Source organism: Kitasatospora sp. NPDC089797, from assembly GCF_040684795.1.
In the GTDB taxonomy this organism is placed as follows: Bacteria; Actinomycetota; Actinomycetes; order Streptomycetales; family Streptomycetaceae; genus Kitasatospora.
On the sequence record NZ_JBFBGS010000014.1, the window covers coordinates 1 to 163,243 of the forward strand.

The 163,243-nt window shown below is 75.0% G+C and carries 161 protein-coding genes and 1 pseudogene; 76 read left to right on the forward strand and 86 right to left on the reverse strand.

Annotation, left to right across the window (positions count from 1 at the left end; genetic code table 11):
- Positions 1 to 158: 158 nt before the first annotated feature.
- Entirely contained in the window at positions 159 to 2,375 is a 2,217-nt protein-coding gene (locus AB0O91_RS12995; protein WP_363431172.1) for an MMPL family transporter, read from the reverse strand.
- Positions 2,376 to 2,765: 390 nt separating this feature from the next.
- Between AB0O91_RS12995 and AB0O91_RS13000 the strand changes: the two genes are divergently transcribed.
- From AB0O91_RS13000 to AB0O91_RS13010, 3 genes are read left to right on the forward strand one after another with little or no spacing between them, the layout of a single operon-like run.
- Positions 2,766 to 3,890: a DegT/DnrJ/EryC1/StrS family aminotransferase gene (locus AB0O91_RS13000; RefSeq protein WP_363431175.1), complete on the forward strand. Its 1,125-nt coding sequence runs from the start codon at positions 2,766 to 2,768 to the stop codon at positions 3,888 to 3,890.
- 22 nt (positions 3,891 to 3,912) lie between these two features.
- On the forward strand, positions 3,913 to 4,857 hold the full coding sequence (locus AB0O91_RS13005) for an NAD-dependent epimerase/dehydratase family protein (protein WP_363431178.1): 945 nt from the start codon (positions 3,913 to 3,915) through the stop codon (positions 4,855 to 4,857).
- A 13-nt stretch (positions 4,858 to 4,870) separates the two neighbouring features.
- Positions 4,871 to 5,950, forward strand: coding sequence for a hypothetical protein (locus AB0O91_RS13010; RefSeq protein WP_363431180.1), 1,080 nt, complete (start codon positions 4,871 to 4,873; stop codon positions 5,948 to 5,950).
- Positions 5,951 to 6,086: 136 nt separating this feature from the next.
- On the opposite strand, the gene AB0O91_RS13015 is transcribed toward AB0O91_RS13010, so the two are convergent.
- The 3 genes from AB0O91_RS13015 to AB0O91_RS13025 all read right to left on the reverse strand — a co-directional run bounded on the left by AB0O91_RS13015 (position 6,087) and on the right by AB0O91_RS13025 (position 8,652).
- The gene (locus tag AB0O91_RS13015) at positions 6,087 to 6,884 is read right to left on the reverse strand and encodes a polysaccharide deacetylase family protein (protein WP_363431183.1); all 798 of its coding nucleotides are present in this window, start codon (positions 6,882 to 6,884) and stop codon (positions 6,087 to 6,089) included.
- Positions 6,881 to 7,687: an SDR family NAD(P)-dependent oxidoreductase gene (locus AB0O91_RS13020; protein WP_363431186.1), complete on the reverse strand. Its 807-nt coding sequence runs from the start codon at positions 7,685 to 7,687 to the stop codon at positions 6,881 to 6,883. Before AB0O91_RS13020 ends, AB0O91_RS13015 begins: the two co-directional genes overlap by 4 nt.
- Positions 7,688 to 7,764: 77 nt before the next feature.
- A complete protein-coding gene (locus AB0O91_RS13025) occupies positions 7,765 to 8,652 on the reverse strand; it encodes a hypothetical protein (RefSeq protein ID WP_363431189.1) in 888 nt (295 codons plus the stop codon).
- Positions 8,653 to 8,898: 246 nt separating this feature from the next.
- On the opposite strand from AB0O91_RS13025, the gene AB0O91_RS13030 reads away from it, so the two are divergent.
- A complete protein-coding gene (locus AB0O91_RS13030) occupies positions 8,899 to 10,131 on the forward strand; it encodes a cytochrome P450 (protein ID WP_363431192.1) in 1,233 nt (410 codons plus the stop codon).
- A gap of 258 nt (positions 10,132 to 10,389) precedes the next feature.
- Entirely contained in the window at positions 10,390 to 11,436 is a 1,047-nt protein-coding gene (locus AB0O91_RS13035; RefSeq protein WP_363431194.1) for a hypothetical protein, read from the forward strand.
- An 84-nt stretch (positions 11,437 to 11,520) separates the two neighbouring features.
- Here AB0O91_RS13035 and AB0O91_RS13040 read toward each other — a convergent pair whose 3' ends face one another.
- The 4 genes from AB0O91_RS13040 to AB0O91_RS13055 all read right to left on the reverse strand — a co-directional run bounded on the left by AB0O91_RS13040 (position 11,521) and on the right by AB0O91_RS13055 (position 13,525).
- Positions 11,521 to 11,880, reverse strand: a complete 360-nt coding sequence (locus AB0O91_RS13040) for a hypothetical protein (protein ID WP_363431197.1) — start codon at positions 11,878 to 11,880, stop codon at positions 11,521 to 11,523.
- Positions 11,881 to 12,153: 273 nt separating this feature from the next.
- The gene (locus AB0O91_RS13045) at positions 12,154 to 12,483 is read right to left on the reverse strand and encodes a hypothetical protein (RefSeq protein ID WP_363431199.1); all 330 of its coding nucleotides are present in this window, start codon (positions 12,481 to 12,483) and stop codon (positions 12,154 to 12,156) included.
- Between the two features lie 152 nt (positions 12,484 to 12,635).
- Positions 12,636 to 12,998: a DoxX family protein gene (locus tag AB0O91_RS13050; RefSeq protein ID WP_363431202.1), complete on the reverse strand. Its 363-nt coding sequence runs from the start codon at positions 12,996 to 12,998 to the stop codon at positions 12,636 to 12,638.
- Complete coding sequence (locus AB0O91_RS13055) at positions 12,995 to 13,525, reverse strand: cupin domain-containing protein (protein WP_363431205.1); 531 nt, start codon at positions 13,523 to 13,525, stop codon at positions 12,995 to 12,997. Before AB0O91_RS13055 ends, AB0O91_RS13050 begins: the two co-directional genes overlap by 4 nt.
- A gap of 80 nt (positions 13,526 to 13,605) precedes the next feature.
- Here AB0O91_RS13055 and AB0O91_RS13060 point away from each other — a divergent pair, with 80 nt between their 5' ends.
- The gene (locus AB0O91_RS13060; protein WP_363431208.1) at positions 13,606 to 14,460 is read left to right on the forward strand and encodes a LysR family transcriptional regulator; all 855 of its coding nucleotides are present in this window, start codon (positions 13,606 to 13,608) and stop codon (positions 14,458 to 14,460) included.
- Positions 14,461 to 14,504: 44 nt separating this feature from the next.
- On the opposite strand, the gene AB0O91_RS13065 is transcribed toward AB0O91_RS13060, so the two are convergent.
- Entirely contained in the window at positions 14,505 to 15,308 is an 804-nt protein-coding gene (locus tag AB0O91_RS13065; RefSeq protein WP_363431211.1) for an SAM-dependent methyltransferase, read from the reverse strand.
- A 225-nt stretch (positions 15,309 to 15,533) separates the two neighbouring features.
- Here AB0O91_RS13065 and AB0O91_RS13070 point away from each other — a divergent pair, with 225 nt between their 5' ends.
- A complete protein-coding gene (locus AB0O91_RS13070) occupies positions 15,534 to 16,166 on the forward strand; it encodes a sigma-70 family RNA polymerase sigma factor (RefSeq protein WP_363431214.1) in 633 nt (210 codons plus the stop codon).
- Positions 16,163 to 17,053, forward strand: a complete 891-nt coding sequence (locus AB0O91_RS13075) for a hypothetical protein (protein ID WP_363431215.1) — start codon at positions 16,163 to 16,165, stop codon at positions 17,051 to 17,053. The genes AB0O91_RS13070 and AB0O91_RS13075 overlap by 4 nt, the downstream gene beginning before the upstream one ends.
- Before the next feature lie 30 nt (positions 17,054 to 17,083).
- Here AB0O91_RS13075 and AB0O91_RS13080 read toward each other — a convergent pair whose 3' ends face one another.
- The 5 genes from AB0O91_RS13080 to AB0O91_RS13100 form a co-directional block, all read right to left on the reverse strand.
- Complete coding sequence (locus AB0O91_RS13080; RefSeq protein ID WP_363431218.1) at positions 17,084 to 18,958, reverse strand: condensation domain-containing protein; 1,875 nt, start codon at positions 18,956 to 18,958, stop codon at positions 17,084 to 17,086.
- Positions 18,959 to 19,059: 101 nt separating this feature from the next.
- The gene (locus AB0O91_RS13085; protein ID WP_363431221.1) at positions 19,060 to 19,737 is read right to left on the reverse strand and encodes a 4'-phosphopantetheinyl transferase superfamily protein; all 678 of its coding nucleotides are present in this window, start codon (positions 19,735 to 19,737) and stop codon (positions 19,060 to 19,062) included.
- Positions 19,734 to 20,525: a hypothetical protein gene (locus AB0O91_RS13090; protein ID WP_363431224.1), complete on the reverse strand. Its 792-nt coding sequence runs from the start codon at positions 20,523 to 20,525 to the stop codon at positions 19,734 to 19,736. Before AB0O91_RS13090 ends, AB0O91_RS13085 begins: the two co-directional genes overlap by 4 nt.
- A 4-nt stretch (positions 20,526 to 20,529) precedes the next feature.
- Positions 20,530 to 20,808 carry a phosphopantetheine-binding protein gene (locus AB0O91_RS13095; RefSeq protein WP_363431226.1) on the reverse strand — a complete coding sequence of 93 codons (279 nt, stop codon included), beginning with the start codon at positions 20,806 to 20,808 and terminating at the stop codon, positions 20,530 to 20,532.
- A 184-nt stretch (positions 20,809 to 20,992) separates the two neighbouring features.
- Positions 20,993 to 21,925: a 3-oxoacyl-[acyl-carrier-protein] synthase III C-terminal domain-containing protein gene (locus tag AB0O91_RS13100; RefSeq protein ID WP_363431229.1), complete on the reverse strand. Its 933-nt coding sequence runs from the start codon at positions 21,923 to 21,925 to the stop codon at positions 20,993 to 20,995.
- A 154-nt stretch (positions 21,926 to 22,079) separates the two neighbouring features.
- Between AB0O91_RS13100 and AB0O91_RS13105 the strand changes: the two genes are divergently transcribed.
- The 4 genes from AB0O91_RS13105 (at position 22,080) to AB0O91_RS13120 (ending at position 25,531) form a co-directional block, all read left to right on the forward strand.
- The gene (locus AB0O91_RS13105; RefSeq protein WP_363431232.1) at positions 22,080 to 22,379 is read left to right on the forward strand and encodes a hypothetical protein; all 300 of its coding nucleotides are present in this window, start codon (positions 22,080 to 22,082) and stop codon (positions 22,377 to 22,379) included.
- Positions 22,376 to 23,524 carry a glycosyltransferase gene (locus AB0O91_RS13110; protein ID WP_363431234.1) on the forward strand — a complete coding sequence of 383 codons (1,149 nt, stop codon included), beginning with the start codon at positions 22,376 to 22,378 and terminating at the stop codon, positions 23,522 to 23,524. The genes AB0O91_RS13105 and AB0O91_RS13110 overlap by 4 nt, the downstream gene beginning before the upstream one ends.
- 247 nt (positions 23,525 to 23,771) lie before the next feature.
- Positions 23,772 to 24,746 (forward strand): ATP-binding cassette domain-containing protein, encoded by a 975-nt coding sequence (locus AB0O91_RS13115; protein WP_363431237.1) that lies wholly within the window; start codon positions 23,772 to 23,774, stop codon positions 24,744 to 24,746.
- 20 nt (positions 24,747 to 24,766) lie between these two features.
- The gene (locus AB0O91_RS13120) at positions 24,767 to 25,531 is read left to right on the forward strand and encodes an ABC transporter permease (protein WP_363431239.1); all 765 of its coding nucleotides are present in this window, start codon (positions 24,767 to 24,769) and stop codon (positions 25,529 to 25,531) included.
- 68 nt (positions 25,532 to 25,599) lie between these two features.
- Here the strand turns inward: AB0O91_RS13120 and AB0O91_RS13125 are convergent, their stop codons facing one another.
- The 4 genes from AB0O91_RS13125 to AB0O91_RS13140 all read right to left on the reverse strand — a co-directional run bounded on the left by AB0O91_RS13125 (position 25,600) and on the right by AB0O91_RS13140 (position 29,911).
- On the reverse strand, positions 25,600 to 26,898 hold the full coding sequence (locus tag AB0O91_RS13125) for a PLP-dependent aminotransferase family protein (protein ID WP_363431242.1): 1,299 nt from the start codon (positions 26,896 to 26,898) through the stop codon (positions 25,600 to 25,602).
- A complete protein-coding gene (locus AB0O91_RS13130; RefSeq protein WP_363431245.1) occupies positions 26,895 to 27,830 on the reverse strand; it encodes an alpha/beta hydrolase in 936 nt (311 codons plus the stop codon). The genes AB0O91_RS13125 and AB0O91_RS13130 overlap by 4 nt, the downstream gene beginning before the upstream one ends.
- 157 nt (positions 27,831 to 27,987) lie before the next feature.
- On the reverse strand, positions 27,988 to 28,764 hold the full coding sequence (locus tag AB0O91_RS13135) for a methyltransferase domain-containing protein (RefSeq protein WP_363431248.1): 777 nt from the start codon (positions 28,762 to 28,764) through the stop codon (positions 27,988 to 27,990).
- Between the two features lie 52 nt (positions 28,765 to 28,816).
- Positions 28,817 to 29,911 (reverse strand): alpha-hydroxy acid oxidase, encoded by a 1,095-nt coding sequence (locus tag AB0O91_RS13140; RefSeq protein WP_363431251.1) that lies wholly within the window; start codon positions 29,909 to 29,911, stop codon positions 28,817 to 28,819.
- Between the two features lie 255 nt (positions 29,912 to 30,166).
- On the opposite strand from AB0O91_RS13140, the gene AB0O91_RS13145 reads away from it, so the two are divergent.
- The 12 genes from AB0O91_RS13145 to AB0O91_RS13200 all read left to right on the forward strand — a co-directional run bounded on the left by AB0O91_RS13145 (position 30,167) and on the right by AB0O91_RS13200 (position 41,934).
- Complete coding sequence (locus AB0O91_RS13145) at positions 30,167 to 31,537, forward strand: AMP-binding protein (RefSeq protein WP_363431254.1); 1,371 nt, start codon at positions 30,167 to 30,169, stop codon at positions 31,535 to 31,537.
- A gap of 43 nt (positions 31,538 to 31,580) precedes the next feature.
- Positions 31,581 to 31,856: a phosphopantetheine-binding protein gene (locus AB0O91_RS13150; protein WP_363431256.1), complete on the forward strand. Its 276-nt coding sequence runs from the start codon at positions 31,581 to 31,583 to the stop codon at positions 31,854 to 31,856.
- Positions 31,853 to 32,155 (forward strand): acyl carrier protein, encoded by a 303-nt coding sequence (locus tag AB0O91_RS13155; protein WP_363431259.1) that lies wholly within the window; start codon positions 31,853 to 31,855, stop codon positions 32,153 to 32,155. The genes AB0O91_RS13150 and AB0O91_RS13155 overlap by 4 nt, the downstream gene beginning before the upstream one ends.
- Positions 32,152 to 33,321: a beta-ketoacyl synthase N-terminal-like domain-containing protein gene (locus tag AB0O91_RS13160; RefSeq protein WP_363431262.1), complete on the forward strand. Its 1,170-nt coding sequence runs from the start codon at positions 32,152 to 32,154 to the stop codon at positions 33,319 to 33,321. The genes AB0O91_RS13155 and AB0O91_RS13160 overlap by 4 nt, the downstream gene beginning before the upstream one ends.
- Before the next feature lie 16 nt (positions 33,322 to 33,337).
- Positions 33,338 to 33,877, forward strand: coding sequence for a beta-ketoacyl synthase N-terminal-like domain-containing protein (locus AB0O91_RS13165; protein ID WP_363431265.1), 540 nt, complete (start codon positions 33,338 to 33,340; stop codon positions 33,875 to 33,877).
- A gap of 192 nt (positions 33,878 to 34,069) precedes the next feature.
- Entirely contained in the window at positions 34,070 to 35,701 is a 1,632-nt protein-coding gene (locus AB0O91_RS13170; RefSeq protein WP_363431268.1) for a class I adenylate-forming enzyme family protein, read from the forward strand.
- Entirely contained in the window at positions 35,698 to 36,954 is a 1,257-nt protein-coding gene (locus AB0O91_RS13175) for a beta-ketoacyl-[acyl-carrier-protein] synthase family protein (RefSeq protein WP_363431271.1), read from the forward strand. The genes AB0O91_RS13170 and AB0O91_RS13175 overlap by 4 nt, the downstream gene beginning before the upstream one ends.
- Positions 36,955 to 37,109: 155 nt before the next feature.
- Complete coding sequence (gene hppD / locus AB0O91_RS13180; protein WP_363431273.1) at positions 37,110 to 38,138, forward strand: 4-hydroxyphenylpyruvate dioxygenase; 1,029 nt, start codon at positions 37,110 to 37,112, stop codon at positions 38,136 to 38,138.
- A 27-nt stretch (positions 38,139 to 38,165) separates the two neighbouring features.
- Positions 38,166 to 39,080 (forward strand): phytanoyl-CoA dioxygenase family protein, encoded by a 915-nt coding sequence (locus AB0O91_RS13185; protein WP_363431276.1) that lies wholly within the window; start codon positions 38,166 to 38,168, stop codon positions 39,078 to 39,080.
- Positions 39,077 to 40,123, forward strand: coding sequence for a thiamine pyrophosphate-dependent dehydrogenase E1 component subunit alpha (locus AB0O91_RS13190; RefSeq protein ID WP_363431278.1), 1,047 nt, complete (start codon positions 39,077 to 39,079; stop codon positions 40,121 to 40,123). The genes AB0O91_RS13185 and AB0O91_RS13190 overlap by 4 nt, the downstream gene beginning before the upstream one ends.
- Positions 40,120 to 41,088: a transketolase C-terminal domain-containing protein gene (locus AB0O91_RS13195; RefSeq protein ID WP_363431281.1), complete on the forward strand. Its 969-nt coding sequence runs from the start codon at positions 40,120 to 40,122 to the stop codon at positions 41,086 to 41,088. The genes AB0O91_RS13190 and AB0O91_RS13195 overlap by 4 nt, the downstream gene beginning before the upstream one ends.
- A gap of 57 nt (positions 41,089 to 41,145) precedes the next feature.
- Entirely contained in the window at positions 41,146 to 41,934 is a 789-nt protein-coding gene (locus AB0O91_RS13200; protein ID WP_363431284.1) for a DUF3050 domain-containing protein, read from the forward strand.
- A gap of 70 nt (positions 41,935 to 42,004) precedes the next feature.
- On the opposite strand, the gene AB0O91_RS13205 is transcribed toward AB0O91_RS13200, so the two are convergent.
- Positions 42,005 to 43,366 (reverse strand): acyltransferase, encoded by a 1,362-nt coding sequence (locus AB0O91_RS13205; RefSeq protein ID WP_363431287.1) that lies wholly within the window; start codon positions 43,364 to 43,366, stop codon positions 42,005 to 42,007.
- A 227-nt stretch (positions 43,367 to 43,593) separates the two neighbouring features.
- On the opposite strand from AB0O91_RS13205, the gene AB0O91_RS13210 reads away from it, so the two are divergent.
- From AB0O91_RS13210 to AB0O91_RS13225, 4 genes are read left to right on the forward strand one after another with little or no spacing between them, the layout of a single operon-like run.
- Positions 43,594 to 45,972 (forward strand): FHA domain-containing protein, encoded by a 2,379-nt coding sequence (locus tag AB0O91_RS13210; RefSeq protein ID WP_363431290.1) that lies wholly within the window; start codon positions 43,594 to 43,596, stop codon positions 45,970 to 45,972.
- Positions 45,973 to 45,978: 6 nt separating this feature from the next.
- Positions 45,979 to 46,602, forward strand: coding sequence for a hypothetical protein (locus AB0O91_RS13215; protein WP_363431293.1), 624 nt, complete (start codon positions 45,979 to 45,981; stop codon positions 46,600 to 46,602).
- Entirely contained in the window at positions 46,599 to 47,630 is a 1,032-nt protein-coding gene (locus AB0O91_RS13220) for a serine/threonine-protein kinase (RefSeq protein ID WP_363431295.1), read from the forward strand. The genes AB0O91_RS13215 and AB0O91_RS13220 overlap by 4 nt, the downstream gene beginning before the upstream one ends.
- Before the next feature lie 13 nt (positions 47,631 to 47,643).
- A complete protein-coding gene (locus tag AB0O91_RS13225) occupies positions 47,644 to 48,018 on the forward strand; it encodes a DUF1304 family protein (protein WP_363431297.1) in 375 nt (124 codons plus the stop codon).
- Between the two features lie 34 nt (positions 48,019 to 48,052).
- Here the strand turns inward: AB0O91_RS13225 and AB0O91_RS13230 are convergent, their stop codons facing one another.
- Positions 48,053 to 49,396: a streptophobe family protein gene (locus AB0O91_RS13230; RefSeq protein WP_363431300.1), complete on the reverse strand. Its 1,344-nt coding sequence runs from the start codon at positions 49,394 to 49,396 to the stop codon at positions 48,053 to 48,055.
- Positions 49,397 to 49,816: 420 nt separating this feature from the next.
- Between AB0O91_RS13230 and AB0O91_RS13235 the strand changes: the two genes are divergently transcribed.
- Positions 49,817 to 51,259, forward strand: coding sequence for a DUF6777 domain-containing protein (locus AB0O91_RS13235; protein ID WP_363431302.1), 1,443 nt, complete (start codon positions 49,817 to 49,819; stop codon positions 51,257 to 51,259).
- Positions 51,260 to 51,283: 24 nt separating this feature from the next.
- Here the strand turns inward: AB0O91_RS13235 and AB0O91_RS13240 are convergent, their stop codons facing one another.
- Positions 51,284 to 51,727 (reverse strand): helix-turn-helix domain-containing protein, encoded by a 444-nt coding sequence (locus tag AB0O91_RS13240; RefSeq protein WP_363431305.1) that lies wholly within the window; start codon positions 51,725 to 51,727, stop codon positions 51,284 to 51,286.
- 131 nt (positions 51,728 to 51,858) lie between these two features.
- On the opposite strand from AB0O91_RS13240, the gene AB0O91_RS13245 reads away from it, so the two are divergent.
- A complete protein-coding gene (locus AB0O91_RS13245; protein ID WP_363431308.1) occupies positions 51,859 to 53,133 on the forward strand; it encodes an MFS transporter in 1,275 nt (424 codons plus the stop codon).
- A 7-nt stretch (positions 53,134 to 53,140) separates the two neighbouring features.
- Here AB0O91_RS13245 and AB0O91_RS13250 read toward each other — a convergent pair whose 3' ends face one another.
- Positions 53,141 to 53,569, reverse strand: a complete 429-nt coding sequence (locus AB0O91_RS13250; protein WP_363431310.1) for a DUF4259 domain-containing protein — start codon at positions 53,567 to 53,569, stop codon at positions 53,141 to 53,143.
- 169 nt (positions 53,570 to 53,738) lie between these two features.
- Here AB0O91_RS13250 and AB0O91_RS13255 point away from each other — a divergent pair, with 169 nt between their 5' ends.
- Positions 53,739 to 54,545 carry a nucleotidyltransferase gene (locus tag AB0O91_RS13255; protein WP_363431312.1) on the forward strand — a complete coding sequence of 269 codons (807 nt, stop codon included), beginning with the start codon at positions 53,739 to 53,741 and terminating at the stop codon, positions 54,543 to 54,545.
- Positions 54,546 to 54,621: 76 nt separating this feature from the next.
- Here AB0O91_RS13255 and AB0O91_RS13260 read toward each other — a convergent pair whose 3' ends face one another.
- The gene (locus AB0O91_RS13260; protein ID WP_363431315.1) at positions 54,622 to 56,235 is read right to left on the reverse strand and encodes an LCP family protein; all 1,614 of its coding nucleotides are present in this window, start codon (positions 56,233 to 56,235) and stop codon (positions 54,622 to 54,624) included.
- Positions 56,228 to 56,803 (reverse strand): DUF6542 domain-containing protein, encoded by a 576-nt coding sequence (locus AB0O91_RS13265; RefSeq protein ID WP_363431317.1) that lies wholly within the window; start codon positions 56,801 to 56,803, stop codon positions 56,228 to 56,230. The genes AB0O91_RS13260 and AB0O91_RS13265 overlap by 8 nt, the downstream gene beginning before the upstream one ends.
- Before the next feature lie 256 nt (positions 56,804 to 57,059).
- On the opposite strand from AB0O91_RS13265, the gene AB0O91_RS13270 reads away from it, so the two are divergent.
- Positions 57,060 to 57,266, forward strand: coding sequence for an antitoxin (locus AB0O91_RS13270; RefSeq protein ID WP_363431320.1), 207 nt, complete (start codon positions 57,060 to 57,062; stop codon positions 57,264 to 57,266).
- A gap of 82 nt (positions 57,267 to 57,348) precedes the next feature.
- Positions 57,349 to 58,038: a lytic transglycosylase domain-containing protein gene (locus AB0O91_RS13275; protein WP_363431323.1), complete on the forward strand. Its 690-nt coding sequence runs from the start codon at positions 57,349 to 57,351 to the stop codon at positions 58,036 to 58,038.
- A gap of 75 nt (positions 58,039 to 58,113) precedes the next feature.
- Here AB0O91_RS13275 and AB0O91_RS13280 read toward each other — a convergent pair whose 3' ends face one another.
- Positions 58,114 to 59,076 carry a helix-turn-helix domain-containing protein gene (locus tag AB0O91_RS13280; RefSeq protein ID WP_363431326.1) on the reverse strand — a complete coding sequence of 321 codons (963 nt, stop codon included), beginning with the start codon at positions 59,074 to 59,076 and terminating at the stop codon, positions 58,114 to 58,116.
- A 394-nt stretch (positions 59,077 to 59,470) separates the two neighbouring features.
- Here AB0O91_RS13280 and AB0O91_RS13285 point away from each other — a divergent pair, with 394 nt between their 5' ends.
- Positions 59,471 to 59,866, forward strand: coding sequence for a hypothetical protein (locus tag AB0O91_RS13285; RefSeq protein ID WP_363431328.1), 396 nt, complete (start codon positions 59,471 to 59,473; stop codon positions 59,864 to 59,866).
- Between the two features lie 76 nt (positions 59,867 to 59,942).
- The gene (locus AB0O91_RS13290; protein ID WP_363431331.1) at positions 59,943 to 60,737 is read left to right on the forward strand and encodes a phosphoribosyl-dephospho-CoA transferase MdcG domain-containing protein; all 795 of its coding nucleotides are present in this window, start codon (positions 59,943 to 59,945) and stop codon (positions 60,735 to 60,737) included.
- Positions 60,738 to 60,753: 16 nt separating this feature from the next.
- Here the strand turns inward: AB0O91_RS13290 and AB0O91_RS13295 are convergent, their stop codons facing one another.
- From AB0O91_RS13295 to AB0O91_RS13305, 3 genes are all read right to left on the reverse strand, one after another.
- Positions 60,754 to 61,167, reverse strand: coding sequence for an SsgA family sporulation/cell division regulator (locus AB0O91_RS13295; RefSeq protein WP_363431334.1), 414 nt, complete (start codon positions 61,165 to 61,167; stop codon positions 60,754 to 60,756).
- A 342-nt stretch (positions 61,168 to 61,509) separates the two neighbouring features.
- On the reverse strand, positions 61,510 to 62,232 hold the full coding sequence (locus tag AB0O91_RS13300) for a hypothetical protein (RefSeq protein ID WP_363431337.1): 723 nt from the start codon (positions 62,230 to 62,232) through the stop codon (positions 61,510 to 61,512).
- Complete coding sequence (locus AB0O91_RS13305) at positions 62,229 to 62,810, reverse strand: sigma-70 family RNA polymerase sigma factor (protein ID WP_363431340.1); 582 nt, start codon at positions 62,808 to 62,810, stop codon at positions 62,229 to 62,231. The genes AB0O91_RS13300 and AB0O91_RS13305 overlap by 4 nt, the downstream gene beginning before the upstream one ends.
- A gap of 479 nt (positions 62,811 to 63,289) precedes the next feature.
- On the opposite strand from AB0O91_RS13305, the gene AB0O91_RS13310 reads away from it, so the two are divergent.
- Positions 63,290 to 64,108, forward strand: a complete 819-nt coding sequence (locus tag AB0O91_RS13310) for an SAM-dependent methyltransferase (protein WP_363431343.1) — start codon at positions 63,290 to 63,292, stop codon at positions 64,106 to 64,108.
- Between the two features lie 259 nt (positions 64,109 to 64,367).
- Entirely contained in the window at positions 64,368 to 65,471 is a 1,104-nt protein-coding gene (locus tag AB0O91_RS13315; protein WP_363431346.1) for a PIG-L family deacetylase, read from the forward strand.
- Positions 65,472 to 65,507: 36 nt separating this feature from the next.
- Here the strand turns inward: AB0O91_RS13315 and AB0O91_RS13320 are convergent, their stop codons facing one another.
- Positions 65,508 to 66,674, reverse strand: coding sequence for a methyltransferase domain-containing protein (locus AB0O91_RS13320; RefSeq protein WP_363431348.1), 1,167 nt, complete (start codon positions 66,672 to 66,674; stop codon positions 65,508 to 65,510).
- A 380-nt stretch (positions 66,675 to 67,054) separates the two neighbouring features.
- On the opposite strand from AB0O91_RS13320, the gene AB0O91_RS13325 reads away from it, so the two are divergent.
- Positions 67,055 to 67,354, forward strand: a complete 300-nt coding sequence (locus AB0O91_RS13325; protein WP_363431351.1) for a DUF6087 family protein — start codon at positions 67,055 to 67,057, stop codon at positions 67,352 to 67,354.
- Between the two features lie 140 nt (positions 67,355 to 67,494).
- Entirely contained in the window at positions 67,495 to 69,063 is a 1,569-nt protein-coding gene (locus AB0O91_RS13330; RefSeq protein WP_363431354.1) for an alpha/beta hydrolase, read from the forward strand.
- A 111-nt stretch (positions 69,064 to 69,174) separates the two neighbouring features.
- Here AB0O91_RS13330 and galE read toward each other — a convergent pair whose 3' ends face one another.
- The 5 genes from galE to AB0O91_RS13355 all read right to left on the reverse strand — a co-directional run bounded on the left by galE (position 69,175) and on the right by AB0O91_RS13355 (position 74,979).
- Positions 69,175 to 70,191: a UDP-glucose 4-epimerase GalE gene (galE, locus tag AB0O91_RS13335; RefSeq protein WP_363431356.1), complete on the reverse strand. Its 1,017-nt coding sequence runs from the start codon at positions 70,189 to 70,191 to the stop codon at positions 69,175 to 69,177.
- A gap of 162 nt (positions 70,192 to 70,353) precedes the next feature.
- Entirely contained in the window at positions 70,354 to 71,004 is a 651-nt protein-coding gene (locus tag AB0O91_RS13340) for a hypothetical protein (protein ID WP_363431359.1), read from the reverse strand.
- 192 nt (positions 71,005 to 71,196) lie between these two features.
- On the reverse strand, positions 71,197 to 73,413 hold the full coding sequence (locus AB0O91_RS13345) for an RICIN domain-containing protein (RefSeq protein ID WP_363431361.1): 2,217 nt from the start codon (positions 73,411 to 73,413) through the stop codon (positions 71,197 to 71,199).
- A 249-nt stretch (positions 73,414 to 73,662) separates the two neighbouring features.
- Positions 73,663 to 74,094 carry a hypothetical protein gene (locus tag AB0O91_RS13350; RefSeq protein WP_363431363.1) on the reverse strand — a complete coding sequence of 144 codons (432 nt, stop codon included), beginning with the start codon at positions 74,092 to 74,094 and terminating at the stop codon, positions 73,663 to 73,665.
- A 120-nt stretch (positions 74,095 to 74,214) separates the two neighbouring features.
- Complete coding sequence (locus tag AB0O91_RS13355; protein ID WP_363431366.1) at positions 74,215 to 74,979, reverse strand: sigma 54 modulation/S30EA ribosomal C-terminal domain-containing protein; 765 nt, start codon at positions 74,977 to 74,979, stop codon at positions 74,215 to 74,217.
- A gap of 359 nt (positions 74,980 to 75,338) precedes the next feature.
- Here AB0O91_RS13355 and AB0O91_RS13360 point away from each other — a divergent pair, with 359 nt between their 5' ends.
- Positions 75,339 to 77,975 (forward strand): cytochrome P450, encoded by a 2,637-nt coding sequence (locus AB0O91_RS13360; protein WP_363431369.1) that lies wholly within the window; start codon positions 75,339 to 75,341, stop codon positions 77,973 to 77,975.
- 84 nt (positions 77,976 to 78,059) lie between these two features.
- On the opposite strand, the gene AB0O91_RS13365 is transcribed toward AB0O91_RS13360, so the two are convergent.
- From AB0O91_RS13365 to AB0O91_RS13380, 4 genes are all read right to left on the reverse strand, one after another.
- Entirely contained in the window at positions 78,060 to 78,227 is a 168-nt protein-coding gene (locus tag AB0O91_RS13365; protein ID WP_363431372.1) for a DUF6126 family protein, read from the reverse strand.
- A gap of 88 nt (positions 78,228 to 78,315) precedes the next feature.
- Positions 78,316 to 78,660, reverse strand: a complete 345-nt coding sequence (locus AB0O91_RS13370; RefSeq protein ID WP_363431375.1) for a metalloregulator ArsR/SmtB family transcription factor — start codon at positions 78,658 to 78,660, stop codon at positions 78,316 to 78,318.
- 213 nt (positions 78,661 to 78,873) lie between these two features.
- Positions 78,874 to 79,329 (reverse strand): hypothetical protein, encoded by a 456-nt coding sequence (locus AB0O91_RS13375; RefSeq protein ID WP_363431377.1) that lies wholly within the window; start codon positions 79,327 to 79,329, stop codon positions 78,874 to 78,876.
- A 336-nt stretch (positions 79,330 to 79,665) separates the two neighbouring features.
- Positions 79,666 to 80,841 carry a glycoside hydrolase family 3 N-terminal domain-containing protein gene (locus AB0O91_RS13380; protein WP_363431380.1) on the reverse strand — a complete coding sequence of 392 codons (1,176 nt, stop codon included), beginning with the start codon at positions 80,839 to 80,841 and terminating at the stop codon, positions 79,666 to 79,668.
- 170 nt (positions 80,842 to 81,011) lie between these two features.
- Between AB0O91_RS13380 and AB0O91_RS13385 the strand changes: the two genes are divergently transcribed.
- Complete coding sequence (locus AB0O91_RS13385; RefSeq protein ID WP_363431383.1) at positions 81,012 to 81,692, forward strand: DUF4241 domain-containing protein; 681 nt, start codon at positions 81,012 to 81,014, stop codon at positions 81,690 to 81,692.
- Here the strand turns inward: AB0O91_RS13385 and AB0O91_RS13390 are convergent.
- Positions 81,605 to 83,188, reverse strand: a complete 1,584-nt coding sequence (locus AB0O91_RS13390) for a PLP-dependent aminotransferase family protein (protein WP_363431385.1) — start codon at positions 83,186 to 83,188, stop codon at positions 81,605 to 81,607. The two genes, AB0O91_RS13385 and AB0O91_RS13390, sit on opposite strands and share 88 nt — an antisense overlap.
- Before the next feature lie 28 nt (positions 83,189 to 83,216).
- On the opposite strand from AB0O91_RS13390, the gene AB0O91_RS13395 reads away from it, so the two are divergent.
- Entirely contained in the window at positions 83,217 to 84,044 is an 828-nt protein-coding gene (locus AB0O91_RS13395) for a methyltransferase domain-containing protein (protein ID WP_363431387.1), read from the forward strand.
- Here the strand turns inward: AB0O91_RS13395 and AB0O91_RS13400 are convergent.
- Positions 84,034 to 84,246, reverse strand: a complete 213-nt coding sequence (locus AB0O91_RS13400; protein WP_363431390.1) for a hypothetical protein — start codon at positions 84,244 to 84,246, stop codon at positions 84,034 to 84,036. The genes AB0O91_RS13395 and AB0O91_RS13400 overlap by 11 nt on opposite strands.
- Before the next feature lie 249 nt (positions 84,247 to 84,495).
- Here AB0O91_RS13400 and AB0O91_RS13405 point away from each other — a divergent pair, with 249 nt between their 5' ends.
- A complete protein-coding gene (locus AB0O91_RS13405; RefSeq protein ID WP_363431393.1) occupies positions 84,496 to 86,034 on the forward strand; it encodes an alpha/beta hydrolase in 1,539 nt (512 codons plus the stop codon).
- 11 nt (positions 86,035 to 86,045) lie between these two features.
- Here the strand turns inward: AB0O91_RS13405 and AB0O91_RS13410 are convergent, their stop codons facing one another.
- Together AB0O91_RS13410 and AB0O91_RS13415 are read right to left on the reverse strand one after the other, a co-directional pair.
- Positions 86,046 to 86,390, reverse strand: a complete 345-nt coding sequence (locus AB0O91_RS13410; protein ID WP_363431395.1) for a hypothetical protein — start codon at positions 86,388 to 86,390, stop codon at positions 86,046 to 86,048.
- A gap of 18 nt (positions 86,391 to 86,408) precedes the next feature.
- The gene (locus AB0O91_RS13415; RefSeq protein WP_363431398.1) at positions 86,409 to 86,822 is read right to left on the reverse strand and encodes a hypothetical protein; all 414 of its coding nucleotides are present in this window, start codon (positions 86,820 to 86,822) and stop codon (positions 86,409 to 86,411) included.
- A 566-nt stretch (positions 86,823 to 87,388) separates the two neighbouring features.
- Between AB0O91_RS13415 and AB0O91_RS13420 the strand changes: the two genes are divergently transcribed.
- Positions 87,389 to 88,825: a hypothetical protein gene (locus AB0O91_RS13420; RefSeq protein WP_363431401.1), complete on the forward strand. Its 1,437-nt coding sequence runs from the start codon at positions 87,389 to 87,391 to the stop codon at positions 88,823 to 88,825.
- A gap of 96 nt (positions 88,826 to 88,921) precedes the next feature.
- Here AB0O91_RS13420 and AB0O91_RS13425 read toward each other — a convergent pair whose 3' ends face one another.
- On the reverse strand, positions 88,922 to 89,572 hold the full coding sequence (locus AB0O91_RS13425; protein WP_363431404.1) for a MarR family transcriptional regulator: 651 nt from the start codon (positions 89,570 to 89,572) through the stop codon (positions 88,922 to 88,924).
- A gap of 89 nt (positions 89,573 to 89,661) precedes the next feature.
- On the opposite strand from AB0O91_RS13425, the gene AB0O91_RS13430 reads away from it, so the two are divergent.
- Together AB0O91_RS13430 and AB0O91_RS13435 are read left to right on the forward strand one after the other, a co-directional pair.
- Entirely contained in the window at positions 89,662 to 90,588 is a 927-nt protein-coding gene (locus tag AB0O91_RS13430) for an ABC transporter ATP-binding protein (RefSeq protein ID WP_363431407.1), read from the forward strand.
- Positions 90,585 to 92,237, forward strand: coding sequence for an ABC transporter permease (locus AB0O91_RS13435; RefSeq protein WP_363431410.1), 1,653 nt, complete (start codon positions 90,585 to 90,587; stop codon positions 92,235 to 92,237). Before AB0O91_RS13430 ends, AB0O91_RS13435 begins: the two co-directional genes overlap by 4 nt.
- Before the next feature lie 71 nt (positions 92,238 to 92,308).
- On the opposite strand, the gene AB0O91_RS13440 is transcribed toward AB0O91_RS13435, so the two are convergent.
- On the reverse strand, positions 92,309 to 92,896 hold the full coding sequence (locus AB0O91_RS13440; protein ID WP_363431413.1) for a TerD family protein: 588 nt from the start codon (positions 92,894 to 92,896) through the stop codon (positions 92,309 to 92,311).
- 251 nt (positions 92,897 to 93,147) lie between these two features.
- Between AB0O91_RS13440 and AB0O91_RS13445 the strand changes: the two genes are divergently transcribed.
- Entirely contained in the window at positions 93,148 to 95,355 is a 2,208-nt protein-coding gene (locus AB0O91_RS13445) for a hypothetical protein (RefSeq protein WP_363431416.1), read from the forward strand.
- Positions 95,356 to 95,396: 41 nt separating this feature from the next.
- On the opposite strand, the gene AB0O91_RS13450 is transcribed toward AB0O91_RS13445, so the two are convergent.
- On the reverse strand, positions 95,397 to 96,050 hold the full coding sequence (locus AB0O91_RS13450; protein WP_363431418.1) for a hypothetical protein: 654 nt from the start codon (positions 96,048 to 96,050) through the stop codon (positions 95,397 to 95,399).
- A complete protein-coding gene (locus AB0O91_RS13455) occupies positions 96,047 to 96,682 on the reverse strand; it encodes a class I SAM-dependent methyltransferase (protein ID WP_363431421.1) in 636 nt (211 codons plus the stop codon). Before AB0O91_RS13455 ends, AB0O91_RS13450 begins: the two co-directional genes overlap by 4 nt.
- A 298-nt stretch (positions 96,683 to 96,980) precedes the next feature.
- Here AB0O91_RS13455 and AB0O91_RS13460 point away from each other — a divergent pair, with 298 nt between their 5' ends.
- Complete coding sequence (locus AB0O91_RS13460) at positions 96,981 to 99,362, forward strand: glycosyl hydrolase family 18 protein (protein ID WP_363431424.1); 2,382 nt, start codon at positions 96,981 to 96,983, stop codon at positions 99,360 to 99,362.
- Between the two features lie 79 nt (positions 99,363 to 99,441).
- On the opposite strand, the gene AB0O91_RS13465 is transcribed toward AB0O91_RS13460, so the two are convergent.
- The 6 genes from AB0O91_RS13465 to AB0O91_RS13490 all read right to left on the reverse strand — a co-directional run bounded on the left by AB0O91_RS13465 (position 99,442) and on the right by AB0O91_RS13490 (position 106,932).
- A complete protein-coding gene (locus tag AB0O91_RS13465; protein ID WP_363431427.1) occupies positions 99,442 to 100,209 on the reverse strand; it encodes a hypothetical protein in 768 nt (255 codons plus the stop codon).
- 113 nt (positions 100,210 to 100,322) lie between these two features.
- Positions 100,323 to 101,525 carry a hypothetical protein gene (locus AB0O91_RS13470; protein WP_363431429.1) on the reverse strand — a complete coding sequence of 401 codons (1,203 nt, stop codon included), beginning with the start codon at positions 101,523 to 101,525 and terminating at the stop codon, positions 100,323 to 100,325.
- 250 nt (positions 101,526 to 101,775) lie between these two features.
- On the reverse strand, positions 101,776 to 103,182 hold the full coding sequence (locus AB0O91_RS13475; RefSeq protein ID WP_363431432.1) for a family 2B encapsulin nanocompartment shell protein: 1,407 nt from the start codon (positions 103,180 to 103,182) through the stop codon (positions 101,776 to 101,778).
- 923 nt (positions 103,183 to 104,105) lie between these two features.
- On the reverse strand, positions 104,106 to 104,615 hold the full coding sequence (locus AB0O91_RS13480; RefSeq protein ID WP_363431435.1) for a hypothetical protein: 510 nt from the start codon (positions 104,613 to 104,615) through the stop codon (positions 104,106 to 104,108).
- Positions 104,616 to 104,816: 201 nt separating this feature from the next.
- Entirely contained in the window at positions 104,817 to 106,271 is a 1,455-nt protein-coding gene (locus AB0O91_RS13485; protein WP_363431437.1) for a PLP-dependent aminotransferase family protein, read from the reverse strand.
- A gap of 115 nt (positions 106,272 to 106,386) precedes the next feature.
- Positions 106,387 to 106,932, reverse strand: a complete 546-nt coding sequence (locus AB0O91_RS13490) for a universal stress protein (protein WP_363431440.1) — start codon at positions 106,930 to 106,932, stop codon at positions 106,387 to 106,389.
- 477 nt (positions 106,933 to 107,409) lie between these two features.
- Between AB0O91_RS13490 and AB0O91_RS13495 the strand changes: the two genes are divergently transcribed.
- Positions 107,410 to 107,805 (forward strand): transglycosylase family protein, encoded by a 396-nt coding sequence (locus AB0O91_RS13495; RefSeq protein WP_363431443.1) that lies wholly within the window; start codon positions 107,410 to 107,412, stop codon positions 107,803 to 107,805.
- 124 nt (positions 107,806 to 107,929) lie between these two features.
- On the opposite strand, the gene AB0O91_RS13500 is transcribed toward AB0O91_RS13495, so the two are convergent.
- Positions 107,930 to 108,538: a TIGR03086 family metal-binding protein gene (locus AB0O91_RS13500; protein WP_363431446.1), complete on the reverse strand. Its 609-nt coding sequence runs from the start codon at positions 108,536 to 108,538 to the stop codon at positions 107,930 to 107,932.
- 127 nt (positions 108,539 to 108,665) lie between these two features.
- On the opposite strand from AB0O91_RS13500, the gene AB0O91_RS13505 reads away from it, so the two are divergent.
- Together AB0O91_RS13505 and AB0O91_RS13510 are read left to right on the forward strand one after the other, a co-directional pair.
- Complete coding sequence (locus AB0O91_RS13505; protein WP_363431448.1) at positions 108,666 to 108,806, forward strand: hypothetical protein; 141 nt, start codon at positions 108,666 to 108,668, stop codon at positions 108,804 to 108,806.
- Positions 108,803 to 110,080, forward strand: a complete 1,278-nt coding sequence (locus tag AB0O91_RS13510) for an MFS transporter (RefSeq protein WP_363431451.1) — start codon at positions 108,803 to 108,805, stop codon at positions 110,078 to 110,080. The genes AB0O91_RS13505 and AB0O91_RS13510 overlap by 4 nt, the downstream gene beginning before the upstream one ends.
- A gap of 51 nt (positions 110,081 to 110,131) precedes the next feature.
- On the opposite strand, the gene AB0O91_RS13515 is transcribed toward AB0O91_RS13510, so the two are convergent.
- The gene (locus tag AB0O91_RS13515) at positions 110,132 to 110,725 is read right to left on the reverse strand and encodes a pyridoxamine 5'-phosphate oxidase family protein (protein ID WP_363431454.1); all 594 of its coding nucleotides are present in this window, start codon (positions 110,723 to 110,725) and stop codon (positions 110,132 to 110,134) included.
- A gap of 120 nt (positions 110,726 to 110,845) precedes the next feature.
- A complete protein-coding gene (locus tag AB0O91_RS13520; protein WP_363431457.1) occupies positions 110,846 to 111,280 on the reverse strand; it encodes a CBS domain-containing protein in 435 nt (144 codons plus the stop codon).
- 157 nt (positions 111,281 to 111,437) lie between these two features.
- On the opposite strand from AB0O91_RS13520, the gene AB0O91_RS13525 reads away from it, so the two are divergent.
- The 6 genes and pseudogenes from AB0O91_RS13525 to AB0O91_RS13550 all read left to right on the forward strand — a co-directional run bounded on the left by AB0O91_RS13525 (position 111,438) and on the right by AB0O91_RS13550 (position 115,432).
- Positions 111,438 to 112,322 (forward strand): helix-turn-helix domain-containing protein, encoded by an 885-nt coding sequence (locus AB0O91_RS13525; RefSeq protein WP_363431460.1) that lies wholly within the window; start codon positions 111,438 to 111,440, stop codon positions 112,320 to 112,322.
- Positions 112,323 to 112,346: 24 nt separating this feature from the next.
- Positions 112,347 to 112,766, forward strand: a complete 420-nt coding sequence (locus AB0O91_RS13530; protein ID WP_363431463.1) for a VOC family protein — start codon at positions 112,347 to 112,349, stop codon at positions 112,764 to 112,766.
- On the forward strand, positions 112,763 to 113,113 hold the full coding sequence (locus AB0O91_RS13535) for an MmcQ/YjbR family DNA-binding protein (protein WP_363431466.1): 351 nt from the start codon (positions 112,763 to 112,765) through the stop codon (positions 113,111 to 113,113). The genes AB0O91_RS13530 and AB0O91_RS13535 overlap by 4 nt, the downstream gene beginning before the upstream one ends.
- 99 nt (positions 113,114 to 113,212) lie before the next feature.
- A pseudogene (ligD, locus tag AB0O91_RS13540) lies at positions 113,213 to 114,091 on the forward strand (non-homologous end-joining DNA ligase); the annotation flags it as partial.
- 120 nt (positions 114,092 to 114,211) lie between these two features.
- Entirely contained in the window at positions 114,212 to 115,066 is an 855-nt protein-coding gene (locus AB0O91_RS13545) for a DNA ligase (RefSeq protein WP_363431610.1), read from the forward strand.
- Between the two features lie 45 nt (positions 115,067 to 115,111).
- Positions 115,112 to 115,432, forward strand: coding sequence for a hypothetical protein (locus AB0O91_RS13550; RefSeq protein WP_363431469.1), 321 nt, complete (start codon positions 115,112 to 115,114; stop codon positions 115,430 to 115,432).
- Positions 115,433 to 115,441: 9 nt separating this feature from the next.
- Here the strand turns inward: AB0O91_RS13550 and AB0O91_RS13555 are convergent, their stop codons facing one another.
- The 4 genes from AB0O91_RS13555 to AB0O91_RS13570 form a co-directional block, all read right to left on the reverse strand.
- On the reverse strand, positions 115,442 to 116,026 hold the full coding sequence (locus tag AB0O91_RS13555; RefSeq protein WP_363431472.1) for a DJ-1/PfpI family protein: 585 nt from the start codon (positions 116,024 to 116,026) through the stop codon (positions 115,442 to 115,444).
- A gap of 3 nt (positions 116,027 to 116,029) precedes the next feature.
- Positions 116,030 to 116,362: a PRC-barrel domain containing protein gene (locus AB0O91_RS13560; protein ID WP_363431474.1), complete on the reverse strand. Its 333-nt coding sequence runs from the start codon at positions 116,360 to 116,362 to the stop codon at positions 116,030 to 116,032.
- 9 nt (positions 116,363 to 116,371) lie between these two features.
- The gene (locus tag AB0O91_RS13565; RefSeq protein WP_363431477.1) at positions 116,372 to 116,806 is read right to left on the reverse strand and encodes a hypothetical protein; all 435 of its coding nucleotides are present in this window, start codon (positions 116,804 to 116,806) and stop codon (positions 116,372 to 116,374) included.
- Between the two features lie 65 nt (positions 116,807 to 116,871).
- Positions 116,872 to 117,315 (reverse strand): hypothetical protein, encoded by a 444-nt coding sequence (locus AB0O91_RS13570; protein WP_363431480.1) that lies wholly within the window; start codon positions 117,313 to 117,315, stop codon positions 116,872 to 116,874.
- A 247-nt stretch (positions 117,316 to 117,562) separates the two neighbouring features.
- Here AB0O91_RS13570 and AB0O91_RS13575 point away from each other — a divergent pair, with 247 nt between their 5' ends.
- Positions 117,563 to 117,952 carry a VOC family protein gene (locus AB0O91_RS13575; protein ID WP_363431483.1) on the forward strand — a complete coding sequence of 130 codons (390 nt, stop codon included), beginning with the start codon at positions 117,563 to 117,565 and terminating at the stop codon, positions 117,950 to 117,952.
- Here AB0O91_RS13575 and AB0O91_RS13580 read toward each other — a convergent pair.
- Together AB0O91_RS13580 and AB0O91_RS13585 are read right to left on the reverse strand one after the other, a co-directional pair.
- Entirely contained in the window at positions 117,924 to 118,835 is a 912-nt protein-coding gene (locus AB0O91_RS13580) for a hypothetical protein (protein ID WP_363431485.1), read from the reverse strand. The two genes, AB0O91_RS13575 and AB0O91_RS13580, sit on opposite strands and share 29 nt — an antisense overlap.
- A gap of 31 nt (positions 118,836 to 118,866) precedes the next feature.
- Positions 118,867 to 119,700, reverse strand: coding sequence for an amidohydrolase family protein (locus AB0O91_RS13585; RefSeq protein WP_363431488.1), 834 nt, complete (start codon positions 119,698 to 119,700; stop codon positions 118,867 to 118,869).
- Between the two features lie 141 nt (positions 119,701 to 119,841).
- Here AB0O91_RS13585 and AB0O91_RS13590 point away from each other — a divergent pair, with 141 nt between their 5' ends.
- Positions 119,842 to 121,083, forward strand: a complete 1,242-nt coding sequence (locus AB0O91_RS13590) for an MFS transporter (RefSeq protein WP_363431490.1) — start codon at positions 119,842 to 119,844, stop codon at positions 121,081 to 121,083.
- A gap of 4 nt (positions 121,084 to 121,087) precedes the next feature.
- On the opposite strand, the gene AB0O91_RS13595 is transcribed toward AB0O91_RS13590, so the two are convergent.
- Entirely contained in the window at positions 121,088 to 121,786 is a 699-nt protein-coding gene (locus AB0O91_RS13595; protein WP_363431492.1) for a DUF4232 domain-containing protein, read from the reverse strand.
- A 185-nt stretch (positions 121,787 to 121,971) separates the two neighbouring features.
- Complete coding sequence (locus AB0O91_RS13600) at positions 121,972 to 122,712, reverse strand: DUF4232 domain-containing protein (protein WP_363431495.1); 741 nt, start codon at positions 122,710 to 122,712, stop codon at positions 121,972 to 121,974.
- Positions 122,713 to 122,953: 241 nt separating this feature from the next.
- Between AB0O91_RS13600 and AB0O91_RS13605 the strand changes: the two genes are divergently transcribed.
- Together AB0O91_RS13605 and AB0O91_RS13610 are read left to right on the forward strand one after the other, a co-directional pair.
- The gene (locus AB0O91_RS13605) at positions 122,954 to 124,279 is read left to right on the forward strand and encodes a helix-turn-helix transcriptional regulator (protein WP_363431497.1); all 1,326 of its coding nucleotides are present in this window, start codon (positions 122,954 to 122,956) and stop codon (positions 124,277 to 124,279) included.
- Positions 124,280 to 124,389: 110 nt separating this feature from the next.
- Positions 124,390 to 125,109: an AraC family transcriptional regulator gene (locus AB0O91_RS13610; protein ID WP_363431500.1), complete on the forward strand. Its 720-nt coding sequence runs from the start codon at positions 124,390 to 124,392 to the stop codon at positions 125,107 to 125,109.
- 25 nt (positions 125,110 to 125,134) lie between these two features.
- Here the strand turns inward: AB0O91_RS13610 and AB0O91_RS13615 are convergent, their stop codons facing one another.
- From AB0O91_RS13615 to AB0O91_RS13645, 7 genes are all read right to left on the reverse strand, one after another.
- A complete protein-coding gene (locus AB0O91_RS13615; RefSeq protein ID WP_363431502.1) occupies positions 125,135 to 125,788 on the reverse strand; it encodes a methyltransferase domain-containing protein in 654 nt (217 codons plus the stop codon).
- A 111-nt stretch (positions 125,789 to 125,899) separates the two neighbouring features.
- The gene (locus AB0O91_RS13620) at positions 125,900 to 126,508 is read right to left on the reverse strand and encodes a GNAT family N-acetyltransferase (protein WP_363431505.1); all 609 of its coding nucleotides are present in this window, start codon (positions 126,506 to 126,508) and stop codon (positions 125,900 to 125,902) included.
- Positions 126,509 to 126,620: 112 nt separating this feature from the next.
- Complete coding sequence (locus tag AB0O91_RS13625; protein ID WP_363431508.1) at positions 126,621 to 127,295, reverse strand: TNT domain-containing protein; 675 nt, start codon at positions 127,293 to 127,295, stop codon at positions 126,621 to 126,623.
- Positions 127,296 to 127,502: 207 nt separating this feature from the next.
- Complete coding sequence (locus AB0O91_RS13630; protein ID WP_363431511.1) at positions 127,503 to 128,816, reverse strand: geranylgeranyl reductase family protein; 1,314 nt, start codon at positions 128,814 to 128,816, stop codon at positions 127,503 to 127,505.
- Positions 128,817 to 129,203: 387 nt separating this feature from the next.
- Complete coding sequence (locus AB0O91_RS13635) at positions 129,204 to 130,313, reverse strand: ionic transporter y4hA (RefSeq protein WP_363431514.1); 1,110 nt, start codon at positions 130,311 to 130,313, stop codon at positions 129,204 to 129,206.
- A gap of 110 nt (positions 130,314 to 130,423) precedes the next feature.
- Positions 130,424 to 131,920: a serine/threonine-protein kinase gene (locus tag AB0O91_RS13640; protein ID WP_363431516.1), complete on the reverse strand. Its 1,497-nt coding sequence runs from the start codon at positions 131,918 to 131,920 to the stop codon at positions 130,424 to 130,426.
- Positions 131,917 to 132,678: a serine/threonine protein kinase gene (locus tag AB0O91_RS13645; RefSeq protein ID WP_363431518.1), complete on the reverse strand. Its 762-nt coding sequence runs from the start codon at positions 132,676 to 132,678 to the stop codon at positions 131,917 to 131,919. Before AB0O91_RS13645 ends, AB0O91_RS13640 begins: the two co-directional genes overlap by 4 nt.
- 544 nt (positions 132,679 to 133,222) lie before the next feature.
- Here AB0O91_RS13645 and AB0O91_RS13650 point away from each other — a divergent pair.
- The gene (locus AB0O91_RS13650; protein WP_363431520.1) at positions 133,223 to 133,633 is read left to right on the forward strand and encodes a hypothetical protein; all 411 of its coding nucleotides are present in this window, start codon (positions 133,223 to 133,225) and stop codon (positions 133,631 to 133,633) included.
- A gap of 363 nt (positions 133,634 to 133,996) precedes the next feature.
- Entirely contained in the window at positions 133,997 to 134,779 is a 783-nt protein-coding gene (nagB, locus tag AB0O91_RS13655; protein WP_363431523.1) for a glucosamine-6-phosphate deaminase, read from the forward strand.
- Between the two features lie 172 nt (positions 134,780 to 134,951).
- Here nagB and AB0O91_RS13660 read toward each other — a convergent pair whose 3' ends face one another.
- The 3 genes from AB0O91_RS13660 to AB0O91_RS13670 all read right to left on the reverse strand — a co-directional run bounded on the left by AB0O91_RS13660 (position 134,952) and on the right by AB0O91_RS13670 (position 138,503).
- Positions 134,952 to 136,082: an aminotransferase class I/II-fold pyridoxal phosphate-dependent enzyme gene (locus AB0O91_RS13660; protein ID WP_363431526.1), complete on the reverse strand. Its 1,131-nt coding sequence runs from the start codon at positions 136,080 to 136,082 to the stop codon at positions 134,952 to 134,954.
- Complete coding sequence (locus tag AB0O91_RS13665) at positions 136,079 to 136,738, reverse strand: PAS domain-containing protein (protein WP_363431528.1); 660 nt, start codon at positions 136,736 to 136,738, stop codon at positions 136,079 to 136,081. Before AB0O91_RS13665 ends, AB0O91_RS13660 begins: the two co-directional genes overlap by 4 nt.
- Positions 136,739 to 136,853: 115 nt before the next feature.
- Positions 136,854 to 138,503, reverse strand: coding sequence for a beta-propeller fold lactonase family protein (locus AB0O91_RS13670; RefSeq protein WP_363431531.1), 1,650 nt, complete (start codon positions 138,501 to 138,503; stop codon positions 136,854 to 136,856).
- 284 nt (positions 138,504 to 138,787) lie between these two features.
- Here AB0O91_RS13670 and AB0O91_RS13675 point away from each other — a divergent pair, with 284 nt between their 5' ends.
- The 5 genes from AB0O91_RS13675 to AB0O91_RS13695 all read left to right on the forward strand — a co-directional run bounded on the left by AB0O91_RS13675 (position 138,788) and on the right by AB0O91_RS13695 (position 143,535).
- The gene (locus AB0O91_RS13675; protein WP_363431533.1) at positions 138,788 to 139,231 is read left to right on the forward strand and encodes an Rrf2 family transcriptional regulator; all 444 of its coding nucleotides are present in this window, start codon (positions 138,788 to 138,790) and stop codon (positions 139,229 to 139,231) included.
- Between the two features lie 73 nt (positions 139,232 to 139,304).
- Entirely contained in the window at positions 139,305 to 140,486 is a 1,182-nt protein-coding gene (locus AB0O91_RS13680; RefSeq protein ID WP_363431536.1) for a globin domain-containing protein, read from the forward strand.
- A gap of 222 nt (positions 140,487 to 140,708) precedes the next feature.
- Positions 140,709 to 141,470 (forward strand): (Fe-S)-binding protein, encoded by a 762-nt coding sequence (locus tag AB0O91_RS13685; protein ID WP_363431539.1) that lies wholly within the window; start codon positions 140,709 to 140,711, stop codon positions 141,468 to 141,470.
- A gap of 20 nt (positions 141,471 to 141,490) precedes the next feature.
- Entirely contained in the window at positions 141,491 to 142,885 is a 1,395-nt protein-coding gene (locus AB0O91_RS13690; protein ID WP_363431613.1) for a lactate utilization protein B, read from the forward strand.
- Positions 142,882 to 143,535 carry an LUD domain-containing protein gene (locus AB0O91_RS13695; RefSeq protein WP_363431542.1) on the forward strand — a complete coding sequence of 218 codons (654 nt, stop codon included), beginning with the start codon at positions 142,882 to 142,884 and terminating at the stop codon, positions 143,533 to 143,535. The genes AB0O91_RS13690 and AB0O91_RS13695 overlap by 4 nt, the downstream gene beginning before the upstream one ends.
- On the opposite strand, the gene ddaH is transcribed toward AB0O91_RS13695, so the two are convergent.
- Positions 143,525 to 144,349 carry a dimethylargininase gene (gene ddaH / locus AB0O91_RS13700; RefSeq protein ID WP_363431545.1) on the reverse strand — a complete coding sequence of 275 codons (825 nt, stop codon included), beginning with the start codon at positions 144,347 to 144,349 and terminating at the stop codon, positions 143,525 to 143,527. The two genes, AB0O91_RS13695 and ddaH, sit on opposite strands and share 11 nt — an antisense overlap.
- A 219-nt stretch (positions 144,350 to 144,568) precedes the next feature.
- Entirely contained in the window at positions 144,569 to 145,456 is an 888-nt protein-coding gene (locus tag AB0O91_RS13705) for a ferredoxin (protein WP_363431548.1), read from the reverse strand.
- A 229-nt stretch (positions 145,457 to 145,685) separates the two neighbouring features.
- Between AB0O91_RS13705 and AB0O91_RS13710 the strand changes: the two genes are divergently transcribed.
- Positions 145,686 to 146,468 (forward strand): SGNH/GDSL hydrolase family protein, encoded by a 783-nt coding sequence (locus AB0O91_RS13710; protein WP_363431551.1) that lies wholly within the window; start codon positions 145,686 to 145,688, stop codon positions 146,466 to 146,468.
- A 65-nt stretch (positions 146,469 to 146,533) separates the two neighbouring features.
- Here AB0O91_RS13710 and AB0O91_RS13715 read toward each other — a convergent pair whose 3' ends face one another.
- Positions 146,534 to 146,938, reverse strand: a complete 405-nt coding sequence (locus tag AB0O91_RS13715) for a DUF2809 domain-containing protein (protein ID WP_363431553.1) — start codon at positions 146,936 to 146,938, stop codon at positions 146,534 to 146,536.
- A 143-nt stretch (positions 146,939 to 147,081) separates the two neighbouring features.
- Here AB0O91_RS13715 and AB0O91_RS13720 point away from each other — a divergent pair, with 143 nt between their 5' ends.
- The gene (locus AB0O91_RS13720; RefSeq protein WP_363431555.1) at positions 147,082 to 148,509 is read left to right on the forward strand and encodes a DUF2252 domain-containing protein; all 1,428 of its coding nucleotides are present in this window, start codon (positions 147,082 to 147,084) and stop codon (positions 148,507 to 148,509) included.
- A gap of 35 nt (positions 148,510 to 148,544) precedes the next feature.
- Positions 148,545 to 149,165 (forward strand): hypothetical protein, encoded by a 621-nt coding sequence (locus tag AB0O91_RS13725; protein WP_363431558.1) that lies wholly within the window; start codon positions 148,545 to 148,547, stop codon positions 149,163 to 149,165.
- 55 nt (positions 149,166 to 149,220) lie between these two features.
- Here AB0O91_RS13725 and AB0O91_RS13730 read toward each other — a convergent pair whose 3' ends face one another.
- The 3 genes from AB0O91_RS13730 to AB0O91_RS13740 are packed head-to-tail and all read right to left on the reverse strand — an operon-like array spanning position 149,221 to position 152,121.
- Positions 149,221 to 149,907, reverse strand: a complete 687-nt coding sequence (locus AB0O91_RS13730; RefSeq protein WP_363431561.1) for an alpha/beta fold hydrolase — start codon at positions 149,905 to 149,907, stop codon at positions 149,221 to 149,223.
- Positions 149,908 to 149,935: 28 nt separating this feature from the next.
- On the reverse strand, positions 149,936 to 151,561 hold the full coding sequence (locus AB0O91_RS13735) for an MFS transporter (RefSeq protein ID WP_363431564.1): 1,626 nt from the start codon (positions 151,559 to 151,561) through the stop codon (positions 149,936 to 149,938).
- A complete protein-coding gene (locus AB0O91_RS13740; protein ID WP_363431566.1) occupies positions 151,558 to 152,121 on the reverse strand; it encodes an XRE family transcriptional regulator in 564 nt (187 codons plus the stop codon). Before AB0O91_RS13740 ends, AB0O91_RS13735 begins: the two co-directional genes overlap by 4 nt.
- Positions 152,122 to 152,300: 179 nt before the next feature.
- Here AB0O91_RS13740 and AB0O91_RS13745 point away from each other — a divergent pair, with 179 nt between their 5' ends.
- Positions 152,301 to 153,632 carry a DUF5685 family protein gene (locus tag AB0O91_RS13745; protein WP_363431568.1) on the forward strand — a complete coding sequence of 444 codons (1,332 nt, stop codon included), beginning with the start codon at positions 152,301 to 152,303 and terminating at the stop codon, positions 153,630 to 153,632.
- Between the two features lie 18 nt (positions 153,633 to 153,650).
- Here the strand turns inward: AB0O91_RS13745 and AB0O91_RS13750 are convergent, their stop codons facing one another.
- A complete protein-coding gene (locus AB0O91_RS13750; RefSeq protein WP_363431570.1) occupies positions 153,651 to 153,830 on the reverse strand; it encodes a hypothetical protein in 180 nt (59 codons plus the stop codon).
- Positions 153,820 to 153,963, reverse strand: coding sequence for a hypothetical protein (locus AB0O91_RS13755; RefSeq protein ID WP_363431573.1), 144 nt, complete (start codon positions 153,961 to 153,963; stop codon positions 153,820 to 153,822). Before AB0O91_RS13755 ends, AB0O91_RS13750 begins: the two co-directional genes overlap by 11 nt.
- Positions 153,964 to 154,140: 177 nt before the next feature.
- Here AB0O91_RS13755 and AB0O91_RS13760 point away from each other — a divergent pair, with 177 nt between their 5' ends.
- A complete protein-coding gene (locus AB0O91_RS13760) occupies positions 154,141 to 155,340 on the forward strand; it encodes an alginate lyase family protein (RefSeq protein ID WP_363431576.1) in 1,200 nt (399 codons plus the stop codon).
- A gap of 77 nt (positions 155,341 to 155,417) precedes the next feature.
- On the opposite strand, the gene AB0O91_RS13765 is transcribed toward AB0O91_RS13760, so the two are convergent.
- Complete coding sequence (locus tag AB0O91_RS13765; RefSeq protein WP_363431578.1) at positions 155,418 to 156,275, reverse strand: HAD family hydrolase; 858 nt, start codon at positions 156,273 to 156,275, stop codon at positions 155,418 to 155,420.
- A gap of 444 nt (positions 156,276 to 156,719) precedes the next feature.
- Here AB0O91_RS13765 and AB0O91_RS13770 point away from each other — a divergent pair, with 444 nt between their 5' ends.
- Positions 156,720 to 157,619: a chitosanase gene (locus AB0O91_RS13770; protein WP_363431581.1), complete on the forward strand. Its 900-nt coding sequence runs from the start codon at positions 156,720 to 156,722 to the stop codon at positions 157,617 to 157,619.
- Between the two features lie 111 nt (positions 157,620 to 157,730).
- Here AB0O91_RS13770 and AB0O91_RS13775 read toward each other — a convergent pair whose 3' ends face one another.
- Complete coding sequence (locus tag AB0O91_RS13775) at positions 157,731 to 158,300, reverse strand: TetR/AcrR family transcriptional regulator (RefSeq protein ID WP_363431583.1); 570 nt, start codon at positions 158,298 to 158,300, stop codon at positions 157,731 to 157,733.
- Positions 158,301 to 158,415: 115 nt separating this feature from the next.
- On the opposite strand from AB0O91_RS13775, the gene AB0O91_RS13780 reads away from it, so the two are divergent.
- Complete coding sequence (locus tag AB0O91_RS13780) at positions 158,416 to 158,886, forward strand: nuclear transport factor 2 family protein (RefSeq protein ID WP_363431585.1); 471 nt, start codon at positions 158,416 to 158,418, stop codon at positions 158,884 to 158,886.
- A 125-nt stretch (positions 158,887 to 159,011) separates the two neighbouring features.
- Complete coding sequence (locus AB0O91_RS13785) at positions 159,012 to 160,061, forward strand: LpqB family beta-propeller domain-containing protein (protein WP_363431587.1); 1,050 nt, start codon at positions 159,012 to 159,014, stop codon at positions 160,059 to 160,061.
- Position 160,062: 1 nt separating this feature from the next.
- On the opposite strand, the gene AB0O91_RS13790 is transcribed toward AB0O91_RS13785, so the two are convergent.
- The 3 genes from AB0O91_RS13790 to AB0O91_RS13800 all read right to left on the reverse strand — a co-directional run bounded on the left by AB0O91_RS13790 (position 160,063) and on the right by AB0O91_RS13800 (position 163,035).
- A complete protein-coding gene (locus AB0O91_RS13790) occupies positions 160,063 to 160,656 on the reverse strand; it encodes a hypothetical protein (RefSeq protein WP_363431590.1) in 594 nt (197 codons plus the stop codon).
- A 92-nt stretch (positions 160,657 to 160,748) separates the two neighbouring features.
- The gene (locus tag AB0O91_RS13795; protein WP_363431593.1) at positions 160,749 to 161,939 is read right to left on the reverse strand and encodes a hypothetical protein; all 1,191 of its coding nucleotides are present in this window, start codon (positions 161,937 to 161,939) and stop codon (positions 160,749 to 160,751) included.
- A 22-nt stretch (positions 161,940 to 161,961) separates the two neighbouring features.
- Positions 161,962 to 163,035, reverse strand: coding sequence for a ThiF family adenylyltransferase (locus AB0O91_RS13800; protein ID WP_363431615.1), 1,074 nt, complete (start codon positions 163,033 to 163,035; stop codon positions 161,962 to 161,964).
- Between the last annotated feature and the right edge of the window lie 208 nt (positions 163,036 to 163,243).

The window sequence follows — 163,243 nt, forward strand, 5'->3', positions numbered from 1 at the left end:
GGGGGCTCCGCGCGGGCGGTGGCCCCCGACAGCAACGGTAACGGTTGGGGCTCGAACCGGTGTCCGAGCCGATCGGCGCCGGACCGGGCCGTCCTGCGAGGCGAGCCGGTCCGGGCGGTGCCCGGCCCGAGCGAGGCTCGGGCCGGGCCGGATCGAGGCTAGACGCCGACCGACTCCCGGGCCGGGGCCGGTTCGGGGGCAGCGGTGTGCAGCTTGCTGCCCTCGACGTCGACGTCCGGTATCAGCCGGTCCAGCCAGCGCGGCAGCCACCAGGCACGGCGGCCGAGCAGGGCGAGGACGGCCGGGACGATCGTCATCCGGACGATGAAGGCGTCGAAGGCGACGGCCGCGGCGAGGCCCAGACCCATCATCTTGATCATCGGCTCGCTCATCCCGATGAAGCCCGCGAAGACGGCGATCATGATGAAGGCGGCCGCGGTGACCACCCGGGCGTTGTGCCGGAAGCCGGTGACGATGGCCTCGCCCGGCTCCTCACCGTGGACGAAGCCCTCGCGGATCCGGGTGACCAGGAACACCTCGTAGTCCATGGCGAGGCCGAAGACCACGCCGATCATGAAGATCGGCATCATGCTCATCACCGGGCCGGTCTGTTCGACCCCGATCAGGTCGGCCAGCCAGCCCCACTGGAAGACCGCGACGACCGCGCCGAGGGCGGCGGCCACCGAGAGCAGGAAGCCGAGCGCCGCCTTGAGCGGGACCAGGACGGAGCGGAAGACCACCAGCAGCAGCAGGACGGCCAGGCCGACGACCACCGCGAGGTAGGGCAGCAGGGCGTCGCTGAGCTTCTGCGAGACGTCGATGTTCATCGCCGTCGTGCCGCTGACCAGGACCGTCGCCCCCGTGGAGGCCTTCAGGTCGGCCGCGTGGCCGCGGATGGTGTGGACCAGGTCCTTGGTCGCGCCCTCCGCCGGGCCGGTGGCCGGGACGGCGTTGAGCAGGGCGGTGTCGCCCGCCTTGTTGAACATCGGCGGCGTCACGGTGACCACGCCGGGCAGGGCGGCCACGGACTTCTCGACCTCGCCGGCGGCGGCCTTCGGGTCCTTGGTGCCCTTGACGTCCACCAGGACGGTCAGCGGGCCGTTGAAGCCGGGGCCGAAGCCCTCGGACAGCAGGTCGTAGGCGCGCCGCTGGGTGGTGGAGGTGGGCTTGGCCTCGTCGCCGGGCAGGCCGAGCCGCAGGTCGAGCGCGGGGGCGGCGAGCACGCCGAGGCCGACCACGCTGAGCAGCAGCACGGTGAGCGGGCGGCGCAGGATGAAGCGGGCCCAGCGGGCGCCGCCGTTCTCCTTCGCAGCAGCCGGTCGCGCCCCGCCCTCGGCGTCGCCCCGGGCCTTGCGGACCTTGCGGGGCAGCGCCCTGCGGCCGATGAAGCCGAGCAGCGCGGGCACCAGGGTGAGCGCGACCAGCACGGCGATGACGACCGTCCCGGCGGCGGCCATGCCCATCTTGGCGAGGATCGGGATGCCGACCACGGAGAGCCCGGCGAGGGCGATCACCACGGTGAGCCCGGCGAAGACCACCGCGGAGCCCGCGGTGCCGATGGCCCGGCCGGCCGCCTCCTGCGGGGTGCGGCCCTCGGAGAGCTCGGCCCGGAAGCGGGAGACGATGAACAGGGCGTAGTCGATGCCGACCGCGAGGCCGAGCATCATGGCGAGCGTGCCGGTGGTCGAGGACAGGCCCAGCGCGCTGCCGAGCCCGGTGATCAGCGACATGCCGAGGCCGACCCCGATCACGGCGGTGAGCAGCGGCAGGCCGGCGGCCACCAGCGAACCGAAGGTGATCACCAGGACCACGGCGGACAGCACCATGCCGATCGCCTCGCTGCTGCCGCCCGCGTCGGGCTTGGCCATCAGCGCGTTGCCGCCGATCTCGACCTTGAGCCCGGCGTCCCGGCCGTGCTGGGCGGCCTGCTGGAGGGCGTCGGTGGCGCCCTTGGCCACCTCGCCCGCCTTGGCCGAGTAGGTGACCGTGGCGTACGCGGTCGTCCCGTCCTTGGAGACGGCGCCCTGCATCTTGAACGGGTCCACCGCGCCGGTGACCTGCTCGCCGTGGGCGAGCTCGGCGACCGTCTTCTCCACGGCCTGCTGGTTGGGTGCGGCGGTGATCTTCTGGCCGGAGGGCGCGACGAACACCAGGCGGGCCGAGGCGCCGTCGGCGTGGCCGCCGGGGAAGCGCTCGTTCATCAGGTCGAAGGCCTTCTGCGCCTCCGTGCCGGGCATCGCGAAGCCGTCGTCGGGGGCGGCGGGCGCCTTGGCCGCCAGGACTCCGGCGAGCGCCAGCACGGCGACCCACAGCAGGGTCACCAGCCGGCGCCGGACGAAGGCCCAGCGGCCCAGGCGGTACAGGAACGTTGCCACGGGAGAACGGACTCCTTCGGGTTCGGAAGCAGGTACGGGAACGGGGACGGGTACTGACGCGGCCCCCCGGAGGCGGTCCGCTCGCAGCATGGCCAATCCTCGGTCGCCGCCCCCTGCTCCGTCGTCGTCCCTGGGCAGGCCGTTTGCGTACTGCGGACGCAGTACGCCCCTCCCCCGTACGGAGGAGCTCCCGGCCTTCCCCGGGAGCAGCCGGTCGGGCCCTCTGGCCTGCGGCGGGAGCAGCCCCGGGTCACCCGTGCGGAGGGCGACGACGGGCCGTGACCCTCCCGGCGAAGTAGCGTGATGGGCCTCTGGCCCGGCCGTTTCCACCCGGTCCGTGCCGTCCCGTCCCGATCGGTGCTGATTCCAGCCCGCCGCCGGAGGTGCCCCATGGGCGTGCCAGCCGCCCGCATCGTGTTCGACGAGAACGACCGCGCGGCCGTCGCCGACGCCGTGGCCGGGATGCTCTCCACCGGCGCCCTGACCCTCGGCCCGTGGACCGAGCGCTTCGAGCAGGCCTTCGCCGCCGAGCACGACGCCTCGCACGCCGTCGCGGTGAGCAGCGGCACGGCGGCGCTGGAGATCATCCTGCGCACCGTGGACGTCCGCGGCCGCGACGTGGTCGTCCCCGCCGTCACCTTCTACGCGACGGCCGGCGCGGTGGTCCACGCGGGCGGGCGGCCGGTCTTCGCCGACGTCGACCCGGACACCCTCGCGCTCTCCCCCGAGACCCTGGCCGCCGCCCTCACCCCGGACACCGCGGCCGTCGTCCTCGTCCACATCGGCGGGCTGGTCACCCCGCAGGTGGACGCCCTGCGGGCGCTCTGCGACCGGCACGGCGTACCGCTGATCGAGGACGCCGCGCACGCCCACGGCAGCAGCACCGGCGGCCGCGCCGCCGGGACCTTCGGCCTGGCCGGGGCCTTCTCCTTCTACCCGACCAAGGTCACCACCAGCGGCGAGGGCGGCATGGTCCTCACCGAGTCGCCGGAGCTGCGCGACGACGCCCGGATCCACCGCGACCAGGGCAAGGGCTCCTTCGGCGCCAACCACCACGTCCGGCTCGGCTACTCCTGGCGGATGAGCGAGCTGCACGCCGCGGTCGGCGCGGTGCACCTGCGCCGGCTCAAGGAGTTCATCGAGACCCGCCGGGCCGTCGCCCGCCGCTACGACACCGCCCTGGCCGGGGTGGACGGGCTGCGACCGGTGCTCGAACCGCCCGGCTGCCGCGGCAACTACTACAAGTACGTGGCCCTGCTGGCGCCCGGCGTGGACCGCGCCGGGTTCAAGCGGGCGGTGGCCGAGGAGTACGGGGTGCGGCTGTCCGGCGAGGTGTACGACCTGCCGCTGCACCTCCAACCGGTGCTCGCCCCCTACCGGAGCGGTCCGCTGCCGGTGGCCGAGGACGTCTGCGCCCGGCAGGTCTGCCTGCCGGTGCACTCCGACATGACCGAGGACGAGGCGGAGCTGGTGATCGAGGCCGTCTCGGCCGTGCACCGGCGGATGGCCGGGTAGCGGAAGCGAAGGGAGCAAGACCGTGCGGATAGCCGTCACCGGTGGCTGCGGGTTCATCGGTTCACACGTCGTGGACCACCTGATCGCGGCCGGCCACGAGGTCCTCGCCGTGGACACCACCGACAAGTACCTCCACCCCGACGCCGAGCACGCCCGGATCGACGTCCTCGACCTGCCGGCGCTGACCTCCGCGCTGGCCGGCAGCGAGGTGGTCTACCACCTGGCCGCGATGGCCGACGTCGAGCAGGTCTCCGCCGACCCCGTCCGGGCGGTGCGCACCAACATCGACGGCACCGAGGCGGTCCTGGAGGCCGCCCGGCGCAGCGGGCTCAGCCGCACCGTCCTGGCGAGCACCGTGTGGGTCTACGGAGCCGCCCTCAGCGACGACCAACTCGACGGCGGCGAGCAGGAGTTGGACGAACACGTGCCGATCGAGCTGGAGCACAGCGGGCACCTGTACGTGGCCACCAAACTGGCCGCCGAGATGCTCGTGCACAGCTACCGCGAGCTGTACGGGCAGCACTTCACCATCCTGCGCTACGGCATCCCGTACGGGCCGCGGATGCGCGACGAGCTGGTGGTCGCCCGGTTCGTCCAGGCGGCCCTGGCCGGGCGGCCGATCACCATCGCCGGGGACGGCCTGCAGAGCCGCAACTTCGTCTACGTCGAGGACCTCGCCGACGCCCACGTCCGGGCCCTGTCCCCCAGCGCCGAGGACCAGACCTTCGCGCTGGAGGGCTCGACCGCCGTCTCGGTGCGCGACATCGCCGACACCGTCGACCGGCTGCTCGGCCCGGTCACCATCGAGCACATCGACGGGCGCAAGGCCGACTACACCGGGCGCCGGATCTCCTCCGCCCAGGCCAAGCGGCTGCTCGGCTGGTCGCCCAGCACCAACTTCGCCGAGGGCGTGCACCGCTACGCCGACTGGTACCGGGCCACCGCCGCGGCGCCCGCCGCCGGCTGACCCGGGCCGCCCGATGCCGCACGCCCTGCTGGTCTCCGGCTCGCTCGGCCAGGGCCACGACGTGATGGCCCAGGCCTGCGCCGACTCCCTGCGGGAGCGCGGCTGGACCACCGACACGGTGGACGCCATGGCCCTGCTCGGGCAGCGCTCGGGCGCCCTCGGGGAGGCCGTCTTCCGGCGGCTGCTCGGCCTGCCCGGGGTCTACGACGCCTTCCACTTCTCGGCGCTGCGCCCGGGCGCCCGGCCCGCGCTGCTCGCCGACGCGGCGGCCCGCAGCCGGCTCGTGCCGGCGCTGGGCCGCCTGGTCGGGGAGCAGCGGCCGCAGTTGGTGGTCTCGGTGTTCGCCACCGCCGCCTCGGCGGTCAACCGGCTGCCGCGGCGGGACTTCCGGCACCTCGTGTTCTGCACCGACGTCACCCCGCACCGGCTCTGGGTGCAGGAGGGCACCGACCTCTTCCTGGTCACCTCGGAGGTGGCCGCCTGCGCGGTGCGCCGCTACCGGCCCGACGCCGCGACCGCCGTGCTGCCCGCGCCGCTGCGGCAGCCGTTCTACCGGCCGCCGGGCCGGGTCGCGGCCCGCGCCGAACTCGGTGTGCCGCCGGACGCCGGGTGCGTGCTGCTGATGTCCGGCGCCTGGGGGCTCGGGCCGATCGCCCGCACCGCCGCCGCGCTGGCCGCCGCGGGGCCGCACGTGCTCGCGGTCGCCGGGCGCAATCAGGAGCTGGAACACCGGCTGCGGGCCGCCGCGCGCCGGGAGCCGCGGCTGCACGCCTTCGGCTACACCGACCGGATCCCGGCCCTGATGGCCGCCGCCGACCTGGTCGTCACCAGCTCCGGCGACACCTGCAGCGAGGCCCGGGCGCTCGGGCGCCGGCTGCTGCTGCTCGACGTCGTCCAGGGCCACGGCCGGGACAACCTCCAGCACGAGCTGGAGCTCGGCCACGCCGACGTCACCAGCGCCCGCCCGGACGAGGTGGTCCGCAACGCGCTGGCGGCGCTGGGCCGACCGGAACCCGATCCCTCCCCCGGCGCCGTGCCGGAGGCCTGGCAGAAGGGGTTCGGGGCGGCGCTGGAGCGGGTGGGGCTGGGGTGAGGCCGGGGCGGGGGTGCCGGGGCCGGCCGTCGGTGCGGACCTCGGGGTCCGTCGTGCGGTAGCGGACCCGGCCGGCCGCGGGGAGTCGCTCCTGGCCGGCCCTGCCTGTCCGGCTCGGCCCGCCCGGCGCCGCGCGCTACCGCATGCCGCGGCCCGGGGGCGGCACCCGGTGGTCGCGCAGCGGGCCCAGGGTGAGGGCCCGGGCGCGGCAGTGGTCGGCGATCAGCGGGAGGGCGGCCAGCGTGGCGCGCCAGGAGTCGGGGGCGGAGGTGCAGTCGGAGTCGTGCAGCAGCAGGGTGGCGCCCGGGGTGAGCCCCGGGCGGGCGGTGGCGAAGACGGAGGCGCCGGTGGCCTCGGCCGTCCAGTCGCGGCCCCAGGCGGTCCAGAGCACGCTGCGCAGGCCGAGCCGGCGGGCGGCCAGCGCCGGACCGGCCGTCAGCACGCCGTACGGCGGGCGGTACCAGAGCGGTCGGGCGCCGCACAGGTCCGTCACCGCCTCGGTGGCGCGGCGCAGTTCGCGCAGGTCACGGCCCGGGGCCGGATACCACTGCGACCGGTGGTGCCAGCCGTGCACGGCGACCTCGTGGCCGCGCAGCACCAGCTCGCGGCCGAGGGCCGGGGCGCGTTCCAGCATCGCGCCGAGCAGGAAGAAGGTCGCCCGGGCGCCGAGTTCGTCCAGGGCGTCCAGGACGTACGGGGTGCTGCGCGGGTCGGGGCCGTCGTCGAAGGTGAGGGCGAGGTGGCCCGGGGCGGTGCCGTGCCCGGCGGTGCGGCGGGCCAGGGTGCGGCGCAGCGGCGGGAGGCGGACGGCCGCCGGGGCGAGGTGCAGGAACTCGACGGCGGCGGCACCGGCGGCGGCCGCGGCGAGTGCCGCGACCGGCGGGCCCGCCGGGAGCCCCCGGGGGGCCGCCGCCCCGGGCCCTCGGGCGCTCACCCGAAGCGGGCGGCCATCCGGCGGAAGACGCCGGGGGCGGCCCCGTGGATCCGGGCCGGGAAGCCGAGCCAGTGCGGGACGTAGAGGCGGTCCCGCTCGGTGGTGATGGTCGCGACCACGGTGTCCGCGACCCGCTCGGCGGGGACGGGGCGCGGGCGGTCGCGCTGGTAGGGGGCGCCGCGCCGGTCGAAGAACGGGGTGTCGACGGCGCCGGGCAGGACCAGCCGGACGCCGACCCCGGTGCCGCGCAGCTCGTACCAGAGGCTCTCCGCGAACATCGCCAGCCCGCCCTTGGTGGCCGAGTAGCCGGACTCGTCGCGCACGCCGACCTGCCCGGCGATCGAGCCGAGCAGCACGATCCGGCCGCGGCGGCGCTCCAGCATGCCGGGCAGCAGCAGGCGGACCAGCCGCAGTGGGGCGGCGAGGTTGACCTCGATCATCCGGTCGAGGGTGTCGGAGGGGGTCTCGGCGAACCGGCCGCGCCAGCCGAGGCCGGCGCTGGCGACCAGGACGTCGACCCGGCCGGCCGCGGCCAGGGCGGCCTCGGCGAGGCGGGCCGGGCCGTCGGGCTTGCTCAGGTCCTCGGGCAGGGCGGTGCCGCCGGTGCGCCCGGCGAGGTCGTCGAGGCGGGTGCGGTCGGTGCCGGAGAGCAGGGTCCGCCAGCCCGCGTCGGCCAGCCGGGTGGCGGTGGCCAGGCCGATGCCCGAGGAGGCACCGGTGATCAGCGCGACGGGCCGGTCGGTCGGCCCGGTCCCGTGCCGCCGGGCCCGGTCTTCCTCAGCCGTCGCGGCTTCCTCCGCCATCGCGCACCTGCCGCTCCGTGGGCGTTAGCCGTCCGATTTGTCCGGCAAGTCACCTTCGCACGGCGGAGCTGTCCGGGCTACCGGGGTGGTGCGGCCGGCTCGGCCTCGGCCTCCGGGTGCGGGGCCGACAGCTCGGCGGACTCGCCCTCCAGTTCACCGAAGCGGGACAGCAGGAACGTTCCGCCGACCGCCACGGCGAAGCCCGTCAGGGCGCACCAGGTGTACCCCGGCCGGGCGGAGTCGCCCAGCGACACCACCCCCACCAGCGCCGGGCCGAAGGTCTCGGCCACCGTCCCGGCGGCGGTCGCCGCCGTCACCGTGCCGCGCTGCAGGGCCAGGGCGTACGCCAGGTAGCCGCCCAGCCCGCCGAGCGCCAGCGCGTACGCGGCCGGGTCGGTGAGCACGGCGGACAGGCCGGACGCGTCCAGGACCCGCACCGCGAGACTGGTGATGCCGAAGCCCACGCCCGCCAGCAGCCCGAGGCCGGCCGCTGCCGCCGTGCCGTCCCGGCGCACCAGGACCAGGGTGGCGAGCAGCATCACCACGGTGGTGGCCAGCAGCGCCCAGTGGAAGGCCGCCGGGGCGTACTCCCGGCCCTCCCGGCCGGAGCCGAGCGCGAGCAGGCCCAGGCCCACCACCACCGCGAGGATGCCCGCCACGTCGCTCCTGCGCAGCCGCGCGCCCAGCAGCCAGACGGCGGCCAGGGCGGTGACGGCCAGACTGGCGTTGGTGACGGCCTGGACGAGGAACAGCGGCAGGCTGCGCAGGGCCACGATGCTCAGCACGAAGCCGAGGATGTCCAGCACCGTCCCGAGGATGAACTGCCAGGACCGCAGCAGCGCGGCCAGCAGGCCGGCCCGCACCCGGTCCGCGCGCGGCGCCGACCGCGCGCCGCGCGCCTGGGACACCGCCCCGAAGCCGAAGCAGACGGTGGCGACCAGCGCGGTGGTGAGTCCCAGCAGCATGCGTCTCCCTCGCGGGGCGGCGTCGGTCCACCACCCAGTCTGGGCCCGGGGCCGCGGGGGTGCACGGGCTCGGCGCCCCGCCCCGGGGGTCACCCGCGCACGGACGCGGGAGTCGGATGACTGATGCGGGGGCCGCCGCCGGGACGAACCATGGGGTCCGGCCCTGCCCCTCCTCTCCCTCCCCGCGCCCCGCCCTCTCCTCCCTCCCCGTGCCCCGCCCTCTCCTCCCGAACAGGAGTCGCTCCCGTGGACCCTTACCAAGAACCCCCCGGTGGACCGGCCACCGTCGTCCTCGACGCCGCCTTCAAGGCGGACGCCCCCGCCCGGTACGCCCGGCTGCGGGAGCTCGGCCCGATCCACCCGGCGGAGTTCCAGCCCGGTCTGACGGGCTGGGTGGTCGTCGGCCACGACCTCGCCAGGGCGGCGCTGACCCACCCCGCGCTGCTCAAGGACGCCGCGCCCGCCGCCGACGCCCTCGACGCGGCCGGGTTCGTCCTCCACCGGCCCTCGGTCGGCCTCGGCGCGCAGATGCTGGAGGCCGACCCGCCCGAGCACACCCGGCTGCGCCGGCTCGCCGCGGCCGCCTTCACCCCGCGCCGCAGCGCGGAGCTGGCGCCCCGGATCGAGCGGATCGCCCACGGGCTGATCGACGCGCTGCCGCCCTCCGGCGAGCTGGACCTCGTCGAGGCCTTCAACGCCCCGCTGCCCGCCACCGTCATCGCCGAACTCCTCGGCGTCCCGGCCGCGCACCACCGGGACTTCCGCCACTGGTCGGCGCTGGCGCTGCGGCCCGCCTCCCCCGGACACCGCCCGGCGCTGGCCGCCCTGCACGGCCTGCTCGCCGACCTGGTCGCGGCCAAGCGGCGCCGCCCGCAGGACGACCTGCTGTCCGCACTGGTGTCCGTGCGCGACCGGGAGGCGGACCGGCTCACCGAGGAGGAGCTGGTGGGCACCGCGCTGATGCTGGTCGTCGCGGGCCACGAGAGCACGGTCAACCTGCTCGGCAACGCCGAACTGGCCCTGCTCCGCCACCCGGACCAGCTGCGGCTGCTGCGCGGGCGGCCGGAGCTGCTGCCCGGCGCGGTGGAGGAGTTCCTCCGCCACGACACCCCCGTGGAGCGCTCCACCAACCGCTACGCGGCCGAGGACCTGGAACTCGGCGGGGTGGCGATCCCCCGGGGCGGCGTGCTGGTCGTCGCCCTCGTGTCGGCCGGCCACGACGCGCCGCAGCAGGGCTCCGGCTGCCCGGCCGCCCTCGACGTGACCCGGCCGGACGCCCGGCACCTCGCCTTCGGTCACGGCGTCCACCACTGCCTGGGCGCTCCGCTCGCCCGGCTGGAGGCCGTCGTCGCCCTGCGCGTCCTGCTCTCCCGGGTCCCGGAGCTGGAGCTCGCCGTCCCGGAGGAGTCGCTCGACTGGATCGGCTCCGGGATCATCCGCGGGGTGCTGTCCCTCCCGGTCCGCTACCGGCGCGACTGACCGTGCGGTGCGCGCGGCGCCACCGCCCGACGCACCGTCACCGACCCGCACCGTCCGCCGTTACCGGAACCTGACGGTACCGATGGACGAGTGCAACGCGCTCCGGACGTGGACCTGACCTCCCGTTCGTACAGTGCCGGAGACCCGTGCACGCGGAGCGGACCGCGGCCGCCCCGCCGCGCACGGGCCGCACCCGTTGCGGACCTCCGCGACGCGCGGGCGCGCGCCGCGAACCGCACCCGACCGAGATGGGCGACGATGCCAACCACACGCCGAGCACTCCCCCGCACCCGCTCCGCCGCGGGCGCCCTCCTGCTGAGCGCCGCCACGGCCGCCGGGGTGCTGCTGCCCACCGCGGCCCGCGCGGCCGAACCGGACGCGGTCAGCGCGCACCCCGGCGCCACCAGCGCGCAGGAGAGCAGCCGGATCGAGGCCTACTGGACCGCCACCCGGATGAAACTGGCGGGCGCCCTGGTCCCCGAGATCACCCCCGTCCCCGCGGACGACACCACCCCGGACGATCCCCGCCCGCTGCCCCCGAACACGCCGGACCCCGGCAGCGTCTGGACCCACGGCGGCGCGGTGGACCGCAGCGTCGGGCGGCTCTTCTTCACCTTCTCCGACGGCTACGACGGCAGTTGCACGGCGACCGTCGTCACCGGCGAGAACCGCAGCACCGTCGTCACCGCGGCGCACTGCCTGCGGGGCGTCGGATCGCCGACCGCCGACGGCACCTGGCAGCACAACCTGTACTTCGTGCCCGGCTACCGCAACGGGACCAAGCCGCTCGGCGGGTTCAGCATCAAGTCCGTGGCGACGTCGGCACGTTGGGACGCCGACCCGGGCAGCACCAACTCCGAGCAGCTCGCCCTCGCCGGCCACGACACCGGGATCATGGTGGCCAACCCGTCGGCCGAGGGGCGCCGCCTCGCGGACGTCACCGGGAGCCAGCGGATCGCGTTCACCGCACCCACCGCGGACGAGTTCGTCCACACCTTCGGCTATCCCAAGGACAAGCTGAACAACCCGGCCGCCCAGTACGCCGGTTCACGCATGATCCACTGCGCCGGACCGACCCGGCCGTCCCCCGCGGCACCCCCGCTGTGGGGCGAGTCCTGTGACATGAGCCACGGGGCCAGCGGCGGACCGCACTTCACCCGCTTCGACACCCGGACCGGCACCGGGACCGTCGTCGGCGTCACCACCACCACCGACGGACTCGCCGGCGGGCAACCCGGCACGCTCTACGCCACCCGCTTCGGGGCCGGCGCCCAGCGCCTCTACGACTGGGCCCGGGCGCGCTGATCCCGCACCCCGGACAGACCGGTGCCGGGGGCACCCGGGCCGGTCGGCCCGGGCGCCCCCGGCAGTGCTTGCCCGAGCCCTCGGTCAGGCCGGGACCACCCGGTAACTCCCCATCGCCCAGGGCGTGTCGGACTGGGCCAGCGAGCCGGTGGCCCACGGCACCGCACTCGCGCAGTCCGCGCCGGAGTACAGCACCACGGACGCGGAGCCGTTGACGACCTGGACCGAGCGGACGGGCGCCGACAGGGTGTGGCAGCTGCCGAGGTCGCCCAGGTCGACCGTGGTCGCCGTACCGCTCCCACCGGTGCCCGTGTAGAGCCGGGCGCCCGGCTGCAGCGGCGGCCAGCCGGCCGCCTGGGCCGATCCGGCGCCGAGACCGATCAGGGCCGCGACCGCGACCGCCGTCGCGGCCGAGCCGCGGAGCACCGTCTTCGAGGTGTACATGGGTGAACCACCTTCCGTGGATGTGCTGTCGGTGCCGGCGCCGGATCGGCAGGGGTCGACCCGGAACCGGTGGACGTCGCTCCCGCTCCGCCCCGTCGGCGTGGTGACGACAGGACGGCCCGGGGAGCGGTTCCATGGTGTCCCGTCGGCTGTGGGCGCGGCATCGGTCACATGACTGCGACCACCGGTGGCAGGTGAACCGCGCCCCGGCATCGGTCGGATGACCGTGAGCGTCCGACGGAACCCCGCCCGGTGTGATCCCGAAGGAGGAGCCTAGAACCGCCGGGCCGGGCGCATGGCCCGGAGGAGGAGAAGCAGCGTTCCGACTCCGAGCGCCAACAGCACCGCGCCGAGGATGATGGCGAAGGGCATGGCCGCGTGCTGATCGGCGGCGTAGGAGTCGTAGTTGCTCTCCGGCGGCCTGCCGGTGCCGGTGATGATCCGACCCGCCGCAGGACCGCAGTAGTCCCCCGGGTACATGACCGAGCTCCCGCACATCACCGGCCCGTCGTCCGGCAGGCCGAGGTAGAGGGAGACCCCACCCACTGCCATCAGGACCAACGGGCCGAGCAACGTGTAGAAATCGTCCTTCTTCTCACCCATCGCCGCTCTCCCGTCGCCGGCCGGCACGCCACTCGCACCGTCATCGCGGAAGGTACCGCATGGGCCAAGAGACCGTAAAGACAAGGGAATTGACTCCGCTGACGATCAGCCACCACGCCCGTCGACCAGCGCCGGACCCGGTCGACTCCCGGTCACCGCACGGCGGCCAGCCAGACGGTCACGGCCGCGGCCACGGTGAGCCCGGCGTTGAGGCCGATCCCGCGGTCCTCGACGCCGGTCAAGTGGACGGCCATCGCACCGAGTTGGAGCAGCACGAGGCCGACGGCCGCCGCCACGGCCAGCGAGGGGGCGACGCCGGTCAGCGGTGGCAGGACCAGGCCGACCGCGCCGAGCACCTCGACCGCCCCGAGGGCCCGGACGGCGGGCAGCGGGACCCGGTCGACCCAGGCCATCATCGGCCGGAGCCGGTCACGGCTACGGACGGCCTTGAGCGTGCCCGCGTAGAGGTAGAACAGTGCGAGCAGGCCCGCGACGATCCAGTAGGCGATGTTCATGCTTCCCGTCCGGGCTTCGTGGCGGGCGCGGTGGCGGGCACGTCGGCGGGCTCGGTCGCGTAGCGGCCCATCGCCTCGACGTGGTCCCGCGGTGCCATCGGCCGACCGTCGGCGAGCACGTCCCGGAGGTCCCGGAAGTACTGCAGGTACAGGTCGGGGGTGAAGATGCTGAGCATCACGGCGGGTTCGTCGGTCTCGTTGGCGAAGGTGTGCGGGGCGCCGGGCGGAACCATCACGAAGGTGCCCGCGGGGGCTTCGTGCTCCTCGTCGCCGACGGTGAACCGCAGGGTGCCGGACAGGACGTAGAAGCCCTCGTCGTGCCGGGCGTGCCGGTGCTGCGGCGGCCCCTGGGTGTGCGGGGCGAGCACGGACTCGGCGACCGCGAGGCGGTGCCCGGTGCGACTGCCGTCCTCCAGGACGCGCATCCGCGTGGTGCCCAGATCGATCGTCTCGCCGTGGCCGGGCCGCACCACCGATACGGCGGGGGCGGTCTGCGGGGTGCTGCTGGTGCTCACTTCTTCGGTCATGTGACGAGTCCACCGCCGGCAGCCCACCGCTGTCCAAGACCTGTTCCGCTGCACCGATACCCGCTGGGTATCGTTGCAGCGTGGAGCTACGGACCTTGCAGTACTTCGTGGTGGTCGCCGAGGAACTCCACTTCGGCCGGGCCGCCACCCGACTGCACATGACCCAGCCGCCGCTGAGCCGGGCGATCAAGCAGTTGGAGGCCGACCTCGGCGCCCTGCTGCTCACCCGCTCGCCCACCGGGGTCGCGCTCACCCCGGTGGGCGCGGTGCTGCTCGACGAGGCGCGGGCCCTGCTCGACCACGCCGACCGCGTCCGGGCGCGGGTGGGTGCGGCGGCGGGCGCGGCGACCCTCACCGTCGGGCTCCTGGGCGACGGCACCGACCCGGGGGTGACCAGGCTGGCGGCCTCCTTCCGGGAACGCCACCCCGGTGTCGACATCCGCATCCGCGACACCGACCTGACCGACCCGACCTGCGGGCTGCGCGCCGGGCTGGTGGACGTCGCCCTCACCCGGGCGCCGTTCGACGGGACCGCCCTGACGGTCCGCACGCTGCGGGCCGATCCGGTCGGGGTGGTCCTGCGCGCCGACGATCCGCTGGCCGGCCGCGACCGGCTGCGGCCGGCCGAGCTGGACGACCGCCGGTGGTTCCAGTTCCCGCCCGGCACCGACCCCGTCTGGCAGTCGTACTGGAACGGCGGCACGCCGCGCCGGGGCCCGGTGGTGCGCGCCGTCCAGGAGTGCCTCCAGGCCGTGCTGTGGAACGGCACCGTCGGCCTGGCCCCGCTCGGTCACGAGCTGCCCGCGGAGTTCGTCGTGGTTCCGCTGGTCGACATGCCGCCGAGCCGCGTGGTGGTGGCCTGGAACGAGGGCGACGCCGATCCGCTGCTCCGCTCCTTCGTCGAACTCGCGACGGCCGCGTACCGCCGCCGCTGAACACCCCGCACCCGCTGGTGTCCGGGCGGGCCCCGGGCGCGCGGTCAGGGCCGGATCGCCACGCCCGCGTAGCCGGCGGCGTCGGCGGCCGGGACGAGCGGTTCGCCGGGGTCGGGCCGCCAGAGCGGGACCGGGACGATGCCGGGCTCCAGGAGGGTCCAGCCGTCGAAGAAGCGGGTGAACTCGGCCCGGGTGCGGGCCTGGAGGGCGGTACCGGCGGTCTCGTAGATGCCGACGATGCGGCGGATCTGCTCGGGGGCGAAGTCCGGGCTGAGGTGGCTCATCACCAGGGCGCTGCCGGGGGCGAGCGCCGCCTTGAGGCGTTCGACCAGCTCGTACGCGCCGTGGCCGTCCGGGACGAAGTGCAGCAGCGCATTGAGGGAGAGTGCGAGCGGGCGGGAGAGGTCGATGGTCTCGCGCAGGCCCGGTGCGGTGAGCAGGCCGGCGGGGTCGGTGACATCGGCCTCGACGTAGGCGGTCCGGCCCTCGCGGGTGCTGGTGAGCAGGGCCTGGGCGTGGGTGAGGACGATCGGGTCGTTGTCCGCGTAGACGATCCGGGCGCCGGGCCGGATGCCCTGGGCGACCTCGTGGAGGTTGGGCGAGGTGGGGATGCCGGTGCCGATGTCGAGGAACTGGTCGATGCCGGCCTGGGCGAGGCTCCGGGTGGAGCGGTGCATGAACGCCCGGTTGGCCCGGGCGGCGGCGCGCACCCAGGGGGCGGTGGCGAGGACGTGGCCGGCCGCCTCCCGGTCGGCGGCGAAGTTGGTGAAGCCGCCGAGGTAGTAGTCGTACATCCGGGCCGAGTGCGCCACGTTCAGCCGTAGGTCGACACCGTCGTAGCTGCTCATCGCGTTCCCCCTCGGCATTGCCCGGTTCCGTCCGATTGCTGCCCACCGGATCCGGGGGCCAATCGTCTTCCCGTCGATGTGATCGACAAGCAGGATCAGATGGGATGACAATCTGTATTCGCTTTGCAGCCTGGAGTGACAGGCCTGGTGCAATGAGGATGGGCACGGACAGCCCGACCCTCGGGTGGACCGGTGAGCAGCCGACGACCACGGAAAGCAGGATCGATGACGATCGACAGGGGCTCCCCCGCGCGCGGGTACCGCGGCGGGACGGCGGTGGAGTACGCCGGGGCGGCCGGAGCGGACCGGATGGCGGTGATGGACCCGGGCCAGCGCCTGGACCTCACCTATGCCGCCTTCTGCGAGACCCATGAACCCGCTTGGCATGCACTGGCGTTGACGCGGATAGGCAGCCAGGCCGACGCCGTGCTGGTGGTCGAGGCGGTCAAGGCCGATCTGGCCCGCTGCTGGCCGCAGGTGCTGCGGTTCGAGGAACCGGCCGCCTACGCCTGGCGGTTGGCGAACCGCCACGTCGGGGACTGGGTCTCGGCCGAGGAGCCGGTCGAGGTGGAGGCGGTCACCTTCGCCGCCGTGATCGGAGCGTTCAAACAGGTCGCCGACGGGCTGCTGCACAGCGAGGCGGACGAGGTGCGGCTGTACGCCGCGATCCTCGAACTCCCGGACCGCCAGAGGGATGTGGTGATCCTGCGCTACCTGCTGGGCCTGCACGCCAAGGTGATCGCGGCCTACCTGGGCCGGCCGGTCGCCACGGTGCACTCCAACCTCCGGCACGCCCGGGAGCGGTTGGCGCGCCGGATCGGGGTGGGTGAACTGCCGGACCAGGGAGGCGAATCGTGACCACCGAACGGGGGATCGAGTCAACCGGACAGGAGAGCGAGCCGGTCGGACGGACGAGCGAGCCGGTCGGACCGGAGAGCGGGCCCACCAGCGGGGCGTGCACCATCGGTGGGGGGCGCGCGCTGTTCCACGTGCCCCGACCCGAACGCGCCCATGCCGAACGGATCGCGGCCCTGCGGCAGGCCCGACTCACCGCCGCCCCGGCGCACCTGCCCACCGAGCACGAGCAGGCCGCCTTCGAACTCGGCCTGGTCGTCGCCCTGGTGCTGGGCGCGCCGTGCGCGTCCCGGGGGCTGGACCTGCTGGTCAACGCGCGGCGGATCCAGCCGGAGGGGGCGGAGGTGTTCGGTGCCCTGCTGTACGCGACCGGCAAGGAGGAGGGGGCCGAGTTCTGGTGGCGCTTCGCGGCCGGGTCGGGCAGCGGGACGGCCGCGTACTGCCTCCACCTGCACCATCTGAAGCTCGGCGAGACCGACGACGCGGACTACTGGCGGGCCTGGTCCGAGCAGTTGTCGGCGGCCGAACGCGGGCCGGCGCCGCGGACGTTGCGGATGCGGCGGCCGCTGCTGCCGGAGGACGTGCGACGGGACATCCTCTCCCGGGTGCACCGCGGGCTGGCCCCGCAACTGCCCCCCGCGCTGGTCGCGGTGATCGACCGGCTGCCGCTCCAGGGCGGGGACGAGGAGGAAGAGGTGCCCAACCCGTGGGGCCTCACCTCCGGGGCGACCTCGGCGTGCTCCTGGGAGCTGCCGCCGGAGTTCGGCGAGGCGGACCCGGAGGAGCGACCGGGCCGGTGGGGGTTCGACGGGGAGGACCCGGAGGAGCGACCGGGCCGGTGGGGGTTGGACGGGGAGGGCCGGGTGGGCCGGCCGGACCCGTGGGGGTGAGAGCGGTCCGGCGGCCCTGCGGTCCCACGTTCAGGTGAGCGCGGCGAGCCGGGCGACGACCTCCGGATCACGGCCGCTGCCCGCGACGAGCCGCTCGCCGTCCGGCCCCGAGCAGCGGATCCGGTAGTGGTGCGGCGCCATCGCGGTGTCCCGGCCGGGCAGGGCGGCGACCACCGCGCGGTGCACGTCGGCGGGGGTGAGATGGGGGTCGGCGGTGGTCAGCTCGGCGGTCAACCGGCCGTCCTCGACGGTGAGTCGGTGACCGGCGGCGGGGTCCAGGGCGGGGTCCAGCACGGCGTCGAGGGCGGTGTCGACCAGGGCCCGGACGGCCGCCAGGTCGATCCGGGTGCCGTCCACCACCTGCCACTCGCCGTCCAGACGGGCACCGTCACCGAGGTCGCCCTCCGGCAGGCCGGGGGCCCCGGGCAGCCCGGCGAGCGGGACCGGCCCTTCGGCGGCGGCCGCGAGCAGGTCGAGCAGGGCGCGGGCGAAGCGCTCGGTCTCCTCGGCGTCCAGCACCTGGGGGCAGGCGATCACGGCGAAGTCCAGACTGCCCGCGATCCGCAGGATGGTGAACATCAGCCGGACCGGCAGCGGCGGGGCGGGCAGCGGGGTGAGTTCGGGGTCGGCGGCCGGTGCGGGCTGGGCGTCGGCGACGGCCGCGGGAATGGTCAGGCTGAGGTCGTTGACGACCACCTGGCGGGCGAACCGGGAGCCGCGGACGTGCGCGGCGTCCTCGACCAGCTGCCAGACCTGCTCGGCATCCAGCACGCTGTGCCAATAGGCGCTCAACGAGGCGGACTTGGCGCGGCCGATCAGCTGGTCGAGGTCGGCGGTGCCGGTGTCGAGCAGGATCAGGGCGTCCTGGGCGAGGGTGCCGACGTGGTCCAGCAGCGCGGCGCGCTGACGGTTGGCGGAGAGCGCCGCCACGGCCAGCTCGGTGCGACCGGCCCGGTGGGCGACCAGCGCGGAGAAGGCGGCGAGCAGCACGACGGAAGGGCTGGCGCCGGTACGCCGACAGGCCGCGGCCAGGTCGGCGGCCGCGGTGCGGGAGCGGACCAGCAGGGCGCCGTGGCCGTTCGGGCGGCCGGTGATCCGGGAGTCGGCGAACACGGTGTGCGGGCCGGTGGACAGGACCCGGGCCCAGTGCCGCAGGGCCCCGGCGGCCCGGCGCCGGCCCTGCGGACTCTGCTCGTCGGCGGCGATCTGGATCGGGGTGGGCGCGCTGACCGGCGGGAGCTCCTTCCCGGCCGCGAGGGCGTACCAGTCCTGGATCAGCAGGGCGGTGGCGGCGCCGTCGGCACCGGCGTGACAGACCACGGCGATCAGCCGGAGCAGTCGCGAGCCCTCCGCGATCAGGGTGAAGCGGATCCGCGGGACATCGTTCAAGGGCACCGGGACGGCCACGTCGGCCTGTGCCAACTCCGTTGCCAGCACGTCGAGTTCGTGACCGTCGAGGCGGTCGGCCTCGACCACGGTGACGGCGAACCGGCCGCTGCCGTGCACCACCTGGCTGTCCGGGAAGCCGTCCGGGCCGGCGCCGGGCGGGAAGGAGGTCCGCAGTGACTCGTGCCGCTCGACCAGCAGCCGCAGGGCGTGCAGACCGGCGGCGAGCGAGGTGCCGGGCGGGACGGGCCAGACCGACTCCTTGTTGATCTGCTCGGGGGCCTCGCGCCGGATGCACCGGATCATGTTGTCCTGTCCGCGGGTGAGCGGGCCGGAGCCGCCGCTCGCCGCGGCGAAGCGCAGGGTGATCCGCCGATCGCTCCGGATGGGGACGCAGGGCCCCGGCCCGCCCGGCCCGGCGGGCGCTCCGACCGGCGATCCGGCGGCGGGCGCTCCGGCGATCTGCGGTACGGCGATCTGCGGTGCGGCAGTGGGCGGTCCAGCGGTGTGGGCAGTCACGTCGTACGCGCCTTTCGGCTCACCGGGAGGATCTCAGCGGAGGGGTACGGCCGGACGCTACCAGCGCCCGACGGTGATCGTCCAACAGGTCCGATGCATCGTCAACATGCTTGCCACACAAGCGGGTTGACCTGAACAGGACGGGTTCCGACGGTGGCCGCGGCGGCCCGGTACGGCCCGGGGACGGGCACGTCGAGCAGCCCCACCGGGCCGGCGCCGAGCGGGCCCGGATCGGCGATGAGCACGGGGGACGGACCGGCCACCGGAACCCCGAGCGCCTGGGTCAGCCGCCCGCCGTAGGCCTTCGCACAGGCCTCCCGGCGGCACCACAACTCGGCGAAGCGGACCGCCCGTTCGGCAGGATCGGCGGCCTCCGCGACGAAGCGGGCCTCCTCGGAGGGGAACCAGCGGGCGGCCATCCGCTCGGCCCGCCGGGCCCCGCCCAGTCGCTCCACGTCCACGCCGACCGCCCTGCCCTCGGCGAGGGCCAGCACCGCCAGCGCGTCCGAGGCCGACCAGTTGACCCGCAGTCCGCCCGCCCCGGCCGGCTCCGGCTTGCCGTGCCGCCCCCGCCGCCAGACCACCTCGGCCGGGCGGCAGCCCAGCCGGGCGGCGACCAGCTCCCGGACGGCGCCGCGCACCACGGTGAACCGGTTCCGCCGCGGTTGCTCCGCCCGCTCCGCGCGGGCCCGCTCCCCGGCGTCCAGCGTCCCCCACAGCCGGGCGACCACCTCCGCCGGCTGATCGGCGGCGATCAGCCGGAGTTCGAGGCCGGTCACGGCTGGGCCAGGGTGCTCAGCACCCCGAGCCGGTGGTCAGCGCCGGCGAGCAGCAGCGGCCGCCGCTGCGCCCGCCACTCGGGCAGGCCCTCGGCGAGCCGCGCCCAGAGGCCGGTGAACGGTTGAGCGGCCGGCCCGTCCCGGTCGACAGCGGTGCCGTCCAGGACCACGGCCCCGGGGCCCAGCTCCGCCGCCAGGCCGCGGACCGACGGCTCCGGCCGGTCGGGGCCGGAGAACTGCCGCACGGCCAGTCCGGGGCCGGGCTGCTCCTCGCAGACCAGCACCACGGCGGCGTGCCGCTGCGGCATCGCCACCGGTTCGGGCGGCTCGTGGTGCAGTGCGGTCTGCTCGGCCAGCACCACCACCGCCCGGCGGCAGGCGCCGGCCCGCTGGTACTCGGCGGCCAGCCGCAGCGCGGTGAAGGCCGCCGCGGTGCCCTGGTCGCAGACCGCGAAGGCCAGCGGCGCTCCGGGGACGGACCGGCTGAGCCCGAGCGAGGACGGCGCGCCGGGGCGCACGTCCGGGGTGTCGAAGGCGAGGATCAGCAGGTCCGCCGGCTCGTCCTCGGTCAGCGCCTCGTCCAACAGCCCGGCGGCCAGCTCCTGGTAGGAGTGGCCGACGCCCGCGCGCAGCAGGTCCTCGCGCAGCGGCAGGCCGTACGGGCGGACCAGGTCGGAGACGAAGACCCGCAGGTCGGGGTCGAGCGAGGTCTCCGAGCGGCCGTCGGAGCAGCGGGCCAGGGCCCGGGTGATCCGCAGGCCGGCGGGACCGGGGGAACCGGCGGTCACCCGGTCAGTCCTCGGCGATGAGGTGCCCGGCGACGTAGTCGGCGAGCTTGGTGACCGAGCGCAGGTCGTCCTCGGTGATCTGCTCGACGTCCACCTGGAGGTCGAGCGACTCCTCCAGTTCCAGGATGAGTTCGATGGTGCCGGCCGAGGTCAGGCCGAGGTCGTCGAACAGGCAGGCGTCCGCGGGGATCTCGGGCAGCTCGCGCTTGAGCACGCGCGGCAGGAGTTCGCCGATGCCGTGCAGGATGCGCTCGCGCAGCTCGGGGTCAGTGGTCTGGACCATGGGTTCTGACATGGGTGTCCCGTCCCGTCGTGCGTGGGAAGTGTGCGGTGGAGTGGCCGTGTGCGGAACGGCCGGGTGCGGTGGAATGGCGGTGTGCTCTGGCTGGTCTGGGTGCTCGGGGATGGCTACGGGGGAAGCGCGCTCCGGGGTTCGAGCGGCGGGTCCGACCGACGGCGGATCGCCGTCAGTACTGCATCACCATCGCGGAGAAGGTGGCCCCGATGCCGGCGGCGGCGATCAGGTAGTGGTCGCCGGGGCGGATCAGTCCCCGCGTGGTGGCGGTGTGAAGATTGATGAGACTGTCCGCAGCGAAACTGTGCCCGACCGACAGCACGTTGTCCAGCACCACCTTGTCGAGCGGATAGCCGATCCGGCGCGCCGTCATCCGCCACGACGCCTGGTTGACGTTGTGCGGAAGCACCGCGGCCAGCTCGGAGAGGTCCAGACCGGCCTGGTCGAGCGCCGCCTCGATCACCTCCACCATGACGTTCGGGTACTCGCGCTGGTAGCGGGCGAGCAGGTCCGCGTCCTCGGCCAGTCGGCCGTCGAACTCCGGGCGCTGGCGCACCGCGAAGGAGCGCACCCGGTGCCGCGGGCCGTCCGCGCTGACCAGGCAGGCGGCCGCGCCCTCGGCGAAGATGCCGGTCTCGGGCACCACTTGGGCGTCCTTGGTGAAGGTCTTCTCCCCGGCCAGCACCAGCGCGAGCGCCTGCGGGTCGGGGTCGGCGGCGAGCAGCCGGCCCGCCAGGTCGATGGCCAGCAGGCCCACCGCGCAGGCGTGGTGGGTGACGGTGAAGGCGTTCGCGTGCGCCAGGCCGCGTGCGGCGATCACCTCGTGCAGCGGGTTGAGCGGGTAGGGGACGGCCACCGGCATGCTGCGGGCGTGGATCACGAAGCGGACGTGCCGCTCGCGTCCGCGCAGCTCCGGCAGGTTGTCCAGGGTTGCGTCGAGCAGGTCGGGCAGCGTCCCGGCCGGGTCCAGTCGCAGCTGGTCCAGGCCGTGGAAGCGGCGGAAGAGACGGAGTTGACGTGGGGTCAGGCCGATCCGCTCGCCCACCGCCTCGATGGGCACGGCGTGTGGGGGGAGGTGGACGGCCACTGCCTCCAGTGCGGTCACCCGGGCTAGTATTCCCACGCCCGCCTGGTCGCACAAGTGATCTCGGGCCCTTCTCCTTCCCACCCGCCCCGGGAACCGCCCGCGCCGCCGCCGTCGCGCCGCCGGACCCGCGCGCACCCACTTCGCCACCGTCGACCGGACGGGAGAACCTCCCTTGCCAGACCGTGAACCCACCTGCCCCGACCGCCCGTTGAACCGGGCGTTGGCCGCCCTGCTGACCGAGGTGGCCGGTGCGCCGCCCGGCTGGGAGCTGCGGCTGACCCCGGACGCCCGGCTGGACGGCGACCTGCTGCTGGACGAGTGCGAGCTCGCCGAACTCGCCGCCCGGCTGACCGAACGCTTCGGCCCGGCCGCCGACCTGGCCGGCCTGCGCGCCGGGCTGGACCTGGCCGCCCTGGAGGCGCTGACCGTCGCCGACCTCCAGGCCCTGCTCCCCGAGGAGGACGGACGATGACCCGGTTCCTGCTGGTGATGCCGCCGCTCACCGGACACGTCAACCCGGCCGCGGGCATCGCCGCCGAGCTCACCGCCCGCGGCCACGAGGTCGCCTGGACCGGCACGGAGTCCGTGCTGCGGCCGCTGCTCGGCCCGGACGCCCGGGTGCTCGGCACCGGCACCCGGGCCTTCCGCGCGCAGGGCGGGCACGGCCTGGCCGCGCTGCGCTCGCTCTGGGAGGGCTTCATCGTCCCCTACGCGCGGTTCACCGCGAAGCCGCTGGACACCATCGTGCGCGAGTACCGCCCGGACGTCCTGCTGGTCGACCAGCACACCCCGGCCGGAGCCCTGGTCGCGCACCGGCACGGGCTGCCGTGGGCGAGCTTCGCCCCCGGCGCCATGGAACTGGGCCGCCCGTACCGGGCGTTGCCGCAGGTCGAGGCGTGGATGACCGGGCTGCTGCGCGGGCTGTGGGAACGGGCCCGGCTGCCCGCCCAGGAGTACCTGGACCCGCGCTTCTCCCCCGCCCTGCTGCTGGCCACCACCGGGCCGGCGCTGACCGGCACCGCCCCGCCGCCGCACCACGCGCTGGTCGGGCCGGTGCTCCAGCCCCGCCCGCACGACCCGGACTTCCCCTGGCAGCGACTGCTGCCCGGGCGGCGCCGGGTGCTGGTCACCATGGGCACGCTGGCCGACGGGCTCGGCGCGGACTTCCTGGCCCGGGCCGCCCGGGCGCTGGAGCTGTGCGGGCCGCAGGTGCAGCCGGTGTTCGCGGGGCCGCGCGCCCTGCTGCCCGAACTCCCGCCGCACGCCGTGGCCGTGGACCGGGCACCGGTGCTGGAGCTGCTGGCGCGCGGGGAGGTGGACGCGGTGCTGTGTCACGGCGGGATGAACACCGTGGGCGAGGCGCTGGCGCACGGGGTGCCGCTGGTGACCGCGCCGATCCGGCACGACCAGCCGTTCGTCGCCGCGCAGCTGGTGGCGGCCGGGGCCGGCCTGCGGGTGCCGTTCGCCCGGGTGACGCCCGAGCGGTTGGCGGCAGCGCTCACCGCCGTACTGGAACCGACGGGCCACCGGGCCAGGGCGGTTCAGCTCGGTCGCGAGCTGCTGGCGGGCGGCGGGGCGGGCGCCGCGGCGGACCGGCTGGCGGCGCTGGCCCGCTGACGGGCCGACGGCTCTGACGACGCGAGTGACACCACGCGAATGGGACACGATGCGGATGACCCGACGCGGATGGCGCGGCCCGCCGACCGCCCCTTAGCAGATCAGCGGATCGCACGTCCATTGGTCTAGGCCATTGTCTCCGGGGCAGGTCGCCCCCTAGGGTGTCGCAGCAGCACCGCCTTCGCAGGTGTCGAGCCCGCCCTGTCTCCGGGTGCCGTGGCAGCCCATCCCCGTACGGGAGTTCCGGTTGATCGAGACCACGGGACTGCGCAAGTCCTACCGCAAGAAGTCCTCCCGCCGGAGCGCCGAGGACTCCACCGTCGACGCCGTGCGCGGCATCGACCTCTCCGTCGCCGCCGGCGAGATCTACGGCTTCCTCGGCCCCAACGGCGCCGGGAAGACCACCACCCTGCGGATGCTGGCCACCCTGATCCGCCCGGACGACGGCCGGGCCGTCATCGCCGGGGCCGACCTCTTCCGGGACCCGGCCGGGGTCCGCCGCCGGATCGGCTACGTCGCCCAGGGCGGCGGCACCACCGACCGGGTCAGCGCCCGCGAGGAACTGGTCCTCCAGGCCCGGATGTACGGCACCGGCAAGGCCCAGGCCGCCCAGGCCGCCGAGGACGCGCTCAAGGCGTTCGACCTGGGCGGGTTCGGCGACCGGCCGTGCGTCACCTACTCCGGCGGCCAGCGCCGCCGGGTGGACATCGCCCTCGGGGTGATCCACCGGCCGCAGGTGCTGTTCCTGGACGAGCCGACGGTCGGGCTGGACCCGGCCAGCCGGGCGTACGTCTGGGAGGAGATCCGCCGGCTGCGCACCGAGGGCATGACCGTGATCGTCACCACCCACTACCTGGACGAGGCCGACGCGCTCTGCGACCGGGTCGCCATCGTCGACCACGGCCAGGTGGTGGCCGAGGGCACGCCCGAGGCGCTCAAGCGCGAGATCTCCGGCGACGTCGTCCTGCTCGGGCTCGTCCCGGGCGAGTCCGTCGCCGAGCGCGCGGCCGAGGTGCTGCGCCCCGAACCGTACCTGCACCGGCTGGAGCCGAACGGCGAGGAGGGCCTGCGGCTCTACCTGGAGGACGGCGCGGCCGCCATCCCCCGGCTGCTGCGCGCGCTGGAGCGGGCCGGCGTGACGCCGGGCACCGTCCAGCTCCAACGGCCCAGCCTGGACGACGTGTTCCTGGCCCGCACCGGCCGCTCGCTGCAGCAGTCCTGACCGACCTCCTTGGGGATACCGTGAAGCTCGCCCGTGACACCTGGCTGGTCTTCCAGCGCCAGCTGCTGCTCATGATCCGCACCCCGATCTGGATCGCCGTCGGCATCATCCAGCCGGTGTTCTACCTGCTCCTGTTCGCCCCGCTGCTGAAGAAGGTGCTCGCCCCGCAGGGCGCGAGCAGCTACGCCGACGCCTACCAGGTGTACGTGCCGGGCCTGTTGGCGGTGCTGTGCATCTTCGGCGGCCTGTTCACCGGCTTCAGCCTGCTCGGCGAGCTCCGGGCCGGCATCATCGAGCGCTCCCGGGTGACCCCGGTCAGCCGGCTGGCGCTGCTGCTCGGGCGCGCGCTGCGCGAGATGGTGGCGCTGCTGGTGCAGGCCGTGCTGATCACCCTGATCGCGCTGCCGTTCGGCCTGCGGGTCAACCCGCTGAACCTGCTGCTCGCCTACCTGCTGCTCGGGCTGCTGGCGCTGATGACCTCGGCGATCTCCTTCGGCATCGCGCTGATGGTCCCCACCGACGCGGCGATGTCGCCGGTGGTGAACACCATCGCCCAGCCGATCGCGCTGCTCTCCGGCGTCCTGCTGCCGCTCACCCTGGCCCCGGAGTGGCTCCAGCAGGCCGCCAAGTGGAACCCCTTCTACTGGGCGGTGGAGGGCATGCGCGCGCTGTTCTCCGGGCACGCCGGGGCGGCCGTGGTCTGGCAGGGGCTGCTGGTGGTCGTCCTGATGACCGTGCTGGCGGTGTACTGGTCGGCCCGGCTGTTCTCCACCCGGGTGCGGTGATCCCGTAGGACGACGGCGAAGGGGCCCGCAGTGTGCGGGCCCCTTCGCCGTGCTGCCGGGACCGCCCCTCAGGAGCGGATGAACTCCGCCAGCTTCGCCACCCCGTCGATGATCCGGGCCTGGGTCAGCGAGCTGATGGACAGCCGCAGCCGGTGCTCGCCGCCGCCCGCCGGGTAGAACGGCGCCATCGGCGTCCACAGCACCCCGTAGCCGCGGGCGCAGCGCTCCATCGCCGCGTCGTCGGCCGTGAAGGGCACCGTCAGGACGGCGAAGAAGCCGCCTTCCGGGCGGTTCCAGTCCACCCCCAGCCGGCGCCGCTCGGAGGCCGGGAAGTGCCGGTCCAGCTCCCGCAGCAGGGTGTCCATCCCGGCCGCGTAGTGGGCCGTGGCGCGGGCGTTGGCGGCGCGCAGGCTGCAGTCGTGGGCCAGCAGCATGCCGCCGATCACGGCCTGGCTCAGGGCCGGGGTGTTGACCGTCGTCATGCTCTTCAGCTTGGCCAGCTCGTCGGCGAGCAGGCTGCGCCGGCCGCCCGGCCCGACCACCTCCTGATCGGCGACCAGGTAGCCGACCCGGGCGCCGGGGAAGCAGGTCTTGGCGAAGGAGCCCAGGTAGACGACCAGTCCGCGGCGGTCCAGCGCCTTGAGGGTGGGGCGCGGGCCCGGGGTGCGGGCGAAGAAGCCGTACGGGTTGTCCTCGATGACCAGCAGCCCCTCCTCGGCGGCGGCGTCCAGCAGCCGGGTGCGGGCCTCGACCGGCATGCTGGTGCCCGAGGGGTTGGCGAAGTCCGGGACGACGTACAGGGCGCGCGGGCGCCGGCCCTCGGCCCGGACAGCGCGGGCGGCGGCGGCCACGGCCGCCGGGTCGGGACCGCCGTCGGGGCCCTCGGGGACCGGCACGGTGGTCAGGTCGAGCAGCCGGGCGGCGCCGGTGACGCCGACGTAGCAGGGCGAGCTGACCAGCAGGACGTCCTGCGAGCCCGGGCACAGCGCGCGCAGGGTGAGCAGCATGCCCTCCTGGGCGCCGACGGTGAGCACCACCGCCGCGGGGTCGACGGTGAGGCCCTCGTCGTTGGCGAGGGTGCGGGCGACCAGGTCGGCGATGATGCCCTTGGTCGGGCCGTACTGGAAGAGCGCGGTGCGGACGGCGTCCCGGTCGAGGCCGCGCTCCGCCAGGTGGTCGAGGTAGCCCTCCAGGTAGGCGGGGACGTCCTCGGGCTCGAAGAAGCCCTCGTAGGGGCGGCCGGGGGCGAAGGAGACGGCGTCGGGGTAGCGGGTGGTGACCTCGTTGAGGAAGGTCATCGCGTCCAGCAGCGGGTCGGCGAGCGAGCCGTGCAGCTCCTCCAGGCGCAGGGTGGTGCGCCCGGTCACCGCAGGGCCTCGCGCAGTCGGCGGGCGGCGTGGTCCTGGGCCTCGGCGGCGGCGTCCAGGGTGCCCGTCATCGCGAAGAAGCCGTGCGGCATGCCGGGGTAGCGGCGCAGCTCGACCGGCACGCCGGCCGCGCGCAGCGCCTCGGCGTACTGCTCGCCCTCGTCGCGCAGCGGGTCGTACTCGGCGGTGAGGACGGTCGCGGGCGGCAGGCCGGACAGGTCGGCGGCGCGCAGCGGGGAGGCGTACGGGCTGGCGCCGTCGGCCGGGTCGGCCAGGTAGTGGCCCCAGTACCACTCCACCGAGCGGCGGTTGAACAGCAGCGGGTCGTCGTGTTCGCGCAGCGAGGGGGTGTCGGCGCCGTGGTCGGTATTGGGGTAGACCAGCAGCTGGTGGCGCAGGGCGGGGCCGCCCTCGGCGCGCAGCAGCAGGGTCAGGGCGGCGCCGAGGTTGCCGCCGGCGCTGTCGCCGCCGACCGCGAGGCGTTCCGGGTCGATGCCGAACTCCTCCGCCCGGGCGACGAGTTGCCCGAGTGCCGCGCGGCAGTCGTGCAGCGCGGCGGGGAAGGGGTGTTCGGGGGCCGCCCGGTAGCCGACGGAGGCGGTGACGCAGCCGACGGCGTTGGTCAGGCGACGGCAGAGGGCGTCGCTGGTGTCGATCGAGCCGAGCGTCCAGCCGCCGCCGAACAGGTAGAGCAGGGCGGGCAGGCGGCGGCCGGGCGGCTCGGGCCGGTACAGCCGCAGGGTGAGCTCCCCGGCCGGGCCGGGGATCCGGTGCTCCTCGACGGCGGCGACCGGTTCGGGGGTGCCGGCCGCGGCACGGATCTCCGCGAGGTCGGCGGCGCGGGCCTCGGCGAGGGTGAGGGTGTAGAGCGGCGGTGCGCCGCTGCCGGCGCGGTGGGCGCGCACGGCCTCGGCCTGGGGGTGCAGGGGCATGGGTGGTGGTCCGTTCGGGGGGCTCGGCCGGGCGGTTCGGCGGGGCCCGGCAGGGGGTCGGCGCAGGGAGTCGGCGCGGGCGGTCGGGGGTTCCGGCGGGTGGGCCGGGCGGCTGGGCTCGACGGCCGGGCTCAGCGGTCGGCCTCGACGGCTGGGCTCAGCGGTCGGCCTCAACGTAGACGGTCTCGTCGGTGCGGAAGGCCGTGTCGAGGTCGGCGACGTCCGAACGGAGGCCCTGGCGGTAGGCGCAGTGCCGGATCTGGTCGGCGCCGAACCCGGCCAGGGTGAGGACGTGCCGCAGCTCGTCCAGGTCGTAGATCCACTGGTGGCCGTAGTGCCGGAAGATCTGGTTGACCAGGAAGGCCGGGCGGGCGGGCATCGGCGGGCCGAAGCCGAGGACGGTGAGCCGGCGGCGGTGCTTGGCGAGGAAGCCGTCCCCGGTGGCGTAGCCGACCAGGTAGCGGGCGAGGTCGGGGGTGGTGAGGCGCAGGACGCCGCCGGGGCGCAGGATCCGGCGGGCCTCGCGCAGCCAGCCGACCGCGACGGGCATGGTGACGTGCTCGATCAGGTGCTCGGCGTAGACCCAGTCGATGCTGGCGTCGGCGAAGGGCAGCGGGCGGGCGATGTCCAGCTGGGTGAACCAGCGGTCGCCGTCGACCCGGTAGAGGGTGCCGGGTTCGGTGGCCGCGTCCGGGCTGCGCAGGGTGGCGAGGTCGGTGCCGAGGCCTTCCGGGTGGTCGGTCCTGAACGCGGCGAACTCCACTCCGGTGATGCCGAGTTCGGCCAGTTCGGCGTGGTCGCGCGGCAGGGCGCCCGGGCGGGCTTCGAGCTTCGTGCAGGTCGCGACCTCGGCGCTGAAGGCGTCCAGGTGGGTGTCCAGTCCTTCCGGGTCGTCCCAGTCCCAGCCGGGGAAGCGGTCGTTCGGTTCGGTCATCGGTTCTCCTTGGGGAACGTGGCGCGGGTGCGGGTCGGTTCAGCGGCTCGGTTCAACCGACCGGGCAGGGCCAGCGGGCGAGCGCGTCGCGGCCCAGGCCGGCGAGCCGGGGGCGGCCCAACAGGGCCATGGTGTGGTCGAGTTCCGCGCGCAGCAGGTGGAGCACCCGGAGCACCCCGGCCTCGCCGTCGACGGCGAGGCCCCACAGCGCCGGTCGGCCGATCAGGACGGTCCGGGCGCCGAGGGCGAGGGCGACGGCGAGGTCGGTGCCGCTGCGCACGCCGCCGTCGAAGAGCACCGGGAGGTCGGCGGGCACCGCGTCGACCACCTCGGGCAGCGCGGTCAGCGCGGGCAGCGCGCCGTCCAGTTGGCGGCCGCCGTGGTTGGAGACCAGCACGGCGTCGGCGCCGTGCTCGACGGCCAGCCGGGCGTCCTCGGCGGTGAGGACGCCCTTGAGGACCAGCGGGAGCCGGGTGCGGGCGCGCAGCCAGGCCAGGTCGGACCAGCTCAGGGTGGGGTCGAACTGCTCCCGGGCGTGCTCGGCGATGCCCGAACTGCCCTGGTCGGCGCGGTGGCTGGCGGACATCAGGGAGTCATCCAGGTTGACCGCGCGGACGGTCGGCGGGATGGCGAAGCCGTTGCGCAGGTCGCGCGCGCGGTGGCCGATCCTGGGCGCGTCCACGGTGAGCACCAGGGCCCGGTAGCCGGCCTCCTCGGCGCGCTCCACCAGGGCCTCCAGGGCGGCGCGCCGGCGCAGCCAGTAGAGCTGGAGCCAGAGCGGGCCGGTGGCGGCCGCGGCGATGGACTCCAGGGTGCGGCTGGCGAACATCCCGACGACCAGCAGGGCTCCGGCCCGTCCGGCGGCGCGCGCGGTGGCGGTCTCGCCCTCCGGGTCGACCAGCCGGTGGTAGGCCATCGGGGCGATTCCCAGCGGGAGTTCGAGCGGTGTTCCGAGCAGGGTAAGGGACGGGTCGCAGTCCGAGACGTCGACCAGGGTGCGCGGGCGCAGTGCATAGTGCCCGAACACCTGCCGGTTCGCCGCCAGCGTGCGTTCCGTGCCGCTGCCCCCTTCGATGAAGTCCCAGATTTCCGGGGGGAGTCGGTCGCGCGCCGCACGTTCGATCCCGGCCAGCGTGAGTGCTCCCACGGGCATCCTTCTTTCCCGGACGGCCACGCGCGGGCCAGTCCCGGTTCGGCAGCGTAGGAGCAACGACCACATTGGTATAGACCTTGATTTGACCAAACGTCTGTGCCATGGTCTGGCAACGGAATTGACCGTATTGGCTGTGTGGCGCCTATTGCGTCCATGTCAAATCCCCTCACTTGTTGTGGAGCCGCGTTGACCGGCTTTTCCTCTTTTCCCCTCCCGCTTTCCGCACCGCCGCACGCCGACGCCCCGGAGTTGTGGGTCGAGCGGTCGCTGCTGGCCGGTCCGGGCGGCGAGGAGTGCCTGCACTTCGGCGCCCCGCTCGACCGGGACGCCCTGCGCGCCCTGGTCGAGGAGCAGTCCGTCCGGCTGGCCGCCGCCGGGCTCGGCCCGGGCGGGACCGCCGCGCTGCGCCTGCCGCCGTCGGTGGCGTTCGTCGCCGTGCTGCTGGCCTGCTGGCGGCTCGGCGCCCAAGTCGCACTGCTCGACCACCGGTTGACCGACCACGAGGTGGACGCGGCGGTGGCCCGGCTGGCTCCGCAGGTGCTGGTAGGCTCCGCCCACCGGCCCGCCGCGGCGCTGCGCGGCTTCTCCGAGGTCGAGCCGGTGGCCACCGCACTGCCGGACGGCCGCCCGGCCGGCACCGGACACGCGCTGATCCAGCTCAGCTCCGGCTCCACCGGGCCGGCCAAGGTCATCGCCCGTACCGCCTCCGACCTGCTGCGCGAACTCGACTGCTACCGCAGACTGGTGGAGTTCCCGGGCGAGGGCGAGCGGGTCGTGCTGCTGTCCTCGGTGGTGCACGTGCTCGGGCTGGTCGGCGGACTGCTCAACGCCCTGCACGCCCGCGCCGCGCTCACCGTGCCGGAGCGGATGACGGCGGCCGGGATCCTCGCCGCGGTCGCCGCGGACCGGCGCCCGACCACCGTCATCGGGGTGCCCTTCCACGCCGAACTGCTGGCGGGGACGGTCGCTCCCCCACCGCTGCCGCAGCTGCGCCGGATGGTCGTGGCGGGCGAACTCGTCCGCCCGGGCCTGCCCGCGCTGTTCGGCGACCGGTACGGCGTCCCGCTCGGCACCATGTACGGGATGACCGAGACCGGGGTCATCGCCACCGACCTCGACGGCACCCTGCACCCGGCCAAGCGCCCCGTCCACGGCATGCGGATGCGGCTGGTGGCGGGTGAGCTCCAGCTCGGCGCCGCCGCCTCCCCGTACCCGGGGCTGGACGACCCGAGCCGCTGGGCGGACGGCTGGCTGCACACCCGCGACGCCGCCGCGCTGGACCCGGCGACCGGCCTGGTCACCGTGCACGGCCGGCTCGACTCCCAGGTCTCGATCGGCGGGCTGAAGGTCGACCTCACCGAGGTCGAGCAGACCCTCAGCGCGCTGCCCGAGGTCCGCGAGGCCGTGGTGGTCTTCGACGGCGAGGCCGTCCAGGCCTACCTGTCCGTCGAGGCCGGGGCCGAACCCGCCCTGGTCCAGGACGGGCTGGCCCGTCGGCTGGCCGCCTACAAGCGGCCGCGCCGGCTGGTCGTGCTGCCCGCCCTCCCCCGCACCGCCACCGGAAAGCTGCTGCGCGACCCGGCCGCCCTGCGCGACACCGCCGCGGCCGTCGTGCGCTGACCGGACGCACCACCCGCTCGACAACCCGACAAGGAGCACCATCATGCAGGACCGCATCCGCGCGTTCGTTCTGGCCGCCCTCACCGAGATGCAGTACGACGTCTCCGAGGTCACCGGGGACACCGACCTCGGCCCGGCCGGGCTGGACCTCGAGTCGCTCGCCCTGGCCGAGCTCTCGGTGCAGGTCGAGGACGAGTTCGGGATCAAGTTCGACCTGGACGAGATGGAGACCACCGCGATGATGACGCTGGACGAGTTCACCGCCGACGTCGTCAAGCGGATCGACGCCCTCCCCGCCGCCGCCGGCAGCGCGGCATGACCGACCCGGCCCGCCCCACGGACTCCCCGGCCGACGGCCTCCCGGGCCGGGCCGAGGTCCTGGCGATGCTGGCGGCGTTCGGGCAGCGCGCCGCCGACACCGTGCCCGAGGATCTCGGATCGCTCGAACTCACCTGGCTGATCGCCGAGTTCGAGCAGCGGTACGGCATCCAGCTGGACCTGGACGACGAGCGCTTCGGCGCCGTGCGGACGGTCGACGACGCCACCGAACTGCTGCGCGCGGCGGTGCTGGCGGAGCGGACGGGCGCGCCCGGCGAGCCCGTGGAGGCGCGGCCGTGACCGGCTCCGTCGCCGGCGCGCCCCCGCACGGCCCCCCGCCGCTGCCGCCCGCCGCCCGGCCGGTGGTCACCGGCGTCGGCGTGCTCAGCGCCGCCGGGCGCGGGCTCACCGCACTGACCGAGGCCGCCGCCCACGGCAAGACCGCGTTCGGCCCGGTGACCCGCTTCGACGTGACCGACCGCCGTACCACCCGGGCCGCCCTGCTGCCCGCGGGCGTACCGCTGGCCAGCACCTTCCCGCTCGCCCGGGCCGTGCTCGACGCGATCGGCCAGGCCTGCCGCCAGGCCGGGCTGACCACCGCGGAGGGCGCCGCGATGCCCGTCCTGCTCGCGCTGCACAGCGACGAGCGCACCCGTGCCACCGCCGACGCGGTGGCCGCCGGGGTGCGCGCGGGCTGGGGCGCGCCGGGTGTCACCCGGGTCTACACCGGAGCGTGCGTGGCGGCCGCGACCGCCGTCGCCGACGCCGCCGCCCTGGTCGCGGCCGGGCGGCACGAACGGATCCTGGTCGCGGCCGGCCACCTGGTCGAACCGGGGGTGTTCGCCGTCTTCGACGCCGGCCGCGCGCTGGCCCGGGACGGCGAGCTGCGCCCGTTCAGCGCGGGCCGCACCGGCACCCTGCTCGGTGACGCGACCGCCGCCGTCCTGGTCGAGTCGGCTCCGGCCGCCGCCCGCCGCGGCGCCCCCGCGCTCGCCCGGCTGGCCGGCTGGGGCCGGGCCGGGGACGCCCACCACGTCTGCCGCCCGGAGCCGGCGGGCACCGGGGTGACCCGGGCGATCGAGGCCGCGCTGCACCGCGCCGACCTCACCCCCGCCGAGGTCGGCTACGTCAACGCCAACGGCACCGGCTCCACCCTGGCCGACCAGGCCGAAGCCACCGCCCTGCGCCGGGTGTTCGGCCCGCACGCCGGCCAACTCCCGGTCAGCTCCAGCAAGTCCGTGCACGGACACGCCCTGGAGGCCTCCGCGCTGCTCGAACTCGCCGTCACCATCGGCGCGTTGGACACCGGACTGCTCCCGGTCAACGCCGGCTGGCTCGGCCCCGACCCGGCCGTCGGGCTGGACCTCGTCCTGGACGGCCCGCACTCCGCCCGCCCGCAGTACGCCCTCAGCCTCAACTCCGCCTTCGGCGGCGCCAACACCGCCCTGCTACTGGCCGCCGCCTGACCCCGACGCCGACACCATGAGCACCCCTGCCGCCACCGCCCTGCACGTCCTCGCCGAGGCCCGCCGCCCCGGCCCGGACCTCCCCGGCCCGCCACCCCCGCTGCCCGGCTTCGCCGCCGACGGCCTGGGCCCACTGATCGCCGACACCGCCGACCGCTGCCTGCACGCCCGGCACGGCCCGCCCCCCGCCGCCGGGCGGACCGCCCTGCTGCTCGCCAGCGCGAGCGGCGACCGCGCCACCGCCCGGGCCATCGACCGCAGCGCCGACCCCGGCCGGCGCCCGGCCCCGCTGCTGTTCTTCCAGTCCAACCCCAACGCCGTCCTCGGGCACATCGCCGCCCGCTGGGGCCTGACCGGCCCCGTCGTGGCGATCAGCCCGGCCGAGGCCGTACCCGGCACGGTCCCCGCGGACGCCTACGAGCTGGCCGCGCTGCTGCTCGCCGACGGCGACGCCGACCGCGTCCTGGTCGTCGCCGCCGAGCAGACCGACGACGGCGACCACGCGGTGGCCCAGTTGCTCGCCGCCCCGGCCGACCCGGACCACCCGGCCGACTGAACCCGTCGGGAACCCCGGCCCGTAGCCATCAGCGAGGCCCGCCGCCTGACGCAGCCGCACCCCGGCACACCAGCGCGCACCCCGCCCACCGTCACCCCGCAGCAGGCCCGCCACCGTCCGCGCGCCGACCGCACGCCCGCCACCCGATCAGCCGCCCGGGCCGCCCCGGCCCCGAGGGAGGGATCCACCCCCGTGACCATCCGCAGTCTCCGCACCCAGCTCGCGGACGACCCCGACGTGGGCGCCGGCAACGTGCTGACCGCCCGGATCGCCCTCGGACAGGGCCTGGACGAGCCGCTGCTGACCTTCGACACCCCGGTCGACCACCACCCCGCCTGGCAGCCGCTCACCCTGCGCGAGCTCGACCGCGCCGTCCGGGCCCGCGCCGCCGCCCTGCACGGCCTCGGCATCACCCGGCGCGACCCGGTCGTGGTCTACGCCGGCGACGCCGCCGACCACGTGCTCGCCTTCCTGGCGCTGGCCCGGCTCGGCGCCGTCCCCGCCCTGCTCAACCCCAACCTGGACGCCGAGCGCGCCGCCCGCTACATCGCCCGGATCGGCGCCGCCGGGGTGCTCGCCGACCCGGCGCACCTGGCCGCCCTGGCCGGCCACGACCCGGGCGCGCCGCTGCTGCCCGAGATCTCCAGCCTCGGCGCGGGCGACCCGGAGGCCGCCCCCGAGCCCTACCGGCACTGGTCCGGGGACCCGGTGGCGATCACCCACTCCTCCGGCACCACCGGCATGCCCAAGGCCGTCGTCCACTCGCACGCGAGCCTGTACGCGGCGATCCGCCACCGGCTGCGGCTGCCCCGCCCGCAGGGCCAGGAGCGGATGCTCAGCGCACTGCCCGCCCCGCACGCCGCGACCCTGATCGCGCTCAACCTGGCGCTCAGCTCGCACACCGAACTCGCCTGCCTGTCCGGCCAGTCCGGCGCCGCGGTGCTGGACGCGATCGAGCAGTGGCACCCCACCGGGGTGATCGGCTTCGCCGCCACCTGGTCCGACCTCGCCCACCACGACCTCACCGCCCGGGACCTCGCCTCCGTGGCGCTCTGGTGGAACACCGGCGACTGCGCCCACGAGGTGCACATCCGCCGGCTGATCGCCACCGGCAGCCGGGAGACCGTCACCCGGGCCGGCCGCGCCCGGCTGCCCGGTTCGCTGTTCGTCGACGGCCTCGGCTCCACCGAGATGGGCCACTCCCACTTCTTCATCACCCACGGGCCCGGCACCGAGCGCTACGGGCGCTGCGTCGGCCGCCCGCACGCCTTCGTCGACTGCGAGGTGGTCGGCCCGGACGGCGAGCCGCTCGGCGACGGCGAGGTCGGCGAACTCGCGACCGCCTCACCGACCCTGGCGCTCGGCTACTGGAACGACTCGGCCACCACCTTCCGCACCCGGCTGCGCGGCCGCTTCCTCACCGGCGACCTGATGTACCGGGACGCGGACGGTTACTACTACCACGTCGACCGGGCCGTGGACTCGCTCGAACTCGGGGACGGCACAAGGCTGTTCACCGCGATGTCGGAGGAGCGGGTGCTGGCCGCCCGCCCCGACGTGCTGGACTGCACGGTGGTCGCGTTCCGCGACGGCGAGCGGGCGGTCACCGACGTGCTGCTGCTCCTCACCGCGGACGCCGAACGCGGCGACGGCGCGGACGCCGAGCGCGACAAGGCCGTGCTCGACGCCCTGGACGCGGCCACCGCCGGGACCGTCCGCCGGGTCCTGGTGGTCACCGGGGACGACATCCCGCTCGGCCCGACCGGCAAGGTCCGCAAGGTGCTGCTGCGACAGCGCCACCTGGCGGCGGTGAGCGCCCGGTGACCGCCCGCGAAGCCGCCGTCGTCACCGGCATCGGCCTGGTCTCACCGCTCGGCCGCAAGCCCGCCGAGGTCTTCGAGGCGCTGGCCGCCGGCCGCTCCGGCCTGCGCGCCGTCCCCGAGGGCCACCCCGCGCACGGCTGGCTGCCCGCCGCCGGGATCGCCCCCGCGGTGGACGGCCGCGAGGTGCTGCCGCCGACCGAGACCCGCTGCGTGGACCGCTTCGTGCTGCTCGCGCTGGCCGCCGCCGACGACGCGCTCGCCGACGCCGCGCTGACGGTCGGCCGGGACGCCGACCCGCACCGCACCGCCGTGGTGCTGGCCACCGGGGGCGGCGGCCTGGAGACCTTCGAGCAGCAGTCGCACCGCCGGCTGGACCGCGGCCGCCCCGGCGTCAGCCCGTACCTGCTGCCGGGCATGCTCTCCAACATGGCGGCCGCCCGGATCGCCATCAAGCACGGCATCCGCGGCTACAGTTCGGCGGTGGTGACGGCCTGCGCGGCGGGCGCCCAGGCGATCGCCGAGGGGCTGCGGCTGATCCGCGCGGGCGACGCCGACGTGGTGGTGTGCGGCGGCACCGAGTCCTCACTGCATCCGACCATCGCCGCCGCCTTCACCAACGCCCGTGCCCTGGCCCAGGGTTGGGACGATCCCGAGCAGTCCAGCCGGCCCTTCGACGCCCGCCGCAACGGCTTCGTACTGGGTGAGGGCAGCGCCGTGCTGGTCCTGGAACGGGCCGGGCACGCCGCCGCCCGGGGCGCCACCGGGTACGCGGACGTGCTCGGCTGGGGCGCCTCCACCGACGCCCACCACCCGACCATGCCCCGCCCGGACGGCACCGGCGCCGCCGACGCGATGCGCATGGCGCTCGGCAACGCGGGCCTGGCACCCGGCGACATCGACTACGTGAACGCCCACGGCACCGGCACCAGGCTCGGCGACGTCGCCGAGACCGCCGCCCTGCACGCCGTCTTCGGCGCACACCCGCCGGCGGTCAGCTCCACCAAGGGCGCCACCGGCCATCTGCTGGGCGCCGCAGGGGCGTTGGAGGCCGCGGTGACGGCCCTGGCCGTGGCCCGGGGGACGCTGCCGCCGACCCTCAACCTGACCGACCCCGACCCGGCCTGCGACCTGGACCACGTCCGGGGCGCCGCCCGGTCGGCGCCGGTGCGCGCCGCCCTCAGCAACGCCTTCGCCTTCGGCGGCCACAACCTGAGCCTGATCCTCGGCCCGACCTCGATCCGGGCGACCGGATAGGGCTGCCCCGGGCCGCCGCGATCCGGGCGGCCGGCCAGGGCGGACCCGCCCCGGGGCCGTCCCGGGCCACCACGATCGGCGCACCCCGCTGCCGGGCAACGCCGCCCGGCAGCGCGCCGATCCTCGAACCACCATCCCTCCGGGGGGAGATCCCGTTGTCCATCCAGACCATCGCCCGCGTCGAGTTCCACTGCGCGGACGCCGACAAGACCGCAGCCGGGCTGTGCGCCGATTACGACTTCACCGCCGGACCGCCGGCCGTCGCGGCGGACGGCACCCGCACCGTCGACCTGCGCCAGGGCTCGATCCGGCTGCGGCTGACCTCCGCCGCCGACCCGGGCCACCCGGTGTCCGCCTACGTCGCCCGGCACGGGGACGGCATCGCCGCCCTCGCCCTCGGCTGCGCCGACCCGCAGGCCGCGCTGGAGCGCGCCGAACGGCACGGCGCGCGGGTGCTGGACCGGGAGGCCGGCCTGATCGCCGGCTTCGGCGACACCGCCCTGCGGTTCGTCCTGCTGGAACCGACCGAGCCCGCCGACGCGACCGGGCCCACCGACACGACCGGGCCCGCCGAGGCCGCCGGACCGGGCCTGCTGGACGCCCTCGACCACGTCGCGATCTGCCTGCCGGGCGGCGAACTCGCCGCCGCCGTACGGTTCTGCGAGGCCGCGCTCGGCTTCCACGCGATCTTCGAGGAGTACATCGAGGTCGGCGAGCAGGCCATGGACTCCACCGTGGTGCAGAGCGCCTCCGGCCTGGTCACCTTCACCCTGATCGAGCCGGACACCGCCCGTCGGCCCGGCCAGATCGACGAGTTCCTGGCCGCCCACGGCGGGGCCGGCGTGCAGCACCTGGCCTTCAGCACCCGGGACATCGCCACCGCCGTCCGCACCGTCCGCGCCCGCGGGGTGGAGTTCCTGACCACCCCGGGCGCCTACTTCGACGCCCTCGCCGAGCGGCTCGGCGCCACCGCCATCCCGGTCGAGACCCTGCGCGACCTGCACGTCCTGGTCGACCAGGACCACGGTGGACAGCTGTTCCAGATCTTCGCCCGCTCCACCCACCCCCGGCGCACCTCCTTCCTGGAACTGATCGAACGCCAGGGAGCCGGCACGTTCGGCACCGCGAACATCAAGGCGCTGTACGAGGCGGTCGAGCGACAGACCTCCGCCGCCGCCAGCTGATCGCCCCCAGGAAGGGACGCACCACCGATGACCACCGCCACCGAGTTCCGCCTCACCGACGCCGAACGCGCCCTGCTGCCCACCCCCGAGGAGGTGGCGCACTACCGCGAACACGGCTGGTACCTCTCCCGCAAGCTGTTCACCGACGAGGAGCTGGACGCCCTCCAGGCCGCCACCGAGCAGTACTACGCCGGCCACCGCGACCGCGAACTCCCCGCCCGTCCGCCCCGGTTGGCGGCCTGGGAGCCCTCGCACGGCCCGGTCCAGCGGCACAACGACTACGTGCACCACCAGAGCGACGCGATCGGGGCGCTGCTGGGCAAGCCGCTGATCGGCGCGGTGGCCGCGCTGCTGGCCGGCACCGAGGAGATCCGGATCTTCCAGTCCACCCTGATCTACAAGCCACCGGTGCCCGGCGAGCCCAGCAACCGGGTCCCGTGGCACTTCGACAAGCACTACTGGCAGACCTCGACCTCCGAGTCCATGCTCACCGCCTTCATCCCGTTCCACGACTGCCGCGAGGAGAACGGCACCATCACCATGGTGGACGGCAGTCACCGCTGGCGGGAGCTGCCCTCCGGCGAGGACTCCACCCGGCACTTCGCCGACCGGGACAACTCCGAACTGGACGCCATCCTGGAGGCCAACGCCGCGTTCAACGGGCAGCGGGTGCACAAGGTCCCGATGCTGATCCCGCGCGGCCACATGTCCTTCCACCACTGCCGCACCTACCACGGCAGCGGCCCCAACCTGGCGTCCTTCCCCCGCCGGGCCGTCTCGCTGCACCTCCAGGACGGCGCCAACGAGTACCGCCGGCACGAACGGCCGGACGGCGGCCCGGTGGTGTACAACCACGACGTGCTGGTGCGGCGCACCGCCGACGGCCGACCGGACTACGCCGACCCGGCCGTCTGCCCGACGCTCTGGCGGGGCACGCTGTGACCGCACCCCCGCCCGTAGCCGCCTCCGCACCCGGGTCCGCGATCGCCCCGCTGGCCTCCCCCGCCGAGCGCTACCGGATGCTGCGGCTGATCCGCGGCTTCGAGGAGCTGGCGCTCGGCCTGGTGAAGGCCGGCGCGATCCCCGGCGGCATCCACCCGTACATCGGCCAGGAGGCGGTGGCGGTCGGCGTCTGCTCGGCGCTCGGCCCGGCCGACCGGCTGACCAGCACCCACCGCGGCCACGGCCACGTGCTCGCCCGGGGCGCCGCCCCGCACCGGCTGCTCGCCGAACTCGCGGGCCGCGTCGACGGGTTGAACAGCGGCCGGGGCGGCTCGATGCACGCCGCCGACCTCTCGCTGGGCATCCTCGGCGCCAACGGCATCGTCGGCGCCGGGGCCCCGATCGCGGTCGGCGCCGCCTGGGCCCTGAAGCACCAGGAGCACGGCGAGGGCTCAGCGGACGGGGACGGCGGGGTCGCGGTGGCCTTCTTCGGGGACGGCGCGCTCAACCAGGGCGTGCTGCTGGAGTCGCTCAACCTGGCCGCGATGTGGCGGCTGCCGGTGGTCTTCGTCTGCGAGAACAACGGCTACGCCACGACCCTGCCCGCCGCCACCGCCGTCGCCGGCAGCGCCAACGGCCGGGCGGCCGCCTTCGGCATCCCCGCCGAGCAGGTGGACGGCATGGACACCGAGGCGGTGCGCGCCGCCGCCGTGCGCGCGGTCGAGTGGGCCCGCTCGGGCGGCGGCCCGGGCTTCCTGGAGTGCCGCACCTACCGCTACGAGGGCCACCACACCATGGAACGCCGGATGAAACTGCGCTACCGCACCCCCGAGGAGGTCACTGCCTGGCGCGAGCGCGACCCGCTGCCCCGGGCCGCCGCCCTGCTCGACCCCGGGGAGGCCGCCGCGCTGGACCACGCGGTGGCCGAACAGCTGGCCGCCGCCGAGGAGTTCGCGCTCGCCTCGGCGCACCCGGATCCGGCCGGCGCGCTGGACCACCTGTACGCCGACGGCCTGCGCCCCCGGGCGGGGGTGACGCCGTGACCAGGCTCTCGTACACCAAGGCGCTGAACCGGGCGCTGGCCGACGAACTCGCCGAGGACCCGACGGTCTGCGTGTTCGGCGAGGACATCGGCGCCGGGATGGCCGGCCCGACCCTGGGCCTGCTGGACCGCTTCGGCCCCGGGCGGATCGTCGACACCCCGCTGTCCGAGCAGGCCTTCACCGCGATGGCGATGGGCGCCGCCCTGACCGGGCGGCGGCCGGTGCTGGAGTTCCAGATCCCCTCGCTGCTCTTCCTGGTCTTCGAGCAGATCGTCAACCAGGCCCACAAGTTCTCGCTGATGACCGGCGGCCAGGCGGGCGTCCCGCTGACCTGCCTGGTGCCCGGGTCGGGCTCGCGGGACGGCTGGGCCGGGCAGCACTCCGACCACCCCTACAGCCTGTTCGCGCACGCCGGGGTGAAGACCGTGGTCCCGGCCACCCCGACCGACGCCTACGGGCTGCTGCGCTCGGCGATCCGCGACCCGGACCCGGTGGTGGTGTTCGCCCCGGCCGCCGCCCTGCCGGTGCGCGAGACGGTCACCTGGGACCTCGTGCCCGTCCCCCTCGGACGGGGCCGGATCCACCGCACCGGCACCGACGTCACCGTGGTCGCCCTCGGGCACCTGGTGCACGACGCCCTGGCGGTCGCCGAGGAGCTCGCGCCGGAGATCTCGGTCGAGGTCCTCGACCCGCGCAGCGTCCACCCCTTCGACTGGCCGCTGCTCGCCGAATCACTGGACCGCACCGGCCGGCTGGTCGTCGTGGACGACTCCAACCGCAGCTGCGGCTTCGGCGCGGAGGTGCTGGCCACCGCCGCCGAGGAGCTGCGCCTGATCGCCCCACCGCGCCGGATCACCCGCCCGGACGGCGCCGTGCTGCCCTTCGCCCCCGCCCTCGACCGGGCCGTCCAGCCCGGCCGCGAGCAGCTGCGCCAGGCGCTGCACGCCGTCATGAAGCACTCCTGACCCACCGCCCCTCCCGCCCCCGCTCGCCCCCGCTCGCCCCCGAGAACAGGAGCACCGATGTCCACCAACCGCTACCACTGGGACCGGTCCCACCCCGGCCTGACCAGCCTCCAGCAGGCCATCGACCCGCTGCGCCGCGAGGTGGTCGGCCACACCGTCTACCGCGGCCTCGACAGCATCGAGCGCGTCCGCTCCTTCCTGGGCAGCCACGTCTTCGCGGTCTGGGACTTCATGTCCCTGCTCAAGAGCCTCCAGCGCGACCTGACCTGCGTGGACGTCCCGTGGGTCCCGAACGGGCCGACCGCCAGCCGCCGGCTGATCAACGACATCGTGCTGGTCGAGGAGAGCGACGAGCTGGGCGAGGGCTACACCAGCCACTTCGAGCTGTACGTCGAGGGCATGCGCCAGGCCGGCGCCGACCCGCGCCCGGTGGAGGAGTTCCTCGCCCTGCTGGGCACCGGCACCCCCGTGCCGGAGGCCCTCAAGGCCGCCGGAGTGCCGCAGGCCGCGGTCGACTTCACCGGCACCACCTGGTCGATCATCGAGAACGCGCCGGTGCACTGCCGGGCCGCCGCCTTCGCCTTCGGCCGGGAGGACCTGATCCCGGACATGTTCACCCAGGTGATCGCCATCGACGACCCGGACGGCGTGCTCACCGTCTTCAAGGACTACCTGGCCCGGCACATCGAGGTGGACGGCGAGCAGCACACCCCGATGGCGATGCAGATGCTGATCGACCTGTGCGGGGACGACCAGGCGAAGTGGGACTCCTGCGCCGAGACCGTCCGCACCGCGCTGGACGCCCGGGTCCGGCTGTGGACCGCGATCGAGCGCTCCTTCGTCTGACGCACCGGCCCGCCCGTTCGCCCGCCCGCCCGTTCGCCCGGCTACGGGGCGGACGGGCGGGCGGCGCCGCTCAGACCGCCTTCGGCAGCAGTGCGGCCGACCCGGGCAGCGGGTCGGTGGCCGTCCGGAACCGGTGCAGCGCCGCCCGGCCGTCCGCCCCGCGGACCCGGGCCGCGAGCCGGGCCGGCAGCACCACCGTGCTCAGGAAGCCCTCCCCCCGGTACCCCTCCACCGTCCAGCAGACCCAGGGGATCGGGTAGTTGGCGGCCGGGCTGAAGAACACCGGCCGCTGCCCCTGGAAGCTCACCCGGTAGACCCCGAAGCCGCTCCAGTTCGAGAAGCTGAACCGGCGGGCCTGCGGGTCGAAGCCCAGCGGCACGCACTCGGCCAGCCGGCCGGGCCCGAGGGCGGCCAGGAACCCCAGGTTGGCCCGCAGGTTGAGGTGGGCGGTCGGGAACTCCTCGACCGCCGTCCGCAGTTCGGCGGCCAGCACCGCCGGACCGTCCGCCGGCCGCTGCGGCAGGTGCACCTCGCTCAGCAGGTTGCCCAGCAGGTCGGGCGAAAGCCCCAGCCAGCGGCGGACGTTGACCGGGACGGTCAGCATCCGCTCCGCCCGGTCGCCGTCCAGGTCCCGCAGGGTGCTGACCAGATGGGCGCAGAGCACGTCCCCGGCCGAGAGGCGGCGCCCGGCCACCGCGCCGAACTCCTCGCGCATCCGGGCGATCTCGGCGTCGCCGAAGGCGATCTGGACGGTCCGGTTGGCCCGCGGCCCGACCGCCACCTCGCGCGCCAGCAGCTCGGCCTGCCCCGGCGACGGCACCCGGAAGCCCGGCCGCCCGCAGTCCTCGGCGGGCAGCACCGCATTCAGCAACGCGTCCTGGTCGTCGACGAGTTCGGCCTCCGGGAGCGGTTCGCCCTCGACCGCCGCCGACCAGATCCGCAGCAGCAGCACGAAGCTGCTGAGGTCCCCGACCGCATGGTGCCAGGAGCAGCCGAGCAGCGTCCCGCCGTCGGCGGTGCGGGTGATCCGTACGGTGAACAGCGGGGCGCCGCCGGTGCGCGCGGCCCGGGCGTCCACCGGGTCCACCAGGTCGGTACCGGCCGCGGTGACCCGGCCGATCGCCTCGGCCAGGGTGCCGTCGACGGTGTAGACCTCCAGCGGGACGCCGGAGTCGTCGCAGTGCGCCTCCAGCCGCTCCGCCCCGGCCTGCCGCACGGTGCGCAGCCGGCCCCCGAACACCGGCGCCCGGTCCAGCGCGAGGGCCAGTCCGGCGGCCAGCCGGTCCTCGTCCAGCGCCCCTTCGAAGCAGAGCACCACCGAGACGGAGAGGTCGGCGAGCATGGTGTCCATGATCCCCAGCCGCAGCACCCGGCCGTCGGCGCGGCCGGCTCGAACGATCCGCGAACTGCGCAACTGCGGCCAGATGGTCATGGCATCCCTACGCTCGTGGGCGGGCACGCCGAACGATAGTGGCGCGCCGAGGCAGTGGTCCAGTCCAATGTCACCATCCGGGAAACCCGTCCGCGAAGCACCCGGGAGGCCGGTCCACCGGGCGTCCGGCAGGCCCGTTCCACGGGCGTCCGACAGGCCCCTCCCCTCGGCGTCCGGAGGCCGGTCCGCCCAGCACGGCAGCGGCGGCCGGAGATAGAATTCGCACCATGGGAGAGCGCCCCGGCGCGCTCACCGCGCCACCCCTCGTGCTGGTCACCGACCGCGAGTCCCGGCTGATCGACCCGACCCACGCCTACCACCTGGGCCGCGACCCGACCGGCGAGATCGTGCTGGACGACCCCCGGGTCTCCTGGCACCACGCGGTGCTGCACGCCACCGCGGGCCACTGGCTGCTGGAGGACGTCGGCAGCACCAACGGCACCTACGACCAGGGCCGACGGGTCGACCACGAGTCCGTCGGCCCGGGCACCCGGCTGCGCTTCGGCGATCCGACCACCGGCCCGTCCGCGACCTTCGCCGGGCTGCCCGACCCCGCCGCCGAGCAGGCCGCCGCCGAGCACCCGACCCTGCTCGCCCCGGAGAGCTCCAGCGTCTTCCGCAGCCCGAGCGCCGTGCTGGACCTGGCCGGCCGGACCGTACGGATCGGCCGCGCGCCCGACAACGACCTCGTCCTGGACGACCTGCTGGTCTCCCGGCACCACGCCGAACTGCGCGAACTGCCGGACGGCCGCCACGAGATCGTCGACCTGGAGAGCCACAACGGCACCTACCTCAACGGCCACCCGGTGCGGCACGCCCCGATCGGCCCGGCCGACATCGTCGGCATCGGCCACTGCGAGTTCTGCCTGGTCGACGGCCGGCTGGTCGAGTACGTCGACTCCGGCGAGATCTCCCTGGACGTCCAGCACCTGGTCGTCCGGGTCGGCCCGGACCGGCGGGTGCTGCTGGACGACGTCGGCTTCCCGCTCACCGAGCGGACCCTGCTCGCGGTGGCCGGCCCCAGCGGCGCCGGCAAGTCCACCCTGCTCAACGCGCTCACCGGGCTGCGCCCCGCCGACGAGGGAACCGTGCTGTACGACGGCCGCGACCTCTACCACGACTACGCCGAACTGCGCCGCCGGATCGGCCTCGTCCCCCAGGACGACATCCTGCACACCCAGCTGACCGTCCACCGCGCGCTGTCCTACGCGGCCGAGCTGCGCTTCCCCGGCGACACCGCCGCGGCCGAGCGCGCGGCCCGGGTCTCCGAGGTGATCCGTGAACTGGGGCTGGAGGAGCGGGAGCACCAGGTGATCGCCAGCCTCTCCGGCGGCCAGCGCAAGCGGGTCAGCATCGCGCTGGAACTGCTCACCAAGCCCTCGCTGCTCTTCCTCGACGAGCCGACCTCCGGCCTGGACCCGGGCATGGAGCGCTCGGTGATGCGGATGCTGCGCGAACTGGCCGACGACGGCCGCACGGTGGTCGTGGTGACGCACAGCGTCCTCAGCCTCAACGTCTGCGACCGCCTGCTGGTGCTCGCCCCGGGCGGCCGGACGGCCTACTACGGGCCGCCGACCGAGGCGCTGGCGTACTTCGGCGAGCAGGAGTGGCCGGAGGCCTTCGAGGGCTTCGAGAGCGACGCCGAGGGGGTCTGCCAGCAGCGGTTCCGTGCCTCACCGCAGTACCGGCGGTACGTGACGGCCGAAGCCGCGCACCCGGCGCTGCCGCCGGTGGCCTCCGCCCCCGTGATCGGCCGGGAGAAGCCGCAGAGCTGGTTCTCCCAGCTGGGCACCCTGGTGCGCCGGTACGCCGCGGTGCTCGCCGCCGACCGGCTGTTCCTCACCGTGATGATCGCGCTGCCGTTCGTCATCGGGGCGATGTGCCGGGTGATGGCCGGCTCGCGGCTCAGCGACGACAACGCCATCAACTGCCTGCTGACGCTCTGCCTCGGCGGGGTGCTCATCGGCTCGGCCAACGCCGTGCGCGAGGTGGTCAAGGAACGCCCGATCTACCGGCGCGAGCGCGTGGTCGGGCTCTCCAGATCGGCCTACCTGGCCTCGAAGGTGGTGGTGCTCGGCCTCATCACGGCGGTCCAGTCCGCCCTGCTGACCGTGGTCGGCCTGGCCGGGGTCACGCTCACCGCCCAGCCGCGGCCGAACGCCCCGCCGCCGGTGACCAGCGGGGTGCTGCTGCCCCAGTTGCCCGAGCTGATCATCGCGATCGCGCTGCTCGCCTTCACGTCGATGGTGCTCGGCCTGGTGGTCTCGGCGTTCGTCGGCAAGGAGGAGACCACGATGCCGCTGCTGGTCCTCCTGGCGATCGTCCAGGTCGTCTTCAGCGGCCTGATGCTCAAGCTGCACGGCGTGCCCGGGCTGGAGCAGTTCGCCTGGCTGGTCCCGTCCCGGTGGGGCCTGGCCGCCATGGCCCGCACCGTGGACCTGGGCCGGCTCGTCGTGCCCGGCCCGATCACCGAGGACCCGATGTTCCGGCACGTGCGCACCGGCTGGCTGACCGACCTGGGCGCCATGCTCGCCCTCTCGGTGGCGTACGGGCTGGCGGTGCTCGCCCTGCTCCGGCGGCGCGAGCCGACGATCATGCGCAGATAACCGGTCATGGACGAGCTCGCGTTCCACCCCACCCACGTCGCCCCGCCGGACGGGCTGGCGACCTGGGCCGCCCCGGACCCGGCCCGGCCCTCCACCCGGCTCGACCCGCTGCTCCCGGTGCGGCTGATCGCCGGGCAGGGCGACTGGGCGCAGGTGCTGTGCGCCAACGGCTGGACGGCCTGGGTGGACGGCCGGCTCCTGGTCGCCCTCCCCCAGCCGCCGCCGGCCGCGGGCGGCCCGCCCGCCCGCACCGCCGACCCGCGCCCCGCGCTCGCCGAGGCGGAGGCGGCGCTCGCCCGGTACCGCGCCCTGCTGGAGGACCTCGCGACGGGCGCGCTGGACCTGGAGTCCTTCCGCGAGCGCAGCCGTGGGCTGCGGATCGGCGTGGTCGCGGACGGCGAGCGGCTCTGGGCCTTCGACCCGGTGCACGACCGCTGGTGCTACTGCGACGGACTCCAGCTCCAGACCTACGCGGCCACCGACCGGCCGACTCCCGCCCCGGCGGCACCGACCGGGCCCGCGGCACCGACCGGGCCGGCGCCGACCGCACCGCCACAGGCGGGAGCAGAACCGGAGGCGGAGGCAGCGGCGGCCGGCCCGTACGCCCCCACCCGGACCGGCGAACCGTGATCCCCGCCGAGCCGTCCCCGGCACCGGGCCTGCCCGCCGGTCTGGTCGGCCTGGTCGGCCGGCAGGTGGCCGGCTACCGGCTGGAGCGGGAGATCGGACGCGGCGGCATGGCCGTGGTCTACCGCGCCAAGGACCTGCGGCTCGGCCGGACGGTCGCGGTCAAGCTGCTGGCCCCCGAACTGGCCCGCAACGAGGTGTTCCGGCGGCGCTTCATGCACGAGTCCGAGGCCGCCGCGGGCATCGACCACCCGCACATCGTCCCGGTGTTCGAGGCCGGCGAGCACGACGGCATCCTCTACCTGGCGATGCGCTACGTCGAGGGCGGTGACCTGCGCGCCCTGATCGACCGCGACGCCCCGCTCCCGGCCGGGCGCACCACCCGGCTGGCGCTCCAGATCGCCTCCGCGCTCGACGCCGCGCACGCCCACCGGCTGGTGCACCGGGACGTCAAGCCGGGCAACGTCCTGGTCGCCGCCGGCCCGGACCGCGAGCACCCCGAGCACCTGTACCTGGCCGACTTCGGACTCACCAAGAAGTCCCTGTCGCTCAGCGGCCTGACCAGCGTCGGCCAGATCGTCGGCACCCTCGACTACGCCGCGCCCGAGCAGCTCTCCGGCCGGCCGCTGGACGGACGCTGCGACCAGTACAGCCTCGGCTGCGTGGTCTTCGAGATGCTCGCGGGCAGCCCGCCGTTCCGCCGGGAGACCGACCTCGCACTGCTCTGGGCCCACCTCAACGACCCCCCGCCCGAACTGCGCCGGCACCGGCCGGACCTGCCCGGAGCCGTCCAGGAGGTGGTCCGCCGGGCGCTCGCCAAAGCGCCCGAGGACCGCTACCCCGACTGCCTGCAGTTCGTCGCCGAGCTGCGCGCGGCCACCGGCCCCGGCCCGTGGACCGCCGGCGGGCCGCCCACCAGGGCCGTCCCGGCGCTCGCCCGTACCCCGGCACCGGGCCCGGTGCCGGAGCCGCCCGGCTGGGCCGCGCCGGTCGTCCGCCCGCCGTCCCGGGACCGCCGCACCACCCCGTAGGGAGCCGCCCGCCATGAACGCCGTGAGCCAGCTGTTCGCCGTGCTCGCCGCCGCGGTCCACCTGGTGGCGTGGCCGCTGGAGAGCTACCTGTACGGCCACCCCCGGGTGCGCCGGCTGCTCACCGGCAGCACGGCGGACGCCCCGGAGGTCCGGCTGTGGCGGTTCAACGTCGGCTTCTACAACCTGTTCCTGGCGCTCGGCCTGGTCGCCGGGCTGGTCCTGCTGCACACCGGGCACTCCGGGTCCGGGCGGCCGGTGATCCTCTACGTCGCCGCCTTCATGCTGGCCGGCGGGATCACCCTGTTCGTCTCGGAGCCGAAGGTGTGGCGCGGCGCCCTCGCCCAGGCCGTCCCGGCGGCGGTCGTCCTGGTCGCCGCACTGGTCTGAGACGCGGGCCGGCGGCCGGGCTCGGCCGGCAGGCTCAGGCGCCCGGCTCCGCCGTCACCTCGCCCGGACGCCGCACCCGGTCCGCCGCCAGCGCCCCGAGCAGCCCGGTCACCAACCCCCACCCCGCCGCCAGTGGCACCGCCGTCCACAGCTGCGGGCGCAGCGTCAGGCTGCCGCCGCCCACGGCCGCCGCCGGATTGTCGCCACCGAGCACGGCCCCGAGGAGGTCCCCCAGCCCGCCCTGGCCCAGACCGACACCCAGCACGGACAGGCCGTAGTCGGCGTCCATCCGGGTCCACAGGCCGATCAGCAGCACGGTGACCGCGGTCGCCACCGCGAAGCGCACGGCGTGCTGCCAGAGCCGAACGGTGTGCGGGGAGCGGCGGGCGGCGAGGAAGGCGGCGGCGAGCAGCAGGACGGCGGCCAGCGGCAGCAGCCACCAGCTGCGCCCGTCGTGCTGGGCCAGGGTGCCGAGGTCGATGGTGGCCTGCTTCCCGTCCGGGGTGCGCAGCACGGCGCTGAGCGGCTTGGGGACGGGCAGGCCGAGCGCGCCGACCAGGTGGCCCTGCCAGGCGGCGCCGAGGCCGAGTCCGAAGGCGAGCCAGACCAGGTCGGGCAGCGCGAGCAGCATCACCCCCAGGGTCTGCCGGGCGTTGCCGTGCACGGCCGCGGTGACGATCCCGGCCACCGCTCCGATCGCCAGGTACGCCAGCAGCACCAACCAGAGCGCGAACGCGGCCGGACGGACGGCGAGTTGGTAGCGCAGCAGGCCGCGCGGCAGCGGCGCCCGCCGGGAGACCGCGAAGAGCGCCGCGAACACCAGCAGCAGCCAGGCCAGCCCGATGCCGATCGTGCTGGCGCCGTCCGCGTGGAAGCCGACGTCCGGGGTGATCCCGAGCGCGCCGCCGATGATCTGCGCCAGACCGCCGCCGATCTCGACCGTGAAGGTGTGCTGCGCGGTGACGGTGATCACCACCAGCCCGAGCAGCCAGAGCACCACCGTCCGGGCGATCCGACCGAGCAGTTCACCGCCCCCGGCGACCGCGCGGAAGCGCAGCTGACGCAGGAACACCTCGGCCATCACGACCGCACCGACCACCGAGACGGTCAGCGGCATCACGCTGACGCCGGCGCCCACGGCCGCGAAACCGCCCGCAGCGCCGTCGAGTTGGACGGATCCGCCGACGGCCAGCGCCAGCGTGGCGGCGAGCACGGGCGGGAAGCCGCCGGCCGGCAGGTCGTCGGCACCGGCCAGCCAGAGGCCGAGCGCGGCCACCGCCGCCATCGCCACGAGCCCGGCCAGCACCACGGCGAGCGCGTCCAGCCAGCCGCGGACGACCCCGGGCGGGCCGGCGGCCCCGGTGGTGGGCTGCTGCATGTCGCCTCCCTCTGCTCGAACGGGCGCGGTCCGTTCCCAGGGTGACCGACCGCCGCACGGCACGCTCGGCGACGGCGGCGCCACCTGCTGTTGCGGCGAACGGGCGACGGGGGGAGAAAGGGAACCCAGTGGCAGGAGCCTCCCCTGTCGGCCGTTCTCCCCGGCCGCCTGCGAAACGGAGCCTCGATGAGTTCCCCACCGCCTCCCGCCGGCCCGCCGAGCGAGCCGCCCCACGGCCCGCCCTCGGGTCCGCCGTCCGGCCCGCTGGCCGGTCCGCCGTCGGCCGGTGGGCCCTCCGGGCCGCCGTCCGGTCCGCCGGGCCCGTCCGGGCCGGCCGGTGGCGGTGCGGGCCGTGGTGGTGCGGGCGACGGCGGTCGCGGTCCGGGCAGGCCGTGGTGGCGCTCCGGGAAGACCCTGGCGGTGGCAGCCGGCGCGGTCGCGGCGGCCGTGGTGGCGACCGTGCTGATCGTCAGCAACCAGGGCGGCGGGAAGCAGTCCGTCCCGACCGCCAACGAGGTCGCCCTCCAGGCTCCGGCCGACCCCGGGCCGGACCCGTTCACCCCTTCGGTGGAAACCCAGGGGATGACCGCGCCTGCTCCTGCGACCACCGGCACGTCGGCCCCCGGCACTACGGCCCCCGGAACCGCGGCCACCGGCACGGGGGCGCCGCAGCCCGGCGGTCCGCGGACGCCCGCGTCCGCCGCGCTGCAGAGCGTCCGGGGCAGCTCCGCCGGGCTGTACGGCGGGACGATGAGCCGGCCCAGCTGCGACACCGAGCGGCTGATCGGCATGGTGGCGGACGGTGAGGCCGGGCGGGCCTGGGCCTCCGCGGCGGGCATCGACCGGTCCGCGCTCCCCGGCTACCTGCGCTCGCTGACCTCGGCGTACCTGCGGGTGGACACCCGGGTGACCAACCACGGCTACCGGAGCGGCGCCGTGGTCGAGTTCCAGTCCGCGTTGCAGGCGGGCACCGCGGTGCTGGTCGACGCCCAGGGCGTGCCCCGGGTGCGCTGCGCCTGCGGCAACCCGCTGAAGCCGCCGGTGCTGATCGACGACGCCAAGTACACCGGGAAGGCCTGGGCGGGCTTCCGACCGACCACGTTGATCGTGGTGGTGCCGGCGGCGCAGCCGGTCACCGAGATCGTCCTGGTGAACGTCGAGACGGGCGGTTGGTTCTCCCGGCTGACCGGGCGGGTCCAGGTGGTGGACCGGAACGTCGGGCCGCCGACGGGCCCGCTGGTCCCGGGCGTGCCGCCGCCGGTGCCGTGGAAACCGACCGGCCCGACGGCCGGGGCCTCGACCTCGACGGCGTCCGCCCCCTCGTCCTCGTCCGCGCCGACGTCGTCCTCGACCTCTGCGTCCGGTTCCGCCGGCACCTCGTCCGGCACCCCCTCCGGCACCGGGTCGGCGACCGGCTCGGGCACGGCCTCCTCGGGCCCGGCCTCCTCGGGCACGACGTCCTCCGGCGCCCCGACGGGCACCGGCTCGCCCGGTGGCTCCACCGGGCCGTCGTCGGCGAACCCGAGCGAGCACTCGGCGGGCCCCGAGACCCCGGCCCCGTCCAGCAGCACGTCCACCGGTACGACCCCCACCGGCACGACCCCGACGACCGCCACCACCACCGCGCACCCGACGCCGACCGGCGCCGGGACCACGACGGCGGCCCCGCAGACGGCCGCGACCACGAACACCGCCACGACCACCACGACCACCGGCACCACGGCCACCGGCGGCACGACGAGCGTGCTCACCACCCCGCCGAGGTCGCCCCTCACCGCTCCCGGAACGCCGGTGCCGACCTGCGCCACCACGGCGCCCTCGGCCCTGCCGCCCTGTCCGACGGCCGCCGGCCCCACGCCCTGACGCTGCCCTGCCCCGCCCCTGACGTCAGGGCAGCAGCACCACGGCGTCCTCCGGCCCGAGCAGCCGCCCGTCCGCCGCGTGCACCTGCACCGGGGCGATGTCCGCGCCCGAGGCACGGTCGACCAGCCGGGCCCGGGGCTCGCCCTCGGTGAAGAACCACTGGTCGCCCCACTGGCGCAGCGCGGTGATCACCGGGAACAGGGCCCGCCCCTTCTCGGTGAGCACGTACTCCTGGTACGGGCTGCCGTCGGCGGCCGGGGCGAGTTCGAACACGCCGTTGGCGACCAGGTTGGCGAGCCGCGCCGAGAGGATGTTCTTCGCCAGTCCCAGGTTCTTCTGGAACTGCCCGAAGCGGCGCAGCCCGTCGAAGGCGTCACGGACGATCAGCAGCGTCCAGCCGTCGCCGACCACGTCGAGCGGGCGGGCGACCGGGCAGGCCGATTCCTCGTGCGTGGTGCGTTTCGGCACGTCTTGCCACCTCTCAGCCGGTCGGCGCCCAGCGTACCGCCGGACTAGCGGTTGCTTATCGAAACCAGGATATGCCAGGGTGGCGTGGTAGCACTTTGAAACCACTTCCACCCTTCGAGGGATGCCCGCCCATGACCTCTCCCCGCCGCCCCGACCTCGCCACGCCCACGTCCACCACCCCCTCCGCCGCGCCACCCTGCCCAGCGCCTCCCTCCGCCGCGCCTCCCGCCGCCGCCCCACCGGTCCGCGGCCTGTCACCGGCCGTCGCCTGGCTGCTCTCCGTCGCCTGTGGCCTGGCCGTCGCCAACGTCTACTACTCCCAGCCGCTGCTCGACCTGATCGCCCGGGACTACGGCATCGCCCCGGCCACCATCGGCCTGGTCGGCACCCTCACCCAGACGGGGTACGCGATCGGCCTGCTGCTGCTCGTCCCGCTGGGCGACCACGTCGACCGCCGCGCCCTGACCACCGCCCAACTCGCACTCTCCGTCCTCGCCCTGCTCGCCGTCGCCGTCGCCCCCTCCGCCCCGCTGCTGCTGGCCGCGATGGCCGCCGTCGGCGTCCTCGCGGTCGTCGCCCAGGTGGTCGTCGCGTACTCGGCCTCGCTCGCCGCCCCCGGCGACCAGGGCCGGGTGGTCGGCACCGTCACCAGCGGCATCGTGGTCGGCATCCTGCTCGCCCGCACCGTCGCCGGAACGATCGGCGACCTGGCCGGCTGGCGCGCCGTCTACCTGGTCTCCGCCGTGGCGACCGGCGCCATGGCCTTCGCCGTCGCCGCCGCCCTCCCGCCCGAGCGCCGCCGCGCCGACCGCCGGATCGGCTACCTGCGGCTGGTCGGCTCGGTGTTCACGCTCTTCGCCGAGGAGCGCGTGCTGCGCGTCCGGGCCGTGCTCGCCCTGCTCACCTTCACCTCCGTCACCGTCCTGCTGACGCCGATGGTCCTGCCGCTCGCCGCACCGCCCTTCGAGCTCAGCCACACCGAGATCGGCCTGTTCGGGCTGGCCGGGGCCGCCGGAGCCCTGGGCGCCGGGCACGCGGGCCGCCAGGCCGACCGCGGCCGCGCCGAACGCACCGCCGGCATCGGCCTGTCGGCCATGCTCGCCGCCTGGCTCCCGGCCGCCCTGCTGCCGCACTCGGTGTGGTGGCTGGTGCTCGCCGTGGTCGTGATCGACTACGGCCTCCAGTCCGTGCACGTGGTCAACCAGCACCTCCTCTACCAGGTCCGTCCCGAGGCCCGGAGCCGGCTGACCGCGGGCTACATGCTGCTCTACTCCGCCGGCTGCGGAGCGGGCGCGATCGCCTCCACCGTGGTGTACGACCACGGCGGCTGGACCGCCGTCTGCCTGCTCGGCGCCGCCTGCAGCCTCACCGCGCTCCTCTACTGGAGTGCGGCGCGGCGGAGTTGAGCCGCTCTCAGGCTTCCGCCACCCGCGCGCCCCGGGCCTGCGCCAGCACCTCGCGCAGGGCGGCGATCCCCCGCCGCCAGGCCTCGCCGGACCCCGCCTCGTCCCACAGTCCGGCCAGCTCCGACTCCCCGGCCACCACCCGGTCCAACGCCGCCACGGCGAGCGGGCGGAGCTCGACGGGCAGCGGCGGTATCGGCTCGCCGGGGCCGTAGGCGGTGGTCACCGCCGTACCGCCCGGGCACTGCGCGGCGACCAGCGCCGCGGCCGCGACGGCCTCCACTCCCTCGTCGTCGTCCAGGAACTCCGGCCCCCGGGCGGCGCACTCCAGCGCCGCCCGGAGGAGGCCCGCCCGCTCGCCGGGCGCCGCGTCGTCGAGGCCGCCGGCGAAGTCCGCCGCGGTGTCGTTGTCGAAATGACCGAGGTCCCAGGTACCCATGGCAACTCCCTTCGCGTTCGTGTGCGATGGATGCTGGCACGCCCCACTGACAAAGCGGCCCGACGGCGGAGCCCGACGGCGCAGGACGGGTGCCGGGCGGGTGCAGGACGGGTGCCGGGCGGAGGGAAAACCGGTGGCCGACGGCCCGTCGAACGGGCAGAGTGCCCCCATGATCGGCAACGGACTGGACGCGGACGGCTGCATCGCACGGGAGGGCTCGCCGGCGCGGGTCCCGGCCGGGTTCGTCCCGGTGGTCGACGCCGCCCGGGCCCGGATCACGGCCGCCTTCGGCCCCGACCGGCTGCACAGCGCCTACCTGTACGGCAGCATCCCGCGCGGCACCGCGGTCCCCGGCGTCTCCGACCTCGACCTGCTGCTCGCCCTGCACCACCCGCCCACCCCGGACGACCGCGCCGCGGCGGACGCCCTCGAGGCCGCGCTCGACTCCACCCTCCCCCAGGTCGACGGCGTCGGCGTGCTCCTGTCCGACACGGCCACGCTGCTCAGCGACGCGGAGCGGCACGACATGGGCTGGTTCCTCGCCTGTCTGTGCACCCCGCTGCTCGGCCCGGACCTCGCCGAACGGCTCCCCCGCTACCGCCCGACCTCCCTGCTCGCCCGTGAGACCAACGGCGACCTCGCGCTCGCCCTCCCCGGCTGGCGCGCCCGGCTGGCCGCCGCGGACTCCGAGGCGGAGCTCAGGGCGCTCAGCCGAGCCGTCTCCCGGCGGCTGGTCCGCACCGGCTTCACCCTGGTCATGCCCCGCTGGAACGGCTGGACCAGCGATCTCGCCGCCTCCGCCGAGGCCTTCGCCGCGTACTACCCCGGCCACGCCGAACGGATGCGCCTCGCCGCCGCCGTCGCCCGCACCCCCACCACGGACCGCGGCGTGCTGGCCGATCTCATCGACGGCCTGGGCCCCTGGCTCGCCGCCGAGTACACCGCCGTCCACGGCGAGAAGGCCCCCCGCCCGTGAACGGGCCGGCCACCGACCGCAGGTGCGGTGACGACCGCCGCCGGGGCTCCCGGGCGGAGCCCCGCCGCCGTCCGGCTCAGTCGACGCAGGGGATCCCGCCGGCCTTCACCGCCGGCCCCTGCATCGGCAGCCCGGCGGCCGGGTCGGCCGAGCCGTCGGTCGGCGCCGGTGCACCCGCCGAGGGTGCGGCCGGGGTGGGGGTCGCGGTCCGGGTGACGGCGAGGGTGACCAGCACGTGGCCCGCCGCGACCGCCGAGGACGGGACGGCCGTGACGCCGTAGCGGGCGGCGACCGCCTGGGCGTCGGCCTTGGCGCCGCCGCCGTAGGTCACCGTGGTGGCCCGGGTCCGGGCCGGGGCGTCGCCGATCCGGCCCGCCTGGTAGCCGAGTTCGACCAGGGCCTTGGACTCGGTGGAGGCCGCGCCGGCACCGGCCGCCGCGTTGACGTCCACCACGGACCTGGGCGCCGCACTCGGCGCGGACGCGGGCGCGGCCGACTCGCCCGGCGCGTCGCCGGGCGCCTGCGCCGGTGCGGCGGGCGCCTGTTCCCGGTTGAACAGCTGCCGGACGATCTTCTTGATCAGGTCCGGGTTGACGGTGTTGACCTCCTGGCCGCCGATGGTCTTGAACCCGGTGATCGGCAGGGTGTTGAACTCGACGTTGCCGCCGGTGAGGTTGGGCGCCTGCTGGGCGAAGTCGAGGATGTTCCACTCGTTGTCGATCACGACGTCCTTCTTCACCACCCCGAACAGCTTCTGCATCTGCCCGAAGTCGTTGAGGATGCCCTGCTGTTTGAGCTTGTACTCGACGGAGGAGATGAACGCCTGCTGCCGGTGGGTGCGGTCGAGGTCGCCGTTGGTGAGGTGGTGGCGCTGGCGGACGAAGGAGAGCGCCTGCGCGGCGTTCAGCGAGCTGATCCCGGCGGGGAGTTTGAGGCCGGTGCCGCCGCCCTCGTGGGCGGCCGTCCGGGCCACGATCGGGTCGTCGACCGGGTGGTTGAGGCAGACCTGGATCGGTTCGACCGCCTTGGCGATGTCGTAGAAGCCGATCAGGTTGACCTCGGCGAAGTGGTCGATCGGGATGTCCAGGAAGCTCTGCACGGTCTGGATGGTGGCCGAGCGGCCCGCCTCCCGGCTCTGCCGTTCCAGGTCCGCCTTGGACAGGCCCTTGCCCGCGAGTTTGGCCTCGGCGGCCTCCTTCGCGATGCCGTAGGCCTCCTTGATCTTGTGCATCTTGCCGTCGGCGCCGGTGGTCTGCACGTAGTCGTCGCGCGGGACGGACAGTGCGGTGACCTTGCCTCCGTTGGCCGGGATGTGCAGCACGATCAGGGCGTTGGTGTTGTAGCCGCCGATCTCGCTGGAGCCGGCGTGCAGTTCGTCCTCGACGAACTGCTTGGGCAGGTCGTTGCCGTCCATGTCCTTGCGGCTGTCGAGGCCGATCAGCAGCAGGTTGACGGACTTGTCGAGATGCGCCGGGGCGTTCTTCTTCGCCTCGCTCAGCGCACCGGACTTGATCATGCCGTCGTCCAGGCTGCGGTACTCGTACCAGGTGAAGCCGCTCGCCCCGAGCACGACGACCGACATGGTGCAGGCCAGCGTCCGGCCCGCGACGGTCAGCGGGGCGGAGCCCCGGCGCGGGGCCCGACCGCGCGGACGCCGGGGGCGGTCGGGGCGGTCGGGGCGCTCAGCCACGGCGGCCCCTTCCGCCCGGGGCACCGGCCGCCCGTACGGGTTTGCGGCGGTCGAGCACCACGCGCACCACGATCACCACCAGCGCGACGGCCACCGCCACCGCCATCACCGGGAACGCCCCGACCACCCAGCGCACCGCGCCGGTGCCGAGGGCCTTGCCCTGGTACTTCTGCGGATCGGCCGCGTACTCGACGCCCGCGGCCGTGAACAGCACCACCAGCGGGGCCGCGGTCACCACCCACCAGCGGCCGGTCCGGCTGCACAGCAGGGCCGCGATGCCGGTGCCGAGCACCGCGCCGATCGCGAACAGGACGCCGACCCCGGGGCCGCCCAACTCGTCGGCGACCCCGCCGAGCAGCGGCAGCCCGACCGCCGCGAGCGCGGCCACCAGCCCGCCCCGCCGACGGGCCTGCTGCCGCCGCCGCGAGGCCCCGGCGCGCTGGGCGCGGGCCTCCCGCGCCCGGTCCGGGTCGCCCCCGGCCGCGCGGGAGCGCTGGGCCGGCACGGCGGGGTCCTCGGTGCGAGGTCCCGCGTCCTGGTACGGCGTTCTCGCCCGCTGGCCGGCCATGCGCACTTCCCTCGATCGTTGCGGCTGCGGCGGCGCGACCGCGCCACTGCTCGTGCCGGGACGCCATCCGTCCTGTGGCAGCACCCACCGTCTACAGGCCTGTAGAGGCTGGTGTGGAGCATACAAACCCATTTCAGCAAAGTCACCCGCCGCCGTTCCGCAGCAGCGGACCGTCCGGCGGGCCTCGTTAGGATGACCATGATCCTTGCCACGTCGGCACACCTACAGGAACGCATCAGAGGAGCAGAGCGTCACCATGTTTGAGAGTCTGAAGAACCTCGCGGACAAGGCCACCGACCTCGCCCGCGAGCACAGCGGCGTGCTCGGGCAGGGCCTGGAGAAGGTCGGCGACGCGATCGACGACCGCACGGACGGCAAGTACAGCGGGCAGATCGACACCGGCGTCGAGAAGGCGAAGGACTTCCTGCGCAACCTCGACGGGGACCAGAAGCCGGCCGAATAGGGTCGGACGGACACCCCGCGGGGCACGGTCGACCGTACGGCGATCGAACTGGATGACGGGCGAGCGGGGAGGGTCGGCACGGGTGGGCGAGCAGCAGCAGGGACCGCGCTGGGGGCGCTGGATCGTGATCGCCGTCCTGGCGGCGGCCGGGTGGGGCATCGTCCGCAGCGGCGGCCACGAGCCCGGGACCGCCTCGGCGGCACCGTCCGGGTCGCCGTCCGGCGCCTCCCCGTCGTCCGGCACCTCCCCGGGTGCGGCCCCGTCGGCGGCGCCCTCGAAACCCTCCGGCAGCTACGACCCGGCCGACTACGCGGCGCCGGTGCGCACGTACGCCGCCGAGGCCGGGGTCGACTCCCAGCTGCTGATGGCGATCCTCTACAACGAGTCCTACAAGCCGCACGACCCGGACTTCGAACGGGCCTGGCAGCGCGGCAAGCCGGACGCCTCCTTCGGCATCGCCAACATGCACCGGGCCGCCTTCGACGACACCAAGCCCGGACGCCCGTTCGCCTCCCGCCGCTGGGAGGAGCTGCCGGACGACCGCAACCTGGCCGTCCAGGCCGCCGCCTGGCACCTCCACGACCTCGCCGACCAGCTCCCCGCCCGGATCGGCGCCCCGCTGACCAAGGACGAACTGCTCGCCCTCGGTTACAACGCCGGGGCCGGCAACATGCTCGCCTTCGCCCGGGGCGTCAAGATCGGCCCGCAGGCGCAGTCCTACCTGGACCGGCTGCGCGACAACTGGGCGAAGTCCGGCGAGGTCGTGAAGTAGCGGCCGCCCGGCCCGAGCCTCCGTCGGGCACCGGTCCACGGCAGGGGCCGTCGGACGGGCCGGGTCGTGCGGATGTCACGGCGCCGGCCGCCGGTTGGCCTTCCGATAGGCGGAGGGGGCGACCCCGTACGCCCTCCGGAAAGCGCGCCGCATCACCTCGGCGCTGGAGAACCCCACGGCCCTCGCCACCTCCTCCAGGCTCTCCTGCGGGTGCCCCACCAGCCTCCGGCAGGCCGCCTGAAGCCGCACCTGGGCGACGAACCGGCCCGGGGACAGGCCGGTCTCGGCGGTGAAGGCCCGGGTGAACTGACGGGGGGACAGCGCGGCCCTCCCCGCGAGGGCCTCGACGGTGAGCTCCTCACCGGGGTGGTCGACGATCCACTCGAGGGTCCGCCGCAGCCCGCCCCTCCTGGCCGCCGCCAGTCTCAACTGACTGCTGATCTGCTCCTGGTTGTGCGTCCGCCGCAGGAACACCACCAGCTGCCGGGCGACCTCCAGCGCCAGGTCGGGGCCGTGATCGGCCTCCACCAGGTCGAGGGCGACGTCGATGCCGCTGGTCATCCCGGCCGACGTCCACCTCCGCCCGTCACCGGCGTGGATCGGCTCGGAGTCGACCCGTACGGCAGGGAAGCAGCGGGCCACGGCCGGCGCGAGACGCCAGTGCGCGGCGGTGCGGCACCCGTCCAGCAGGCCGGCGGCCGCGAGCGTGAGGACGCCCTCGTACACCGCGACGACCCTGCGGATCCCGGACGCGTTCGCCCGGAGCCAGGCAACCAGGTCCCGGTCGTTCGGAGCGCCGGGCACCACCACGGTGTCGGGGACGGGCTCCGCCTCCAGCGCGCACTGGGCGGCCAGCACCAGTCCACCGCGCGCCGTCGCCGACCTGCCGCCCGGGCTGGCCGTGCGCAGCCGGTAGGCCGGCCGTCTGCGGCCCGGCACCGAGAGGCGGTTGGCCCAGTCGAAGACGGTCATGGGCCCGGTGACGTCGAGGGCTTCCACATCGTCGGACAAGAGGAAGAGGACATTCCGGTTGTTCATGGGAGGCCATGGAAGCCGCTCCCGACGCCGAATGCCAAGCCCGGTGAACGGCAGCGAGCGCAGCGGGCAACAGCTCCCGCAGCGAACCGGATTGATCAGGACACATGTCCCACCCTGGAGGGCATCGGACCCCTCCCCGCTTCCGATCCAGCCGTCGGCGACGGCAGGCTGAGCTTTGTCCCGGTTCACCCGGGTATCGGATCGCACGAAGAGCACACGAAGAGAAATCGACCATGCAGACCACAGGCGTCATCCCCATCGGCACGTCCGTCCCGGCCCGAGAGGCGACAGGATCCGCCACAGCCCCACCCGGCCGGACGGCCGACCCCCGGGAAGCCGCCGCTGGACTCGCCGGCGGACTCCTCGGCGACGCCTCGAACCGGGGCAGGAGCCTGTGATCACCGCGGCCACCATCACGCCCGTGCCGAAGCACCGCCAGCAGGCGGCACTCCGCTTCCTGGCCGACGCCCAGGAAGCGGACGCGCTACAGGAGTTGCGGGCGGAGTCCGACCTGTCGCCCGCTCACGCTCCCGCCGCGCTGGCGGTGCTGGCGAAGCGCAACCTTCCGGTGACCGCCGAAGAGGCGGTCGCGGTCCTCGCCGCACACGAGCCCGCCCTGCTGGAGGTGCTCCGTGGCCTGCTGTCGGGGGGACGGCGTCGCGAGGCCCTGATCTTCCTGCGCTCGACCACGGGCACCGGCGTCGTCACCGCGCGGCGGATCGTGGCGAGGATCGCCCCGACTCCGCCCCAGGGCACGGACGTTGGATTCCGGCCGGGCCCGGCTTCCTGACCGACTCGACGTCGACGACCGGCAGCGGTAGACGCCGTCCCGACCCGGATACCCGAACTCCCCTGAGGCTTCTCGCATGCCCGTCGTGGCCCAGCCGCACGTCCCCGATCCGGACGACCGACCGCCTGGCGTTCGGCGCCGCGCATCGGCACCCCCGAACGGGCACCTGCCCGTCGCCCACGATCTGCTCCTGTTGCGCCACCCCGGCGCCCTGCGCCCGCTCGACCCTGACGGGCCGCCGAGTTGGGCGACGCGGACGCTGCGCGCCCACCCGTGGGTGACGGTTGCCCGGGCGCCGTCCGTGACGGGGTCGCGCGAGCTCTGGGTCCCGGTCACGGTGCGCGGCCCCCAGCGGGGTCAGCGGTTCGACGCGATGGCCCCCCGGTCCACCGTGGCCCGCATCCTGCGGCCCGACCAACTCGTCGACCGGCTGGACCTCCTGCCGCCGCGGAGGGTGGCCGCGATACCCGCTCTGGCGGCGCTGCGAGCCGTCACCGGGCTGCTCGCGGACCGGCCGCTGACCTGGGGACCGATCGGCGCGGTCGGCTACGAACTCGCCAGCGGTGAGCCGGTGGCCGGCCCGCTCGGTCCGCTGCGTCTGCTCCTGCGCTCCCTCGTGTGGCTCAGCCGGCGCGAGGCATCGCACCTGTGGCGGGAACTCCGCCGACTCGAGGTGGAGATCGACGCCGAGATGGAGATTCGGAACCACGTGGTGCGGTTGGACCGGTACGCCCGGGGATCCGTGGCCGGAGCGAACCCGATTGCACCCTCTGCTCGGTCGGCGATATCACGGGCGCTCCGGCCGATGGATTGCCGATTGCCCGACACCATGGGCCCAGGAGGACGACCTGACGACCGCCCGGATTCCTGAGGTCCCGGCGATTTCCTCAGGCGCCTCGAAGAATCCTTTCGAGCTGAGCGTCGATGTCCTGTTCGACCGACTCGTACCCGACCGGGACCAGACTGTCCGTCCGGTCCAGGAATGCGTTCAGCGGCCCGCAGGACGCGAGGAGCAGAGCAGAGCCGATGGTCGACTTCAAGGTGATGGACACCTCGGGGGGATGATGGTCGGTCGGGCCTATCCGGACATCACCTTCGCCGACGGGCCGAGTCAATCCGTCGATCAGCAATTCCCGTCCGAAGTGCCAGGTGACCTGGGCCCCACGGCCACGGCGGAAGGCGAGTTGGACGGCATAGGGATCGCTGGCCTCGTACCTCAGGTCCACCGAGACGAGGCGGGTGGAAACGGTCGAGACGACAAGCCTCATCAGCATGTGCCCAAGAATTGTGCTGTTCTGCACGGCGCCAGCCCTCTCGTTCTGCCCGCGACTCCCGACAACCTGTACCGACAGCCGCGGGGACTGTCCCCGTTGGTCATGTGACGAATCGTCAAATCATGTACGCAGCACCTGAAGGAATGCTTCGTTGAACATCGATCCGATTCGCCCCCTGCCGTGCAACCGATTCTGGTCGGTCCGGCGTCGCGCCTGCAAGAGCTCGCGGGCGAAGGACCCCGGAGAAGGGACCTGCGGTCCGGCGCCCGGGGCCCTTGGTCCTCAAAACCGCGGACAAGGATTGACCTTGCGGCCGGACAGCAATCCGACTGCCGCGAGAGCCGCAGGCTGAACCGGCCTGCGGTCGGCTCAGCCTGCGAGCCCGCCGGCCAGGGTGGCGGACGGCTGGGGCACTTCACCGAAGTCCGGGTCGTCGCACAGGACCGTCAGCCGGTTGATGACCGATTCGAGCGCCCCCGGGAGTCGGGGGTGGAGGCCTCCGTGGCAGCGGGCGAGGAGGTCGCGCCGCACGTCCTCGGGCAGGAGCTGCCTGGATGCCCGGAAGACGCGGGCGGCCCGCGGTCCGGCGGGGAGGGTCTCGGCCTCCCCGCGCCAGTGGGCTGCGTCCCGGGTCTCGCCGAGGGTGAGGTGGTGCAGGTGCAGCAGGTACGCGGCGGTGGCGCTCCCGGAGCCGGCGGCGAACTGCCACCAGAACTGGGCCGCGTCGACGCGGCGGGTGACGAACAGCAGGCTGCCGAAGACGAGCGCGCCTTCGGGGTGCACCTGGTCGGAGTCGACGAGCAGGTCGAGGGAGCGGTGGGCCTGGGGCGCGTTGAGCACCAGGGCGACGGCCAGGTCGAGTTCGTGGAAGGCCTGCTCGTGGTCGGAGGGGAAGGGGGCGGGGGCGGCGGTGATGTGGGCGGCGGCGGCCGGCGGTGCGGCGCTGGTGCAGGTGTAGGTCCGGGCATCCGGAAGGTCCGGGGCGTCCGGGCCCGGATCCGGGTCCGGGCTCGGGCCGGGGTACGGTCCGGGGTGGGCGCCGGTGTACCAGGTGAGGAGGCTGGGGTGTTGGTCGGCTGCGGGTCGGCTCACTGGTCCTCCGTGGTCCGGTCGGCGAGTTCGGGCCTGCCGATGGCGTTGGCGAGGCGGCGGCGGGCGTGCCGCAGGTTGGATCGCAGGGTCGAGAGGGGGGTGCCGAGGAAGTCGGCGACCTCCTGCTCGTCCAGGTCGAGGCAGTACCGGAGTACCACGCTGTCGTGCTGCCGCTCGGGCAGTTCGAGGATCGCGGTCATCAGGCCGATGCGCTCGGGCAGGGTCTCCAGGCTGATGCGCGCCTGGCGGCGGAAGTGGTCGATCACCCGGTCCATGGCGACGTCCAGGGCGGCGGTCTGCACCGCTACGGGCTCGCTCTGGGCGGCGCGCCAGGCCGCGAGGTGCTCCTTGAGGAGTCTCCAGGCGTAGGCGGCGGGGATCTCCTGGCGGAGGGCGATCTGCCAGTTGCGGCGCAGGTGCTCCTTGGTGGCCGCGACCACCAGCTCGGGGCCGCCGTCGTGATGGCCGACCTGGGTGCGGACGAAGCCGGTCCAGGCGCGTTCGTGCGTGGCGCAGAACGCGTCGAAGGTGAGCATCAGGCGTGCTCCGCCCGGTGTGGTTCCGCTGGTGTCGTTCATGGTGGTCCGGCCTCCCCTGCGGCCGCTGACGCTGGGCGACTGGTCCCGGTTGATCCGCATCGCGGTGTCTCTCCCCATGCCGGCGTGCGCCGGTGCTGATGTGTCGTGGGGGAACTCGTGTCCCTGTAAGGCACATGCAAGCGCAGTCGGGGCCTCTAGGTGCAAAAGGGGTGCAAAGAAAATAACAGAGGGTCATAGTATGACTACTTCATGGCCTGATCTGCCTTCGGCTTCCGACGGTGCGGCCCGCCCTGGCGCTTCCGGTCGGCCGCGGCGCTTCCGGCCCGCCCCGACATCTCCGGTCGGCCCTGACGTTTTCCGGCCGCGGGCGGGCGCGCCCGCCGCCCTCCGCACGGCCTCGGGGTTGACATGCAACGGTCCCGGGCAGGAATCGCAGAGGCATCCGCCCTGGCGCGCCGTGGCGTGCGCCGCATGGCGCGGGCGGGCGGTGGGACAGGACGACGAGGCCGGGGGGCACGGTGGCGGGGAAAGACGACGAGGACCACGGGATCGACCTCCAACTGCACCGGGCCCACTCCGCCCGCATGTACGACTACTACCTCGGCGGCACCACGAACTTCGCCGCCGACCGCGAAGCGGCCGGCCAGGCGATCGCGGTCTTCCCCGCCGCCCGGGTCGCCGCGCGGGCCAACCGGGCCTTCGTGCACCGCTCCACCCGCGCCCTCGCCGAGGCCGGGATCGAGCAGTTCCTCGACATCGGCACCGGCATCCCCACCTCGCCCAACCTGCACGAGGTCGCGCAGAGCGTCAGCCCGCGGGCCCGGATCCTCTACACCGACAACGACCCGATCGTCCTCGCGCACGCCCGGGCCCTGCTGCTGGGCACCCCCGAGGGCGCCACCGCCTATCTCCAGGCCGACATCACCGATCCGGCGGCGATCCTCGGCTCCGCCGAACTCGCCCGGACGATCGACCTCACCAGGCCGGTCGCCCTCAGCCTCAACGCCCTGCTCCACTTCGTCCCCGACGACCGGCACGCCTACCGCATCGTGGAGCGGCTCAAGGACGCCCTCCCCGTGGGCAGTGCCCTGGCGGTCAGCCACGGCACCCCGGACTTCGGCCCGGCCGAGGCCGAGCGGATCACCCAGGTCTACGCCGCCGCCGGAACCACGGTCCGCATGCGCACCCGCGAACAGGTCGAGCGCTTCTTCGACGGCTGGACCCTCCTGCCCCCCGGCCTGTGCCCCACCCACCGGTGGCGGCCGGACCGCGCGGGGGCGGACGGCATCACCGAAGCACAGGTGAGCGCCTACGCCGGCGTCGCGGTCAAGGGGTGACCACCACCGTGCGCCGGGCCGCCGGGCCGCCGGGCCGCCGGGCCGCCGGGCCATCAGAACCGGGACCGGGACCGGGACCGGGAGCACGGTACCGGGCCGGGGCGGGAGCGGGAGCCTGGTCCTCGTTCCGGTGGGTGACGCCCGGTGACGGGTGCGCTTCGTAGGGTCGGGGGCGTGACACGGTGGTTCGTCCACCATCACCCTCGCCTCCCGTATCCCGCGCCGCTCCCGGTGGCGCCGCTGTCCAAGGAGCCCGCCCATGGCCGATCGTCACTTCCGCCACCGCCTCGACACCGCCGCCTCCGTCGGCGCCGGTCCCGACGGGCCGGCCCGGTGGGGCCGGCCGGAGGCGTCGATGGCCGACATCGGTGCTGTGGGCCTGTCCCGGCGGCGGGTGCTGACGGCGGGTGCGCTGGCCGGGGCGACGCTCCTGGGCACCGGCCTGTCGGGCGGCAAGGCCTCGGCCGCCTCCAAGCCGGCGATCTTCTACTCACCGCACCAGGACGACGAGGTGCTGGGCCTGGCCGGGTCGATCCTGGAGCACAAGGCGGCCGGACGGCCCGTGTACCTGGTGCTGGTGACACGGGGTGAGAACAACCAGCTGGCGGGGATCATGAACGAGTGGGCGTGGGAGGAGGACAAGGACACCGGGAAGATGAAGAAGGTGGACTACCCGTGCAGGCTGCGCCCCTCGGGCCGGTGCGCGGCCCACGGCCCCCACGGGGTGAACTGGCCGACCGATCCTCCGAGCGCCACCGACAGCGTGATCGTGCCCTCCCGGACCGCGGAGTTCATGGCCGCGGCCGACGTCCTCGGCGTCGACAAGGTGATCAACCTGAAGGTCCCCGACTCCGCGTGGAACGGGGACACCGACTTCAAGAACTTCACCAAGACGGTCAAGTCGAAGATCGCGTCCATCGCGGACCAGTACCCGGGCGCCTCGCACAAGTTCACCGCGGGCTGGTTGGAGGTCAGCGCGACCCACAAGGCGATCTCGGACGCGGCCGTGCAGCTGGCCAAGGAGGGCAAGCTCACCGATGTGCGCTTCAACTTCGTCTACGCCTACGACTACCCGCTCGCCTCCCGCCGCAACGGCGCCGCCTACGTGCTGAACATCCCCTCGGACGACATGGACACCAAGCGCAACGCCATCGCCTGCTACAACAGCTGGCAGCCGTCCAAGAAGCTCTACGCGCTCGGCTACCACAGCGTCCCGGAGAAGCTGGAGAGCGCGGCGGCCGACCCGCACGAGTACGTCTTCGGCATGCCCAACGACGACTACGAGTACGGGGACATCCAGAAGGACCGCAAGAAGCCCGGCGGCGGGAAGTACAGCGGCGAGCCGCAGTGGGGGTGGTCCTGACGGACCGCGCGGCCGGGTCCGCCCGTCGGGCCCCGGTCAGGCCCCGGGCGGTGCCGGCCGTGCGATGGGCCGGGGCGGCCCGTCCGGGCCGCCCTGCCACGCCCACTGGGCGTCGGGGGTGACGGTGATGCCGTAGTCGTAGCGGTCCGGGCGGCCGAGCTCCTCCCATTCGTCCCAGGCCCTGGTGAGCTCGTCGCCGATGCGCCGCGGCCCGCCCTGGTAGAGCCCCGCGGTGCCGTCGCCGCGCGCGGTCAGCGCCGCCCACGACCGGTCGCCGTCGTGGACCCAGGCGTTGACGCCGTCCTCGTCCCGGCCGGTGAGCAGCACCGCGTCGGGCACCGCGACCCGCAGGGCGAAGCGCAGGTCCCAGTCGCCCTCCAGCGGGGCCGGATCGCGGGTCAGCAGCCGCTCGGTGTCGGGTTCGGCGTCGCCGCGCACCGCGCGGTAGGCGGCGTAGCCGGTGGACGCCTGCGCCGGGCCGCACCGGTCGGCCATGAACTGGGCGAGGCCCTGCACCCAGCCGGTCGCGCTCCTGCCGTCGTCGGCCACGGTCAGCGCGACGTGCCCGAGCCGGCCCCAGGGGTAGACGATCCGGCCGCCCGGCCGTACCGCCTCCACCCACGCCCACGGGACGGCCTCCACCGCGTAGGTCGCGTGGAGGCGGTCGACCTGCCCGCCGCCGGGCACCCCGCCGCCGCTCGCGTTGCCGGTCACCACCTCGACGTCCAGCCCGGCCGCCGCCAGGCGCCCGCGGGCGGCGGCGGCCAGGCCCGGGTCCACCTCCGTGGACACCACCCGGCCCGCTCCGGTGCGCCGGGCGGCCAGCGCCGCCGTCCACCCCTGCCCGGTACCCACGTCCCACACCCGGTGCCCGGGTTCCAGCCGCAGGCCGTCCAGCATGTCCGCCACCACGGCGGGCGCGGACAGCGACGAGGACGGCAGACCGTCGCGCACCTGGGTGACGGCCGCGGTGTGGACCACGCCGAACAACTCGCCTGCCCAGCCCTCGGGATCGACCGCCCGGTCCACCGGCAGGTAGGCACGGCCGTCCCACCGCCACAACCGCTCCGGCGCGAACGCGTCGCGCGGCACCGCCGCGAAGGCCTCCCGCACCCACGGCGCCCCGGCCGGCCAGGCCTGCTCCGCCGCCATCGCCCGGTCCAGGGCCGCCCGGTACCCCGCGAGGTCGTCAGCGCTCGTCACCGCGGCTACTTCCGCCGGGTGCCGGTGGGCGGCGGCGGAGGCGGGACCTGCCCGTCGCCGTTGCCGGGCGGCGGCGTTCCCGCCCCGGGGTCAGGGGCCGGCTTCTCGTGCTTCCCCATGCTGCCGCCCTCTCGGTCGCGTCCGGGACACCGTCGGCCGCCCATCCTCGCCCGTCCCGCCGGCCGCCGGTAGACGGCGTGCGGCAGCTCCCGGGAGGCGCGGGCCGGGGGGACCGCGCCGCGGGGCCGGTTCGCCCCGGGGCCCGGACCTGGGCGCCCCGACCCGCGGGGCCGTCCGCGATCGGCCGGACACGCCCGCCGGCGGCGCTCGGGATCGCCTAACCTCTCACCAGACCTTCGTCTCGCGAGAGGACACAGCGGGTGTTCGGACCTGACGATGAGTCGGTGGCCGCCTGGTACACCGACCGGGCCGGCCTGGCGCCGCCGGCCGGTACCCGGGACGCCCTCGCACTCGACCCCGACGCCGAACGGGACGGCCTCTTCCGGGACTTCGGCCGCCTGGTGGTCGAATGGGACGGTGCCGTCCGGCAGCCCGTCGCCGTGACCGAGAGCTACGCCGACGCGTACGCACTGATCGTCGAGGGCGGCGCACCCGTCTTTCCCCAGGCCGACACCCCGGTTCCCCTGCTGAGGAGGGGTACCGGACGCCACCGCAAGTAGCGCCCGCTGCGGCGTCGACCCCGGGACGGGGCAGTCCTCACAGGCGGAGCGACCAGTCAACGCCCGGGCCCCGTCAGCCGGTTGGGAGCGCCTCCCGCACGGCTCGGCCGGGCCCGGCACACTGCAGGAGGAGAACGCGCATGCATCGACGGAGGACGACCGCGGCCGCCGTGGTCCTGGTGGGCACCGCTCTGATCGGTTGCCATCCGTCCGTCCAGGCGGCGGACCGGACGGACGCGGGCGGTCACGACCCCCTCGCCCGGTTCCAGCGGCAGACGATCACCTGGCACGGCTGCCGGACCGGACCGGACGACACGGCCGGCCAGGAACTCGACGACGCGAAGGCCCAATGCGCCGACGTCACCGTGCCGTTGGACTACCGACACCCCGACGGGCGGACGGTGAAGGTCGCGATGTCCCGGCTCAAGGCCACCGATCCGGCACACCGACGGGGAACGCTCCTGTGGAACCCCGGCGGCCCCGGAGTCCCCGCGATGAACCTCGTCCTGATGGTCAAGAAGGCCGAGCCCGCCGTCGCCGCCCGCTACGACCTGATCGGGATGGACCCCCGGTTCGTCGGGCGCAGCACCCCCCTGAACTGCGCCTGGCCCACGACCGGCATCGGCTCCGCCGGGTCCGACCGGAGCACCTTCGACCGGAGCGTGGCGCTGGCCCGGGACCTGGCGTCGCGCTGCGCCGGCCACCGGGACGTGCTGCCCTTCGCGTCCACCCGGAACACGGCACGGGACATGGACGTGATCAGGGCCGCCCTCGGCGAGTCGAAACTGTCCTACCTCGGCTCGTCGTACGGCACGTACCTGGGCGAGGTCTACCTCCAGCTGTTCCCCCGCCGCACCGACCGGGTCGTCCTCGACAGCGCCCTGAACCCCGAGCTCTACGGCCCGGACCTGACGAGCTCCCAGGGACCGGCCGTGACGGCGGTGCTGGAGAACTGGGCGGCGTGGGCGGCCCGGCACCAGGACGCCTATCACCTGGGTGGCACCACCGCCGAGGTCCTGGCCACGGTGGAACGGATCAGGAGTACCGCCGACCGCGGCCCGCTCCAGGTGGGCAGCCACCGGGTCGACAGCCGGGTGCTGCCCCAACTCCTGTGGAACGTCACCGCCGGGGACAGTGACGAGCTGTACGCGGCCTACGCGGCCGACGTCCGGGACCTCGGCGACGCCGCCCGTGGGGTCGAGGTCATACCCAATGAGCGCCTGGAGGGTGTCCTGGCCGGTCTGTCCGCTCCGGATGCGGACGGTTCGGCCAGTGTCGCGACGGCGATCCAGTGTGCGGACCGGGCCGCCTCGTCCGCCGACCCCGAGTTCTACTACCGGGACATCCAGGCCCACCGCGCCGACGAACCGCTGTTCGGCTCGCTGACCCGCAACATCACCCCCTGCTCCTTCTGGCCGACCGCCCCGGCGGAACCGGCCACGAAGGTCCACAACGACGTCCCGGTCCTGATGGTGGGTGCGACCGGCGACCCGGCGGCGGTCTACCCGGGCCAGCAGGTCGCCCACCGGGCCCTGACCGGCTCCCGCCTGGTCACCCTGCGCGGGGCCTTCCGCCACACCGTCTACGCGGGTCTCTTCGCCCCGCAGAACAGCTGCATCGACGACACCGTCAACCGCTACCTGATCGACGGCACCCTGCCCGACAAGGACACCACCTGCCCGAACACCCCGCTACCGGCCGGGGACTGACGTCGCCCCCTCGTCTCCCCGTGGGATCTCACGCTGCCCGGCAGGGGCGAACGGCGGCGAGGCGGCACGAGCCGGGCCGCCGGGCTCCACGCCCGGCGGCCCGGGCGGTGCCTAGCCGTTCGCCAGGTGGGCGGTCCACTTGGCGCGCCAGGCGAGCGCGTCGGCGACGCCCTCGGCGAGGGTGCGCTTCGGCGTCCAGCCGAGCAGTTCCCGGGCGGTGTCCACGGCGGCGTAGCAGCCGATCACGTCGCCCGGGCGCGGGCCGGCCTCGCGGACGTCCAACCGGGCGCCGGCGGCCTGCTCGAAGGCGGTGACCAGTTCCCGCACGGTGGTGCCCTCGCCGGTGCCGACGTTGATCGCCCGGTAGCGGTCGGCGGCGTCGGGGGCGATCACCTCGTCGAACCGGAGCAGCGCCGCGACGTGCGCCTCGGCGAGGTCCTGGACGTGGATGTAGTCGCGGATGCCGGAGCCGTCCCGGGTCGCCCAGTCGACGCCCGTGACGGTGAAGGGGGTGCCGGTGGTGTGCGCCTCGATCAGCTTGCCCAGGGCGTGGCTGGGGTTGAGGTTCTGCAGCCCGGTGCGCAGCCGGGAGTCGGCGCCGATCGGGTTGAAGTAGCGCAGCGAGACGACCCGTTGCCGCTCGGCGCCCTCGCCGCGGGTCCAGTCCTGGAGCACCTGCTCCATCATCAGCTTGGTGCGCGCGTAGGGGCTGTTCGCCTCGACCGCGGAGTCCTCGTCGACCCGGCCGTCCGGGGTGGGCGCGTAGATCGAGGCGGAGCTGCTGAACACCACCCGGGTGCAGCCGTGGCGCTGCAGGGCGTCGAGCAGTTCGACGGTCTTGGCGACGTTCTCCCGGTAGTAGAACAGCGGCTTGGCCACCGACTCCGGGACGACGATCCTCGCCGCGCAGTGCACGGTGGCGTCGATGTCCGGGTGCTCGGTGAAGATCCGCTCCAGCAGGGCGGCGTCGGCGATGTCACCCCCGTAGAAGACCCGGTTCTCCACGAACTCGGCACGGCCCTTGGACAGGTCGTCCAGGACGACCGGGGTGATGCCCCGGTCGAGCAGGGCTGAGGCCACCGTGCTGCCGATGAAGCCGGCACCGCCGGTGATCAGGACCTTCCTCATGCGCGGTTGCTCCCTCGCGTTCGGCCGGACGTCCGGTGACGCCCGGTGACCGGTGGGACGTGATCCGTACGCCATCGGTTCCCGGACGGCGGTGCGGCGTCGATCACTCGGGGCGCCGGGCGGCGGCCGACGGCACCCCGCCGTGGGTGTGCCTGCGGCCCGTCAGGGGCGGGCGCGGGCGCGCAGCCAGAAGCCGGTGGCGACCAGCAGCACGGCCGCGGCGGCGGTGCCGATGGCGGCCCAGGTGGTGGCGTCGTCGGTGGTCTCGTGGACGGGCCCGGCGGTGGTCGCCGCCACGGCCACCACCGGCGGGGCGGTCGGGGCCCCCGAGGGAGCGGCCGCCGGGGCGGGTGCGGACGTGGTCATCCCGGGGGACGCGGGCGCGGGCGTCCCCGGGGACGCGGGCGCGTCCAGGGGCGCCGGGTCGCTGATCGCCGCCGCCTCGACGTCGAGTTCGCGCTCACCGTGGCCCAGCGAGGGGAAGGCGCAGTCGACGGAGATCTTCCAGTGCCCGGCGGGCAGCAGTTCGCGGGTGGTGTACGTCCCCGGTCGGTCCGGCACCGCGACCAGCCGCCAGGGGCCGACCGTCCGGCCGTCGGCGGCGGTCGCGGAGAGCGTGCCGGCGAAGTCCTCGGTGACCGGGTCGTGGTCGTTCTCCCAGGTCGCGACGGTGCTGACCCGGCCGTTCTGCTGGCCGGCGACGTCCAGGTGGACGGTGTCCCCGTGGGCGGCGGCGGGTGCGGCGGCGGGCAGGACGGCCGCGGCGGCGAGAGCGAGGGAGGCGAGCAGCGGGCGGCGGGTGCGGATTCGCATGTCGGGCGTTCCTCGGGGCGGGGGTGAGGGTGGGGGTGGGGGTGGGGGTGCGGGGAGCGGTGGTGCCGGGTGCGGCCGCCACCGGCCGTCACCGGCCGTCACCGGCCGACGAGGGCCGGTGACGGGCTCCGGGGTTCGGGCTCCGGATTCGGGCTCCGGATTCGGGCTCGTGTGTCGGGCTCGTGCGTCGGGCTACGGGCTCTTCAGCAGCGACCAGTCCTGGTACGGCCGGCCGTTCGGCTGCTGCAGCTCCAGCAGCCAACCACCGTAGTACCAACGGTCGCTGAGCCCGAGCACCAGCGCAGAACCGTCTGCCGTGAGGGTGAACCCACCGTCGGCCGCGGTGAGTTGCCACCGCTGCGCGGAGGCGTCGGAGCACGGCTGCTGGGCCACGTACTGTCCGGCGACCGGGGTGCCGCCGAGTTGGAGGCACTTGCCGGAGCGGGCGGACTTGATCCGGACGGCATCGTGTCCGGCGTCCTCGAAGAGCCACTTCTGGTTGGCGTAGCCGGTGCGCTGGTAGCCGATCGCCACGGTGCCGTCGTTCGTCGAGCTGCCCCACAGGTCGGCGGCCTGGCCGGTGAGACCGTTGACCATGGTGTAGCGGGTGCCGGGCTGCGGGCGGCCGGCCTCGGCGAGGGTGCGGAAGCTCGCCGTCCGGCCGGGCCGGCCGACCGTTCCGGCGGCGTCGCGGGCGGCGATCGCCACGGTGTAGCCGGTGCCGGGGGCCAGTCGGACGATGCCGACCACGGTCGAGTGGACGGTACCGACGGCCCGGCCGTCCAGCAGGACGTCGTAGCCGGCGGCGGACGGGACGGGCCGCCAGCTCAGCACCGCTGAACTCTGGGTGATCTGACCGACCGTCGGCTCCGGGCCGGTGTCGCCCGTGGTCGGGGTCGCGGTCGGCGACGGGGACCGGGTCGGCGAGGCAGTGGGGCCGCCGGTGGGCGTCGGGGACGGCGAGGGCGTGCGGGTGGGCGTGCCCGTGCCCGTCGGACCGCCGCTCGGGGTCGGGGTGGGCGTGGGGGTCGGTCCGCCGCCGTTGCCGTTGCCGCCGCCGTTGCCCGCGATGAGGAAGCGGTTGTCCGCGACGTTCCAGTGGGTGGCCAGGTAACTTCCCGGCGCCGGGGCGGTGTTGTAGTAGTCGTCGTGGCTGCAGTCCAGCCGGTCGTCATGCGCGCGGTCCGGGCAGACGACCCGCATCTTGGGGTAGTAGGGGGCGTCCGAGTAGCACATCAGGTCCCAGGTGTCCGTACAGTGGCCGCCCTTGCTGGAGTTGGGCGCGCTGTTGTTCACCGCGCCCAGGTTGTGGCCGATTTCGTGCGCGGCGGTGTGCCCGCCCCAGCAGCCGGAGTCGGTCCGGCCGTACGAGGGGCCGAAGTTGCTCAGGTTGTCCTGGCCGGAGCGCTCGTCGCCGGCGAAGGTGCCGATGCCGCAGTAGACCTTGGCGTCGGTGAACATCATGTACTTGCGGTCCTTGCGGTCGAACCCCTGCGCCGCCAGGGCGCGGTTGCTCGCGTTGAAGTCCTGGATCTCCGCGTCGGATATCTGCACGTTCAACACCGAGGCGGTGCAGTCGGGTTCGGTGACGAAGCGGACGTGCCGCACCCCGCCGGTCTCGGCGGCGCTGGCGTTGTAGATGACGTCGACGTCGGCGGCCCACTTCTTGAACGAGGACAGGTACTGGGCGAAGCGGTCACTGCCCGGGGCGTGCACGTACACCACCTGGACGCGGTTGCCGCTGCTGCCGTCGCCCTCGCAGACCAGGCCCGCTCCGGCCGCCGGAGCGGCGGCGTCCTGCGGAGCGGCGCCGTTCTGGGGAGTGGCGGCCGTCCCGGCGTCGCCGAGCAGTGCCTTCTGCGCGGCGTCCAGAACGAGCACTCCGCCCTTCAACAGGTCGGCCGCCGCCGGAGGTCGGGCACCGGTGGGCGGGGTGAGCGCGGGCGCCGGCGCGGCCGGCGCGGCGACCGGCGGGACGTCCTTGCGGATGTCCACCTCCTTGGGCGGCGCGTCCGGACCGTGGCTGCACTGCGCGCTGCCGGTGACCTCCAGCATGGTGCCGCAGCGGTCGCTGGTCGGCAGGTTCAGCCCCGCGTAGACCAGGCCGCGGTCGGGCTGGTCCTTGGGCATCTCCTTGGGCCGTGCGGCCTTCTCGTCCCGCTTCGGGGCGGGCGCCCTGGTGGCCCCCTCGGCGGTGCCGGTCTCCCCCGGCCCACCGTCGTCCGCGACCGCGTCGGCCGGCGCGTCCACCGCCACGAGGCTGCGGTGCGCCGCCCCCGGCTCCAGCGCGGCGCGCAGGCCGAGGGTGCCCGCGACCAGTCCGGCCGCCACCGCCACGGCGACCAGGGCACTCCTGCGGGTGAGCCTGCGGCGCCTGCGCCGACGGAGCTCGCTGCTCCGGTGTCCCATCGCGTTCCTTTCCTCGTGCGACGGTCCGCGCCCGGTGGTGCGGGGCTCGGACCTTCTGACACAGGGGAGAGCGGGCGCGGCCGCCGGGAATAACAGAAACCTCTTGCGAAATTCCCGGATGCGTTCGGAACGGCTGAACGGCGGGCGGTACGACAGGGCGCACGGACGGAGCAGCAGCACGGACCCAGCCGAGGAAAGAAGGCTCCGTGGAGTCGATATGACGATCCGTCAGTCCATACGGCGAAGGCCTCAGGCCGCGACCGCGAGCCCACCCCGGCCGCGACCACCGCTCCCGCCGCGACCGCCGTGCAACCGGGCCAGCCCGGCGGCGAGCACCGCCCGCTCCCCGGTGAGCCACAACCGCAGCGCGGCGGAGAGCGCGGCACTGGCCGGTCCCGCCGACGGGCCGCCGGTGAGCACCAGCCGCTCGCCCAGCAGCGGCAGCAGGTCGGCGACCGGGGCGGGCAGCCAGAGGGTGAGCGCGCAGGGGGCCGGTCTGGCCAGCACCCGCAGCAGCGGCAGCACCGACCCGTCGTCGTACAGCGCCGGGATGACCTCCAGCAGTCCGTCGACCGCGACCCCGGAGACGTCTCCGCCGTGGCCGCGCGCGAGGTCCCGCAGCAGCGCCCGTTCGACGGCCGTGATCCGGACGGTCAGCATGACCTCGTCGTCGCAGTCCATGGTCCCGGTCTCCTGTCGTGGAGTTGGTGGAGTCTGGAGGTGGTGGAGCCCTGGTGGGGAGGCCCTGCCGGTGGAGCCCCGGTGAGGAGGCCCCGCGCGGTCCCGTCGCCCCCTCGCGGATCAGTTGCGTGCCGAGGGGACTCCTGCCCCGCAACGGCCGTCCGCTACCGGCGTTATCAGGCCGTAGTGGCCGTCGTACCGGCGGTAGAGCACCCGGGCCCGGCCGCCCTCGGGGTCCGCGTGGCAGACGAACGGGTGCCCGGTGATCCAGAGCCGGCGCGCCGCCTCGGCCAGGTCGAACGCGGGAAGCACGTCGCCGTCGGCGGGCCGCAGCGCCACCGCGCCGCTCAGCGGGCAGCGGTGCACCAGGCTGTCGCGTCCCGTCCGGGTGTCCAGGAACAGGTGGAAGCGCCGGTCCAGGGCGAGCAGCTCGTGGGCGGCCTGTTCGGGGGTGCGCCGGGCGAGCACCACCTCCTTGAGCCGGGCGATCCGACGCAGGGCCAGCGGCCGGTCGGCGTACTGGGGGCGGTAGGCGCTCTCGTGGACGGCGGCGAGCCCGATGTCGCCCTGCTCGCGCAGCCGCACCGCCCGGCCCGCGAGGGTGCCGAGCACCAGGTCGACGGCCTCCCCGACCGCGCCGGTGGCCAACTGCACCCGGAGCGGGCCGAGGCCGTCGAGCCGGACGTCCGCCTGGGCGAGCGCGGGCCGGGTGACGGAGCGTTCGCGCACCCGGGTCAGCCGCAGCCGCAGTCCGTGGGCGTCGGGGCCGAGGATCGCCGCGGTCTCCTGCGCCCGGGCCCGGGCGTACTCGGCGTCCTCGCGCGGCAGCTCGCCGCGGATCTCCACCCGGACGTCGAGGGCGGGCCGGTGGCGCAGACGGGTCATCACGTTCCTCCTTCTCCGGCCACCATGCTGGCCTTCGCACGGCCGTGCGGCGAGGGTCCAAAGACCCTGCCGCCCATGCCCCGTGCGGATGACCCCAGAAGGCCCGTCCGCACAGGTCAGCGCGGCCCTGCCGACCGACGTCGCCGAGCGCGCGGGCGGACTCCCCGGTGCTCGGCCGTTCGAGTGATCCGGGCGCGTTCGGCGCAACGCCCGCCGGACCGGCGCGTTTCCCATGGCGTGCGCCCTCTGCCCCTGGCGCACGCGGGGTCCGCGCTCGTCGACCCCCCGCCTCCCGGCCGGCCCGCCGGTGCCTTCCCCCGGTACCGCCCGCACCGGCCCCTCTGGTGAGAGGAAGTGTCATGCCCCTGCCGACCCACACCCTGCTGGCAGAGACACGGAAACGGATCGTCCCCCCGAGAACCGCGCCACCCCCCGTACCCACCACCCGTGCGGCCGTCCCCCCGCTCGCCCCCGGCGCCCTGCCCGGCCTCGGCCACGCCGCCGCCCTGCTGCGCGACCCGCTCGGCTTCCTCGGCTCACTGGCCCGCCACGGCGGAGTGGTCCGCATCCGGCTCGGACCGCGCACCGTCTGCGTGGTGACCGACGCCCGGCTCGTCCACACGCTGCTCGTCGCACTCGCCCGCGACTGCCCGCGCGGCGCCGTCCAGGACACCCTGAAGACCGCCTTCGGCGATGGCCTGCTGATGTCCGAGGGGCAGGCACACCGCGACCGCCGCCGGATCATCCAGCCCGCCTTCGGGCCGGACCGGATGGCCGGCTACCTGGCCGTGATGCACCAGGTGACCGAGGAACGCGCGGGCCGCTGGCGGCCCGGCCAAGTCCTCGACGTGGCCAAGGAGATGAACCACCTGGCCCTGGAGATCGTCACCCGTTCGCTGTTCGGCGCCCGGCTCAGCGAGGACGCCACGCTCGCCTTCCACCGGGCCCTGCCGGACCTGGTGAAGGGCCAGATCGTCCAGTCGCTGTACCCCCACCCGGCCCTGGCCCGGCTGCCGCTGCCGGTCAACCGGCGCTTCGACGCCGCCGTGCGGGTGCTCAACCGGGTCGTCGACCAGGCCGTCAACGGCCGCCCCGGAACGGCCCGCCCGGACGGCTGCGGCGGCACCCTGCCCGCCCTGCTGCGCGCCGCGACGGACCCCGCCACCGGCCGCCCGCTCACCGAGGCCGACGTCCGCTCCGAGGCGATCACCATGTTCGGCGCCGGCACCGAGACCGTCTCCACCACGCTCACCTGGCTGCTGGACGAACTCCTGCGCCACCCCGAGGTGGAGGCCCGCGTGCTCGCCGAACTGGACGAGCACCTGCCCGCCGGCACCACCCCCACCCCGGAGGCCCTCGGCCGGCTCGGCTACACCCGCAGCGTCACCCAGGAGGTGGTGCGGCTGCACGCGCCCAACGCCTTCCTGATGCGCACCGCCCGGGTGCCGGTGGACCTCGGCCCGTACCGGATCCCGGCCGGCACCGAGCTGCTGTACAGCCTCACCGCGCTGCACCGCGACCCGGTGCGCTACCAGGACCCGCTGAGCTTCCGGCCCGAGCGCTGGCAGGACGGCGGCGGGCTGGGACGGCCCTCCTTCCTGCCCTTCGGGGCGGGCAAGCACAAGTGCATCGGCGAGGCCTTCGCCTGGGCCGAACTGACCGTCGCGGCGGCCGCGATCCTGCGCCGCTGGCGGCCGGTGGCGGTACCGGGCTCGCGGGCCCGGGAAGTGGTGTGGACGACGGTCCAGGCGCACGGCCTGCGGGTCCGGCTGGCCCCCCGCGCCGACGGCGCCCCGGCGGCACCGGACCGCGCTGCGGTCCCCGGAGGCGTGGCGGTACCGGGAGGCGTGGCCGTACCGGGAGCGGTCGGCGAGCGGGCGCCGTCGGCCGCACCGGGAACGGTCGGCGGACAGGCGTCGGCGGCCGCACCGGGAGCCGCCGCCGCACCGGAACCCCCTGCTGCGCGAAGGGCCTCAGCGGTGAGGACGTTCGCGTCGGCCCGACTGCGCCCGACGGGCTGTCCGTTCACCGGGAGCGCCGACGGCCCGCACGCCCCCGCCGGCGTAACGCCCCCGCAGCCGCGCCCGCCCGCCGAGCTGCGCGCCGCCGCCGACCGGCACGCCGACTGGGCCGTCCGGCACGGTCTGCTCGCCCCCACCGAGCTGCCCGGCTACCGGGCCTACGCCCTGCACGAGTTGATCGGCCACGCCTTCCCGCGCGTCCGGGGCGCCGAACTGGACCTGCTGGTGGACGTCCTGGGCTGGTTCACCGTCCTGGACGACCACTTCGACGGCCCACCGGGACGCCGCCCCGCGGAGGCCCACGCGCTGGTCGACCCCCTGATCTCGGCCCTCGACGACGGACCCCGCCCGACCACGCCGGACGGCCGACTCCTCACCGCCTGGCGGGAGCTCTGGGACCGCCAGAGCGCCTCGGCCTCCCCCGCCTGGCGCGCCCGGGCCGCCCAGGAGTGGCGGTCCTGCCTGGCCACCTTCCCGGCCGAGGCCGAGCACCGCGCCCGCGGCACCGTCCCCGCCCTGGGCCTCGGCCTCGCGGAGACCATGCGGCTGCGCCGCCACGGCAGTTGTCTCTACCCGTTCATGAACATACTGGAACGGGTCCACGGCGCCGACGCCCCCGCCACCCTGCACGCCGAGCCCGCACTGCACCGCCTGCGGGCCGACACCGCCGACGCCGCCACCCTGATCAACGACCTCTACTCGCTGGAGCGGGAGGAGCGGCAGAGCGCGGCCGCCTTCAACACCGTCCTCACCCTGCAACGGATCCGCGGCTGCACCCGCAGCCGGGCCGTCCGCGCGGTGCGCGCGCGGGTCGCCCACCTGCGCCGGGAGAGCGAGGAGCTGCGCCGCGAGTTGGGCCGCCGGCACCCGGCGGGACGCTGGTACCTGGACGGCACCCGGGAACTGCTCGCCGGCGTCCAGGCCTGGACCAGCACCAGCGACCGCTACCAGGTGCCCGACGTGCGGGTCCGCTGACCTCCCGGCGGGCGGGTCCGCCTGGCTCCCGGTGAGTCGGTCCGCCGGACTCCCGGTAAGTGGGCCCACCGGGCTCCCGCCGCGCTACTTGCGGTCGCCGAGCGCGAACAGCAGCAGCACGAAGCCCGCGAACAGGTGGGTGGCGAAGATGTAGATGCCCGCCCGGATCAGCATCGCCTTGCGGCGGCGCTTCTCCTCGCTCGTGCTGTCGCCGTTCACCGGGCGGTCGGGGCGGTCGGCGTGGTCGGTCATGCTGGTGTTCTCCTCGGGTCGGACGCTGCGGGCCCCGGGCTCGGCGATGGGCTCGACCATCGGCCCGGCCACGGACGCCGCCGCGGGCTCAGCGGGGCGACCGGCCGCCGGCGGCCCGCAACTCGGTGAGCAGCGAGCCCTGGTCGGTGATCAGCTCGGTCAGGATCCGGCGCGCCGCACGCAGCAGTTCGGCGACGTCCGGGGTGCTGAGCGCGTACACCACGGTGTTGCCCTCGCGGGTCGCCGTGACCAGCTGGGTGCGGCGCAGCACCGCGAGCTGCTGGGAGAGGTTGGACGGTTCGACCTCGATCTCCGCCAGCAGCTCGCGCACCGGCCGGGGGCCGTCCTGGAGCAGTTCCAGGACGCGGATCCGGACCGGGTGGCCGAGGGTGCGGAAGAACTCCGCCTTCGCCTGGTACAGCGGGACCGGCATCGCCCGTCGTCTCCCTCGGATCCGGCTCGGTGGTCGTCCGGCCCGGCGGGGTCCACGCCGCGGCCGCTAGGCATCATCGCGACAGATGAAGATTTCTTCAAGTCGTCACAGCGAAAGGTGACCACGCCCACACCCGCGCCTGGATCAGGACAGCCGAGGGCCGAGCCCGGGACGCTGCCAACTCCCGGGCTCGGCAGTCTGGGTGACGAGCCGTCAGCAGCTTACAGGCACATCCACGGTGACCGGGGCCGGTCCCCACAACCTCCCCTCCACCGCGAAGGAGGCGTGCACGACCGACCCGCACGGCGCCGTGGTGCTGATCCCGTCCACCCGGACGGTGCTGACCGTGAACACGGCCCGCCCGGTCGCCGCGCCGAGCGGGCCGATGCCGACCACGTCGGCCGACAGCCGGGTGATCAGCTCCTTCGGCGCCGGCGGCCACGACGTTCCCGGCGACGGCGGGCCGGCCAGACCGATCTGGCCGTACAGCACGACGCCGTCGCCGGTGACGTCGGCGCAGACCCGGGTGGACAGCCCGGCCTGGAGGCCGGACCACCCGCAGGTGGTGACCGTGGCGGCTTCCGGTGCGGCGGCGAGCGCCGGGACGGGGGCGGAGAGCAGGGCGACGGCGCCGGCCGCGCCCGCCGCGAGACGGGTGATGCGGTTCATGGCTCCTCCTTCGGAGGGTGTGAGGAATGAACTCGTGGGACGGGAATCGATTAGTGTGTCATTGCACATATGACATTTCATACGTGCGATGACGACTACCCTGCCATGCGATTCCATCGCCAGAGCCGCCTTTTCCCTTCGATGTACCGCCTAGGCCGAAAGCAGGCCTACGATGGCGCGTTCCTGTCCGAGCGGGCGAACCGCCGCGCCCACCCGGACGTCACCCCGCTGAACCCGGGGTGAACCACCGCCCCCACACCGCCCCCACTCCGCCCCCACCCCGGGCTGAGCCGGACGGGTGGCGTCGAGCAGCCGCGGCACCCCCCGGCCGACCGGTCAGCCCAGGCTCTCCCGCAGTGCGTCCACCCGGTCGACCGACTCCGTGAAGGCGGACCGCTCCAGGCCCCCGGAGTCGAGGGCGGCCGCCAGCGCGGTGGTGGCATCCTCGCCCTGCCGGGGGTCCCGGGCGGAGCAGAGGATGAGGTCCATCCCGGCCGCCGCGGCGGCGACGGCCCGGGAGCCGGTCGGACCGTACGGGGTGAGGGCCTCGGCCTCCAGGGCGTCGGTGACGGTGACGCCCTGGAAGCCCAGGCGCTCGCGCAGTTCGCCCTGGATCACGGTGGGCGAGAACCCGGCCGGGCGGTCGGGATCGAGGGCCGGGTAGACCGCCCAGGAGGCCATCACCAGGCGCACGCCCGCCGCGATGGCGGCCCGGTACGGGGCCTCGCCCCTGGTCCGCAGCTCGCCCAGCGGGACGCGGAGGGTGACCGGGCGGGCGTCGGTGTTCTCGTCCCGGGCCGCGGAGCCGAGCCCGGGGAAGTGCTTGGCGGTGGCCGCCACCCCCCGGCTCTGCTGCGCGGCGAGGAAGGCGCTGCCCAACTCCCCCACCCGGGTGGGGTCCTGGCCGTAGGAGCGCTCGAAGCGGTCGATGAAGTTGCCCGGACTGTCGTAGACGTCGAGCACCGGGGCGAGGTTCACGTTCAGCCCCGCGTCCGCGAGCGTCCCGGCGGCGGCGGTGCCGGAGTCCAGGGCGGCGGCGAGCGGGGCCGGGGCCGATCCGGTGCGGCGGGCCGAGAGCTCGGGCGCGCCCGGCAGTCGGCGGACCTTGCCGCCCTCCTGGTCGGTCATCAGCAGCAGCGGGCGCGGATCCGGCGCCTCGGCCGCGGCCTGCTTCAACTGGGCCATTGCACCGGCGAGTTGCTCCGGACCGGTGACGTTCTCGCCGAACAGTATGACCCCGGCGGCCCGGCCCTCCCGGATCGCCCGCAGCACCCCGGGGTCCGGGGTCGGGCCCGGGTAGGAGAGCACGATGCGGCGCCCCGCGAGCTGTCGGGAGTCCTGCTGCGGGCCGGTCGTCGCCGTCATCGCCGTCATGCTCGCGATCCTCTCGCCGGGGGCGGCGCCGGGAGGCTCCCCGGTGCGCGGCACCGACCCGGCGGGGACCGGTCCCAGCGTGGCCGCCAGCGCCAGCAGCACCGAGCCCAACTGGGCCGTACGCCGTATCGGAGCCATCGGACCTCCAGGGGTGAGCAACGGCTACGGTCCGTCAGCGTACCCAGGATGGCGCCGTCCGGCAGCCCCGCGGAAAGGCCGCGGCCCTGCTCCGTCCGGGCGACCCCGGATGTCGGGACCGCCCGGTAACCTCCGGTCACTTCTTTCACCCGTACGAGAGGACCCTCCCGATGCCCCTGCCCGCACCGGACGTCGACCGCCTGTTCACCCTCGGCACCACCTACCGCTCCGGCGACCGGCTCGCCACCGTCGTCGCCCTGCCGACGGCGGAGCTGCCGCTGCCGAGCGGCACGGTCTCCGCCTGCGACCCGCTCCTCGGACTGGAGGACTCGGACACGCCCTTCGACGAGACCGCGCCGCCGGGCCGCTACCCGGTGACGCTCTCGGTCGTCGAGCTCACCCGGCCCGACGCCCCGGACGCCCGCCCGGACCGCCGGGTGGCGGCGGCGCAGCTGCGCTTCCGCACCGGGCCGGCCGCCCGGTGGGCGCTGTCCGCGGACGGCGACCAGGAGGCGGTGGCCGCGCTCGGGGACACCGACTTCTTCGGCTACGGCGTGGACACCGGCACCGGCTGCTTCTTCGACCCCGCGGCGAGCGCCGAGCTGTCCGCCCTGCTGGAGGAGGACGAGGACCTGCTGGCGGACGCCCTCGACCGGGATCCGACCGGCCTCGGCCCGGTGCTGCTCCTCGACCCCGCCTCCGGCGCGGGCCTGGTCGCCTTCCCCACCGGCTGGGGCGACGGCCGCTACCCGACCTGGGCGGGTTACGACGCGGACGGCCGGCCGGTCGGCCTGGTCACCGAGTTCTTCGTGGTCCCGCAGCCGGGTCGGCGCTCCGACGGGGACGGCTGACGCCCGGCCCGGCGGACCAACTCCCCCAGGACGGCGACGCCTTCGGCGATCGCTCCCGGTGAGGGAGCGGCGTAGCCGAGCACCAGCCCGGGCGGGTACGGGAGCCGGGCGTGCCAGGACAGCGGCTGGACCTTGACCCCGCGGGCCAGCGCGGCGGTGGCCAACTCGGTGTCGGTGCAGCCGAGTTCCTCCGGCAGGGTGAGCATCAGGTGCAGCCCGGCGGCCGCCCCGTGCACATGGGCGGTGGGCAGGTGGGTGCGGACGGCGGCGATCATCGCGTCCCGGCGGGTCCGGTGCCGGCGGCGCAACAGCCGTAGGTGCCGGTCGAGTTCACCGGACTCCAGCAGCCGGGCCAGCACCAGCTGGGGCAGCACCGGGTTGCCGAGGTCGGCGAAGCGCTTGGCCTCGAGCACCGCCTCGCGCAGCGCCGCGGGCACCAGCAGCCAGCCGGTGCGCAGGGCGGGGGCGAGCAGCTTGGAGATGCTGCCCGCATAGCAGACCCGGTCCGGCAGTTCGGCCCGCAGCGCGGGGACGGGCGGGCGGTCGTAGCGGTGTTCGGCGTCGTAGTCGTCCTCGATCACCAGGCCGCCGTCGGCCGCCCAGCCCAGCAGGGCGCGGCGCCGCTCACCGCCGAGGACGACACCGGTCGGGTACTGGTGGGCGGGGGTGAGCAGCACCGCGGGGGCGCCGGTGGCGCGCAGGGCGTCGACCCGGATGCCCTCGGCGTCGACCGGGACGGGCGGGGTGGCGGCCAGCCAGTGCGCGAGGTGCTGGCGGGCCCCGAGCGAGCCCGGGTCCTCGACGGCGACCTCGGTGATGCCCACCCGGCCGAGGGCCCGGCCGAGCAGGGCCAGCGCCTGGGCCGTCCCGGCGACCACCAGCACCTCCTCCGGGTCGGCGCGGACGCCCCGGTTGCGGGCCAGCCAGTGGGCGACGGCCTGCCGCAGCGCGGGGGTGCCGCGGACGTCGCCGTACCCGAGGTCGGCGGCGGCCAGGCCGTCCAGGACGGCCCGTTCGGCGCGCAGCCAGGCGGCCCGGGGGAAGGCGGCGAGGTCCGGCACGCCCGGGGTGAGGTCGATCCGGGCGGGCGTGCCGCGCAGGTGGTCGAACACCTCGGGGCCCGGGTCCGCCCGGAACAGCACGGGCGCCGGACGGACCGGCGGGGCGGCGGGGACGGCGGCGGGCGCGAGGGCGACCACCACCGTGCCGCCGCGGCCCCGCCCGGTGAGCATCCCCGCTTCGGTGAGCCGCCGGTAGGCGTCGGTCACCACGCCCCGGGAGACGCCGAGTTCGGCCGCGAGCACCCGGGTGGCGGGCAGCCGACCGCCGGCCGGCAGCCGCCCGTCGGCGACGGCCTCGCGCAGTCGGCCGGTCAGCCAGTCGGTGAGGCCACCGGGCGGGGCCTGGGCGACGTCGAGCTGGAGGAAGTCGGCACCGGTCTCGTGGGACCTCTCGACTTTGGACCTCTCGACACCGATGTCTTTGGACCTGTTCACCGGTCCATAGTGACGCGAGGGTTGAACCATGACCAGCACGACGGACCCCGTCACCCCCTACGTCCACGGCTACTCGGACACCGAGGCCCGCCGCCTCGGCGACCAGGCCGACACCCTCGCCGAACTGCTCCACGCGGGCACCGCCTACCCGCCGGGCAGCCGGGTCCTGGAGGCCGGCTGCGGCGTGGGCGCGCAGACCGCGCACCTGCTGGCCGCCAGCCCGGGCGTCCGGCTGACCGCGGCGGACGTCTCGGCGGAGTCGCTGGCCCAGGCCCGGGCCCGGATCACCGCCCTGGCGCCCACCGCACAGGTCGCCTGGCACCACGGCGACCTGCACCGACTGCCCTTCCCGGACGGCTCGTTCGACCACGTCTTCCTGTGCTTCGTCCTGGAGCACCTGCCCGATCCGGCGGCCGGACTGGCCGCGCTGCGGCGGGTGCTGCGGCCGGGCGGGACGATCACCGTGATCGAGGGCGACCACGGATCGGCCCTCTTCCACCCGGAGACCCCGGCGGCCCGCCGCACCGTCGACCACCTGGTCCGGCTCCAGGCCGACGCGGGCGGCGACGGCCTGCTCGGCCGCCGGCTCCACCCGCTGCTGACCGCGGCCGGCTTCCCGGAGGTCACGGTCCGCCCCCGTACCGTCTACGCCGACGGCGCCCGCCCGGCCCTGGTGGACGGCTTCACCCGGCGGACCTTCGTCCCGATGGTCGAGGCCGTCCGGACGGACGCCCTGGCCGCCGGCCTGACCACCGCGGCGGAGTTCGACCGCGGCATCGCCGACCTGCGCCGCGCGGCCGAACCGGGCGGGACGTTCCACTACACCTTCTTCAAGGCCGTGGCCGTCAATCCCTGAGCAGCGTCGGGCCGTTCGGCAGCAGCCCGAGTTCCGTCATCCGGTCGGCGATCACGTCCATGCAGGCGCGGATGCCGGGCAGCGGCTCCGGGGAGGCGTCGCGGATCGCCTTGACGGCCTGCACCCGACGCCCGGCGGCGAGTCGTTCGTCCACCAGCCGCCGGGCGTCGACGGGCAGGGCATGCCAGATCGGGTCGTCCATGGCCGCCATCCAACGGGAGGGCGGCCCGGCCCGTCGAACGGTTATTCAGAGCGGTGGCTCTCCCCCGCGCCGCTGCCCGCCACCACCGCAACGCCGGCGACACCGGACGGCCGACCGCCCCGGGTGCCCGGCGCCGCCTGACCCCGGGGGGTGTCGGCTGCCCCCACCCGGGGGTGCAGCCAGCACCACCCCGAAGAGGGTGTCCTGCATCATCGTGCGTCAGGTGCCGCCTCGGACAGGATCGTTCCCGTGACCACCACCGCATCCCGCACCCGCCGCGCAGCCGCCGTCCTCGCCACTGCGGTCCTCGCCTGCCTCGCCCTGCCCGCCACGGCGAACGCCGACTCCGGCCGCGACCCCGGCGACGCCGAGCGCGCGCCCGCCCGGTACACCCGGCAGACGCTCGACTGGCAGCCCTGCGCCGGGCAGCCCGCACTCGACTGCGCGACCATGGCCGTTCCGCGCGACTGGCACCACCCCGACGCCGGGGCGGACCTCTCCATCGCCGTCTCCCGGCACCGCGCCACCGACCCGGCGCACCGGCGGGGCACCCTGATGGAGACGGCCGGCGGCCCCGGCGCCCAGGGCCTGCTGCGGCCGCTCGACCTCCTCCAGGGGGCCCCGAAGATCGCCGCCGCCTACGACATCGCCAGCTTCGACCAGCGCGGCGTCGGCCGCAGCACCCGGGTCCGGTGCCAGAGCCCGGAGGAGTTCCAGGAGTTCCTGGCCGGGGACTACCGCGACCGGTCACCGGCGGCGATCGACCGCACCATCGCCAACTCCCGCGCACTGGTCGCCGGTTGCGTGGCCCACAGCGGCGACCTGCTGCCCTACCTGACCACCGAGCAGACCGTCCACGACATGGACCTCTACCGCTCGCTGCTCGGCGAGAAGAGGATCAGCTACTACGGCGCCTCCTACGCCACCATGATCGGCGCGTACTACGGCACGCTCTTCCCGCACCGGGTCGAGCGGATGGTGCTGGACAGCAACATCGGCTTCGAGGGCACCTGGGAGCAGTACGAGCTGGGCCAGCCGATGAGCTTCCAGCGCCGCTTCGAGGAGGACTTCCTGCCCTGGATGGCCGCCCGGGACTCCACCTACCACTGGGGTTCGACCGCGGCGGAGGTCGAGGCGCACTGGGAGCAGCGGCGCGCCGACCTGCACGACCACCCGATCACCGACGGGTCGCTGACGCTCGGCCCCAACCAGTTGGACAACGGCACGATCAACGCGATCTACCGCGAGCAGGCGTTCCCGGTCCTGGCCACCGCGCTGACCGCGCTGGACGACTGGCAGGGTGCCGACCCGACGGCTCAGCAGACCGCCCGCCAGGTGTTCGGCCAGTACCTCTCCCCGGACTTCCTCGCCGAGTACTTCGCGGTGACCTGCGGGGACACCCCGTGGACGACCTCGATGGACACCTGGATCCGGCGCGGCGCCGAGAACACCGACCGGTACCCGCTGATCGGTGCCCGCACGCTCGCCTTCAGCGCGGTCTGCGCGGCCTGGCCGACGGCCCCGGCGCCCGAGGTGAAGGTGACCGGCGCCCACCTGCCGCCGGTACTGATGCTCAACTCCCGGCACGACCCGGCGACGTACTACGAGGCGGCCCTCGGCGCCCACCGGGCGCTGCACGGCTCCCGGCTGGTGACGGTCACCGGCAACGGCAACCACGGCCAGTACCCGACCTCCGACCCCTGCGTCACGACCACCGTCGAGCGCTACCTGCTGGACGGCCGGGCGCCCGGGCACGACCTGACCTGCCCGGTGCCGCGGAAGAGCTGACCCTTCGCCGGTCAGCTCCGGTGCTGCGCGCCGAACCGGGCGCGCAGCCAGGCGGCGGCGACGGCCAGCCCGGCGAACCCGCCGACGGCCAGCTTGATCCCGGCCTTGGCGACGAGCCAGCCGACGCCCGGAACGGCCCAGCCGAGCCAGTGGAACACGGCCAGCAGCACCACGGCGCCGCAGGCGATCGACAGCACGGTGGCGCCGACGGCGGCGGCCCGGGACAGCTCGTGGGGGCCGTCGTCGGCGGTCCCGCCGAGGGCCGAACCGGCGCTCCCCGTCGGCTCGTTGGATGTCGTCTCGGACGTGCCCTCCGGGCCCTCGCCGGTCGTCTGGTTCGTGCCCCGATCACTCATGCAGGTGATGATACGACCTCAGTGACAGGAGTGATGGGTGTCTCCGAGGTGCTCCCCGGTCTCGTGGTCGGGGAAGCTGACGGCCATCGTGACGCGGTACTCGAAGACGTCGTCCCGGTGGCCCGGCACGCGCGCCCAGGCGAGCGAGTGCACCTCGGCCGCGGGGGCCTGCCGGCACCAGGCGGCCGCCTCCTCCAGGGCGCCGGCGGCCGAACGCCCGGTGCAGACCACGGCGGTGTACGCGGCGACCGCGACGTCCCCGCCGGAGGTGCGACCGGTGCGCGACACCGCCCGGACGGCGGCGGCGGCCTGGGTCAGGTCACGGGCCAGGTCGTCCACCACCCGAGGGGGTGCCGGCAGGACCACCGCCCCCTCGGCGACGGTCTCCGGCAGGTTGGCGCTCACGGTGTCGGCCTCCATCCACATGGTCACGCGGCACAGCATGCCGGACCGGCCTTCCTGGCATGCTCACTTTCACCTGAACGTCATCCGTCCAGGGCGGAGTTGAGGACGCCCCCTGGCGTCGTCACGCCCGCCCTGCTAGGGAGGGCCGCCCCGGCGACCGGCATCCGGGCAGGTCAGGAGGGTGGGCCCCGGCGCCGCCGGGGAGCCCGAAACGACGCCCACGCACCACCCCCGCGCTTCGAACCGCCCGTCCGACCGCCGGGGGCGCCCGGACACCTGGTGTTGGGCTCCCGGCCAACTCCCGGCCGCAGGAGGGGAGATCGGGATTCTCATGGAATCCTGAGCGGGCCCGGGGCCGACGGAGCGGGCTCCGCCCCGGGCGCCGACACCCCTGCTGAAGTGCTGCGTTTGCCCCTCGGGAGGCTCCGGGCCGCCTTCCGTCCACCCTGTCCCTGTCAGATCGTCGTGATACTAATCGTCACGGTGGCGGCCACCGTCCGGGTCCTGGTAAGAGGGCCCGACAGCGGGCGGGCACGATGACGAAGGCTCAACCGTTCGGGGTAGGTCCGGACGGCGACGGGGAGGGGCAGCAGATGGCGGCGGGGTTCGGCAGTGCCAAGGGCGGGCGGAAGGTCCGAATAGGCAAGCGGGTCACGGGGACGGCGGCGACCCTCGCCGCGCTGGCCGCGCTGACCGGCTCCCAGGTGCCGGGCCTCGGGCTCGCCCAGGTCGCGGCCGCCGACGCCGGACCGGTGCAGGACGCCGCCGCGCAGGCCGCCGGCGTCTCCTCCGCCCCGACCGGCCTCCCCACCGGTGCGGCCGACGGCGGCGGCACCGTCCCGCTGCCCCAGCCGCCCGGCACCCAGGCCGGCCTGCCCCCGGCGGGCCCCTTCGCCGCCACCGGCGCCTCGCTGCCCGCCACCGTCTACGCCGCCTACCGCCAGGCCGAGACCTCGCTCGCACAGCGCTCGCCGGGCTGCCACCTGCCCTGGCAACTGCTGGCGGCGATCGGCCAGGTGGAGTCCGGCCAGGCCAACGGCGGGCAGGTGGACGCCTCCGGAAAGACCCTCACCCCGATCCTCGGCCCGGTGCTGGACGGCTCCCAGGGCTTCGCCGCGATCCCCGACACCGACGGCGGCCGCTACGACGGCGACTCGCGCTGGGACCGCGCGGTCGGCCCGATGCAGTTCATCCCGTCGACCTGGGCCGCCTGGGGCGTGGACGCCACCGGCAAGGGCTCGGCCGACCCGAACAACATCTTCGACGCCGCCGAGACCGCCGGGCGCTACCTCTGCGCGGGCGGCCGGGACCTCTCCAACCCGTCCCAGCTGGACCAGGCCGTCCTCAGCTACAACCACTCCACCGAGTACCTGCGCACGGTCCGCAACTGGATGGCGCACTACGGCAGCGGCCAGGTGGCCACCGTCGCGGACCGCCCCGGCGTCCCGACCCTGCCGGTCACCTCGCCCTCGCCGTTCCTCCGGCCGTCCGGCAACGGCGGCGCGGGCGGCACGCCGACCGGCAACGGCGGCACGGGCACCGGCCCGACGCCGGGCGTCCAGCCGACCGAGCCGGCGGTGACGCCGACCCCGACGCCGACCCCGAGCGCGCAGCCGACGGACACGCCCAGCCCGACGCCGACGCCCACCGGTTCGCCGTCACCCTCCGCCAGCCCGACCGCCACGCCGTCCGGCACTCCGACCGGCACGCCCACCGGCAGCCCGTCCCCGACGGCGACCCCCACCGGTACGCCGTCCGGCACCCCGACCGGCACGCCGACGTCCTGCCCGAGCCCGACGGCGACCGCGACCCCCGGTGGCACCGCGTCGCCCTCGGGTTCGCCCTCGCCCTCCGCCAGCCCGACGGCCACGGCGTCCGGCACGCCCGGCGGCAGCCCGTCCGCCACCCCGACGGACCCCGGCTGCCCCACGCCCACCCCGAGCGGGACCCCTTCCGCCACGGCCGACGCGCCGGCCGGCACGCCCAGCGCCTCGCTGTCGCCCTCCCCCTCGGCGACCGTCAAGAAGTAGCCGGTACCGGACAACACCGCGAACGGCGGTGGGACGGCCCTCGGGTCGTCCCACCGCCGTTCGCGCTCCCCGGGGCGGCTCCCCGCCGGGCCGGGCCTACCCCAGCGTCGCCGCCCGGTGCTCGCGCCAGCGGCCGAGCATCCCGTGCAGCTCGCCGATCATGAACTCGAAGAAGGCCGCGCTCTCCGCCAGCCGTTCGGCCGCCACCGTGCCGACGCCGACGGCCGTCTGACCCTCGCTCAGCACCCGGATCCAGCGCAGCAGTATCTCGTCGCGCCTGGTCAGCGACTCGAACCAGACGTCGTTGAGCACCCGGTAGCGGTCGCGCCGCGAACCGGGCTCGCGCTCCTTGGCGACCAGCCCGACCTGGATCAGGTAGCGCATCCCGCCGGAGACGGCGGCCGGGCTGATCTGCAGCCGTTCGGAGAGTTCGGCGGAGGTCAGCACCCCGCTCTCCTCGGCCATCAGACAGGAGAAGATCCGCGCCGGCATCCGGCCCATGCCCGCGACCACCAGCTCGGCCGCGAACCGCTCGACGAAGTCCGACACGGCCCGCTCGCGCCCGTGCCACGGCGCCTGCTCCGGAGCCCGGTCGGCGGCCTCGTCCGCGGCCCGGGCGTCAGCCCGGCCGGAGGCCCCCTTGGAGGCCCGGTCGGCAGCCCTGTCGGAGGCCCTGCCACCGGGCTGCTTCTCCGGCGCCCCCTTCGACGCCCTCCGCGGCGCCTTCTCCGGCGTCTGCTCCACCATTCGCCCCTTTCCCGATGATCATCCCTCGATCGAACTTTAACGCCTTCCCAATCTTCACGTTTTTCTGAAACTACGGTAGCTTCAGAAGCATGACCAAGGCCATCATCCTGTCCGGTCTGCGCAAGACCTTCGGCCGGACCACCGCGCTGGACGGCCTCGACCTCACCGTCGAGACCGGCGAGGTGCACGGCTTCCTCGGCCCCAACGGAGCCGGGAAGTCCACCACCCTCAGGGTCCTCCTCGGCCTGCTGCGCGCGGACGGCGGCAGTGCCCGGATGCTCGGCAAGGACCCGTGGCAGGACGCCGTCGAGCTGCACCGCCGGCTCGCCTACGTCCCCGGGGACGTCGAACTGTGGCCCAACCTCACCGGCGGCCAGGCCATCGACCTGCTCTCCCGGCTGCGCGGCCGGCTCGACCGGCGGCGCCGCGACGAACTGCTCGAGCGCTTCGACCTCGACCCGACCAAGAAGGGCCGCAGCTACTCCAAGGGCAACCGGCAGAAGGTCGCCATCGTCGCCGCCCTCGCCTCCGACGCCGAGCTCCTGCTGCTGGACGAGCCGACCTCCGGTCTGGACCCGCTGATGGAGGTGGTGTTCCAGGACGTCGTCCGCCAGGTCAAGGAAGAGGGCCGCACCGTCCTGCTCTCCAGCCACATCCTGGACGAGGTGGAGAAGTTGGGCGACCGGGTCAGCATCATCCGGCAGGGCCGGGTGGTGCAGAGCGGCACCCTCGGCGAGCTGCGCCACCTCACCCGCACCACCGTCGAGGCGGAGACCGAGCGCCCGGTCGCCGGGCTGGACGCGCTGACCGGCGTGCACGGCCTGCGGACCGACGGCCGACGGGTCCGTTTCGCCGTGGACGGCGCCCGGCTCGACGCCGCGGTGCGCAAGCTCAGCGAGGCCGGACTGCGCAGCCTGGTCAGCCACCCGCCCACGCTGGAGGAGCTGATGCTGCGCCACTACGGCGACGAGCTGGCCGCCAACGGGCACCGCGTGGAGACCGAGGCCGTCTCATGACCGCCACCACCGCCCCCACCGCCCGGCCCGTCGCGCCGGGCCGCACCGGCGAGCGGGCCGCCCTGGCCGGCACCGCCACCCTGCTGCGCTTCGCACTGCGCCGCGACCGGGTCCGGCTGGCGGTCTGGGTGTACGGCCTCGCGCTGCTCACCCTGGCCACCGCCAACAGCGTCCACACCGTCTACCCGACCGCCGCCGACCGCGCCTCGATCGCGCGCGGCTCGGGCAGCCCGGCGGTGCTCGCCATGACCGGCCCGGCGCACTACCTGGCCGACTACACCTGGGGCGCGATGCTCGGCCACCGGCTGCTCGGCCTGCTGGTCGTGCTGGCCGGCCTGATGAGCGTGCTGACCGTCACCCGGCACACCCGCGCCGAGGAGGAGAGCGGCCGGGCCGAACTGGTCCGCTCGGCCGCCGTCGGCCGGCACGCCCAGCTCGCCGCCGCCCTGGGCGCCGCCGCGGTGGCCGACCTCGCGCTCGGCCTGCTGCTCGCCGTCGGCCTGCCCGTCCTGCGCATCCCCGGTCTGGGCGCCGGCGGCGCCCTGCTCTACGGTGCCGCGACGGCCGTCGGCGGACTGCTGTTCGGCGCGGTGGCCGCCGTCACCGTCCAGATCACCGCCCACACCCGGACGGCCTCCGGGCTGGCCGGAGCCGTGCTCGGCGCCGCCTACGCGCTGCGCGCCGCCGGGGACGCGGCCGGGTCGGGGCTCTCCTGGGCCTCGCCGATCGGCTGGCTGCAGCGCAGCTACCCCTTCGCCGGCGACCGCTGGTGGCCGCTGCTGCCCGCCCTGGCGCTGGCCGCCGGGACCGCCGCGGCCGGGTTCGCGCTGAGCACCAGGCGCGACTTCGGCGCCGGGCTGCGCGCCGCCCGCCCCGGTCCGGCCGTCGGGAGTCCGGCCCTGGGCACCCCGCTCGGCCTGGCGCTGCGGCTGCACCGCGGCCTGCTCGGCGGTTTCGCCGTCGCCCTGCTGCTGCTCGGCGCGATGTACGGCTCCCTGCTGGGCGACGCCGACTCGATGCTCAAGGACGTCGACCAGATCAAGGAGGCGCTGGCCCGGCTCGGCGGCCACACCCTCGCCGACTCCTTCGCCGCGCTGACCATGCTGGTCGTGGCGGTGGTCGGCGGCGTCTACGCGGTGCTGGCGACGCTGCGCCCGCAGGCCGAGGAGAGCGCCGGGCGGGCCGAGCCGGTACTGGCCACCGGGGTGTCCCGGTCCGGCTGGCTGGGCGCGCACCTGGTGGCCGCGCTGCTGGGCTCCACCGCCGTGATGCTGGCGGCGGGCGTGGGCTTCGGCCTGGCCGGGGCGCTGTCCACCGGTGACGCGGGCGTGTTCCCGCGGCTGGCCGGGGCGGCACTGGCGTTCGCGCCCGCGCTCTGGGTCACGGTCGGTTTCGCCGCGGCCGTCTACGGCTGGCTGCCCCGGGCGCTGCCGCTGGCCTGGCTGGTGCCCGCGTACGCGTTCGTGCTCGGGTACCTGGGGCCGCTGCTGAAGCTCCCCGAAGCCCTGGACCGGCTCTCCCCGTTCGGCCAGGTGCCCCGGTTGCCGGCGGTCCGGATGGACTGGACGCCGCTCGGGGTGCTCACCCTGGTCGCGGCGGCGCTGATCGCGCTGGCCCTGGCCGGGTTCCGGCGCCGGGACATCGGGTAGCACCCGGCGGGCGGCGAACTGCCCGCCGCCCGCCTACCCCAGCCCCGGGTCCGGGGCCGGTGCCGCTGCCGTCAGAGGTGCTTGACCAGCTCCGGCATCAAGTCCTGGAAGGTGCGCCCACCGGCCGGCTGGCCGATCGCCGTCATCTGCCAACCGCCCGGCGTGCGCTGCACCTTGGCCATGATCTGGGCGGTGTACGGGCCGCCGCCGGTGAGCGTGTAGCGGGCCAGCTCGACCCCGGTGGTCTCGTCCACCAGCCGGCAGAAGGCGGCCTCGACCTCCTGGAAGGTCTGCCCGGTGAAGGAGTTGACCGTGAACAGGATCTGGTCGACCTCCGGGCTCACCCTGGTCAGGTCGACCGTGATCGACTCGTCGTCGGTCGCGTCGCCCGCGCCGCCGACCAGGTTGTCCCCGCTGTGCCGGACCGAGCCGTCCTTGCTGGTGAGGTGCTGGAAGAAGACCACGTCGAGCGCCTTGCCCCGGCTGAAGAGCACCGCCGAGGCGTCCAGGTCGATCTCCTGCCCGGCGGACAGCAGCTTGGCCAGGAAGCCCTTGCGCTGCGCGGCCCGCCAGCCCAGGCCCATCCGGACCAGGCTCAACTGCCCACCACCGGGCTTCTCCAGGCTGATCTTCTGCCCCTTGGCCAGCGAAACGGTCATTGCGCTCTCCTCGTTCCTGCCGCCGTCCGTCCTGCGAACCTATCGCATGCGGAGAATCCTGTGATCATCGGACAGCGGATCGGTGAACCCCTACCCGGCACTCGCCCGGTCCGCACCTCCGGCGGTGCTCCGCACACTGCGGGATTCCCCGGTCGCCCGTCTGTCGTAGCCGCGATCGGGGGCCGAACGGACCGACGGCGCAGCGTCTAGGGTCGCCTCGGAGCCGCTCCGACCCACGCTGGGGGACCACCATGCCCGAACAGCACGACGGAACACCGCCCGCCACCGCCGCCACCACCGCCCGCCTCGGCCGCCGCCGGCTGCTCCGGGCCGGCCTCGCCGCGGGCGGCGCGCTCGCCGCCGGCCGGCTGCTCCCCGACGGCCGGGCCTGGGCCGCCCCGGACACGACCGGGCCGTCCACCGCACCGGCCCCGACCCTGACCGCCGGGAACCCCCGCGGCCCGCTCACCGCGCAGGCCTGGCCGGACTGGGCCCGCTACGCCCGGATCGCCGACGGCACCTTCAACGAACCCGCCGACATGCAGGGCTACATCGACGCCCTCAAGGCGCAGAACGTCAGCGTCATCGAACTCGACACCCTGCTCTCCAACTGGCTCACCGACGCCGAGTTCGCCGCCCACATGGCCGACGTGAAGACCTTCACCGGCCTGGCCCACGCGGCCGGCCTCAAGGTCGTCATGTACTACCCGTCGCTCGAACTGATCTCCCCCGGCGGCGAGAAGGGCCGCTCCTTCTACAAGAACGACCACGGCGGCAGCTGGGTCCAGCGCGACCTCTCCGGAAAGCCCAACGTGTTCTACGGCAGCGTGGTGGTCTGGGTCGACCCGGGCGACGAGAGCGTCTGGCTCAGCCCGAACTCGCCCTGGCGGGACTACTACCTCAACCGGATCAAGGGCGTGGCCGCGACCGGCGTGGACGGCATCTGGCCGGACGTGCCGATCTACTTCGACGGCGTGCTCACCTGGTGCGACGCCTCCAGCTGGGGCGCGGCCGCCTTCAAGGCCGACACCGGCCTGGCGCTGCCGACCGCCGCCGACTGGACCGACCCGGTGTTCCGCCGCTACGTCGAGTGGCGCCACCACAACCTGCTGGACTTCCAGCTCGACATCGCCGCCGCCGGGCGCTCCGTCAACCCCGACCTGGTCACCTTCGTCGAGACGGTCTCGATGGACTACCGCTACGCCACCAGCATCGGCCTGGACGGCGGCTACCTGCGGACGGCCGGGGGCGCGGTCTCCCAGGTCTGGGAGGTGGACATCCTCGGCAACTACGACGGCATGCGGCACGCCACCGCCACCGACTGGACCTGCCTGATCTCGATGTACAAGTACGCCCGCGCCGCCAGCGGCGCCAAGCCCGCCTGGGCGTTCGGCTACGGCTGGCAGGCCGACGACGCCTCGCTGGTGATGTCCCAGCTGATCGCGGCCGGGTGCAACCCGTACGAGGTCAAGACCCCGTTCAAGAACGACACCGCGGACGCGGCGATGCGCACCCGGATGTTCCGCTTCGTCCAGGTCAACCAGCAGAAGCTCTACGACCCCCTCCCGGCCGCCCGGGTCGGCGTCTACCACTCCGCCGCGTCCCGGGACTACGTCGCCCCCGGCGAGGGCAACGGGATGTACGCCAACGCCACGGCCCCGGCCGGGATCAACGACTGGTGGGGCGGCGACGACCCGCAGATGAGCTGTACCGCGCTGCCCTGGCTCGGCGAGTTCCGGGGCACCGTGAAGGCGCTGGTGTACGCCCACGTGCCGTTCGACACCGTGCCCAGCCCCGGGCTGAGCGCCGCCGACCTGAGCCGCTTCGCCGTGCTGCTGCTGCCCAACCTCCAGGCGGTCTCGGACGCCGAGGCGGCCGTGCTGCGCGGCTTCGTGGCCGGCGGCGGGACGGTCGTCATCACCGGTCCCGCCCCCACCGCGCTGGACGAACTCGGCGGTCGGCGCGCCGAGTTCGCCCTGTCCGACGTCCTCGGCCTGCGATCGGCCGACCCGCTGCCCGCGAGCCGGCGGAACTCCTACGGCAGCGGCACCTGTTGGTACGTCCAGGCGCTGCCGGGGCTCAGCTACCTGAGCAACACCGACCAGGCCTCGGCCGACCGACTGCTGGCCGCCGTCCGGCAGTCGGCGCCTCCGGCGGTCACCCTCGCGGGCGACCACCGGATCTTCCTGGACGCCCGGCAGCTCGGCGGCGACACCGTCGTCCACCTGGTGAACTTCACCAACTTCGGCGACACCCCGGCGGAGTTCGGCACCACGCCCGCCGACTGCACGCTGTCCTACGCCCTCCCGGCCGGGGCGACCGTCGGCGCGGTGACGGTCGCCAGCCCGGACGCCACCGACCCGGCACCGCAGGCCGTCCCGTACACCGTCACCGGCGGGACGGTCAGCGTGCCGCTGACCGTCGTCCAGTACTCGGTGGTGACCGTCACCGCGGGCTGAGGCCCGCCTCCGCGCCCCGGCCCGGTCCGGCCGCGGCCGGATCAGGCGTCGCCCTCCAGCAGGTGCTGGCGCACCTCCTGGAAGCTCCAGGCGCCGCCGGCCGGCCGGGAGAACACCCAGACCAGGTCGAAGCGGTCGGGCCAACTGCTCGGCGCCCCGCTCCCGGCGGCGCCGAGCGCCTCGACGATCCGCGGGATCCGGGAGTGCTCCCAGCAGATCAGCACCGGCTGGGTCCCGGCCAGGGCGGCGCCGGCCAGTTCGGACTCCTGCGACTCCGCGTACGTGGTGTCCACGGTCAGCCCGAGCCGGGCAGCCAGCGGGGTGACGGTCTGCCGCATCCGGTGCGCCCCGGCCAACGGGCCCTGGTCGGTGGCGGCGTAGATCCGGCTGGGGGTGCGCAGCCCGGCGGCGGGCGGGGCGAACAGGGTGGGCAGCGCCTTGGCCCGGTCCCAGCCGCGCTGGGTGAGGGACTTGCCGTCGTGCTTGCCGTTCTCGTCCAGGCCGGGCTGACTGCCGTCGGGCTTCTCCCCGTGCCGGATGATCATCACGAAGGCCGCGCCGCCCGGGTCGCTCGCCCGGGCGACCGGTCCCTTCTTGTCGGCCTTGTCCTTCTTGCCCGAGGAGCAGCCGGTGAGTGCCAGCGGGGCGGCCAGCATCCCGGTGAGCAGCAGGCGTCGGGTGGGTCGGGCCGTCACTCGGCACCCCGCTCCAGCCGGACCAGCGCGTCGACGGCGACGCCCGTCCGGGCGTTCCGGTGGCCCGGCTCCTCGCCGACCTCGCGGTGGACGCGTTCGGCCCGGACGGTGCGCAGGCCGAGGTCGGCCAGGTCGGCGAGGACGTCGTCGGGAGTGAAGAGCACGGCCGGGTCCTGCGGGCCGCCGACGCCGTCGGTGAGGTTGCCGAGGTCGTGCCCGACGACCAGCAGGGTGCCGCCGGGGGCGAGTGCGCCGGCGGCGCGGCGCAGGACGGTCCGGCGGTCCTGGGCGGGGAGTTGGAGGTAGGCGACCAGGACCAGGTCGTAGCCGCCGGCCGGGGCTTCCAGGGTACGGGCGTCACCGTGTCGCCAGGTGAGGCGGTCGGCGACCTCGTCGGGCAGTTCGGCGGTGCGGAGTTCGGCGCGTTCCAGGGCGACGGCGGAGAAGTCCAGGCCGGTGACCTCCCAGCCCTGGGCGGCCAGCCAGATGGCGTTGCGGCCCTCGCCGGCGGCGAGGTCGAGGGCGTGGCCGGGGGCGCGGCCGGTGAGTTCGTGGACGACCCAGCGGTTGGGCGCGGCACCCCACACCAGTTCACTCGCGGCGTAGCGGTCGTCCCAGCCCTGACTGTCCATGCGCTCCTCCGTCCGGCGGCCTGTTCCGTCCTGGTCAACCTACCGGTCCACCGCCGTTCCCGGGCCGGGGTGGTCCAGGGGGTGGACAGCGGGGACCGGCACCCTTGACGGCGAATATTGGTCCAGTCCAATCTGTTCAGTCGTGACCCGACCGGACCAGGTGTCCGGTCGCGGCCGCGCACGGCTCCGTCAGCACCCGTCACCCGCCCGCGCGCCCCCACCGCGCCCGGGCCGGCTCCCCACGGCCCGTCCGGGCCACGCACCGCCGGAACCCCCACACATCCGGAGGACATCCCGCATGCACGACCGCGTCCTGCCCGCACGGCCCGAGCAGCCCGCCGAGGGGCCCGCCGCCCGTCGGGCCGCCCGGCACCGACGGGCCACCGCACTGGCCCTGGCCGCCACGCTGACCACCAGCGGCGCCGCCCTCGCCCTCACCTTCGGCTCCGCCTCCGCCTCCCCGGTCAACCTGCTGGCCAACGGCGACTTCGAGACCGGCACCCTGGCCGGCTGGAGCTGCTCCAACGGCTCGGTCGTCACCACTCCGGTGCACGGCGGGAGTTACGCGCTGAGCGGCGCCGCCTCGGCCTCCGACACCGCCCAGTGCCAGCAGACCGTCGCCGTCCAGCCGAACACCACCTACACCCTGGCCGGCTGGGTCCAGGGCAGCTACGTCTACCTGGGCGCCACCGGGACGGGCGTCAACGCCTCCAGCTGGACCCCCGGCGGGACCGGCTGGAACCAGCTGAGCAGCACCTTCACCACCGGCGCCGGCACCACCTCCGTCACGGTGTTCACCCACGGCTGGTACGGCACCGGCACCTACTACGCGGACGACCTCAGCCTGACCGGTCCGGGCGGGCCGACCTCCTCGACCAGCCCGACCGCGAGCGGCTCCCCGACGGCCTCCGGCAGCCCCACCGCGTCCACCAGCCCGACGGCGTCCACCAGCCCCACCGCCACCGGCTCGCCCACCGGCTCGCCCAGTGGCAGCACGAGCCCGACCGGCAGCCCCAGCGGCTCGCCCAGCGGCAGCCCGACCGCGACCGCCACCGCGAGCGGCCCGGCCGGGGACGGACAGGTCAGCACCCCGACCGGCGTGACGATCAGCAAGGTCACCGCCGGCGCCGTCGTGCTCAACTGGCAGCCCTCGACCCTGAACAACGGTGACGGCCCGGTCGCCTACAAGGTGTGGTCCAACGGCCAGCTGGTCGCCACCTCGATGGGCACCTCGGTCGCGGTCAGCTCGCTGCTGCCCGGCCGGGGCTACACCTTCAGCGTCCAGGGCTACTCCGGCGGCCACGCCTCCGCCCAGTCCGCCCCGGTGAGCACCACCACCGCGGCCGCCCCCGCCCAACAGCCCGTCCGCGCGGCCTACTTCGACCAGTGGGGCATCTACGAGAACGCCTACTACCCGAAGAACGTGGACACCAGCGGCGCCGCGAACAAGCTGGACGTCGTCCACTACGCGTTCGCCAACATCGACCCCAGCAGGTTCACCTGCTTCCAGGCGGTGAAGGCCTCGGACTCGACCAACGACTCCGACCCCAACGCCGGCGACGGCGCGGGCGACGCCTACGCCGACTACCAGGACGGCTACACCTCCTCGAACAGCGTGGACGGCAGCACCGACGGCTGGGACCAGCCGCTCAAGGGCAACTTCAACCAGCTGCGCCAGCTCAAGGCCAAGTACCCGAACCTGCGCTTCACCATCTCGATCGGCGGCTGGACGTACTCCAAGTACTTCTCCGACGCCGCCGCCACCGACGCCTCCCGGAAGACCTTCGTCTCCTCCTGCATCGACATGTTCCTCAAGGGGAACCTGCCGACCGGCGTCGCCGGTGACGCCTCCGGCGGCCAGGCCTCGGCGGCCGGCATCTTCGACGGCGTCGACATCGACTGGGAGTACCCGGGCTCGGCCGGCGGCCACGCCGGCAACCACTACTCCCCCGCCGACAAGCAGAACTACACCCTGCTGCTCAAGGAGTTCCGCACCCAGCTGGACGCGCTCGGCGCCGCCCAGGGCAAGCGCTACCTGCTGAGCGCCGCGCTGCCCAGCGGCCAGGACAAGATCGCCCAGCTGGAGACCGACAAGATCGGCTCCTACCTGGACTACGCCGACGTGATGTCCTACGACATGCACGGCTCCTGGGACGCCAAGGGCCCGACCAACCACCAGGACCCGCTGCACGACAGCCCGGCCGACCCGACCACGCCGATCACGCCCGGCACCCGGAAGTACAACGTGGACACCACGCTCGCCGCGTACACCACCGGCCTGCCCGAGTACGGCATCCCCGGCGGCTTCCCGGCGAACAAGATCGTGCTCGGCATCCCGTTCTACTGGCGGGGCTGGACGGGCGTCCCGGCCGGCTCGAACTACGGCCTGTACCAGAGCGCGACCGGCCCGACGGCCGCCAAGCCGCTCAGCCAGGAGGCCGGTCTGGCCGCCTGGAAGGAGCTCAACCCGACGGCCGCGCAGACCCACTGGGACCCGGTGACGGAGAGCAGCTGGGTCTACGACGGGACCAACTTCTGGACCGGCGACACCCCGCAGGCCGTCCAGGCCCGCGGGGCCTACGCCAAGGGCAAGGGCCTCGGCGGCCTGTTCGCCTTCTCCCTGGAGAACGACGACGCCGCCGGCACCATGCTCAACTCGATGGACAGCAGCCTGCGCTGACGGTTCGTCACACAACTGCGCCGGTGGTCCCGTCCGGGACGGGACCACCGGCGCAGCCGCAGCGGCCGCTCGGCCCGGCTCAGCTCTTCAGGTTGAGCGAGGGGAAGAGATCGGTGAACGGCTGGGTGGTGACCGAGACGCTCCGGGCGAACGGATCGTCGAAGTCCCAGATCATGAACAGCAGGAAGGCGATCAGCACGCTGAAGCAGGCCGCCAGGATCAACTCCCTCGGTGTGCGCCTGATCTGGAGCGCGAACAGCATGCCGACGGTGACCACCGCCCCGCCGATCAGCCCGAACCAGACCACGCCCGGCATGGTCGGCCCGGCGTTCTGGCCGCGCTGGTTGCGGGCGTCCGAGGCCTGGCTGACCCGGTCCGTCATCGGCTGGTAGGCCTGCGACTCCAGGTCGGAGGCGGGCGCCCGGCTGACCACCTCGTTCTGGATCTTGTCCAGCAGCTGGGTGCCCTTCTCGGTGATCTCACCGTTCTTGCCCATGTAGTCCCACTCGACGTTCACCACGTACGTGACGTAGGCGTCGATGTCGGCCCGGAGCTGGTCGCGGAACTCGGCCGGGTAGATCACCGCCCGGTCGCTCACCTCCCGCAGCGACTGCGCCTCGCGGAACAGGTCGTCCTGGGCGGCGCCGCGCGCCTCCCAGACACCCGCGATGGCGAGGCCGAGGACGATCGCGTAGACCACACCGATCATCATCGTGATGTACTCGATGACGTCGGGCGTCTCGTCGACGTTCTCCTCGACGCCCGCCCGGCGCCGCAGGACCACCACCGCCATCACAACGGCACAGGCCGCCGCCATGGCGATGACCAACATCCCCCACTCGGACATGGGAACTCCCTTCTCTGGCTTGGCTTGTGACGTGACAGGGGTAGCCCGCGACCCGGCCGGAGGGCCGGGCCCGGGGATCGTCAGGACGTACCGGCCCACCGGACCGGGTGCGCTCAGGACCCGGAGCGACCGCGGCCCCGGCCGCCACGACCCGGGCGCAGCGCGGCCGCCGCCAGCACGGCGGGGACGAAGATCAGCAGCATCGTGGTGGTGGTCGAGGCACCGTGGTGGTGCGGCGCGACGGGCGCCGGCTTGCTCGCGTGGGCCTTGAACACCGGGTGGGGCGCGGGCGTCGGCCACAGCGGGCTCGGACGGGCCGGGCTCGGCAGCACCGGACTCGGCAGCACCGGGCTGGGCGCCACCACGGCGGGGGCGGACGGTGCGGGCACCGCCGGGGCCGGGGCCGGCACCACGGCGGGCGGCAGGGCCTGCGGGGCGGGGGCGGCGGGCGGCGGGGCCGCCGGCGCGGGGGCCGGGGCGGCGGGCGCGGGAGCCGGGGCCGGGGCGGGCGGCGGCGGAGGCGCGGGCGTCTGCGCCGGAGGTGACGGCGGCGGGGTGGGGGTGGGCACCGGGGTCGGGCTGGGGGGTGCCGTGGTCGGGGACGGCGTCGGGGTCGGTGTGGGGCTCGGGGTGGGGGTCGGCGTCGGGCTCGGGGTGTGCGTCGGTGTCGGCGTGGGAGTCGGCGTCGGGGTGGGCGTCGGGCTCGCGGTGTGCGTGGGCGTCGGGCTCGGCGTCGGCGTGGGGCTCAGGGTGGGCGTCGGCGTCGGGGTGGGACTCGGGGTGGGACTCGGGCAGGGATGCGGGTGGTGGTGGTGACGATGGTGATGGTGATGGTGGTGGTGGTGATGGTGCCCGTCGTGGTCGCCGTGGTCACCGCCCCCGTCGTACTCGTCGTCCGGCCGCCCCGGCTCGGACCGGAGTCCGGCGGTGGCCCCGGGCGAGGGCGCCGACGGCGGCACCGCCGCGGCCCCGTGGTGGCACGGGTGGTGGTGCCCGTGCGGGGGCCTGGGCCCGTGATGGCGGCCGACGTCGGGGGCGACGGTGACGCCGACCTGCACGTCCACGTCCACGCCGACGTCCACGCTGCCGCCCGGTCCGACCGTCGTCGACACGTCCGTGTCGGTGCAGACGCAGGTGTCGACGGCCGTGCCGTGGGAGTGTCCGCCGGAGCCCTCCGCCCCGGCGGCGGCACCGCTGACGAGGGCGCACATCGCCACCACGCCGACCGCCGCGCCGATCAGCCGCGCCCGCCGACCGGGGGCCGCGGCCCCGCCGTCGTGCTGCGGTATCCGTCGGAACTGCCGGCGCTGCGGCATGGGCTCCACACACCTCTCGGGTCGCCTGGGGGGACGGAAGGGACTCGGGCTGATCCGTCGACGGGAACGGGCAACAACGGCCGGACCCGGATCGGAACCGATCGGGTACGACCGCGTGCGGACGGACGTGATCAGGCGGACGGCCCACCTGCGGGGGCGGGCCGTCCGTCATCAGGTGAAACGATCTTCGCGCCGCCCGGTTACGGCCTGCGCGCGTTGTTCCGCGGCTCGATGGCCGCGCGCCGCGGGCTCAGTGGCGGCGGTGCGCGATCTCGACGTTCTCCAGCACACCGACCGCGTCCGGCACCAGGATCGCGCAGGAGTAGTAGGCGCTGACCAGGTAGGAGATGATCGCCTTCTCGTCGATCCCCATGAACCGGACCGAGAGCGAGGGCTGGTACTCGTCCGGCAGCCCGGTCTGGTGCAGGCCGATGACGCCCTGGTTGTCCTCACCGGTACGGATCACCAGGACCGAGCTGGTGTTCTCCTTGGTGATCGGGATCTTGCTGCACGGCAGGATCGGCACGCCGCGCCACGCCGGCACCTGCTGCCCGCCGAGGTCGACGTGCTGCGGGTAGATGCCCCGGGCGTTGAACTCGCGGCCCATCGCGGCGATCGCCTTGGGGTGGGCCAGCAGGTAGTCGGGGTCACGGCGGCGGTTGAGCAGCTCGTCCAGGTCGTCCGGGGTGGGCGGGCCGGAGTGGGTCTGGATCCGCTGGTCGAAGTCGGCGTTGTTGAGCAGCCCGAACTCCGGGTTGTTGATCATCTCGTGCTCCTGGCGCTCGCGCAGGGCCTCGATGGTCAGCCGGAGCTGGTGCTCGATCTGGTTCATCGGCTGGTTGTACAGGTCCGCGACACGGGTGTGGACCTTGAGGATGGTCTGCGCGACGCTCAGCTCGTACTCACGCGGCTTGAGCTCGTAGTCCACGAAGGCGCCGGGGAGCTCGTACTCGCCGTGGTGGCCGGCCGACATGGCGATCTCGGCCTCGCCGCGCTCGTTCTGCGCCTGCAGCGGCAGGGTCAGGAACTCCTCCAGGTGCGCCTGGAGGCTGGGGGCGTTCTCCCGGATGCGGGCGAAGTCGTCCCGGCTCAGGGTGAGCGCGACGCCGGAGGTGGCGGTCTTCGCGGTGTACTCCCAGACGGCGTCCGGGTTCAGCAGCGAGTCGTCGCCGAAACGGTCGCCGTCACCGGCGACCCCGACCACGGTCTCGTCGCCGTACTTGCCGGTGCCGATCTTGTTGATCTTGCCGTGGGCGATCAGGAAGATCCGGTCGGCCGCCTCGCCCGTGGTGGTGAGCACCTCGCCGGGGCCGAAGTCGCGCTGCTGGCAGCGGTCGGCGAGGGCGGTCAGCACCTCCTCGTCCTCGTAGCCGCGCAGCAGGGCCAGCTCGCCGAGCTCCTGCGGGATGACGCGGACCTGGGAGCCGGTCTTGATGAACTCCACGACGCCGTTGCCGACGGTGTAGGTGAGCCGTCGGTTCACCCGGTACGCACCACCGTGGGCCTCGACCCACGGAAGCACCTTGAGCAGCCAGCGGGAGGTGATCTCCTGCATCTGCGGGGCGGACTTGGTGGTGGTGGCAAGGTTGCGGGCAGCTGCCGTCGCAAGGCTCTGCTGCCGGTCCTGCTGTGTCTCCGGGCTCGTGTCCACGGGCATCGGCAGGGTCTCCATTCGTGTGGTCGGATCACGCGGGCAGGGCCGTACCGCTCCGCCCTGGGCGCGAGCCGCTACGGATCCGTCAGATCCGCGAACTGGTGGGGAAGTTGGCGAGTTTCGAGAGCGCGACCGCCATCGCCCGGCGGCCCATCCGGAACCCTAGATCACCAGGGCCCGACCAGAGCCGTACGGCGGGCGACTACCCCCCGATAGGGTGAATCTCCCCCCATCTGCCCCCGCGCGCCCCATCCTTCACCGGAACATCCGTTCGCGCTCGCGGCCCCGGCCCCCGACGGCCTTCCGACCCCCGCCCCGGCGTGTCCCCGGCGCCCTCCCGGACCGCCCCGGCGCGTCAACCCGGCGCACCGTTCAGGCGGCCTCCGGGCCGTGCCGCGCCCGGTCGGGACGGCCGGGTGGTGTGGTGGCGGCCGCACCGGCCGAGCGGCCGGACCGCCGGGGTCCCGAGGTGGTCGCCGCAGAGGTCCGGGACCGCGGTCGCGGCGAGGAAGTCGCCCGGGAGGAGCTCCGCCGGCTCGTCGTCCGGGTACGACGGGGCGGACAGCGCCCGGCGCACCCGCAGCGGGCGGAGCACCCTCGGCGACGTCCGGGCCCAGCTCCGGGGCGGGCCGCAGCAGCGCGCCCACCCGGGCAGCGCCCTTCGCGCCCGTCCGGTCCCGCAGGGCGGCGTACGACGCGTAGGCCATCGGCGGACCGGGGCGGCCGGCGGGGTGAGCAGGGTCGTTCCGGGTCGTTCGGGGTGGTTCGGCGTCCGGGCGGACATCCGGCCGGTCCTGCCGCCCGGCGCGGAGAGACGCGGACAGACGCGGAAAGCCCGTCAGGTGCCGGTACGGGGGTGGCCGGCACCTGACGGGTGCATGGGGGCGGCGGCGGTCGGGGCCGCGCCGCGGGCGGGGCTCAACGGGTCAGCAGGTCACCTGGGTGCCGGGGACGGCGAGGATGCCGGAGTTGTTGGCCAGACCGCTCTTGTACTCGTAGTACAGGTACGAGTAGAAGTCGATCCGGACGCCCGGGCCGCAGGCGGAGTCGGCGGCCACGGTGTAGGTGACCGTGAAGGTGCTGCTGGTCCCCGGCTCCAGGGGGACGTTGTAGCGGGCGATGCCGCCGTGCACGTTGTCGCTGCAGCCGTTGGTCTGGGTGCCGCAGGCCGTGGCGCTGAACTTCAGCCCCTTCACCAGGCTGGTGTCGTACGTCTGCTGAACGCTCTGGTAGACGAACTGGATCGGGGTGTCGTACGGGTTGCTGAGCGTCAGGGTCAGCGTGAACTCACCGCCCCGGCCGGTCGTCTGGCGGTCCGAGACCACCGTCAGGGGCAGCTGACCGTCGGCCCGGGCGGGCGCCGCGGAGAGCAACAGGCCTGCGGCGAGGGCCGGGCACACGGCGAGCGCGGCACGGCTCAGATGTGTTCTGCGCATGACCATGGAGCGTAGGGGTCGGCGGCGCCGGGGGGTTACCGGGCACGGCCCGAAGCCGTACCGACGCACGAGCGGCGAGCGGACGCCGGTGACCGACCGATCGCGTTCCGCACCCGGCGAAACCTCCGGTGCCCTATGCTTCGCCGCGCACCACCGGGCGGCGCGGGCCGGGCCGCCCGCGAGGCGGCGTCCCCGCCCGGCTCAGACCGGCGGCGGCAGGATGTCGCACAGCGCCCGGACCGCCGACGGGTAGGCGTGGTCCGGCGGCGTGGCGTAGCCGACCACCAGGCCGTCGACGGCGGGCACCGTCTCCGGGGCGGCCGCCGGGTGGCGGTAGTCGGCGAGGCCGTCGACGGCCAGGCCCCGGTAGGCGGCGGCCTTGAGCACGGACCGTTCGGTCCCGGGGGCGAGCCGCAGCACCGCGTGCAGGCCGGCCGCGATGCCGGACACCCCGATGTGCGGGGCGTGCTCGGCGAGCGCGGCCACCAGCTGGTCCCGGCGGTCCCGGTAGCGGCGGCGCATCCGGCGCACGTGCCGGTCGTAGCCGCCGGAGTCGATGAACTCGGCGAGGGTCAGCTGGTCCAACGCGCTGACCCAGCCCTCGCGTTCGCCCTTGGTCGCCAGCACCCGGTCGACCAGGTGGTCCGGCAGCACCATCCAGCCGAGCCGCAGCGCCGGGGTCAGGCTCTTGCTGACGCTGCCGAGGTAGAGGACCCGGTCGGGGTCGAGGCCCTGGACGGCGCCGACCGGCTGCCGGTCGTAGCGGAACTCCCCGTCGTAGTCGTCCTCCAGGACGAGCCCGCCGTGCCCGCGCGCCCAGTCGACCACGGCGGCGCGGCGCCCGGCGTGCAGCGGGCCGCCGGTCGGGAACTGGTGGGCGGGCGTGAGCAGGACCGTACGGACCTCCGGGTGCCGCGCCAACTCCTCGACCCGCGCGCCCTGTTCGTCGACCGGCAACGGCACGGTCCCGACCCCGGCGGCGGCCAGCAGGCCGCGGTGGAAGCCCAGCCCGTAGGCCTCCACGGCCAGCGGCCCGCGCTCGGCGGGCACCAGCCCGGGCGCGGCGCCGTCGAAGAGCAGCCGCAGCGCGTGGGCGAAGCCGGAGCAGACCACGATCCGGTCCGGGTCGGTGCGCACCCCCCGCGCACGCGCGAGGTACTCGGCGAGGGCCGCGCGCAGCTCGCGCCGGCCCTGCGGATCGCCGGGCCCGAAGGCCTCGTTGGGGGCGGCGGTGAGGGCCCGGCGGCCGGCGGCCAGCCAGGCGGTGCGGGGGAAGGAGGCGGCGTCGGGGCGGCCCTGGCGCAGGTCGTGGACCGGCCCGGGGCGGGGTGCGGGGCGGCGGGCCCGGGCGGACGGGGCCGGGGCGGCGCGCTCGGCGACGGTGGTGCCGGAGCCCTGCCGGGCGGTGAGCCAGCCCTCGGCGACGAGTTCGGTGTAGGCCTCGGCAGCGGTGTTGCGGGCCAGGCCGAGGTCGGCGGCGAGGGCCCGGTACGGCGGCAGCCTGGTCCCGGGGGCCAGGCGGCCGCTGCGGATCGCCTCCCGCAGGGCCGCCATCAGCGCGGCGCGGCGGCCGCCGGTGGCGGGCAGGTCGAGGTGGAGGTCGTTGCCGGTCGGGTGGGCCGGCTCGGCGGGGTGCGCGCCCGGCGATTCCGTCATGGTCCCGCACCCTACCCGCCGCTCCGGCGCCGCCCTGCGGGCGGGCGGGCCCCGGCGCAGGCCCCCGGCGGGGGCCCGACTCCCCTCTCCTCTCCCCCTCCTTCCCCCCGGTCGGCTACGGGACGACCGTGACCGGCCAGCGCCCCGCCTTGACCAGCCGGACCGCGACCGACCCGATCACCTTGTGCCCGGCCTGCTCGGAGACGCCGACCACCACGGCGTCGGCGCGCAGCTCGTCGGCGAGCTTGGCGAGGCCGGTGTACGGGTCGCCGCGCATGGTGAGGAACCGCCACTGCACCCGCCAGACCGCGCGCACCCGTTCCTCGGCGTCGCGCAGCGCGGCCAGCAGGTCGTCGGCGATCTCCTGGGTGGTCTCCTCCACCGCGGCCCCGGCCAGGGCGGTCGCGGCGCCGAGTATCGGCTGGACGTAGGCCACGGCCAGGACGGCGCCCTGTCGGCGGGCGAGTCCGGCCGCGTAGGCGGTGGCACGCCAGGAGGAGTCGGAACCGTCCAGGCCGGCCAGCACCACCTTGGGCCCGTCCGTCCCCAGCTCGAAGCCGGTCGGGGCGACGGCCGTCCCGGGCTCCCCGTACTCCCCGCCCGGCGGGCGACCCGCGTCGTCGACGGCCCCTGCGTCCGTCGCATCGCTCTCGTTGCTCATGGGCGGAAGGCTATGCCCGCCACCGGGAGCGGCCACAGCGGGCACTCCGGGTGACGGCTGTGGTGCGGGCCACCCCGGCGGGCGCGCGGGGCGGCCGTTCCGGCACCCGGGGCGGGGGAGGCCGTCACGCGCTGTCGACGGTGTGCGCGGCCTCACACGGCCTCCCGGGTGACGGGGGCCACTTCCCGAGGTGGTTTGATCTTGGAAATAGGTGTAATTCGGGCGAAATCACCTTATTTTCGTGATCGCTACCTGCGGTAACAGGGCTCTGACGTGCACAGACCTGGGATTCCTTGAAACCGCCACGACCACCCCCGTACCTTCGAACCCGTTGCACCGAGCGATTCCGCTCCGGCCGGGCCTCACCGCCCCCGGGCAGGAACGGTGCCGGACCACGCGAGCGACGCGTTCCCGAAACCGACGGCCCTCCGAGGGCCTGGTTCCGCACGCTCGCAGACCCCCTCCGAAAGGAACCGCATGACCTTCCGTAACGAGACCACCGCTGCCACCGCCACTGCCACCCCGAAGCGCCGCAACCGCGTCCGGATGGCTCTGATGGCCGGGGCGGTCACCGCCCTGCCGGTGGCCGGCCTCGTCACGGCCACCAGCGCCTCCGCCGCCCCGGCCACCGTCTGGGACAAGGTCGCCCAGTGCGAGGCCACCGGCAACTGGGCCGTCAACTCCGGCAACGGCTTCTACGGCGGCCTCCAGTTCACCTCCAGCACCTGGGCCGCCTTCGGCGGTACCGCCTTCGCCCCCCAGGCCCACCAGGCCACCAAGGCCCAGCAGATCTCGATCGGCGAGAAGGTCCTCGCCGCCCAGGGCCCCGGCGCCTGGCCGATCTGCTCCGTCAAGGCCGGCCTGGGCAAGTAAGGCCCCACCCGCCGCAGACGTACGCGAGCCGCCGCACCCCCGAGGGGTGCGGCGGCTCCGTCGTGCCCCCGCAACCTGCGGGCGGCCCGGCCGGCCCACCACCGGACCGCACCCCTCGGACCGCTCAGGCCCCGACCTTCCGCCCCAGGTGGGCCAGCAGCCGCAGGTGCACCGGGGCCTCCTCGTCCACCGGGGCCTCCGGGCCGAACACCCCGGGGACCCGGTACGGATCGACGCCCAGCTCCCGGATCGCGGCCAGCAGGCCCGCCAGCAGTTCGGCGTCCAGCAGGTTCTGCTGTCCGGTCGCCACCGCCAGGTCCGCGCCGTGCACCGCCAGCTCGGTCAGGTGCACGGTGGCGGCGAACTCCCCCGGCAGCTCACCGAGCGCGATCGTGACGGTACGGTCGAGCGCCCCCGGGCGGCGCCAGGCCGCCAGGTCGGCCGCGGCCGCGCTGCGGTAGGCGGCCACCGGGTCGTCGCCGAGCCAGTCGTCCTCGTGCGCCTTCCCCGGGTCGGTGCCGGTCAACTGGCCGACGTACAGGTTGATCCCGCCCACCAGGTGGTTCACCAGGGCGGTGACGTCCCACTCCGCGCAGGGGGTGGGCAACGCCCACTGCTCCGCCCCGATGCCCGCGATCAGGACTCCGGTCGTGGCGGCGGCGCGCTCGATCTGCTCGACGACGGGGTGGCTCGGCATGGCGGCGGCTTCCGTTTCTGTCTGACGGACGGTCATGTCCGTGATGATGGCAGCCCGTTGAAAAGCGACGGACCCCACCCCCCGTCCGGTGCAACCGGGTTCACCGGTGCCGCGTCGGGCGACTTCTGCCGGGTGAGGTCCGCCTGGCCTAGCATGCGGAAGCATGATCACTCATCGCGAGGACGTGCTGAAGCGGCTGCTGCGGTCCACCGTGGACGGCCACGGGGTGTACCCCGAGGCCGGGCTCGTGCCCCACCCGGACCCGGAGAAGCCGATGGTCCTCGGCGGGCGGGACGGCCGGTGACCCCGGTCGCCGGGAGGGCCGACCGGATACCGGCGGCGGACGCCGCCGGGCCGCAACGGGCCCTGATCGCGGCCGGTTTCGTCAACCGGGTCGGCAACGGCCTGTTCAACGCCGCGGCCGTCCTGTACTTCACGCTCGTGGTGCACCTGCCCGCCACCCAGGTCGGGGCGGGCCTGACGATCGCCGGGCTGTGCGGCCTGGCGGCCGGCCTCCCGGCGGGCAACCTGGCCGACCGCTACGGGCCGCGCACGATCTGGCTGACCGCTCTCGCCGTGCAGACCGCCGCGATGGCGGCCTTCGTCCTCATCGACGACTGGGCCACGTTCACGCTCGTCGCCACCCTGGACCGGCTGGCCGCCACCGCGGGCGGCGCCGCGGGGGGCGCGCTGATCGCCCGGGTCGGCGGGGAGCAGCCGGCCGCCTTCCGGGCCAGGCTGCGCACCTTCGTCAACCTCGGCGTCGTCGTGGGCACCCTCGGCGCGGCCGTCGCGATCCAGGTCGACACCCGGGCCGCCTACACCTGGCTGATCCTCGCCAACGCCGCCAGCTTCGCCGGCGCCGGGCTCATCGCCCTGCTGGGCGTGCCCCGCTACGCCCCGCTGCCCCGGCCCCGGGGCCACCGCCGGTGGTCCGTGCTGGCCGACCGGCCGTACGTCTCCTTCGTCGCGCTGTACAGCGCCATGGGCCTGCAGTACCAGACCGTCTCGCTGCTGCTGCCGGTCTGGCTCACCGCCCACACCGAGGCGCCGCGCTGGACGGTGGCGGCGGTCTACGCGGTCAACAGCGGCGTCTGCGTGCTGCTGCAGAGCAGGCTCGGCGCCCGGGTGGAGACCCCTCGGCAGGGCGGGCGCGCCTTCCGGCTCGCCGGGCTGCTCTTCCTCCTCAGCTGTCCGCTGATGGCCCTGACCGCCGAGGTCCCCGGCTGGGTCGCCCTGGCGCTGGCCGTGCTCGCCGTGGTCGTCCACAGCGTCGGGGAGGTGTACGAGTCCTCGGCGGGCTTCGCGCTCGGCTTCGGCCTGGCGCCCGACCACGCCCAGGGGCAGTACCAGGGCCTGTTCGGGATCGGCTTCGACGCGGGCCAGGCGCTCGCCCCGGTGGTGCTCACCGGGGCGGTGCTGGCGCTCGGGCAGCCGGGCTGGCTGCTGCTCGGCGTGCTCTTCGCGGGCCTGGGTGCGGCGGGCCCGCCGGTGGCCGCCTGGGCGGAGCGGACCGGCGCCGGAGCGCGGGCCGGTCGGCCGGCGCCGACCCCCTCCCCCTCGGGGGTCGACGGCTGAACCGGCCGCACCGGACGCACCGTTCGGCGCGACCCGCCCGCCCCCGCGCGGTCAGCGCGGACCGGCCGGCCGGTCCGGGAGCGGCAGCGGGACGGCGGGCAGGCCGTCGATGCTGGTGCCGACGTACGGCTTGCGCTCGCAGTAGGCGTTGAACTCCTGCTCGTCCTTGCGGTCGAAGTACTGGGCGTGCAGGTCGCGGTCGGCGCGGTAGTCCATGAACGGCACGGCGTAGCCGCAGGAGTCGCTGACCCGCTCGGCGTGGACCAGCACGATCGCCCGCAGGCCGGAACCGTCCGCGCCGGGCTCGAAGCGGGCGAGCAGGTCGGCGAAGCGCGGGTCGTCGCGGAAGACCGGCTCGCCGCGACCGTGCACCCGCACCACGGTGGGCGGGCCGTCGAAGGCGCACCACATCAGCGTGATCCGGCCGTTCTCCCGCAGGTGGGCGACGGTCTCGGCCTGCGAGCCGCCGAAGTCCAGGTAGGCGACGGTGAGTTCGTCGATGACCGCGAGGGTGCCGGAGCGCCCCTTGGGCGACAGGTTGACGTGTCCGTCGGCGGCCAGCGGCGCGGTCGCGACGAAGTAGACGGGCTGGCGTTCGATGAACTGCCGCAGCCGGCCGTCGATGCTTTCGTACTGCTTTCCCATACCCGCCATTGTGCCCCCGTCTCGCCAGCCGAGAGGAGGATTCCACCCATCGAGACGGCCGCTGCGCCCGCCCCCGGCGGGGGAGCACAGCGACCGGGCACGGCGACGCGCCGGACGGCGTCACCGCTTCAGGTAGACGCTGTCCATGAACTCGATGATCTGCTGGTCCGTCAGCCGGTGGCCCTCGCGGTGGCCCATCGCCAGGTCGGCCTCGCTGATCATGCCGACCAGCCGCTCGCCGTCGATCACCGGGATGCGCCGGATCTGGTGCTGCTCCATCTTCTTGAGCACCGCGTCCATGCTGTCGTCGGCCCGCACGCAGTGCAGGTGTCCGGCCAGCTCGATGGCCGTCATGACGGCCGGGTCCTTCCCCTCGGCGAGACAGCGCACCACGATGTCGCGGTCGGTGATGATGCCGTGCAGCTTCTGGTCGTCGCCGCAGATCGGCAGCGCGCCCACGTTCTTCTCGCGCATCATCCGCGCGGCCTCGTCCAGGGTCTGGTGGGCGCCGATGCACTGGGCGCCGGTGTGCATGATGTCTCGGGCAGTGGTCACGGGGACTCCTTCGTCGGTGTTGCCCCCCGACTTCGTCGGTGTTGCCCCCCGACGGCCCGCCCCCGCGCAGCGCACCGCGCCGTACGCGGGGTGACCGTGCCCTCACCGTAGGCGACCACCCGCCCGTCCGCGACCGCGGGCGCCGATACTGGGAGGCGTGACCACGCAAGCCATCGGGGCGGTCGACGAGGCCGTCCGCGCCCGGCCCGCCGCGGCGCTGCGCCCGTACGTGGCCTGGTACTCGGGCTACCGGCAGCGCGGCCTGGCCCCCGCCGTGCACCGCGGGCTGCCGTCCCCGTACCTGACCTTCATCCTCACCCTGGACGAGCCGCTGGTGATCTCCGACCATCCGGATCCGGCCCAGCCGCCGGGCAGTTACCCGACGCTGCTCGGCGGGCTGCACACCTCCCCCGCGCTGATCACCCACGAGGGCGCGCAGTCCGGGGTGCAGATCGCCGTGCACCCGCTCGCCGCCAGGACGCTGTTCGGGCTGCCCGCCGGGGAGTTGGCCGGGATCGACCTCCCGGCGGAGCAGGTGCTCGGGCGGCTCGGCCCGCTCCTGCACGAGCGGCTCCGGGCGGCCGCCGACTGGGCGGAACGGTTCGCGGTGCTGGACGCCGCGCTGTTGCGGGCCGCCCGGCCCGCCGGCCCGGTGCCGCCGGAGGTGGACTGGGCCTGGCAGGCGCTGCGGCGCAGCGCGGGCGGGCTGCCGGTCGCCGAACTGGCGCGGGAGACCGGGTGGAGCGCCCGGTACCTCCAGGAGCGGTTCCGCCGGGAGACCGGGCTCACCCCGAAGGCGGCCGCCCGGGTGATCCGCTTCGACCGGGCCCGGCGCCTGCTCGCGGGCACCTCCCCGGCGCCCCGGCTGGCGGAACTGGCCGTCCGCTGCGGCTACTTCGACCAGGCGCACCTGGCCCGCGAGTTTCGCGCGCTGGCCGGGGCCGCGCCGAGCGCCTGGCTGGCGGCGGAGGGGCCGGAGGAGGACAAGTTCCGAAACGTCCAAGGCGGGACGGGCGGGGCGGCCGCAGAGTGGGAGGCGTAGGCACCCACCCGAGGAGTGACAGTCATGGACACCGAGAACCCCGCCCCGCAGGTCTGGCCCACCCTCCGGGCGACCGACGCCCGGGCCCTGATCCGCTTCCTGCACGACGCGTTCGGCTTCCTGGAGGTGGTCAGCTACGGCGAGGGCGACTTCGTGGCGCACGCCGAACTGGCCTGGCCGGAGGGCGGCGGCGTGATGCTCGGCTCGGTCCGCGAGACCGCCCCGGGCGAGTGGCGCGGCGACCCGGGCAGCTTCAGCGCGTACGTGGTCACCGCCGACCCGGACGGCGTGCACGCCCGGGCGGTCGCCGCCGGGGCCCGGATCACCCGCGGGCTGACCGAGACGGACTACGGCTCGCGGGACTTCGCCGCCGCCGACCCGGAGGGCAACCACTGGTACTTCGGCACCTACCCGGGCGCTCCCCGGCCCGTCCCGGCCCCGTGACGCCCGGCCCGGTGGACCGGCTGCGGGCGCTCTGCCTGGCGCTGCCGGAGGCCGAGGAGCGGGTCAGCCACGGGGAGCCGACCTGGTTCGCGGGCGCCGGTCGCCGGGCCCGGGTGTTCGTGATGCTCTCCGACCACCACCACGACGACCGGCTGGCCTTCTGGTGCGCGGCCCCCGGCGGCGCCCAGCAGCGCCTGGTCGAACAGGACCCGGCCCGCTACTTCCGCCCGCCGTACGTCGGGCACCGGGGCTGGCTGGGCGTCTACCTGGACGGGCCCGCGCCGGACTGGCCCCGGATCGGGGACCTGGTCACGGACGCCCACGCCCTGGTCGGCCCCGGGCGGTAGGCAGCGCCACGGGCAACGGGCGTCCGCCCCGGGCGGCAACCGCCGCACCGGGGCAGACTGGCAGCGGGGGCCATCCGCAGGAGCCATCGGAGGCCGACCGTGCCGCAGCTGACGGTGGACGGGCACACCCTCGCGCTGTCCCACCTCGACAAGGTGTACTACCCGAGCATCGGCACCCCCAAGGGCGAGGTGCTGCGCTACTACGCCGCCGTGCACACCGCCCTGCTCCCCCACCTGCGGGACCGCCCGGTGTCCTTCCTGCGCTGCCCGGACGGCGTCGAGGCGGAGGTGTTCGTCGCCAAGAACCCGCCGCCCGGCACCCCGGACTGGGTGCGCACCGTCGACGTGCCGAGCAACGAGGGCCGGCTGCGCCAGGTGGTCCTGGAGGACGGCGCGGCGCTGCTGGCGGTCGCCAACCTGGGCTGCCTGGAGCTGCACGTCCCGCAGTGGCACGCGGCCGCGCCCGGCCTGGCCGACCGGCTGGTCCTGGACCTCGACCCGGGCGAGGGCGCCACCGTCCTGACCTGCCGGGCCGTGGCCCTGCTGCTGCGCGAGCGGCTGGCCGCGGACGGGCTGTCGGCCTGGGTGAAGACCTCCGGTTCCAAGGGCCTGCACCTGCTGGTGCCGATCGAGCCCACGCCCAGCGCCGAGGTCTCCGGGTACGCGAAGGCGCTGGCCGCCGCGCTGGAGGCGGACCACCCGGACCTGGTGGTGCACACCATGGCCAAGGCCCGGCGCCGCGGGCGGGTGCTGGTCGACTGGTCCCAGAACAACGCCAAGAAGACCACCGCCGCCCCGTACACGCTGCGGGCCCGGCCGCTGCCGACGGTCTCCACGCCGCTCACCTGGGCCGAGCTGGAGCGGGCCCGCGGGGAGGCCGAGCTGGTCTTCACCCTCGCCGAGCTGCCGGGCCGGCTGGCGGCCGGGGGCGACCTGTTCGCGCCGCTGCTGGACCCGGCCGAGGCCCGGCCGCTGCCCGCCGCCCCGGCCGCACCGCCGGGGGCCCCGGCCCCGGCGCCCGGGCCGACCCCGTCCCCGCAGACCCCGTCCCGCTCGCCGCAGGCCCCGGCCCAGGTGCTGCACCCGCCCGTCGAGGTGATGCGCCCCGCCGCGGTGAACGCCGTGCCGCCCGCCGACGGGCTGGGCGGCGGCGGTGTGCAGTACGAGCTCAAGCTGGACGGCTTCCGCTGCCTCGCCTTCGCCCGCGGCGGGCTCCCGCCGTTCCTCCAGTCCCGCAGCGGCCGCGACCTCGGGCCCGAGTTCCCGCCGATCGCCGCCGCCGTCGCCCAGCTGCCCGAGGGGCTGGTGCTGGACGCCGAGCTGGTCGCCTGGCGGTCCGGCCGGTTCGCCTTCGAGGAGCTGCTGCACACCCGCCGGGCCCGGGCCGCCGCCCCGGAGGTCGCCCTCGGACTGGTGGCCTTCGACCTGCTGGCGCTGCCCGGCCGGGACGTCCGGCGCCTGCCGCTCACCGACCGGCGGCGCCTGCTGCTCGCCGCCCTGGCCGACGTCCCGCCGCCGATCCAGCCCGTCCTGGCCACCACCGACCGGGCCGAGGCCCTGGAGTGGATGGAGCGGCTCGCCGACACCGGGGTGGAGGGCCTGGTCTGCAAGGCCGCCGCGTCCCCCTACCGCGCCCGGGGCGCGGGCCGGGCCTGGGTCAAGTACCGGCGCAGCGACACCGTGGACGCCACCGTCCGCGCGCTCACCGGCCCGGCCGACCGGCCGCACGCGCTGGTGGTCGGCCTGGACGACGGCCGGGTCCTGCTGACCGGCCCGCGGCTGACCCCGGTCCAGGCCCGCGAGGTCGCCCGGGCCGCCGCACCGCTGCTGGGCCCGCCCGCCGTCGATCCCGACCACGGCCGGGTGCACCCGCTCACCGGCCCGCTGCGCGCCGAGCTGACCCTCACCGGCCGCCCGCCCACGGCCGTCTTCGTCCGGCTGCGCGGGGACTGACCCGCCTCCGCCCTCGGGGGGGGCACGGGCGGTACGCTCCCCGCCGTGCACAACCACGACGGTCCCCACGAAGCACCGGGCTGCGGAATCTGCGGCCACCCCACCGACCCGGGCCGGGAGTCGGACCCGCTCGAACTGCCCGGGCAGTGGGTGGAGTTCGTGGTGCTGGAGGTGTTCGGGGCGCTGGTCCGCTTCCGGGCCGCCGACGGCTCCGCCGCCCCGGGGACGACCGTCGCCGCCGTTCTGGCCCAGCAGTTGGGCATCGCCCCGGCCGAGCTGCCCGGTACCCGGTTCCGCTGCTGGGAGGCGCCCGACGCGGAGGGCCACGGCGTCTACCGGACCGTCTTCGGGCTCCTCCCGGGCTGACCGGCCGCGTCACCTCCGCCGCTTCGCCGCCGCGTGGGCGAACTCGGTGACCAGGGTGTCCTCGAACACCGCCAGGTCGGCCGGGGCGCGGCTGGTCACCAGCGGGCCCGGACCGTCCCGGCAGACGTGCACCTCCTCGTCGACCCAGTGCGCGCCCGCGTTGCGCAGATCCGTGCGCAGACTCGGCCAGGAGGTCAGGGTGCGGCCGCGGACGGCGTCGGCCTCGATCAGGGTCCAGGCCGCGTGGCAGATCGCCGCGACCGGGCGGCCGGCGGCGCAGCAGGCGTGCACGAAGGCGACGGCCGCCGCGTCCAGCCGCAGCAGGTCCGGATTGGCGACGCCGCCCGGCAGCACCAGCCCGTCGTATCCGCCCGGAACCGCCTCCGTCACCAGGGTGTCCACCGCGAAGGTGTCCCCGAGGGCGCGCTGCCGGACGGCCTGGACCCGGCCGGGGGCGGTGGAGAGCAGGCGCGGGGTGCCGCCGGACTCGGCGACCGCCTGCCAGGGCGAGGCGAGCTCCTGCTGCTCGACGCCGTAGGGGGCGACCAGGAAGGCGATCGTCCGGCCGGTCAGGGTGGTGGACGGCCAGCCCATGGCTCAGCCCCGGCCGGGGCGGGCGTCGGGGACGGTATCGGGGACGGCATCGGGGCGGGTGAGGTGTTCGGCGGGCGGCGGGACGGTGCCCAGCCGGGCGCGCGGGCAGTCGAGGTGGACGGTGCGGTCCAGGTGGTCGAGCCGGGCGACCAGGCCGACCGGGACGAACACCCGGGCGCCCGGCACCCAGGGTGCGGCGTCGACCCCCAGCTGGTCCCCGGCGTCCTGCTCGACCCGGCCGAGCGGGCCGTCGGTGGCGTGCACCTCGTACCCGACCAGGCTGAGGTCGGCGGCGGGATGGGAGCCGGGACGGTACTCCCACAGGTCGGTGCTCATCAGGTCACCTCATGCCTCCGGGCGGTCCCAGGGCCGGCGCTCCCGGCCCTCGCCCGGCTCCCGGCGCTCCCGGCGCTCCGGCCGGCCGCCCGGGTCCGGATCGACGCCGCCGGCCCCGCGCGCGCCCCGGCGCCGGCGCAGCAGCACCGTCGCCGCCACCGAGGCCGCCACCGTGGCGGCCCAGACCACCCCGAGGGCGGTCAGCACGGCGGTGGCCGGGGTGCGCACGCCGATGCCGACGCACAGGGAGGTCATCACCAGGACGGTCAGCACCACCCCGGTCGAGACCCGGCGCCGGACGCCGCGCAGCGCGTCCCGGAACCGGTTCGGCGGGGCCGCCCCCATCGTGCTCAACTTCCGGTCGAGGCGCGTGTCCTGGCGCAGATCGGACTCGATCTCCTCGAGGAGCCGCCGCTCCCATCCGCTCAACGCGGGTCCGTCCATCTCGGTCACCTCCGACACTTCGGGTGACGTGCTCGCACCCGGCGGTTGCCCGGTACGGGCCGGCGTTAACCGTTCCGGGGGCCGCCGGTTCCGGCGGCCACGCGCCCGAAGGCCCGGGGACGGGCGAGCAGGCTGTCGTCCAGGACACGCAGCAGGGCGGTGGCGTCGTGATGGACCTCGACCGCACCGGCCGCCCGCAGCTCCGGGCCGGCGTCCCCGCCGGCCTCCAGGGCGACACAGGGCACTCCGGCCCGTCGCGCCGCCCGTACCTCGCGCACGCTCCCGGCCACGGCCACGGCGTGCGAGGGCGCGCCGTCCACCAGCGTCAGCCCGGCCCGCACCGGGTCGTCGCCGGGGGCGGCCATGGTCAGGGCGGGCGCCCCGGCCGGCCCGGGGCCGGTCAGCACCACCGTCCAGCCGCGGGCGGCGCACTCGCGCAGCAGCTCGGCGCCGCCGGGCAGCCGGGGCCGCCAGTCGGTGCCGATGAGAGCCGCCGAGATCACCGTCATCGCCATCGCTCCCGCTTCCGTGCTCGGGTCGGTGCGCCGCCCTCCACGGGCCGCGCACCGGTTGCGCCCTTCCAGGTTAGGTCGCCGCCCGGCCGGACGCGCTGCCTGCCGGGGGCGGCTCCGCAGGCGGGCGGAATCCGCTGGGCGGGCGCCGCCCGGGTGCCCCGCCGTCCGGCTGCCCCGGCTGCGGGAGACCTACGATCGTCGGGGCGACCGCCGCCACCGGAACACACCGTGAGGACACTCGATGCGGATCAACCTGACCACCGTGTTCGTCGACGACCAGGACAAGGCCCTGCGCTTCTACACCGAGGTGCTCGGCTTCGTGAAGAAGGAGGAGGTCCCGCTCGGTGAGTACCGCTGGCTGACCGTGGTCTCGCCCGAGCAGCCCGACGGCACCGAACTGCTGCTGGAACCCGACGCCCACCGCGCCGTCGGCCCGTACAAGACCGCGCTGGTCGAGGACGGCATCCCCGCCGCCCAGTTCGCGGTGGACGACGTCCACGCCGAGCACGACCGCCTGCACCGGCTCGGCGTCCGCTTCACCCAGGAGCCGACCGCCCTGGGCCCGGTCACCATCGCGGTGCTCGACGACACCTGCGGCAACCTCATCCAACTCGCCCAGTTCCACCGGTAGTCAGCACCACGAACCGGCCGGGCCACCCGCCGTCGGTGAGCTGCGGGAGCGCCGACGCGGCGGCCCGCAGCTCCTCCTGCGACGCGGCGAACGGGTCCGGCAGGCTCGCGCCGTGGCACTGCAGCCGCCAGGCGTCGAAGGTCACCTCGGCCGACCCGGTGGCGTCCACGTCCACCTCGACCCCGTCCGGGCCGGTGAACCGGCAGCCGGCGCCGTGCACCTGGTACAGCCGGCCGCCGACCACTCCGGTCCGGGGGATGCGACCGCTCCTGGCGAGCCCCACCCACTCGAGCAGGGAGCCGGCCGACGGCCGGTGCCGGCCCAGGTCGGCGAGGATCCCGTCGAGGTCCGCGAGGTAGTCGAGGACCAGCGCCCGGGCCGTGGTCACCGGGCGGCGCCGGGGGACGAGCGCCCGGTCCGCACCGAGCCGCCAGGCCTCCACCAGGACCTCGACGTCGAGCCGGGCCTCGGCGAGTTCGCCGCCCTCGGTCCGGTAGTCGTCGTGGATGCCGTCGAAGGGTTCGATCAGCTCCGGCCGGTGCCCGAAGGCCCCGTGCAGCAACTCGGCGAAGCGGCGGGGGGCCAGGCGCCCGGAGATCACCTGTCGGGCCAGCGCCCGGACGCCCGCCGCGTCCGCCGCCCGACTGCCGAGGACCGGCCATGGCAGGCCGACTTCCGCGCAGACGGCGTCCAGCAGCCCCGGAAGTCCGTCCTCGGCCTCGCCCCGTTCCAGCGCCGCCAGTTCGCCCAGCGCCGGGCCGTCGAGGCCGGCGCCCAGGGCCTCGACGGCGGCATCGACGACGACGGCGGCCGGGGCGAGCCGTGCGCCCCAGAGCGCGACGGCCTCACGGAGGATCCACCGGGGTTGATCGGCAGTGCTCATCCGGTCATGATCGCCCGTGCCCTCGCCGCCGTCACGCGGTTTCCGGTCGGGCGTCAAGGCCGGGGAACCGTGACCAGTTGAGCAGGCGGGCCGGGTTGGTGGTGCGGGCGGCGAGCAGGGCCGCCGGGGTCAGGTGTGCGGCCGGCCAGGCGAGGCAGTCGGTGTAGGTCCGTCCGTGCTCGTGGCGGGTCCAGGGCCAGTCGCTGCCCCACAGCAGGCGGTGGTGGCCGGCCTCCGCCAGCACTCGGCGCAGCATCCGGCCGGCCTGGCCGGGGGCGCAGCGGTAGGGCGCGGAGACCTTGATCCAGACGTGGTCGCGCCCGGCGAGGTCCAGGACCGTGCGGTCGGCGTCCCCGTGGGTACCGGGGAGGCCGAGGTGGTCGATCACCACCGGGGACGGCCAGGTGCGGAGGGCGGGGGCGAGGGCCGGCCACTGGCCGCCCGCCGCGTGCACCTCCAGGTGCCCGCCGTGCGCGGCCAGGCGTGCGGCCAGCGGCCGCCAGTGCGGGCGGGTCAGGTCGGGGACCGGTCGGCCGATCAGGTTGAGCCGCGCGCCCACGACGCCGTCGACGGCGAGCGGGGCGAGGGCCTCCGGCCGGTGGATCCGGTCCTGGTCCAGCACCACGACGGCGCGGAACCGGGCGGGGTGCCGGGCCAGGCAGTCGAGCAGGAAGTCGTTGCGGGCGCCCAGGAAGCTGGGCTGGACGAGCACCGCGCCGCCGATGCCGTGGCCGTCGAGCAGCGCCAGGTAGGCCGCCGGGAGGGCGTCGCGGTCCGGCCGGTAGCGCGGGCGGTCGACGCCCGGCAGGCCGCGGTGGAACACATGGGCGTGGGTGTCCACCGTCCCGGCCGGTTCGCAGGTCACCCGGCGATGCTAGAGCCGGTCTGGACCGGTACCTGACGAAGTGCCATATTGGCCCGCATGTTCGCCGACGTACTGACGTGCCCACGATCAGAGCCCCCGGCCGTCGCGCTCCGCCGCCCCGGCGCCCGGTGAGGAGCGGGCGTGCGCGCGTGGTACCGCTCGGCCTCCCCCGCCGGCCGGCGGGCGTTCTGGACCACCATCGGCGGCTGGACGCGGGAGGGCGCCGACGCCCAGATCTACGGCCTGGTGCTGCCGACCCTCACCGCGCTGTGGCACCTCACCGCCGGCCAGGGCGGGTCGGCCGCCTCGGCCACCCTGGTCAGCACCGCGCTCGGCGGCTGGCTGGCCGGGGTCGCCTCCGACCGCTGGGACCGGGTGGCCGTGCTGCGCTTCACCATCGCCTGGTACGCGGTGGCGACCGCCCTGGTCGGCTTCGCCACCGGCTTCGGGTCCCTGCTGGCCCTCCGCTGCCTCCAGGGCGTCGGTTTCGGCGGTGAGTGGGCCGCGGGCGCGGTGCTGATCAGCGAGTACGTGACCACGCGGTACCGGGGCCGGGTCCTCGGGGCGGTGCAGAGCGGCTGGGCGGTCGGCTGGGCCGCCACCCTCGGCGGCTACGCGGTGCTGGTCGCCGTCCTGCCGCAGGCCTGGGCGTGGCGGGCGGTGTTCTGGCTCGGGGTGCTGCCCGCCCTGCTGGTGCTGGCCCTGCGCCGCGGGATCGCCGACCCCACGGCCGCGCAGCGGCGGCGGGAACCGGCGTCGCCGAGCGGGATCTTCCGCCCCGGCCTGCTGCGGGTCACCGTCCTCGGCGCCCTGCTGGGGCTCGGCAGCCACGGCGGCTACTACGCCCTCACCACCTTCCTGCCCACCTACCTCCACACCACCCGGCACCTGTCGGTGATGAGCAGCGGCGGGCACCTGGCGGTCTTCATCGCCGCCTCGTTCCTCGGCTACCTCGCCTCGGGGTGGCTCTCGGACCGGATCGGCCGGCGCCGCAACGTCGTCGTGTTCGCCGTGTGCTGCCTGCTGACCCTGCTGCCGTACCTGCTGCTGCCACTGGGCGGTGCCGGCACCCTGGTCGCGGGCGCGCCGCTCGGGTTCTTCTCGGCGGGCATCCCCGGCGGGCTGGGCGCGCTGTTCGCGGAGCTGTACCCCGCCCGGGTCAGGGGCACCGGTCAGGGCTTCTGCTACAACCTGGGCCGGATCGTCAGCGCCGCGTTCCCCGCCCTGGTCGGCTTCCTCTCCGGGCGGCTGGGCCTGGCGGCGAGCATCGCGCTGTTCGCCGGGCTCGCCTACGCCCTGGCGGCGGTCGCCGCCGCCTGCCTGCCCGAGGGCCGGGAGGCCGAGCCGCCGCTCGTCCCGGCCCCCGCCACGGCCTCGGGCTGACCGGCTACTTGGGGGCGGCGGCCAGGGAGGCGACGGCCTCCGCCACGCTGGCGCGGTAGACGCCCATCTTCGGGTCCAGCACCTTCGCACCGCTGGGCAGCGGGAAGTTCTGGGTGTTCGCCAGGGGCATGTTGGTGCCGTCGTCGTCGGCCAGCACGTTGATCTCGTTGATGCCGGGGACGGTTCCGGTGGTGGCACCGCTCGGGTTGACGTCGATCGCCACGTAGGCGTTGTGGCCCGCCGGGACGGTGAACCGCTCGGTGCCGCTGGCGAGGACGGGCTTGAGGTTCTTGCTCTGGTCCCGGGCGGTGGAGTTGCCCAGGTCGACGCCCGGGGTGGCGCTCAGGCTGCAGGCGCTGCCGCCGGTGTTGCGCACGTCGATCACGTACTGGTTGGCGGCGCCGGAGCGGGCCGTCAGGTGGATCGACAGGTTCTGGATGTCGCACGGGCCGGCGGCGCCGTTCCCGCCGTCGGTCCCGCCGGGGCGGCTGGTGGCGGCCGGCGACTTCGGCGCGTGGGTGGCGGGGCGGGAGGTCGCCGGGGCGCCCGCCGTCGAGGGCGCGGCCGGGGCCGCCCCGGTGGCGGAGGCCGTCGCACCGGCGACCGGGTCGGTGTTGTCGGGCCCGCAGGCGGTCAGCGCGAGACCCGCACCGGCGACGAGGACGGCGGTGGCGAACAGCGGGCGGCGGTGGCGGACGGACATGACGGCTCCTTGATGGCGCTCGGTACGGACGGTGTGGTCATGACGGTGTGGACACAGCAGAGGACGGTGGCCGACGGGTTTCGGTGGCACCCGGGGCGTCACAATCGTCCGGACATGACAGGGACCGGACTGTGACATTGAGTCAGGTGTCGCGCGGCCGGGGTCGGTGCCCGGCGGGTGGGGCGTCACCAGGAGGTGGCGTCGTCCATCGACTGCTGCCAGTAGGTGACCTTGAGCGAGTCGTCGATGTAGACGCCCTTGGCCGGCAGCGCCGGGTGCGCGCCGGCACCGACGCTCTCGTTGCCGGAGCGGCCGTGGAAATAGAGCTCCAGCGAGGTCTCGGTGCGGCCGTGGGCCCCGTTGCTGCCGTCGGTGGAGGACAGGTTGACGGAGACGTAGCCGGACTCGCCGGGCCGGAGGGTGACCACGGCCTGCGGCTTGGACTCCTCGATCACCGGCGGCACCGCCTGGGCCTCGCCGAACCGGAGCGCCGGGTAGGCGTAGAGGAAGCAGGGGCGGGAGCCGGTGTTGGTGACGGTGAGCAGCATGTGGTTCACCGGGCGGTTCAGCGGGGCGGCGACGGCCCTGGTGTTCGACCCCTCGCAGGTGACCGGTTCGGCGGCCGCGGAGGGCGCGGTGGTCCTGGGCACCGGGATGGCGACCGGGGCCTTCGGCGCGGTGGTCCTGGGCGCGGCACTCGGGGCCCGGCCGGCGTCCGCGGAGGTGCTGCCGCCGGAGCCGCCGTCGCCGGACGCTGCGGCGGACGGCGCGGGGGCCGTCGGCGAACCGGAGCCGGCGGCCTTGAGCGACGGGCCGGTGGCGGTCGCGATGTCCCCCTTGTCGGTGCACGCGGTCATCGAGAAGGCGGCGAGCGCGACGCTCGCGGCGGTGACGAGCAACCGGGTGCGGGAGGTGCGGACGGACATGGGACGGGCCCCTTTCGGCGGTCGTCCGGTCGGTGGCTCGACCGGATGCCCCGAAGCCTGCGGCGGGAACTATCCCGGCCACCACATCTGACGGCTCGATAGGTAGGGTGGAACGGCGAAACGGGCTCTGACCAGTGGAACTGGAACGGGCCTGGAACGCTGGAACGGGACGCGGGGGGATCGGAGGGAACGGGTGTCGGAGGGCACGGGGGCCACGGAGGCGGAGGAGTTCGCACGGCTGTTGAGCGAACTCAAGACCCGATCGGGCCTGAGTTACGGGGCGCTGGCCAAGCGGCTGCACATGAGCACGTCGACCCTGCACCGCTACTGCAGCGGCACGGCGCTGCCCAACGAGTACCAGGCGGCGGAGCGCTTCGCCCGGGTGTGCCGGGCGACCCCGGACGAGTTGGTGGCGCTGCACCGCGGCTGGATCCTGGCGGACGCGGCCCGGGGCCGCCGGACGGAGCGGGCCGGGGAGGCGCAGCAGCCCGCTCCGGCCCCGGCGGCTGCGCCGACCACTCCTTCGGACGCTCCCCCGGCCGCCCCACCCGCTGCTCCCCCGGACGAGGACCCGGTCGTCGCCGTGGTGGCGCGCCCCGCCCCGGCACGGCGCCGCCGCGGGGCCCTGGTCGCCTCCGCCGCGGCCGTTGTCCTGCTGGCCGTCGCGCTGATCGTGGCGCGCCCCGCCCTCTGGGGCGGCGGGCACGGCGCGGGCGACCAGCAGCCGGCCGGTGCCGCGGCGGCGGGCCCGGCGACCGACGCGACGACCGACCCGGTGCCGGAGGCCGTGGCCGGTGGCCCCGCGGCCCCGGCCACGGACGCCCCGGCCGGGCCGGACCCGACCACTCCCCCGTCGACCGAACCGGCGGCGGGCGGGGCGGCGAACGCGGCGGACCGCGCCACCGGGACGGCCGCCACCACGGCGCCCTCGAGCCGGCCCGCCACCGCCACCCCGACCGACGGCGGGTCCGCGCCCTTCACCGTCGGCGTCCGCCCGTACGTCTACGACGATCCGTGCAGCCAGCACTTCCTGGTCAACAGCGCGCCCGCCCAGGTCGGCCCGCCCGCCCCGGAGCGGGACGCCCAGCGCTGGGCCGGCGCCTACGGTGCGGTCTCCTCCGGGGCGCAGGAGGTCGGGCTGACCGTCCAGGGCACCGGCTCCGACACGGTCGTCCTGCTGGCACTGCACGTGCGGGTCACGGTCAAGGGTGCACCGCTCGCCTGGAACGACTACTCGATGGGCGTCGGCTGCGGCGGCGGGGTCGACGCCAAGTCCTTCGACGTCGACCTGGACCGGGGCAGCCCGGTGGTCACCGTCAAGGGCGGCCAGCGCACCTTCCCGTACAAGGTCAGCAAGTCCGACCCCGAGGTGTTCTACGTCGTCGCGCACACCACGGCGCACGACGTCCGGTGGGACCTCACGCTGGACTGGTCCAGCGGCGACCGCCACGGCAGCGTCCGGGTGGACAACGCCGGCACCCCGTTCCGGACCAGCGCGAACGTCGGCCGCCCCGGCTACGACTACCCGCTGGGCAACAGCGAGTGGATCAAGCGCGCGGGCGGCTGACGCCTCTCCCCCGCTCCCCCGCTCCCCCGCCGAGCCGGGCCGGAAGGCCGGCCTCCGCCGGTGGCCGGAACCGGGGGTGGCGGGTGCCGGGCTCTGGCAGCATCGCTCGGATGGGGCAGTGGGAGCAGGAGGGGACGGCGCCGCACTTCGCCGTGGGGCCGGGGTACGCGCTGTACCGGGGGCCGTTGGCGGACAGCACCCCGCACCGGCACGCCGCGTTCCAGATCGCCGTCGCGGTGCCGGGGGGCACGGTGACGGTCGCGGACGGCGCCGGGGTTCGCCACCGGGGCCCGGCGGTGGTGGTGCCGCCGATGGTGCGGCACCGGATGGCACCGGTCCACTGGGCGACGGCGTTCTACGTCGATCCGCACTGCGCGTTCGCGGACCGGCTGCGGGCGGGGTGCGGTGACGGCATCGCCGTGGCGCCCCAGTGGGGGGACCTGACCGAGGAGGACCTGTGCCCGTCCGGGGTGCTGCCGTCGGCCGAGGTGGACCTCCGGCTGTGGACGGCGATGGAGGAACTGACCGACCACCGGGTCGCGCTGGCGGGGCTGGCCGCGCGGGTGGGCCTCTCCCCGCAACGCCTGCGGGCCCTGGCGCAGCGGCAGTTGGGGGTGCCGCTGACGCGCTGGCGGATCTGGCGGCGACTGGCCCGCGCGGCCGACGCACTGGGCGAGGGGCGCACGCTCGCCGAGGCGGCCTTGGCGGGCGGCTTCGCGGACCAGGCGCACTTCAGCCGGCAGATGCGGGAGATGACGGGGCTCAGCCCGTCGGAGGTGCTGCCGGTGCTGCGCGCCTCGGGCCCGGCGGGCCGCGCGCACCCGGCCTGATCCGGGCCGGTCGACAGGACACGCCCTAAGCGCGGCGGGCGACGTAGACCGACAACGAGCCGGTGACCGTCGCGACGGTCTCGGCCTCGCGGACGCCCTGGAACCCGGCCTCGGCGATCAGCCGGGGCAGGATGCCGTCGGCGTTGGGCTGGGTGTCCTCCTTGCCGTCCGCGAACTGCACGATCCGGAACGCCAGCCGCATGGCCGTGGTGCGCTGGCGCCCGTAGTCGGCGATGACCAGTTTGCCGCCGGGGCGCAGCGCCGCGTGCATGGAGGCGAGGACGGCCCGCTTCATCGGGACCGGGCACTGGTGGAGGACGAGGCTGGAGACGACGGTGTCGGCGGATCCGGCGCCGACGAGTTCGGCGAGGGCGTCGCCCATGCCGACCCGCCACTCGGGGGCCGCGCCGACGGCGGCGGCCTTGCGGCGGGCCAGTTCGAGGGTGTCGGGGTCGGGGTCGACGCCGATCAGCCGGGCGCGCGGTTCGACCCGGTCGAGGAGCACGGCCAACGAGCCGGTGCCGCAGCCGACGTCGAGGATCACGTCGTCGGGGCGGGGGGCGACGTGCATGGCGAGCAGGCTGCGCCAGAGGCGTTCGCGGGTGAGGGAGACGATGGGGTCGTAGAGGCGCAGGGGGGCGAGGCGGCCGGCGGCGGGGGTGAAGGCGCGATCGGTCATGCCGGCCAGTGTCGGCCGGGGGGTGATGCGGCGTCTTGAACGAATCGCTCGCCCGGGCCCGGGCGGCGCCCCGGGTGCTCGGCTCCGCCCGGGCCCGGGGGCGGGCGCGGCTCAGCGCTCCGGCAGCTCCGGGTCGGAGGCCAGCCGGGCGTGCAGGTGCTCGTCGTTGTAGGGGCGGTCGCCGTAGCGGTAGGAGGCGCGCAGTGTCCCCTCGTAGGGGAAGCCGGCCCGGAGGGCGACCTGGCAGGAGGGGGCGTTGTCGACGGCGTGGTAGAGCTCGATGCGGCGCACGCCGGCCGTGCGCACGCCCCAGCGGGTGATCGCGGTGGTGGCGCGGGTGGCCAGCCCGCGGCCGCGGGCGGCGGCGAGCAGCCAGTAGCCGACCATGGCGATGCCCTCGGCGCGGTCCGTCCAGATCAGCACGACGTTGCCGAGCAGGGTGCCGTCGGCGCCGTCGGTGATGGCGAAGCCGGCCGTGGTGCCCGTCGCCCAGCGTTCGTCGGCGCGGTCGAGGTAGGCCTCGGCGCCGGCCGGGTCGGTGGCGTCGCGCAGGGGGTTCCAGCGGGCTATCTCCGGGTCCGCGGCGGCCGCCAGCACGGCGGCGATCGTGCCCCCGGGCAGGTCGAGCGCCCGGCCCCAGGGCTGGAGCCGGAAGTCCCCGTGGTCGAGGACGGTGGGCTGGAAGAGGCTCCGGTCGGTCGCCGTTTCGCTGCTGGTCACCCGCTCTTCCTACGCCCGGTCCGGGCATGGACGCCACTGGTTTTCCGGGGCGGGCTCCACGGCCGACCGCCGTCACCGGCCGGTGACGGCGGTCGGCCGTGGGGCCGAGGCGTCAGATCCGGGCGAGGTAGCCGTTGTCGACCAGCCAGAGCACGTTCAGCTTGGCCGGGCCGCCCGGGAACAGGGCCGCGTCGAGCTGGTACTGCAGGCCCCAGCCGGGCTGGTTGAACCAGGGCGCGATCGGGCCGGCGTGCACCGTGAACGCCTTGACCACCTTGTAGTCGTGGTAGTTGCAGCCGGCCGCCGGGGTGCCGTCCAGGCTCTGCGGCGGTATCGCGCGGTTGGCGTAGGGCAGGCCCTCGGGGGCGAGGAAGGCGCCGTACTCGCTGCCGTAGCGGTCGATGTTCTGGTTCGGGTAGAGGGTGAGGTCGAACTCGACCGGGGAGCCGTCGGGCAGGGTGACGTAGCCGTCGGACGGCGGGTACTTCCAGCCGCCCTTGCCGCCGTTCGCGCTCTGGTCGTAGTAGCTCGCGAGGAAGTCCTGCTCGGTCGCGCCGCCGGTGCGCCGGTAGCCGAGCAGCTGGCGGCCGACCGGGCCGTTGCTCGGGAGGTCCTGGGGGCCGAGGCGCGCGTCGTCGTGCTGGAAGGAGGCCGAGCACTGGTCGGCCGGGGTGCCGGTGGCCGCGGCGCCGGCCACCGGCGCGGCGACCGCCGCGGGCGCGGTCACGGCGGTGAGGGCGGCGGCTGCGGCGAGCGGCGCGACGAGCAGGCGAAGGCGAAGGCGCACGGTGTCTCCGTCGATCGGGGGCGTCGAAAAAGGAGCCACGGAGGGGCTTTTCGCTCACCCTCCGTGGCCGGTTCGACACCAGACAATCGGATCGCCTGATCAACCGTCAATACGATTCAGCTGTCGGCTTGCCGGCCCCACCGTATTCGGCCGAACCCGGGACACCGGCGTCGCGCACCCGCGAGGATGGCCGGTCCGGCCCCGGCCTCACCGCCCCGGGGCGACCCGCCCGAGCAGGTGGAGCAGCCGGTCCAGGGCGTCCTTGGCGTCGGGCTCGGTCAGGTTGACCATCAGCCGGAACGCCACCTTCAGCAAAGCCGGATGGCCCAGCCCGGCGGCGCCGGCGGCACCGAGCAGCCGGGGGCGGCCGAGCAGGTCGGCGGCCAGCCGGCCGAGCGCGAAGTAGCCCGCGTAGGCGGAGCGCAGCTTCTGCGGGTAGGCGCGCAGGGCGAGTTCGCGGCCGCGGTCGGTGCGGCGGGCGTGCGCCTGGACGACGGTCTCGGCGGCGTAGCGGCCGGACTCCATCGCGTAGGCGATCCCCTCGCCGGTGCCGGGGCTGACCGTGCCGCCCGCGTCGCCGATCAGCAGCAGGCCGTCGGCGTAGTGGGGTTGGCGGTTGAGGCCCATCGGGAGGGCGGAGCCGCGGATCGGCTCGGTGACGGCGTCGGGGTGGTACGCGTAGCCGGGCGGCAGGTCGGCGCACCAGCGGCGCAGCAGGTCCCGCCAGTCCAGGTCGGTCCGGGCGGTGTCGAGGACGCCCAGGCCGACGTTGGCGGTGCCGTCGCCCATGCCGAACACCCAGGCGTAGCCGGGCAGCAGCCGGCGGGCGGGGTCGGTGGGGTCGCGCAGGTCGAGCCAGGCCTCCAGGTAGCGGTCGTCGTGGCGCGGGGTGGTGAAGTAGGTGCGGTAGGCCACGCCCATCGCGCGGTCGGTGCGCCGGTAGCGCTTCATGGCGACGGAGAGCCGGGTGGAGTTGCCGTCGGCGGCGAGCACGATCGGGGCCCGGTACTCGACCGGCTCGCGCCCCTCCCCCAGCTTGGCGCTGACGCCGGTGATCCGGCCGGTCCGCTCGTCCGTCAACGGGCCCGCCACGTTCGCCCGTTCGACCAGCCGGGCGCCGGCCGCGGCGGCCCTGCGGGCGAGCAGCTCGTCGAAGTCGGCGCGCCGGCGCACCAGTCCGTGGCCGGGGAAGGCGGAGAGCTCCGGCCAGTCGAACTCCAGCGAGCGGCGGCCGGAGACCAGCCGCAGGCCCTTGTTGTGCAGCCAGCCCGCCCCCTCGGAGACGTCGATGCCCATGTCGACCAGCTGCTTGACGGTGCGCGGGGTGAGGCCGTCACCGCAGACCTTCTCGCGCGGGAAGGCGGACTTCTCCAGCAGCAGGACGTCCAGGCCGGTGCGGGCGAGGTGGTAGGCGGCGGTGGCACCGGCCGGTCCGGCGCCGACCACGATGACGTCGGCGCTGTCCTCGGTCCGGGCCGGCTGCTGCCGCTCCGCTCGCACCTGCTGCTCTGGGCCGGGCATCGGGCACTCCCCCTGGGTCGGATCGACTGACGGATCGGCTGGCGGCACGACCGGCGGCTGACGCGGTCGGCCGCCGCACGCACAACGGATTCGGCGGACTGGGCGGTTCCAGACGGAGAGTAGAGAACCCCGCCCGCGGCCCGCCGCCCCGACACGCGGACCCGTGCCGCGGACCGGCCAATACCGGCCACCCGCGCGGTCGCCGCCGCCCCGCCGGGCGGGCCCGCCCCTCCGGGCCGGCTCACGGCCGGTTCACGGCCCGCTACCGGCCCGCTGCCGGCCCACTCACGGCCGGGGGAACGACGGAAGCCCCTGACCGCACGGGGGGACGTGCCAGGGGCTTCCGTTCCTTTCGACGGCCGGGACCGCCTCAGTGGTTCACTCGCGTCACGGGTTCACCGCGAGCACCACGAACTCCGCCAGCACCCCCAGGTGCAGCGCACCCTGCAACAGGGTCGCCCGGCGCGGGATGACGGTCAGGGTGCCGAGCGCCACCGTGAGGGTCAGCAGCACCATGTGCGAGGGTTCGAGGCCGAGCACGAGCGGGCCGGACAGCCAGGCGGAGGCGATCGCGACCGCCGGGATGGTCAGGCCGATGCTGGCCAGTGCCGAGCCGAGGGCCAGGTTGAGGCTGGTCTGCACCCGGTTGCGCCGGGCCGCGCGCAGCGCCGCGATGGTCTCCGGCAGCAGGACCATCAGGGCGATCACCACACCGACCACGGCGTGCGGCAGGCCGGCGCTGTCCACCGCGGACTCGATGGTCGGCGAGACGCCCTTGGCCAGGCCGACCACCGAGACCAGCGCGACGGCGAGCAGCAGCATGCTGATCCCGGCGGCCCGGAGGGTGGGCGGGGTGGCGTGGTCGTCCTCCTCCTCGACCCGGCGGACCTTGCCCTCCGGGGTGACGGGCAGGAAGTAGTCCCGGTGCCGCAGGGTCTGGGTGGTCACGAACAGGCCGTACACCACGATCGAGGCGATGGCGGCGTAGGTCAGCTGGGTGGTGGAGAACTGCGGGCCGGGGGTGCTGGTGGTGAAGGTCGGCAGCACCATGCTGAGCGTGGCGAGGGTGGCGATGCAGGCCAGCGCGGTGCCGGTGCCCTCGGCGTTGAAGACGGCGGTGCGGTACTTGAGCGCGGCCACGATGATCGACAGGCCCATGATCCCGTTGCAGGTGATCATCACCGCGGCGAACACGGTGTCCCGGGCGAGCGTCGAGGACTTGTCCCCGCCGTCGGCCATCAGGGTGACGATCAGCGCGACCTCGATCACCGTCACGGCCACCGCGAGCACCAGCGAGCCGAACGGTTCCCCGGTCCAGTGGGCGATCACCTCGGCGTGGTGCACGGCCGCCAGGACGGCGCCCACCAGGAACAGCGCGACCACGCCCACCACCCAGCCGGGCAGGTCCTCGTGCCAGGTGAGGGCGAGGACGACGAACGCCGCCACCGGGACGACGACGGTCCATTGCGCGGCGGCCGCGCGGAGCTTCGTGATCATGCGCCCGAGGATCCCAGACCGGAGGCCGGTCGCCCCGGTGCCCGCGCCGGGATACGGGGTGATGTGGGATAAGTCATCCCGTTCCGTCCGGTCACGCGCCGTGACCCAGGTCACCCACCGTAGTCGGACAGGTACCGGAGGACCTGTTCGACATGGGGCCGGACCCGCTCCGGGACGCCGCCCGCGCCCTCCACCGACTTGTCACTGGTCCGGTAGGCGGCGGTGACCAGGGCCGGCAGGTCGCGGGCGAACCCGGCCCGCTTGAGCTGCTGGTCCAGCCAGCAGACGTAGTTGCCCATCGCGGCGATCGCGTCCCCCGGGTCGAAGTACGACTTCGGACCGGGGTGGCTGGCCGCCTTGGCCCAGGCGTCGAAGACCGCGGGCGTCCACATCGCGATGCCGTACTCGCCGGTCTCCGGGCGGGCCGCTTTCGGGTCGAAGCCGCTCTCCGCCTTGAGCATCGCGGCCAGCAGGACCGGGGTGATCTCCGGCTCGGGACAGCGCCGGGCGGCGTCCTCGATCATGCCCCGGTAGGCGACCGGGACGTCGGAGCCGGCCGGGATCGCCCCGGGCAGCGGCGGCCTGGCCCGGTGCGCCCCGGGGTCGACCGGCTCGGGGCCGCCGGTCAGCGCCAGCAGGACGGCCGTGCAGGCCAGCACGCCGACGCCGGCCCGCACCGCCCGCCGGCGCCCGGTCGGCCGGGCGGTGGCGCGGGCGACCAGCGCGGCGAGGTCGACGCGGTCCCGCTCCTCCCGGTCGGCGGCCAGACAGGCCGCCACCACGGGCCGCCAGCGGGTCGGCAGCGCCTGGTCCGGCCGCAGCGGGGCGGCGCCGCGCGCGTACGCCTGGGCGGCGAGCGAGCGGGCCCGGGCGGTGGCGCCGAGGAAGGGGTGCAGGCCCCCGGTGAGCAGTTGGTGGGCGATCACGCCGTAGGCCCAGACGTCCGCGCTGGGGCGCACCGCGACCCCGCGCGCGCCGGTGCGCTGGGACCACCACTCGGGCGGGACGTGGTCGGGCGAGCCGAGCGGCGGGGCGTAGGCGTGAGTGCCCTCCAGCTCGGCGGCCAGCCCGAAGTCCGCGATCTTGGCGGTGCCGTCCGGCATCAGCAGGATGTTGGCCGGTTTGAGGTCCCCGTGCACCCAGCCGGCCCGGTGCATGTGGACCAGTCCGGCGCAGACCCCGGTGAGGATCCGCTCGGCGCCGGGCACCGCCGTGCCGGGGCGGGCGTCGGCGAGGAGGTCGTGCAGGCTGCGGGCGGCGCGCTCCATCACCAGGGCGACGGCGCCGTCCAGCTCGGGGTGACCGGGGTCGTCGACGGTGAGCACGGCGAGGGTGCGGATCAGGTGGGGGTGGTCGGCCCGGCGGCTGAAGCGCAGCTCGCCCGCGGCCATCTGGGACAGGGTCCGGCGCTGGCCGGGGCTGGAGCCGCCCGGGCCGAGGATCTTGACCGCGGCCGGGGTGCCGTCCGGGCCCTCGGCGGCGTAGACGCTGCCCCAGGCGCCCGCGCCGAGGAAGCCGCCGGTGCGGTAGCCGGCCAGCGGGTAGCCGTCGGGGACCTCGAAGGGCGGCCGCGCCCGCGGCCGGTCGGCGTCGTCGCCCGGGTTCACGACCGGGCGACCGGGCGTCGGGGCGGGAGCAGCGCGAGGTGTTCCTCCCGGACCAGGTCGAACCGCAGGGCCAGGGCGACCAGTTCCTCGCGCTTGCCGCCGGCCGGGCCCTCCTCGTACGGCTCGCGCAGCCGCAGCTTCGCGCCGACCAGGTAGTCGATGTGGTAGTTGACCGCCGAGCGGGTCAGCCCGTGGCAGGCGGGCAGCGCGCGCAGCCGGGCCAGGACGTCCGTCACGCCGGGGACGGCGGCGGTGGAGGGCGAGCGCAGCCGGGGCTCGCAGAGCGCCAGCAGGACCAGGAAGTACTTGGAGGTCGGGTCCAGGGCGAAGGGGCTGACGGTGCGTTCGCCGTCCGCGCCGCCCGGGTGGCCGTCCAGGTAGGCGTGCTGCGGGGCGAAGACCTTGAAGGCGGCGGGCTCGCCGAGGGCGGGCAGCAGGACCCGGGAGAGCTCGAACGGGACGGGCGCGCCGAGCCGCCCGGGGGCCACCTTGATGTGCTCCCCGGCGCCTTCGAGGTTCTCGACCACGTAGGTGGCGGTGGTGGAGAAGTTGGACAGCCGCCAGTAGTCCTCGGCGGCCACCACCTCGCCCGCGCGGCGCGAGACGCCCTGGTCGGGCAGCGGGATGGCGGCCGGGCGGCCGGGTTCGCCGCGGCCGAAGACCGCGGCCTCGCCCGGGCCCATCCGCAGCAGTCCGGGCGCCGTGCCGGGCGCCGACTCCGGCCCCGGGCCGGGCAGTTGCACGATGACCGTGTCCACGCAGCACCTCCGTGGGATCGGCTCGATGGTATCCGTCCGATTCGCCCCGGTGGCAAGGCGCCACCCGGACGAGTGATGGTCCGCGGCCAACAGCGGCCGGTCGGCGGGGAGTTGCCCTCCACCTCGGGGAGTACGGGGGCTCCTCCGCAGGGACGACCGGGCCCGCCGACCGGAGCGGGCCGTGGGCATCGACCGCACCAAGGGAGGTTCAAGGGGCGGTCAAGTCGGCCGGATCGACGTCCGGGCCGCGGGCCCCGGCACCATCACGGCCCCCTCGGGCACCACGGACACCGCCTCCGCCCGCCGACCCGGCCTCCCGGCCCGCACCGCGAGCCACAACGTCCGCACGTCCACGAACGGGTGGATGAACTGATCATCCGTCAGGCCGCGGCGTGTCCACCTCCTGAACATCGGACGAACGATTGCAGCCAGTAGTTGAACCGTCACCATGGGTGTGACGCAACGCACACTTGTCAGTCCCACGATGTGTGCAACACTCATCCCAAGGAGTGAGATTCCCTTTATTTCCAAGGAGGTTCGTATCATGCGCACTCGGATTGCAGCCGTGATGATGACGGTGGCAGGGATCGCAGGGCTCTCGGCCGCACCCGCCATGGCCGCCACCACGGCCACGTCCGAGGCCGACACCGTGGCCTGCGCCTCGGTGCTCAACCGCCCCTGCATCACGCACCAGGTCGACAGCGAAGGCATCGTCGGCATCGCCCAGGTCAACGCGGACCCCAACCAGTTGACGATGGTTCAGGTAGAGGTGCGCACCCAGCAGGCCTGGGGCAGCCCGTGGGAGACGATCGCCAGCGCGACGACCGTCCGACTCGGCTCGGCCCAGGCCGTCACCCCGAAGGTCACCGCCACCGCCCCCCGCATCATCTGCGCCACCGCCGGCCCGGCGCTGGACGTCAGCAAGCAGGTGACCACCTGTACCCACCCGTTCTGATCCGGCCCCCCTTCCGGTCGGGGAACTCGGAACACCCCGAACGGTCGCCGGTGAGACGCCATCCGTAAGACAGGGCAGCCCGTACGACAGGGCGCAGGGAGCCGGGGCCTTCGGGTCCCGGCTCTCCGTCGTCCCGGTCCTCCGTCGTCCCGGTCCTCCGTCGCCCCGACCCGGCGGATCGCAGCCGACCGGACCGACGGGTCGCAGCCGACCGGACCGGCGGGTCCGCGCCGACAGCCCCCACCAGGGAGAACGCACGGGGCGCCGAGCCGCCCCGGGTGGACCTGGGGCGCCGTTCACGGCAAACTGGTCTAGACCTCGCAGGTCTAGACCTCAGCCTCGCCTCAGAACGGTGGACCCAGTATGGAAATCGTGATCGTCCCTGACGCCTCAGCGGCCGGCGAACTCATCGCCGCGGCGATCACCGATCTGCTGACCGACAAGCCCGAGGCCCTGCTCGGCGTCGCGACCGGCTCGACCCCGCTGCCGATCTACCAGGCCCTCGCCGAGCGGGTCCGGGACGGCCGGCTGGACGCCTCCCGGGCGCGCATCTGCCAGCTGGACGAGTACGTCGGCCTGCCGGCCGGCCACCCGGAGTCCTACCGCTCGGTGGTGCTGCGCGAGGTCGTGGAGCCGCTCGGCCTGACCGAGGACTCCTTCCTGGGCCCGGACGGCAACGCCGCCGACATCGCCGCGGCCGCCACCGCCTACGACCGCGCGCTGGCCGAGGCCGGCGGCGTCGACCTGCAGCTGCTCGGCATCGGCACGGACGGCCACATCGGCTTCAACGAGCCCTGCTCCTCGCTCTCCTCCCGGACCAGGATCAAGACCCTGACCCGGCAGACCCGGGTGGACAACGCCCGCTTCTTCGACAGCATCGACGAGGTCCCGCACCACGTCATCACCCAGGGCATCGGCACCATCCTGGAGGCCCGCCACCTGGTCCTGCTGGCCACCGGCGAGGCCAAGGCCGAGGCCGTCGCGCTGGCCGTGGAGGGCCCGCTGGCCGCGGCCGTCCCCGCCTCCGCGCTCCAGCTGCACCCGCACGCCACCGTGGTGGTCGACGAGGCCGCCGCCTCCCGCCTCAAGCTCGCCGACTACTTCCGCGACACCTACGCGGCGAAGCCGGTCTGGCAGAAGCTCTGACCGGTCGACGCGACGGAGCCGGGGCGCCCCAGCGGGGTGCCCCGGCTCCGGCCGTGTCCGGGCCGTGCTCCGACCCGGGTACCGTCCTGAATCCGCCCTGGTACCGTCCTGAATCCGCCCTGGTTCCGTCCTGGTTCCGCCCTGGTTCCGTCCGGCCCGGCGCCTCAGCGCCTCAGCGCCCGCGCAGCCAGTCGGCGAAGGCCTCCAGCGCCGGGCCCGGGTCCCGGCGTCCGACGCCGATCCGGAAGCGGTCGGTCGGCGTCGGGGTGAGCTCCGAGCGGAACATGCCCGCGGGCATCAGCAGCACCCCGGCCTGCTCGACCAGCGCGGTGCAGAAGTCCGCCACGCCGTCCGCCCCGAGGTAGCGCGGGAACGCGACGCAGCCCGCCTCCGGCGCGCGCCAGTCGAACAGTTCGGGGAACTCGGCGAAGAACGCGTCGAAGAGCGGCAGGTTCTCCGCGATGATGCCCCGGTTGCGCGCCAGGATCCGCTCCCGGGCGGTGATCGCGATCCGGGCCAGCACCTCGCTCGGCGCCGAGTTGCAGATCGTGGTGTAGTGCTTGGCCCGCTCCAGCCGCCCGCGCAGCTCGTGGTCCCGGCAGGCGATCCAGCCGATCCGCAGCCCGGGCAGGCCCAGCGACTTGGAGGTCACGTTGAGCGAGAGCGCGGTGGCCGAGAGGTCGGCGGCCTGCGGCAGGGCGCGCTCCGGGTCGCGTTCCAGGCCGCGGTAGACCTCGTCCGAGAACAGCCGGATGCCGCGCTCGTCGCAGAGTTCGGCCAGCCGGACGAAGTCGGCGGTGTCGATCAGGGTGCCGGTCGGGTTGTTCGGGAAGTTGACCGAGAGCACCTTGGTGTTCGGCCGCAGCGCGGCCTCGACCGCGTCCAGGTCCAGCGCCCAGTCCTGCCGCTCGTCCAGCGCGACGCCGGTGACCTCGCAGAGCGAGAGCGGAATGGTCTCCGCCGACTGGTAGTTCGGGGTCAGCACCACCGCGTGGTCGCCCGGTTCGAGCAGCACCTGCATGGCGAGGTTGATCCCCTCCTGGGCGCCGCCGAAGCAGATCACGTCGTCCGCCCCGACCTGCTCGTACATCCCGGCGATCGCCCGCCGCAGGCCCGGGTCGCCGAAGGTCTCGGTGTAGCCGAGCGCCAGGGTGTCCCAGGCCTCGCGGTCCTCCGGGCCCGCCAGGGCGAGGAGTTCGGCCATCGTCATGGTCTGGGCGTCGGAGGCGGTGAGGTGGTGGCGGGCGGTGAACTCCCAGCGGCTGAAGTAGGTTTCGAGCCGGAAGTCGGGCAGTCGGGTCATCCGGTTTCGGTCCTTTCCGAGGGCGGGGGCGCCGGGTGCTTGAGTTCGGCGAGCAGGGCGTAGGCGGTGGAGCGGGAGATCCGCAGCGCGGTGGCCACGGCCGGGACGGCGCGGCGGACGGCGAACACCCCGGCCCCGTCCAGCTCGCGCAGCACGGCGAGCCGGTCCTCCCGGGTGAAGCGCTCCAGCGGGCGGCCCCGGGAGCGGACGTGGCCGCCGACCACGTCGTTGATCCGCTCGCTCCAGTCGCGTTCGAACAGCGGCTCGGGGCGGGGGGCGGTGGGGGCGGCGAAGTTCGCCAGCAGGGCGGCGGCCTGGTCCAGCGGGCCGCGGTCGAGGTTGACGCAGAGCACGGCCGAGGGCCGGCCCGCCTCGTCGCGCAGCACCGCGCTGACCGAGGAGAGCCGCCGCCCGTCCGGCAGCAGCTTCTCGTAGGGCCCGTAGACGTCCGGCGCGGACGGGTCCAGTTCGTCCAGCTCACCGAGCAGGGACGGGTCCCCGGGGGCGCGGGCGGTCAGCGGGTGCCAGACGGCCAGTACCCGGTCGGTGACCGCGTCGTGCAGCACCACCTCGGCGTAGGGCCCGAGCAGCAGGGCCACCGCGCGGCAGACCGGCGACCAGGTCCGCACGCGCGGGTCGGGGGTTTCGGCAGGCATGTCCGGACTGTACGTCCGGATCGGACGGTCCGTCCAGTGGAACGGGCGGGCGGAACACGGGGAAGGCCCCGTCCGTGGTGGACGGGGCCTTCCGGGGAGTGCTCGGGCCGGCCGGTCAGCGGCAGGTGATCAGCACCCCGAGGACGGAGGTGCAGCTGCGGGTGTCCTTGCTGGTGGCGGGCGAGGGGTCGGCCGGGGTCCCGGCGGTACGGGCCACCGTGACGTCCCAGGAGGACACCAGGCTCAGCAGGCCGACGGCGACCGTGAAGTGCCGGGTGGTGCTGGCACCCTTGGCGAGCGGGGCGGTCAGGGTGCAGCCGAGCTTGCCCGCGGCGACGGTGCAGTCGGTCGAGCTGGCGGTCAGCCCGGCGGGCAGGGCGGCCGAGACGGTGGCCGCCGTGATCGGGTCGGGGCCCTGGTTGGTCAGGGTCACGGTGTAGTCGACCCGGCCGCCGAACAGCCCGGAGACCGGGGTCGCGGCGAGCGCGACGCCCAGGTGGGCGCTGGGCGCGGTGTAGCCGAAGCGGTCGGCGGCCACGGCGGCGCTGGTGCCGCCCGGCGTGGTGACCCGGACGTCCACCGGGCCGGTCACCGTGGTGGCCGGGGCGGTCGCCGTGCAGCTGGTCTTCGTGCAGCTGAACGAGGTGGCCGGACCGGCCGCGCCGAAGGTGACGGCGGTGGCGCCGTTCAGGTCGGTGCCGGTCACGGTCACCACGGTGCCGCCCACCCCGGAGCCGCCGTTCGGGCTGATGCCGGTCACCACCGGCACCGGCAGCGGGAAGTTCAGCACGTCGACGGCGTCGCCGGTGAAGTCGGCCAGGTAGCCGCGCCGGCCGTCGGCGCTCAGCGCCAGCGTGTAGGGGCTCGCGCCGACCGGGACGGTCGCGGTGACCGTGCGGCTCGCCGCGTCGATCACGCTCAGGGTGTTGTCGGCGTAGTTGGAGACGTACACGGCGGATCCGTCCGGGGCCACGCTGACGGTGTACGGGCCGTTGCCGACGCCGACGGTGCCCAGCAGGGTGTTGGCGCCGGTGTCGAGCACGGCGGCCGAGGCGTCGTCGCCGTCGGCGACCCAGAGCCGGCTGCCGTCGGGGCTGAGCGCCAGGCCGAAGGCGCTGTGGCCGACCGCGACGGTGGCGCTCACCGTGCTGCCCACGGTGTCGACCACGTTCACCGCCTTCGCGCCGGAGGCCGCGACGTACAGGCGCTTGCCGTCCGGGGAGACGGCCAGGCCGTGCGGCTCCGCGCCGACCGGGATGGTGGCCGTCACGGTGTTCGACGACGTGTCCAGCACGCTCACGGTGCCGGCCCCGGCATTGCTGACGTAGGCGCGCCTGCCGTCCGGCGACAGGGCCAGGCCCCAGGGCTCGGCGCCGACCGGGACGGTGGCGGTGACGGTGTTGCTCGCGGTGTCCACCACGCTGACCGCGTTGTCCAGGTGGTGGGTGAGGTAGGCGCGGTGGCCGTCGGGGGACACGGCGACGGCGTACGCGCCGGTGCCCGCGGTGAAGCTGCCGGTGACCGCCCGGCTCGCGGTGTCGAGCACGCTGACCGTGCCGCTGCTCTGGCTGGTCACGTAGGCGCGGGCGCCGTCCGGGGTGAGCGCGACCCCGGCCGGGTAGGGCGCCACCGGCACGTGGGCCGCCACGGTCGGCGGCGGCGCGGCGGCCGCGGCGGTGACGGGCTGGGAGAGCAGTGCGGCCGTGGCCGCGGATATCGCCGCCACGGCCGTCCAGGTGCGCCGGGGTGCACGACGTGATCTCACGGATTCTCCAGGGTCGAGCGACGGGGATGAGGTGAAGGGGGTGGCTCCGGAGCCGCACGAAGCGTAGATCGCGTGATGATGATGCGTCAGGAGTTGATCGTTAATGTCGCCAACTGTTCAGATTCGACCGGGATGTAGGAGCGGCGGCCGGGGGCCGGTCGCCGTTCCGGCCGACCGCGCGAGCGCTGCCGCGGCGGCGGCCGCCGTCGGCGCCGCTGCCCCCGCCCCGCCGGGGTCGTGCAGGAAATTGGAGTTGTGGAGTCGCATTCGTTAGCGTTTCGATCGTGAGGCTGACCAAGAGCACCGACATCGCCCTGCGCATCGCCATGCGGCTGGCCGTACTCGGCGAGGGCGGGAACCCGACCACCCGCGAGGTGGCCGAGTCGGTCGGCGTGCCGTACACCCACGCGGCCAAGGTGGTCAGCCGGCTGCAGCACCTCGGGGTGGTGGAGGCCCGGCGCGGACGCGGCGGCGGGCTGATGATCACCTTCGCCGGGCGGACCGGCTCGCTCGGCCTGCTGCTCCGCGAGCTGGAGGGCGTCGGCGACGTGGTCGGCTGCGAGGACGACCCGCCCTGCCCGCTGCGGGCCGCCTGCCGGCTGCGCGGGGCGCTGCGCACCGCGCAGGAGGCGTTCTTCGCCGCCCTCGACCCGCTCAGCATCGACGACCTGGTGGCCTCCCCCACCGGGCCGGTACTGCTCAGCCTCACCGCCCGACCCGCCGACTGATCCCGCCCCCGAGGATCGGTCGTCGTTCACCACCTTTAATACGAATCTGAGATTCCAGTTAGGAGCTCCTCTGATGCTGTCCGCGAAGTCCGCCGAGGTCGTCGAGGCCACCCTGCCCGTCGTCGGCGCCGCGATCGGTGACATCACCCCGCGCTTCTACGACCGGCTGTTCGCCGCGCACCCGGACCTGCTGCGCGACCTGTTCAACCGGGGCAACCAGGCCAACGGCAGCCAGCGCGAGGCGCTGGCCGGCTCGATAGCCGCCTTCGCCTCCGCGCTGATCGCGCACCCCGACCAGCGGCCGGACGCGATGCTCGCCCGGATCGCCCACAAGCACGTCTCGGTCGGCATCGACAACGCCCAGTACAAGGTCGTCCGGGAGCACCTGTTCGCCGCCATCGTCGAGGTGCTCGGCGACGCCGTCACCCCCGAGGTCGCCGCCGCCTGGGACGAGGTCTACTGGCTGATGGCCAACGCCCTGATCGCCGTCGAGGACCGGCTGCGCGCCGAGGTCGCCGCCGGCGGCGACCCGGCCGACCTGTGGCGCCCGTACACCGTGGTCGCCCGCCACCGGGAGACCGACACCGTCACCACCTACCTGGTCCGACCGGCCGACGGCCGCCCCGCCCCGGTCGCCCGCCCCGGCCAGTACGTCTCGGTGCGCACCGAACTCCCCGACGGCGCCCACCAGATCCGCCAGTACAGCCTCTCCGGCAGTGCCGCCGACGCCCTGCGGTTCAGCGTCAAGCGCGAGCCCGGCGGCGAGGTCTCCGGCCACCTGCACGACCGGCTGCGCACCGGCGACACCGTCGAACTGGCGCCCCCGCTCGGCGACATCGTCCTCGCCGACGGCGACGGCCCGGTGCTGCTCGCCTCCGCCGGCATCGGCAACACCCCGATGACCGCGATGCTCGACCACCTGGCCGCCACCGGCTCCACCCGGCGGATCGTCTCGGTGCACGGCGACCGCGACCAGCTCAGCCACGCCTTCCGCGCCGACCTGGCGCAGCTCACCGCCGGGCTGGCGGACGCCACCGCCCACGTCTTCTACGAGCAGCCGCTCGGCGACTGGCCGGCCGAGCGCACCGGCCTGGTCGACCTGTCCGGCGTCGAGGTCCCGGCCGGCACCACCGCCTACCTGTGCGGCCCGCTGCCCTTCCTGCGCGCCGTACGCGGCCAGTTGCTCGCCGCGGGCGTCCCGGCGGAGGACATCCACTACGAGGTGTTCGGCCCCGACCTCTGGCTCGGCGCCTGACCCTCCCCGGACCTCCGAGTTCCTTCACCGGCACCGGTCCGCCCGCTACGATCACGGGCGGACCGGTGCCGTGCCCGACCGGTCGACGCCGTACCGCCTCACCGCTCCACCGCCTTGCCGTTTCAACGCTCCACCGCTTCAACTCTTCGCCGTTTCAACGCTTCGCCGTTTCAACGCTTCGCCGTTTCAACGCTTCGCCGTTCCGACGTGAGGAGCTCGGACTTGCGGGTCGCACTGTTCGCCACCTGCGTCAACGACGCGCTGTTCCCCGCCACCGCGGTCGCCACCGTACGGCTGCTGGAACGCCTCGGCGTGACGGTCGACTTCCCCGCCGGGCAGACCTGCTGCGGGCAGCCGCAGTACAACACCGGCTACCGCCGGGCCTGCGAGCCGCTGGTGCGGCGCACCGCCCGGGCCTTCGCCGGGTACGACCACGTGGTGACGCCCTCCGGCTCCTGCGTGGCGATGGTCCGGGACAACTACCCGCGGATCGGTGCCCGGGCCGCCGCCGAGGGGCGCGGCGGTGAACTCACCGACGCCGCGCTCGCCCTGGCACCGCGGGTGGTCGAGCTGACCGAGTTCCTGGTCGACGTGCTCGGGGTCGAGGACGTCGGCGCGTACTTCCCGCACCGCGTCACCTACCACCCCTCCTGCCACGGACTGCGGATGCTCGGACTCGGCGAGCGGCCGCTGCGACTGCTGCGCGCCGTGGCGGAGTTGGAGCTGGTGGAGCTGCCCGGCGCGGAGGAGTGCTGCGGCTTCGGCGGGACCTTCGCCGTCAAGAACCCCGCGGTGTCGGCCGCGATGGCCGAGGACAAGCTCGCCAACGCCCTGGGCACCGGCGCCCGGGTGCTGTGCGGCGCCGACAACTCCTGCCTGCTGCACCTCGGCGGCACCCTGCGCCGCCGGGGCGCGGACCTGCGGCCGCTGCACCTCGCGGAGATCCTGGCCAGCACCGAGGAACACCCCTGGAGGCCGTCGTGAGTCAGGGCACCTTCCTCGGCATGCCCGCCTTCCCGCAGGCCGCCGCCCGCGCGGTCGCCGACGGGCAGCTGCGCGCCAACCTGCGGCACGCCACCCACACCATCCGGGACAAGCGCGCCCGGGCCGTCGCCGAACTCGCCGACTGGGCCGAGCTCCGCGCGGCCGGGAAGGCGGTCAAGGACCACACGCTGCGCCACCTCGACCGCTACCTGGTGCAGTTGGAGGAGTCCGTCACCGCGGCCGGCGGCACCGTGCACTGGGCCGCGGACGCCGAGCAGGCCAACCGGATCGTCGCCGACCTGGTCCGGGCCACCGGCGAGACCGACGTGGTCAAGGTCAAGTCCATGACCACCCAGGAGATCGGGCTGAACGAGGCGCTGGCCGCCGAGGGGATCACCGCCTACGAGACCGATCTCGCCGAGCTGATCGTGCAGTTGGGCGACGACCGGCCCTCCCACATCCTGGTGCCCGCGATCCACCGCAACCGCGCCGAGATCCGGGAGGTCTTCGCCGACCGGATGGCCCACTGGGGCCGCCCGGCCCCCGAGGGCCTGACCGACTCCCCCGCCGAACTCGCCGAGGCCGCCCGGCTGCACCTGCGGGAGAAGTTCCTGCGCGCCCGGGTGGCCGTCTCCGGGGCCAACTTCATGGTCGCCGAGACCGGCACCCTGGTGGTGGTCGAGTCCGAGGGCAACGGCCGGATGTGCCTCACCCTGCCGCGCACCCTGATCTCCGTGGTCGGGATCGAGAAGGTGGTGCCGACCTGGCGGGACCTCGAGGTCTTCCTGCAACTGCTCCCCCGCTCCTCCACCGCCGAGCGGATGAACCCGTACACCTCGCTCTGGACCGGGACGACGGAGGGCGACGGCCCCGCCGACTTCCACCTGGTGCTGCTGGACAACGGGCGCACCGCCGCACTGGCCGACCGGGTCGGCCGCCAGGCGCTGCGCTGCATCCGCTGCTCGGCCTGCCTGAACGTCTGCCCGGTGTACGAGCGGGCCGGCGGGCACGCGTACGGCTCGGTCTACCCGGGCCCGATCGGCGCCGTCCTGACGCCCCAACTGCGCGGCACCGCGAGCCCGGTGGACGCCTCGCTGCCGTACGCCTCCTCGCTCTGCGGGGCCTGCTACGAGGTGTGCCCGGTGGCGATCGACATCCCCGAGGTGCTGGTGCACCTGCGCGAACGGGTCGCCGACCAGGGCGGGCACCCGCTGGAGCGGGCCGCGATGGCCGCCGCCGGGTACGTCCTGGACCACCCGGCGGCGCTCGCGGCCGCCGAACGGCTGGCCGGGCGCACCCGCGCGCTGCACCCGCGCCGGCTCCCCGGCCCCGGACGGGCCTGGACCGACAGCCGGGACCTGCCCGAGGTGCCGGCCGAGCCGTTCCGCGACTGGTGGCGGAGGAACCGGACGTGAACCCACCTGCGAACGCACGGGAGTTGATCCTCGGCCGGATCCGGGCCGCGCTCGGCGACACCGCCGGGGTGCCGGAACAGCCGCTCGAACGGGGGTACCTGCGCGCGCACGCCGCAGCCGACGACCCGGCCGCGCTGCTGGACCTGCTGCACCGCAACCTGGCCGACTACCGGGCCCTGGTGCACCGCTGCACCGAAGCGGAACTCCCGGACCTGGTCGGCCGGTTGCTCGCCGCCCGGGGCAGCCGCACGGTCGCGGTGCCGGCCGGTCTGCCGGCCGGCTGGCTCACCGCGACCCCCGGGGTGGAACCGGTGCCGGACGACGGGAGCCTCACCGCGGCCCGGCTGGACGCCGTGGACAGCGTGGTCACCGGCTGCGCGCTGGCCGTCGCCGAGACCGGCACGATCGTGCTGGACGCCGGGCCCGGTCAGGGGCGGCGGCTGCTGTCGCTCGTCCCGGACCACCACCTGTGCGTGGTCCGGGCGCCGGAGCAGGTGGTCGCCTCCGTCCCGCTGGCGCTGCCCCGGCTCGACCCGGCGCGCCCGCAGACCTGGATCTCCGGGCCGTCGGCGACCAGCGACATCGAGCTGGACCGGGTCGAGGGGGTGCACGGGCCGCGCACCCTGGAGGTGCTCCTCGTCACGGCCTGAGTTCCAGGGTGCAGCACTTCGCCCCGCCGCCGCCCTTGAGCAGTTCCGAGACGTCCACCGGGATCGGCTCGTAGCCGTGCTCGGCGAGCCGGCCGGCCAGGTTCTTGGCCGCCTCCGGCAGCAGCACCCGGCGGCCGTCCGAGACCGCGTTCAGCCCGAACACCTCGGCGTCGGCCCGGTCGGCGAGGATCGCGTCCGGGTAGAGCGCGCGCAGCACGGTCCGGCTGTGGGCGTCGAAGGCCTCCGGGTAGTACATGACGTGGTCGTCGGCGAGGACGGCGAGCGCGGTGTCCAGGTGGTAGAAGCGCGGGTCGACCAGGGTCAGGGTGGTCACCGGCACCCCGAACAGCTCCTGGGCCTCCGCGTGCGCGGCCCGTGAGCTGCGGAAGCCCGTCCCGGCGAGCACTCTGCGGCCGACCACCAGGTGGTCGCCCTCGCCCTCGTTGACGTGTCCGGCCCGGCGCACCGCGCGGTAGCCGTGCAGCCGGAACCAGGACTGGTAGGCGTCGGACTCGGCGGCCCGCTCGGGGTGGCGGAAGGTCGCCACCAGGGCGCGCCCGTCCAGTACGGTCGCGCCGTTGGCGGCGTACACCATGTCGGGCAGGCCGGGGACCGGGTCGATCAGCTCGACGGTGTGGCCGAGCCGGCGGTACGTGCGGTGCAGCCGCTCCCACTGGCGGACGGCGAGCGCGTTGTCGGTGGGCTGCGTCGGGTCCATCCACGGGTTGATCGCGTAGTCCACCGTGAAGTACGTCGGCCGGCACATCAGGTAGCGCCGGGGTCGCGCCGTACGTACCGGGGTGTGCGTGGGCATTGCTCAACCGTCCTCGGTTCGGCGGGAGTCGGAGGGCACTCGTGCGTCGTACCTGAGGCGGCTGCCCCGTCGCTCCCGTTCGCACACCCGCGCGGGCGCCCCCGGTTGGCGCAACCCCCCGCGCACCCGGCGCGAGCCCCGGCGCACGGGGTTCCCGTACGCCCGGGGTGGCGCGCGGCCCGGCCGGGCCGTGGAACGGGCCGGACGGTCAGGGCGCGGTCACCAGCGCACGGCGGCGAAGTCCACCGGTTCGGTGTGCAGGGCCCGGGCCCGGACGGCCAGGGCGCGCAGCCGGCGGTCCACCTCCTCGGCGGGCATCCGGTGCTTGTCCCCGTGGCCGGGCAGCAGCCACTCGAAGCGCAGCGCGTCCAGGCTGCGGTCCAGCGAGGCGGACTGCTCCTCGATGGAGTACCAGGTCACCGCCTCCTGCACCTCGATGTCCCGGCTGGTGCGGGACCAGTACAGGCTGTCGCCGCTGAAGCAGTAGCGGCGGTCGGCGACGTAGAGCACGCTGCCGAGGGTGTGGCCGGGGAAGGGGTGGGCGACCAGGCCGGGTGAGACCTCCACCGGGTCGGTGCCGCGCAGCACCCGGTCGGCGTCCGGCGCCGCGGCGAGGTCGCCCTCGTGGATCCAGAGCCGGGCGCCCAGCCGGTCGGCGTACGCGCGGCCGTGCGCCGCGTGGTCGCGGTGGGTGAGCAGTACGTCGGTGACCGGGCCGAGCGCCTCGTACCGGGCGGCGAGGGCCTCGCTGTAGCGGGGCGTGTCGATCATCGCCCAGCCGGTCGGGCGGCGGCACAGGTAGGAGTTGGCGCCCGCCGTCCGCCGGGAGTTGTGGCCGAGCAGCAGCACCTCGCCGGCCTGGTCCAGGGCCAGCGGGAACGGGTCGCCGGCCGGGTCGAGCCGGCCGGTGCCGGGCCGGATCGAGCGGGTCGGGCAGGCGTGGGCGGCGGCGAGCAGCTGCCGCCGCTCGGCCGCGTCGCGCGGCTGGCGGATCAGCTCGGACCGGTGGTCGTGCTCGCGGATCAGCTCGGGTGCCAGCTGCCGGGCGACGTCGCAGTTGGTGCAGCGGTCGTCGACGGTCCAGGCCTCGGTTTCGGGCAGGTTCACGGTCGGTGTCCCCTCCGGGAGGAACGGCGGCCGGAGCGGCGCGCCGTACGTCGAGCATCGGCCGGGCGGGACGGAAAGAGGAAGGGGGCGCGGTGCTTGTGCTCTGCCGGACACGGCGCTCTGCGGGGAGCGCGTCGACGGGGCCGGGAAGCCTACGTGGCCCATCTCACGTGCCGCCAGGGTCACCTACGGTGGCGTAGGTCACTTGATTGGGTGAACTATCTCCTTCATGCCGAACCTCCAGGAGACCCTTGACCTCAGTTCGTACGCCGCCCTCGGCGACAGCTTCACCGAGGGCCTGAACGACCCCGGTGCCGACGGCGCCTTCGCCGGCTGGGCCGACCGGCTGGCCGGTCTGCTCGCCGACGGGCGGCCGCCGGGCGGGTTCCGCTACGCCAACCTGGCGGTGCGCGGACGGCTGCTGGACCAGATCGTGGCCGAGCAGGTGCCGGAGGTCCGCCGGCTCCAGCCCGACCTGGTCACCTTCTGCGCCGGCGGCAACGACATCCTGCGCCCCGGCAGCGACCCGGACGAGGTGGCCGGGCGCTTCGAGGCCGCCGTCGCCCAACTCGCCGAGAACGCCGGGACGGTGCTGATCTGCACCGGCTTCGACACCCGCGAGGTGCCGCTGCTCAAGCACCTGCGCGGCAAGATCGCCACCTACAACGGCCACATGCGGGCGGTCGCCGACCGCTACGACTGCAAGGTCGCCGACCTGTGGTCGCTGCGCGCCGTGCAGGACCGCCGGGCCTGGAGCGAGGACCGGCTGCACCTCTCCCCCGAGGGGCACCAGCGGGTCGCCCTGCTGGCCGCCCGCTCGCTGGGCCTGCGCACCGCGACCGACCCGGAGGCCCCGTGGCCGACCGGTCCGGCGCTCTCCCCCGCCGACCAGCGGCGGGAGAACCTCCAGTGGGCGCGCGAGTTCCTGATCCCCTGGGTCGGCCGCCGACTGCGCGGCGAGTCCTCGGGCGACCACGTCGAGGCCAAGCGGCCCGAGCTGCTGCCGCTCTGACCGTCCGGGTGGTGCGCTGGGTCTGACGTTCCGCCGGTTTCCGGCGGGGCCTCAGACCCCGCGCGCTAGCACGGGTCCGGCCGGGTGGCCCGCAGGCCCCGATGGAGGAGCGTCCGGTGCAGCAGCGCGGCGGCGCCCGCGCCGACCAGGTACCAGAACAGGTCCGGCGGATTGAACGTCGAGCCGAGCACCAGGTGCACCAGCCCGCTGTGCCGGCCCCAGGCGTCGGGCAGCCCGGTGGCCTGGAACAGCTCCACCGCCCAGCTCAGCCCGGCGGCCACCAGGGCGGCCCGGGCCGGCCGCACGCCCGGCGCGACCAGCACCACCAGGGCGTACACCAGGACGGTGTAGAGCGCGTCGCCCGCGTACTTGGCCGGGTCGCCGGGCAGCACCGCCCGCACCCCCAGTCCGGCCGCCACGGTCAGCACCGCGGCCACGGCCGCCGGCCACCGCCTTCGAAGATCCCTCACCCGCCCCAGGCTACGGGCCGGCCCCTCCTGCCGGCTCGGCACCCCCGCCCCAGGAACCACCGCGCGACGCCGGACGTCACTCCCCCTGATGAGCCATCCGTGCAGGTCACGGGCGGGAGTTCGAACGAGGCGGGCGGGGAGCAGTGACGGACCGGGGCACAGCGACGGACAGTGGCGACGGCAGGGCGCGGCGGCAGTTCGCCGTCCCCGGATTCGCGACCGGGCCGGACGGCCGGGCGCGGCAGGCCCGCGAGCGGGGCCGGGCGCTGCGGCACCGGATCCCCCGCGAGCGGCACGCGGAGTTCGCCCCGGCGGGCGACCGGCCGACGGCGGTGGCCGCCCTGGAGGCGTCCAACGCGGGCCGGCTCCCCGGCCTGGTGCCGATCCGGGTGGGCCGGATGGCCGCCACGCCGTTCGCCTTCCTGCGCGGCTCGGCCGGCCTGATGGCCGCCGACCTGGCGGGCACCCCGGTGACCGGCGTCGACGCCCAGCTGTGCGGGGACGCGCACGCGGCCAACTTCGGCCTGTACGGCGACGCCCGCGGCCAACTGGTGATGGACATCAACGACTTCGACGAGACCGTGGTCGGCCCCTGGGAGTGGGACCTCAAGCGGCTGGCCACCAGTCTGGTGCTGGCCGGCCGGGAGACCGGGGCGAGCGAGACCACCGCCCGGGCGGCCGCCCAGCACGCGGCCGGCTCGTACCGCCGGACGATCCGGACCCTCGCCAAGCTGCCCGCCCTGGACGCCTGGAACGCCGTGGCGGACGAGCAGTTGGTGGACTTCACCGAGGCGCACGACCTGGCCGAGGTGCTGCGCAAGGTCGGGGCGAAGGCGCTCGGCAACACCAGTGCCCGGTTCGCCGCCCGCAGCACCACCCGGACGCCGGACGGCGGTCGGCGCTTCGTCGCGGCCCCGCCCGTACTCACCGAGGTCACCGACGCGACCGCCCGGGCGGTGGCGGAGGCACTCGGCCCGTACGTGGCGACGGTGCCCGCCGAGGTGCGCACCCTACTCTCCCGCCACCGGGTGCAGGACGTGGCGTTCCGGGTGGTCGGCACAGGCAGTGTCGGCACCCGCTCGTACGTCGTGCTGCTCACCGACCACCGGGACCAGCCGCTGGTGCTCCAGGTGAAGGAGGCCCGGCCGTCCGCGCTGCTGCCGTACCTGGACGGCGGCGGGCGGGCGCCGGAGGAGCACGAGGGCCGGCGCGTGGTGCTCGGCCAGAAGCACATGCAGGTGGTCAGCGACACCCTGCTCGGCTGGACGACCGTCGACGGACTGCCCTACCAGGTACGGCAGTTCCGCAACCGCAAGGGCAGCGTGGATCCGGCCGCACTGCTGCCGGCCCAGTTGGACGACTACGCCCGGATCACCGGCGCGCTGCTCGCCCGGGCGCACGCCCACACCGCCGACCCGGGCCTGCTGGCCGGGTACTGCGGCAGGAGCGAGGCGCTGGACGAGGCCGTGGCCGCCTTCGCCGTCGGCTACGCGGACCGCACCGAGGCCGACCACGCCGAGCTGGTCGCGGCGGTGCGCAGCGGGCGGCTGTCCGCCGAACCGGGGGTCTGAGGTCCGCTGTCGGAGGGCGGCGCTAGATTGCCGCCATGGGACTGTGGATCGGTGTGGGGGCGCTCAGCAGCCCCGAGTGGGGGCCCGCGGCCGAGGTGCTGCACCGGGCGCTGGAGGCCGAGGGGGTGGCCTGGCGGGAGCCGGCCGGGCCGGTCGGGGCGGGCGAGGCCTTCTCGGCCGGCTTCCCGTACAGCTACCTGTCCGGGCTGCGCCGGGTGTACGTGCTGCACCGGGTGGGCGAGCCGGTCACCGCGGCGCGCGGGGTCGATCCGGAGCGGTACCAGGAGGAGCGGGAGCTGGTGGACGACGAGACGGTGGTGTTCGACTCGCACCTGCTCTGCCACTCCGACTGCGCGGGGTACTACCTACCGGTGGACTTCGAGGACGAGGACCCGCTGTTCCTCCCCGAGGACTCCGGGGTGCCCGGCGGCGGCATGGTCGGTTCCACCGCCGGCCTGCTCGCCGAACTCCAGGGGTTCGCCGCCGCCATCGGGATCCGGCTGGCGGCCGACGGCTCGCTCGACCCGGCGGAGGAGGCCCGGCTGGCCGCGCTGCCGGAGGACGACCCGTTCGAGGCCGAGGTCTTCACCTGGCATCGGCTGTACCTGGCCTGCCGGGCCAGCCTGGCCACCGGGCGGGCGATCGTCTTCGGGTGACGCCCGGCCCGCCGCCTGGCCCACCGCCCGGTCCAGCGCCCGGTCCAGCGCCCGGTCAGTGGGCCAGGAACGGCGCCACCGCGGCCACGTACTCGGCCGGCCGGGCGTGGTGCACCAGGTGCCCGGCCTCGATGGTGACCAGGCTGCAGTCCGGGATCAGCCGGGCGAGTTCGGCGATCCGCTCCTGCGGGACGTAGCTGGCGGCCCCGCCCGCGACGGCCAGGGTGCGGGCGGTGATCCGGGGCAGCCCCTCCCGCCAGGCCGGGTCCGGGTCGTCGAACTGGGCCTTGAGGGCCCGGACCATCGCCCAGTCGAAGTGCGCCGGTTCCTCCGCGTCCTCGGACGGCACGCTCGCCGGGCGCGGGTACAGCGCCGGGATCTCCTCCAGCACGAGCCGCGCCACCCGCTCCGGGGCGGTCTGGGCGAGCAGGTAGGCGACGGCGCCGCCCATCGAGTGGCCGACCAGGTCGACCCGGTCCAGGCCGAGCGCGTCGAGGAAGGCGAGCACGTCCCCGCTCATCCGCTCCAGGCCGTACTCGGCGGTGCGGCCGCTGTCGCCGTGGCCGCGCAGGTCGAGCGCGTACACGTGGTGGTCGGGGGCGAGATCGGGCAGCACCGCGTCCCAGTCGGCGGCGCGCTCGCCGAGGGCGTGCAGCAGCACCAGCGGCGGGCCGTCGGGGCGGCCGCTCTCCCGGTAGGCGAGGGTCACTTCGGGCAGCCGTACCGTTCGTCCTGTCGTCATGTCCGCCACCGTACGGGCCGACCGGCCGTCAGCGGGCGCCTGTTCGCCCTCGGCTCAGGGCGACCGGCTCCCCCGGCGCCGGTTCGCGGGCCGCCGCCCGGCCGGCGAGCACCGAGGCCAGGACGGCGAGTCCGGCCACCGCGGCGCAGACCAGGCTCGCCGCCAGGTAGGCCGAGCGGTGGCCGCCGCCCCCGGCGGTCTCCCGCAGGTACACCCCGGACAGCGCAGAGACCGCGACGGCCGCCGCGATCCGCTGGGCCATCTGCAGGATCGCGCCGCTGACGCCGGCGGCCTCGGCGGGCGCGTGGCGCAGCACGAACGCCTGGTTGGTGGGGGTCATCAGGCCGGACGAGGCGCCGCTCAGCAGTTGGAGCAGGGCGAACAGCCAGGGCAGCACGGCGGTGGGCGCCCAGTGGGCGACGAGTCCGCTGAGCAGCATGGCCAGCGCGGCCCCGGCCATCCCGATGGTGACGGTGCGCCGGCCGATCCGCTGCACCACCCGCCAGGCGAGCGCGGAGGAGACCGCGGTGGCCAGCGCCGAGGGCAGCGAGACCAGGGCGGCGCCCATCGGGGACAGCCCCAGGCCGTCCTGGAGGAACATGGTGAGGACCAGCGAGGCGGCCAGTGCGGAGCCGAACTGGGCCATCGCGGTGGCCGTGCCGAGCGCGTACGGCGCGGAGCGGGTGAGCGCGGGGTGGATCAGCGGGTGGCCGCCGCGCCGGGCGTAGCGGCGCTGCCACCGGGCGAGCGCGCCGAGCAGCAGCAGGGCGCCGGCCCCGAACGCCGCCCAGCCGGCCCAGCCGGGCGGTTGGACGAAGGGCAGCATCAGGGTCAGGGTGAGCGCGCCGACCAGCAGCAGGCCGAGCAGGTCGAGGTCGGCGTGCCGGGTCGCGGGACGGGGCCGGGGCAGGTGGCGGACGGCCAGCACGAGGGTGGCCAGCCCGAACGGCACGTTGAGCAGGAAGGTGATCCGCCAGCCGAGTTCGGGGCCGGCCGCCGCCAGCACCAGGCCGCCGACGGGCGGGCCGAGGGCGAAGGCGAGGCTGCCGGTGACGGCGTACATGCCGAGGGCGCGGGCGCGCAGCTGGCCGTCGAAGACGTCCTGGAGGGTGCCGATCATCTGGGAGTTGACCAGGCCGGCGCCGACGCCCTGGAGCAGGCGGGCGGCGATCAGCACCGTTGGGTCGGTGGCGGTCGCGGAGACCGGGCTGACCAGGGTGAACAGGGCGAGCCCGGTGACGAAGAACCACTTGCGGCCCTTGACGTCGCCGAGCCGCCCGCCCGGGATCAGCGCGAGGCCGAAGGCGAGCGAGAACCCGGCGACGATCCACTGCAGGTGGGCGGGGTGGGCGTGCAGGGTCTCGCGCAGGGCGGGGATGGAGGTGTTCAGGACGGACTGGTCGAGCAGGGTGGTGAAGCCGCCCGCGACGCAGACCAGCAGGACGCGGCGGCCGACGGCGTCGAAGCGCTGCTTCGGCGGCTCGGTCGTCGGGCGGCGGGCTGCCGGACGGCGGGCCGTACGGCGGCGGGCCGTCGGGGCCGGCTCGGGCCTCGGGTGCGGATCGGCCGTCGGGTGCGGATCGGGCCTCGGGTGCGGGTCCGGGGCCGAGGCCGGGTCCGGTATCGGGCCGCCCGGGCCGCCGGCGGCGCTCACGGCTCGACCACCACGAGGGCGTACCGGGCCTCGCCCGGACCGAGGCTGCGGAAGCGGCTGGTGCCGGAGCCGTAGCGCAGGCAGTCGCCGGGGCCGAGCAACTGCGCCTCGCCGTCCAGGGTCAGCTCCAACTGCCCCTCGAACAGCCAGAGGTGGTGTTCCAGCCCGGGCAGACCGGGGCGGTCGTAGGCGATGTCGACCCCGGCGGGGAGTCGGCCCTCGATGATCTCGGCGTGCAGCGAGCCGTGCGGCGGGGAGACCGAGCGGCGGACGAAGCCGGTGGTCGCGTCCTGCCAGTACTGCTGCTCCTCGGCCCGGACCAGCCGGGCCGGGCCGGACTCGACCTCGGCGAGCAGCCGGGACATGGTCCGGCCGTGGACGGCGCAGAGCCGCCCGAGCAGGGCGGCGGTCGGGCTGACCTCGGCCCGCTCCACCCGGGACAGGGTGGACCGGCTGACATCGGCGCGTTGCGCCAACTCCTCCAGGGTCCAGCCGCGTTCGATCCGCAACTCGGCGAGCCGTTGGGCCAGCCGCTCGTCGGCGGCGGTGTCGATTCCCATATTCGTGATGATATCCCGGATCTGGGAGCGCGACCCCGGGCTTCGGTGGGCCCGGTGAAGGTCTCGCGGCGGCTCGGCCCCGATGCGACCGGCCCGACCCGTCGACCGAACCGGTGATCATATGATGTGCGCCGACAAAGTGGCCGGTCAGCGGCCATCCGGCAGGGGGGACCACGATCGTGTTCGGCATCATCAGACCGTGCAGGCACCGGCTGTCCGAGCAGCTCCAGGCGTCCTGGATGGCGCACCTGTGCGGGCTCTGCCTCGCCCTGCGGGACGACCACGGGCAGCTCGCCCGGACCGCCACCAACTACGACGGGCTGATCATCTCCGTCCTGGTCGAGGCCCAGGCCGCCCGGGAGGACTCCTCCTGGCGCCGCACCGCCGGACCCTGCCCGCTGCGCGGCATGCGGACCGCCTCCGTCGCCAAGGGCGAGGGCGCCCGACTGGCGGCCGCCGTCTCGCTGGCGCTCGCCTCGGTGAAGATCCGCGACCACGTCGAGGACCGGGACGGCGTGTTCGCCCGCCGCCCGGTCGCCGTGGGGGCCCGCGCGGTGACCCGGCGCTGGGACCGGCAGAGCGCGGGCAGCGCCGCCACGATCGGCTTCGACACCGCCGTGCTGCTCGACGCCGCCTCCCGCCAGAGCGAGTTGGAGCGCTCACTGGCCCCCGGCGGCTCCGTCCTGCTGGTCACCGAGCCCACCGAGACGGCTACCTCGGCCGCCTTCGCGCACACCGCCGTGATCGCCGGCCGCCCCGGGAACGCCGCCCCGCTCGCCGAGGCCGGCCGCCTGTTCGGCCGGCTCGCCCACCTCCTCGACGCCGCCGAGGACCAGGCCGCCGACGCCGCCTCCGGCGCCTGGAACCCGCTCACCGCCACCGGCACCGACCGGGCCGAGGCCGAACGGCTCTGCCGGGACGCCGTGCACGGCATCCGGCTCGCGCTGCGCGAGGTCGAACTGACCGACCGGTCCCTGGTGCACGTCCTGCTCGGGCACGAGACGGCGAGCGCGGTGGACCGGGTCTTCGGGCGCGCCGGGCACGCGGCGGGCTGCCGCACGGCCGGCACCGGGGCCACAGCCGGTACCGGGGCCGCCACCGGCACCGGCGAGCACCCGCAGGACGCCCCGCCGCGCCAGGTGCCGCCGGGCCACCCCGGCGGCCCGCACCCCGGCCAGGACCCGCACCAGGCGCCCGTGCCCCCGTGGGTGCCGCAGGGCCACGGCTTCGGCCCGCCGCCCGGCGGCAAGCCGCCGCACCCGCGCAACCTGCTCGCCGGCTGCGCGATGTGGGCCCTGATGGCCTGCACCTGCCAGCTGCTCTGCTGCGATCACCAGGACCCGTTCAGCCGGGAGCCCCGCAAGGGCTTCTGCGAGCGGAACGACTGCTGCGACAACTGCGACCCCGGCTGCGGCGACTGCTGCGACTGCTGCAAGTGCTGTGACTGCTGCAGCAACTGCGGCTGTGACAACTGCGGTTGCGACGGCTGCGACTGCGGCTGCGACTGCTGACGGCTCGCCGGTCGGCGATCAGCCGACCGGCGGACCGACGGTCCCACCGTCCTCCTCCGGCGCGGACTCCGGCCGCTCGGACGCCACCGGCCCGGGGTGCCCCCGCAGCACCCCGGGCCGGTCCGCGTCCACACCCTGCCCGGTTCTTCGCCAGAGCGGCACCACCACCGGGTGCGGCACGGCGACCTCAGGCGTCACGGCCCGCCACCTCCCGGTCCGCCGCCAGCGAGTTCTCCAACCCGGCCAGCAACTGCCGGAACCGCTCGGTGTCCTGCTCCGTGATCCGCCCCTCGGGCGCCGCCCCCGGCCACTCGGCCGTCCTGTCGTCCATGGGGGCGACGCTAGGCGGCGGTGATCAACAGGCGATAAACGGAAGGGCTTGGCATGAGCACCCTCCAGTGGTTCAATGCGACTCGCCACTCGTCAGGAAGGTTTCCTAACCAACCCTTCCGCGCAGCCGGCCGACCACCGAGCACGACCTCCTCCCCACCGAGAGGACGACTTCCCCATGGGTCGCACCACCCTCAGGACGCTCATCACCGGGGCCGCACTCGCCGCCCTCCTGCTACCGGTCGCCACCGCCCCCGCCCAGGCCGCCAAGCCCCCCGCGACGGCCGCTCCGGCCGCCTTCCAGCACCCCGGCGTGCTGGTCGGCGCACAGCAACTCGCCTTCATCAAGGGCAAGTTGGACGCCGGGGCGGAGCCCTGGAGCTCCGCCTTCGCCGCCCTGCGGGCGAGCGGGTACGCCTCGCTCGACCGGCAGCCCAAGCCGCGCGCCACCGTCGAGTGCGGCTCCAGCTCGCACCCGAACAACGGCTGCTCGGACGAGCGCGACGACTCGATGGCCGCCTACGCCGACGCCCTCCAGTGGGCGCTCACCGGCGACCAGCGGTACGCCGACAAGGCGATCGCCGTCATGGACGCCTGGTCCGGCGTGATCCAGGAGCACACCAACACCAACGCCCAGTTGCAGACCGGCTGGGCCGGCAACAACTGGGCCCGCGCCGCCGAGCTGATCCGCCACACCGGCGCCGGCTGGTCGGCGGACTCGGTCGACCGCTTCGCCACCATGCTGCGCACCGTCTACGTGCCGGAGCTGACCCCCGGCAGCCCGCGCAAGAACGGCAACTGGGAGCTGATCGAGACCGACGCCCTGATGGGCATCGCGGTGTTCCTCGACGACCGCGGCCTCTTCGACCGGGCCACCGAGCTGTGGCGGCACCGGCTGCCCGCCTACGTCTACCTCTCCTCCGACGGCGACCTGCCGGTGGCGCCGGCCGGCTCCGGGATCCAGGGGCGGTCCGCACTGGTCAAGTACTGGAACGGCCAGTCCACCTTCGCGGACGGGCTGGCCCAGGAGACCTGCCGGGACTTCGGCCACACCGGCTGGGGCCTGGAGGCCGCCGCCCAGACCGCCGAGACGGCCCGGCTGCAGGGTCTCGACCTGTGGGGCGAGGGCCGCGAACGGCTCGTCAAGGCACTGGAGTTCCACACCGCCTACGACAACGGCGCCGACGCGCCGGACTGGCTGTGCGACGGCTCGGTGAACACCGGCCTGGGCCCGGCCGTGCAGCTCGCGTACGACGAGTACCACCTGCGCGAGGGCATCGCGATGCCGCAGACCGAGCAGTACGTGGCCGCGCACAGCCCGTTCGGGGCGAACTACTTCATCGGCTGGGAGACCCTCACCCACACCGACGCGCCCTGACCCCGGGCACCCCTGCCGCGGCGGGCGGGCCGCGAGCCCCGCCCGCCGCACCCCTGCCCGACCCGCACCACCGCCCCTCAGCACTCCGGGAACGACCGTTCCGGGAACAGCCGTTCCAGGACCTCGGCCACGCCGTCCTCGTCGTTGCCGCCGATCACGTGGTCCACTGCCGCCAGCACCTCCGGGTGGGCGTTGGCCACCCCGTAGGAGGTGCCCGCCCAGGCCATCATCGGCAGGTCGTTGGGCATGTCGCCGAACGCCACCGCCTGCTCCGGGGCTATCCCGTGCCGCTGCGCCAGCTCACCGAGCGCAGCGGCCTTGCTCACCCCCCGCGCCACCGCCTCGACCAGCCGCTCGCCGTTGGCGTGGTAGACGTTGACCAGCCCGCCGATCGCCGGCCGGACCAGCGCCAGCAGCTCGTCCGCCGACAGCGTCGGGTGACGGCCCACCAGCTTGGGCGCCGGACGGCCGAACAGCCGTGCGTCGTCGAGGCGTTGCACGGCCGTGTCGGCGTCCCAGTCGCCCGCCTCGTAGCGCGCGTCCCCGGCGATGTCCTGGGCGTACTCGACCGCCAGCCCGATGCCCGGGGCGGCGGCGCGCAGCCGCCGTGCGGTCTCGGCCAGCACCTCGGCCGGGATCGGGCGCTCGGCGACCACCGTCCGGGTGCGCAGGTCGTAGCCGAACGCGCCGTTGGAGCAGATCGCCGTCCCACGGTGCCCGAAGGCCGCCGCGACCTCGCCCATCAGGCGCGGTGGTCGGCCGGTGACCAGGACGACCTGCCCGCCGGCCCGTTCGACCCGGGCGAAGGCGGCGACGGTGCGCGCCGACACGGTGCCGTCGCCGCGCACGATCGTTCCGTCGAGGTCGGTGGCCACCAGCCGGGGCGGCCGGCGCAGCGGGATGACGGTGGAGCGGGCGGCGGCAGGGATGCTCATCGGACGGGACTCTCCGCTGGTCGGGTTCGGTCGGTGTCCCCCGGGTGCGTGCCCGACCGCCCCGGACGGCCGGACGTGCGGTTCCATGGGCGGGTGAGCAGCGTGCGGACCACGGGGTGCGGCGGTGCAGGAGCGTGCGGGCCGGGACCGGCGGTGGCCGGGGCCCTCGACCGCCGGACGGTCGGACGCTATCACCGGCCCGGCCCGTTCGGCGACGGCCGCCGGGGGCGCCCGGGCGCGCCACCGGGGCGCGCATCCGGAGGCCGTGCGGGCCCTGACGCAATTTTATTAGGAAAGTTTCCTTACCGTATGGACCGGCGTCCGCTCCGCCCCCTACTCTGCTGCCGCGAGCTCGCGCTCTTCCCCCACGGCGCCGCCCCGGACCAGCGGCCGCGCCACCCCACTGCCTCCGGCGGTCCCACCCCCGGAGATCGGAGCACTCCCATGCGAGTTTCCCGAAGCCACCCCCTCGCCGTCGCCGCCGTGGCGGTCGCCCTGGCCGCCGGCGCCGCGTGCGCCTCCGGCCCGGCCCAGGCCGCGCCCGACGGCCCGGCCGCCGTGGCCGCCCAGCCCGCCGCGACCGCTCCGCAGGCCCCGGCCGCCCACCGGGTGGCCGCCGGCGGGCTCACCCCCGACCAGCGCCGCCGGGCCGACCAGCTGATCAGCGTCTTCGAGAACAGCACCACCGAGATCCAGTACGACTACGCGGAGAACATCAACGACGGCCGCGGCGTCACCGCCGGCCGGGCCGGGTTCACCACCAACGACGGCGACGCCCTCAAGGTGGTCCGCGCCTACACCGCCGTCTCACCCGACAACCCGCTCGCCCGCTTCATCCCCGAGCTGGAGCGCCTGGCCGCGGCCGGCAGCGGCGACACCAGCGGGCTGCCCGAGGCCGACTACATCGCCGCCTGGAAGCAGGCCGCCCAGGACCCGGCCTTCCGGCAGGTCCAGGACGACCAGGTCGACCAGCGCTACTTCACCCCCGCCATGGACCAGGCCGACCAGCTCGGCCTCGGCACCGCGCTGGCCCGCGCCGAGCTCTACGACGCCTCCATCCAGCACGGCAACGGCAGCGAGTACGACGCCCTGCCCGCGCTGATCAGCCGGACCGTCGCCAAGGTCGGATCGCCCTCGGCCGCCGGTGAACACGCCTGGCTGGACGCCTTCTTCGACGTCCGGGTCGACGACCTGAACAATCCGGCCAACTCCTCCACCGCCGACGAGTGGCGCAAGTCGGTCGACCGGGTCGAGTGCCTGCGCCGGATCGCCGCGACCGGCAACTACGACCTGACCGGCCCGTTCGACATCACCGCCTTCGGCTCCGGCTACACCATCAACTGAGCCCGTCCGCCCTGGAGTCCGGGCGCACGGGGCCGGGTGACGGCGCCCGTGCGCCCGACCCCGGCCGCGACCCACCCGGCCGACCCGGGAGCGTTCCGGAGCGCTCCCGGGTCAGCCCCGGGCCGCGAGGGCGGCGTCCAGCAGCACCCGGGCGGCCGCCCCCGCGTCCGCGGCGGCGCCCGGGTCCCCGTGCACGGCGGCGGTGGTGATGGCGCCCTCGGCGAGCAGCGCGAGCTGGACGGCGGTGCCGGGCGGGGCGCCGACCGCCTCGACCAGAGCGGCCAGGAAGGCGGCGAACTCCTCCTTGTGGTGCCGGGCCGCGGCGGCCACGGCCGGGGTGGTGGCGCCCAGTTCGCCGAAGGAGTTCACGAAGGCGCAACCGCGGAACCCGGGCTCGGCGAACCACCGGCCGAGCCAGTCGAAGACCGCGAGCAGCTGGTCCCGGGGCGCGCCGCCGGCCTGCGCGACGTACAACGCCAGGCCCGCCCGCCAGCGCGCGTCGCGGCGCCGCAGATAGGCCTCGACCAGGTCCCCCTTGGACGGGAAGTGCTGGTAGACGCGGCGCATGGTCAGCCCGGAGGCGGCCCGGACGGCATCCATCCCGACCGCCTGGACGCCCTGCCCGTAGAACAGCTCCTCGGCCGCGTCGAGGATCCGGGTCCGCGGGTCCACCTGTTCCATCTGCCGTGCCTTCCGCCGGGGACTTTGCGTGAGAACGATGATTCTCCTAGGGTAGCGACCATCGTGAGAACGATCGTTCTCACCCGCGGAATGACCGTTCCCGAGGAGCAGCCCCATGGCCGAACCACGCCCTCCCGTCCCGCCCTTCACCGAGGACACCGCCCGCCGCAAGGTCCGGGCCGCCGAGGACGCCTGGAACACCCGCGATCCGCACCGGGTCGCCCTCGCCTACGCGCCCGACAGCCGCTGGCGCAACCGTGCCGAGTTCCTCACCGGCCGGGAGCGGATCGCCGCCTTCCTCACCCGCAAGTGGCAGCGCGAACTCGACTACCGCCTGGTCAAGGAGCTCTGGGCGTACGGCGGCGACCGGATCGCGGTCCGCTTCGCCTACGAGTGGCACGACGACCGGGGCCACTGGCACCGCTCGTACGGCAACGAGAACTGGGAGTTCGACGAGCACGGGCTGATGACCCGCCGACTGGCCTCGATCAACGACCTGCCGATCACCGCCGGGGAGCGGCTGCTGCACTGGCCGCTCGGCCGCCGGCCCGACGACCACCCGGGCCTCACCGACCTCGGGCTCTGAGCACTCCGGCGCCCGCGGCTCCGGCCGGTCTGTGCCACGGCTGTGACACGGTGCGCACCGGCCGCGCACGCGCGGCTGGGAACCTCCTTGTCGACCGTCACAACCGTCCAAGGGGGGACCCGGACATGTCCGTGCGCAACCGATTCGGCACCGCCGCAGCGATCGCTCTGATGACGACCGCGAGCGCGGTCCTGCTCTCCGCCTGCGGCCCCGACAACAGCGACCCCGGGTCCGCCGCCCCCGGCGCGACCGGCACGGCGGCTCCGGGCGGTACGGCACCCGCCGGCGCGGCGCCGGGCGGCGGATCGGGCAGCCCGGCGCCCGGCGGCAAGGAGGTCAACGGCACCTCCGCCGCCAACCACCTGGCCATCAGCACGGGCACCAGGACCGTCGCGATGAACGGCACCACCGTCGACTTCGGCACGGTGGTGCGCGACCTCGCGTGGTCCCCCGACGGCAAGCAGGTCGTCTTCGTCGACGGCAGCGGCAACCTGGTGACCGCCGCCCCCGACGGCAACGGCAAGTCCACCCTCGCCAAGGCGCCGGCCGGCGAGGCCTGGTCCCACCCGACCTGGCAGCACGCCGCGAAGGACCCGAGCGGGAACGACGTGCCCGGCGCGACCGAACGCTTCAACAACATCGTGTTCGCCTCCGCCAAGGGCGGCCTGCTGCAACTGGAGAGTGTCCCCGCCAAGGGCGGCACCCCCCAGGTGCTCACCCCCAGCAGCTCCGAGGGCGGCACCGACAACGGCATCCCGCAGCCGCCGAAGACCGGCAACACCTGGGCCAACGCGGGCGGCCGACAGGGCAGCGTCGCGTACGCCAACACCCCGGCGGACGAGGTGTACGTCTACGACGACTACATCCGCCCGAACACCCACGACATCGGCAAGGGTTCCCAGCCGGCGCTGTCCCCCGACGGGGGGCACGTCGTGTTCGTCCGCTCGGTGAACGGCCACGACCACCTGTTCAGCCGGTCCACCGACTACCAGCAGAAGACCGAGACGGACCTCACCCCCGCCGCCGCCACGGACTACACCGAGCCCGCGTGGTCCCCTGACGGCAGGACGCTGGCGGCCCGCACCCCGGACGGCGTCAGCACCGTGCCGGCCGACGGCTCGGCGGCGCCGACCCGGGTGTCCACCATCAAGGGCCTGCCCTCGTACCGGCCGTGAACTAGCCCCTTCCCGCCGCCCGGGCCAACTCGGCCCGCAGCTCGGCGAGGTGCTCGTCGGCCGACTCGTGCGGCAGGAACTCGACCAGGTCCAGGAAGCGGAACAGCACCCGGGCCCCGGTGACCGCGTACTCGTAGTCGCCGAACCCGACCACCGCCCCCGTCCCGCCGCGCGCCGCGCCGCGGACGGCGGCGGTGGTCAGCCCGTCCGCCGTCTCCCCCGCGGTCACCCTCCGACGGGCGTTGGGCCGGGCCAGGAACGGGCACACCATCGCGGCGTACAGCATGCAGGCGCGGTGCCCCGGGCCCTCCATGGTCGGCGCCAGGTTGCGGTACGGGCGACCGGCCGCGAGCGCCTTCGCGATCTCGGCGCTCTCGGCCGGGCCGACCACCCGCCACACCGGGCCGCGCGCCATGAACGCCCCGCACACCGAGCACTTGCGCTCCACCGCGCAGTCGGCGCTGCGGTCGTGGTCGGTCAGCGCGAACTGCGGCTGCCCGTCCCGCCAGGGCGTGATCGCGGGCACGGGGTACCCGCGCGCGTCCCGGGGGCGCTCCCCCACCTCGTCCGGCACCGGCACCAGTTCGAATCGCACGGCCCTATCGATACCAGCCGCGCGCGCCCCCGGTCGAGCGTCGGACGGCGGGCAGCGCGCAGCGGGCAGCGGGCAGCGGGCAGCACACGCGCCTACCGGTCGGCCCGGGAGCCACGGAGCACGGACCGCAGGGCCGGCCGCAGCTTCGGGCCGTGCCGACGCCACCAGGCCCGCACCCACAGGCCCTGGGTGGCGACCAGGGCGACGACCGTGGCGACGGCGTCGGCCAGCGACAGCGGGTCGGCCGGGCCGCCGAGGGTGTGCAGGGCCCGGGTGAGCAGCACCAGGGTCACTTCGGCGAACACCAGGTAGCCGAGGACCAGCGAGCCGAGCGTGCCCAGCACCATCAGCACCGCGTAGCCGCGCACGATGCGCCGCTCCCGGGGTCGCAGGCCGGTCAGCGGGTCGGGGTGGGCCCGGCCCAGGGCGCGGGCCGCGAGGTGGCGGCAGTGGGCCGCCGCGTCCCGGTAGAGGTTGCGGCAGGACAGCAGGTCCTGGAGCAGGAAGTAGACGTCCGTCCGCATGAAGACCATCAACTCGACCGCCACGGCGAGCAGTTTGCTGAGTGCGAGCAACGACAGCAGCCGGTTCGGGCCGGTGGCGGCCTGGATCAGCACGCAGCCGCCCGCGGTCGCGAGGTCCAGCACCATGCCTGAGAGGTAGACCGTGCAGCGCACCCGCCGGGTGCACTGCCAGATACCCGAGACGTCGGTCTGCATCACCAGGAACTGCAGCCGGGTGCCCAGCCGGATCGTCCCCGGCACCCCGGCCGCGCGGGCGGTCAGCAGGTGGGACAGCTCGTGGACGTAGAGCAGCGCCCAGGTGAGCGCGGCCTGCCCGGCGAGCACGAAGGTGCCCCGGTCGCTCCAGACCAGGTCGTGCCAGCTCGGCCGCAGCTCGGGCCGGACGGTCAGCACCACCGCGGCGGCCGCCGCGACCGCGAGCAGGACCACCGGGACGACCGGGCTGAGCAGCCATCGGACGTGTTCGGTGCGGATCCACGGCAGGCTCGACCGGACCGGCGGGGCGGAGTCCACCGCGCGGCCGTCCACCGAGCGGACGAAGCCCAGCGCGGTCAGCGAGTCGACGAAGGGGGCGACGGCCAGTCGGCGCCCGGTGTCGGCCCGGATCCGCGCCGCCGTCTCGGCCACCGTCAGGCCGGACCGGAGCAGTCGGATGGCCTCCACCCCGTCGGCCGGCAGCGCCACGAAGTGGCCGGTGTCGGCCCGGCCGACGATCCACTCCCCGGCGTCCGCGCGCATGCCGAGCGGGTGGAATTCCACCAGCGCGTCACCACGGACCGTCTCAGCCACGGCAGTTGGGGCAGTCGGGGCGGCGCGCGTGGCGGACCAGCGGCTGGTCGTCCGGGGCGATCAGGTTGACCGTCCGCATGTAGCCCGGGGCCAGCCGGGCCGTCCCGGTGAGCAGCGCAATCACCTCGTAGCCGACCAGGTTGCCGGAGATCCCGGCGGAGGCCGAGAGCACGCCCCGGCCGCCGAGCCGGGGCGGCGGGCCGGCCGACAGCCGGGCCTCCTCACCGGCCGCGACGCACTGGAAGCAGGGGCCCTCCCGGGTGAAGGTGCCCACCGAGACGAACGGGCCGTTGTAGCCGCCGCCGACCCACGGCACCCCGGTCTCCGCGCACACCTCCGAGGCCCAGCCGCGGATGGTCTCGCTGTCGGGCTCGTCCGCGCACAGCGCGAGGACGTCGTGGCCGGCGACCAGTGCGGCGAGCGCGGCCCGGCCGTCCACCGTCCGGGTGTCGTGGGTGACCTCGATGCCCGAGTTGGCGGCGCGCAGCCGCTCGGCGGCGACCTCCGCCTTGGGACGGCCGAGGTCGGCCTCGGTGTACAGCACCTGGCGGGTCAGGTTGGAGGCTTCGACCCGGTCCGGGTCGACGCAGTGCACCCGGCCGACCCCGGCCGCGGCGAGCGCCCAGGCGGCGTGGCTGCCGGTGCCGCCGACGCCCAGCACCACCACGCTCGCGGCCTTGAGCCTCAGTTGGGCGTCCCACTGGTTCTCCCGGGGCCGCAGGTCGGTCCGGCGGAAGAAGGCCTGGTTCCTGGCGTAGCGGTCCTGTTCGGCCGCGCTGAGCAGGTCGGTGGTGGCGCCGGCCGCGTCCTCGACGTACCCGGTGCCGATCAGCCCGTGGACCAGGCGGACGGCCTGGGCGGGCGTCAACTCGGGGTGCGCGGAGCACAGTTCGGTGACGATCCGGTCCTCGCCGCGGGTGCCGTCGAGCAGCCCGAGGGCCGTCCAGACCCAGCCGTGCGGGTCGCGGATCTCGGCCCCGAGGCCGTAGAGCTCGCCGCCGATCCGCACCGAGCCGTCGTCGGTGCGGTACGGCAGGTGGTCGAACTTGACCTGTGGAAGTCTCATCAGGGCTGCTCTCCCCGGGAGTTGGTTCGGTGTCCGGGCGGACGGCCGGACGGGCGGACGGGCGCTGGATGGTGACGCGGACGCCGGGCGATGCCCCGGACCGTGGCCGGTGACGCGGACGTGCCGGCGGCAGGAGCCAAGCCACCGGTACCCGTCGTGCACGCGGACCGGGCCTCGGTATCCCTCGGGCGGTCGTTCGTAGCCGTCC

Coding starts and splice junctions, on each gene's coding strand:
- AB0O91_RS13565 (WP_363431477.1), bottom strand. CDS start 116,806: ATGGACGGACCCGCGTTGAGCGGATGGGAGCGGCGGCTCCTCGAGGAG.
- AB0O91_RS13360 (WP_363431369.1), top strand. CDS start 75,339: ATGCCCCTGCCGACCCACACCCTGCTGGCAGAGACACGGAAACGGATC.
- AB0O91_RS13370 (WP_363431375.1), bottom strand. CDS start 78,660: ATGCCGGTCCCGCTGTACCAGGCGAAGGCGGAGTTCTTCCGCACCCTC.
- AB0O91_RS13230 (WP_363431300.1), bottom strand. CDS start 49,396: ATGCAGCAGCCCACCACCGGGGCCGCCGGCCCGCCCGGGGTCGTCCGC.
- AB0O91_RS13740 (WP_363431566.1), bottom strand. CDS start 152,121: ATGGGAATCGACACCGCCGCCGACGAGCGGCTGGCCCAACGGCTCGCC.
- AB0O91_RS13375 (WP_363431377.1), bottom strand. CDS start 79,329: ATGAACCGCATCACCCGTCTCGCGGCGGGCGCGGCCGGCGCCGTCGCC.
- AB0O91_RS13305 (WP_363431340.1), bottom strand. CDS start 62,810: ATGAACGACACCAGCGGAACCACACCGGGCGGAGCACGCCTGATGCTC.
- AB0O91_RS13050 (WP_363431202.1), bottom strand. CDS start 12,998: ATGAACATCGCCTACTGGATCGTCGCGGGCCTGCTCGCACTGTTCTAC.
- AB0O91_RS13250 (WP_363431310.1), bottom strand. CDS start 53,569: ATGGGTACCTGGGACCTCGGTCATTTCGACAACGACACCGCGGCGGAC.
- AB0O91_RS13635 (WP_363431514.1), bottom strand. CDS start 130,313: ATGATCACGAAGCTCCGCGCGGCCGCCGCGCAATGGACCGTCGTCGTC.
- AB0O91_RS13435 (WP_363431410.1), top strand. CDS start 90,585: ATGACCGCCACCACCGCCCCCACCGCCCGGCCCGTCGCGCCGGGCCGC.
- AB0O91_RS13600 (WP_363431495.1), bottom strand. CDS start 122,712: ATGTCCGTCCGCACCTCCCGCACCCGGTTGCTCGTCACCGCCGCGAGC.
- AB0O91_RS13425 (WP_363431404.1), bottom strand. CDS start 89,572: ATGGTGGAGCAGACGCCGGAGAAGGCGCCGCGGAGGGCGTCGAAGGGG.
- AB0O91_RS13290 (WP_363431331.1), top strand. CDS start 59,943: ATGCCCGTCGTGGCCCAGCCGCACGTCCCCGATCCGGACGACCGACCG.
- AB0O91_RS13150 (WP_363431256.1), top strand. CDS start 31,581: ATGCAGGACCGCATCCGCGCGTTCGTTCTGGCCGCCCTCACCGAGATG.
- AB0O91_RS13495 (WP_363431443.1), top strand. CDS start 107,410: ATGACCTTCCGTAACGAGACCACCGCTGCCACCGCCACTGCCACCCCG.
- AB0O91_RS13400 (WP_363431390.1), bottom strand. CDS start 84,246: ATGGACGACCCGATCTGGCATGCCCTGCCCGTCGACGCCCGGCGGCTG.
- AB0O91_RS13385 (WP_363431383.1), top strand. CDS start 81,012: ATGCCCCTGCCCGCACCGGACGTCGACCGCCTGTTCACCCTCGGCACC.
- AB0O91_RS13665 (WP_363431528.1), bottom strand. CDS start 136,738: ATGCCTGCCGAAACCCCCGACCCGCGCGTGCGGACCTGGTCGCCGGTC.
- AB0O91_RS13200 (WP_363431284.1), top strand. CDS start 41,146: ATGTCCACCAACCGCTACCACTGGGACCGGTCCCACCCCGGCCTGACC.
- AB0O91_RS13095 (WP_363431226.1), bottom strand. CDS start 20,808: ATGGTCCAGACCACTGACCCCGAGCTGCGCGAGCGCATCCTGCACGGC.
- AB0O91_RS13545 (WP_363431610.1), top strand. CDS start 114,212: ATGCGCCCCGCCGCGGTGAACGCCGTGCCGCCCGCCGACGGGCTGGGC.
- AB0O91_RS13380 (WP_363431380.1), bottom strand. CDS start 80,841: ATGGCTCCGATACGGCGTACGGCCCAGTTGGGCTCGGTGCTGCTGGCG.
- AB0O91_RS13270 (WP_363431320.1), top strand. CDS start 57,060: ATGTTTGAGAGTCTGAAGAACCTCGCGGACAAGGCCACCGACCTCGCC.
- galE (WP_363431356.1), bottom strand. CDS start 70,191: ATGAGGAAGGTCCTGATCACCGGCGGTGCCGGCTTCATCGGCAGCACG.
- AB0O91_RS13710 (WP_363431551.1), top strand. CDS start 145,686: ATGCCGAACCTCCAGGAGACCCTTGACCTCAGTTCGTACGCCGCCCTC.
- AB0O91_RS13000 (WP_363431175.1), top strand. CDS start 2,766: ATGGGCGTGCCAGCCGCCCGCATCGTGTTCGACGAGAACGACCGCGCG.
- AB0O91_RS13215 (WP_363431293.1), top strand. CDS start 45,979: ATGGACGAGCTCGCGTTCCACCCCACCCACGTCGCCCCGCCGGACGGG.
- AB0O91_RS13165 (WP_363431265.1), top strand. CDS start 33,338: ATGAGCACCCCTGCCGCCACCGCCCTGCACGTCCTCGCCGAGGCCCGC.
- AB0O91_RS13045 (WP_363431199.1), bottom strand. CDS start 12,483: ATGGGTGAGAAGAAGGACGATTTCTACACGTTGCTCGGCCCGTTGGTC.
- AB0O91_RS13055 (WP_363431205.1), bottom strand. CDS start 13,525: ATGACCGAAGAAGTGAGCACCAGCAGCACCCCGCAGACCGCCCCCGCC.
- AB0O91_RS13410 (WP_363431395.1), bottom strand. CDS start 86,390: ATGAGTGATCGGGGCACGAACCAGACGACCGGCGAGGGCCCGGAGGGC.
- AB0O91_RS13575 (WP_363431483.1), top strand. CDS start 117,563: ATGCGGATCAACCTGACCACCGTGTTCGTCGACGACCAGGACAAGGCC.
- AB0O91_RS13445 (WP_363431416.1), top strand. CDS start 93,148: ATGCCCGAACAGCACGACGGAACACCGCCCGCCACCGCCGCCACCACC.
- AB0O91_RS13035 (WP_363431194.1), top strand. CDS start 10,390: ATGCCAACCACACGCCGAGCACTCCCCCGCACCCGCTCCGCCGCGGGC.
- AB0O91_RS13500 (WP_363431446.1), bottom strand. CDS start 108,538: ATGACCGTCCGTCAGACAGAAACGGAAGCCGCCGCCATGCCGAGCCAC.
- AB0O91_RS13345 (WP_363431361.1), bottom strand. CDS start 73,413: ATGGGACACCGGAGCAGCGAGCTCCGTCGGCGCAGGCGCCGCAGGCTC.
- AB0O91_RS13470 (WP_363431429.1), bottom strand. CDS start 101,525: ATGCCGCAGCGCCGGCAGTTCCGACGGATACCGCAGCACGACGGCGGG.
- AB0O91_RS13730 (WP_363431561.1), bottom strand. CDS start 149,907: ATGACGACAGGACGAACGGTACGGCTGCCCGAAGTGACCCTCGCCTAC.
- AB0O91_RS13595 (WP_363431492.1), bottom strand. CDS start 121,786: ATGTCCGTCCGCCACCGCCGCCCGCTGTTCGCCACCGCCGTCCTCGTC.
- AB0O91_RS13365 (WP_363431372.1), bottom strand. CDS start 78,227: ATGACCGACCACGCCGACCGCCCCGACCGCCCGGTGAACGGCGACAGC.
- AB0O91_RS13265 (WP_363431317.1), bottom strand. CDS start 56,803: ATGGCCGGCCAGCGGGCGAGAACGCCGTACCAGGACGCGGGACCTCGC.
- AB0O91_RS13490 (WP_363431440.1), bottom strand. CDS start 106,932: ATGAGCAACGAGAGCGATGCGACGGACGCAGGGGCCGTCGACGACGCG.
- AB0O91_RS13070 (WP_363431214.1), top strand. CDS start 15,534: ATGACGATCGACAGGGGCTCCCCCGCGCGCGGGTACCGCGGCGGGACG.
- AB0O91_RS13280 (WP_363431326.1), bottom strand. CDS start 59,076: ATGAACAACCGGAATGTCCTCTTCCTCTTGTCCGACGATGTGGAAGCC.
- AB0O91_RS13505 (WP_363431448.1), top strand. CDS start 108,666: ATGATCACTCATCGCGAGGACGTGCTGAAGCGGCTGCTGCGGTCCACC.
- AB0O91_RS13690 (WP_363431613.1), top strand. CDS start 141,491: ATGCCCGCCTTCCCGCAGGCCGCCGCCCGCGCGGTCGCCGACGGGCAG.
- ddaH (WP_363431545.1), bottom strand. CDS start 144,349: ATGCCCACGCACACCCCGGTACGTACGGCGCGACCCCGGCGCTACCTG.
- AB0O91_RS13185 (WP_363431276.1), top strand. CDS start 38,166: ATGACCACCGCCACCGAGTTCCGCCTCACCGACGCCGAACGCGCCCTG.
- AB0O91_RS13630 (WP_363431511.1), bottom strand. CDS start 128,816: ATGCCCGGCCCAGAGCAGCAGGTGCGAGCGGAGCGGCAGCAGCCGGCC.
- AB0O91_RS13680 (WP_363431536.1), top strand. CDS start 139,305: ATGCTGTCCGCGAAGTCCGCCGAGGTCGTCGAGGCCACCCTGCCCGTC.
- AB0O91_RS13210 (WP_363431290.1), top strand. CDS start 43,594: ATGGGAGAGCGCCCCGGCGCGCTCACCGCGCCACCCCTCGTGCTGGTC.
- AB0O91_RS13780 (WP_363431585.1), top strand. CDS start 158,416: ATGGCCGAACCACGCCCTCCCGTCCCGCCCTTCACCGAGGACACCGCC.
- AB0O91_RS13755 (WP_363431573.1), bottom strand. CDS start 153,963: ATGGACGACAGGACGGCCGAGTGGCCGGGGGCGGCGCCCGAGGGGCGG.
- AB0O91_RS13340 (WP_363431359.1), bottom strand. CDS start 71,004: ATGCGAATCCGCACCCGCCGCCCGCTGCTCGCCTCCCTCGCTCTCGCC.
- AB0O91_RS13800 (WP_363431615.1), bottom strand. CDS start 163,035: ATGAGACTTCCACAGGTCAAGTTCGACCACCTGCCGTACCGCACCGAC.
- AB0O91_RS13475 (WP_363431432.1), bottom strand. CDS start 103,182: ATGCCCGTGGACACGAGCCCGGAGACACAGCAGGACCGGCAGCAGAGC.
- AB0O91_RS13460 (WP_363431424.1), top strand. CDS start 96,981: ATGCACGACCGCGTCCTGCCCGCACGGCCCGAGCAGCCCGCCGAGGGG.
- AB0O91_RS13725 (WP_363431558.1), top strand. CDS start 148,545: ATGGGACTGTGGATCGGTGTGGGGGCGCTCAGCAGCCCCGAGTGGGGG.
- AB0O91_RS13615 (WP_363431502.1), bottom strand. CDS start 125,788: ATGACCGATCGCGCCTTCACCCCCGCCGCCGGCCGCCTCGCCCCCCTG.
- AB0O91_RS13245 (WP_363431308.1), top strand. CDS start 51,859: ATGACCTCTCCCCGCCGCCCCGACCTCGCCACGCCCACGTCCACCACC.
- AB0O91_RS13465 (WP_363431427.1), bottom strand. CDS start 100,209: ATGTCCGAGTGGGGGATGTTGGTCATCGCCATGGCGGCGGCCTGTGCC.
- AB0O91_RS13225 (WP_363431297.1), top strand. CDS start 47,644: ATGAACGCCGTGAGCCAGCTGTTCGCCGTGCTCGCCGCCGCGGTCCAC.
- AB0O91_RS13420 (WP_363431401.1), top strand. CDS start 87,389: ATGGCGGCGGGGTTCGGCAGTGCCAAGGGCGGGCGGAAGGTCCGAATA.
- AB0O91_RS13135 (WP_363431248.1), bottom strand. CDS start 28,764: ATGACCGAACCGAACGACCGCTTCCCCGGCTGGGACTGGGACGACCCG.
- AB0O91_RS13480 (WP_363431435.1), bottom strand. CDS start 104,615: ATGCGCAGAACACATCTGAGCCGTGCCGCGCTCGCCGTGTGCCCGGCC.
- AB0O91_RS13765 (WP_363431578.1), bottom strand. CDS start 156,275: ATGAGCATCCCTGCCGCCGCCCGCTCCACCGTCATCCCGCTGCGCCGG.
- AB0O91_RS13010 (WP_363431180.1), top strand. CDS start 4,871: ATGCCGCACGCCCTGCTGGTCTCCGGCTCGCTCGGCCAGGGCCACGAC.
- AB0O91_RS13040 (WP_363431197.1), bottom strand. CDS start 11,880: ATGTACACCTCGAAGACGGTGCTCCGCGGCTCGGCCGCGACGGCGGTC.
- AB0O91_RS13515 (WP_363431454.1), bottom strand. CDS start 110,725: ATGGGAAAGCAGTACGAAAGCATCGACGGCCGGCTGCGGCAGTTCATC.
- AB0O91_RS13330 (WP_363431354.1), top strand. CDS start 67,495: ATGCATCGACGGAGGACGACCGCGGCCGCCGTGGTCCTGGTGGGCACC.
- AB0O91_RS13205 (WP_363431287.1), bottom strand. CDS start 43,366: ATGACCATCTGGCCGCAGTTGCGCAGTTCGCGGATCGTTCGAGCCGGC.
- AB0O91_RS13775 (WP_363431583.1), bottom strand. CDS start 158,300: ATGGAACAGGTGGACCCGCGGACCCGGATCCTCGACGCGGCCGAGGAG.
- AB0O91_RS13350 (WP_363431363.1), bottom strand. CDS start 74,094: ATGGACTGCGACGACGAGGTCATGCTGACCGTCCGGATCACGGCCGTC.
- AB0O91_RS13155 (WP_363431259.1), top strand. CDS start 31,853: ATGACCGACCCGGCCCGCCCCACGGACTCCCCGGCCGACGGCCTCCCG.
- AB0O91_RS13255 (WP_363431312.1), top strand. CDS start 53,739: ATGATCGGCAACGGACTGGACGCGGACGGCTGCATCGCACGGGAGGGC.
- AB0O91_RS13560 (WP_363431474.1), bottom strand. CDS start 116,362: ATGAGCACCGACCTGTGGGAGTACCGTCCCGGCTCCCATCCCGCCGCC.
- AB0O91_RS13395 (WP_363431387.1), top strand. CDS start 83,217: ATGACCAGCACGACGGACCCCGTCACCCCCTACGTCCACGGCTACTCG.
- AB0O91_RS13660 (WP_363431526.1), bottom strand. CDS start 136,082: ATGACCCGACTGCCCGACTTCCGGCTCGAAACCTACTTCAGCCGCTGG.
- AB0O91_RS13580 (WP_363431485.1), bottom strand. CDS start 118,835: ATGAGCACTGCCGATCAACCCCGGTGGATCCTCCGTGAGGCCGTCGCG.
- AB0O91_RS13610 (WP_363431500.1), top strand. CDS start 124,390: ATGGGGCAGTGGGAGCAGGAGGGGACGGCGCCGCACTTCGCCGTGGGG.
- AB0O91_RS13530 (WP_363431463.1), top strand. CDS start 112,347: ATGGACACCGAGAACCCCGCCCCGCAGGTCTGGCCCACCCTCCGGGCG.
- AB0O91_RS13650 (WP_363431520.1), top strand. CDS start 133,223: ATGCGCACTCGGATTGCAGCCGTGATGATGACGGTGGCAGGGATCGCA.
- AB0O91_RS13315 (WP_363431346.1), top strand. CDS start 64,368: ATGGCCGATCGTCACTTCCGCCACCGCCTCGACACCGCCGCCTCCGTC.
- AB0O91_RS13430 (WP_363431407.1), top strand. CDS start 89,662: ATGACCAAGGCCATCATCCTGTCCGGTCTGCGCAAGACCTTCGGCCGG.
- AB0O91_RS13485 (WP_363431437.1), bottom strand. CDS start 106,271: ATGACGGAATCGCCGGGCGCGCACCCCGCCGAGCCGGCCCACCCGACC.
- AB0O91_RS13440 (WP_363431413.1), bottom strand. CDS start 92,896: ATGACCGTTTCGCTGGCCAAGGGGCAGAAGATCAGCCTGGAGAAGCCC.
- AB0O91_RS13110 (WP_363431234.1), top strand. CDS start 22,376: ATGACCCGGTTCCTGCTGGTGATGCCGCCGCTCACCGGACACGTCAAC.
- AB0O91_RS13570 (WP_363431480.1), bottom strand. CDS start 117,315: ATGACGGTGATCTCGGCGGCTCTCATCGGCACCGACTGGCGGCCCCGG.
- AB0O91_RS13770 (WP_363431581.1), top strand. CDS start 156,720: ATGCGAGTTTCCCGAAGCCACCCCCTCGCCGTCGCCGCCGTGGCGGTC.
- AB0O91_RS13025 (WP_363431189.1), bottom strand. CDS start 8,652: ATGCTGCTGGGACTCACCACCGCGCTGGTCGCCACCGTCTGCTTCGGC.
- AB0O91_RS13020 (WP_363431186.1), bottom strand. CDS start 7,687: ATGGCGGAGGAAGCCGCGACGGCTGAGGAAGACCGGGCCCGGCGGCAC.
- AB0O91_RS13455 (WP_363431421.1), bottom strand. CDS start 96,682: ATGGACAGTCAGGGCTGGGACGACCGCTACGCCGCGAGTGAACTGGTG.
- AB0O91_RS13130 (WP_363431245.1), bottom strand. CDS start 27,830: ATGCCCCTGCACCCCCAGGCCGAGGCCGTGCGCGCCCACCGCGCCGGC.
- nagB (WP_363431523.1), top strand. CDS start 133,997: ATGGAAATCGTGATCGTCCCTGACGCCTCAGCGGCCGGCGAACTCATC.
- AB0O91_RS13065 (WP_363431211.1), bottom strand. CDS start 15,308: ATGAGCAGCTACGACGGTGTCGACCTACGGCTGAACGTGGCGCACTCG.
- AB0O91_RS13785 (WP_363431587.1), top strand. CDS start 159,012: ATGTCCGTGCGCAACCGATTCGGCACCGCCGCAGCGATCGCTCTGATG.
- AB0O91_RS13760 (WP_363431576.1), top strand. CDS start 154,141: ATGGGTCGCACCACCCTCAGGACGCTCATCACCGGGGCCGCACTCGCC.
- AB0O91_RS13355 (WP_363431366.1), bottom strand. CDS start 74,979: ATGACCCGTCTGCGCCACCGGCCCGCCCTCGACGTCCGGGTGGAGATC.
- AB0O91_RS13555 (WP_363431472.1), bottom strand. CDS start 116,026: ATGGGCTGGCCGTCCACCACCCTGACCGGCCGGACGATCGCCTTCCTG.